Origin of the sequence: Pantoea sp. GM_Pan_3 (assembly GCF_026541045.1) — a bacterium.
Lineage (GTDB): Bacteria > Pseudomonadota > Gammaproteobacteria > Enterobacterales > Enterobacteriaceae > Pantoea > Pantoea anthophila.
Genome location: NZ_JALNVA010000001.1, coordinates 1081419 through 1312104, shown reverse-complemented (window position 1 = coordinate 1312104; position 230686 = coordinate 1081419). Strand labels below are relative to the sequence as shown.

Annotated in this window: 208 protein-coding genes, 3 tRNA genes, 1 other RNA gene, 5 pseudogenes and 1 other annotated feature (2 of these 218 only partly in view); of the genes and pseudogenes, 136 read left to right on the top strand and 81 right to left on the bottom strand. The window is 57.3% G+C overall.

All coding sequences use genetic code 11. The features are described from left to right. Positions 1 to 518, bottom strand: the 5' portion of a protein-coding gene (rluE, locus tag OXR04_RS06200; RefSeq protein ID WP_267369479.1) for a 23S rRNA pseudouridine(2457) synthase RluE. Its footprint begins 145 nt before the window's first position; the window shows 518 of its 663 coding nt (coding positions 1-518); it begins with the start codon at positions 516 to 518; the stop codon falls past the left edge of the window. Positions 519 to 622: 104 nt separating this feature from the next. Between rluE and icd the strand changes: the two genes are divergently transcribed. The 3 genes from icd (at position 623) to OXR04_RS06185 (ending at position 3656) form a co-directional block, all read left to right on the top strand. Then, the gene (gene icd, locus OXR04_RS06195; RefSeq protein ID WP_009090813.1) at positions 623 to 1873 is read left to right on the top strand and encodes an NADP-dependent isocitrate dehydrogenase; all 1251 of its coding nucleotides are present in this window, start codon (positions 623 to 625) and stop codon (positions 1871 to 1873) included. A 231-nt stretch (positions 1874 to 2104) separates the two neighbouring features. Beyond that, entirely contained in the window at positions 2105 to 2302 is a 198-nt protein-coding gene (locus OXR04_RS06190) for a hypothetical protein (protein WP_111207915.1), read from the top strand. Between the two features lie 277 nt (positions 2303 to 2579). After that, on the top strand, positions 2580 to 3656 hold the full coding sequence (locus tag OXR04_RS06185) for a glycosyltransferase family 9 protein (protein WP_267369476.1): 1077 nt from the start codon (positions 2580 to 2582) through the stop codon (positions 3654 to 3656). Here the strand turns inward: OXR04_RS06185 and OXR04_RS06180 are convergent. The 7 genes from OXR04_RS06180 to OXR04_RS06150 all read right to left on the bottom strand — a co-directional run bounded on the left by OXR04_RS06180 (position 3584) and on the right by OXR04_RS06150 (position 8072). Beyond that, complete coding sequence (locus OXR04_RS06180; protein WP_267369474.1) at positions 3584 to 3922, bottom strand: DUF1493 family protein; 339 nt, start codon at positions 3920 to 3922, stop codon at positions 3584 to 3586. The two genes, OXR04_RS06185 and OXR04_RS06180, sit on opposite strands and share 73 nt — an antisense overlap. Next, positions 3922 to 4983 (bottom strand): glycosyltransferase family 9 protein, encoded by a 1062-nt coding sequence (locus OXR04_RS06175; RefSeq protein ID WP_267369472.1) that lies wholly within the window; start codon positions 4981 to 4983, stop codon positions 3922 to 3924. The genes OXR04_RS06180 and OXR04_RS06175 overlap by 1 nt, the downstream gene beginning before the upstream one ends. A 364-nt stretch (positions 4984 to 5347) precedes the next feature. Continuing rightward, positions 5348 to 5518, bottom strand: coding sequence for a hypothetical protein (locus OXR04_RS06170; RefSeq protein WP_181405378.1), 171 nt, complete (start codon positions 5516 to 5518; stop codon positions 5348 to 5350). A 166-nt stretch (positions 5519 to 5684) separates the two neighbouring features. Next, on the bottom strand, positions 5685 to 5933 hold the full coding sequence (locus OXR04_RS06165; RefSeq protein WP_046101619.1) for a DUF883 family protein: 249 nt from the start codon (positions 5931 to 5933) through the stop codon (positions 5685 to 5687). A gap of 156 nt (positions 5934 to 6089) precedes the next feature. After that, the gene (locus OXR04_RS06160) at positions 6090 to 7100 is read right to left on the bottom strand and encodes a phosphatase (protein WP_009090803.1); all 1011 of its coding nucleotides are present in this window, start codon (positions 7098 to 7100) and stop codon (positions 6090 to 6092) included. Positions 7101 to 7123: 23 nt separating this feature from the next. Continuing rightward, a complete protein-coding gene (locus OXR04_RS06155; protein WP_140028352.1) occupies positions 7124 to 7681 on the bottom strand; it encodes a hypothetical protein in 558 nt (185 codons plus the stop codon). Between the two features lie 61 nt (positions 7682 to 7742). Next, positions 7743 to 8072 carry a hypothetical protein gene (locus OXR04_RS06150; RefSeq protein ID WP_009090800.1) on the bottom strand — a complete coding sequence of 110 codons (330 nt, stop codon included), beginning with the start codon at positions 8070 to 8072 and terminating at the stop codon, positions 7743 to 7745. 214 nt (positions 8073 to 8286) lie between these two features. Between OXR04_RS06150 and OXR04_RS06145 the strand changes: the two genes are divergently transcribed. The 3 genes from OXR04_RS06145 (at position 8287) to OXR04_RS06135 (ending at position 9475) form a co-directional block, all read left to right on the top strand. Then, positions 8287 to 8466: a hypothetical protein gene (locus OXR04_RS06145; RefSeq protein WP_009090798.1), complete on the top strand. Its 180-nt coding sequence runs from the start codon at positions 8287 to 8289 to the stop codon at positions 8464 to 8466. 190 nt (positions 8467 to 8656) lie between these two features. Next, positions 8657 to 9040 carry a hypothetical protein gene (locus tag OXR04_RS06140; protein WP_009090796.1) on the top strand — a complete coding sequence of 128 codons (384 nt, stop codon included), beginning with the start codon at positions 8657 to 8659 and terminating at the stop codon, positions 9038 to 9040. 21 nt (positions 9041 to 9061) lie between these two features. After that, on the top strand, positions 9062 to 9475 hold the full coding sequence (locus tag OXR04_RS06135; RefSeq protein ID WP_267369467.1) for a GNAT family N-acetyltransferase: 414 nt from the start codon (positions 9062 to 9064) through the stop codon (positions 9473 to 9475). On the opposite strand, the gene OXR04_RS06130 is transcribed toward OXR04_RS06135, so the two are convergent. Both OXR04_RS06130 and ldcA read right to left on the bottom strand, forming a co-directional pair. After that, complete coding sequence (locus OXR04_RS06130) at positions 9476 to 10138, bottom strand: MBL fold metallo-hydrolase (RefSeq protein WP_058957480.1); 663 nt, start codon at positions 10136 to 10138, stop codon at positions 9476 to 9478. A 22-nt stretch (positions 10139 to 10160) separates the two neighbouring features. Next, entirely contained in the window at positions 10161 to 11084 is a 924-nt protein-coding gene (gene ldcA / locus OXR04_RS06125; RefSeq protein ID WP_140028679.1) for a muramoyltetrapeptide carboxypeptidase, read from the bottom strand. Between the two features lie 166 nt (positions 11085 to 11250). Here ldcA and emtA point away from each other — a divergent pair, with 166 nt between their 5' ends. After that, positions 11251 to 11880 (top strand): membrane-bound lytic murein transglycosylase EmtA, encoded by a 630-nt coding sequence (emtA, locus tag OXR04_RS06120; RefSeq protein ID WP_072215488.1) that lies wholly within the window; start codon positions 11251 to 11253, stop codon positions 11878 to 11880. Positions 11881 to 11916: 36 nt separating this feature from the next. Here the strand turns inward: emtA and OXR04_RS06115 are convergent, their stop codons facing one another. After that, complete coding sequence (locus tag OXR04_RS06115) at positions 11917 to 12867, bottom strand: sugar-binding transcriptional regulator (RefSeq protein WP_046101627.1); 951 nt, start codon at positions 12865 to 12867, stop codon at positions 11917 to 11919. Positions 12868 to 13265: 398 nt separating this feature from the next. Here OXR04_RS06115 and OXR04_RS06110 point away from each other — a divergent pair, with 398 nt between their 5' ends. Genes OXR04_RS06110 through OXR04_RS06100 form a run of 3 tightly spaced genes read left to right on the top strand, consistent with a single transcriptional unit; the run spans position 13266 to position 16523 of the window. After that, positions 13266 to 14096, top strand: coding sequence for a transketolase (locus tag OXR04_RS06110; protein ID WP_009090788.1), 831 nt, complete (start codon positions 13266 to 13268; stop codon positions 14094 to 14096). Next, a complete protein-coding gene (locus OXR04_RS06105) occupies positions 14089 to 15033 on the top strand; it encodes a transketolase C-terminal domain-containing protein (RefSeq protein ID WP_009090787.1) in 945 nt (314 codons plus the stop codon). Before OXR04_RS06110 ends, OXR04_RS06105 begins: the two co-directional genes overlap by 8 nt. A 2-nt stretch (positions 15034 to 15035) precedes the next feature. Beyond that, entirely contained in the window at positions 15036 to 16523 is a 1488-nt protein-coding gene (locus OXR04_RS06100) for an FGGY-family carbohydrate kinase (RefSeq protein ID WP_046101628.1), read from the top strand. A gap of 65 nt (positions 16524 to 16588) precedes the next feature. Here the strand turns inward: OXR04_RS06100 and OXR04_RS06095 are convergent, their stop codons facing one another. Both OXR04_RS06095 and OXR04_RS06090 read right to left on the bottom strand, forming a co-directional pair. Continuing rightward, positions 16589 to 17719, bottom strand: a complete 1131-nt coding sequence (locus tag OXR04_RS06095; protein WP_009090785.1) for a mechanosensitive ion channel family protein — start codon at positions 17717 to 17719, stop codon at positions 16589 to 16591. Positions 17720 to 17815: 96 nt separating this feature from the next. Further along, positions 17816 to 18550, bottom strand: coding sequence for a flagellar brake protein (locus OXR04_RS06090; protein WP_033736567.1), 735 nt, complete (start codon positions 18548 to 18550; stop codon positions 17816 to 17818). A gap of 208 nt (positions 18551 to 18758) precedes the next feature. Here OXR04_RS06090 and OXR04_RS06085 point away from each other — a divergent pair, with 208 nt between their 5' ends. Further along, entirely contained in the window at positions 18759 to 19007 is a 249-nt protein-coding gene (locus OXR04_RS06085; RefSeq protein ID WP_009090782.1) for a GlsB/YeaQ/YmgE family stress response membrane protein, read from the top strand. Between the two features lie 88 nt (positions 19008 to 19095). On the opposite strand, the gene OXR04_RS06080 is transcribed toward OXR04_RS06085, so the two are convergent. From OXR04_RS06080 to treA, 3 genes are all read right to left on the bottom strand, one after another. After that, a complete protein-coding gene (locus tag OXR04_RS06080; RefSeq protein WP_267369460.1) occupies positions 19096 to 19779 on the bottom strand; it encodes a class I SAM-dependent methyltransferase in 684 nt (227 codons plus the stop codon). 262 nt (positions 19780 to 20041) lie between these two features. After that, entirely contained in the window at positions 20042 to 22141 is a 2100-nt protein-coding gene (locus OXR04_RS06075) for a TonB-dependent siderophore receptor (protein WP_111209083.1), read from the bottom strand. Positions 22142 to 22334: 193 nt separating this feature from the next. Beyond that, a complete protein-coding gene (gene treA, locus OXR04_RS06070; RefSeq protein WP_058958366.1) occupies positions 22335 to 24020 on the bottom strand; it encodes an alpha,alpha-trehalase TreA in 1686 nt (561 codons plus the stop codon). 210 nt (positions 24021 to 24230) lie between these two features. Between treA and ghrA the strand changes: the two genes are divergently transcribed. The 3 genes from ghrA to OXR04_RS06055 are packed head-to-tail and all read left to right on the top strand — an operon-like array spanning position 24231 to position 26543. Further along, positions 24231 to 25172, top strand: coding sequence for a glyoxylate/hydroxypyruvate reductase GhrA (gene ghrA, locus OXR04_RS06065; RefSeq protein ID WP_154927833.1), 942 nt, complete (start codon positions 24231 to 24233; stop codon positions 25170 to 25172). Positions 25173 to 25210: 38 nt separating this feature from the next. Then, positions 25211 to 25948, top strand: a complete 738-nt coding sequence (locus OXR04_RS06060) for a phosphatase (RefSeq protein WP_046101634.1) — start codon at positions 25211 to 25213, stop codon at positions 25946 to 25948. 28 nt (positions 25949 to 25976) lie between these two features. Continuing rightward, positions 25977 to 26543, top strand: a complete 567-nt coding sequence (locus OXR04_RS06055) for a molecular chaperone (protein WP_009090772.1) — start codon at positions 25977 to 25979, stop codon at positions 26541 to 26543. A gap of 1 nt (position 26544) precedes the next feature. On the opposite strand, the gene OXR04_RS06050 is transcribed toward OXR04_RS06055, so the two are convergent. Both OXR04_RS06050 and OXR04_RS06045 read right to left on the bottom strand, forming a co-directional pair. Next, on the bottom strand, positions 26545 to 27924 hold the full coding sequence (locus OXR04_RS06050; RefSeq protein WP_267369458.1) for a CoA transferase: 1380 nt from the start codon (positions 27922 to 27924) through the stop codon (positions 26545 to 26547). A 43-nt stretch (positions 27925 to 27967) separates the two neighbouring features. Beyond that, entirely contained in the window at positions 27968 to 28852 is an 885-nt protein-coding gene (locus OXR04_RS06045) for an EamA family transporter (RefSeq protein WP_140028366.1), read from the bottom strand. Positions 28853 to 29015: 163 nt separating this feature from the next. Here OXR04_RS06045 and OXR04_RS06040 point away from each other — a divergent pair, with 163 nt between their 5' ends. Beyond that, positions 29016 to 29738 (top strand): glutamine amidotransferase, encoded by a 723-nt coding sequence (locus OXR04_RS06040; protein ID WP_267369457.1) that lies wholly within the window; start codon positions 29016 to 29018, stop codon positions 29736 to 29738. On the opposite strand, the gene OXR04_RS06035 is transcribed toward OXR04_RS06040, so the two are convergent. After that, a complete protein-coding gene (locus tag OXR04_RS06035) occupies positions 29726 to 30289 on the bottom strand; it encodes a methyltransferase domain-containing protein (protein ID WP_009090764.1) in 564 nt (187 codons plus the stop codon). The two genes, OXR04_RS06040 and OXR04_RS06035, sit on opposite strands and share 13 nt — an antisense overlap. Positions 30290 to 30521: 232 nt before the next feature. On the opposite strand from OXR04_RS06035, the gene OXR04_RS06030 reads away from it, so the two are divergent. The 49 genes and pseudogenes from OXR04_RS06030 (at position 30522) to OXR04_RS05790 (ending at position 91883) form a co-directional block, all read left to right on the top strand. Beyond that, positions 30522 to 32042, top strand: a complete 1521-nt coding sequence (locus OXR04_RS06030; RefSeq protein WP_267369456.1) for an aldehyde dehydrogenase family protein — start codon at positions 30522 to 30524, stop codon at positions 32040 to 32042. Positions 32043 to 33109: 1067 nt separating this feature from the next. After that, on the top strand, positions 33110 to 33703 hold the full coding sequence (locus tag OXR04_RS06025; RefSeq protein ID WP_046101640.1) for a hypothetical protein: 594 nt from the start codon (positions 33110 to 33112) through the stop codon (positions 33701 to 33703). Positions 33704 to 33726: 23 nt separating this feature from the next. Further along, positions 33727 to 34221, top strand: coding sequence for a type VI secretion system lipoprotein TssJ (gene tssJ, locus OXR04_RS06020; RefSeq protein WP_009090760.1), 495 nt, complete (start codon positions 33727 to 33729; stop codon positions 34219 to 34221). A gap of 5 nt (positions 34222 to 34226) precedes the next feature. Next, entirely contained in the window at positions 34227 to 35567 is a 1341-nt protein-coding gene (tssK, locus tag OXR04_RS06015; RefSeq protein ID WP_267369577.1) for a type VI secretion system baseplate subunit TssK, read from the top strand. Between the two features lie 20 nt (positions 35568 to 35587). Beyond that, complete coding sequence (locus tag OXR04_RS06010) at positions 35588 to 36823, top strand: DotU family type VI secretion system protein (RefSeq protein WP_162836535.1); 1236 nt, start codon at positions 35588 to 35590, stop codon at positions 36821 to 36823. A gap of 3 nt (positions 36824 to 36826) precedes the next feature. Then, complete coding sequence (tssM, locus tag OXR04_RS06005) at positions 36827 to 40456, top strand: type VI secretion system membrane subunit TssM (RefSeq protein WP_009090757.1); 3630 nt, start codon at positions 36827 to 36829, stop codon at positions 40454 to 40456. A 14-nt stretch (positions 40457 to 40470) separates the two neighbouring features. Then, on the top strand, positions 40471 to 41187 hold the full coding sequence (tagF, locus tag OXR04_RS06000) for a type VI secretion system-associated protein TagF (RefSeq protein WP_009090756.1): 717 nt from the start codon (positions 40471 to 40473) through the stop codon (positions 41185 to 41187). 10 nt (positions 41188 to 41197) lie between these two features. Then, the gene (tssA, locus tag OXR04_RS05995) at positions 41198 to 42220 is read left to right on the top strand and encodes a type VI secretion system protein TssA (protein ID WP_267369455.1); all 1023 of its coding nucleotides are present in this window, start codon (positions 41198 to 41200) and stop codon (positions 42218 to 42220) included. A gap of 79 nt (positions 42221 to 42299) precedes the next feature. Further along, entirely contained in the window at positions 42300 to 42833 is a 534-nt protein-coding gene (gene tssB, locus OXR04_RS05990; protein ID WP_009090754.1) for a type VI secretion system contractile sheath small subunit, read from the top strand. After that, the gene (gene tssC / locus OXR04_RS05985; RefSeq protein WP_267369454.1) at positions 42830 to 44329 is read left to right on the top strand and encodes a type VI secretion system contractile sheath large subunit; all 1500 of its coding nucleotides are present in this window, start codon (positions 42830 to 42832) and stop codon (positions 44327 to 44329) included. Before tssB ends, tssC begins: the two co-directional genes overlap by 4 nt. A 661-nt stretch (positions 44330 to 44990) precedes the next feature. Beyond that, the gene (locus tag OXR04_RS05980; protein ID WP_009090751.1) at positions 44991 to 45473 is read left to right on the top strand and encodes a type VI secretion system tube protein Hcp; all 483 of its coding nucleotides are present in this window, start codon (positions 44991 to 44993) and stop codon (positions 45471 to 45473) included. 97 nt (positions 45474 to 45570) lie between these two features. Then, a complete protein-coding gene (locus tag OXR04_RS05975; protein WP_267369453.1) occupies positions 45571 to 45984 on the top strand; it encodes a hypothetical protein in 414 nt (137 codons plus the stop codon). A gap of 16 nt (positions 45985 to 46000) precedes the next feature. After that, positions 46001 to 46396: a lysozyme inhibitor LprI family protein gene (locus OXR04_RS05970; protein WP_267369452.1), complete on the top strand. Its 396-nt coding sequence runs from the start codon at positions 46001 to 46003 to the stop codon at positions 46394 to 46396. A 14-nt stretch (positions 46397 to 46410) separates the two neighbouring features. Beyond that, complete coding sequence (locus tag OXR04_RS05965) at positions 46411 to 46845, top strand: hypothetical protein (protein ID WP_267369451.1); 435 nt, start codon at positions 46411 to 46413, stop codon at positions 46843 to 46845. Positions 46846 to 47005: 160 nt separating this feature from the next. Next, complete coding sequence (locus OXR04_RS05960) at positions 47006 to 47380, top strand: T6SS amidase immunity protein Tai4 family protein (RefSeq protein WP_058958464.1); 375 nt, start codon at positions 47006 to 47008, stop codon at positions 47378 to 47380. 26 nt (positions 47381 to 47406) lie between these two features. Beyond that, on the top strand, positions 47407 to 47781 hold the full coding sequence (locus OXR04_RS05955) for a hypothetical protein (RefSeq protein ID WP_140028378.1): 375 nt from the start codon (positions 47407 to 47409) through the stop codon (positions 47779 to 47781). 313 nt (positions 47782 to 48094) lie between these two features. Beyond that, the gene (tagH, locus tag OXR04_RS05950) at positions 48095 to 49966 is read left to right on the top strand and encodes a type VI secretion system-associated FHA domain protein TagH (protein WP_267369450.1); all 1872 of its coding nucleotides are present in this window, start codon (positions 48095 to 48097) and stop codon (positions 49964 to 49966) included. After that, positions 49963 to 50754: a protein phosphatase 2C domain-containing protein gene (locus OXR04_RS05945; RefSeq protein ID WP_046101647.1), complete on the top strand. Its 792-nt coding sequence runs from the start codon at positions 49963 to 49965 to the stop codon at positions 50752 to 50754. The genes tagH (OXR04_RS05950) and OXR04_RS05945 overlap by 4 nt, the downstream gene beginning before the upstream one ends. A gap of 10 nt (positions 50755 to 50764) precedes the next feature. Beyond that, positions 50765 to 51745 (top strand): hypothetical protein, encoded by a 981-nt coding sequence (locus OXR04_RS05940; protein ID WP_267369449.1) that lies wholly within the window; start codon positions 50765 to 50767, stop codon positions 51743 to 51745. A gap of 16 nt (positions 51746 to 51761) precedes the next feature. Continuing rightward, on the top strand, positions 51762 to 52589 hold the full coding sequence (locus OXR04_RS05935) for a type VI secretion system accessory protein TagJ (RefSeq protein ID WP_267369448.1): 828 nt from the start codon (positions 51762 to 51764) through the stop codon (positions 52587 to 52589). Then, entirely contained in the window at positions 52579 to 53154 is a 576-nt protein-coding gene (tssE, locus tag OXR04_RS05930; protein WP_267369447.1) for a type VI secretion system baseplate subunit TssE, read from the top strand. Before OXR04_RS05935 ends, tssE begins: the two co-directional genes overlap by 11 nt. Positions 53155 to 53156: 2 nt before the next feature. Beyond that, positions 53157 to 55028: a type VI secretion system baseplate subunit TssF gene (gene tssF, locus OXR04_RS05925; protein WP_140924117.1), complete on the top strand. Its 1872-nt coding sequence runs from the start codon at positions 53157 to 53159 to the stop codon at positions 55026 to 55028. Continuing rightward, positions 55025 to 56071, top strand: a complete 1047-nt coding sequence (tssG, locus tag OXR04_RS05920) for a type VI secretion system baseplate subunit TssG (RefSeq protein WP_009090735.1) — start codon at positions 55025 to 55027, stop codon at positions 56069 to 56071. Before tssF ends, tssG begins: the two co-directional genes overlap by 4 nt. Before the next feature lie 54 nt (positions 56072 to 56125). Continuing rightward, positions 56126 to 58735 (top strand): type VI secretion system ATPase TssH, encoded by a 2610-nt coding sequence (gene tssH / locus OXR04_RS05915; protein ID WP_267369446.1) that lies wholly within the window; start codon positions 56126 to 56128, stop codon positions 58733 to 58735. Positions 58736 to 58762: 27 nt separating this feature from the next. After that, on the top strand, positions 58763 to 60265 hold the full coding sequence (locus OXR04_RS05910; RefSeq protein WP_267369445.1) for a serine/threonine protein kinase: 1503 nt from the start codon (positions 58763 to 58765) through the stop codon (positions 60263 to 60265). Positions 60266 to 60281: 16 nt separating this feature from the next. Next, positions 60282 to 62825: a type VI secretion system tip protein TssI/VgrG gene (tssI, locus tag OXR04_RS05905; protein ID WP_267369444.1), complete on the top strand. Its 2544-nt coding sequence runs from the start codon at positions 60282 to 60284 to the stop codon at positions 62823 to 62825. A gap of 4 nt (positions 62826 to 62829) precedes the next feature. Further along, positions 62830 to 63546: a hypothetical protein gene (locus tag OXR04_RS05900; protein WP_267369443.1), complete on the top strand. Its 717-nt coding sequence runs from the start codon at positions 62830 to 62832 to the stop codon at positions 63544 to 63546. A 205-nt stretch (positions 63547 to 63751) separates the two neighbouring features. Next, entirely contained in the window at positions 63752 to 64600 is an 849-nt protein-coding gene (locus OXR04_RS05895; protein ID WP_267369442.1) for a hypothetical protein, read from the top strand. A 14-nt stretch (positions 64601 to 64614) separates the two neighbouring features. Beyond that, positions 64615 to 65055 (top strand): DcrB-related protein, encoded by a 441-nt coding sequence (locus OXR04_RS05890; protein WP_009090722.1) that lies wholly within the window; start codon positions 64615 to 64617, stop codon positions 65053 to 65055. Positions 65056 to 65058: 3 nt separating this feature from the next. Next, the gene (locus tag OXR04_RS05885) at positions 65059 to 69441 is read left to right on the top strand and encodes an RHS repeat-associated core domain-containing protein (RefSeq protein WP_267369441.1); all 4383 of its coding nucleotides are present in this window, start codon (positions 65059 to 65061) and stop codon (positions 69439 to 69441) included. A gap of 1 nt (position 69442) precedes the next feature. After that, positions 69443 to 69844 (top strand): hypothetical protein, encoded by a 402-nt coding sequence (locus OXR04_RS05880; RefSeq protein WP_265136296.1) that lies wholly within the window; start codon positions 69443 to 69445, stop codon positions 69842 to 69844. A 343-nt stretch (positions 69845 to 70187) separates the two neighbouring features. After that, entirely contained in the window at positions 70188 to 70961 is a 774-nt protein-coding gene (locus tag OXR04_RS05875; RefSeq protein WP_267369440.1) for a hypothetical protein, read from the top strand. A gap of 217 nt (positions 70962 to 71178) precedes the next feature. Next, a pseudogene (gene tri1 / locus OXR04_RS05870) lies at positions 71179 to 72264 on the top strand (ADP-ribosylarginine hydrolase Tri1). 349 nt (positions 72265 to 72613) lie between these two features. After that, positions 72614 to 73621 (top strand): N-acetyltransferase DgcN, encoded by a 1008-nt coding sequence (gene dgcN / locus OXR04_RS05865; protein WP_267369439.1) that lies wholly within the window; start codon positions 72614 to 72616, stop codon positions 73619 to 73621. Between the two features lies 1 nt (position 73622). Further along, positions 73623 to 74588: an N-acetyl-D-Glu racemase DgcA gene (dgcA, locus tag OXR04_RS05860; protein WP_267369438.1), complete on the top strand. Its 966-nt coding sequence runs from the start codon at positions 73623 to 73625 to the stop codon at positions 74586 to 74588. Positions 74589 to 74603: 15 nt separating this feature from the next. Next, positions 74604 to 76469, top strand: coding sequence for an ABC transporter ATP-binding protein (locus OXR04_RS05855; protein WP_267369437.1), 1866 nt, complete (start codon positions 74604 to 74606; stop codon positions 76467 to 76469). Between the two features lie 22 nt (positions 76470 to 76491). Beyond that, the gene (locus OXR04_RS05850; protein ID WP_267369436.1) at positions 76492 to 78033 is read left to right on the top strand and encodes a glutathione ABC transporter substrate-binding protein; all 1542 of its coding nucleotides are present in this window, start codon (positions 76492 to 76494) and stop codon (positions 78031 to 78033) included. 83 nt (positions 78034 to 78116) lie between these two features. After that, a complete protein-coding gene (locus OXR04_RS05845; RefSeq protein ID WP_167428321.1) occupies positions 78117 to 79049 on the top strand; it encodes an ABC transporter permease subunit in 933 nt (310 codons plus the stop codon). Beyond that, the gene (locus OXR04_RS05840) at positions 79046 to 79930 is read left to right on the top strand and encodes an ABC transporter permease subunit (protein ID WP_046101680.1); all 885 of its coding nucleotides are present in this window, start codon (positions 79046 to 79048) and stop codon (positions 79928 to 79930) included. The genes OXR04_RS05845 and OXR04_RS05840 overlap by 4 nt, the downstream gene beginning before the upstream one ends. A 2-nt stretch (positions 79931 to 79932) precedes the next feature. Next, positions 79933 to 80976, top strand: a complete 1044-nt coding sequence (locus OXR04_RS05835; protein WP_267369435.1) for a P1 family peptidase — start codon at positions 79933 to 79935, stop codon at positions 80974 to 80976. Beyond that, on the top strand, positions 80973 to 81794 hold the full coding sequence (locus OXR04_RS05830; RefSeq protein ID WP_046101681.1) for a M55 family metallopeptidase: 822 nt from the start codon (positions 80973 to 80975) through the stop codon (positions 81792 to 81794). Before OXR04_RS05835 ends, OXR04_RS05830 begins: the two co-directional genes overlap by 4 nt. Positions 81795 to 81964: 170 nt before the next feature. Beyond that, positions 81965 to 82873, top strand: coding sequence for a LysR family transcriptional regulator (locus OXR04_RS05825; RefSeq protein ID WP_009090702.1), 909 nt, complete (start codon positions 81965 to 81967; stop codon positions 82871 to 82873). Between the two features lie 310 nt (positions 82874 to 83183). Further along, positions 83184 to 84677: a cytosine permease gene (locus OXR04_RS05820; RefSeq protein ID WP_267369434.1), complete on the top strand. Its 1494-nt coding sequence runs from the start codon at positions 83184 to 83186 to the stop codon at positions 84675 to 84677. Continuing rightward, complete coding sequence (locus OXR04_RS05815; protein WP_267369433.1) at positions 84677 to 86383, top strand: nitrilase-related carbon-nitrogen hydrolase; 1707 nt, start codon at positions 84677 to 84679, stop codon at positions 86381 to 86383. Before OXR04_RS05820 ends, OXR04_RS05815 begins: the two co-directional genes overlap by 1 nt. Positions 86384 to 86426: 43 nt before the next feature. Further along, positions 86427 to 87584: a transporter substrate-binding domain-containing protein gene (locus OXR04_RS05810; protein WP_267369432.1), complete on the top strand. Its 1158-nt coding sequence runs from the start codon at positions 86427 to 86429 to the stop codon at positions 87582 to 87584. Further along, positions 87581 to 88189 carry an ANTAR domain-containing protein gene (locus tag OXR04_RS05805; RefSeq protein WP_140028435.1) on the top strand — a complete coding sequence of 203 codons (609 nt, stop codon included), beginning with the start codon at positions 87581 to 87583 and terminating at the stop codon, positions 88187 to 88189. Before OXR04_RS05810 ends, OXR04_RS05805 begins: the two co-directional genes overlap by 4 nt. 479 nt (positions 88190 to 88668) lie before the next feature. Then, positions 88669 to 89833: pseudogene (locus tag OXR04_RS05800) on the top strand (tyrosine-type recombinase/integrase). A 12-nt stretch (positions 89834 to 89845) separates the two neighbouring features. Beyond that, on the top strand, positions 89846 to 90763 hold the full coding sequence (locus OXR04_RS05795) for a hypothetical protein (protein ID WP_267369431.1): 918 nt from the start codon (positions 89846 to 89848) through the stop codon (positions 90761 to 90763). Between the two features lie 4 nt (positions 90764 to 90767). After that, on the top strand, positions 90768 to 91883 hold the full coding sequence (locus OXR04_RS05790) for a hypothetical protein (protein ID WP_267369430.1): 1116 nt from the start codon (positions 90768 to 90770) through the stop codon (positions 91881 to 91883). Between the two features lie 424 nt (positions 91884 to 92307). Here the strand turns inward: OXR04_RS05790 and OXR04_RS05785 are convergent, their stop codons facing one another. Then, entirely contained in the window at positions 92308 to 92559 is a 252-nt protein-coding gene (locus tag OXR04_RS05785; protein WP_267369429.1) for an ogr/Delta-like zinc finger family protein, read from the bottom strand. Positions 92560 to 92607: 48 nt separating this feature from the next. On the opposite strand from OXR04_RS05785, the pseudogene OXR04_RS05780 reads away from it, so the two are divergent. The 3 genes and pseudogenes from OXR04_RS05780 to OXR04_RS05770 form a co-directional block, all read left to right on the top strand. Further along, positions 92608 to 93096 (top strand): annotated as a pseudogene (locus tag OXR04_RS05780) (primase-like DNA-binding domain-containing protein); the annotation flags it as partial. A gap of 307 nt (positions 93097 to 93403) precedes the next feature. Then, positions 93404 to 94327 carry a hypothetical protein gene (locus OXR04_RS05775; protein ID WP_267369428.1) on the top strand — a complete coding sequence of 308 codons (924 nt, stop codon included), beginning with the start codon at positions 93404 to 93406 and terminating at the stop codon, positions 94325 to 94327. After that, the gene (locus OXR04_RS05770; protein WP_267369427.1) at positions 94324 to 94902 is read left to right on the top strand and encodes a flavin reductase family protein; all 579 of its coding nucleotides are present in this window, start codon (positions 94324 to 94326) and stop codon (positions 94900 to 94902) included. The genes OXR04_RS05775 and OXR04_RS05770 overlap by 4 nt, the downstream gene beginning before the upstream one ends. Positions 94903 to 95142: 240 nt before the next feature. Here OXR04_RS05770 and OXR04_RS05765 read toward each other — a convergent pair. Continuing rightward, a pseudogene (locus OXR04_RS05765) lies at positions 95143 to 95235 on the bottom strand (portal protein); the annotation flags it as partial. A 767-nt stretch (positions 95236 to 96002) separates the two neighbouring features. Between OXR04_RS05765 and OXR04_RS05760 the strand changes: the two are divergent. Further along, positions 96003 to 96089, top strand: a pseudogene (locus OXR04_RS05760) (DUF4102 domain-containing protein); the annotation flags it as partial. Positions 96090 to 96250: 161 nt separating this feature from the next. Here the strand turns inward: OXR04_RS05760 and OXR04_RS05755 are convergent. Continuing rightward, positions 96251 to 96730 (bottom strand): hypothetical protein, encoded by a 480-nt coding sequence (locus OXR04_RS05755; protein ID WP_267369426.1) that lies wholly within the window; start codon positions 96728 to 96730, stop codon positions 96251 to 96253. 559 nt (positions 96731 to 97289) lie between these two features. Beyond that, positions 97290 to 100925 carry an AAA domain-containing protein gene (locus tag OXR04_RS05750; RefSeq protein WP_058956648.1) on the bottom strand — a complete coding sequence of 1212 codons (3636 nt, stop codon included), beginning with the start codon at positions 100923 to 100925 and terminating at the stop codon, positions 97290 to 97292. 430 nt (positions 100926 to 101355) lie between these two features. Here OXR04_RS05750 and OXR04_RS05745 point away from each other — a divergent pair, with 430 nt between their 5' ends. Then, positions 101356 to 102036, top strand: a complete 681-nt coding sequence (locus tag OXR04_RS05745) for a hypothetical protein (RefSeq protein WP_058956600.1) — start codon at positions 101356 to 101358, stop codon at positions 102034 to 102036. A 728-nt stretch (positions 102037 to 102764) separates the two neighbouring features. Here OXR04_RS05745 and ychF read toward each other — a convergent pair. Together ychF and pth are read right to left on the bottom strand one after the other, a co-directional pair. Then, on the bottom strand, positions 102765 to 103856 hold the full coding sequence (ychF, locus tag OXR04_RS05740) for a redox-regulated ATPase YchF (protein ID WP_267369425.1): 1092 nt from the start codon (positions 103854 to 103856) through the stop codon (positions 102765 to 102767). A gap of 108 nt (positions 103857 to 103964) precedes the next feature. Further along, complete coding sequence (gene pth / locus OXR04_RS05735) at positions 103965 to 104552, bottom strand: aminoacyl-tRNA hydrolase (protein ID WP_009090644.1); 588 nt, start codon at positions 104550 to 104552, stop codon at positions 103965 to 103967. Positions 104553 to 104807: 255 nt separating this feature from the next. Here pth and ychH point away from each other — a divergent pair, with 255 nt between their 5' ends. Further along, the gene (gene ychH, locus OXR04_RS05730) at positions 104808 to 105083 is read left to right on the top strand and encodes a stress-induced protein YchH (RefSeq protein ID WP_009090642.1); all 276 of its coding nucleotides are present in this window, start codon (positions 104808 to 104810) and stop codon (positions 105081 to 105083) included. Here ychH and OXR04_RS05725 read toward each other — a convergent pair. The 4 genes from OXR04_RS05725 to lolB all read right to left on the bottom strand — a co-directional run bounded on the left by OXR04_RS05725 (position 105080) and on the right by lolB (position 109006). Further along, entirely contained in the window at positions 105080 to 106231 is a 1152-nt protein-coding gene (locus OXR04_RS05725) for a GGDEF domain-containing protein (protein ID WP_267369424.1), read from the bottom strand. The two genes, ychH and OXR04_RS05725, sit on opposite strands and share 4 nt — an antisense overlap. Before the next feature lie 213 nt (positions 106232 to 106444). Continuing rightward, positions 106445 to 107392 (bottom strand): ribose-phosphate diphosphokinase, encoded by a 948-nt coding sequence (prs, locus tag OXR04_RS05720; protein ID WP_009090638.1) that lies wholly within the window; start codon positions 107390 to 107392, stop codon positions 106445 to 106447. A 136-nt stretch (positions 107393 to 107528) separates the two neighbouring features. Beyond that, the gene (gene ispE, locus OXR04_RS05715; protein ID WP_267369423.1) at positions 107529 to 108386 is read right to left on the bottom strand and encodes a 4-(cytidine 5'-diphospho)-2-C-methyl-D-erythritol kinase; all 858 of its coding nucleotides are present in this window, start codon (positions 108384 to 108386) and stop codon (positions 107529 to 107531) included. Continuing rightward, on the bottom strand, positions 108383 to 109006 hold the full coding sequence (lolB, locus tag OXR04_RS05710) for a lipoprotein insertase outer membrane protein LolB (protein ID WP_009090634.1): 624 nt from the start codon (positions 109004 to 109006) through the stop codon (positions 108383 to 108385). The genes ispE and lolB overlap by 4 nt, the downstream gene beginning before the upstream one ends. Before the next feature lie 216 nt (positions 109007 to 109222). On the opposite strand from lolB, the gene hemA reads away from it, so the two are divergent. The 6 genes from hemA to kdsA are packed head-to-tail and all read left to right on the top strand — an operon-like array spanning position 109223 to position 114545. Beyond that, complete coding sequence (gene hemA / locus OXR04_RS05705) at positions 109223 to 110479, top strand: glutamyl-tRNA reductase (protein WP_009090632.1); 1257 nt, start codon at positions 109223 to 109225, stop codon at positions 110477 to 110479. A 42-nt stretch (positions 110480 to 110521) separates the two neighbouring features. Further along, entirely contained in the window at positions 110522 to 111604 is a 1083-nt protein-coding gene (gene prfA, locus OXR04_RS05700; RefSeq protein WP_154928094.1) for a peptide chain release factor 1, read from the top strand. Further along, positions 111604 to 112437 carry a peptide chain release factor N(5)-glutamine methyltransferase gene (gene prmC, locus OXR04_RS05695; RefSeq protein WP_046101689.1) on the top strand — a complete coding sequence of 278 codons (834 nt, stop codon included), beginning with the start codon at positions 111604 to 111606 and terminating at the stop codon, positions 112435 to 112437. The genes prfA and prmC overlap by 1 nt, the downstream gene beginning before the upstream one ends. A gap of 24 nt (positions 112438 to 112461) precedes the next feature. Then, complete coding sequence (locus OXR04_RS05690) at positions 112462 to 112854, top strand: SirB2 family protein (RefSeq protein WP_009090625.1); 393 nt, start codon at positions 112462 to 112464, stop codon at positions 112852 to 112854. Between the two features lies 1 nt (position 112855). Continuing rightward, a complete protein-coding gene (gene sirB1 / locus OXR04_RS05685) occupies positions 112856 to 113665 on the top strand; it encodes an invasion regulator SirB1 (RefSeq protein ID WP_009090623.1) in 810 nt (269 codons plus the stop codon). Between the two features lie 25 nt (positions 113666 to 113690). Beyond that, the gene (kdsA, locus tag OXR04_RS05680; RefSeq protein WP_167430933.1) at positions 113691 to 114545 is read left to right on the top strand and encodes a 3-deoxy-8-phosphooctulonate synthase; all 855 of its coding nucleotides are present in this window, start codon (positions 113691 to 113693) and stop codon (positions 114543 to 114545) included. Positions 114546 to 114605: 60 nt separating this feature from the next. Here kdsA and chaA read toward each other — a convergent pair whose 3' ends face one another. Beyond that, complete coding sequence (chaA, locus tag OXR04_RS05675) at positions 114606 to 115697, bottom strand: sodium-potassium/proton antiporter ChaA (RefSeq protein ID WP_009090620.1); 1092 nt, start codon at positions 115695 to 115697, stop codon at positions 114606 to 114608. A gap of 372 nt (positions 115698 to 116069) precedes the next feature. On the opposite strand from chaA, the gene chaB reads away from it, so the two are divergent. Next, positions 116070 to 116300 (top strand): putative cation transport regulator ChaB, encoded by a 231-nt coding sequence (chaB, locus tag OXR04_RS05670; RefSeq protein ID WP_009090618.1) that lies wholly within the window; start codon positions 116070 to 116072, stop codon positions 116298 to 116300. Positions 116301 to 116525: 225 nt separating this feature from the next. Next, a complete protein-coding gene (locus OXR04_RS05665) occupies positions 116526 to 117200 on the top strand; it encodes a gamma-glutamylcyclotransferase (protein ID WP_167428348.1) in 675 nt (224 codons plus the stop codon). A 78-nt stretch (positions 117201 to 117278) separates the two neighbouring features. On the opposite strand, the gene OXR04_RS05660 is transcribed toward OXR04_RS05665, so the two are convergent. The 8 genes from OXR04_RS05660 to OXR04_RS05625 form a co-directional block, all read right to left on the bottom strand. Then, positions 117279 to 118706 (bottom strand): serine/threonine-protein kinase, encoded by a 1428-nt coding sequence (locus tag OXR04_RS05660; protein ID WP_267369422.1) that lies wholly within the window; start codon positions 118704 to 118706, stop codon positions 117279 to 117281. A 44-nt stretch (positions 118707 to 118750) separates the two neighbouring features. Then, entirely contained in the window at positions 118751 to 119704 is a 954-nt protein-coding gene (locus OXR04_RS05655) for a hypothetical protein (RefSeq protein WP_009090613.1), read from the bottom strand. 14 nt (positions 119705 to 119718) lie between these two features. After that, complete coding sequence (locus tag OXR04_RS05650; RefSeq protein WP_267369421.1) at positions 119719 to 120495, bottom strand: PP2C family serine/threonine-protein phosphatase; 777 nt, start codon at positions 120493 to 120495, stop codon at positions 119719 to 119721. Then, positions 120492 to 121628 carry a type VI secretion system-associated FHA domain protein TagH gene (gene tagH, locus OXR04_RS05645; RefSeq protein WP_009090609.1) on the bottom strand — a complete coding sequence of 379 codons (1137 nt, stop codon included), beginning with the start codon at positions 121626 to 121628 and terminating at the stop codon, positions 120492 to 120494. Before tagH (OXR04_RS05645) ends, OXR04_RS05650 begins: the two co-directional genes overlap by 4 nt. A gap of 36 nt (positions 121629 to 121664) precedes the next feature. Beyond that, complete coding sequence (tagF, locus tag OXR04_RS05640; protein ID WP_267369420.1) at positions 121665 to 122363, bottom strand: type VI secretion system-associated protein TagF; 699 nt, start codon at positions 122361 to 122363, stop codon at positions 121665 to 121667. A gap of 13 nt (positions 122364 to 122376) precedes the next feature. Continuing rightward, positions 122377 to 124491: a type VI secretion system membrane subunit TssM gene (gene tssM / locus OXR04_RS05635; RefSeq protein WP_009090605.1), complete on the bottom strand. Its 2115-nt coding sequence runs from the start codon at positions 124489 to 124491 to the stop codon at positions 122377 to 122379. Continuing rightward, complete coding sequence (gene icmH, locus OXR04_RS05630) at positions 124491 to 125708, bottom strand: type IVB secretion system protein IcmH/DotU (protein ID WP_009090602.1); 1218 nt, start codon at positions 125706 to 125708, stop codon at positions 124491 to 124493. The genes tssM (OXR04_RS05635) and icmH overlap by 1 nt, the downstream gene beginning before the upstream one ends. A gap of 85 nt (positions 125709 to 125793) precedes the next feature. Continuing rightward, positions 125794 to 126285, bottom strand: a complete 492-nt coding sequence (locus OXR04_RS05625; protein WP_267369419.1) for an SH3 domain-containing protein — start codon at positions 126283 to 126285, stop codon at positions 125794 to 125796. A 487-nt stretch (positions 126286 to 126772) separates the two neighbouring features. On the opposite strand from OXR04_RS05625, the gene OXR04_RS05620 reads away from it, so the two are divergent. From OXR04_RS05620 to cobA, 7 genes are all read left to right on the top strand, one after another. Further along, positions 126773 to 127987 (top strand): nitrate regulatory protein, encoded by a 1215-nt coding sequence (locus OXR04_RS05620; RefSeq protein WP_267369418.1) that lies wholly within the window; start codon positions 126773 to 126775, stop codon positions 127985 to 127987. 262 nt (positions 127988 to 128249) lie between these two features. Then, the gene (locus OXR04_RS05615) at positions 128250 to 129500 is read left to right on the top strand and encodes a CmpA/NrtA family ABC transporter substrate-binding protein (RefSeq protein ID WP_140028682.1); all 1251 of its coding nucleotides are present in this window, start codon (positions 128250 to 128252) and stop codon (positions 129498 to 129500) included. A gap of 11 nt (positions 129501 to 129511) precedes the next feature. Then, positions 129512 to 130384, top strand: coding sequence for a nitrate ABC transporter permease (gene ntrB, locus OXR04_RS05610; RefSeq protein WP_009090596.1), 873 nt, complete (start codon positions 129512 to 129514; stop codon positions 130382 to 130384). Positions 130385 to 130394: 10 nt separating this feature from the next. After that, positions 130395 to 131183, top strand: coding sequence for an ABC transporter ATP-binding protein (locus OXR04_RS05605; RefSeq protein ID WP_111208531.1), 789 nt, complete (start codon positions 130395 to 130397; stop codon positions 131181 to 131183). A 10-nt stretch (positions 131184 to 131193) separates the two neighbouring features. Beyond that, complete coding sequence (gene nirB, locus OXR04_RS05600; RefSeq protein WP_267369417.1) at positions 131194 to 135258, top strand: nitrite reductase large subunit NirB; 4065 nt, start codon at positions 131194 to 131196, stop codon at positions 135256 to 135258. Beyond that, positions 135255 to 137873: a nitrate reductase gene (locus OXR04_RS05595; protein WP_267369416.1), complete on the top strand. Its 2619-nt coding sequence runs from the start codon at positions 135255 to 135257 to the stop codon at positions 137871 to 137873. Before nirB ends, OXR04_RS05595 begins: the two co-directional genes overlap by 4 nt. Continuing rightward, positions 137873 to 138715 carry a uroporphyrinogen-III C-methyltransferase gene (gene cobA, locus OXR04_RS05590; protein ID WP_267369576.1) on the top strand — a complete coding sequence of 281 codons (843 nt, stop codon included), beginning with the start codon at positions 137873 to 137875 and terminating at the stop codon, positions 138713 to 138715. Before OXR04_RS05595 ends, cobA begins: the two co-directional genes overlap by 1 nt. Before the next feature lie 193 nt (positions 138716 to 138908). On the opposite strand, the gene OXR04_RS05585 is transcribed toward cobA, so the two are convergent. Together OXR04_RS05585 and OXR04_RS05580 are read right to left on the bottom strand one after the other, a co-directional pair. Next, on the bottom strand, positions 138909 to 139262 hold the full coding sequence (locus OXR04_RS05585) for a DUF6404 family protein (protein WP_267369415.1): 354 nt from the start codon (positions 139260 to 139262) through the stop codon (positions 138909 to 138911). Positions 139263 to 139276: 14 nt separating this feature from the next. After that, positions 139277 to 140089, bottom strand: a complete 813-nt coding sequence (locus OXR04_RS05580; protein ID WP_267369414.1) for a DeoR/GlpR family DNA-binding transcription regulator — start codon at positions 140087 to 140089, stop codon at positions 139277 to 139279. 352 nt (positions 140090 to 140441) lie between these two features. Here OXR04_RS05580 and OXR04_RS05575 point away from each other — a divergent pair, with 352 nt between their 5' ends. The 8 genes from OXR04_RS05575 (at position 140442) to OXR04_RS05540 (ending at position 149416) form a co-directional block, all read left to right on the top strand. Next, complete coding sequence (locus tag OXR04_RS05575) at positions 140442 to 141239, top strand: GolD/DthD family dehydrogenase (RefSeq protein WP_009090586.1); 798 nt, start codon at positions 140442 to 140444, stop codon at positions 141237 to 141239. A 55-nt stretch (positions 141240 to 141294) separates the two neighbouring features. Beyond that, positions 141295 to 142230, top strand: a complete 936-nt coding sequence (locus OXR04_RS05570) for a D-ribose ABC transporter substrate-binding protein (protein ID WP_046101702.1) — start codon at positions 141295 to 141297, stop codon at positions 142228 to 142230. A gap of 45 nt (positions 142231 to 142275) precedes the next feature. Next, positions 142276 to 142887: a DUF2291 domain-containing protein gene (locus tag OXR04_RS05565; RefSeq protein WP_267369413.1), complete on the top strand. Its 612-nt coding sequence runs from the start codon at positions 142276 to 142278 to the stop codon at positions 142885 to 142887. Positions 142888 to 142897: 10 nt separating this feature from the next. Then, positions 142898 to 144424 (top strand): sugar ABC transporter ATP-binding protein, encoded by a 1527-nt coding sequence (locus tag OXR04_RS05560; RefSeq protein ID WP_267369412.1) that lies wholly within the window; start codon positions 142898 to 142900, stop codon positions 144422 to 144424. A 17-nt stretch (positions 144425 to 144441) separates the two neighbouring features. Then, positions 144442 to 145509, top strand: coding sequence for an ABC transporter permease (locus OXR04_RS05555; RefSeq protein ID WP_267369411.1), 1068 nt, complete (start codon positions 144442 to 144444; stop codon positions 145507 to 145509). Between the two features lie 11 nt (positions 145510 to 145520). Further along, on the top strand, positions 145521 to 146318 hold the full coding sequence (locus tag OXR04_RS05550) for an SDR family oxidoreductase (RefSeq protein WP_111207464.1): 798 nt from the start codon (positions 145521 to 145523) through the stop codon (positions 146316 to 146318). 170 nt (positions 146319 to 146488) lie between these two features. After that, positions 146489 to 147916: a YchO/YchP family invasin gene (locus tag OXR04_RS05545; protein ID WP_267369410.1), complete on the top strand. Its 1428-nt coding sequence runs from the start codon at positions 146489 to 146491 to the stop codon at positions 147914 to 147916. Between the two features lie 177 nt (positions 147917 to 148093). Then, entirely contained in the window at positions 148094 to 149416 is a 1323-nt protein-coding gene (locus OXR04_RS05540; protein WP_150030004.1) for a PAS domain-containing methyl-accepting chemotaxis protein, read from the top strand. Between the two features lie 90 nt (positions 149417 to 149506). Here the strand turns inward: OXR04_RS05540 and OXR04_RS05535 are convergent, their stop codons facing one another. The 3 genes from OXR04_RS05535 to OXR04_RS05525 all read right to left on the bottom strand — a co-directional run bounded on the left by OXR04_RS05535 (position 149507) and on the right by OXR04_RS05525 (position 152158). Next, complete coding sequence (locus OXR04_RS05535; protein WP_111207460.1) at positions 149507 to 149707, bottom strand: hypothetical protein; 201 nt, start codon at positions 149705 to 149707, stop codon at positions 149507 to 149509. A gap of 102 nt (positions 149708 to 149809) precedes the next feature. Next, a complete protein-coding gene (locus tag OXR04_RS05530; protein WP_033736279.1) occupies positions 149810 to 150304 on the bottom strand; it encodes a MarR family transcriptional regulator in 495 nt (164 codons plus the stop codon). A gap of 309 nt (positions 150305 to 150613) precedes the next feature. Beyond that, positions 150614 to 152158, bottom strand: a complete 1545-nt coding sequence (locus OXR04_RS05525) for a methyl-accepting chemotaxis protein (protein ID WP_154928103.1) — start codon at positions 152156 to 152158, stop codon at positions 150614 to 150616. A 406-nt stretch (positions 152159 to 152564) separates the two neighbouring features. On the opposite strand from OXR04_RS05525, the gene OXR04_RS05520 reads away from it, so the two are divergent. Further along, the gene (locus tag OXR04_RS05520; protein ID WP_267369409.1) at positions 152565 to 154136 is read left to right on the top strand and encodes a bifunctional diguanylate cyclase/phosphodiesterase; all 1572 of its coding nucleotides are present in this window, start codon (positions 152565 to 152567) and stop codon (positions 154134 to 154136) included. Between the two features lie 39 nt (positions 154137 to 154175). On the opposite strand, the gene OXR04_RS05515 is transcribed toward OXR04_RS05520, so the two are convergent. Beyond that, positions 154176 to 155249: a porin gene (locus tag OXR04_RS05515; RefSeq protein WP_276046992.1), complete on the bottom strand. Its 1074-nt coding sequence runs from the start codon at positions 155247 to 155249 to the stop codon at positions 154176 to 154178. Between the two features lie 909 nt (positions 155250 to 156158). On the opposite strand from OXR04_RS05515, the gene OXR04_RS05510 reads away from it, so the two are divergent. The 6 genes from OXR04_RS05510 to spy all read left to right on the top strand — a co-directional run bounded on the left by OXR04_RS05510 (position 156159) and on the right by spy (position 163046). Beyond that, positions 156159 to 157379, top strand: a complete 1221-nt coding sequence (locus OXR04_RS05510; protein WP_140925173.1) for an aspartate aminotransferase family protein — start codon at positions 156159 to 156161, stop codon at positions 157377 to 157379. Continuing rightward, positions 157376 to 158407 carry an arginine N-succinyltransferase gene (astA, locus tag OXR04_RS05505; RefSeq protein WP_009090571.1) on the top strand — a complete coding sequence of 344 codons (1032 nt, stop codon included), beginning with the start codon at positions 157376 to 157378 and terminating at the stop codon, positions 158405 to 158407. Before OXR04_RS05510 ends, astA begins: the two co-directional genes overlap by 4 nt. Further along, positions 158404 to 159873: a succinylglutamate-semialdehyde dehydrogenase gene (gene astD, locus OXR04_RS05500; protein ID WP_267369408.1), complete on the top strand. Its 1470-nt coding sequence runs from the start codon at positions 158404 to 158406 to the stop codon at positions 159871 to 159873. Before astA ends, astD begins: the two co-directional genes overlap by 4 nt. Next, on the top strand, positions 159870 to 161198 hold the full coding sequence (gene astB, locus OXR04_RS05495; protein WP_267369407.1) for an N-succinylarginine dihydrolase: 1329 nt from the start codon (positions 159870 to 159872) through the stop codon (positions 161196 to 161198). Before astD ends, astB begins: the two co-directional genes overlap by 4 nt. A gap of 50 nt (positions 161199 to 161248) precedes the next feature. Next, positions 161249 to 162244, top strand: coding sequence for a succinylglutamate desuccinylase (gene astE / locus OXR04_RS05490; RefSeq protein WP_009090568.1), 996 nt, complete (start codon positions 161249 to 161251; stop codon positions 162242 to 162244). Positions 162245 to 162551: 307 nt separating this feature from the next. After that, on the top strand, positions 162552 to 163046 hold the full coding sequence (spy, locus tag OXR04_RS05485; protein WP_009090567.1) for an ATP-independent periplasmic protein-refolding chaperone Spy: 495 nt from the start codon (positions 162552 to 162554) through the stop codon (positions 163044 to 163046). Positions 163047 to 163119: 73 nt separating this feature from the next. On the opposite strand, the gene cho is transcribed toward spy, so the two are convergent. The 4 genes from cho to OXR04_RS05465 form a co-directional block, all read right to left on the bottom strand. Continuing rightward, on the bottom strand, positions 163120 to 163980 hold the full coding sequence (gene cho, locus OXR04_RS05480; RefSeq protein WP_009090566.1) for an excinuclease Cho: 861 nt from the start codon (positions 163978 to 163980) through the stop codon (positions 163120 to 163122). 67 nt (positions 163981 to 164047) lie between these two features. Then, entirely contained in the window at positions 164048 to 164932 is an 885-nt protein-coding gene (gene yddG, locus OXR04_RS05475) for an aromatic amino acid DMT transporter YddG (RefSeq protein WP_267369406.1), read from the bottom strand. Between the two features lie 60 nt (positions 164933 to 164992). Further along, positions 164993 to 165817, bottom strand: a complete 825-nt coding sequence (nadE, locus tag OXR04_RS05470; RefSeq protein ID WP_140028465.1) for an ammonia-dependent NAD(+) synthetase — start codon at positions 165815 to 165817, stop codon at positions 164993 to 164995. Between the two features lie 118 nt (positions 165818 to 165935). Beyond that, positions 165936 to 167138 (bottom strand): multidrug effflux MFS transporter, encoded by a 1203-nt coding sequence (locus OXR04_RS05465; protein WP_267369405.1) that lies wholly within the window; start codon positions 167136 to 167138, stop codon positions 165936 to 165938. Between the two features lie 296 nt (positions 167139 to 167434). On the opposite strand from OXR04_RS05465, the gene osmE reads away from it, so the two are divergent. Further along, entirely contained in the window at positions 167435 to 167770 is a 336-nt protein-coding gene (gene osmE / locus OXR04_RS05460) for an osmotically-inducible lipoprotein OsmE (protein WP_009090559.1), read from the top strand. Between the two features lie 104 nt (positions 167771 to 167874). On the opposite strand, the gene OXR04_RS05455 is transcribed toward osmE, so the two are convergent. From OXR04_RS05455 to hxpB, 6 genes are all read right to left on the bottom strand, one after another. Next, the gene (locus OXR04_RS05455) at positions 167875 to 168285 is read right to left on the bottom strand and encodes a DUF6515 family protein (RefSeq protein WP_267369404.1); all 411 of its coding nucleotides are present in this window, start codon (positions 168283 to 168285) and stop codon (positions 167875 to 167877) included. 187 nt (positions 168286 to 168472) lie between these two features. Then, a complete protein-coding gene (locus OXR04_RS05450) occupies positions 168473 to 169864 on the bottom strand; it encodes an L-cystine transporter (protein WP_046101717.1) in 1392 nt (463 codons plus the stop codon). A 151-nt stretch (positions 169865 to 170015) separates the two neighbouring features. After that, positions 170016 to 170606, bottom strand: a complete 591-nt coding sequence (locus OXR04_RS05445) for a metal-dependent hydrolase (protein WP_150029995.1) — start codon at positions 170604 to 170606, stop codon at positions 170016 to 170018. A 138-nt stretch (positions 170607 to 170744) separates the two neighbouring features. After that, positions 170745 to 171506 (bottom strand): 2-dehydro-3-deoxy-D-gluconate 5-dehydrogenase KduD, encoded by a 762-nt coding sequence (kduD, locus tag OXR04_RS05440; protein WP_046101719.1) that lies wholly within the window; start codon positions 171504 to 171506, stop codon positions 170745 to 170747. A 16-nt stretch (positions 171507 to 171522) separates the two neighbouring features. Continuing rightward, complete coding sequence (kduI, locus tag OXR04_RS05435) at positions 171523 to 172359, bottom strand: 5-dehydro-4-deoxy-D-glucuronate isomerase (RefSeq protein WP_058956577.1); 837 nt, start codon at positions 172357 to 172359, stop codon at positions 171523 to 171525. 174 nt (positions 172360 to 172533) lie between these two features. Continuing rightward, entirely contained in the window at positions 172534 to 173202 is a 669-nt protein-coding gene (hxpB, locus tag OXR04_RS05430) for a hexitol phosphatase HxpB (protein WP_058956576.1), read from the bottom strand. A 144-nt stretch (positions 173203 to 173346) separates the two neighbouring features. On the opposite strand from hxpB, the gene OXR04_RS05425 reads away from it, so the two are divergent. Further along, entirely contained in the window at positions 173347 to 173883 is a 537-nt protein-coding gene (locus tag OXR04_RS05425) for a YniB family protein (RefSeq protein ID WP_009090542.1), read from the top strand. An 8-nt stretch (positions 173884 to 173891) separates the two neighbouring features. Here the strand turns inward: OXR04_RS05425 and OXR04_RS05420 are convergent, their stop codons facing one another. Next, the gene (locus OXR04_RS05420; protein ID WP_009090540.1) at positions 173892 to 174785 is read right to left on the bottom strand and encodes a fructosamine kinase family protein; all 894 of its coding nucleotides are present in this window, start codon (positions 174783 to 174785) and stop codon (positions 173892 to 173894) included. A 78-nt stretch (positions 174786 to 174863) separates the two neighbouring features. After that, positions 174864 to 175184, bottom strand: a complete 321-nt coding sequence (gene ghoS / locus OXR04_RS05415; protein ID WP_267369403.1) for a type V toxin-antitoxin system endoribonuclease antitoxin GhoS — start codon at positions 175182 to 175184, stop codon at positions 174864 to 174866. Between the two features lie 350 nt (positions 175185 to 175534). On the opposite strand from ghoS, the gene OXR04_RS05410 reads away from it, so the two are divergent. The 15 genes from OXR04_RS05410 to OXR04_RS05340 all read left to right on the top strand — a co-directional run bounded on the left by OXR04_RS05410 (position 175535) and on the right by OXR04_RS05340 (position 189323). Beyond that, a complete protein-coding gene (locus OXR04_RS05410; protein WP_009090538.1) occupies positions 175535 to 176296 on the top strand; it encodes a DUF481 domain-containing protein in 762 nt (253 codons plus the stop codon). A gap of 246 nt (positions 176297 to 176542) precedes the next feature. Further along, on the top strand, positions 176543 to 178471 hold the full coding sequence (thrS, locus tag OXR04_RS05405; protein ID WP_009090537.1) for a threonine--tRNA ligase: 1929 nt from the start codon (positions 176543 to 176545) through the stop codon (positions 178469 to 178471). A gap of 3 nt (positions 178472 to 178474) precedes the next feature. Then, a complete protein-coding gene (infC, locus tag OXR04_RS05400; protein WP_033736278.1) occupies positions 178475 to 179026 on the top strand; it encodes a translation initiation factor IF-3 in 552 nt (183 codons plus the stop codon). A 100-nt stretch (positions 179027 to 179126) separates the two neighbouring features. Further along, positions 179127 to 179324 (top strand): 50S ribosomal protein L35, encoded by a 198-nt coding sequence (gene rpmI, locus OXR04_RS05395; protein ID WP_009090535.1) that lies wholly within the window; start codon positions 179127 to 179129, stop codon positions 179322 to 179324. A 40-nt stretch (positions 179325 to 179364) separates the two neighbouring features. After that, the gene (rplT, locus tag OXR04_RS05390) at positions 179365 to 179721 is read left to right on the top strand and encodes a 50S ribosomal protein L20 (RefSeq protein ID WP_006118956.1); all 357 of its coding nucleotides are present in this window, start codon (positions 179365 to 179367) and stop codon (positions 179719 to 179721) included. A 117-nt stretch (positions 179722 to 179838) separates the two neighbouring features. Beyond that, positions 179839 to 179964: a sequence feature (Phe leader region), on the top strand. Beyond that, positions 179844 to 179888, top strand: coding sequence for a pheST operon leader peptide PheM (gene pheM / locus OXR04_RS05385; protein WP_106120997.1), 45 nt, complete (start codon positions 179844 to 179846; stop codon positions 179886 to 179888). Its footprint overlaps the feature before it by 45 nt. A 71-nt stretch (positions 179965 to 180035) precedes the next feature. After that, positions 180036 to 181019 carry a phenylalanine--tRNA ligase subunit alpha gene (pheS, locus tag OXR04_RS05380; RefSeq protein WP_009090534.1) on the top strand — a complete coding sequence of 328 codons (984 nt, stop codon included), beginning with the start codon at positions 180036 to 180038 and terminating at the stop codon, positions 181017 to 181019. A gap of 14 nt (positions 181020 to 181033) precedes the next feature. Next, the gene (gene pheT, locus OXR04_RS05375) at positions 181034 to 183421 is read left to right on the top strand and encodes a phenylalanine--tRNA ligase subunit beta (RefSeq protein WP_267369402.1); all 2388 of its coding nucleotides are present in this window, start codon (positions 181034 to 181036) and stop codon (positions 183419 to 183421) included. A 4-nt stretch (positions 183422 to 183425) separates the two neighbouring features. Then, complete coding sequence (gene ihfA, locus OXR04_RS05370; RefSeq protein ID WP_003853259.1) at positions 183426 to 183728, top strand: integration host factor subunit alpha; 303 nt, start codon at positions 183426 to 183428, stop codon at positions 183726 to 183728. Between the two features lie 170 nt (positions 183729 to 183898). After that, positions 183899 to 184882, top strand: coding sequence for a vitamin B12 ABC transporter permease BtuC (gene btuC / locus OXR04_RS05365; RefSeq protein ID WP_267369401.1), 984 nt, complete (start codon positions 183899 to 183901; stop codon positions 184880 to 184882). 40 nt (positions 184883 to 184922) lie between these two features. Further along, positions 184923 to 185468: a glutathione peroxidase gene (locus OXR04_RS05360; protein WP_009090531.1), complete on the top strand. Its 546-nt coding sequence runs from the start codon at positions 184923 to 184925 to the stop codon at positions 185466 to 185468. Continuing rightward, the gene (gene btuD / locus OXR04_RS05355; protein WP_267369400.1) at positions 185469 to 186218 is read left to right on the top strand and encodes a vitamin B12 ABC transporter ATP-binding protein BtuD; all 750 of its coding nucleotides are present in this window, start codon (positions 185469 to 185471) and stop codon (positions 186216 to 186218) included. A 68-nt stretch (positions 186219 to 186286) separates the two neighbouring features. Beyond that, positions 186287 to 186745, top strand: coding sequence for an NlpC/P60 family protein (locus tag OXR04_RS05350; protein WP_009090526.1), 459 nt, complete (start codon positions 186287 to 186289; stop codon positions 186743 to 186745). Between the two features lie 294 nt (positions 186746 to 187039). Continuing rightward, positions 187040 to 187786, top strand: coding sequence for an EAL domain-containing protein (locus OXR04_RS05345; protein WP_046101724.1), 747 nt, complete (start codon positions 187040 to 187042; stop codon positions 187784 to 187786). Positions 187787 to 187871: 85 nt separating this feature from the next. Further along, the gene (locus tag OXR04_RS05340) at positions 187872 to 189323 is read left to right on the top strand and encodes a protein adenylyltransferase SelO (RefSeq protein WP_154928340.1); all 1452 of its coding nucleotides are present in this window, start codon (positions 187872 to 187874) and stop codon (positions 189321 to 189323) included. A gap of 7 nt (positions 189324 to 189330) precedes the next feature. On the opposite strand, the gene OXR04_RS05335 is transcribed toward OXR04_RS05340, so the two are convergent. Next, on the bottom strand, positions 189331 to 190377 hold the full coding sequence (locus tag OXR04_RS05335; protein WP_046101726.1) for a 3-deoxy-7-phosphoheptulonate synthase: 1047 nt from the start codon (positions 190375 to 190377) through the stop codon (positions 189331 to 189333). A 153-nt stretch (positions 190378 to 190530) separates the two neighbouring features. Then, on the bottom strand, positions 190531 to 191358 hold the full coding sequence (locus OXR04_RS05330) for a pyruvate, water dikinase regulatory protein (RefSeq protein WP_009090518.1): 828 nt from the start codon (positions 191356 to 191358) through the stop codon (positions 190531 to 190533). Between the two features lie 430 nt (positions 191359 to 191788). On the opposite strand from OXR04_RS05330, the gene ppsA reads away from it, so the two are divergent. Then, positions 191789 to 194173, top strand: coding sequence for a phosphoenolpyruvate synthase (ppsA, locus tag OXR04_RS05325; RefSeq protein WP_267369399.1), 2385 nt, complete (start codon positions 191789 to 191791; stop codon positions 194171 to 194173). 78 nt (positions 194174 to 194251) lie between these two features. Here ppsA and rprA read toward each other — a convergent pair. After that, an RNA gene (rprA, locus tag OXR04_RS05320) (antisense sRNA RprA) lies at positions 194252 to 194359 on the bottom strand. A gap of 292 nt (positions 194360 to 194651) precedes the next feature. Then, positions 194652 to 195767, bottom strand: a complete 1116-nt coding sequence (gene ydiK, locus OXR04_RS05315; protein ID WP_111207482.1) for an AI-2E family transporter YdiK — start codon at positions 195765 to 195767, stop codon at positions 194652 to 194654. Positions 195768 to 195974: 207 nt separating this feature from the next. On the opposite strand from ydiK, the gene OXR04_RS05310 reads away from it, so the two are divergent. After that, positions 195975 to 199028 (top strand): FAD-binding and (Fe-S)-binding domain-containing protein, encoded by a 3054-nt coding sequence (locus OXR04_RS05310; protein WP_267369398.1) that lies wholly within the window; start codon positions 195975 to 195977, stop codon positions 199026 to 199028. Positions 199029 to 199061: 33 nt separating this feature from the next. Here OXR04_RS05310 and OXR04_RS05305 read toward each other — a convergent pair whose 3' ends face one another. Beyond that, the gene (locus OXR04_RS05305; protein ID WP_009090506.1) at positions 199062 to 199466 is read right to left on the bottom strand and encodes a hypothetical protein; all 405 of its coding nucleotides are present in this window, start codon (positions 199464 to 199466) and stop codon (positions 199062 to 199064) included. A gap of 388 nt (positions 199467 to 199854) precedes the next feature. Here OXR04_RS05305 and sufA point away from each other — a divergent pair, with 388 nt between their 5' ends. The 7 genes from sufA to OXR04_RS05270 are packed head-to-tail and all read left to right on the top strand — an operon-like array spanning position 199855 to position 206517. Beyond that, complete coding sequence (sufA, locus tag OXR04_RS05300; protein WP_009090504.1) at positions 199855 to 200229, top strand: Fe-S cluster assembly scaffold SufA; 375 nt, start codon at positions 199855 to 199857, stop codon at positions 200227 to 200229. A 7-nt stretch (positions 200230 to 200236) separates the two neighbouring features. Beyond that, positions 200237 to 201730 carry a Fe-S cluster assembly protein SufB gene (gene sufB, locus OXR04_RS05295; protein ID WP_046101730.1) on the top strand — a complete coding sequence of 498 codons (1494 nt, stop codon included), beginning with the start codon at positions 200237 to 200239 and terminating at the stop codon, positions 201728 to 201730. Positions 201731 to 201772: 42 nt separating this feature from the next. Beyond that, positions 201773 to 202519: a Fe-S cluster assembly ATPase SufC gene (sufC, locus tag OXR04_RS05290; protein ID WP_009090499.1), complete on the top strand. Its 747-nt coding sequence runs from the start codon at positions 201773 to 201775 to the stop codon at positions 202517 to 202519. Then, the gene (sufD, locus tag OXR04_RS05285; RefSeq protein ID WP_267369397.1) at positions 202494 to 203774 is read left to right on the top strand and encodes a Fe-S cluster assembly protein SufD; all 1281 of its coding nucleotides are present in this window, start codon (positions 202494 to 202496) and stop codon (positions 203772 to 203774) included. The genes sufC and sufD overlap by 26 nt, the downstream gene beginning before the upstream one ends. After that, the gene (sufS, locus tag OXR04_RS05280) at positions 203774 to 204997 is read left to right on the top strand and encodes a cysteine desulfurase SufS (protein WP_009090495.1); all 1224 of its coding nucleotides are present in this window, start codon (positions 203774 to 203776) and stop codon (positions 204995 to 204997) included. Before sufD ends, sufS begins: the two co-directional genes overlap by 1 nt. A 21-nt stretch (positions 204998 to 205018) precedes the next feature. Continuing rightward, positions 205019 to 205435 carry a cysteine desulfuration protein SufE gene (gene sufE / locus OXR04_RS05275; protein WP_009090494.1) on the top strand — a complete coding sequence of 139 codons (417 nt, stop codon included), beginning with the start codon at positions 205019 to 205021 and terminating at the stop codon, positions 205433 to 205435. A 56-nt stretch (positions 205436 to 205491) separates the two neighbouring features. Further along, positions 205492 to 206517, top strand: a complete 1026-nt coding sequence (locus OXR04_RS05270; protein ID WP_267369396.1) for a L,D-transpeptidase family protein — start codon at positions 205492 to 205494, stop codon at positions 206515 to 206517. 76 nt (positions 206518 to 206593) lie between these two features. Here OXR04_RS05270 and OXR04_RS05265 read toward each other — a convergent pair whose 3' ends face one another. From OXR04_RS05265 to OXR04_RS05240, 6 genes are all read right to left on the bottom strand, one after another. Continuing rightward, positions 206594 to 206830, bottom strand: coding sequence for a major outer membrane lipoprotein (locus OXR04_RS05265; RefSeq protein WP_009090492.1), 237 nt, complete (start codon positions 206828 to 206830; stop codon positions 206594 to 206596). 303 nt (positions 206831 to 207133) lie between these two features. Beyond that, positions 207134 to 208546, bottom strand: a complete 1413-nt coding sequence (pykF, locus tag OXR04_RS05260) for a pyruvate kinase PykF (RefSeq protein WP_009090491.1) — start codon at positions 208544 to 208546, stop codon at positions 207134 to 207136. Positions 208547 to 208897: 351 nt separating this feature from the next. Next, positions 208898 to 208974, bottom strand: a tRNA-Val gene (locus OXR04_RS05255). A gap of 11 nt (positions 208975 to 208985) precedes the next feature. Beyond that, positions 208986 to 209062: transfer RNA gene (locus OXR04_RS05250), tRNA-Val, on the bottom strand. A 3-nt stretch (positions 209063 to 209065) separates the two neighbouring features. Beyond that, a tRNA-Val gene (locus tag OXR04_RS05245) sits at positions 209066 to 209142 on the bottom strand. A 153-nt stretch (positions 209143 to 209295) separates the two neighbouring features. Further along, positions 209296 to 210669: an MATE family efflux transporter gene (locus OXR04_RS05240; RefSeq protein WP_140028477.1), complete on the bottom strand. Its 1374-nt coding sequence runs from the start codon at positions 210667 to 210669 to the stop codon at positions 209296 to 209298. 208 nt (positions 210670 to 210877) lie between these two features. On the opposite strand from OXR04_RS05240, the gene OXR04_RS05235 reads away from it, so the two are divergent. Continuing rightward, positions 210878 to 211537 carry a riboflavin synthase gene (locus OXR04_RS05235; RefSeq protein ID WP_009090489.1) on the top strand — a complete coding sequence of 220 codons (660 nt, stop codon included), beginning with the start codon at positions 210878 to 210880 and terminating at the stop codon, positions 211535 to 211537. 238 nt (positions 211538 to 211775) lie between these two features. Here OXR04_RS05235 and cfa read toward each other — a convergent pair whose 3' ends face one another. Together cfa and punC are read right to left on the bottom strand one after the other, a co-directional pair. Further along, positions 211776 to 212924: a cyclopropane fatty acyl phospholipid synthase gene (gene cfa / locus OXR04_RS05230; RefSeq protein WP_267369395.1), complete on the bottom strand. Its 1149-nt coding sequence runs from the start codon at positions 212922 to 212924 to the stop codon at positions 211776 to 211778. A 308-nt stretch (positions 212925 to 213232) separates the two neighbouring features. Further along, complete coding sequence (gene punC / locus OXR04_RS05225) at positions 213233 to 214435, bottom strand: purine nucleoside transporter PunC (RefSeq protein ID WP_033736272.1); 1203 nt, start codon at positions 214433 to 214435, stop codon at positions 213233 to 213235. A 106-nt stretch (positions 214436 to 214541) separates the two neighbouring features. Here punC and punR point away from each other — a divergent pair, with 106 nt between their 5' ends. Beyond that, positions 214542 to 215447: a DNA-binding transcriptional activator PunR gene (punR, locus tag OXR04_RS05220; protein WP_140925201.1), complete on the top strand. Its 906-nt coding sequence runs from the start codon at positions 214542 to 214544 to the stop codon at positions 215445 to 215447. Here the strand turns inward: punR and purR are convergent. Next, the gene (purR, locus tag OXR04_RS05215) at positions 215444 to 216469 is read right to left on the bottom strand and encodes an HTH-type transcriptional repressor PurR (RefSeq protein WP_009090485.1); all 1026 of its coding nucleotides are present in this window, start codon (positions 216467 to 216469) and stop codon (positions 215444 to 215446) included. The two genes, punR and purR, sit on opposite strands and share 4 nt — an antisense overlap. A gap of 281 nt (positions 216470 to 216750) precedes the next feature. On the opposite strand from purR, the gene OXR04_RS05210 reads away from it, so the two are divergent. Next, the gene (locus tag OXR04_RS05210) at positions 216751 to 216840 is read left to right on the top strand and encodes a YnhF family membrane protein (protein ID WP_122983609.1); all 90 of its coding nucleotides are present in this window, start codon (positions 216751 to 216753) and stop codon (positions 216838 to 216840) included. A gap of 47 nt (positions 216841 to 216887) precedes the next feature. Here the strand turns inward: OXR04_RS05210 and OXR04_RS05205 are convergent, their stop codons facing one another. Then, on the bottom strand, positions 216888 to 217676 hold the full coding sequence (locus OXR04_RS05205; RefSeq protein ID WP_058956560.1) for a C40 family peptidase: 789 nt from the start codon (positions 217674 to 217676) through the stop codon (positions 216888 to 216890). A 365-nt stretch (positions 217677 to 218041) separates the two neighbouring features. Here OXR04_RS05205 and OXR04_RS05200 point away from each other — a divergent pair, with 365 nt between their 5' ends. Continuing rightward, positions 218042 to 218377 carry a Grx4 family monothiol glutaredoxin gene (locus OXR04_RS05200; RefSeq protein WP_179291196.1) on the top strand — a complete coding sequence of 112 codons (336 nt, stop codon included), beginning with the start codon at positions 218042 to 218044 and terminating at the stop codon, positions 218375 to 218377. Between the two features lie 43 nt (positions 218378 to 218420). Here OXR04_RS05200 and rnt read toward each other — a convergent pair whose 3' ends face one another. The 4 genes from rnt to OXR04_RS05180 form a co-directional block, all read right to left on the bottom strand. Continuing rightward, positions 218421 to 219089: a ribonuclease T gene (gene rnt, locus OXR04_RS05195; RefSeq protein WP_046101737.1), complete on the bottom strand. Its 669-nt coding sequence runs from the start codon at positions 219087 to 219089 to the stop codon at positions 218421 to 218423. Positions 219090 to 219208: 119 nt separating this feature from the next. Further along, complete coding sequence (gene gloA / locus OXR04_RS05190; RefSeq protein WP_009090478.1) at positions 219209 to 219616, bottom strand: lactoylglutathione lyase; 408 nt, start codon at positions 219614 to 219616, stop codon at positions 219209 to 219211. Between the two features lie 116 nt (positions 219617 to 219732). Continuing rightward, positions 219733 to 220830, bottom strand: coding sequence for an alkene reductase (locus OXR04_RS05185; RefSeq protein WP_267369394.1), 1098 nt, complete (start codon positions 220828 to 220830; stop codon positions 219733 to 219735). Between the two features lie 50 nt (positions 220831 to 220880). Next, the gene (locus OXR04_RS05180; protein ID WP_267369566.1) at positions 220881 to 221477 is read right to left on the bottom strand and encodes a TetR/AcrR family transcriptional regulator; all 597 of its coding nucleotides are present in this window, start codon (positions 221475 to 221477) and stop codon (positions 220881 to 220883) included. A gap of 174 nt (positions 221478 to 221651) precedes the next feature. Between OXR04_RS05180 and OXR04_RS05175 the strand changes: the two genes are divergently transcribed. From OXR04_RS05175 to OXR04_RS05160, 4 genes are all read left to right on the top strand, one after another. After that, positions 221652 to 221891: a DUF1289 domain-containing protein gene (locus OXR04_RS05175; RefSeq protein ID WP_009090473.1), complete on the top strand. Its 240-nt coding sequence runs from the start codon at positions 221652 to 221654 to the stop codon at positions 221889 to 221891. A gap of 68 nt (positions 221892 to 221959) precedes the next feature. Then, positions 221960 to 222856: an aldo/keto reductase family oxidoreductase gene (locus OXR04_RS05170; RefSeq protein ID WP_267369393.1), complete on the top strand. Its 897-nt coding sequence runs from the start codon at positions 221960 to 221962 to the stop codon at positions 222854 to 222856. A gap of 84 nt (positions 222857 to 222940) precedes the next feature. Then, positions 222941 to 223459 carry a superoxide dismutase family protein gene (gene sodC, locus OXR04_RS05165; protein ID WP_150029981.1) on the top strand — a complete coding sequence of 173 codons (519 nt, stop codon included), beginning with the start codon at positions 222941 to 222943 and terminating at the stop codon, positions 223457 to 223459. Between the two features lie 130 nt (positions 223460 to 223589). Further along, a complete protein-coding gene (locus tag OXR04_RS05160; RefSeq protein WP_267369392.1) occupies positions 223590 to 224057 on the top strand; it encodes a hypothetical protein in 468 nt (155 codons plus the stop codon). On the opposite strand, the gene OXR04_RS05155 is transcribed toward OXR04_RS05160, so the two are convergent. The 3 genes from OXR04_RS05155 to OXR04_RS05145 are packed head-to-tail and all read right to left on the bottom strand — an operon-like array spanning position 224058 to position 227154. After that, complete coding sequence (locus OXR04_RS05155; protein ID WP_267369391.1) at positions 224058 to 226058, bottom strand: FUSC family protein; 2001 nt, start codon at positions 226056 to 226058, stop codon at positions 224058 to 224060. Next, positions 226055 to 226912: an HlyD family secretion protein gene (locus tag OXR04_RS05150; RefSeq protein ID WP_009090458.1), complete on the bottom strand. Its 858-nt coding sequence runs from the start codon at positions 226910 to 226912 to the stop codon at positions 226055 to 226057. The genes OXR04_RS05155 and OXR04_RS05150 overlap by 4 nt, the downstream gene beginning before the upstream one ends. Positions 226913 to 226917: 5 nt before the next feature. Further along, positions 226918 to 227154 (bottom strand): DUF1656 domain-containing protein, encoded by a 237-nt coding sequence (locus OXR04_RS05145; protein ID WP_046101744.1) that lies wholly within the window; start codon positions 227152 to 227154, stop codon positions 226918 to 226920. Between the two features lie 150 nt (positions 227155 to 227304). Between OXR04_RS05145 and slyA the strand changes: the two genes are divergently transcribed. Beyond that, a complete protein-coding gene (gene slyA, locus OXR04_RS05140) occupies positions 227305 to 227742 on the top strand; it encodes a transcriptional regulator SlyA (protein WP_009090453.1) in 438 nt (145 codons plus the stop codon). A gap of 37 nt (positions 227743 to 227779) precedes the next feature. Here slyA and slyB read toward each other — a convergent pair whose 3' ends face one another. Then, the gene (gene slyB, locus OXR04_RS05135; RefSeq protein ID WP_009090452.1) at positions 227780 to 228247 is read right to left on the bottom strand and encodes an outer membrane lipoprotein SlyB; all 468 of its coding nucleotides are present in this window, start codon (positions 228245 to 228247) and stop codon (positions 227780 to 227782) included. Between the two features lie 282 nt (positions 228248 to 228529). Between slyB and anmK the strand changes: the two genes are divergently transcribed. Further along, complete coding sequence (gene anmK, locus OXR04_RS05130; RefSeq protein WP_046101745.1) at positions 228530 to 229651, top strand: anhydro-N-acetylmuramic acid kinase; 1122 nt, start codon at positions 228530 to 228532, stop codon at positions 229649 to 229651. 46 nt (positions 229652 to 229697) lie between these two features. Here the strand turns inward: anmK and OXR04_RS05125 are convergent, their stop codons facing one another. Both OXR04_RS05125 and OXR04_RS05120 read right to left on the bottom strand, forming a co-directional pair. Next, positions 229698 to 229931 carry a DUF4060 family protein gene (locus OXR04_RS05125; RefSeq protein ID WP_009090450.1) on the bottom strand — a complete coding sequence of 78 codons (234 nt, stop codon included), beginning with the start codon at positions 229929 to 229931 and terminating at the stop codon, positions 229698 to 229700. Between the two features lie 227 nt (positions 229932 to 230158). Beyond that, positions 230159 to 230686, bottom strand: the final stretch of a protein-coding gene (locus OXR04_RS05120) for a diguanylate phosphodiesterase (protein WP_267369390.1). It continues 684 nt past the right edge of the window; the window shows 528 of its 1212 coding nt (coding positions 685-1212); its start codon lies beyond the right edge, outside the window — the gene reads right to left on this strand; its stop codon occupies positions 230159 to 230161.

The window sequence follows — 230686 nt, the reverse complement described above, 5'->3', positions numbered from 1 at the left end:
TACAGCGTGACCTTCAGCCACTGCGTCGGAATGTTTTTACGCTCGCGGATCGGCGGCTGGCGTGGCCAGAGCCATTCGGGTTCATCGACTTTTTCCACGCCAGCGGGCAGGGTCGGGCCATCTTTCAGATTAGCCCCATCCCGCAGCGGCTGCAGATCCGCCTCCTGTGGCGCGCCTTCAACCTGCACGTAGTAGATTTTGCCGGTGCGTTTGCCGGGCTGAGTCAGCGCGGCCTGCAGGGCGCCGTCGTTGGTCAGCACCATCAGGCCTTCACTGTCACGATCAAGGCGGCCTGCGGCATAGACCCCGGCAACAGTAACAAAATCCTTCAGGGTGCGGCGGCCCGCTTCATCCGTAAACTGCGGCAGAACGTCGAAGGGTTTGTTAAAGAGAATCACACGGCGCGGGGCCGCAGGGCGGGCAGGCGTACGTCGCGCATCACGCGCCGGACGGCTGAATCGTTTATCCTGGTGAATTCGTTGAGAAGTTTTTCGCATGGGCTTTGCAGTCAGAAACATTCGGCGCATTATAACGTGAAATTGCGGTGATTGGCGTGGCGTAAATATTCAAGTAGTATTGACGCGCATCTTACAAATCATTAACAAACGCCCAGGAGAGGTTAATGGAAAGCAAAGTAGTTGTTCCGGCGGAAGGTCAAAAAATCACCCTGAATCAGGGCAAGCTGACAGTGCCAAACAATCCGATCATTCCTTACATCGAGGGTGACGGTATCGGTGTTGATGTTTCCCCGGTCATGCTGAAAGTGGTCGACGCGGCGGTGAAGAAAGCCTACAACGGCGAGCGTAAAATCTCCTGGATGGAGATTTACACCGGTGAGAAATCAGTCGAACTCTACGGCCAGGACGTCTGGCTGCCTCAGGAAACCCTCGATTTAATCAAAGAATATCGCGTTGCGATCAAAGGTCCACTGACCACCCCGGTCGGCGGCGGTATTCGTTCACTGAACGTGGCCCTGCGTCAGGAGCTTGACCTCTACGTCTGCCTGCGTCCGGTTCGTTACTACAAAGGCACGCCAAGCCCGGTTAAACGTCCTGAAGAGACCGACATGGTGATCTTCCGTGAAAACTCCGAAGATATCTATGCGGGTATCGAGTGGAAAGCGGGCTCTGCCGAAGCGGACAAAGTGATCAAGTTCCTGCGCGAAGAGATGGGCGTGAAGAAAATCCGCTTCCCTGAGCAGTGCGGTATCGGCGTTAAGCCATGCTCCGAAGAGGGAACCAAGCGTCTGGTGCGTGCGGCAGTGGAATACACCATCACCAACGATCGTGATTCACTGACTCTGGTTCACAAAGGCAACATCATGAAGTTCACCGAAGGCTCTTTCAAAGACTGGGGATACCAGTTAGTGAAAGAAGAGTTCGGCGGCGAGCTGATCGACGGCGGCCCGTGGATGAAGTTCAAAAACCCGAACACCGGCAAAGAGATCATCGTTAAAGATGTGATCGCGGATGCGTTCCTGCAGCAGATCCTGCTGCGTCCGGCTGAATATGACGTTATCGCCTGTATGAACCTGAACGGTGACTACATTTCTGACGCCCTGGCGGCTCAGGTCGGTGGTATCGGTATCGCACCTGGCGCCAACATCGGTGACGAGTGTGCGCTGTTTGAAGCCACGCACGGCACTGCGCCGAAGTATGCAGGCCAGGATAAAGTGAACCCGGGTTCCGTGATCCTGTCGGCAGAGATGATGCTGCGCCACCTGGAGTGGTTCGAAGCGGCTGACCTGATTGTTAAAGGTGTTGAAGGCGCTATCGCCAACAAGACCGTGACTTACGATTTCGAACGCCTGATGGATGGCGCTAAACTGCTGAAATGTTCAGAGTTTGGTGACGCAATCATCGAAAATATGTAATGTCTGATGCGGCCGGCACAGGGTCATGCTCTGTGCCGGCTTTTTTGTGCCCGCGTTCCACGCTTTTCTCTTTCTCCGTCTCACCTGACCCTTCAGTGACATCATCGCGTTTTAATATTTCTGTAAATCCGATTGTCTGATGCCACTGCAAAAAAAGGCAGCGCCCCTGCATCGGCCATTCTTCAGCGTCTGAATCCCGTTACTGTAAACACTCATTCATAAGGAGGATTTATGGACGCAAAATATACCAAAGACGCGATTTATATCTGTCGCCTGATGTTCGGTCAGGCTGTGCTGGAATTACTGGCGGATAATCAGGCCGTCACGAACCGCGCCCTGGAGGAGAAAATCAAGCGGATGTTACCCGATGCCCAGCCTGGGCTGATTTATCGGGTCGCCCTTGAGCTGTTAGACGACAGGCTCCATTAATCCCGTCCTGAAAACTGCGTGCCCGGCATACTCTGTGCCGGGCCGAATGATCCTGACGCTCTCCCTGCCCGGAAACCGGCTAACTGCCCAAACCCGTTAAGCGTATTCGTCTGCTCTGCCCGGCCTCATATTTTAACAACATGGCAACTGTTGAACCAATCTGACACTTCGCTGACTAATCAGCTGACTGTACCGTTACGTTAGCATTCCGCGAGCGTTAACGGGGACGTCTTATTTTTAGCCAGCCAGCACAGACTGTGCGCAGAGGATGTCAGACATGCGGGTTTTAATTATTTGCAGGGATAATATTGGCGACACGTTACTGACCACGCCGCTCATCAGTGCGCTGGCGCAGTCGGGACAGTATCAGGTCGATGTACTGACGAACAACTACGCCGCCCCTGTGCTGGCGCATAACCCCGACATCCGGCAGCTCTTCTTTTACACCAAACTGCATCATCGGGAGTCAGGGCAGGGAAGAGTGACCTGCCTGTTGCAGCGACTGAAGCTGATGCTGACCCTGAAAAAGCAACGCTATGAGGTGGTGATACTGGCGAAAAGCCGCTGGGATCAGCATGGCCTGAAATGGGTAAAGAGCCTCCGTCCGGCAAGAGTTATCGCCCTGGGAGAGCAATCCCATCCTCTGATTACCGACCTGCTGCCACCGCCCGACCCGTCGCCGTGCCATATCAGCGAAACGCTGTTCAGCCTGGGACGCCCCTTCAATCTCCGTGAAAACAGACCGGGCAGACTGACGCTGCGGCCTGACGCCGCTCTTGCCGCCAGCCTGCGCGACACTTACGCGATTGATGGAGACCTCCCGGTGTATGCGCTGCAAATCAGCGCCCGTAAGCCGAGCCAGCAGTGGGAAGCGACACGTTTTGCCGGACTGGCTGAGAAGATTGCCGCTCACCACCCCTGCCAGATCATGCTGCTGTGGTCACCCGGCAGTCGCGATAATCCGCGTCATCCGGGTGATGATGAAAAAGCCGCAGACATCATGGCGCTCTGTCCGCACCTGCCAATCAGAGCGGTGTCAACAACCAGCCTGCCGCAACTGATCGCGGCGATGTCGTTATGTCAGGGGCTCGTGAGCAGTGATGGCGGGGCGATGCACATCGGTGCGGCGCTGGGATTGCCGGTGGTGGCGCTGTTCGGCGACAGCGACCCGGCGTGCTGGCATCCCTGGCAGGTGAATTATCAGGTGCTGCAGCCCGCGTCACGGAATGTTAACGCGCTGAACAGCTGTGAAGTCTATGACGCCGTTGTCCATACCCTGATTCAGTCATCCTCGTCAGGCCAGCATCCCCGGCTGGCCGCCTCAGACAGCATCGCGACGGTGACAGGGCGGTAAGCCGGTTCAGCGCCGGCTCTGAATCCGGTAGTGAAAGCCAAGCGTCGCCGTTGCGCTGCCGGAAAATAGCGGGACTCATCATAATGGTCGGCGCTGACGTTAAACGTGAGAAAAAAGTCGCTCATCAGCAGCGCAAATTCCACCTCATTCAGCGGAAGCTGTTGCAGGTGAAAACCCGGCCGGTCCACTCTGCGGAACCAGCCCAGCGGGGTCGGCTGATTATGATATTCAATCAGCGTAATAATGGCGGTAGATAAGCGGTTCATTATCCCACCAGTTGCGCCACGGCCTGCTCAACCTCTTCCGCCTTAATCGACGCCATGGGATGCTGCGTCGCCGTCTTATCCGGACGGTGAATGATAATGTGGCGATCGCTGTCCTGACAGGGGCCGGTATAGCGTGGATTAGCGGTGGAGAAGAGGCTGACGGTCGGAGTCTGCGCCGCCACGGCGATGTGCAGCGGGCCGGTATCGCCGGTGACCAGCAGATCCAGCGAGCGGATCAGGGTAATCAGGCCACTGAGATTTGTTTTGCCCGCCATTGGCGTCACATTTTTCCGGCAGTGCGGCGGCAGGCTGGCGATAAACGCCTGCTCAAGCGGTTGCTCAGCCGCTGTACCGGTCACAACGATTTCACTGTCGGGCCAGCGCGCAAGCAGGGCGGTGGCCAGCTGACTGAACGACTCCAGCGGCCAGCGGCGGATATCTTTCGATGCCCCAAGCTGAAACCCGATGCGGCGATGCGACGCGTTTGCCGTGGCACTGCTATTCAGCGCTGGCAGATGCATCCGGGTCTGCTGCGTCTCTGCGCCCAGTGCTTCAATTAATTTCAGCTTACGCTTGATGGTGTGGTCGTCGAAATAACCCGAATAGTGGTCGAGATATTTATTCAGTACCGGCGATTCGCTGCCGTAATGGTCGCGTAAAATAGCCTGACTGCCGGTCAGTACCGAGCTCATAATATCGTAGGGGAAATGCGCGTGTAATATGACGGACAGTTCTGGTTTATGGCGACGCAGTTTGAAAAATAACGGCAGAAAATTTGCCAGTTTGTTATCCCAGATATAAATCTTATCGAACCAGGGGTAGCGGCTGACGAGATCCTTATTTTTCAGGCTGGAGACCAGAATAAATTTACTGGCAGGAAAGCGTTTTTTCAGGCTCCAGATAGCGGGCGTATTCATCAGGAAATCGCCCAGCGCGGTGGTGGAATAGATGACCACGGTCTCCGGGTTCAGCTGCTGCAGGGCCTGCGGTTGTCTTCTGCCGGAAAATCGAGAATAAAGCGTTAAAAGGCGGTCTATCAGATAAATCTTTTTTTTCTTCACGTCTCAATTCTCTTTCACGTATCAATTATATTAAACAAAAATCATTATGCGTGATTAGAGAATAGTTTCAGCGAGAAAGTTCATTACGGAAATGTTTTTTTAAACGCTGTAGAGGATCTGTTTAAATTGTTTCCACAATTTCTGTGTTGTTTATTCAGGGTATATTTACAGGATTGCGTAAAGAGAGTAGGGGTTTATTGAAACGGACTGGGATGAATCTTAAAAAATTATTCTATTTTGTATGTGATGTTAATTGCAGTAATAACTAATAGCAGGATAACAATGAGTGACATTATTTTATGCGCGCTATCGGTTAATGCCGCGCACTAAAAACAGACCCCGGCGTCAGAGCCGGGGCCGGGAATCAGGACTGAGGCTGACCCACCGGGCCGGAGCCGAGCGTGCCGCCTGGTGAGGCCTGACCGCTTGGCGCATGAGGACGTCCATCTTCTTTAATCGCGCTGCTCTGGTGTGAGCAGCCCGCCAGAGAGGTCAGCGTTGCTGCAACGAGCAGCAGGGCAGGAATCGTTTTCATAAGGTCACCTTGATGTTGTCAGAAAAAGGGAAGCTCACTTAATCATAGTGACTGACCGCGATCTGGCCTGAAAAGGGTTATTTTTCAGATGTTTCTCAGCGGCACGTCGCTGTGAGCGAAAAAAAACGGAAGCCACCGGCTTCCGTTCTGCTGACGTTCTGCAGGATTACTTGCGGCCCAGCAGAAAGCCGAGGATAACACCAACGCCTGCTGCAACAGCCAGACCGGCAACAGGATTAGACTGAACCTGATCCTTGATGCAGTCAGCAGCATCGCGTGCCGCGTAGCTTGCCTGGTTGGCATAACGGCGCGCGGCGCCTTTAGCCTGATGCTCAGAAGAGCCGGTTGCTGCGCCCCATTGTTCCTGAACTGCGCCAGCGGCTTCTTTTACTTTATCTTCGATTTTTCCTGACATCTGTTGCTCCTTGGTTTTAAGTGAGACACTCAAAGCGTAGCAAAGATAGTGAATCCTGCTCCGTCAGAGGCAAATCAGAGGCTAAAAAATTATGTCCGGCTGTTAATGGCGCGGTGTCAGCGGCTCAGCCGGAGGCGAAGCAGAGCAGAGACAGGGCTATTGCAGCAGCACGCCCTGGAGCAGACTGGCCTCCACGATGGTCACCTCGTTGATTTTCAGCGCCTCCATATAGCCTTCAACCAGCAACAGGTTGCTGACGTCCGTGGCGCGATAGTCGCCAGACAGTTCACTGTCACCCTTCCAGACCTGCTGCTGAGAGAGCTGGCGCAATGCTGCCAGGGTGTAGTGATGGGGTCTGCCCGGTAACTGATTGCGGATGGAGAACCCGTGCACACCACCAATACCGATGACCCGGCGACCCGCCACATCCTGTTTGATCTGCGGGCTGACCTCGTTAGTGGCATAAAACTGCACGAAACGCAGCACAGATTGCCGCCAGGAGCCAATCGGGTTGGGTGATGGGGCATCCGGGCTGTTCTTCAGCACGCGCAGGATAAAGTTTTTCAGCGTCACGGAAGCCAGCTTCCCCTGATAGATGTCAGCTACCGGCTGACCGGCCTGCTGTCGCCAGGCGGTCATCTGCATCGATCCGCCGCCAATATCCCAGACCAGCAACTGCTCATCACGGATCGCGGGATCGTTCAGCGCGGCTCTGGCGGAGAGGAAGCCGAGCTTCGCCTCCTGCTGCTGTGAGATCAGGCTGATTTGCGCCCCGGTCTGCCGCTGCAGATCGTCAATGACCGCCTGGCCATTGCGGGCGTTGCGAAACACGGCGGTCGCCACGCCGCTGATGCGCTGAGGATGAAAGCGCTGAGCATGGGCCAGAAGCTGCTGCAGCGCCGCGGCGCCCTGGCGGGCGATCGCCGGGGTGAGCTGATTGTCGGGAGCATGTGCCAGCGCATCGTTCCAGGCGACGGCGCGCTGATCCTGATAGAGCACTTTTTCAATGCGCGACTGGCAGACATTGACGCGGGCCACCGCGATTTTGGTGGTGCCGGAACCGATATCAAGACCGGCGCGAATTTGCTGGCAGCGATCGGCCAGGGCAGACGTGGCGAAAAAGAGCGAACAGAAGAGGGTAACAGCAGACAGTGCAGCAGAACGCATAGCGACTCCGGATGCCAGGGGGATCAGCGTGAGCGGGCCGTGACGCAGGCCGGATAAACGCTCACCAGAAAATGACGCAGGTGATCGAAACACCATTCGGCGTCGTCAGCCTGCGGACAATAGAACTGAACGGTGATCTTTTCATAGTCGCGCTGACGCTGGCGCAGAGGCGACCAGCTCCAGTCGAGCACCGAGCGGGCATAATTTACCAGCGTTTCCGCAGGCAGGTTATGCTGCTTCTCCTGCCCGGCCAGGTAGCGGATGAAATGCGCTTCCAGCGTCAGTGCCTCGTCGTGACCGTGCTGCGGCAGATCGGGACGAAAGGCCACATCGATAAAGCCACAGACCGCATCGGCCTGCTGCTGCCAGTCGCAGGCGAGCGTCATAAACAGCCCCTCCTGCAGATTGACCTCTTCGACCAGACGGCGCAGGTTTTCTGAGCGGTTCAGGACCGCAATCTCCTCCAGCCGGCTGGTTTCCAGCGTTAAATCAATGCCGCACGGATTGACAGAGCCATCCGCATTGCGGGTGGCCGGAAAGGGGAAGTCGATATAACCGTTGTTATCCAGACGCTTTTCCATCGGGGAAACCTGCTGCTTGACGTTTCCTGACAATAAACCATCTGGCAGCAGGATTCACCCCTTACGGACAGGTCCAGGTGATCTGGGTATCCTGGTAGGGATTGATCAGCCGGAACTGCTTATCAGAGAGGCGCTGCGCATAGTAGCCTTCCCGCGTCACGGCGGAGGGGACATATTTAAAGCGATCCAGCGACTGCAGCGGCCCACTCTCCACGCTGACGTCATCCCGGGTCACGGTGAAGGCGCTGACCAGATCAAAAATCCGTCCCTGCGTTTGCCCCATCGGCTGACCATAAATTGTCGAAACCTCACCCGGACAGTCGACCCCTTTCGGGCCAGATGAACATCCAGTCAGTATGGTGATGAGGATAAAAATGCTGAGTCGCATCATGATTTTCTACCTGCTTCAATCCCTGGGCGTGTCGTGGCGTGGCGTCTCTTCTGCCAGGCCATCATTCTGTTAATCATAGCAGTTTCCGCTGCGCTTCCTGTTTGCGATTTGTTTAATCGTTAAGCAACAGGAATGTAAAAGGGTGACTTTGCTTATCAATAAACGGTATTCTTGGCTCCTTTGCGCACCACTTAGGCAAATCCAGGGATAAATGATGAAAGAAGAAGAAGCCAGTCTAATGATTATTCGCCACGCGATTGACCAGTTAGATGCCGATAAGAAGCAACAGGTCGTTGCCTGCTCCGAGCGTATTCGCGCAGCGATGCAGGCGTATGACAGCGAGAATGCCGGGCTGGCGCTGATGCTGGTGGCCGCAGAGGTTGCCGCCGAATAACCGTTATCCGGTCAGCATGCGGCGCCGATATGCTGACCGGATTACTTTATCTTTTCTCAACTTTCCGCTTTTTCTCACCCCGATTCTATCTTTTCGTGGTCTTGTTCCCGACGCGCCCGTGCCTCATCAGGGGGCAGGGATATGTTAAGCTATTCATTCCTGTAGAAATCCTCTTCAGTGGAGACACAGCATGAAGGCAGCATTGATTGCTCTGGGCCTGATGGCCTGCCACGTCGCGCCCGCATGGAGCGAAACTGAATTTCAGCTCACCTGTCCCGGTCGGGCGACCATGACCATTTCACGCGCCGAATATGGATTATCCACCCTGATGTGGCCTCCCGGACACTTCCAGATTGCCGCAGGCCAGCAGCGTACCCGTCTGGAGGCGGGCGACAAAGTGGCGATTACCCGCTTTCGCAATGGCGATCAGCTGATTGTGAATCAGCGCACCCAGGCGACCTTCTTTGTTTATCGCGGTAGCGATAAACTGTTGCCCTGCAGCCGCAGTGAAAAACGCGATGTGGATGCACTGACGCTGGAGCGTTACGACGACAGAGCGCGCTCTGACACCTGATACCTGACACCGGAAGCCACGATGAAACCTGAAATTACCGACACGGTTACCGCACAGGATCTGGATGAGGTCAGACTGGGTCTGACCGCCTTCAACCGTAAGTTTATTAATGTGGATGAGATCCGCTCGATTGGCGTCTTTATCCGTGATGAGCAGGGCAAAAAGCTGGCGGGTCTGACCGGGTCAACGGCCGGAAACTGGCTGCGGATTGATATGCTGTGTGTCAGTGAGGCACTGCGCGGGCAGGGGGCGGGCAGCGCGCTGATTCAGGCCGCCGAGCAGGAGGCGCGGGATCGCGGCTGCCGCTTTGCCCAGGTGGATACCGCCAGTTTTCAGGCGCGACCGTTTTATGAAAAGCTTGGCTATACGCTGCGTTTCAGCCTGGATAACTATCCACGCCACCACCAGCGCCACTATCTGACGAAAACGCTGTAATCAGAACAGCGGCTGCTGACGCAGATCGAGCGGGTGCTGCTCAGCTTCATCGATCGCCGCCAGCCAGCTCTGCAGGGTGACCTTTTTCCACGAGAGATGTCCGCGCGTGGTGCTCATCAGCACCACGTCGGGACGCAGCGAACGGTACAATTCCAGCGTCTGACTCAGCTCCGCGGGATTACTGTCCGGCACCAGCACGGTAATCCAGTTATCGTGCGACCGCGTCACCGTATCCCCGACAAACAGATAGGTCAGCCCCAGCGGCGAGGTATAGAGGTAACTGCTGCTGCCCGGCGTGTGCCCCGGCGTCGGCAGCAGATGAAAATCCCCGAAGTGCGTTTCCTGCTGCGAAAAGGTGTCATCAGGCTCCGCGAAGCGGCTGATGGGGCCCAGTGACCGGCTATGGCAGTAAAGTGCGCTGCTGAAGCGCTGCTGGATCACCGCCGCCCCCGGCGCAGACTCGTGCCAGTGGGTCAGATAGTGGCGGATCACGCCACCGCTATCGGCCAGCACTTCATGATCGAGCGGATTTTCTACGCGGCCAATCAGCAGATTACCGCGAGGGTGACGCAGCATAAAGCCATGCATCATCAGGTCATTAACGGCATCTTCCACCGGAAATTCCGGGGTTGAGATCCACAAATCGTCATACAACGGCTTCAATGTCGATCTCCTGAAACGTTCTTTATTCCCGCAGAACGGGATGCCCGCTTGCCTGTAAACTGGCCTGGCCCTGACGGACCGCTAATCGTGCGCTGGCCCCCAGGGGCAGGGTCACGGTGTCAGCCGCGTGACCAAAATCCAGACCGCTGATCACCGGCAGGCCGGTGGTTTCACGCACCCGCTGCCAGACGGTGCTGAAGTCAAACCCGTTGTCATACTCTGTCAGTGCGGTGCTGGTAAAGCTGCCGGTAACAAGCGCCCGCTGGCGCGCCAGAATGCCGCTCTGCTGCAGCTGAATCAGCATACGTTCTATGCGGAACGGATGTTCATTCACATCCTCAATAACCAGAATGCCGTTTTCAATCTGTGGCATCCACGGCGTGCCAGTCAGCGAGCAGAGCATCGCCAGATTACCGCCCCACAGCGTCCCCTGCCACTCACCCTCATCAGGCGTTTCGCTCTGCCATGCCACGTCTACTGTAGGTGATGTCAGAGCCTGCCAGAAGTGATGCAGGGTAAATTCAGATAAGGTCGCGGCACCGAAGTTGCCGGCCAGCATCGGACCGCTGAAGGTGATTAAGCCGACCTGCGCCAGCAGCGCCAGCTGAATGGCGGTGAAATCACTGTGCCCGCACAGCGCCAGCGGCTGATTCAGCAGGCGACGCTGCAGGCCGACATAGTCGATCGATTCCAGTAACCGGCTGGCACCATAACCGCCGCGCACCGCCAGCACCACATCGGGCAGCGTGCTGAGTGTGGCAAGCTGGTTAATATCCGCCAGCCGTTCGGCGTCTGTCCCGGCGAAGCGCTGAAAACGCCGGGTAATGACCTGCTCATTCTCTACCCGATGGCCCGCCTCGCGCAGTCGCGCAATGCCGCACAGCGCCGCAGGCTGATTGTGACAGTAACCGGAGGGGGAGATAAGACGAACTGAACGTGAAATCATCATACTTTCCTGCTGTTAGCGCCCTTGACCTGAGGCGATGATGACGAAATACACCCCTGAAGTCACGACACGGGCCGCTTTTTCGTGCATTTAGGATAAACGGTAATTTTGCTCTCAGGCTGTCTGGGTATGATAGCATTCGCCACTACCGCTATGAGACGAAAAATTGCTGAAAATCCGACACCTTATACTCTCAGCGTTACTCCTGACCGGCTGTGCCAGCGAGCCACCGCACCACGCAGTGAAACAGCGTAATACGCCTCTCACTCAGGCACCGCCTTCCAGCGTTAACAGCGCATGGTCAATGTTTACCGAAGATGCCGCCAGTCATTATGGCGTTGATGAGAAGCTTATCAGCGCCATTATCAGTGTCGAGTCGGGGGGAAATCCTGGCGTGGTGAGCCGTTCGAATGCGGTGGGCCTGATGCAGATCAAAGCCTCGACCGCCGGGCGTGAAGTCTACCGGACGCAGGGTCGCCGCGGTCAGCCATCGAATGCCGAACTGCGCGATCCGGCTAAAAATATTGATATCGGCACCGCCTATATCCGCATCCTGCAGGATTCCGCTCTGTCAGGGATTCGCGATCCGCTGACGCTGCGTTATGCCACCATCGTCTCCTATGCCAACGGTGCCGGTGCGCTGCTGCGAACCTTCTCCCGCGACCGCGATCGTGCCATTGCGATGATCAATGCGATGTCACCGGATGAGTTTTACCAGCATGTCCAGAACAAACATCCGGCGGCGCAGGCTCCACGCTATCTGTGGAAGGTTACCACCGCCTATCGCACGATCTGACCGGAAAGCGCCCCGGCATCGCAGCGGGCGCACTCCCTACGGCGCGAGCAGCAGCCGCGCCGTCGGATAATCAACGATCAGCACCTTGATGTAGCCGCCCAGCAGCGCCGCACGAATCGCCGGCGCTTTCTCGCGTCCGCCAGCCAGTCCCACGACCTGCGGGCACTGCTTAACCTGCGCCAGCTCCATGCCGATCACCGGATCTTCTTCCGGCTGCAGCACCGGCTGTCCGCAGGCATCGAAGTAGTGCAGGCAGATATCCCCCACGGCACCGCGTGCCGCCAGGGTCTGCAGCATTTCACCATCGTAGTAGTTGCCTGAATTGCGCAACAGGGCTGACGGCTCAAGGTCGCCAATACCGACAATCGCCAGATCGACCTGCTCAAACTGATCCAGTACCTCCGCTACCTCCGCGTTGGCTGACAGCCGCTGGCGATCGCTGACCGAATGTTCGATTGACTGTGACGGCAGCAGCCAGGCGGGGCAGTTCAGCAGCGCCGCCAGATTCTGCGTCAGAATGGTGGCCTGCACATTGCCGTTAGCGCCAACCCCGCCCAGCAGCTGAATAACCCCTTTGCAGGCGATGTTGAGCGGATGCAGCGCATCGACCATCGCCCGGATGGTGCCGCTCCAGGAGGAGATGCCAATCAGTTCATCGTTGCGCAGGCGGGTTTCGAGATAGTGCGCTGCCGCCGATCCAATCGCCTGTTTGATCTGCAGCGGAGAAGCCTGGTCCGGCACATCAACCACAATCGCCTGGGGCAGGTGGTAGGTCTGCTCAATCGCTTTTTCCAGCTCAGGATAGACATTGGCCGGCGGCACAACGCTGATTTTGACCACGCCCTCTTTTACGCTGCGATTAAGGATGCGTGAGACAAAGGACTGCGACAGGGACAGCGACTGCGCGATCTCCGACTGCTTCAGCCCCTCGATATAGTAAAGGGTGGCGATCTTCACCATCAGTCGCTGTTCATCCTGTTTGGCCATCAGTTTTCCCTCTCAGAGTCTGCCCGGTATTGTTAACCAGGATCATCAAAATCACAACGCAGGCGAATTTGTGATCGTTTTCGCTTTTTGACGATCGCCTGTTGGACGATGCCTCAGCAGAGGCGCATAGTCATTATGCATATAAAATCGTCATTGAATATATATTCATTGAAATTCGTGAGCAGGCCCTTTTGTCCCTATCGTGCCGGTTGTCAGGCTGTAGGGATCATGGGGGGATGGAGATAGCCGTCAGGTGATGAACCGATCTGACACGCTGTTTAACGACGCATTTATACAGGATGACAGGCGGCCGATTCCGGACCGGATACGTTAACGGTTAATTTTTTTACCCATCGTGAATATATATTCACGGTCGATTTAAAATTCAGAGGTAGAACATGAACCCTTTCAATCTTTCAGTCGATGAGCTTGAACGCCGGGCGCGGGCGATACGCCGCCGCATTATCCAGCTTAACGCGGGCAGTCCGGCAGGCGGGCACACCGGTGCTGACCTGTCACAGGTCGAGATCCTGACCGCGCTCTACTTCCGTATTCTGAACTGCGCACCGGATCGCACAGAAGATAACGATCGCGACATCTACATTCAGTCCAAAGGGCATGCGGTAGGGGGCTACTACTGCGTACTGGCGGAAGCGGGCTATTTTCCGACGGAGTGGCTTACCACCTATCAGCACGCTGACTCTCCTTTGCCAGGCCACCCGGTGCGCCAGAAGACACCGGGCGTTGAGCTGAATACCGGTGCGCTGGGGCACGGCCTGCCGGTGGCGGTAGGCATCGCCCTCGCGGCGAAAAAAGATCGCAGTTCCCGCCGCATCTTTGTCGTGACCGGTGACGGCGAACTGGCGGAAGGGAGCAACTGGGAGGCCGCTCTGGTGGCGGCGCACTATGGGCTCGACAATCTGATCATCATCAATGACAAGAACAAACTGCAACTGGCGGGCGCCACCCGGGACATCATGAACACGGACCCGCTGCCGGAAAAATGGCGCGCTTTCGGGCTGGAGGTCAGCGAATGTAACGGCAATGCGATGGCGGCGGTCGTCAGCACCCTTGAAAACCTGCCGCAGAACGGCAAGCCGCAGGTGGTTGTGGCGCATACCGAGAAAGGTTTTGGCGTCTCCTTTATTCAGAGCAAGGCGGAGTGGCATCACCGGGTGCCGAAAGGCGAAGAGATCGCGCTGGCACTGGAGGAACTGAAAGATGAGTAATGCACAACACCTGGCAAACGTCATGGTTACGGCCTTTATCGACGCGGTGAATCGCGGCGTCGATCTGGTACCGGTGGTCGCGGACTCCACCTCCACCGCCAAAATCGCGCCTTTTATCAAGGCGTTTCCCGACCGGCTGATTAACGTCGGCATCGCGGAGCAGACGCTGGTGGGAACGGCAGCAGGCCTGGCGCTGGGCGGCAAAATCGCCGTGACCTGCAACGCCGCGCCATTTCTGGTTTCACGCGCCAATGAGCAGGTAAAAGTCGACGTCTGCTACAACAACACCAACGTCAAACTGTTCGGGCTGAATGCCGGTGCCAGTTATGGCCCGTTAGCCAGCACCCATCACAGCATTGACGATATCGCCGTGATGCGCGGCTTTGGCAACATCGAGATCTATGCACCGTCCTGTCCGCTGGAGTGTCGTCAGATTATTGATTACGCCCTGGAGCACGTCGGCCCGGTCTATATCCGCCTTGATGGCAAAGATCTGCCGCAGCTGCATGATGACACCTACCGCTTCAGACCCGGCGCGATCGACCTGTTACGTGAAGGCCGCGACATCGCCCTGGTGGCGATGGGATCCACAGTTCATGAGGTGGTTCACGCCGCTGCGCAACTGGCTGAGCAGGGTATTTCAGCGGGCGTGATCGCGGTTCCATCGATTCGACCCTGTGATACCCAACAGCTGCGCAACCTGTTAAATCACTATCCGGCGGTTGTGACCGTGGAGGAGCATAACGTCAATGGCGGTGTCGGCAGCCTGGTCGCGGAAGTGCTGGCAGAAGGCGGCTGCAGCATTCCGCTGGTCCGGCTCGGCATTGCCGATGGGGAGTATGCGATTGCCGGCGATCGGGCCGCCACGCGGGCCCGTCACGGCATTGACGCCAGCAGCGTGGTGAAGAGTGCAGCGCGCATCTGCGCAGGAGTGTGAACATGGCGGGACCTCTGATTCTGGCAATCGATGAAGGCACGACCAATGCCAAGGCGATAGCGGTTGATCGTGCCGGGCGGGTGGTGGCGCGTGGCAGCCAGAGTTTAACCCTGCACCATCCCCAGCCGGGGCTGGCTGAGCAGGACCCGATGGCAATCTGGCAGGCGGTGAGGGAGGCGATCACCCGGTGTCTGGCGGCATGCGGGGGCGCGCCTGTCGCCGCCGTCGCGATCAGTAATCAGCGGGAGTCGGTGCTGATCTGGCAGCGGCGCGACGGGCAGCCACTGACGCCGCTGGTAAGCTGGCAGGATCGCCGTTCTGAGTCGTTCTGTCGCGATCTGCACCAGGCAGGCAAAGCCCCCCGGATCAGCGGCCTGACCGGGCTGGCCGTCGATCCGATGTTTCCGGCGGCGAAGCTGACCGGGATGCTGGCTGCCATTCCCGATGGCGCGGCACGGGCCGCAGCCGGCGAGCTCTGCATCGGCACGGTTGATTGCTGGCTCAGCTGGCAGCTCAGCGCGGGCGAATGCTTTGTGACCGATCATGCTAATGCCGCCCGTACGCAGCTCTACAGCCTGCACCTGAACGACTGGGACGACGAGCTGCTGACGCTGTTTCAGTTGCCGCGAGCCGCGCTGCCGCGCATCATCGCCTCCGCCAGTGAGCAGGGTGTGGTGGCGGTGAACACCATTCCCGGCTTAGCGCCGGGCACCCCCATTCTGGCGCGCATCGGCGATTCGCATGCCGCCCTGCAGGCGCAGCGACGCGGAGACGCTGAAGTCGTAAAAGCCACCTACGGCACCGGCTCCTCCCTGATGATGTCTATGGCGACGCCGTTACTGACCGAAAATGGCCTCAGCACTACCGTGGCCTGGCACGACGGTACGCTGCGTTATGCCTTTGAAGGCAATATTACCCACACCGGCTCAGGCGCGGCCTGGCTGGGTAAGCTGCTCGGCGTGCAGGACCCACGTGAACTGACCGCACTGGCGCAGGGCTGCGATGACAATCAGGGCATCTACTTCGTCCCGGCGCTCTCAGGACTGGGCGCGCCCTGGTGGGATTTACAGGCGCGCGGCATGGTGTGCGGATTGACGGATGCCGCCACCCCCGCGGTGCTGGCGCGGGTGGCGCTGGAGTCGATCGTCTGGCAAATCGCCGATGTCTTTTTTGCGATGGAGCAGGCGAGCGGTCAGCAGCTTCCGGCGCTGTGTGTGGATGGCAGCGCCACGGAAAACAGCTGGCTGATGCAGCTACAGGCCGATGTGTTACAGCGCCCGCTCTACCGGGTGCCCACCGCCGAAGTCTCCGCCCTGGGCGCAGCGTTGCTGGCCGGCAAAGTGCTGGGATGGTGGCAGCAGGGCAGTGATATGCAGGCGCTGCAGGGGGGCAGCGTTATCCTGCCCCGTGACGCGCGCGCGCACGCTATGCAGGAAAACTACAAAGGCTGGCTCGATGCTGTTGCCCGCTGCCGTTTTCAGCCGCGTTAAGCGCGGTCCGGCGCAGCGGCGTGACGGATTGCCTGGCCTGAAACCCCCTGAGGCCAGGCAACACTTCAGCGCGCCATTTGACGTACCTCGCCCTTATCATTCTCCACGGCAACCAGATCCACCGGCGGCAGATTGCCGCCGCTGAACTCGACCTGACGGATCGGGAAGGCGAAGCGAATATTGCGCGCTTCCATGGCCGCCATCAGCTGCAGGTTAATCTCCTGCTGAATATCCATATATTTGTTGTAATCCGCATCCAGCACGTAATAGACCACTTCAAACGTCAGCTTCGAATCCTCAAACGCCAGGAAGTGGGCGCGGTCAAAACGCGTGGTCTCCACACCCTCGATGATCGCCTTAACCAGCGGGCTAATCTCCCGAACCTGCTCCGACGGGGTGGCGTAGCTGATGCCAAACTTAAAGACGATGCGGCGCTGCTGCATACGCTTGTAGTTGTGAATGGTCTGCTGCAACAGAATGGTGTTTGAGCAGACGATTTGCTCTCCGCTCAGGCTGCGCAGCCGGGTCGTTTTCAGGCCGATATGCTCGATGGAACCGGCAATGTCGCCAAAGACAATAAAATCGCCATGCTCAAAAGGCTTATCAAAACCAATCGCCAGTGACGCAAACACATCGCTCAGCACGGTCTGAATGGCCAGTGCAATGGCGATACCGCCGACCCCGAGGCTGGCGACCAGTGCGGTAATATTGATACCCATGTTCGACAGAATGGCGAGGAACATCATGATCCAGACCACGACCCGCAGCAGAATCCCGAGGATCACCGTGGTCACCGGATTACGCACGTGCAGCGGATCGCGCATCAGGCTCTTCAGCCACAGCCGGATGCCGCTGTCGATCCACAGGGCGAGTTGCACAATCAGCGCCAGGAACCAGCCGTGGGCGATGGTGGCGCTCCATGAGGCGGGCAGATCGACAAATTTCAGGGCGATCAGCAGCGAAAAGATCAGCAGCAGGGTCTGGCTGGTGCTTCGCAGGATCTCCACCAGGATCGCAGTGACACGAACGTGACGGTGTTCGCTGTAAAGGGCAATCCGGTTGGAGATAAAGCGAATCAGGGTGCGCAGCACCCAGTAGATCACCAGGGTGGCGACCACCACGATAGCGCTGTTGAGCCAGAACGTCTGGTTAAAAAAGAGGGAGTGAAAATGACGTGATGAGAGCCAGTTTTCCATTGGGGAAGGTCTCCTTGCTGGGTTCCGGTTTAAAAGAAATCAAGCAGGAAGCATAGCCTGGATGCGGCCCTCTGGGGGCACGCATCCGGAAAGCAGTTACTGGAATCGGGTCGATTTATCGCGGGCCAGTCGCTCAAGGGAGAAGATAATCTGCTGAAGCTGTCGCTCCTGCGTTGGGTTCAGCGTGGCAAACCGGAAGCTGAGACGGGGCGTCACGCGGGTTTCATTTTTATGCGTCACGACAGTGCGTTCGCCGATGTGCAGCAGCTTAACCGGCACCTCAAAATGACCATACTCACCCAGCTCCACGCGAAACTGATTGAAACTGTCGCCATTCTGCAATCCTTCCGGCAGTGCCTCGTCCACCAGCACACCGATCCCGCCCAGCGACAGATCCTGCAGGCGCAGACGCGTTTTCCGGCCATCCGGCCACACGGTATGGCACCAGAACTCCGGCGCCAGCGGGGCAGTGACCCGGAAAAATTCCCGTCGCTGAATCTGCCACACCAGCTCGGGGAGCGGCGCGCTGAAGGCGGGCAGACCGTCAAAATCGACCTTCTCCAGCGAGGCGAGACTGAACTCTACCTTTGCGCCGTAGGTTTCCGCCGTGATGCTGAGATCGTCGCTGGTCAGGGCGTAGTCGTTATCCAGATTATTACTGCCGAGGTCAAACAGCAGGCGGTCTGCGTCGGCAGCCAGCATCCGGCTGATAAACTGCCCGCGCGGAAAACGTACCAGTAATGGTGTCTGCAGTCGCAGCAGATCTTTCATTACGCCGAGAACCGCCAGCGTGCCACGTTTTAAATATTGTTCCTGGTCGGCTTCTTTCACATCCTGCTCCACAAGGGGTTTTATTATTTTTACGTTCTGACTACCTCATTACGGTTATCGGCGCAGCGGAAAAAAGCTTTAGCCAGGGTACGCCGAAAAAATCGTGAGGGCAGGCAGGCACTTTCTGAAAAGCTCGCTATACTTAGCGCAGTAAACCGCTTGATTAATCAGGCGTTCACGATGTAATCAAAAAAGGAAGGAGCAACAGATGGGTATTATTTCCTGGATCGTCTTTGGCTTGATCGCGGGTATTCTGGCGAAGTGGATTATGCCGGGTAAAGACGGTGGCGGTTTCATTCTGACGGTGGTGCTGGGTATTATCGGTGCTGTGGTCGGGGGCTGGATCAGTACGCTGTTTGGCTTCGGCCGCGTCGATGGGTTTAACTTCGGAAGCTTTGTGGTCGCAGTGATCGGTGCCATCGTGGTGCTGTTTATCTACCGCAAGGTACGCAGTTGACCGTAACGGTTTAAACAAAAAAGGGGACGAAGTGATTCGTCCCCTTTTTTATGACTCAGACCGGATCGCTTTTTAGCGCCCTCGTCCGTCATGCTGTGAGCCTCTTTTGCTGCGAACAGACTATTGTAGCGTGATCCCACCATGCATTTTCATTAACGCTGACTGCCTCCACAGTGAAATGCGCACTCTCGACTTCACGCCGTAAATCAGGGAGCGGCTTCAGGGTCCGCCAGGGCTTGCCGGCTTTCCATAAATGGTGGCTGCAGGGATCATAGGCCGCAATGTCTGCTGAATGACGAGGTGTGCCGCACATTGAACCGATCACAAAGCGTCCCTCCGGGCTGAGCAGCCTTCTTACCTCGGCAAAGAAGCGCTGCCGATCGTCGTCGATCAGGCAGTGTAAGCAGCTGCCGTCAATAATGAGCTCAAATGTTGCCGCCTGGCAGCGATCGATATGACAGACATTGCCGACAAGAAATGTCGCGGTGAGTCCGGCTTGCTGAAAACGCTTTTCGGCCCACTCTATCGCGGTCTCTGACCAGTCTACCCCCCAGACTGAATATCCCTGCTCAGCGAGAGACTGCGCGGCCATGGCGCCATTACCACATCCCATCTCCAGTACCGGTGCGCCAGGCTCCGGTAAATAGTGGTGAGTACGGAGCCACTGAAAGATTTCTTCCTGCTGTTTTTTGGCTCTGAGATAACCTTCTCCTGCCCAGGCCACCGCGCCGTTTGCCCGAAGCTGCCTGTAATGTTGTTCATAGGGGTTCATGTCAGAGACTCCTTTTCAACGCCGGACCCTCTGTTTTATACGTCAGGGCCGCCTGCGTGTCATCGCACCATTTCGGCCATAGTTCTATCTGTGAGCGAAGCGGCAGAAAAAAGGCCGGGCGGATTTCAGGAACGTTCGGGAGGGAAAGGTCTGCAGGCAGAGAAAGATAATTCTGAGCGGATTGAAAGAGGCTGAAAAAGGCGGGTTATCAGAGGAGAAAACCCTCCGGGCTGGCCGGAGGGTTGCATCACGAAGGCTCTTATCAGAAGTCGTAACCGACGGTCGCCATCACGCTGCGTTCAGCGCCACGGTAGCAGTAGCCGGTGCCGTAACAGGCGGCCACATAGGTGCGATCGGTCAGGTTATTCGCGTTAACCTGCACCCAGGCTCCTTTCAGGCTGTTATTCCAGACACCGAGATCGGCGCGAACGGAGGCATCAAACAGCGTGACCGACGGCAGACGAGTGGTGTTCTCGTTGTCCGCCCACTGCTTGCCGATGTAGCGCACGCCCGCGCCGGCACTCAGACCGTAATCAAACTGATAGTGGCCCCAGAGAGACGCCATGCTGTTTGGCGCCACGTAAGGCGTGTGACCATCATTACCATCTACCGAATCCTTGTAGCGCAGATGATTCAGGGTATAGCTCGCCACTGTGCTCAGGCGTGAGGTGAGCTGATTACGCGCCTCCAGCTCAATACCCTGGGAATGAACTTTGCCCGATGGCGTATAGGTCGCCGTCAGCACGTCGCGGTTCGCCACATCTTTCTGCGTCAGATCATAAATCGCAGCGGTATAGAGATCGCGTGTGCCAACCGGCTGATATTTCACCCCGGCCTCATACTGTTCTGACGTGGTCGGTTTCAGCAGATTATTGTTGCGGTCGGTGAGGGCGGTGGGCGTAATCGCCTGGCTCCAGCTGACATAGGGTGAGATGCCGTTATCGAAGGCATAGAGCAGGGCGGCGCGCCCGCTGATGTGATCATCCTGACGGCGATCGCTGCCGCTGTTATTCGCGACGATGCGATCGTACCGGCCAGAAAGATCCAGATGCCAGCGGTCCAGCTTCATCTCATCCTGCAGATAGAGGCCGGTCTGGTAGTAACGACGGGTTTTATCCGCCCAGGTATAGGCTGGCATGTCACCGACCTGCTCGCCGGTCAGGGCATTCAGCTGTGAAGCCGAGCCGCCTGCCGCGGAGATCTCATTTTTGTAGCGGTGATATTCAGCACCCAGCGTCACGCGATGCTCCAGTTCACCGGTGGCAAACTCCGCCTGTAAACGGTTATCGGTAGCCCATGCCGCCAGAGAAGAGCGCTCACCTGAATAGTAGCGGTTCAGCAGATCGGGATTATTTTTATCCCAGCCAATCTGATAGACCTGATCGAGATCGACATTCGAGTGGCTGTAGCTGCCGGTTGAGGAGAAGGACCAGACGTCATTAAAGCGATGAGCGAAGTCGAAGCTGTAGATCTGCTCGCGGCGTTTGAACTGGTCGAGGTCGCTGTTGCCCTCATAGAATCCCTTGCTCAGCTTGTAGCCGTTGTGTTCAGTGATGCTGCCGTCACCCGGGACGGAACCGTGATAGCCGCCAGAGGGATCTTTCTGCAGATAGGCTTTCAGGATCAGATGGGTATCTTCATCCGGCTGCCACATCAGCTGCGGCATCAGCGCATATTTCTCTTCGCGAGTGTGATCGTACTGGGTGTCGCTGTTGCGGGTCACGCCGGTCAGACGGTACGCCCACTGGTCGTTGATGGCATTGGTGTAGTCGAACATCGTGCCGGTGGTGGCATTGCTTCCCGCCTGCAGCTGAATGTGACCCTCTTCCGCGAACTGAGGACGCTTAGTCACCAGATTCACCAGCCCGCCAGGCACCGTCTGGCCGTAAAGGGCCGAAGAGGGGCCTTTGATCACGTCGACGCGCTCAAGGAAGGCGTTATCCACCTGCAGAATGTTAAAACTGCCGCCGTCACTCATCAGCCGCATGCCGTCGAGGAAGGTGTTATCGACATCGCCGCCGTGGAAGCCGCGCAGCGCGATGGTGTCGTAACGGGTGGCGGCACCGCCAAAGTTAGTAAAGACACCGGAGCTGTAGCCCAGCGCCTGATTCAGGGTCAGTGCCCCCTGGTCCTGGATCTGCTGACGGGTCACAACCGAAATTGACTGCGGCGTGGTCACCAGCGGCCGATCGCTTTTGGTTGCGCCCTGGCTGGTGGTTGCCAGATAGCCCTGGGTGGGAGAGGTCGCATCTTCCTGCGGCTGCGCAGTCACGACCATATCGGCAGCGTAACTGAGGGCAGGCGCGGCCAGCACCAGAGTGCAGAGGGGAACATAACCTTTCAGCGGCAATGACAGTTTCATCGAAATTCCTTTCTTAACAAAGGTTCAGGCAGGTGTAGTCAGTTTGTTGATACATAATCTCATTATCATAATGAGAATTATTACCTTTTGTAAAAACGCTGCAATTTTGCCTGTGGATGAGAGAACGTCAAGTAAAATTCGCTGAAGTGAGGAAAGAATACCTCCGGCCAGGCCAGAGGTATTCAGAGACTAATCAGGGCTGAGAGGCTGACGCCTGAGGAATATCGTGGGCGCTGTTACAGGTTTTATCTTTCGGGCAGTACTTATCCAGCAGTTTCAGCGTCACGCCGTTTGTCCAGCCGAAGCCATCCTGCAGCGGGTACTCACCGCCGCCGCCGCCACCGAGATTTTTGCCTTCAACGACATATTTCTCGACCAGCTTATGCTCACGGTCATAGGTGCTCTGGACATTTTGCAGGAAGCGTAATCCCACCTTTTTAGCCAGTTCTGGCTGGTTGTAATGCTCCAGTCCTTCGACTGCAACCCACTGCAGCGGTGCCCAGCCGTTAGGGGCGTCCCATTGCTGACCGTTGTTCACGGTAGTCGTGACCAGCCCGCCTGGCTTCAGCAGCTGTTTCTCAACCGCGCTGGCGGTACTTTCCGCCTGCTTATCGCTGGCGACCTGTAGATAGAGCGGGAACAGTGTGGCCGCGGTCAGCTGCGGATGAACCTGCTTTTTCTGCCAGTCATAGTCGGCATACCAGTTCTGTTTACTGTCCCACAGATAGCGGTTAATCGCCGCCTGGCGCTTCTCTGCGCGATCGGCATACTGCTTCGCCAGATCGCTCTGTTTATTCATCTGATACCCTTTAGAGAGCGTCTGCTCCAGATGGAACAGCAGGCTGTTGAGGTCAACCGGGGCCAGCTGTGTCGTGCGGATGGTGGAGAGATTATGCGCATCGGTAAACCAGCGTGAACTGAAATCCCAGCCCGATGCTGCCCCGGAGCGCAGCTCGCGGTAGAGTTCCGCTTTATTGCGCTGCGGTGCTTTCTGCGCGGTGGCGATATCATCCATCCAGGATTCGGTGCGCGGCACGTCACGGGCATCCCAGTAGCGGTTAAGCAGCGTGCCATCCGCCAGCTTAATCACCCGCTTGCTGGCCGCGCCCGCCGCCACTTTGTCGCTATCCGCCATCCAGTAGTCATACTCTTTCTGCAGCTCAGGCAGGTAGTGGCTGTACGCTTTGCCCTGGTCATGCGTTGCCAGCAGATCGACCATCAGGCTGAAGAATGGCGGCTGCGAGCGGCTCAGATAGTAGCTGCGGTTGCCGTTGGGAATGTGACCGTAGCGGTCAAGCAGCGAGGCGAAGTTATCCACCATATCCTGCACTTTATCCCAGTGTCCGCTCTCGGCGAGCCCCAGCATGGTGAAGTAGCTGTCCCAGTAATAGATCTCGCGGAAGCGACCACCCGGCACCACATAGGGCTTGGGAAGCGGCAGCAGCGAGTCATATTGTCCGGCGCTGCTGGTGGTGCGCGTCAGCACCGGCCACAGGCCATCAATGTGGTCACGCAGGTTTTGCCCGGCTGGCGGCACATATTTGTCGCCAGCGGCGGGCAGGGTAAAGTTGGCATCAACAAAACGCTTCAGATCGAAATTGCGCTGTTTCTTCTGCATCTGCCAGTCGGCAAGTATCGACGCGGGATCAAATTTCGGCACCGCATCGGCAAAGGTTTTCTGGTCCGGGTAGAACTTCGCCTGTTGCACGGCATTAAACAGCGGCCCCAGACGAACGTCTGGCGGCTGCGGCTGATTATCCAGCATGCGGCTGTGATCGTCGGCATGAGCAGTGAAGGCGGGTACGCTCAGCAGCAGAGTGAGCAGAAAGGGCGCATAACGCTGACGCCGTGGGGCGGCGTTTACCTCAATTTTTGTCATCGGTTTTTCTCCTTGTCCGAAATGCGGCCGCGCGTAACGCATTGACCACAGGACCAACTTTAGACCGTATCCTGACACTTCACCCTGAAGCGAGCCGGAAATGTGAAGCCACGGGAATTATTTTTAGGGTAAAAAGCCCTGCGCGACGCGGGTTTTTTCTTGCGCTGACCGGGATTTTCCCTGACGCTGAAAGAAAAAAAGGAGAGCAGGATGGAGATCATCTGGTATCACCCGTCGCAGTCTGCAACGGCCTGGATTCGGGGTTTACAACAGCGTCTGCCACAGGCGCGGGTGCGTGCCTGGCAGCCAGGCGATGAGGGGCCGGCCGATTATGCGCTGGTCCGTTCCCCTCCCGCAGAGATGCTGCGGGGACGGTCTACCCTGCGCGGCGTCTTTGCCCTGGGCGCGGGCGTCGATGAGATTCTGAAACAGCTGGAGCAGCATCCGGAGATGCTGCCCGACAGCGTGCCGCTCTATCGGCTGGAAGATACCGGCATGGCGCGCCAGATGCAGGAGTATGCTGTCCATAGCGTCCTGACCTGGTTCCGCCGCTTTGACGACTACCGGCTTCAGCAGCAGCAGGCGTGCTGGCAGCCGCTGCCTCCCTATGCGCGTGAAACCTTTACCGTCGGTATTCTGGGGGCGGGCGTGCTGGGGCAGAGCGTCGCCGAGGGCCTGAAGCCCTGGGGATTCCCGCTGCGCGTCTGGAGCCGTTCGCCGAAAACCATTGACGGCGTCACCAGCTTCGCCGGTCGCGATGCTCTGCAGCCGTTCCTGCAGGGGACGCAGGTGTTAATCAACCTGCTGCCGAGTACGCCGGAGACGATTAACCTGATCGACCAGCACTTTTTAGCACAGCTGCCGCACGGCGCGTTCTTCCTCAACATCGCACGCGGTGCACAGGTGGTAGAAGCGGATCTGCTGGCGGCATTGGAGAGTGGTCAGCTGAAAGCGGCGGCACTGGATGTGTTTCAGGTGGAGCCGCTTCCTGAAGCGCATCCGCTCTGGTCCCATCCGCGCGTCACAATTACCCCCCATAATGCGGCGGTCACGCTGATCGACGAAGCGATCGACTATATTGCCCGCGCCATTACTCAGGACCAGGCAGGCGAAACGCCGCAGGGCAGGGTGGATCGGCAGCGCGGCTATTAACTAACCGGCCCTGCAAGGCCGCTCAGGAGGAGAGAAGAATGTATCCGGTAGATTTGCATATGCACACTGTTGCCAGCACACATGCTTACAGCACGCTGCACGACTATGTGGCTCAGGCGAAGCAAACGGGCCTGAAACTGTTTGCCATTACCGATCACGGCCCTGATATGGCTGACGCGCCGCACTACTGGCATTTTGTGAATATGCGCATCTGGCCGCGGGTGATCGATGGCGTGGCGATTCTGCGCGGTATTGAGGCCAACATTAAAAATCAGCAGGGCGAGATCGACTGCTCCGGCCCGATGCTTGATGCGCTGGATCTGATCGTTGCCGGCTTTCACGAGCCGGTTTATGCGCCGCGCGACAAAAAACAGCACACTGACGCGATGATCGCCGCGATGGCCAGCGGACAGGTTCACATCATCAGCCATCCGGGCAACCCGAAATTTCCGGTCGATATCCCGGCTATCGCTGAAGCTGCCGCACATTATGACGTGGCGCTGGAACTGAACAACTCCTCCTTTACCCACTCGCGTCCCGGCAGCGAACCTAACTGTCGCGCGATTGCCGCCGCGGTGCGCGACGCCGGTGGACGGCTGGCGTTTGGCTCCGATTCCCACACTGCATTTACGCTGGGCCATTTCGATCACTGCCTGCGCATCGCCCGTGAAGTGGATTTTCCGGAGGATCGGGTGTTAAATGTCACGCCGCGCCGCCTGCTCGACTTTCTGGAGCAGCGCAGCGGCAAACATATTGCTGAACTGGCTGACTTTTAACTTACTTTGCCTCAAGGAAATCTGACTCATGAATGAGTTTTCCATTCTGTGCCGCGTGATCGGCTCTCTGTTTAATCGTCAGCCGCAGGACCCGCTGCTGGTCCCGCTGTTTACCCTGCTACGCGAGGGTAAGCTGCAGTCACAGTGGCCGCTGGAGCAGGATGAGCTGCTGACCCGTCTGCAACAGAACAGCGATCCTCAGGCGCTGGCCGCTGATTACAACGCGCTGTTTGTTGGCAGCGACTGTAACGTGCCGCCTTACGCTTCACAGTGGCCTGAAGGCAAAACCGAGCCGGAAGTACGGGCGTTTCTCTCCTCGCGCGGTATGCCACTGAGCGATGCGCCCGCGGATCACTTTGGTGTTCTGCTGCTCTCTGCGTCATGGCTGGAAGATCAGTCGGCGGAAGATGAGAGCGCGGCACAGCTGGCACTGTTCGAAGAGTATCTGCTGCCGTGGTGCGGGGCTTTCCTGGGCAAAGTGGAAGCGCATGCCACCACCGCGTTTTACCGCACGCTGGCGATGCTGAGCCGCGAAGCCATTCAGGTGATGTACAACGAGCTGCTTGAGAGCAACGAACAGCAGCCCGACGCCTGAGTCACCACGCCGCCGGGTGCGTACCCGGCACACACCCCGGCGTTGCGCAGAACTGTGGTGTGCCGGGCAGCCAGGCGGCGGCGCGCAGCCGGACGCCAATCCCCCATGGCGTCAGCTCAAGAAAGGGCAGGTTGTCCTTCACCTGAGGCACAATGCCCGAGCCGGTGTGCTGGCCTGCGGCATGCTGCTGCAACAGCCATGCGGTGCGCGCCAGTGACAGCCGGACCTGGCTGCCGTGCCCTCCTGTAAGACGCCGCCGTAATCCCTCCAGCACCGCGGCCGCCAGCAGATAGCCAGTGGCATGATCCAGCGCCTGGACCGGCAGCGGGCACGGTTTATCGCTCTGCTGCCACTGCATGCCCCGTTCGGCAATACCGCAGCCCATCTGCACCAGACTGTCGAAACCGCGCCGGTTGCGCCACGGCCCCTGCCAGCCCCAGGCATTCAGGCGGGCATCGACCAGCCCCGGTGAGAGTGACTGGCGGGTTTCGGCGTCAAAACCTAGCCGCTCCAGCGCATCGGCCCGATAGCCGTGTACCAGAACATCGGCGTCCCGCAGCAGGCGGATAAACCGGTCGCGATCGACCGGCTGTGTCAGGTCGAGCACCGCACGTCGCTTGCCGCAGCTCATCTCCTCATCCAGCGTCGGCTCCGCCCAGCCGGGGGGATCGATGCGCAGTACCGTGGCACCCAGGCTGGCAAGAAAGCGGGTGGCGACGGGCCCGGCAATAATCCGCGTCAGATCCAGCACCCTGATCCCCTGTAACGGACGCGCTTCAGCCAGCGGCCATGCGGGCGCAGGCGCTGCAGCCGTCGTGTGCCAGTCAAACAGCGGCTCGCGCTGCACCGCCTGACCCTGGGGATGCTGCTGCCAGGCTTCAGCGCTGCGCATTTTGGCGGCACAGCCTCCCGCATCAATAATTGCCTGCTCCAGTTCGCTGGCCTGCCACTGCTGAACCTGCTGCGCCAGCGCCGGGCGATCGGCGTGGGTGCCCAGTACCTGCTCCATCGCCAGCCGGTGATGAGCCGCGTTGGTATGCAGGCGGATCCAGCCGTCGCGACTGCGGTAGTCTCCGGCAAAAGCATCCCACATTGCCGGTGCCGGGCGGTTTAACGGATGAAAGCTCTGCTGGAACCAGCGTGACGCCTGCCTGACGTTGACGGTAACAGGTGGGGAGGGATAAGTCGGGCGGGCGGTGGCGAGAAGCGCCGCCACCGCCTGGGTTGCCAGACCCAGGCTGGTGGCCGCCAGTTCACTGACGGCAAACGCGGAAGAGAATGTTGAACGATCAATAAAAGCGGGGAGAGGCCAGACGTTATCGCTGCCTTGCAATCCCTGTACCATCTGTTGCCAGAGTGAGGCGGTGCGCGCTGAATCCATGTTGTGCTCCCTGAGTACGTTTTCTCAAGCATAGCACGCCGGATTAACGCCGCCGCAGGCGCGGGAAGCGGGTGTGCATGCGCAGGTTACGCAGGTTAAGCACGGCGATGGCGGTGCCAAGGATCACCAGCGAGGCACCGATAATCTTAAAGCGGTTGAGACTGTCCCCCAGTACGATAATGCCCATCAGCACCGACAACACCGGCGTCAGCAGGGAGTAGGGCATGATCAGGTTGACGTTATATTTCTTCAGCAGCACATACCAGAGCGTGTAGGCAATAATTGACGAGGCGATGGCGCTGTAAAGAATGGCGAACCAGCCGTGCCAGCCAGCATGTTCGAGGGCGTAAAGCTGATTCGACTCCATCACCAGGCTGGAGGCACCGACAATCGGCATCGCCAGAAAGGCAATCCAGCCGGTCATGGTCAGTGGCTTAATCGGCGGCGACTTCTTCACAATCAGGTTACTGACAGCCCAGCCGGTGGCGCTGCACAACAGCAGGCAGAGCACCCACCACGACGGAATCGTCGGGCTGCCTGACAGCACCACCACACCGCTCAGCGAGATCATAATGCCCATCAGCTGCACCAGCTTCAGCTTCTCTTTCAGCACCAGCATTGCCAGCAGCATGGCAATCGGCGTGCCCAGCTGCACCACAATTGCCCCGGTGCCGGCATCGGTATAGCGCAGGCCGACGAACAGCAGCGAGAAGTGCATAAACCCGAATGTGAAAGCCAGCAGCAGCAGCCAGGGCAGTTGCTTACGTTCAATACGGCAAAACGGCACCAGCACCACGGCGACGACCAGAAAACGCATAAAGGTCAGAAACAGGGGCGGCAGCTCCAGCAGGCCCCATTTCACCGCCACATTGTTGAAGGCCCAGACAGAGACCACCATCAGAATCAGAAAAAAATGCCGCACAGCCACGATAATATCCTTTCGATGTTTTTTGCTTAGCCCGCTAATGATGGCACGAACTGCGGCATTCCAGCCAATGCCGGAAAAAATTTTCTGCGCGCAGCGGTGAGACTTTCGGACGCGATGCTGGCAGACTGATTTGACACGACTTCTGAAAAGGACCCGATTCGGTATGACCCAGACGCCCGCTTTACCCCTTGCCCTGATTCAGCTTGAAGTCCCGCCCGCTAACGTTGTTTCGCAGATTGGTGAACAGCCACGCTGGTTTATCGACGCCCTCGATCTGCAACCCCATGAGTACCTGATTGTGCGGCCCCATCTCGGTGAAGCGTTACCGGCTTTTGATGAAATTTCCGGGGCGATCCTCAGCGGCTCCTGGGCGATGGTCACCGATCATGAGGAGTGGAGTGAGCGCAGCGCGGCCTGGGTCCGGGCAGCCATTGAGCAGGAGCTGCCGCTGCTGGGTGTCTGCTATGGTCACCAGCTGATGGCCTATGCGCTGGGTGGCGAGGTGGCGGATAATCCGCATGGCTGGGAACGCGGCCTGCTCCCAATCCGCTGCAGCGCTCAGGCGCAGCGCGATCCGCTGCTGCAGGGTCTGCCAGCCGGGTTCAGCGTCTGGCTGTCACACCGGCAGTCGGTCATCACTCCGCCGCCTCAGGCGCAGGTGCTGGCGGCGTCGGCGCAGGATGGCTGCCAGATTTTGCGTTACGCTCCGCAGGCGCTGTCGGTGCAGTTTCATCCCGAATTTTCACGGCACATTATGAACGTCTGTCTGCCGGAAGGGCTGTCTGATGGCGGGGACGTTATCGAGGGGAAAGACTGGGCGCGTGCCTTGCTGGTGGAGTTCTGGCAACAGACGCGCCCGGCCGCAGCGCAGGCTCAGGGCGCGTAGTGACGCCGGCAGCGATAGACCCAGGCGGGTGGCACATTTTTCAGCACCCGCTCGCGTTCCCAGGTGAAGTAACGCGACAGGTCGGGCTGGGTCAGTGAGGTGTACTGAAACTGCACGAAGATCCCATCCGGCCCCAGGGCATTAAACACCGCCCGCAGGATCGCTTCGCGCAGCGCGGGCGGTAAGGACAGCAGTGGCAGGCCGGAGAAGATCGCATCATATTCCCCGTTCAGGTACTCCGCGGAGCAGGTGCGCACGGTCATGCGCGTGTCGTCCAGCGCGCTGAGCTGGTCGGCCAGCGCAGCGCTGATCTCAAAGGCATCCAGCGTAGCGTCAGGGGACATCTCTGCCAGTATCCGCCGTGTCAGGACGCCGTCGCCCGCGCCTAGCTCGGCAATCCGTAATGTTTCAGGCCACGCCACCGAGGCAATCATGGTGCGGCATAACGCCTCCGAGGACGGCGTTATGCTGCCCATCATGCGCGGATTGCGGATAAACTGATGCACGAAATTGGCTTTAGCGCGCATCTGGGTAAAAGCCGAAGCCAGCATGCTTATCTCCCGAATGAATTCATCCTCTCGTTGACCCCTTTGTGACGCACTAGTTTCTTATTTGCCAGCCTTTCCGAAAAAAGTCGGAATTTTCTATAAACGAAGCGGAAGCGACGATTCCTTCGGCGCGGTCACAGTTTCCGGTCATCGGAACTGACAGGCTGGCGATGATCATTCATGTTAATAATAAGTTTCGTCATTGTTACATCAGTCACCTGTCAGGAGAATGACCATGCGTTATGCCGCCCCGGGAGAACAGGGTTCTCTGATCACGTTACAAAAGAATTATGGCAACTTTATTAATGGTGAATTCGTCGCGCCGGTGAACGGCAACTACTTCACCAATACCTCGCCGGTAAACGGGTCTGAGGCCGGTGAGTTCCCGCGCTCAGACGTGGCTGATGTGGATAACGCGGTGGCAGCGGCCGCGGCGGCCGCAGAAGCCTGGGGCAAAACCTCTCCGCAGCAACGCGCGCTGCTGCTGCTGAAAATTGCCGATCGGCTTGAAGCGAATCTGGAGACGATGGCGGTTTATGAAACCTGGGATAACGGTAAGCCCGTGCGCGAAACGCTGGCGGCGGATCTGCCTCTCGCTGTCGACCACTTCCGTTATTTTGCCGGCTGCGTCCGGGCGCAGGAGGGGAGTGCGGCGGAGATCGATGAGTTCACCGCCGCCTACCATTTCCATGAGCCGCTGGGCGTGGTGGCGCAGATTATCCCGTGGAACTTCCCGCTGTTAATGGCGGCCTGGAAACTGGCCCCGGCGCTGGGCGCAGGGAACTGTGTGGTACTGAAACCGGCGGAACAGACGCCGCTGTCGATCACCGTGTTTGTCGATCTGATCAAAGACCTGCTGCCGCCGGGGGTGCTGAACGTGGTACACGGGTTTGGTAAAGAGGCGGGTGAGGTGCTGGCGTCCCACGCCGGCATTGCCAAAGTTGCCTTTACCGGTTCAACCGCCACCGGCGGCCACATTCTGGAGCTGGCGGCGAAGAGCCTGATCCCCTCTACGGTAGAGCTGGGCGGTAAATCACCCAATATCTTCTTTGAAGATATCATGCAGGCGGAAGAGAGCTTTATTGAGAAAGCAGCCGAAGGCGTGGTGCTGGGCTTCCTGAACCAGGGCGAAGTCTGTACCTGCCCGTCACGGGCGCTGGTGCAGGAGTCGATATATGAGCCGTTCATGGCGGCCGTCATGAAGCGGGTCAAAACCATCAAACGGGGCGATCCGCTGGATACAGAGACGATGGTGGGTGCCCAGGCGTCACAGCAGCAGTTTGATAAAATCCTCTCCTATCTGGACGTGGCCCGGCAGGAGGGCGCGGAGGTGCTGGTGGGCGGAGGCGTCGAGAAACTGGATGATTCCCTCAACAGTGGCTACTACATTCAGCCGACCCTGCTGAAAGGCAACAACAGCATGCGGGTATTCCAGGAGGAGATCTTTGGCCCGGTTATCGGCATCACCACCTTTAAGGATGAAGCTGAAGCCGTCCGCATCGCCAACGACTCCATCTATGGGCTGGGGGCAGGCGTCTGGACCCGCGATATCAACCGCGCTTATCGGGTCGGCCGGGCAATCAAAGCCGGACGCGTCTGGACAAACTGCTATCACCTCTATCCGGCGCACGCGGCCTTTGGTGGCTATAAGAAATCGGGGATTGGGCGTGAGACCCATAAAATGATGCTGGACCACTATCAGCAGACCAAAAACCTGCTGGTCAGCTACAGTATCGAACCGCTCGGTTTTTTCTGAACCTGACGCGGGGAGCCGCTGCCTGCGGCTCTCATTCCTCTCCGTTATCACCGCTGAACCACGCTACGGCGTGGTTTTTGTACGATTAGAGGATGTAATGTACCGGATGATTTTTGCCTTCGGGAACCGTCAGACGGCCCGGTAAAGAACAATTAATCAGTCTGTTAAAAAATTTAACATGTTTATTTAACGTTTCGCTTACTTTCCCCTCCCCACGCCGGGTGCCTGGCTGCGGCCAGGCACTACATCAATATATTAAAGTATTGATAATCTGGCATTTATAAGAATCCTCCTTTGCGAACCGACGCCCGATGCCTCTCTGCTTCCGGGGCACGAATCATTCTGATCTTTCCTTAATAGCGCCACTCATTACATGAGAGGTATTAATGCTGATTTCAGCCCTGTCATATTTTTGAGTAAAAATACTTCATATTAACGCAACTTGTTAAGATTACTCCTATGTAGATGGTTAAAAGTGAGGCAGATTTGTATTAACAAAATTAGTTAATGAAATCTGATGTTTTTTGCACCAAAACCGTGCCGTTGAATTTTCGTCAGTCTTATGTAAACTTGCAGCTAATATTTACAAATGGATTTTGGTTTCAGGCTCACGGGCAGGATTTTCCTGACTCGTGCGGTAGCTATGAGAGATCATGGATTGATAAAGTGTTTAAAATGAACAACTAACAGCGGTCAGGGAAGGGTGGCTGGTGCGGTCTGCTTAAACTTTCAGCGACGTCTGAATTGTCAGCGCGAAAGTTTTTCTGTCATGGATGGCTTAAGTAATCTCTGGATTTACCCTGCCTCAGGAATTTTGTCGGAAAGAAATAGATCAACAATTTGATCATTTACATTCAGGCGTAATTTCTTCCCGTCTCTGCCTTAGCCTGCCGAAGTCGCTTTTCATACTTAATCTTTGTTGATCGTTTTTCAGCAGTGCAGACGCTGATTCAGCGCAATCTGCTTAATGATTGCTTTTTGGTCTGGTACTAATCAGCGGCCAGACATTTAACACCCTCCGATTTTCATTACTGACACCCGGCCCCTGGCCACTCTTCTAGGTACGAATGGAACACAACATGAAAAATATGGTGAAGCTCCGCATTGCATTAGGCCTGATGGTTGTTTTCTCTCTTGCGGGCTGTAAAACGCCCCCAAAAATGACGGATGACACGCTGGTGACCAGCACAGTCGATGGCGTGGCGATCAGCCACCGCTATGCGATTAAACCGCCAGCCCAGTTCACGCCGGTGAATCAGCCCTACCGTGCGCTCTATCCTGCCTCGGTAATGAGTCAGCCCAGCTTCGGCGGCAAAGTGGTTGAGACCCTGAAAAGCGGTGACAGCTACACCGTCATTGGTCAGGTAGAGAACAACTGGCTGGCGCTGGGTGAACCGGCTCAGGCCGCTGCGGAACCGGAAAAGGACGCCGCCAGCGCGAAAGAGGCGACGCCACCGGCTGCGCCACAGGCCTCCGTTAAGCTGGCAGGCTATGTGCCGTTCCGCGCCGTCGTGAAAAGCGAGCTTTACGATCAGACCGTGAAAGCCGATCAGCCAAAACGCCGTGCACGCAGCAGCAGCAAGAAGAAGACCTGCGTCGCGGTCAACGGTGACAGCACTGCCTGCCAGAACAGCAGCAGCGGAACCTGGATCATTAACTAATCGCACTGAGCAGGGAGGGCAGGATGATGATGACACGACAACTGCGCGCGGCGTTGATCGGCGTGATGGCCTGGCTGCTGGCAGGCTGCAGCAGCAGTACGCCGCCGGTGGCGTACTACAACCTGGATGTGCAGGCGCAGAACCAGGTTAACGGCGGTGCGCCGCTGAAAGTGCGGGTCATGTTACTGACCTCCGATGCGGATTTCATGTCGGCCGATTTTTACTCCCTGCAAAACCAGCCGGCGACCGCACTGGGTAGTGCGCAACTGAATACGCAACAGTTCTTCCTGACGCCGGACCAGCGTAGCAAAACGCTCCGCATCCGGAGTCTGCCCGAGGCGCGCTTCATCGGCATCATGGCGGAATACCAGGCGCTGGATGGCAAAGTCTGGCGGCTGTCGCTGCCGGTCCCGGAAGGCGATGCCCCCGCATTCTGGGCGTTCTGGAAACGTAACGATGGCGAGCTGAATGCCCGCATCGTCGCGGGCGTTAACGGCTTACGAGTGGAAAAACAGTGATGCCTATGAACAGAGCCGAAAAGGTGGTCTGGACCGAGGGGATGTTTCTGCGTCCTCACCATTTCCAGCAGTCAGAAAATTATCTTCTCAGTACCCTGCGTGAATGGGGTCAGTCCCAGCGCCCCTTCACCTGGGGTTTTTACGATCTGGAGTTTGATGAGGCGCTGATGCGTCAGGGCAAACTGGCTCTGAGTGCCGCCAGCGGCTGCCTTCCGGACGGCACCTTCTTTGCGTTCAGCCAGCCCCGGCATGGCCCGGCACCGCTCGATCTGCCTGCCACGATTGACCGCAGCAAGGTCGTGCTGGCGATACCGGCCCGCCGCAACGGCCGTGAGGCGGTTGCCTTCCAGGAATCTCAGGATTCTCTGGCGCGCTATCTGGCCTGGGAAGCGGAAGTGGAAGATGACAACGCTCAGGCGGTGGGCAGCGCGACCGTGCAGTTTGGCAAACTGCGCCTGCGTATGATGCTGGAGCAGGACCTGACCGCTGAGTGGACCGCAATGGGCGTGGCGCAGGTAATTGAAAAACGCAGCGACAACCATATCCGGCTCGACAGCGACTACATTCCGCCGATGCTGACCCTCAACAGCAGCCGTCCGCTGCAAAACATGTTCAACGATCTGCACGGGCTGATTCAGCAACGCAGCCAGCAGCTGAGCCAGCGGGCGCCCGGCACAGGCCGCTTCAACAGCGCCGATATGGTCGATTTTATGCTGCTGGCGCTGCTCAATCGTCAGCTTGGCCTGCACAGCCATCTGCAGCATCTGCCGATGCTTCATCCGGAGACGCTCTACAGCTACTGGGTGCAACTGGCGGCAGAACTCAGCACCTGGACGCCCGCCCGCGCCCCGGACGGGCTGCCGCTTTACGATCATGACGATCTGCAGGGCTGCTTCAGCCGCCTGTCACTGCTGCTGCGTCAGGGGCTGTCACAGGTGATGGAGGAGAGCGCCATTCAGCTGCCGCTGATCCAGCGCTCACACGGCCTCAATGTCGCGACCGTGCCGGAAAGCAGCATGGTGCATGAGTTTGGCTTTGTGCTGGCGGTTAAAGCCAGCGTCCCTGCCGACACCCTGCAGACTCACTTCCCGGCGCAGATGAAAGTCGCGCCGGTCAGCAAAATCCGCGATCTGGTGCAGCTGCAGCTGCCGGGTCTGGCCCTGAGGGCAATGCCCGGTGCGCCGCCGCAGATCCCGTGGCATGCCGGTTACAACTATTTCGAACTGGATAAGAACAGCGAGCTATGGAAAGAGATGGAGCGCTCAGGCGCTTTTGCGCTGCACCTTGCCGGTGAGTTTCCGGGCCTGAACATGGAGTTCTGGGCCATCCGCAGTCAGTCAGAATAATAAACTGAGCACGCAGCATGATGCAGGAACACGAAAAATCACACAGCGACATTGCGCCGGATGCCAGCCATCAGAATGTGCTGGTCGCGGCGGCGAATCCCCTGATTAATGCCATTCCCCAGATCCGACATTCCGTCACCCATGACGACCCGGCCCAACTGCGCCAGCAGCTGATCGACCAGATCCGGCGCTTTGAACTGAGCTGCCAGCAGTCGGGGCTCGGCTATGAAGTGATTATCGGCGCGCGTTACTGCCTCTGCACGGCGCTGGATGAGGCGGCGGCGCTGACCCCCTGGGGCAGTCGCGGCGTCTGGACCAGCAACGGTCTGCTGGTCACCTTTCACAACGAAACCTGGGGCGGCGAAAAGTTTTTCCAGCTGCTGGCGAAGCTGTCACAGAACCCGCGTCGTCACATCCTGATGCTGGAACTAATCTACTTCTGTCTGGTGCTGGGATTCGAAGGGCGCTATCGGGTGCTGGACAACGGGCGCTCGCAGCTGGAGACCATCAAACAGCGGCTGCTGCAGATGATTAAAAGCGTGCGCGGCAGTTACGCGGCGGCGCTGTCACCGCACCCGACCGATCAGCCGGTACTGCGCAAACTCTGGCGGCCGATGATTCCGCTGTGGGCCTGCGCGGCCGTGGCGGGGCTGGCTGCCTGCCTGTTTTATATCGTGCTCAACTGGCGTCTGGGCGATTACACCTCGCCGGTGCTGGCGCGTATCTACCAGACGGCCCTGCCGGAAGTGAAGATCGGTAATCCGGCGCCGCCTCCGCCTGCCACGCTGAACCTGCGCGCCTTCCTGAAACCGGAAATTGATGCCGGGCTGGTGGCGGTGCGCGACGAAGCGGACCGCAGCGTCGTGACGCTGAAAGGGGACGGGCTGTTTGCATCGGCGGCCACCGAGGTGCGCGGACGTTATACCGACGTCATCCGGCGTATCGCCGCCGCCATGAATAACGTCAGCGGTCAGATTCAGGTGATTGGCTACAGCGACAACGTGCCGATTCGCAGTGCGCGCTTCGCTTCCAACTTTGAACTCTCTCTGGCGCGTGCCGAGTCGGTGCAGAGCCTGCTGCAACAGCAGCTGGCGCAGCCCTCACGGGTGAAAGCGGAAGGGCGCGGTGAAAGCAATCCGCTGGTGCCAAACACCAGCGCAGAAAATCGTGCACGTAACCGTCGGGTTGAAATCACGCTGCTGGTAGCACCGGATGCGACCCATGCCGAACTTAACGGCCTGGCGAGAGGGAACTGATCCATGCTGAATATCCTGTTTGCGGTACTGACCAGCCGCCTTGCGTGGGGCTTTGTCGGCATCACCGCGCTCTCTTTTATCATCTGGGTCATCGGCCCGGTCTTCTCTATCGTGGACTCGCGTCCGCTTGAGCCGGAGCAGAATCGCATCATCAGTATTGCGCTGCTCTATCTGGTGTGGGGCCTGGGGCAGGCGATCCCGCGGTTCTATAACTTCTGGCTTAACCGCAAACTGATGTCGAGCCTGGAAACCGGTAAGAGTGACGCCCCGGAAGCGGACCGGCAGCGGCTGACCAGCGAAGAGCAGGTGCTGGCAGGGCGCTTCTCAGAAGCCACAGAGATGCTGAAAAAGGCGCACTTCCAGCGTCACAGCAGCAAAGGGACACCGTTCTGGGCGCAGCGCTTTGGCCGCCAGTATCTCTACCAGCTGCCGTGGTACATGATTATCGGCGCACCCGGTGCCGGTAAAACCACCGCGCTGGTCAACTCCGGCCTGCAGTTTCCGCTGGCGGATAAGTTCGGGAAGTCGGCGCTGCGCGGGATTGGCGGCACACGCAACTGCGACTGGTGGTTTACCAATGAAGCTGTTCTGCTCGACACGGCGGGGCGTTACAGCACCCAGGAGAGTCAGCAGGAGCGCGACGCCAGCGAATGGCACCACTTTCTCGGACTCCTGCGCAAATATCGCGGGCGTCAGCCGATCAACGGCGTGGTCGTCACCCTCAGCGTCTCCGATCTGCTGACCCAGTCGCCTGAAGCGCTGCGCAACCAGGCGCTGGCTTTGCGTCAGCGCCTGATGGAGCTGCATGACCGTCTCGGCATCCGCTTCCCGGTCTATGTGCTGGTGACCAAGGCGGACCTGCTCAAAGGGTTCCGCAGCTACTTTGCCGCGCTGGATAAAGCGCAGCGTGAACAGGTGTGGGGGTTCACCTTCCCGTGGGCGCAGGCTTCCGCCGCCGATTTTGAGCTGAATAACCAGTTTCAGCAGGAGTACTCCCTGCTGCAGCAGCGGCTGGAAGCGGGGCTGGCGGATCGGCTGCTGACGGAGAGCGATGCGCAGGCGCGGGCCGAGAGCTATCTGTTCCCGCAGGAGTTTGCGGCACTGCGTCCGGTGCTGGCAGAGGCGCTCGACACGCTGTTTGCCCGCTCTGATTTTGAAACCCAGTTCGCCCCGCGCGGCATCTATTTTGCCAGCGGCACCCAGGAAGGTCTGCCGTTTGACCGGGTGATGGGGGAGCTGAACCGCGCACTCAATCTGCCGAACCAGCAGGCGGGTGAGTCGGGAAGCTGGGACCATGTCGATAAAGAGGCGCCGATCCCGCAGAACAAAGGGCAGAGCTTCTTCCTGAAAGGGGTACTGGAAAATGTGATTTTCCAGGAGTCTGGCCTGGCGGGCAGCAACCGCTGGTGGGAGCTGCGCAACCGCGCCGGTCTGTGGTCGGGCTATCTGGCCCTGCTGGTGCTGTTACTGGTGGCTGGCGCGCTGTGGCTCACCAGCTACAGCAAAAACAAAGCCTATCTGCAGGAGATGGCTGCCAAAACGCCGCAGGTGGAGCAGCTGGGCGATCGGCTACAGCAGCAGGTCAATGGCGATCTGTTTGCGCTGGTGCCCTATCTCAACACCCTGTTGCACCTGCCGGAGAGCGCCGACTTCTCGCTCGACTCGCCACCGCTGACGCGCCGTATGGGGCTCTATCGCGGCACCGAGGTCAGCGATGCAACCCGGGCGCTCTATGACAAAGCGCTGAAGCAGCTGCTGTTGCCGCAGGTGGCACAGAACATCACCCGCTGGCTGCGCAATGACAATGGCAGCGACGCTGACTACAGCTATGAGGCGCTGAAGGCGTATCAGATGCTCTACCAGCCAAAGCATTACGATGGCAAGTTCCTGCAGGCGTGGCTGATGCTTAACCTCTCCCGCGAACTGCCGCAGAACGTCACCCAGCAGCAGGTCAAACAGCTGGCGTGGCATCTGCAACAGCTGCTGGAGACGCAGATCCAGTCGTCGCCTTACGCGAAGGATGAGGCGCTGGTCAGGCGCGAACAGACGCTGATTAACCAGATGCCGCTCTCACAGCGGGTCTATGGCCGACTGAAGCGGCTGCTGCAGCGCAACGGCACGCTACAGCCGGTCACGCTGTCGGCGCTGGGTGGGCCGCAGAGCGAGCTGGTGTTTTCACGCAAAAGCGGCAAGTCGGTCAACGACGGGGTAGAGGGGCTCTACACGCCGGACGGCTACTGGCAGCAGGTGGATAAGCAGATCGCGCCGGTGACGCAGGCGCTCTATAAGGACGATCTCTGGGTGCTGGATGGGGCCGCGCCGCAGCAGAAAAGCGAGGAGATCGACCTCGCGGTGCGCCAGCTCTATGTGCAGGACTATATCCGCCAGTGGGAGCAGTTCCTCAGCGATATCCAGCTCAACAGCAGCGCCGATCTGTCACAGCGTATCAACACGGCGCGCCTGCTCTCAGGCAATCACTCACCGCTGCGCCAGATGGTCATCAACCTCAGTAAACTGCTGACGCTGAACCGGGCACAGCCTGATGAGAAAACCGCGCAGCCGCAGCAGCCATCAGATAACAGCGCCACCCGTACGCTGGAAGCGCTGTTTACCTCGCCCGACGCCAGCGCCGCGCGGGGCCAGGCTGCCGCGCAGGCCGCACCGGAGCAGGCTGTGGCGCTGCACTTTGCGCCGATTCTGGAGCTGGCGCAGCCGTTACAGCAGGGCAGCAAGGTGCTGGCAGTCGATGATTTCCTGCATCAGATTGACGACCTTTATCGTTACCTCACGGCGGTGCAGGATGCCGCCAACAGCGGGATGCCGCCACCGGCCAGCGATGCGATCAGCCGTCTGCAGGCCAGCGCCGGTCGCCTGCCGGGGTCGCTGCAGAACATGGTTTCCAGCATGGCCGTGGGGGCCAGCAGCGATGCTCAGCGTCGCGACATGGATAACGTCCGCAAACGCATCACCATGGAGGTCGGCAGCTTCTGCCGTCAGGCGATTGCCGGTCGCTATCCGCTGGTGCGCTCTGCGCGCAGCGAGGTAACCCCTGACGACCTGGCCCGCATGTTTGCGCCAGGCAGCGGCATGATGGACAGCTTCTTCCGTGACAACCTGGCGAGCAAGGTGGACACCACCCGCGCAGCCTGGCGCTTTACGCCGGGCATCGACGGTAAAACCCTGCCAGGCGGCGAAGCCCTGCTGCGTCCCTTCCAGCAGGCGCAGTCGATTCGCGATGCCTTCTTTGCCAACGGCGCAACCACCCCAGGCTTCCGCGTGACGCTGCGCACCGTCAGGATGGACAACGATATTCTTAACCTGACGCTGGATGTGGATGGACAGATTCTGCGTTACAGCCACGGCCCGCAGGCGGTTCAGCTGGTCAGCTGGCCGGGTCCCGGCGGCACCAGCCAGGTGCGGATGCAGCTCGGTCTGACCAACGGCACCACGTCCACCCTGGTCACCAGCGGCCCGTGGGCGCTCAATCGCTTCTTCGACCGTGCCCGGGTGACCGCGGCTGGCGGACTGACCCGCGAAGCAACGTTCAGCGTGGAAGGCCATCAGGTGACGCTGTCGTTTACCCCTGGCAGCATTCGTAACCCGTTCCAGCTTCCCGGCTTTAGCTGCCCCTGAAACAGGATCCGACAATGACTCAATACGCTGCACCCTGCTGGTACGGCAAACTGCCCAGCGCGGGTGACTTTGTAAAGCGCCGCTTTCCGGACGTGCTCTATCGCCAGTGGTCCAGCTGGTTTCAGGTGGGGCTCCACCACTGGCAGAGCAATCAGGAAGGCGATAACGCGCCTTCACGGCCGTTTCTCAACGCGCCGGTGTGGAACTTTGTGGTTCCCCCGATGCTCGGCAGCCAGCTCATCCAGATGGGCTGCCTGATTGCCGCGCGTGACAGCGTGGGGCGTAACTACCCGCTCTGTGCGCTGCGTCATTTCACCCCGGCCGAGTGGTCACCCGCGCTGCTGGCGCGTTCCGGTGAGTGGTATCAGCAGGTGGGCAATACACTGCTGCGGGTGGTGCAGGGCGGCGGCTCACCGGAACAGCTGGATCAGGCGCTGCTCAGTATCCCGCAGCCGCAGCCTCCTCAGGCGTCAGACGAATCGTCAGACATTCTCAACGTGATCGGGCATGGCGACACCCCTTCGACGCTGAACTGGACGCTGCCGGGCGAGAACTTTGACCCGCAGTTCTACACCAGCTTCTGGTGGACGAACCAGAGCGACGGGTTTCCGCTTTATACCCAGGTGCACAGCGGTAACTTCACCGCCCAGCTTTTTTCCCTGCTGTTTGATCCGGCCGGTGGGGCAAAGCCGGGACGAAACGGACTTTATCCCCCGATGTTTGAATCCTGAGGCGACACGCATGACGACCAATATTGAGGCTTTGCTGGCACCGGTCAGCGACGACAATCCCGGTGGGGATAACCTGGAGTATCACGCCGATTTTCAGGCGATGGAGCAGGCCAGCGCCGGTAAAGCGGAGCAGCAGTTCGGCAGCACGATCATTCCGGCGGAACCGGCGGACTGGAACAAAGTGGAGAAACTGGCGATCGCGCTGCTGGAACGCAGCAAAGATCTGCGGGTGATGCTGGCGCTGACTCAAGCCTGGACCGAGCTGAAAGGGCTGCCGGGCTACGCACAGGGCCTGAAACTGATTGAGCAGGCCTTACTGCTTTACTGGGAGCCGCTGTGGCCGCGGCTGGAAGAGTATGGCGAACAGGATCCTTTCTACCGCATCAACGCGCTGGCGCTGCTGGGTGATAAGTCGCCCCTGAGCAGCGCGGTGCGCCAGAGCTGGCTGCTGCGCTACCCCTCCGATGGGATCACGCTGCGCGATGCCGCTGCGCTGTGCGACGGCAGCAAGACAGAGGTGGCTGACTATCCGGGTGGCCTGCCGCGTCTGATCGACGAACTGGCGCGGGGCGATCAGCCCGGCATTGAGGCGGTGCTGCAGATTCATGAGCGGCTGCAGACCATCTGCGAAACCGTGGCCGAACGGCTGGGCGACGCCGCCGTGCCGGAACTGACGCAGCTGCGCAGGCAGATTGCACTGATCGCCGAGCGCGGCGCGGCCACCGACCTCAGCGCCCTGGTCCCCACGGCAGCGGCGACGGAACAGCCGGCTGAAACCGCGGCAGCGCCTGCACCGGCGGCACCCCGTGCGGCGACTGACTGGCGCAGTGTGCAGATTGGCTCCCGCGCCGACGCTCAGCTGATGCTGGAAAAGGTAAAGCTCTATTTTACCCAGCACGAGCCGAGCCATCCGGCACCGCTGATGATCGACCGGGTTCAGCGTTTAATCGAACGCGACTTTCTGGAGATCATTCGTGAACTGGCCCCTGATGGGGTGCATCAGCTGGAAACCATTTTCGGCCGTCGCGATTAAGCAGACATAACGCACTCACACAGCGGGACCTGCGCGCCTGCTGTGACACTTTATCCGCGCATCATTAATGGAGAAAACCATGGCAACAAGCAAATCCAGTGGGCAGAAGTTTATTGCCCGCAATCGCGCGCCTCGCGTTCAGATTGAATATGACGTGGAAATTTATGGCGCGGAACGCAAAATTCAGCTGCCGTTTGTGATGGGCGTGCTGGCGGATCTGGTGGGTAAACCGCTGGAGCCGCAACCGGGCATCGACGAGCGTAAATTCCTTGAGATCGACATCGATAACTTCGATGAGCGCATGAAAGCCCTGAAGCCGCGCGCCGCTTTCCAGGTGGATAACACCCTGAACGGCGAAGGCAAACTGAACATTGATCTGACTTTTGACAGCATGGATGACTTCTCGCCGGATGCCGTGGCCCGTAACGTCGAGCCGCTGAGCAAATTGCTGGAAGCACGTACCCAGCTGGCCAACCTGCTGACCTACATGGATGGCAAAAACGGCGCGGAAGAGCTGATTGGTAAAGTGCTGCAGGACCCGACGCTGTTACAGGCCCTGACCCATCTGCCAAAGCAGGGTGACACCACTGACGCAGAGGAGCCTAAAGCATGACCCAGACTTCACAACAGCCGCAGTCCCAGGGCGCGGCCAGCTTCAGTCAGGATGAGTTCAGCGCGCTGCTGAACAAAGAGTTCCGGCCGAAAAGCGATCAGGCGCGCGCTGCCGTGGAAAGCGCGGTAAAAACCCTGGCGCAGCAGGCGCTGGAAAATACCGTGACCGTCTCCAGCGATGCCTATCGCACCATCCAGGCACTAATCGCGGAGATTGATGAAAAGCTGTCGCAGCAGGTAAACAAGATTATTCACCATCCGGATTTTCAGTCGCTGGAGAGTGCCTGGCGTGGCCTGAGCTACCTGGTGAACAACACCGAAACCGACGAGATGCTGAAAATCCGCTTCATGAGCATCTCCAAACAGGAGCTGGGCCGCTCCCTGAAGCGCTACAAAGGCGCTGGCTGGGACCAGAGCCCGCTGTTCAAGAAGATTTATGAGCAGGAGTATGGTCAGTTCGGCGGCGAGCCGTTTGGCTGTCTGGTAGGTGACTACTATTTCGATCACAGTCCGCAGGATGTTGAGCTGCTGGGTGAGATGGCACGTATCGGAGCGGCAGCGCACTGTCCGTTTATTACCGGTACCGCGCCGGAAGTGATGCAGATGGAGTCCTGGCAGGAGCTGGCGAATCCACGTGACCTCTCCAAGATCTTCCAGAACACCGAATATGCCGCCTGGCGCAGTCTGCGTGAATCGGAAGATGCCCGTTATCTGGGGCTGGTGATGCCGCGCTTCCTGTCGCGTCTGCCGTACGGCATCCGCACCAATCCGGTCGACAGCTTCGATTTTGAAGAGCAGACCGACGGTTCCGATCACAGCAACTACGCGTGGAGCAACGCCGCCTACGCGATGGCAGCCAACATCAACCGTTCGTTCAAAGAGTATGGCTGGTGCACCGCGATTCGCGGCGTGGAGTCAGGCGGGGCGGTTGAAAACCTGCCGTGCCACACCTTCCCAAGTGATGACGGCGGCGTGGACATGAAGTGTCCGACCGAAATCGCCATCAGCGATCGCCGCGAAGCGGAGCTGGCGAAAAACGGCTTTATGCCGTTGGTGCATCGCAAAAACTCTGACTTCGCCGCCTTTATCGGTGCGCAGTCACTGCAGAAGCCGACGGAGTATCACGATGCGGATGCCACGGCCAATGCCCGTCTGGCGGCGCGCCTGCCTTACCTGTTTGCCTGCTGCCGCTTCGCGCACTACCTGAAGTGCATCGTGCGTGACAAGATCGGCTCCTTCCGCGAGCGCGATGAGATGGAGCGCTGGCTGAACGACTGGGTGATGAACTACGTCGATGGCGATCCGGCTAACTCTTCTCAGGAGACCAAATCACGTAAGCCACTGGCGGCGGCTGAGGTCAATGTGGAAGAGCAGGAGGATAATCCAGGCTATTACGCTGCGAAGTTCTTCCTGCGTCCGCACTACCAGCTGGAAGGACTGACGGTGTCACTGCGTCTGGTTTCTAAGCTGCCGTCACTGAAAAATGACAACGCCTAAAGGGTGAAAAGGGGCGCGATGCTGGAGTCTGAACCCGCATCGCGCGCTTCCCTGCTGATGAGGCTATTAACCGGATGTTTGCCTGAGCCTGGTGTGCAATGCTATGCCCGGTCTTTTTCAGACTGAGTGCGTCTGCGTACGATTTTTACCAGTATAAAAGTCACCGCGAAGCAAACTGCGATGAAAACGGCTTTACCGGCAATCAATCCGAGTGAACAGGCGTTGAAATGCTCATAGCGAGAAATGAGATATAGCGACCCGATAAGATCAGTGATCGAATAAAGCGAAAGTAGTGACATTAATATGGCCAGGAAAAGTAAGATGATTTTCTTTACGCTCATTCCTTTTTTGAGCAATTGACAGGCCCGCTACTATAAACTTTGCATGATATTACTGTCTACAGAATGGCCGGCTGCAATCTCAGGCGAATGGAAGAACATTAATTCGCATGTCAGATTTCGCTATGAACAAGCGAGAAATAAAAGTATTTGTCCGATTTAAAAAACGGGCAGCAAGAAGTCTGAAATAGCGTTAATGACGCTATTTCAGAAGCAAGGCAAAGGTAAAATATGGACTGTTTTATTCAGCCCCATGCTTTTCTTTTTGCCATATCCTTGCTTTTTTGAAAGCAATAATCTCAACCAATAAAGAGTGAAAGATAATGGCTATTGATATGTTTATGAAGGTTGACGGTGTCACCGGCGAGTCTAAAGACTCTAACCACACTGGCTGGACCGATATCACCTCTTTCTCATGGGGTGCCTCTCAGCCAGGCAACATGTCTGTTGGCGGCGGCGGCGGTGCCGGTAAAGTTAACTTTAACGACCTGCACGTTAACGCCCTGATCGACAAATCGACCACGGCACTGCTGAAGAACTGTGCCAGCGGTAAGCATCTCGCTAAAGTTGAACTCTCTATCTGTAAAGCGGGTGGGACTCAGGTTGAGTATGCACGCATTACTCTGGAAGATGTGCTGGTGACCACCGTTAATTACAACGGTTCTGACAACGGCGATACGCTGGGCATGACCTACTCCTTCCAGGCTTCTAAAGTGAAGCAGCAGTACTGGGAGCAGAGTGCTTCCGGCGGCAAGGGCGCAGAAAGCAGCGCCGGCTGGGACATTAAAGGCAACAAAGAAGCGTAATCAGGTACGCCCCTGCCAGGGGCGTATTTTAAAAGCAGGAACTGACATGCGTTTAATGAAGGCAAACTCATCGACCTGCAATGACGGATAAGATTTTATGAGTTTGTATGATTTTTTCATGTATGGCTGTTTATTTTTATCTGCGTTAGTCATCGTTATGCATATCTATGCTGCCTGCTATTTTAAAGCTCATCAGGGGGCTTATCAGGATTTTATTGACCGCTATCAGAAGGCTGGCTTGCAGTTAGATCTGACAACGAAATTTGCAAATAACCTGGGTTTTTATGCTAACTATCAGAAAATCGCTTTTTTCATGAATCTCAGAAAAGGGCGCAAGATGCGCTTTTCTCAAACGGAAAAGGTTAGCATCAGAGCCTATGACTTCGTGCAGCAACAACATCAGGAAAATGTGGCGTGGATGGAGAAGACGCTTCATCTTTATCAGTTTACGTTCTGCATGACTTTTGCCTGGGTTTTCTTTATGTCCATATTTATTTATGTGCTCAACTAGATGTTGCAGGATACCTGTGAAGCTCTTTAAGTGCGTTTTTGCCGCAGCCTCTCTTTTCATCAGTGCTTCAGCACTTGCGGATGATATCTGTGTAAAACAGCCTTCAGAGGGTGCGTTGTATCAGTGTACTGTTCAGCAGAAAAAGCTGGCAGAAGAGGAGCTGAACAGGGAGTACCAGACGGCAAAAAAACGCATTTTTCAGCTGTACGGCGCGCAGAAAAAAGTGGCGGATAAGTATGTCGCTGTTATGGTCGATACACAGCGTAACTGGCTTAAATATCGTGATGGTCAATGCAGACTTGAAGCCTTTGCCGCTGAAGAGAAAAGTAATGCCAGTGCGGTGGCAATCAACCTCTGTGTTATCCGTATTGATAAAGGGCGTACTGACCTTCTCAGGAAATTGCCTTACTGAATGGGTGCCGGAAAATGAACACGATACCTTTTTCTGATGTACTTATTTTTTTATCAGTGTGTGCATTCTTAATCTCAATCCCGTTACAGCTTGTCGGTTATATCATCTTCAGGCGTCATGCCAGAGACTATGATGCATTGATAAGTGAATTTCGTAAGCGGAATCTGCAACTGGATATACTCACTCAGACCAGCTCCTTTTTAGGTTCATCTTTTCACCCTTTGAAGATTTCCTGGTTTGCTCGCCTCTATAAAGGCGTGCGGATGAATAGCAGCAGGCATCAGCCGGTAAGCCGTGAAACATACAGGTTCATTCAGTCGCTGCCTGAAGATGAAAATTGGCTGGCTGGTCCGCCTTCATCATTTAAATATGCTGACGGGTGTCTTAATGATGGGCGGTGGGATGGGTTTTGTTATCTGGCGCCATTTCTTTTAATCATCTGTGCTTAGTTGCCTGCAGAATTTGAGTCGAAATTCGTTGTGCTGAGAATGGCTGAAGCGATGCCCGTAAAAGGATATTAGGGTGGAGCGCATTTTTTTGTGCCTCTTATCCTGAAGGGGCGCTGAGATTGAAAGTTATTTCCTGTGACGCTTCCCCCTGGGTGCTGAAATGAAAAAACCGTTCCTGTTATTTGCTCTGGTCATATCGCATGCCGCCCTGGCGATATCGCCACCTGCAACAGACGCCTATACGCAACCGCAGATTTTCAGTAACTGGCTGTTGAATCGATGTGCAGGGAAAGTTTCTTCTGATAAGGCGTTTACTGATGATGCCTTTAAAAGTGCCTCAGCCTGGCTGGAAGCAAGCCATCTCCCTGTTGACGCCTTCAGTGAAGGCGACAGGTTAATTGATGATTATCTTAAGATGGACCTGACCGGTTCGATCGCTGGAAACTTCAGAATGTTGAAATGCACACTGCTCTCGCAAAGTCAGGACGCAGAAACGGTTTACAGAAAGTACTCAGCTTCACATGAGCCAGACTAAAAGAGAATGAGGAGGAGCTGAATAACATGAAGATTAAGAAGGTGTTTCTGGGGTTTTTTGTTCTGATCTCTTTGCCTCTTATGGCGTTTGCTAAGACAACGTTCAGTTTTGAAGGTAAGCATTTCAACGCGCAGATAACGTATGGTTGTGAAGAAGGAAATCTGACCTGCGATAAGGTCTTGCTCAAATCGGTAAGCCTTAAAGATGGCTCCTTTATCGTGCTTAAGGGGAAAACGATCAACACGCACTGTCCTGACGTTTGCGACTTTAAGGGCTATGAGTTCAGCAACAGAACGTTTAACTACGCATTCTACCCCAGCACCAAAGGTGAGGACCTCTGGGACTACATAGTGACGAAGAGGGATAAGGTTATCGCTCACGATGTTGGGACCATGAAATAACGTCGGGAAAGGAAGGTTTAAACGTAATTCTGACCGGGATTTTCGTAGCAGAGTTATCTCTTCCATATGATGTTCAGCGTTACTTATTACACTAGTCGGGTTCGCTTTCGCTGAAAACGGTCCAGTTGCTGATCTGTTTTCATATGACACCCTGCAACGTTCACTTTTGATCAATCTGAACCGGCTTCGTACCACAAGGCGTCGCATTGATATTCACCCATCGCCCGTAATATCTCATTGCTCCCTATACCCCGCACCTTTCCCTGAGAGGTGCGCACTATAGATGCCGAACCGCTAACCGCAGGAATCCGTTATGCGCTTTACGATAATAACGACTAAACCGGGCCAACAGCCGCCGCAGACCCATTGTGACTTCTTTCCGCCCGGCGGCACCATTGGTCGCGGCGTGGACAACAATCTGGTCCTGCCAGATGACGACCGAACACTCTCCCGACTGCAGGCGATTGTGCATATCACCGCCAGCGGTGAATGCCGCCTGACCAACCGTGGCAATGTGACGCGGGTGCTGCTCAACGATATTCCGCTTGAGCGTGGCCGTCAGGTCGAGCTGCAGGATGGGGACATTCTGGGTATTGATGATTATCAGCTGCGGGTCAGTGACCTCAACAGTGCGCAGCCGCCGCAGACGGAGAGGACGGCTCCGCGCCCTGAGCCGGTGCTCCCTGCGTCGGTAGTGCCTGAGCCGCCGGTGGAAAAAACCGCGACGGCGGCCATTCCCAGCGAAATCTGGGACAGCCTGGCGAAAGAGTTTTCCATCTCGGACGATCTTTCTAAGCGCAAAGCCGCGCCGGAACTGCCGGAGGCACATCCGCTGACCGCGCCTGCCGCGCCGGAACGTAACCCGGAAGATCCGCTTTCCCAGCTGGCTAATGACGCGCCGCTCGATTTTGGTCAGCAGCCTAAAAACAGCAGCCTGTTTGATGAAGGCGATGCGCTGTTCGCCCGGGAAAGCATTTTTGACGACAGAACGCCAAGCACGCTCTCTGCTCAGCCGAAGACGGCGGCACCTCAGGCTGAAAAGCCCGCCGCTGAACTGGACCCGCTGAGCCTGTTTGAGGGTGAAAGCAGCACAGATGCGCGCAACCATGACGATCCGCTGGGACTGATGATGGGCAACGCGGTGCCGCTGGCACAGCCGGAGTCGCAGACCGCGAAACCGGCCACCCTGCATGTGCCCCCGGAAGCCCCGGCCAGCGTGAAACCGGCGACCGGACGTCCGCCGGAAGCGGTGCCTGCCACGCCGGAGGCGCAGGATTTTTCGATGCTGTTCAGTGACGCACCACCACCTCAGCAGGCAGCAGATAGCCAGCCTCACCCTGAAGCGCCGGGGCAGACGCCCCTGATCGAAGATGAAGACGCCGCTCAGCCCGACGCGGTCACGCCGCAAAATGAGTATGGCGGGATTACGCTGCCCACGCCGCAGGCCGTACAGCGCGCTCCTTCACCGACGCCAAAAGGGCGGCTGCGTATCGATCCGGTCGCCTCGGGATATCAGCCTGCCGCCACGGAACAGCCGTCGACCGCCGGCCAGAACAGCGGCGACGCCCTGAAGGGGGAACTGCTGGATGCGCTGCTGGAAGGGATGGGTCTGCGTGACCTGCAGCCGACGCCCCAGTTTGACCGGGAACAGATGCTGCAGTTTGGTCAGATGCTCAGTATGTTCTCGCAGGGGACGGTCGCGCTGCTCTCATCGCGTTCGATCCTCAAGCGCGGCGTCAAGGCCGACATGACGGTGATCCTCGACGACGCTAACAACCCGTTCAAGCTGCTGCCGTCAGGCAAGACCGTCCTGATGCAGATGTTCGGCAGCCGGATGCCGGGCTTTATGCCGCCGCGTCAGGCCGTGCGCGATGCGCTGATCGACCTGCAGGCCCACCAGCTGGGGATGATCGCCGGGATCCGCGCCATCATCGCCTCCATGCTGCAATCCTTTAATCCGGAACAGCTGGAGGAGGAGGCGCGCCAGGCGGGATCGGTGTCACGTATCGGCCTGCCGGGCAGCCGCAAAGCCGCCCTGTGGGAACATTTTGTTGAGCGTTACGGCGAGACGGCGGGCGAAATCGAGGACGATTTTCACACCCTGTTTGGCGAAGCATTCCTGCACGCCTATGACCTGGAAGTCAATCAGTACAAAGACTCACAAACCCACACGGATGACGCATGAATATCACTATTGCCTCGACGTCGAATCAGGGCGATCGCGCCAGTAACCAGGACCAAATCGGTGATGTGATCGGCAAGCGCTCCGCCTGCTTTGTCGTGTGTGATGGCGTGGCGGGATTCCCCGGCGGCGAGATTGCCGCGTCGATCGCCCGCAGCAGCCTGCTGGAGGCCTTTGATGGCAATGCGCATCTTGATGCGCAGTCGATTCGCCGCTATGTCAATCACGCCAACCACGCCATTCGTCAGCAGCAGAAAGTCAGCAGTGAACACAGCCGGATGGGGACCACGATGGTCAGCCTGTTTATCGACCGGGACTACCATCTGGCCTGTTGGGCCCACGCCGGGGACAGCCGCCTCTATCTGTTCCGGCGCGGTTATCTCTATCTGGTCACCACCGATCACAGTCTGGTGCAGCAGATGAAGGATGCCGGACACCGTACCGAAGGGATCAACAGCAATCTGCTCTATTTTGCGCTGGGAATGGGTGATGAGCAGCGCGACGCCAGCTACAGCGACGTGGTGGAGATCGAAGATGGCGATGCCTTTCTGCTCTGCACCGACGGTTTCTGGCACGGCGTGTCGCTGGAGCAGATGCAGCAGTCGCTGCACATGGTGAATACGCCGGAAGAGTGGCTGACGCTGATGCAGCAGATCATTAAAAACGACCAGCCGGATGCCGGACAGCAGGATAACTTCAGTGCGCTGGCCGTCTGGATTGGGTCACCTCAGGACACCACTTTGCTGCACTCGCTCTCTGAAGCGGCGCAGTTCTTCCCTCTGCGAGATTGAGAACGCCAACATGAAATATGGATTACTGGGTCTGGCAGCGCTGCTGCTCAGCACGCACGCTTATGCTGAAAACTATCGCATCGTCCAGTCCCCGGCACAGAAACTGGATGTCTGGATCGATAACGTAAAAAACAATCAGCTGTCGAGCTGGTGTAACAGCACGATCTCTCTGCGGATCGTCACGCTGGGTGAAAAAGACCCGGCGGTGCTGAAAACCTTCCTGCCGCGCGTTGCCGGATTGATGGCGTCCCAGTGTAAACCGCTGCAACAGCTGCACTGGCAACTCACCGACGCGCAGGGCAGTGAAATCGCGACCGGCAGCGCCGCCAGAGTGCAGCAGTGGAAAACCGTGGTTACGCCGCCTGCAACACCGCCTGCGACATCGGCCGCCACGGCCGCCGCCGTGCCTGCCGATCCGCTGGTCAACGCCGCGCAGGCCGACACCTCGCCGTGGCTGCAGTTCAGTCTGCTGGATGGCTGCCATTTCCGCACCTGGTGGCAACACCCGGCTCAGGGTAGCGCGCTGTTTGTTCCGGCAAAGCAGGGGCTGGTCTGCGGGTCGGATGGCTGGCTCAGCGGACACAGCAGCCTGACGCAGCAGGGTAACGGCGCGACGGCGCAGGTGGGTGTGACCTTCCTGCAGGGCTTCCCGATCATGGGGCTGAGCAACCAGTCGTCGACCACCGAACTGCACATCACCACGGTTAACAGCGAGCGCATGGTGCTGAGCAACGAAAAATCACCGGAAAGCTGGCTGATACTGCCGTTCAGCAACCGGTTTAACGGCTGGCAGGCCAGCCCGCAGGTCGTCGTGCAGATGCCGGTCAGCGAAGCCGCGGATGAGAGCGCGTTCGCGGCACGTCTGCAGGAGGTGCGCAAAGTCTGGTCGCCGTGGATTAGCGGCAATGCGGCGCTGAGCGTGAAGCTGGTGGAAAAGCTGCATCCTGAACTGAAAGATCCGGCCGCTGCGGTCTATCGCACCCTCAACTGACGCAAAAGGAGTTTGCATGGATACCTTACAGCATCGTCTGGCCAATGCCTCGCTGAGCGAAGCGCTGGCTGATGTTACCCGCCAGATCCAGGCCTCTCCGGCCAGCGCTGACCTGCGGGCCGCGTTTGTGCAGCTGCTCTGCCTGGCAGGCAACTGGTCGCGGGCGCAGACCCAGCTTCAATCCTGGCTGGCGTTAAGTCCGCAGGCGCAGCCGACGGTGAATCTTTTGCAGCAGGCCATTGCCGGTGAGCTGCAGCGCGACGCCGTGCTGCGTGGCGAGGCGCAGCCAGTGCTGCCCGGCAGTGCCTGGCACTGGTGCGACACGCTGCTGACCGCACTGCAGGCGGAGGCAGAGGGCGATGCTGCACGCGGCTCTGCACTGCGTGCTGAAGCACTCGAACTCGCTGCCGCGAATCCCGGCAGCGCCACTCAGCAGGATCAGCCTTCGGCCTTCAGCTGGCTGATGGATGGCGACAGCCGCTTCGGGCCGGTGTGTGAAGTCATCAGTCAGGGCCGTTACTACTGGATCCCGTTCGCGGCGATCCGTGAAATGCAGTTTCAGGCGCCCGCCAGCGTCACCGATCTGGTGTGGCGTCATACGCGGGTGCAGCTGATTGATGGCAGTGAGCAGGTGTGCCAGATCCCGGTGCGCTATCCGCTGCTGGCGGGGGCGGAAGAACGTTTTCTGCGTGCCGGTGCCACCGAATGGCAGCCGCTGGGCGACGATCCGGATCAGTTCATCGGTCAGGGGCAGAAAATGTGGCTCACCGACAGCGCAGAGTTTTCGCTGCTGAGTCTGCAGCAGGTCCTGTTTGATAACGTTGAGAGTGCTGATGAGTCATGATTCAGGCGGGCAGAATGACGGCTATGCCCAGCTGCATGGCGGCTTTCACGCGCGCAAAAAGCGCGATGCGTTAACGTCCCGCGACAAACTGCAATCCTCGCTGCTGGATCGTCTCACCGACAACGCGCCGGAGAAGCAGCAGGAGGCGGAGAACAGCATGCTGATTACGCACAGCACGCTGCGCCGCCACGTTCTGCGCGATCTGCAGTGGCTGTTTAATACCATCAATAACGAAGCGCAGCAGGATCTCAGCGGCTTTGATCAGGTGCAGCGCTCGGTCTGGAATTTCGGCGTGGCCCCCCTGGCCGGACAGAATGTCTCCGATATCGAGTGGCAGGATATCCAGCGCAAAATGACCAACGCCATTCTCCACTTCGAACCGCGCATTCTGCCGCAGGGCCTGCAGGTGCGCTGCGTGAGCGATCTCAGTTCGCTCAGCCTGCACAACGTGCTGTCGATTGAAATCAAAGGGCGGCTCTGGTGTGTGCCTTATCCGCTGGCGTTTCTGTTCCGCACCCAGGTTGATCTGGAGAGCGGCCATTTCGAACTTCAGGATGCAGGGTAATCATGGACAGCAATCTGCTCGACTACTACAACCGCGAACTGGCCTATCTGCGTGAGATGGGGGCGGAGTTTGCGGCGCGCTATCCCAAAGTGGCGGGACGTCTGGGCATGCGCGGCATCGACGTGGCGGACCCCTACGTCGAACGGCTGATGGAGGGATTCGCCTTTTTGACCTCCCGCGTGCAGCTGAAGATGGATGCGGAGTTTCCGCGCTTCTCGCAGCGTCTGCTGGAGATGATTGCGCCTTCCTATCTGTCGCCGACGCCGTCGATGGCGATCGCCCAGCTGACCCCGGACAGCCGGAAAGGGGACATCACCCAGGGATTCCATGTGCCGCGTGGCACCATGATGGAAAGCCAGAACCTGAAAAAAACCGGCGTCACCTGCAGCTATACCACCGCCCAGGATGTGATGCTGCATCCGCTGCGCATCAGCGAAGTCACGCTTGGCGGGGTGCCCGGCGATCTGCCCACGGGGGAGCTGAAACTCAGCGGCCTGGGGGCAGCCAGTGCACTGCGCATCCGCATCAGCTGTGAGGGGATCTCCTCGCTGAGTCAGCTGAACGTGGATGACCTGATGCTGTTTCTCAGCGGCCCGGATATTCAGGCCCTGAAACTGCTTGAGCTGCTGATGGCGCACCGGGTGGGCATCGTGCTGCAGTCCGTTGAGAAACACCCTCAGCGTCAGGTGCTTTCAGATGATGCCCTGCAACAGGAAGGGTTCGCGCCGGAGCAGGCGCTGTTGCCGGACGATCTGCGCAACTTCGACGGCTATCGTCTGTTGCAGGAATATTTCGCGTTCCCGGCGCGCTTCCAGTTTATCAGCCTGAACCAGCTCGCGCCGTTTCTGCGCCGCTGCGACAGCGCCCAGGCATTCGACATCATCATTCTGCTCGACAAGGCAGACAGTGGGCTGGAGAGCGTGGTCGATCACAGCCACCTGGCGCTGCACTGCACCCCGGTCATCAACCTGTTCCCGAAAACGGCAGAGCGTCTGAAGGTCAGCGACAGTCAGCACGAATATCACCTGGTGGTGGATAATATCCGGCCGCTGGATTATGAAGTGCATTCGGTGCAGCGCCTGTTCGCCACCATTGAGGGCAAGCGTGAAGAGCAGGTTTTCCGCCCCTTCTGGAGCACCTTCAGTGGCGATCAGGGCGACTATGGCGCCTACTTCTCGCTGCGCCGCGAGCAGCGCACCCTGTCTGAACAGGCGCAGCGCTATGGCACCCGCACCGGCTACATCGGTTCAGAACTCTTTCTCTCGCTGGTGGATGAGCATCACGCGCCGTGGCGCGATGAGATGCGCTATCTCTCCGCCGAAGTGATGTGTACCAGCCGCGATCTGCCGCTGATGCTGCAGCAGGATCAGGGCAACTTCGTCATGCCGGACTCCATTCCGGTGGCGGAGCTGAAGCTGTGCAAAGGCCCGACGCCGCCGCGTCCGGCCCTGGCTGAGGGGCTTTCCGCCTGGCGGCTGATCAGCCATCTGCAGATGAACTACCTCAGCCTGATGGACAGCAGCGACGGAGAGGGCGCGGCGGCGCTGCGTCAGCTGTTAAGTCTCTACGCCAACCTGGCGGAAGCACCGGTTGCCCGCCAGATTGACGGCATCCGCCACTGCACGCTCAGCGCCGTTAACCGCCGCGTGCCGGAGCCAGGCCCGGTGGTGTTTGCGCGTGGTGTCAGTATCACGCTGGAGGTGGATGAGCAGGCGTTTTCGGGTGCCAGCCCGTGGCTGCTCGGCAGCGTACTGGAGCGGGTCTGCAGCCGCCTTGTGGCGCTGAACAGCTTCACCGAGTTCACCCTCAACAGCCAGCAGCGCGGCGAAGTCGGCTACTGGCCGCCGCGCATGGGCCGGAAGGCGCTGATATGAGTGGCGAAAAAGTCATTACGCTGCCACGACTGACCCGCCTGCCGGACGATTTCTGGCAGAAGGTGATGGCCGCGCCGTGGCGCTACGATCTGTTCCAGCTGCTGCGGCGGCTGGATGCGCAGGGCGGGCAGCGTTATCCGCTGGGCCGTGCGCCGCTGCCGAAGTTTGAAGCGGTGCGCATCGGGCAGACGCCGTCACTGGCGTTTGCTCCCTCTACCGTCGCCAGCGCCGCGCCGCGGGAGGAGACGGGACGCCACGATCTCTCGATTTACAGCTTTGGTCTGTTTGGACCCAATGGTCCGCTGCCAACCCATCTGACCGAATATGTACACGAACGGATTGTGCATCATCAGGATCACAGCCTGTCGGCATTTGCTGACCTGTTTCATCATCGCGCCACGCTGCTGTTCTATCGCGCCTGGGCGGATGCGCAGCCGACGGTCTCCCTGGATCGGCCCGACGACAGTCGCTTTCTGAACTATCTTGCCTGCCTCGCCGGCATCGGGTTGCCGGCCCAGCAGCAGGCCAGCTCACTCAGCCTGCATGCGCGGCTGATGCTGGTGGGGCATCTCAGCCGTCACGGTCACGACGCCGAGGGGCTGGTGCGCATTCTGCAGCACTATTTCGGCGTGCCGGTCAGGCTGACGCAGAACCTGCCGCACTGGCTTACGCTGGACAGCCGCGATCAGGCCCGGCTGGGTGCGGGACGCCATATGCCCCGGCTGGGTGCCTCTGCTTTTCTCGGCGTGGCGGTACGCGACGTGCAGCACCGTTTCCGCCTCCATCTGGGGCCGCTCAGCGCCGCGCAGTATGCCCATTTCCTGCCCGATGCCCCCGGCGCGCGCGAAGTGCGCGACTGGGTACGTCACTACCTCGGCATCGAAATGCAGTGGGATCTCAGTCTGATCCTCGCCGCAGACGAGGTCGGGGGCGTGGCTCTGGGTGGCGGTGCCCGGCTTGGTTACACCAGCTGGCTGGGGCAGATGCCGCAGCCGCAGGATCGCGAAGATTTTATATTTGAGGTTGAGGCTGCCTCGCGCTAGCCCAGCCGCTTTCCCTGTTACACAGCCTGCGTCTTTCATTGAAGAGAGTCCCCTATGTCAGAAATCAGCCGTGCCGTCCTGTTCGGCAAACTGGATACGCTGTTATTTACCTCGCTGGAAAGCGCCACCGCCTTTTGCAAATTGCGCGGCAATCCCTATGTTGAACTGGTGCACTGGCTGCATCAGCTGATGCAGCAGCAGGATGGCGACTTACAGCAGGTCATCACACATTTTTCACTGGATGAAAAGGCCCTGACTCAGGACATCGTCGCTGCGCTGGATCGCCTGCCGCGCGGTGCCAGTGCTGTCTCTGACCTCTCTGAGCATATCGACAGCGCCGTTGAGCGGGCGTGGGTTTACGCCTCACTGAAATATGGCGCAACCCGCATTCGCGGCGGTCATCTGCTCATCGGCATCCTCAAAACCTTTAACCTCGCCAGCGTGCTGAAAGGCATTTCCGGTCAGTTTGCCCGGATTAACGTCGATGCCCTGCTGGCGGAGTTCGACACGCTGCTCGGCAACAGCAAAGAAGCGCAGCAGGCGCTGAGCGCACCGCAGGATGCCGCAGGCGCACCGCCAGCCGCCAGCGGCAGCACGCTGGCGCAGTATGGCCAGGACCTCACGGCACGCGCCCGTGCGGGAAGTATCGATCCGGTGACCGGGCGTGATGAGGAGATCCGCCAGATGGTCGATATCCTGATGCGTCGCCGCCAGAACAACCCGCTGCTGACCGGCGAAGCGGGCGTCGGCAAAACGGCGGTGGTCGAGGGCCTTGCCCTGCGCATCGCGGCGGGCGATGTGCCTGCGCCGCTGCGTGACGTGCAGCTCTGGCTGCTGGATATCGGTCTGCTGCAGGCCGGTGCCGGGATGAAAGGGGAGTTTGAGGCGCGCCTGCAGGCACTGATCAACGAGGTGCAGTCCAGCCCGACGCCGATTGTGCTGTTTGTGGATGAGATCCACACCCTGGTCGGCGCGGGGGGGCAGCAGGGCACCGGCGACGCCGCCAACCTGCTGAAACCGGCGCTGGCGCGTGGCCAGCTGCGCACCATCGGCGCGACCACCTGGGCGGAATATAAAAAGTATATCGAGAAAGATCCGGCGCTGACCCGACGCTTCCAGACCGTGCAGGTGCAGGAGCCAGATGAGGCCAGAGCGATTCTGATGCTGCGCAGCACCGTCAGCGCACTGGAGAAGCATCACCGGGTGCTGCTGCTGGATGATGCGGTCAGCGCAGCGGTGAAACTCTCGCATCGCTACATCCCGGCGCGTCAGTTACCTGATAAAGCCGTGGCGCTGCTGGATACGGCCTGTGCGCGCGTGGCGGTCAGTCAGGGCGCGCAGCCCGCGGCACTGGAGGATTGTCTGCACCGTCTGGCCGCGCTGGAGATTGAAGCGGAGATTGTGGAACGTGAAATCCGCGTCGGCCTCGGTGATGTGACCCGCCAGCAGGCGATTGCCGGAGAGCGTGCGGCGCTGGAAGCGGAACATGATGCGCTGCAACAGCGCTGGCTGCAGGAGCGCGAACTGGTCGAGACGCTGATTGCGCTGCGCGCCCGCTGTGCCACCGAAGAGGATGCGGCGCTGCGTGAACAGCGCGATGCCACACAGCAGCAGCTGACTGCGCTGCAGGGTGACACGCCGCTGCTCTTCGCCGCCGTCGATGCGGGCGTGGTCGCCGCTGTGGTCTCTGACTGGACCGGCATTCCGCTGGGCCGGATGGTGAAGAATGAGATCGACGCCGTACTCAATCTGGCGGACACCCTGAACCAGCGCGTTATCGGTCAGCGTCACGGTCTGGATCTGATCGCGAAGCGGGTTCGCACCACGCGCGCCCGCCTCGACAACCCCAACAAACCGGCGGGCGTCTTTATGCTGTGCGGGCCGTCGGGCGTGGGTAAAACTGAGACCGCGCTGGCGCTCGCCGAGTCGCTGTATGGCGGCGAGCAGAACATCATCACCATTAATATGAGCGAGTTTCAGGAGGCGCACACCGTTTCGACACTGAAAGGGGCCCCGCCGGGCTATGTGGGTTACGGCGAAGGTGGCGTGCTGACCGAAGCGGTGCGCCGTCGCCCCTACAGTGTGGTGCTGCTGGATGAGATTGAGAAAGCCCATCCCGATGTGCATGAGCTCTTCTTCCAGGTGTTCGACAAGGGCTGGATGGAGGATGGCGAAGGGCGTCACATCGACTTCCGCAATACCATCATCATTCTGACCTCGAATGTCGGCACGCAGTTGATCAGCGCGATGTGTGCCGATCCGGAACTGATGCCCGATCCCGACGCCCTCAGCGCCGCCCTGCGTAAACCGCTGCTGGAGGTGTTCCCGCCTGCGCTGCTGGGTCGTCTGCTGGTGGTGCCGTACTACCCGCTCAGCGATGACATGCTGGCGGAGATCGTGCGGCTGCAGCTGGCGCGCATTGTGCGTCGTCTCGCCGACAATCACGGCATTGAGGCGGAGATCGACGAGTCGGTGGTGAATCAGATCGTGCAGCGCTGCACCGAAGTGGAGTCGGGCGGACGCATGGTCGACGCCATCCTCACCAACACGCTGTTACCGCAGATGAGCCAGATACTGCTCAGCGCCCACGCCCGCGATGAACGCTATCGCCGCGTTGCCGTGCGCTGTGAGCAGGGCGAATTTGTCTGCCAGTTCGCTGTTTAAAGCCTAGTCATCAGAGAATTTTCGAATATGTCGGAACATGATCAACCCCTGAATGTCCCCAACGCCCTGCCGCTGGGTTACCGCTTCAATGAGTTTGAGATTAAAGAGGTCATCGGCGGTGGCGGCTTTGGCATCGTCTATCGCGCCTGGGACCACCAGCTGGAACGCGATATCGCCATCAAAGAGTTCATGCCCGCCTCGCTGGCGGTGCGCAGCGATGATCTCAACCTGGTGCTGCGCAGTGAGCGTTTCAGCAAAACCTTTCACGCCGGGCTGAACAGCTTTATCCAGGAGGCGCGGCTGCTGGCCCGCTTCAATCATCCCAACCTGCTGCACGTGCTGCGGTTCTGGGTGCAGAACGACACCGCCTACATGGGCACGGTGTTCTATAGCGGTACCACGCTCTCGAACTTCCGCGAACGTAATCCGCAGTCGGTGAATGAGGCCTGGATTCGTCGCCTGCTGCCGCCGCTGCTGGGGGCGATTAAAACCATCCATGAAGCGGGCTATCTGCACCGTGACATCTCGCTGGATAACATCCAGATCCAGAGCAGCGGTGAGCCTATCCTGCTGGACTTCGGGTCAGCGCGTAAAACCATCGGCAACCTCTCCGATGAAAGCGAGACGATGCTGCGCCCCGGCTATGCGCCGATTGAGCAGTACAGCGACAACGATGAGAGCGAGCAGGGCGCATGGACCGATATCTACGCGCTGGGCGCGGTGCTGCATACGCTGATCACAGGCGCGCCGCCGCCGGTGAGCGTGGTGCGCAGTATCGAAGATAACTACCAGCCGCTGGTGCAGCGTCGTCTGGCGGGGTATTCCTCTGCACTGCTCAGCGCTGTCGATCGTGCGCTGGCGCTGAAACCGGAAGATCGTCCGCAGAGCATTGATGACTTTGCGGCGCTGATGGCGCTGCCGGAACGTGAACCGGAGCCGCTGCTCAGCGCAAAAATGAGCGGGCCAGGTACCATGCTGGTGCCGATCGAAGAAGAGGAGGCGGTCAGCCCCGACTCGCGACTGAAAACGCTGCTGGGCCACCGCTTTGCCCTGCCGGGCCTGGTGGCCGCGGGCGTGCTGGTCGGGCTGTGCGCCGGTCTGCTGATGTCGCGTGGTGATGAACAGACGGCCCCGGCGGAGACCGCGCAAAACAGCGCGCCTGCCGTCACCGTCGCGCCGGTTAATCAGCCGGTGGCTGCGCCACCGACGCAGGCTGAGACCCCGCCGGATAGCGTTGCCAGCACCCCGGCTCAGACAACCGCGCCAGCGCAGACCGCCGCACGTGAACCCGATCCTCAACCGGCACCGCCAGCCGCCCCGGTGGCGCAGGTCTACATTCGCCTGCAGCAGGGCGAACGGGTTCAGGTGAACGGTCAGCCGCAGGCGCTGGTGCCTGCGGTCAATGGCTTTGCCACGCTGCAGCTGGCGCCGGGCAACTACACCTTTGCCATCAGTGGCCAGAGCGGCACCCGCCAGCAGACGCTGAACATCAGCGAAGAAGGCGTCTGGTTGCTTGATCCACACAGTTAATAGTCAGGGATTACTTATGTTCTCACGCATTACTGCACAGCTGCCGGCGGACGGCCTGCTGTTCCACACGCTGAAAGGCACCGAGGCGCTGTCGCACCCGTTTGTGCTCACCGCCGAGCTGCTCTCCACCGACGCGCGCATCGACCGCCACGCCCTGCTGGGCCAGCCGGTGACGTTCACGCTGCCCACCGACGGCCTGATGAGCGCGCTGAGCCCGCGCTACCTCAACGGTAAAATCACCCGGGTGGCGGTGCGCAGCCAGGAGCTGAACGGCACGCGCTACGCGTGCTATGAACTCACGGTGGAGCCGGACCTGTGGCCGATGAAGCGGGACCGCAACCTGCGCATCTTCCAGAGCCAGACGGTGCCGCAGATAGTGCAGACGCTGCTGAAGGAGTACGGGGTGAGCGTCGAGACGCGGCTGGCGGGCAGCTACCGGGTGTGGGAGTACTGCGTGCAGTATCAGGAGAGCAGCCTGGACTTCATCAGCCGCCTGATGGAGCTGGAGGGGATGTACTACTTCTTCCGCCACGAGGCGGACAGGCACACGCTGGTGCTGTGCGACGCGCCGGACCAGCATCAGGCGTTTCCGGGCTATGAGACTATCGCCTACCACGTCACGCCTTCCGGCGGCGTGGTGACGGAGGAGGGCATCAGCCAGTGGTCGCTGTCGGAGAGCGTGACGCCGGGGATGTACAGCACCGACGACTACGACTTCCGCAAGCCGAACGCGTGGATGCTGCAGGCGCGGCAGAACCCGGCGTCGCCGGTGCCGGGCGCGGTGGACGTCTACGACTGGCCGGGACACTTTGTGGACCACAGCCACGGCGAGTCCTACGCGCGCATCCGCCAGGAGGTGTGGCAGGCGGAGCACCACCGCGTCAGCGGGTCGGGCACGGCCACCGGCATCGCGCCGGGGTACACCTTCTCGGTGCTCAACGCGCCGCACTTCAGCGACAACGGCGAATACCTGGTGACCTCGGCAACCTATGACTTCGCCGAGAACCCCTACGCCAGCGGCGACGGCGGGGAGAGCCGGCACAACATTGACTTCACGGTGCTGCCGTCGTCGGTGACGTGGCGCACGCCGCCGGAGACGCCGTGGCCGAAGACGCACGGCCCGCAGACGGCGAAGGTGGTGGGGCCGAAGGGGGAGTCCATCTGGACGGACCGCTACGGGCGGGTGAAGGTGAAGTTTCACTGGGACCGGCTGGCGAAGGGCGACGACACCAGCTCCTGCTGGGTGCGCGTCTCCAGCGCCTGGGCCGGTCAGGGATTTGGCGGGGTGCAGATCCCGCGCGTGAACGACGAAGTGGTGGTGGACTTCATCAACGGTGACCCGGATCGTCCGCTGATCATTGGTCGGGTGTACAACGAGGCGAGCATGCCGCCGTGGGCGCTGCCGGCGGCAGCGACGCAGATGGGGTTCCTGAGCCGGTCGAAGGATGGCACGGCGGACACCGCGAACGCGCTGAGGTTTGAGGACAAGGCGGGTGAAGAGCACCTCTGGATCCAGGCGCAGAAGAACATGGATACCCATGTTAAAAATGACGCCAGCCATTCAGTCGCTAATAATCACAGCCATTACGCAGGTGGCAATGAGCTTTACCGTGTCGAAACCAACCGTATCCACGGCGTGAAAGGTGGCGAAGAGCGGCTGACCGGTAAGGGTAAACTTGATGCGGTAGTCGATACCTATGTAGTGGGATCGGGCACTCAACTTCGCCTGGAATGCGGAGAGAGCGCTATCGAACTTAACGCGAATGGCCAGATAAATATCGTCGGCAAGGGATTCAATATTTTCGTGCAGGGCGATGGGCATATCACCACATCTGGCGGCAAACTGAACCTGAACACAGATGGCGCTAAACCGGGCACAAGCGCCCCGGGTTCAGGTCATAAACAGAACATCAGCCAGGCCGTAGAGAACCTTTTCCCGCCGAAGCAGAAAGGGCAGGCGGCACCCGCTGCGCCAAAGGCTGCGGCGGCACCGGCGAAAGGGGCGCCGACACTAAAAAACGGTGATAATTTTTCCAGGATTTCTCCAATAATATTAAGGCATGAAGGCGGCTATGCAAATCGTGCATCTGATAAGGGTGGTCCAACAAATCATGGCATTGCATGGAATACATGGAAAAAATACTCAAAAGAAGATTTAGGGGTTGAGCCGACATTAGAAAATCTGAAGAAAATTACTCCAGAACAGGCTGAAGTTATTTATAAGAAAAGGTACTGGGACCCAAGTGGTTTTAATGACATTAAAGATCCTAAATTAGCTTTGATGTCCTATGACTGGAGCATTACATCTGGTGGGGCAGGAAAGCAGATTCAAAAACTGCTAAATAGCCAATATGGAAAAAATGTGAAGGTTGATGGTGTAATTGGGCCTGATACGATTTCTGCTATGAATAGTGTTGAGGATTCAAGTAAGCTAACCAATAGCATTGCTGAAATCAGAAAGCAATATTATACTAACCTGACTATATCTGATCCTAAAAACTTACCTAATCTTAATGGCTGGCTCAATAGGGTTAACGATTGTCTGGATTTCAAAGGTTAATTAGATGAATAAATTTAGATTTAGCTTAGCGGTTTTGCTGTCAGTCTCTTCATTACCCCTGCTTGCTTCTGATGACTTTACTGGTCAGTGGAGTGGGCAAGAAAAAAATGATAATGGATCATTATACTCCACTCTAACGTTGAAATTAAAACAGGATAATAATAACATCACGGGTAGTTATTGTTATGTTACCAGGGGTGGCAACAAAATAGATTGTCCTGAGGATAATGTCATCAACCTCAAAGGCACTGCAAATGATAAAAAAGCTTTGATTGAATTTAATTCTTCATTTGGTGGAGTAAAGGGCAAAGCAAATTTAGAAATTAAAGATGATAAAGTTTTATGGAATTTAATTAAAGACCCTGAAAATGGCGAGTTTTACGCTCCAAAAACTTACGCGCTCGAAAAGGAAGTTAGCCAGGAAAATTTAAAATCGGGCATGAAAACTTTCTCGACATCTGACTTTACCATTACTTTAGTGAATGGTTGTGGAGAGTTTTATACTGTATGTAATAAAGTTAAGTACTTAGGTCTCAGAAATAAGGACGGGAAACAAATCACTCTTGAAGGCAAAACCACGCAGCCTGTCAACTCAAATAAAGCTAATGGAATGATTTTCACTAATAGCGGAGTAAATTATATTGTGAACTTTGATCCGCTTGTGTTAAAAGTAACTCAGAAGAATAAAATACTCGTAGAGCAAAGTGGTAAGTGGGAGTGATGGTTTTATTCTTCTCAAACGAAAGTTTTTTGCGACTCAGATGTTAGTAACGTTGATTAATTTATGATGTTTATTGAGGTGGTTATGTTTCGTCTCCACCTCATGCATATTATTGATGCGTTGATTTTTTTTGAGTTAATTTGATCGCGTTGAGTTAGCGAATGAAATTTTTTTATTTTTGCAATTGCCAACTTCGATAAAAATAATGATCGTAAATCGTTTATTAACCAGCTTTATAATTGTGCCTATTCTTCTCTTTTTAGCCTGCATTGTCAGGGCTGAATCCGGCACGGAGTCGCTTGCTCCTGCTCTTAATGAGGGTGATTTTTCGGTTCTGCTTAATGACTATGTTTTCACGCCCGGTGATACCTGGAGTGACGAAAGCTTCGTACGCGCAGGCGAGGCACTGAGCTCCGATCTGGCTGGAGAGGTAGTGATTGATAATCAGCAATATAAATATTTCCAGCATACCTATAACGGGTTTAAGTTGTTCAGCGCGGCGGCGGCAGGAAAGGGAATGCACCCGATTCTGGCTGAGATTCTTTTGGGAAATGCCAGCGTGCCGACGGCCCGAAATATCATGGTTGGTGACAGCCTGGAAAAGGTTCAGCAAGCCTATGGACCCGGAAAAGAAGATAACAGTGATAATCAGCACTGGCTTGTTTATCAGTCGGGCAAAAACCAGTTGATGTTCCATATCGTTCAGGGAAAAGTCAGTGACATCATGCTGAAAACAGACCCGGGTGCAGAGCAAAGCGAAATCAGCCCTGACCAGGCTATCGGCATCGCCACCGAAGCCATTCATACCTGGCACCTGACCACTCTCGATGATAAATGTCTGCGTTACGATCTCGATGAAAGCCGTGAGAAAAACTTCTATATCATCACGATCCGTGAAGATAATCGGGATATCAGTTGCGGTGGCGACCCTGATATTTCGCACCGACTTTTTGATATTAAAGTTGCGCGTGATAATACGCAGATACTCACTAACGCCGATAACGTTGATGGTGATTATCGCGACCTGAATTCTCCTGCCACAAACAATGAATAAGACGGACATCCGATATGCATTACCAATTCAATGAGGGCGCTTTTGCGCTTTTTCCTGCTGCCTGGCAGGACACCACCATGAACATTCTGCGCGATGAGGCCAGTGGACTGGCGTGGGTGGTGAGTCGTGGTGTTATTGCAGAAGGCAGTGATGCAGAAAAAGAGTTTCAGCGTCAGTGGGACACATTGCGCAGCCAGATGGGGCACATTCAGCAGAGTGAATTTGTTCCTGTGATGGCCGGTGTGAATAACACCTTACCTGCGACAGAAGTTGAAACCCTGTTTGACCGTAACGGACAACAGGTGTGGCAGAAACAGCTGGCTGCACAGGTTCCTGAGTCGAACATCTTTATGATTTTTACGCTCTCCGCGATGCGTCCATTCAATGAGGAAGACGGTCAGCGCTGGCAGGCTTTCAAACAAAGCCTGAGTCTGAATACGCCACGGAAAGATTAACTTATGGATAACCATGCGGCCCGCGTGGGCGACGAGATCATTCACTCCAGCATTTTCGCTGATATCACCAGTGTCGTGGCTGAAGGGGCGGCTTATGCCGTCATCGGGGCTGCGGTAGGAGCGGCGGCAACACTGGCTGCGCCTTTACTGGGTGCCGGCATGGCGGCGGCCGGGGTTGCCGCTATCGGTTCCAGCTGTCTGCTCAGCGGCATCATTGGCGGTGTGTTAGCCAATGCTGCGGGCCTGTCGGACGACATCTCTGAAGCGGCAGAAGGGCTGGGCGACATGATATTCCCGCCTTCACCCGCCGGGGTGATCGCCAGCGGTTCAGACAACGTACGCGTGAATGGTCTTATGGCCGCACGCGCGGCCGGGATGATGACGCCGGGTGAGACACCGCCACCGGAACCGCAATCACCGCAGAGCTTCGCGGACTACGGCGGCATGCTGCTCTCTGCGGTGGGCCAGTTCGGCAGTGCTATGTGGCAGCCCACGGTCGCCTCCGCCGATGCGGGGAGCTCTCCGCTTGAGCAGGATAAAGTGGCCTGTGAAAAACACAGTGCGCCGCAGTATCTGGCTCAGGGATCGAAAAGCGTTTTTATCAATGGCCAGCCTGCGGTGCGGGCAAAGGACAAAACGACCTGTGACGCCACGGTAAGTGATGCTGTTTCCCCCAATGTCATCATCGGGGGTGAAACCGTTACGGTCAGAGAGATCAAAAGTGGCAAGGTGCCGGGTCTCGCGGTCATGATGATCGGCCTTTCGCTCATACGCGGTCGCCCCAGCCAGATCCTGAAAAATATGCCCTGCGCGCTGGCCGGTGCGGCGGGCGGCATGATGGCGGATATGTCCATCAACGCCGCTTTCTCATCGCTGTTCCCGGTTCATGCCGCAACCGGCGTCAAGGTCCTTAATGATGATGCCGAGCGCGATTTCTCTCTTCCCGGCCGTTTCCCGCTCAGTTTTCAGCGCAGCTATAACAGCCTGACTCAGCGCGCAGGCCTGTTCGGTCAGGGCTGGGCCACGGTGTTTGACAGCTATTTGACGCTGGAAGGCAACCGGGCAACCTGGTTTGATGACAACGGGCGCGAGCTGAGCTTTGACGTCCCCGGTGAAAAAGAGGTGCTCTACAGCATCAGCGAAGGGCTGATGGTGCGGCGCAGCGAGACTGGCGATATCGCCATTGCCGATGACGACGGTGCGGTATGGCGTCTTTACCGGCGCACGGCCGCCGATCCGCAGGTGCTGCGGCTGGCTTCACTCAGCGACGAGTACGGCAACGCGCTGGAGACGGGCTGGGATGAACAGGCCCGTCTGGTCCGAATCCATGACGCGCCGCTGGCAATTGACGTCACGCTGCACTACGACGACAGACAGCATCCGCGACGGCCGACGTCAGCCAGCCATTTTGATGGCGAGCAGCACTGGCCTCTGACGCGCTGGACCTACAGCCAACAGGGCCAGCTTGCCAGCGTGACCGATGCGGCAGGCGTTGTTACCCGCCGGTTCCGTTACAACGACGACGGACTGATGGTCTGGCATCAGCTGCCCGGCGGGCTGGAAAGTGAATACCGCTGGCAGAAGCTGGATCACTGGCGCGTAGTTGAGAACCGCACCAGTAGCGGTGACGGCTGCCGCATGCATTACGATCTCGAGGCGGGCATCACGCGCGTGTCGACCTATGACGGTCAGCAGCGCGAACACCACTGGAACGCCGCGGGCCTCATTACCTGTTTCATCGATGAGCGTGGCGAGAAGTGGCGCTATGAGTGGGATGAAAACGAACTCCTGACGCGCCGCATCGATCCACTCGGCAACACGGTGAGTTTCACCTATGACGATCTGGGCAACCGCGTTGAAGAGAAAGATGCTGACGGCGGTGTGCAGGCGGTGCAATGGCTGTCACACCGTGCGCTGCCCACCGTGGTTGCCGGAGCGGATGGTTCCACGACGAAATACTATTACGATCCCCATCACGGTCTTGAGCGCGTCGTTGATGCGCTCGGGCAAAGCACGATCTATAAGCGGGATGAGTCCGGACTGGTTGTCGAAGAGATCGACGCAGCAGGTAACAGCTATCGCCGGGAGTTTAACGATGCCGGACAGGTTATCCGTGAAACCGACTGTTCAGGGCTGACCACGCGCTACCGTTATCATCCTCTGGGCTGGCTTAGCTCTGTCACCGCGCCGGATGGTGAAGAAACCCGTTATTACTATGACGCCGCAGGCCGTCCTCTTCAGCTGGAGCGCGCAGAGGGCTGGGAAGAGCGACTGCACTGGAGTGAAAACGGCCTGCCGCTGGCCTATGAGTCGGCGGATGGCAAGCGCAGTGAATTCCGTTACGACAATGTCGGACGACTGATCGCCAACCGCAACGCACAGGGCGAGACGGTTCAGCGAAGCTGGGACAGCCGTGGCCGCCTCACGGCGTTAAAAAACGAGAACGGCGAGCAGTATCAGTTCGAGTGGGGGGCAGATTCTCTGTTGCTGGCCCAGGTGGGGCTGGATGGTGTTGCCACGCGATACGACTATGACGCGGCGGGCCGCACCGTATCACGTACCTTTGCCGCCGGCCATCCTCAGGCCATCACCCATCATTACCACTGGAGTCATGCGGGGCAACTGCTGGCGCGAACCACGCCGGAGGGTCAGACGCGCTATCACTACAGCGGTGGCGGCCAGCTCGGTAAAGTGTCGCAGCATCTGCCGCTGTCTGACACCGAGTGGAGCCAGCAGGCTGAGCAGGAGATTACCTTTAAATATGATGCGCTGGGCCGCATCGTTGCTGAACAGGGGGAGCAGGGCGAACTGGCGTGGGCGTATGACGCGCTGGGTAACTGCACGGCCTTAACCCTGCCGGATGGTCGCAACCTGAAGCAGCTTTATTACGGTAGCGGCCATTTGCTGAGCATCGCACTGGACAACCTGCCGGTCACGGAATTTACCCGTGACACGCTGCATCGGGAACTGAGCCGCACACAGGGCGGCCTGACCATGCGCAGTGAATATGACCGCTTAGGCAGACTGCGCCGCCGTGACGTGTTCAGGGGTGACGCGCAGCGTCCTGCGCCGCGCGTCTGGTCCCGCCGGCGCGACTTCGATTACGGTAACAATCTGATCCGCGAAGAGCGTGACGATAATCCGTTCAGCCAGACGTTATGGCACTACGATAACGCTGGCCGGCTGTTGTCCCAGGACGGTGCGCAGCCGGGTAATGAGCAGTGGCGCTGGGATGGCGCAGGCAACCCGCTGGATCGCCATACTGCCGCTCATGTCATGCACAACCGTGTCACCGGACTTAACGGTATCCGCTGGCAGTACGATATTCATGGCCGCACCACTGAGAAAGATGACGGCCAGACCCGCTGGCGATATCGCTACGATGGTGAGCATCGCCTGACAGAAGTGATCAGCGAGCCGCGGGACCGCAATAAACCGCGCACGAAGGTGAGCTTCCGCTACGATCCGCTGGGACGTCGCATCAGTAAAACCAGCCAGCAGCTGTTACAGGGAAGACCATCTGGCAACGCCGTAACGACGCGCTTCGTCTGGGAAGGCTACCGTCTGTTGCAGGAAATCCACGACGGCACTCCGCTGACCTACGTTTACAGCGACAGCCAGAGCTATGAACCGCTGGCCCGTATTGATGGCGTGGAAAGCCCGGAAATTTACTGGTTCCATAATGCGGCCAACGGCATGCCGGAACTGCTGACTGACGCGGAAGGGCAAAAAGCCTGGGAAGGGATCAACAGCCCGTGGGGCAAACTGCTGCGTGAGTCCAGCCAGCGGCTGCCTGCCGTTCAGCAGAACCTGCGTATGCAGGGTCAGTACCTGGATCGTGAAACCGGACTGCACTACAATCTGTTTCGTTATTATGACCCGGACAGTGGAAGGTTTACCCAGCAGGACCCGATAGGGCTGGCGGGCGGGATCAACCTTTACCAGTATGCGCCGAATGCGCTGGGGTGGGTGGATCCGTGGGGGTTGAGTAAGTGTGAAACGGGTTTTTTATATCGGGGTGATAAAAGGGCACCAAATGTTATTTTTCGCGAAGGATTTAAACCCCTTGGCGATAGTTTAGATCTTCTTTTACATGCCAGAGATAACAGATCACCACCGAGTCATTTCGTCAGCACATCATCCGATATAGAGGTAGCGCAAAATTTTGCTGCACGAGATGAACAAAAAGGCTTTGTTTATGCTATTCGAGCACAACAAAACGCCATTGATGTTAACAAAGCGTTGGGTAAAGATACTCCGTTCCCTGATGAGGTTGAAATGGCTGTTCCCGGTGGGATCTCAAGTAAAGATATTTTAGGGGTTACTCCGGTGAACGGGGATGGTAGTTTTGTAGGATTCAGTTTTATAAATTTTTTGGGGGGGTAACTTGAGTTTAAAAAAAATAAATTTAACCTGTATGTCTGATGGTATAGTGCATGATGTTGAGGTTCACCTGATATCTGATAACAAATGCGCTATGAGTGTTTATATTGGAAATAAATGCCAGTTAAATGCTGACGGTGAGGATTTTTTTGAGTGCTTTAAAAAAATAAGAGAGTTAGATAAGCAAATAGTTTATTATTGCAAAGGTGCTAAAGTTAATGTCATCCCTTCGAGAATGACAAGGCAAATGACCAAAGGGTTGAGTGCTTATGAAACGACTTTAGGCGTTCCAGCGCGTAGAGAAAACTTAGTTAATATATTCGACTATGAAAATGAGGGGTTAGCATCCGATCCATCTGAGCAAGATCAATATGAAGCGAAGTGGTTTGCGTCATTAACTGCTTGATTTTATTGTGCTTCACCGCTCGATTCAATATTAACTAATTTGAATGCAAATCTGTGATTGCCACATTGGACATTCCTATGTGCCTGGTTTTAAGTGGCAATGCAGCATTAAGCATTTTTGTTGTTTGTTTTTTTCATTCAGTCGTTGGCTGAAATTATTGCAATGGAATTTTATCTTGACTTAGTAAATATTTTATTCGGAGCATTGCTGAGATTTGTTGAAATAAGAATGGGATTTGGTGATGGCTTTAAAAGGTACGCACTCTGATATCATAACTATAGTTTTACAATTTAGAGGGTTACAAAGATAATGTCGGCCAATATATTTATTCAGGCAGGTAACGGTGAGCTCCTTTAGAAAAGCAATATTTTTGATTATTTTTTCATGTATCACAACCGGTGCTATAGCTTCTGATAACTCCTGGGCACTATCTCAGTACAACAGTTTGGCCAAAATTCCCACTATCTTAGATAACCAAGCGGTTATTTCCAGCCTGAAATCCGTGCTGGGCAAAGACTATAGCGAATTTAGTCAGAGTTTTGATGTATTTGGTGAACCTCATAAAACTAAAAAGGGCGGGTTATTCGCTGAGGGGTGGTTGAAGGACCTTTACCTTGTGCAGGCTTCAGCGTTTGTTATACAGCCTGATGGTGAAATTTATGCTGCGTGGTTATCGCCTGAAAACAATGAAGTGCGTTATGCCACTAACGCACCAGAAAAGAGCAGTATGCAGGAGGATATTGCTCGCTGGGAACAGCGTTTTGATAAAAAGATGTCATCAGCATGTAAGAATCCGCAGAAAAAGCACAGCATGAAATCACGCTATTTCGAAACAACGCACTTCAGGATTAAAATAACCCCACTCATTATGTCCGATTCTGATTGCAATGATGTAAGTTACGAAGGTGTCAGGAAGTCAGACGGAGCGATAGTCCGGTTAAGAGGTAAATCAATAGAAAGTGACTGCGGTAAACTTTCTTGCCCCGTGCTTACTTATATGTTTCGGAATCATGATGCAAGTTATCTTATCAATAACGTCATCAATACTCTTTCCGTTATCGTTCATGGAAAGATTTTAGTTTCAGAAACGGGGCAGTGGAACGATGTGTCCGGATAAATTAACAGGCTGGCATTGTAATGCCTTGCGGCACTAAACATCATGGATGGAAAGGATAAATAAAGCCAAAAGCCTACTGTTGATTTATGTCCGCTGCCGGATGAGAATTGTAGCAATCCACAATGAAATACATCATAAACAACTCAACCAGTTGAAAAAAAGGAAATCGCTTTGAAATAGAGCGCATTTCTCTTTAAGGTATGATTAAGGAATTTATATGATCGACCTCAGATTGCCGGATTTTGATCTTAATATTTACGCCCGTAAATATGCCCATTTACTTCCTGAAATTTCGCCTCAACTCAGAAACAGGATGGCTTACGAACATCAGCCGATGCCCGATGAAAAGCCAGCGAAACCTGAGTGGATGCAGACAGTTAACCAAAGATTAACGGACGCTGAGGCTTTAGATAAAGCCAAAGGTTTACTCATGGGACTCGCTGTTGGTGATGCAGTGGGAACCACGCTGGAATTCCAGACTCGCGACAATTCTCACATCAACGATATGGTTGGCGGTGGCCCATTCAGGCTGAAGGCGGGTGAATGAACCGATGATACGTCAATGGCGCTCTGTCTGGCAGAAACGTACATTGAACAGAAAAGCTGCGACACTGCTTTTTTCAGGGATAAATTAATCCAGTGGTATAAATCTGGCCACAATAGTTCGAATGGCGTTTGTTTCGATATTGGTAATGCAACCCGTTATGCGCTTGAACAGGTTATCAGGCATGGGTCAGACTGGACAGGCAACGCCTCTCCTGAAAGCGCAGGGAATGCTGCCCTGATTCGTCATGCCCCTGTCGCTATTTTCAGACGGAAATCTTTCATTGATGGCTGGAGAGATGCCGCTATTCAGAGCAGGGCTACACACTCTGCTCCGGAATCAATCAATAGCTGCCAGTATCTGAATGCCATCCTGCATTATCTTTTAATGGGTTATGGTAAAAATGAAGCCTTCGCGCCTCATAAAATGTCTTTAATGGTAAGAGTTCTGATCATTAATGCCGGTGAGTATAAAGAAAAGCATCGTGACCAAATTCGCTCCTCCGGTTACGTTATCGACACCCTGGAAGCAGCATTATGGGCCGTCTGGCATACAGACAATTTCAAAGATGCCATTTTACTGGCGGCAAATCTTGCTGATGATGCAGATAGCGTAGCGGCGACGGCAGGCCAGTTAGCGGGCGCATTGTATGGACTGTCAGGTATACCTCAGGAATGGGTTGAGAAGATAGTACAAAAAGACAGAATCCTCTCAATGGCAGAAACGCTATTTAATCTCGCGCCGGAAGAAACAGAGTGATTCCGCTCCCTCTGTGTCAGGTAAGTGATTTTTTGTAGCACTGACTCAGCCTGACAGGGGCGCTGGCATCCGCCATTCATGCACTCGCCAGTGCCCCGGGTGAGAAAGTTCTTTCTCCTTCCAATCGCCATCCAAAACGCCTGCCCCAAACATCTTCTTTTCCTATGACCCGCTCCCGGTTTGAGTCCATCTGACGCTCACTTCCGCCGGATTAATCCCCGTATCATCACTCTTACCTCTCACTATAACCTGCCGTTATACCCTCCTGCTAAACAAGCATTCGTCACCTTTCAGAACGCATGAAATAGTGGTTTCAGAACCTGATCTTTTGGCTGAAACGAGAGACAACATGCTAATTCCACAACCCTATTTACTCTTTCTTGGCGATGTGACCGATCCCCTTGCGGCAAAAACGGCGCGCGGTATTCATATCTGGCGGCCGGAGCAGTGCGTTGGCGAAATCAAACTGCCGGGCTGCACAGTCAGTCTGGGTCTGGATGAACTGGATATTCCCGGTGCCAAAGCGCGTGGCGCAAAAACCCTGGTGCTGGGTACCGCCAACGCAGGGGGCTATCTTTCTGCGCACTGGCTGGAAACCATTAAAAGTGCCATCAAAGCAGGCATGAATGTGGCCAGTGGTCTGCATCACCGACTGGTAGACGAACCGGAGCTGGTCGCGCTTGCGCAGGCGTCGGGCGTTTCGCTGTTTGACCTGCGCCATATGCGTCCAACGCTGAGTGTTGGCAGCGGCAAGAAGCGTTCAGGTAAGCGCATCCTGACCGTCGGTACGGACTGCTCAGTGGGCAAGATGTACACCTCCCTGGCGCTGGAGGCAGCGATGCGTGCGCGCGGCATGAAAGCCGATTTTCGCGCTACGGGCCAGACCGGCATTCTGGTCGCGGGTGAGGGCATTGCTGTGGATGCGGTCATCGCGGATTTTATTGCTGGCGCGGCAGAAGCGCTGTCACCCGCGAATGACGCGGACCACTGGGACATCGTCGAAGGGCAGGGCTCACTGTTCCATCCCTCTTATGCGGGCGTGAGTATGGGGCTGATGCACGGTGCGCAACCGCACTGGCTGGTCATGTGTCATGAAATGGGACGCCCGCATATGCGTCATTTGCCCCACCAGCCGATGGTCAGCCTGAAGGAGTGCGTTGAAGCCAATCTGCGCGCCGCGCAGGTGACCAGTGAGTCGGTACAGCTCGCAGGCTTTGCGATTAACACCTCAAATTACAGCGAAGAAGAGGCGCTCGCGTATTGCGCTGAAATCACCGCTGAGTTTGGGCTGCCGGCAACCGATCCTGTGCGTTTTGGTATCGACGGGATCGCCGCGCTGCTTCAGGAGCGTGGCTGAAATGAGAACGATGCAGATCGATGTGGTGGCATTGCCGCTGGCGCGCCCCTTTGCTATCGCACGCGGTACCCGGACCGCCGTGACGGTCATCCGGGTCACCCTGGAGCAAAACGGGTTCATCGGGCAGGGCGAATGCACTCCGACGGCCCGCTACGGTGAGACGCCCGAAAGCGTGCAGGCGATGCTTGAAGCCGTGCGTGCCGAAGTGGAGGCGGGCCTGAGCCATGACGATCTGCAACAGCGCTTACCCGCCGGCGCCGCACGCAACGTGCTGGACTGTGCGCTATGGCGACTCGACGCCGCACGGACGCATCAGACGCTGTGGCAGAAGAGCCAGTGCCCTCAGCCACCGTCGGTGGTGACGGCCGAAACCCTCAGCCTCGACACGCAGGAAAATATGGCGCTCGCGGCGGCAGAGGCCGTCTCTCGCGGGGCCATCCTGCTCAAGATTAAGCTCGACCGCGATGCGGTTCTGGAAAAGGTCGCCGCGATCCGTGCGGCGGCACCGCGCGCCACGCTTATTATCGATGCCAATGAAGCCTGGTCGGGGCTGGACCTGGAGAGCCTGCTGGTGGCACTGAAGGCCTTCAGCATCGCGATGGTGGAGCAACCGCTGCCCGCCGGACAGGATCATGACCTGCAACGCTTTAAGCATCCCATCCCGGTCTGTGCCGATGAGAGTTGTCATACGCGGGCCGATATTGCGGAACTGCGCGATCGTTACGAGATGGTCAACATCAAACTCGATAAGTGCGGGGGCCTGACCGAAGCGCTGGCGATGGTGGAGGCGGCCCGGGCGCAGAATATGCGCGTTATGGTTGGCTGCATGCTGGGTTCGTCACTGGCGATGGAGGCCGCCTTACCCGTCGCGGTCAATGCGGAGTTCATCGACCTGGATGGCCCCATCTGGCTGGCCGCCGACAGTTCTCCTTTTTTGAGCTACTCCCAGGGCCGCATCTGGCTATAACTTTGCGAGGCGACGATGACGGACACACGACTTACCTCTTCTGCAGCGCGCACAGCCTCTGCCTCTCCCGTGCTGGCGATTCAGGATCTCAGCGTCTCGTTTCGGGGACGCAGCGGTGAGAATCAGGCTCTCAGGGGGATCAGTTTTGCCATCAATCCGGGTGAGATTGTCGCCGTGGTGGGTGAAAGCGGCTCCGGTAAATCTGTTACGTCGCTGGCGGTGATGGGCTTACTGGCAAACGGCGGCCGTATCGATCGCGGCAGCATGCAGTTTCGCGATCGCAGTGGAAACGTGCATGCACTGGAAACGCTGGATGAGAATCAGCGTCGCGCGTTGCGGGGCCGTGAAATGGCGATGATCTTTCAGGAGCCCATGACCTCGCTGAATCCGGTGCTGCGCATTGACGATCAGCTTACCGAAGCGTTACGCGATCACCAGCAGTGCAGCAGAAAAGAGGCGCAGGCGCGCGTGCGTGAACTGCTGCGACAGGTGCGTATCGCCGATGTGGATCGCGTCATGAAAAGCTATCCGCACTCGCTGTCCGGTGGGATGCGGCAGCGTGTCATGATTGCGCAGGCGCTGGCCTGTGACCCGCAGCTCCTGATCGCCGACGAGCCGACCACCGCGCTGGATGTCACCGTGCAGGCGCGTATTCTGCATATCCTGCGGGAACTGCAACGCGAGAAACAGATGGCGGTGCTGTTTATCACTCATGATATGGGCGTGGTGGCAGAAATCGCCGATCGGGTAGTGGTGATGCTGCGCGGCGAAGTCATCGAGCAGGGCACCGTCTCTGAGATTTTTGCCGCTCCGCAGCACGCTTATACCAAAGCATTACTGGCGGCCGTGCCCAGACTGGGTGATATGCGGGAGCACGACTGGCCGCAACGTTTTCCTCTGCCGGGTGCCCGCGATGCGGTGCAACGCGAACAGCAGACCGCGCGCTACGACGTGGCGCCGCTGCTCGATGTGCGCGGGTTAAAAGTCTACTACCCGATCCGCAGCGGCATCTTATCGAGCCTGACGCACCATGTGCATGCGGTCGAGCAGATTGATTTCACGCTGTGGCCCGGTGAAACCCTGGCCATCGTGGGTGAAAGCGGCTGCGGCAAATCGACCACCGGACGCGCACTGATGCGCCTCATCAGCAGTGAGGCCGAAAGCATTCACTTTGAGGGAAGAGAGATCTCCGACCTGAAAGAGGCGGCATTCCAGCCGCTCCGCCGTGAAATTCAGATGGTCTTTCAGGATCCCTACGCCTCACTGAATCCCCGCCTGACCGTGGGTTTCACCATCGCCGAGCCGTTGCTCCTGCACGGCATCGTGAAATCGCTGGAGGAGGCTTCGCCGCAGATCGATGCGCTGCTGAAGAGCGTCGGCCTGCTGCCGGAGCATGCGCGTCGCTATCCGCACGAATTTTCGGGCGGGCAGCGCCAGCGGATTGCCATCGCCCGCGCCATGGCACTGAAGCCGAAAGTCATTATCGCCGACGAGGCGGTCTCAGCCCTCGACGTCTCGATTCAGGCGCAGGTGGTCAATCTGATGATGGACCTCCAGCAGCAGACCGGCGTGGCGTGGATCTTCATCTCTCACGATATGGCGGTGGTAGAGCGCATTGCGAATCGCGTGGCGGTGATGTACCTCGGCCAGATTGTGGAACTGGGACCGCGCCAGTCGGTATTTAATCATCCGCAGCACCCCTATACCCAGCGTCTGCTGGCCTCCGTGCCGGTAGCCGATCCTGAGAACCGTCAGCCCCGCCTTGTCGATGACAGCGAGATCCCTTCGCCGTTACGTAAGGTGGGCGAAACGGTCACTAAGCCCCGTTATCGACAGGTTGCGCCTCAGCACTGGGTCGCTGACGGCATTGCATTGCGATAATCCTCAACGACCAGGAGATTTCATGAAACCCATTTTTCGCCGTACCTCACTCGCCTTCGCCCTGACGACGATGCTGGTCTCTGCTGCGCAGGCGCAGGATCTGCGTATCTCCATGTATGCCGATATCACGGGGCTGGACCCGCACGACACCTCGGATAACATCAGCTACTCCGTACAGAGCGGTATCTTTGAACGCCTGTTCCAGTTTGATCCGCAGATGAAGCTGCAACCCTGGCTGGCGACCGGTTATACCGCCAATGAGAGCGCGACCGAATTTACCCTGACGCTGCGCAAGGGCGTCACCTTCCAGGATGGCACCCCTTTTGATGCGGAAGCCGTCAAAGCCAACCTCGATCGTCTGGCTGACCAGAAAAAAGGGCTGAAGCGCAACAGCCTCTACAAAATGATCGACAGGGTGACGGCGCTGGCACCCGACCAGGTCAGAATCGACCTGAATCAGTCGTTTGGTGCTTTTATTAACACGCTGGCGCACCCCTCGGCGGTGATGTGGAGCCCGGCGATCCTGAAGCAATACCCGGACGAAGCCCAGCTCCGGCTGCATCCGGTAGGAACCGGTCCGTTTAAATTTGTCGACTGGAAACCGGGCAAAGCCGTGACGATGGCGAAGTATGCGGGTTACTGGCAGGCGGGGTGGCCGAAAGTCGACCAGGTGATCTTCTCGCCAAGCCCGGAAGATGCGACACGCGTTGCGGCGTTAAAATCGGGGCAGGTGGATGCCATCTGGCCACTGCCGTCCGACCTCATTGCGGCGGTGCAGCAGGACAGCCATCTGACGGTGCAGCGCGATCCGAGCATCTATCTCTATTACATGGCGATGAACACGCAGCACAAGCCGCTGGCGGATGTTCGCGTGCGTCAAGCCATCAACTATGCGATTGACCGTAATCTGTGGCTGAAAGTGGCCTTTGCCGGTCTGGGTAAACCGGCCACCTCCGCCATGCCGGAAGGGGTGCAGTTCTATCAGAAACAAACTGACCCCGATTACCACTACGCACCCGATAAGGCCAAAGCCCTGCTGAAAGCGGCAGGCTATCCGCAGGGGCTGGATCTCAAGCTCTGGGTCACCAATGCCACGGCCGCCGTGCGAGCCGGTCAGGTGCTGAAGGCACAGCTGGCCGCGGTGGGTATTCGTGCCACGGTTACCCCGATGGATTCAGGAACGCGCAATGCAAAATTGTGGGGCGTAAAGGATCCGAAAATGGCGGAGTTTGACCTTTATTATGGCGGCTGGTCGACCTCTACCGGCGATGCGGACTGGGCGCTGCGCCCGCTGTTTGCCTCCGAGTCCTGGGTGCCGACCTCCTATAATGTCTCCTACTTCAGCAACCCGGAAGTGGACAAAGCGATCGCCGCCGGGCTGGTGACGGCCGATGCGGCGAAGCGTGGCATCGCCTATGCGCAGGCCCAGACGGCGCTATGGAAAGCGGCACCGGTAGCCTTTCTTGGCACGCCAGACAACCTGGTGGGCAAGCGCAGCAACCTGAGCGGCGTTTCAATGCTGCCTGATGGCAATTTCATATTCACTCAGGCGTCCTTTAAATAAGACGATTTCTTCCCCCACGCCCCTGACCCCATGCGGGAGAAGGGCGTGGAAAGGCCCGTCGCACCTCTGTTTCAGGGAATCGCATGTTTGCATATATCCTTCGCCGATTGCTCGAGATGATCCCGGTTTTGCTGGTGGTCTCGCTGCTGGTTTTCGGTTTTATCAAGCTGCTGCCGGGCGATCCGGCGCGCATCTATGCCGGACCGGATGCGCCCATCGAGGCGGTAGAGGCGGCACGTCAGCATCTCGGGCTGAACGATCCGCTGCCGCAGCAGTATCTCCACTGGGTCGGCAGCCTGCTGCAGGGCGATCTCGGCATCACCTACCGCACGCAGCAACCGGTGCGGCAGGTGATCGCGCAGGGATTCATGCCGACACTGTGGCTCGCCCTCGCAGGGTTTACCTGGTCCGTGATCCTCGGCCTGCTCTTCGGCGTTCTGGCGGCGCTGAAACGGGGGAAATGGCAGGACTGGACATTGATGAGCGTGGCCGTCGGCGGCATCTCCATGCCCGTCTTCTGGCTGGGGTTGCTGCTGATCCAGTTCGTCGCGATGCCGTTTGGGCTCTTTTCAGTCAGCGGCTTTAACAGGGCCAGCGATATTGTCCTGCCTGCCATCACCCTGGGGTCGTCGGTGGCGGCCGTGATGGCGCGCTTTACCCGTTCGGCCTTTCTTGAAGTGGCGCAGGAAGATTACGTGCGCACCGCAAAAGCGAAAGGGCTGCGAAAACGGCTGGTGACGTGGAAACATGTGATGCGCAACGCACTCATCCCGGTGATCACCATGCTGGGCCTGCAGTTCGGTTTTCTGCTGGGGGGCTCTATCGTCGTGGAGAGCGTCTTCAACTGGCCTGGTCTGGGCTGGTTACTGATTGAGTCGATCAAGGCGCAGGACCAGCCGGTCATTCAGGCGCTGGTGATGCTGTTCGTGTTTGAATTTATCGTGATTAACCTGCTGGTCGATCTGCTCTATGCAGTCGTCAATCCGGCCATTCGTTTGCGACAGGAGCCGAGATGAGTTCGTCATCACTGACTGAAAACCCGCCACAGATCATTCGTTCACCCTGGCGCGACTTCCTGCACGCCTTTGTGCGTAATCCCCTGGCGCTGGTGTCGGGCGGATTTGTGCTGCTGCTGATTGTGGTCGCCCTCTTTGCGCCCTGGCTGGCCCCCTGGGACCCGATGGCACCGGACTGGATGGCGTTATCGTCGCCGCCAACGGCCGCCCACTGGATGGGGACCGACGAGCTGGGGCGTGACCTGCTGAGCCGGATTATTTACGGTGCCCGCATCTCGCTCTATGTCGGGGTGCTGTCGGTCACGCTGGGCATGATCGCCGGGGTGATTCTGGGTTTACTGGCCGGCTACTATGGCCGCTGGATCGATATGCTGATTATGCGCGGCGCCGACGTGCTGTTCGCCTTTCCCGGCATGCTGCTGGCCATCGCGGTGGTGGCGCTGCTGGGAACGGGCCTGAACAATGTCATCATCGCGGTCGCGGTGTTCAGCGTACCGGTCTTTGCCCGTATCGTGCGTGCTTCGACGCTTTCACTGCGACAGGCGGCGTATGTTGAGGCGGTGCGCTGCGCCGGTGCGCCAGACCGGGTGATTATTCTGCGGCATATTCTGCCCGGCACGCTCTCCAGCGTGATTGTCTATTTCACCATGCGCATTGGCACCAGTATTCTTACGGCGGCGGGCCTGAGCTTTATCGGACTGGGCCCGGAACCTGACGTGCCTGAATGGGGCAATATTCTGGCGATGAGCCGCAGCATGATGATGGCCGGTGCCTGGCATATGAGCGTCTTTCCGGGGCTGGCGATCTTTCTGACCGTGCTGGCCTTTAACCTGCTTGGGGATGCGCTGCGCGACACCCTCGATCCCAAACTCAAGGGCTGACGATGGATTTTCAACATGTGCAGCGCACGCTGCTGCTGGAGCGCTGGCGTGAGACGCGTCAGCTGGGTCAGCCGCGCACCGCCTGCGGAGCCACTAATCGCATCAGCGACGTGGCGGGCGTGCGGGTCGGCCACTCTACGCTGAATGCAGGCGAGACGCAGACAGGCGTCACCGCTATCGTGCCGCCCGGCGACAATCTGTTTCTGACGCCGCTGCCGTGCGGGGCAGAGGTTCTGAACGGGTTTGCCAAACCGGTCGGGCTGGTTCAGATCGAGGAGCTTGGCGTGCTGCAGACGCCGATTCTGCTCAGCAACACGCTGGCGGTCGGCACGCTGTTTACCACGCTGGTTCGGTATGCCATCCGTCGCAACCCGGAGCTGGGGCGAACGCTGCCGACGGTCAATCCTCTGGCGCTGGAGTGTAACGATGGCTGGCTCAACGATATTCAGGCACTGGCTGTCAGCGAGGCGATGGCGCAGACGGCCCTGCAGACCGCCTCAGCCGACTTCGCACGCGGCAGCGTCGGGGCCGGACGCGGCATGAGCTGTTTCAGCCTGAAAGGGGGGATCGGCACCGCTTCGCGGCTGATCCCCTCGCTCAGCGCCACGCTTGGCGTGCTGGTGCTGGCCAATTTTGGTGCCCTGGAGGCTCTGACGCTCGATGGCGTGCGGGCCGGTGAGATGATTGCGCCGCTGCTGCCAGGCCACACGCCGCAGCGCGATGCCGGTTCTGTCATCATCATCATGGCAACGGATGCGCCGCTGGAGGCGCGACAGTTAAAGCGCCTCGCGAAGCGCGGCGGTGCCGGCCTGGGACGGCTGGGCAGCCACTGGGGCCACGGCTCGGGCGATATTGCGGTGGCGTTTTCAACGCAACCGCTGCCGCAACCGCCACAGGAGGAGCGGCTGGAGCCGCTGCTTGCCGCCGCGGCCGATGCCACCGAACAGGCTGTACTGGACGCCCTGTTGAGCGCGGAGGCCGTGACCGGCTTTCGGGGTCATCATCGGCCCTCACTGACTCAGATACTGGACAGGTTAACCTCATGAAAATTTTTATCTCTGCCGATATCGAAGGCATCGCGGGCGTCATGTGCCCGGAGCAATGCACCCCAGGCAACCCGGAGTACCAGCTGGCCCGGGGGCTGATGGAGCAGGAAGTCAATGCTGCGATTGAGGGCGCTTTCGCGGGCGGCGCCACGGACGTGGTGGTTGCAGACAGCCATGCCCGGATGACCAACCTGCGGGCGGAAAATATCGATTCCCGCGCCCGGCTGGTGCAGGGCAAACCTCGCGGGCTGTCGATGGTGGAAGGCATTGAACAGCAGCAGTTCGACGGCTTATTTCTGGTGGGCTATCACAGCGCCGCGGGTGAACCTGGCGTGCTGGCGCATACCATTAACGGCCGGGCATTCTGGCGTATCCATATCAATGGTCTGGTGATGGGCGAAACCGATATCTACGCCGCCGCCGCGGCTGAGCAGGGCACGCCACTGCTGCTGGTGACGGGCGACGATCAGCTGCAGGGCTGGATAGCGGAACACTACCCGACGGTCGATTACGTCTGTGTCAAACGCGCTATTTCCCACACCTGCGCGGAATCGATCAGCCCTCACGCCGCGCAGCGTGCGATCGCTGCCGCGGCACGCACCGCATTGCAGCATCAGCCTCAGGTGAGCACGACCCGCCTGACGGCACCTTACGCGATGCGGCTGCAGGCCAGCAGACCGGTGCTGGCCGATCTGTTCTGCCTGATCCCCGGCGTCACGCGTCTTGATGGTGTCACCGTCGGCTATCGGGCGGAGAAAATGGCGACGTTAATCAGCCTGCTCAGTGCCTTCTCTTATCTGGCGACGACCCAGTCGTAGCGACATTACCCCGTAGATGTAACCCTGTCTGTGAGGCGGGTAACTGCCTCCTCTCTGGCTTTGCGGTACAGTTTTTGCATGAGGAGACGATTCTCCTCTCCTCCGCCCGGACCTGATCATGCCACTTGGCGGAGGCGCCTTTATTCGCTATTCCATCCAGGGTAAAAATTATGCGGCTCCGCCATATAGAGGTCTTTCAGGCCATCGTTCAGACCGGCAGCATCAGCGCAGCGGCGCGCCTGCTGAATGTGTCGCAGCCGAACATCAGCCGGGTGCTGAATCACGCTGAGCAGCAGCTGGGGTTTGCGCTGTTTGAACGCCGTATTCAGGGGATGAGCGTGACAGCAGAGGGGCGGCGCCTGCTGCCGGAAATCGACGAACTCTGTCAGCGCCTGCAATCCATTACCCAGCTCGCCGAACAGCTGCGGCGCGGCGAAGGGCAGTTAGTGCGCGTCGGGGCGGCTCACGCATTTGGTCAGATGGTGATGGCTCCTGCCCTGGTGACCTGGCGACAGCAGATGGCCTCTGTCAGCGTTGAACTGGTGACCGAGCATTTCAGTACCTTATGCCAGATGATTCTGGAGAATCAGCTCGATTTTGCCCTGGTTTTCGGTCAGCAGGTCGACGCGGCTCTGCTGGCTGAACCCCTGTTTCACTCCTCCATGGTGGCGCTGCTGCCACGTCATCATCCCCAGGCTGACCCCGTTACGCTGGCGTGGTTATGCGACAACAATCTGCTGATGATGCAGGCCCAGGACCCCTTAGGGCGCGTGCTCCATCGTGCGCTGCGCGATAAAAAACTGAATCCCGCCGTGTCGTTATCGATCAAAACCTACTCGGTCATCGCGGATATGGTGCTGGCGGGCGGCGGCGTGGGCGTCGTGGATCTCTTCACCGCCTGCCGCTATGCCGACCAGCTGAAATTGCTGCCCGTGGCTCAGCCCCTGCCGTTTGAAGTGATGCTGATCAGCCGTCGCGACCTGCCTCAGTCGCAGTCCACACTGCAGCTTAAGCAGGTGATCCGCAACCGACTGTGGGAGATTGCCCGGCAGTGTGAAACGCAGTTTATCGTTGCCTGAACCTGCGTCGCAGTTCCGTTCTCCGCCATCATTAACCCGGATGGCTCACGAAATCTGGATCACCATGGTGCGCGCTGCACCGGCATTATGCGTCTCCCGCCTGTCATCCGCCTCTCTACCGCCTTTCTGCGCCACTTTTAACAGTTGGCGCATTAATTGCTTCTTTATCGTTACCGCATCCTGCCAGGCAGGAACAGGCACCGTAGCCTGGTAAGCGGCCTGTGGCGAGCAGCCACTCCACAACATCGATTTCAGGCGAAGAAGCCCTGCCGGCAATGCTGCCGGCGGGGCTTTTTTTTGGAGCAAATCTATGAGTAAGTTAAAAGCATGGTTTCAGGGGCCGCAGGATATTACCGAAGCAGAGGCGGTTGAGGATTACGCGGTGGGCCGTGTGCCGGCGCACTACCGCTGGCCGATTCCGGCCATTATTCTGGTGCTGCTGGGCAACTCTACCGCGATGTTCTGGTTCAGCCTCGGGGCAGACATGAGCTACCAGGTCGGCTGGCCAATGCTGCTGCTGCCGATCGGTTATATGATGGTGTTCGCCACCCTGATTGGCTCGTGCATTATGAAGATGGCGAGTAAAGAGGGGCTCTCACTCAATCTGATGACGCGCGGGCTGGGGTTTGGCTATATGGGCTCCGCCTTCACCTCGCTGATTTACGCCGTCAACTTCATCTTCTATTTCCTGTTTGAAGGCACCATTGTGTCTCACGCCATCGCCAACTATGCGGGCGTGCCGGTCAACTCCCTGACCGGTATCGCTATCTTTGCGCTGATGGGGCTGGCCGCCATCTGGTTTGTCTGGAAGGGCATGTCATCCATGCAGTTCCTGCAAACCTGGGGCGTTCCCATCTTCATGGTTTTGTTTGGCTTCTGTATCTGGCAGTTAACGCACCACTATCCGGCGGTCAGCTTCAGCGGCTGGCAGCCGAAAGGAGAGGCGGACAGTAACGCCCTGTGGCTGGTGATGAATATGGCCAACGGGCAGATCGTTTTTCAGGGACTGATGGCCACTGACTACGGTCGTTTTGCCCGTCCGGGGATCACGCATAAAGGCACCGCAACGATCATGCTGGGGATGCTGATCCCGATTGTTGTCGTCATGCTGTTTGGAGCCTTTATGGCCTACACCCTGATGCCGCATATTCAGGGCGAGGATGTCTGGTCGCTGGCGCTCGATCCGGGCTTCGTCTTCCCGCTGATTATGGGGCTGACCGGCGTGTTATTTGCGGTGATTACCCAGATCCGCATCAACGTCCTGAATCTCTACTCAGGTTCGATTGCCCTGTCGAACACCATGGATATGGCGTTTAACTATCGCCCGGGACGTCAGTGGTGGATGCTGCTGGTCTGGTTGCTCGGCGTGCTGTTCTATATCTGCAATATTCTGCAGTATACCGGCACGTTCCTCTCCATTACCGGCATTCTCACCAACACCTGGGTCTTTATTATCCTTGCGGATTACTTTATCTGCCGCAAAGTGCTGCACCTTGCGCCTTCCGATTTCGTGGAGTATCGCAAAGCGTATCTGCGGATGTGGAATCCGTCCGGCGTCATTGCGTTGTGCGTCGCGGTGGCAACAGGCGCGGCAGGCGTGCTGGGCCTCTATCCGATGGTGTACGCCTCATTTATTGCCATGCTGGTTGGCCCTGTGCTGCATGTCGCTATCAGCGTGGCGACCCGCGGCAGCTACTACTTCAAAACCTTCCCGGAAGATATGCAAACCAGCTGGAAACCCTCTGATGCTTACCAGGGGCCGAAACCGGTGTTTAAACCCTTACTGAGCAAGGAGGCCGAATAATGCGCATCAACGTTGCAACCATTCAGTTTGAACCCACGCAGTTCAGAAAAGAGGAAAACGTCGCCCGGCTGCTGGCATCAGCCACTCAGGCGGCACGTGACGGCGCACGCTTAATCGTGATGCCGGAAATGGCCACTAGCGGCTACTGCTGGCAGGATCGTGCGGAGGTCGCCCCCTACACAGAAACGGCGGATGGGCCCACCAGCCAGGCATTCGCTGCGATTGCGCGTGAGTTTAACTGCTTTCTGGTCTTTGGCATGCCGGAGCGGGACAGGGTAACCGACCTCTACTATAACAGCGCCATTCTGGTCGGCCCGCAGGGCGTGATAGGCGTCCACCGTAAAACGCATCCCTATATTTCGGAACCGAAATGGGCGGCTAACGGTGATGGCGGGCATCAGGTCTTTCAGACTGAGATCGGCAATATTGCGCTGCTGGTCTGTATGGATATTCACTTTATTGAAACTGCCCGGCTGGCTGCGCTGGGGGGCGCACAGATTATCTGCCACATCAGCAACTGGCTGGCTGAACGCACTCCTGCGCCTTACTGGCTCACGCGTGCCTGGGAGAATGGCTGTGCGCTGATTGAAAGTAACCGCTGGGGATGGGAGCGGGGCGTGCAGTTCAGCGGCGGCAGCTGCATTGTGGATAGCCAGGGAAATGTGCTGGCCAGCTGCGACAGCGGCGATCAGGTACTCAGCGCTGAGTTACCCCTTCCGCAGGAGAATCTACTGCTGAACAAGCGCCGGCCTGAGCTCTATCAGCGGCTGATGACCAATACTTTCCTCTGGAACCCCGCGGACTTTTTTGGCTTATATGGACGTGACCCCCTGCCTGAGGGCAAAGCGTCCCGGATTGCGGTGGCGCAGTTTCGCCCGCAAGACGAGGTGAATGCCAATCTGGCACAGATTCGGCACTGGGCCGGACAGGCGAAATCAGAGGGCGCGGAACTGCTGATCCTGCCGGAGCGCGCACTGACCGGGGGTGAGGGCAGCCATTGCGCGCTGTCGCGGGAGGATGCGCCTGTACAGGCGCTGATCGCGCTGGCGATGGAGCTGGATATCGCGCTGCTTGCAGGGTTCGCCGAGCGGGAAGGGCAGCAGTGCTACAACAGCGCGCTGCTGGCGAGCAGTGAGGGAGTCAACGCGTACTATCGCCAGATTCACCTCAGCGACCAGGATCGGCGCTGGGCCTGCGCAGGGGATCAGTGGGTGACGTGCGATCTGCCGTGCGGGCGCGTCGGTATTCTGCTGGGTGAAGATCTGCTGGTGCCGGAAGCGGCCCGCATTCTGGCGCTGGAAGGCTGCGACATCATCGCCTGCCCGGCGCAGCTTCATTCACCTCTGCCCATGGCGCACGCGGGCACGGCGATACCGCATGTCTGGCCGATCCCGCGCGGCGCCGATCCTTACCACTGGCTGCTGCCACGCGTTCGGGCGGGAGAGAATAATGTCTGGCTGGCTTTTGCCAACTGGCCCGCCGCGGCAGGCGAAAGCTTTGGCCTGAGCGGGATATACGGGCCGGATACCTTTGCCTTTCCACGCAGGGAAGCGAAAGCGACCGGTGCGAAGGAGCTGGCGCTGCTGGATATCTCCACGGGATCAGCCGGCGATCCTTACCCCGATCATGTGGTAAGGCGTAAAGACCTGGTGCTGATGCGTCAGCCGCATTTCTACACTGCGCTGATTGCTCAATCACCGAAATGAGCCACAGACGCGGCCTGCGGGCCGCGCTGATTCAGGAGCTATTATGACTGCCACACAGCCGCTGCCTAAACCCGTTATTCCGGTCGGTATTCTCTATTCAGTGTCAGGCGATTATGCGGTGATCGGGCGCGAGATGCTCAACGGCATCCTGCTGGCGATTGAGGAGATAAACGCCAATCCCGCCCATCCGTTTACCCTGGCGCCCGTAATCCGCGATCCGCAGGGGTCGCTGGATCTCTATTACGACTATTGCCACGACTTACTCTATCGCCACGGGGTGCGTCATGTGATTGGCTGCTACACGTCTGCGGCGCGGAAGACCATTCTGCCACTAATCGAAGGTGCCAACGCGCTGTTGTGGCATTCCGCGCGCTATGAGGGGTTTGAGAGCAGCAATAGCGTGATTTACCTGGGGGCCAGTCCCAACCAGCATATCCTGCCGATGCTCAGCTGGCTGTTACAGCAGCAGGCGGCGGAGATCTATCACATTGGCTCTAACTATGTCTGGTCATGGGAGATGGATCGCCTTACCCGTGAAGCCGTCATCCCCGCGGGCGGCAGCGTATTGCAGAGTAAATTACTGCCGATGGGGGACGAAAACGTGGAGGCGTTAATCGCGGATATTATCGCCTGCCGCCCGAAAGTCCTCCTGAATACCATGGTCGGTAAAAGCGCCTACAGTTTCTATCGCGCCTGGCACCAGGCCTGCCAGCAGCAGCCTTGGCTAAATGAGGTGCTGAAGCTCAGCCTGACGCTGTGTGAACCGGAAGTGCAGTTAATTGGCGCAGAGGCGTTAGAGGGATATCTGGTTTCTGCCAGCTGGTTTCAGTCGATTGACAGCGCCGCCAACCACCGTTTTCTGAGCAGCTATCATCAGCGCTTTGGTGATCAGGTTTCGCCGTCAGTGGACAGCGAGAGTGCCTGGCTGGCCGGACATTTGCTGGCGAGAGCCATTGCGCGCCACGGCAATGCGGATGTGGACGGTGTGCGTAATGCGGTATTGCAGGATGAGATGGATTCGCCCGCCGGACGGATCCGCCTCGACGCCGACAATAATCACTGCTGGCTGACCCCGCATCTGGCGCGATGCCACAACGGCAGGCTGGAGAGTTTCTGGCAGGCGGAGGCGGCGGTGAAACCCGATCCCTGGCTGGCCAGGGTGGATCTCGCGAGCCTCATGCCGCGCGGAGGTGACGAATGAGCCGAAAAAACGTACAGATGCGCGGATTAAAAGTGTGTGTGATCGGCTGTTCCGACCGTGATAACCACCATCTGGCGCAGCAGTTCAGCCGCATAGGCATTGAGGGGCTGTTCTGTACGGTGTTTCCGGACGAGAGCCAGCTGGCTGACCAGCAGTTACTGGTGTTCGACGGCGATAACTCCACCCTGTTTCACCCCACGAACCCGCTCCCGTGGCCCGCGCTGCCAAAGGTAGCGCTTACCGCCATTGAAACGCCCTCGCGCTTGCAGTGGATTGCTGAACAGAAGATCGACAGCTATATGCGTAAACCGGTGCGCTTTGATGGTGTGATGACCGCTTTTACCCTGGCGCTCAACCATGCCGCGCACATCAGCCAGCTCGACGCACAGCTCCGGCGGCAGGAGGAGCGACTTCGGGCGCGTAAGTTTCTCTTCTCCGCACAGCTGCGGGTGATGAACGCGCTGGGGCTGGATGAGGATGATGCCTACAGCCTGCTGCGCCGCGCCTCAATGGCGCAACACATGACCATTGAAAATCTCAGCTGTGCGCTGCTGAACGACACGGAGGCCTGGCTCAGCCGGCTGAAATCACTGCTGGTAGAATAGGGGGCTTTTTTTGTGGGGGGGATAAATAAAACGGTTTCAGGAGGAGGCCGGAGTGTCGGTGTTACGAGAGAAAGTTAGGTTTTATGAAATGAAAAATCCACGCAGATGCGTGGATTTAAGAGAGTCTGTCAGGTTTCTTAAGGTTGCAAAAACCTCATGAAACAGCAGATTTTAATCAGACGTTTAACCGTGAATTTGAGTGCATCTCATTGATATTTATTTTTTTATTAAAAAATGTACCTTCATAATACTAACTTTTTAGTTGGCATTACTTTCGTAAGGCGAAGGTTGTAGGTTCTACTCCTATTATCGGCACCATATCCTCATCCGCAATCATCCCCAAACGTCCAAAAATCTCTTTAAAAACAGGAGTTTTATTGGTTGTTCGTCCGTATTAGTCCGAGGGTATCCAGTAGAATCCAGATAAAAAAGTGTATAGGATCGTGTATATCTCTGTTCGGTCTAGAAATTCTATACTCATGCGTCTTAACGATATGCAAATCCGTCGCGCCAAGGTTGAAGATAAAGCCTATACGCTTAGCGACGGTCTCGGCCTCTCCCTCCTTATTGAGCCTAACGGCAGTAAAAGCTGGCGGTTCCGCTATCGCTATGCAGGTAAACCTAAAATGATCTCATTTGGTGTTTATCCTATGGTTACGCTTGCTGATGCCCGACAGCGTAGGGAAGAAGCGCGTAAGCAGGTATCAGATGGCATTAACCCAAGCGAAGCCCGCAAAGAACAGAAGCGTGCCTTAAAAGCCGGTGTTGAAAACACGTTTGAAGCACTGGCTCGTGAATGGCACAGTCTTAAAAGTGCAAAATGGTCAGCAGGCTATGCCAGCGACATCATGTAAGCTTTTACTAATGATATTTTTCCGTATGTTGGTGACAGGCCTATCGCTGAGATAAAGCCGCTGGAACTGCTCAATGTGCTAAGGAAAATTGAGGCCCGAGGCGCGCTGGAAAAGATGCGTAAAGTTCGCCAGCGGTGTGCTGAGGTATTTCGTTATTCCATAGCGACGGGTAGGGCGGAGTACAATGCAGCAGCCGACCTATCAACTGCGCTTAGCGTTCACCAATAAACATTTCCCTTTCCCGACCGCTGAAGAAATTCCTGATTTCCTCAAAGCTCTCAATTCCTATAGCGGAAGCATTTTGGTCGTTCTGGCTACTAAATTATTGATGCTTACAGGCGTTAGAACCATCGAGCTGCGAGCTGCTGAATGGAAAGAGTTCAATTTGGATGAAGTACTATGGGAAATCCCCGCAGAAAGAATGAAAAAACGGCGCTCACATCTTGTGCCGCTGTCCCAACAAGCGTTAGATTTAGTTAAGCAAATTCAAACAATGACTGGGAACTATAGGTACGTTTTCCCTGGTCGTAATGAGCCGAGCAAGCCTATGAGTGAAGCAAGCATAAATCAGACAATCAAGCGCATTGGCTACGGTGGTAAGGTCACTGGACATGGCTTTAGGCACACCATGTCTACTATTTTGCATGAACAAGGCTACAACACAGCATGGATTGAAATGCAGCTAGCGCATGTTGATAAGAATAGTATTCGTGGGACTTACAATCATGCTCAATATCTTGATAATCGCAGGAAGATGTTGCAATCATATTCTAACCTTATTTTGGACTAAAAGGATAATAAGATGGGAGAATTTTCTAAACTGGTTGGTGATGTAGGGGAAGGGATTGTTTCACATTTCCTTGATCTTTTTGGCTGGGAGAATCATGCCACTAATAAATATGTTAAATGCCATACTCGGAAACACGACAAGGAAAGTCACGGGATTGATGCGTTATTTGTATATAACTCCCCGTTGGAATCAAATACTATTGAAAATATAATTGTGTCATCAAAGTACTCTTCAAATTCTTACGCAAGTGTGCCGTCAACCTTTAAAGCCCATTTTGAAGATATTGCTACAGCAATCGAGTGTTATGCGAAATCTCAACTTAAAAGGGATGTTAACGATCAAGTCATCTTAAGTGGAAGTTATAGTAGTTGCAGAAAAGTTGATACGGGCGTTCTTTTTTATATTAATAATGAAGAGAGGTCTGAGGAAGAGGATGTCATAGATAAAGTTAAAAGCTCCCAAATAAATAGCAGCCTTAAGTTTAGATCTATACACTTGGTAGATAACAAGAGGGCTTCTTTTTTATACGAAAGTATAAAATATATAAAAAATAAGTACGGTGCGGAAAATGTGAATTTTTTTTACCCACCGACCTCATTAAATTTAATTAATGCACAAAAAAAATATTTTGGGAAGGTATTTCCGGTTGAATACATATCTTCTCCTGTATTACCTATTGTGATTGAAAAAAACAATCAAGAGCAACCAATTTTTTGCCTAATGTCTTGTGAGCCTTTCTCCTTTGAAGCTCTTGAAAGCTTGGTTGCATGTGCCCGTGACTTAGTTTCCGATATATCGAAAAACCTGTTATTTGTTTTTAAAGAATATAATAAGCTAAATGCTAAGGAGGATGTTGATAGTTTATTTTTAGCTATAGGGAAGGATGTAATCATAAATATTGAAGCTTACCGAGCTGACTTTAGAGGTTAATGTAATGGATAATATTATTTTACCAAGCGGAGATAATTTAAAAACTCTGTTATCACAAAGCAAAGTTTCTAAAGCTGAAGTTAAGTCAATATTGCGCCAGCGGGGGGTGTTTGTTTCAAGTGATGAAAAATCTAGCACAGTACCCCTGTTAATAAAAACTCTTATCAGTCCAAAGGAATTTAATGCGTTAAAAGATAAAATAAAGACGAAAGAGCATAGCTCTAAAATAAGCATGCGGACATTAGAGTGGAGTTCCGATGAAACATTAATCGATGCAATAGGGGAAGGTTTTCAGTTAAAAGATTTGATAGATGATCCTTTCTGTAACTATGAGATTGAGGATATTACTGACTTTTATGTTAGAGAGGATAGCGATAATTCAGTAGCATTGGATTTTACTGTAAAGCGAATCGATCTAATGAACGGTTGGAATGAAACTGAGCAGTTTTTTAGCGGAAGAATTGAGCTTGAAAAAGCGAATAAGGAAAATGATAAAGTAGAGGTAAATATATCTCTCAGTCATACTTCTCAAGAAACCAAAATTGTTGCTGACAAAATATTGAAGTCTTTAAAATTATACTTAAAAGATAATGGGCATATAAAGAAAGACTCGGATATTTCAAAAATACAATTTGATCACTTTGACAATGCAGGCAGGATAGCTTTCTTGGAACATATCTCTAAGTCACATGTGCAAAATGAGTTTTACTTTTGCAAAATTGTTGATGTGGATTTTTATCCAGACGAAACATCCGATTTTCCTGAAGAGATGAAATGGCTTGAAAAAAATATTGAAGAGCTAAGAGTTAGGGGTACATTAGGAGAGTCTGTTTTTTTTAGAAACAAAATACTCCACCCTAATCTTAAAATATCTAAATTGGTAGCGAGCTATACTATGCAAGATATTAATTATGATGCAGAGTGTAAAATATCATACGAATATCCTGAGTATTCTTCAAAAAAGGTGGAGACCGCTGAGTTAGTGATTGATTTCAAAGCTTTTAACGGTAAGGGTGCAAGTAGTAGTCAAATAAATGTGATTAAGGCAGGTATAATGAAGACTATTGAATCCACAAAAGTAAAGGCATATGATTTACACAGGGTTAAAGTGGAAAAGTGAATTTTATTCTTCCTGTTTAAGTGTTGGTTAACTAGTGGGGTGGTGCTATTAGTGATTTAATAAAAATATGGGGTGCTTATTGATTAACAAATGCAATTAATTTTCAGGTTATTATTAGTCGCGTTAAAATTGCAGAGTTTTAGATACTCTCTATATTCTCCGCAAGTAATAGAAGATGCATAGCGCGCAATGCTACCCCCGCCTCGCCTGCCCGCTTTATGCATCTTTTTTTATGCAGTTGCACGAGCCAGGCGGAGCCGCGCCGGGCGTGGTCTGAAGCGTTATTTGCAGTCCTGCATTCTGCATGCAAATCCATGCACGCCATGCATGCATCACTCCTTACAAACCGGGCTGGCCAGAAAAAGGGCGTTGAAAGAATGAAAAGCGGAGACAGAAAAGCCGCTGTTTTCAGCGGCCGTGGTGGTTAATGGAGGGTGCGGAAGGCTGAGCCGTATCGCCCGAGCGTCTGGCGTTCTTTCACCGGCTCCGGGGTGATGACGGGAACCGGTTCGGGCTGCGGCGGCGCGGTAATGACCTTCGTGATGCTCTCGCTGGTTTTGAACGTGCAGGAGCAGTCGAGATTGGTGCACTGATGATAGCGCTCCTTCACCTGCTCCGACATATAGCGGCTCGATTTGGCGTGTGCCGGGCTTTTGCAGTACAGGCAGTGCATCATTTCTTTTTACCTTCCCTTATCCACGGACGGTGTACGTGGATGGCATCCCTGCCGTTTCCGGACGTGATACCGGCGAACGAACGTGACCCGCAGCTGCTGGAAAAGATTGCCGGTGAGCTGGCGGTAACCGTGCGCCACCTGATGCAGCGTTTCACCCGCCCGGACGACGCCCGCGATCTGCTCCAGGCGCAGCAGTCGTCAGAAGAAGCGCTGGAAATCAAGCGCAGCGCCGACCCGCTGGTCGACTTCTGCGGCTAACTGACGCCCCTGAGCACGCCGACCGGGCTGTTTATCGGCAACGCGAATATCCGGCCGATGAATCCGCGCCGCTACCTCTATCACGCTTACCTGTCCTTTATGGAAGCCAGAGGCCATCAGCACCCCATGAGCCTGACGGCGTTCGGCCAGGCGGTGCCGCAGACGCTGAAGGAGTACGAGATAGAGCTGCTGAAGCGCAAAACGAAGAACGGCATCCAGACCGGTCTTGAGCTGAGCGAAGACTGCGAGGCCGACTGGCTGCCGCGATGTGATGCATAAGTAAGTCATAACACCAAACCGGCTCCGGCCGGTTTGTGCCAAAAGCAGAAGTTACATGTAAAAGTGAATTCAAAAAGGTAAAACGTTGCGTTTGTAGCTGCTGCCCATTCTTTCTCACGTTGATGACATATTGCATACTTAGTTAAGGGGGGGGAAGTATTGAAAAATATTTCGTTTTCAGTTAAAAAGCCTAAATGTTCTTGTTTATGCAGCAATGCTTATGTCATATTCACAGTAAGAATATGATAATGAAAGATTCTAATAGGTTGATTACTTCTTCTAAATTTATATTAGTCAAGGAAAAGCAATGACACTTTTATGTGACCAAGAATACCCCAATGGCATGTTGACTGATAAATTCATAAAGAAAGCATTGCCGCAATTGTTTTCTGAATACGCTAAGGAGTCCAAAGCTAAATATTCCACATATGAGTTGTCTTTAGATGCCGGTTATGAGCTCATAAAATATGACGACAGTGGCAATATTCAAAGGAATGAAAAAAAAGAATCGACTCGAAGAGTTTGTGCAAGTCCGGGTGATACTATATTAGTCTACTCAAAAGAGGTTTTTTCATTACCAAAAAACGTTTATGCTCGAGTAAATACTGTGGGCCAGATTTTTATAGCTGGGTTTTCCGCTGAGAATACCTATGTTGATCCGGGGTTTAATGGCCAAGTATCTATCACGTTGATAAATAACTCAAACCGGACTTTAACAATGGATGAAGGGATCCCCCTTGCTAGAGTTGAATTTATAAAATTATCAGATGAACCATCAGTAACTCATCAGGGTAGGAGTGGTGTGCGCTCGACAAAAGTTAAGCAAAGCATCGACGAAGATTTAACCTCAACATTTGAAAAGGTTGAGTTAAAAGTGTTGTTTGATGAAATTAAAAAATCTATAGCTATCGATGCTATTCAAAAAAAATCTGTTCGGACAGACATCGCTCTGTCAAGGGCATATATGAAACTAGTTTCAGATATTGATTCAATTAATACATTAATAAAGGACCAAGATAAAAAAATAAAGTATTGGTCTTGGTTGGCGTCATTAGGGTTAGGCACTGCTTCTGCATTTTGGATAGATAAGTTCGGATTAACATATACTGTGGCTGGCTGGATGAGTGATGCCTCGAGTCAACCCATGTGGTTGGTAGTAATTATAAATATTGCATGTTCTATAATAGCCACTTTCCTTTATGAGAAAGTTTTGAAAGGGTTTATCAAATGAGCGCAATAAATCGAAAGAAATTTAGGGAATACTATCAGCCAAGTAAAATAATGCTAGGGATTTTCCCTGATCCTAAGGAAAAAAGATTTAATATAATTACATTATGTTTTACTACTACCTGCTCTTATAATCCACCGATGATATCTATATCAATAGAAGATAGGAATCATTCATACCAATTAGCTGAGCAATCTCAGGAAGTTGTTTTAGCCATCCCTGGAAAGTCGTTAGCTGATGAAACTATGCAATGTGGATTTTATAGTGGCCGAGATGTTGATAAATTTTTGGCATGTGATTTTACAAAATTAAAATTGCCTAATGTAGAGGTGCCCGGTATTGCTGAAGCCATTGCAAATATTGAAGTTAAGGTCATAAATCGTATTAAAACAGGTGACCATATAACATTGTTTTGTGAAGTGCTAGGTTATCACCTGAATAATTCAAGAGTTGAAAAGAATTTAATATCTATCGGTCCAAATACACTTGGATATGATTTATTAGTTAAGAAAGGTATGCATAGAATCGGAGTCGTAAGCGCTGAAGATGAAAAATACCTTGGTTTTTTTAATAGCTAAGTTTTAATGGTTTTTTATTTTAATTCTTATAACCTAAACTAATTTGTCAGATTGAGTGGCTTCATTTCTTCATAAAAATGATATTTCTTGAAGCCACATATTGAATTCAGCTAATTACTTTTAGGTTAAATCAAGTTCGATTTTAACAACTCCATTTGCTTTTCACATTTCTAAATAAGTTGTCGTCCAGCATGAACCCTCATGTTTTTAGGATCATGTGGTTCCCTACAATCATGTCGCTCTGCTTACATTCTTAATCCTCAAAAACTCATCTTTAGCGTCCATTATAGAGAGTATGATTTGGATGCCGTCCTTTCGATCGTTAGGTAAATACCTGATGCTGTTTGCGCTCTAGTGACCCTTTACTATATGTGACTAAATCATCGTGCATTTTTTGCTCATGGCATCCGTTCAGCTTAGATTATAGACGATGCTAAAACCGTGACGTTTTGCCATCATCGTTCATCCTGACTTGGATTTGCCTAGCAGTGAAGGTGACAGGTTGCTTTGATGCAATACATAACTATAAATATATAAAGTCCCCAAACTGGCCATATCGATTTTACGCTTCGAAGCGACCAGTATTCACCTTCAGGTGAACAGTGATGAATAGTAACCCCATGAGTGATCACCAATTAAATTACTGATAATTAAGTATAAAAATCAAAGGTGAACACTTTTCCGTAAAATCTTTTTTTGGCTATCAATGGAGCTAAAACCTGAAATGTTGATACAATCTGGCCGCGCATGTGGTTCATAACTGTGAGTAGAGTTTCTAGCTCAGGGAATGGCTAATGAGGAAAGGGGTATATAGGAAGCGTCCATTCATCCATGCTTCCACTAATGTGTATAGCTTTGTGTATAAATGATTTTTACTTTTAATTTTTATTTTATCGATCAATAACTTATGTTATCTGATCCATTCCTGTTATCGCACCAATCAAGCATCTCTCAAAGTCTACTCCAGTTCACTGAAAACCATTATAATCAGCATCTTCCAGCTCTCGCTTGTATTCTGATGTCTACTGCCCCCCCAAATATACATGCATATGGGGATACATTTGGGGTATGTGCTGTTCGGTCTTATGGATATACCTCCAATGAAACTTAACGCCCGTCAGGTTGATACCGCAAAGCCAAAAGATGAACCTTACAAACTCTCTGGTGGTGGGGGACTTTACCTTTTGATTATTGGTAGCTTTGACCTGCTCCCAGTTGATTAACACATTATGAACTCAGCAAAGTCCGCTCTTGGCACATTGCGGAAGGGCTAACGGCCCGCAGTAAGTGAGTAACGGATGTTTACTGCTGACAATGATCGCACCCAAGATAAGATAGGTGGTGTCACTCAATCTATCCAAGGTACAGCTTCACCAATATAAGTGTGTGTGCAGCAACGACATGTCACCTTAACGTCATCTCTCGTGATTGAAGGATTTACCTGTTGCAGAATTCCATTCTCATCAACAAATAGACCTGGGTAAAAACTGCTTTCACCAATGCAGACTAAATCCCTTCGCTGATGCTTATGTAGCGCGACCAACCAGAATACCGGCTCGGTGGTATCAAGACGTCCACATACTTCACTGAATATTTCATCCCACGGTTTGCCAATCTGTTTGATCAGAAAATAAAACAATGGTGTGTAGTCTCGGCCACGCTTCTGTCTGCTATGCATTGTCTCGCGCTTTACCAGTAGCTCATCTCCGACTTTTTTGCGATTTCGTTCCCACCGATACTCAGCACCTGGATTATTAGAATGGTGCCGCGTCGTCGTGTTGACGCTGCGATATAGTTTACGGGACTTATTCTGCTGATGAATACGCATAGCTCGATCTCGTACATCCTTTCTTTTGTGGGTCAGTAGCCCCACTCGGACCTTGTGTTGTTGCATAAAAAACGGACAGTCTTAAAGTCTTTCTCATTCTGCTCAAATACCGTCCTACTGACAACTACCAAAGGTCGGCTTCTGGCTCTAAGCGGGCTAAAGCCGACAGATTTGAAGAGATAAGGGTATAGATGAACTATCCATACCCTTGAACGATTACTTCCCAGTTGATTTGCTTGGTTTCAGTCCTGGGGTATTACCGGGTGTATCCTTATTATCACGTCTGCGTTGATCGGGTTTTCCTGTTGATTTTGCAATTGGTTTTGGACCAGGTTTAAGCCCCATAATCGTGCTCCTTAGCGTTGTCGGAGGTTATTCCTCAGTGTGGGTGTAAGTGGAACTATAAGAATTATCAAGCTCAAATGGGTGTTGGATAATGACTACTAGAATATTATGTGAGCAATGTCAGTGTTTGACATGTAGCGACCGGTCCGATACTGACGTAGGTTGCATATTGTTCGCGATGAGCCCTCAACAATGAGGGCCTCCTCGGAGATTGTCAGGATGATTGCGCCAATTGCCGATGCAGGACCTGCAGACTAGTTCCCGCTCCAGCCCATGCAGTAGCCGAGCCGACCACATACAAGTTTTGCTTGGCGCGTGAGACGGCTACATTGATTATATTTGGCGGGCTTGCCGCCCACTGACGCGCCCTTTGCTGACTCGCTTTCGGCGCACCCAGCAACAGGATGACCGTGTCCGCTTCTCGACCCTGGAACGTGTGGATCGTGCCTATACGATCAGGGCACCACTCATCCAACTTCACGCCGAACGCCCGCAGCAGATTAGTTTCACTTTCGAGACGCCGACGCATGTTCTGCTCTACGATCTTGAATGGTGTAATGATAAATACGTCCGGATTTGTAATGCCCGATGCTGCCAGTTCTTTGAGCATTCGTACCACCGCTTCGCCCTCGTCGGGGCACCACTTTGTCTCAGCATTGCCATTGATATCCACCCAGCGAGATCTTCCTAATGCCGAGCCAATAGATCCTGGTCTTTTAGGCCCGACAGCATGGACCATCTGCCCGGCATAGGCGATGGAGTTAGAAACATCGAACATGGGGTTCTGGCAACGCCTGTGAACGAGCAGTGGCAGGCCGACTTCTCGATCACCTACATCCATGACAAAGGTGGATTTGAAGCGCGATGCCTGATCAGCAAGTGTCTGTGTAGATGCTGCGGGGGCAGACCATTCGTTCTGGTCAATGTCAAAGAACTTGCAGATTTCGGCGTTCAGCTTTTCAGGAAGTGAAACTACAGGTGGGATTTGCAACGGGTCACCTACCACGATGGAGCGCTTTGCCCGCATGATAGCTCCCACTGCTGCCTGAGGAACGGCCTGGCCCGCTTCATCTATCAGAAGCCAGCCTATGCTCTCTGGTGGCAGATCCCCGAACATCGTACGAACAGAGGCGAATGTCGTGGACACGGTCGGCACGACCATGAAAAGGCTCGACCAAAGGTCGGGGAGAAGTTCACGGTGAGCAGAAGACTGAAAGGCACCAGCTACCATGCCCGACATCAATAGCCCAAGATTGTGTTGCAAGCGGCTGGCCGAAGCATCGATGAACGTTTTATGCACAGTCAGGGCAGCGGCGAAAAGATCCTCCCGTAGGCGATGAACCTCATCGGGAAGCCATGGCGCAGTCAGGTGGATCGCCTCGTGATCACGCTCGAAGAATCTCTCATCAACGACCCTGTCTCCCATGCGGTTTCGTGCCTGTTCCTCGGTCGCCTTCAATTTCGAAACAGCCTGATATTTTCTGGAAATTTCCTGGTCGAGTTGCTGTAACTGGGCCTCAGTATTGCTCCATTTAGTCCTTGCAAGCTCCAGGGCTCCGTCTGTCTCCTGCGCCCGTAAGACTGATTGCTGCAAGGTCGCCGAGAGCTTCTGAAGAGTTGATCTCCACGACTTCCAAGCCGCAGTCGCGAACAAGCGGGAGAAGAAACCTGGACGGCAAGCAAGATGACTGTCGAGCATGATCTTGTCCTGCTCGATCTGCGATTTTGTCTTCTCATGCTCTCGTTGGCAGGATTCAGCAATCTGGTGTGCCTCTTCAACGGCTTCATTCAGACTCGGCCGACGCTGTTCAACCCTTTGAAGTTCGGTGGTCGCTTCCTTTAGTGCCAGGATATCCCGTCGCATCTCTTCGATACTGGCGATTTCGGCCTCTACCGTCTCCTTAAGTTTAAGGAAAACGGTTCGCGCTTTCCGCCAGGCCGCTAAAGCGTCCGCTTCGTTGGTGCTGGGCCGCTCATTGACAACCACGCTGGGCATCACACGATCAATGATTTCGCCAGTTCGTTCGTCCTTGATCTCACGCATGACATTTATGCCGCGAGCTGCTTTCAGGTAGGTAAGGAAACCACCGTCTTCATTCCACCAGAAACCTTGCTGGAACGCGCCTCGGTTGCTGCTTTTGCCGAGAGCAGCGGCGATCAGCCCCCAGGTTTCGACAGGGTCGGAGGGGATGTCCCCCTCGGCCTCGGCCTCGGCTTCGAAATAGCCTACGCGTTTGGGGTTCGCAATCAGGTCGCTGATGGACCGAAAATAGGCGATCTGTTCATGGCGACCATTGGCCTCCTTGAGAGGAAGCTCTTTACTGACGTTCTCGACCGCTTTGTTATTGGAGGACGCTACAACAATCTCATGGCCCCTCAAGGATGCATGTAGCTTGTAGAAGTGCAGGAAGGCATTGGAGCCGAATGCCAGCTTCTCGCCTGAGGTGGAAAATGCATCCTGCGGTTTGTTGAAGCCGCACATCGCCGTGGCCCGATCGAGAATGCACCCAACGACAATATCCCGCAGAAGAGTGGTCTTTCCGGTACCCGGTGGTCCGTTGACACCGATGATGCCTGAAGCCTTATTCAGCTCAGCTCGCGCCGCATTCACGGCAGCCTGCTGAAGCAATACCAATGGATGGCCGCCTTTCGAAGGCCAACGAGCCTGCGGCATGAGCGACGGTGCGACGAAAGGCTCAACTGCGGAAATGGGCGATAGCACGTCGATTTTCTGGTCAGGCCTGCCAATTCCCATGTAGCGGTGCAAACCGGTTCCGGCTTTGCCCGTCTCGAGCAATTTGGTTGCTTCACCGAGATCTTCAAGATAGAAGGAATTGAGTAACGAAGGTTCAGGCGGCGCTTTGGCCTTGAAATGATGAAACACCTTAATCGCGAATGTGGGTGGCTCAACCAAATGCTCGGGTACACCGAACTGAGACACAAGCCATCTATAAGCGTTAAGAACGACATCCAAATCGAGCGGTATGGGTTCTCCATCTTCGTTGTGGCGGCGAACTCTTCGATCCAGATGCTCAATAATGCGTGGCTCAACATTCGGCCAATTCCCTAAGCTCCCAAGCTTCAGATCGAGAGCCGGCTTGAGTGCCCAGGCAAAACTGGAAACAGCAACGCCCTTGTCCTCAAGCACATAGCCTTCTTTGTCGATCAGGATCGAACCAATGGCCGCTTTCTTACCGTCCGGGCGTGAACGCTCCTCATCCTCGCCAAAAACCTTGACCAGCTCGTCCGTCGCCTTATCGAGAGCGATGGAGCCGAGGACGACCTCGAAATAAAGCTTATAACTGGGCTTGCTGCGGGCATTTGGTCCCCATGGAACACCTCGCTCCAATAGAGCAACCTTGGATCGATCGCCGGTTGCCATATCCTCTGGGCGTTTATAACTTTGAGGCGACAGTGCTTCGAGGGCTGTCCATGCTGCCAGTATTGCTCGCGCATCATTCGCCTTATCTGACGGAGAGAATGAGGGGAGTGGACCTGGATCGATTTGGTCTTTGTCATATTGCTGTCGCATGGCAGCGTCTGGGATAGTCTTTGGTTGCAGTTGCTCTACATCTGCAGTCGCATTGTGGGGCATAGCTTGAAAAGATTGTGTGGGCGTCGAATCGGGATGACGTGTTGATGGGCTGGAAGCCGACGTGGCGACCACACTGCGGTCGTTAATTACAATTAGAGCTTGCTCGATTTTAGACGTCAGCGTCCGCGCCCTGGCAGTGTTGCGAAAGGTCAGTTCGCTCAACAGCTGTTCAAGTTCACTAACATTGTTGCGGGACTGTTCGAAGATTGCTTCCAGATCGAAGATAGATTTTTGCGCATACTGCCGTGTATTCATTTCTTTCTGCGGCTCCATATCCCTTCAGTTAAGAGATATTATGCTAATTAGCTTGATTTCTAAAACTATTAACTTTCGCTCATGAGGTAGATCCAGATTTCGGTGGCATGCTCAACTGGCTGCTTACGTGAGAAGACGCACTCTGTGCAAATCAATATAATGCAGGTTGTTGGTATGACTTGATGGTTGAGGGATAGCCAAAGGCTATTACCTGTGAACGTGAGGTACAGTAATAAGTTTTTGGCATCTTGATAGATTTTTATTCGCGTGTCTATGAGCACATTGACTTCGTCTCTACGCATTAATGATATGCGACATATTGCCCAAGCCCCTATACTTTTTGATCTCTTGTTAGCAAGTGGATTTCCTTATTCCCATTAGCTAAACTGTGCGGCTGGATTCCTCCCAGCGACTACGCGCAGAGCGAACCATGATCCGCAGAAAAAAACCATTTAATACACTTTCCCGCCGTCAGCGTCGCGCCCGTACACAACACGTTAAGAATCTGATCTACCGCGAGCGTCAGCGCTGCGGAGGACTGCATTATGATGATTGCGATTCTGAAAATGCCGAGGCCATTGCTGCAGGTTGGGTGTGGACCTGGAGCGATGTTTTATTCCTGGGTAATTCTCCAGATCTGTACTGGAATGCGGAGATCATTACCATTGACGTAGCGCGTGCGGATATTGCGGAAAATCTGGTATTTGAAGAAGCTCATGCAATGTTGAACCAAAGCCAGCAGGAAGATGAAGCCCGCATGGATACAACGTCAAACTTTAATACTAATGGGAAGGTGATTAGCCATACGGTGATAGAACGTACGCGCGTTTCTTACCCTCAGTTCGATGGATTAACCTATTTCGAGTACATTGATAAACGCTTGGCCGAAGTCATGCGCGACAATCCGCCTATAGTTACTCATGGCTACCGCATTCAATCTGGCTATCGTAGCGGCATTGGTTTGCAAATCATCGTGGAAGAGCCTGTGCTCACTCGCGAGATTATCGACAGTGCGATCCACTCATTTTTGGCTGGGGAAATGCCCCTGGTCCCCCAGGTTGACAAAATTATGAAGCAAACTCTTTTTAAGCAACCTGGCAATAAAAGCTGAAATGCACCCGATGAAATCTATGGCGGGCGAATGAACGTGTGAACATGAATTCGTCCCAGTAGCAGGCTCGGATGCCACAGGAATGAGTTCAGATATCAAGGCTGATACCTGATGCTTTTGAACGCTACTTAAGCCCTTTTTTATTGCAATTTATCTGTACTCCTTGCAGATATGGCGGATCGAATGGGAAAAGTTTTAAGTCGACGTCCAGACTTATATTGGCGATCCGCGGTCACTCCAGGAAGAATTTGACACCATTCGTGCGACTCAACTTGGGTTCATCCTGGTATGCGTGCAGCCAGTGATAAGCAGCAATGAAATCGATGCTCATCTCGCAGATTTCGTGTCATTTAGTATCTCTTACGCGATGCAAAACGGTGCAACAAAAGCTCGTTAGTTAATGAGTAAATACTAATCCTGGCAAAGGCGGAAAATCAGACAGATTATTTATCGGTTCAGTATCCGCTTATGGCACGGAATGGACAAGTTAACTGGGCTGAAGGTCTGCTTTGAGCCGGGAGTTCAATTGACGGATAGAACACACTTATTGAATCGCTCTGCGAGTCAATGGAAGAAAATCGTACTCATGCCTGTTCTCATTTTTGACTGCGCTTTATGAGATGGGTTGAGACATTATGAAAAGAAAAATCCACGCAACCGCGTGGATTTTATGAAGTTTTCAAGCCTACATACGATTCATTGATATCGCATGAGAAAACAGAAGCGAATCAGACGTTAAACAGGAAGTTCATCACATCGCCATCTTTCACGATGTACTCTTTCCCTTCTGAACGCATCTTGCCGGCTTCTTTCGCACCCTGTTCACCCTTGCAGGAGATAAAGTCATCAAATGCGATGGTCTGCGCGCGGATAAAGCCTTTTTCGAAGTCGGTGTGAATTTTACCGGCAGCCTGAGGGGCAGTCGCGCCCACCGGGATAGTCCAGGCACGCACTTCTTTCACGCCTGCGGTGAAATAGGTCTGCAGATTCAGCAGGGCGTAACCGGCGCGGATCACGCGGTTCAGGCCCGGCTCTTCCAGTCCCAGCTCCGCCATGAACTCGTCACGCTCTTCATCTTCCAGCTCGGCGATATCAGATTCCACTGCGGCACACACCGGTACCACCACTGAACCTTCCGCTGCTGCGATAGCGCGAACCTGATCCAGATAGGGGTTGTTCTCAAAACCGTCTTCATTAACGTTAGCAATGTACATGGTCGGTTTCAGGGTCAGGAAGCTCAGATAGCGAATCGCCGCTTTCTCATCGGCATCCAGATTCAGAGAGCGCAGCATGCCCGCTTCAGAAAGGTGCGGCAGGCATTTTTCCAGCGCAGCCAGCTCGGCTTTTGCATCTTTGTCGCCGCCTTTGGCTTTCTTCTGCACGCGCTGAATCGCACGCTCACAGGTATCAAGGTCAGAGAGTGCCAGCTCGGTGTTAATCACGTCGATATCTTCCGCCGGGTTAACTTTACCCGCGACGTGGATGATGTTGTCATTTTCAAAGCAGCGCACCACGTGACCGATCGCTTCGGTTTCACGGATGTTGGTCAGGAACTGGTTACCCAGGCCTTCACCTTTAGACGCGCCTTTCACCAGACCCGCGATATCGACGAATTCCATGGTAGTCGGCACCACGCGCTGCGGCTTAACAATCTCCGAGAGCTGGTCGAGACGCAGGTCAGGCATGGGCACCACGCCCGTGTTAGGCTCAATGGTGCAGAAGGGGAAGTTAGCCGCTTCGATACCCGCTTTGGTCAGCGCGTTAAACAGAGTGGATTTACCGACGTTCGGCAGGCCCACGATACCGCATTTGAATCCCATGGTTTGATACCCTTTATAACTGGATGGACAGTGCGCCCGATGGCGAGCTGTCGGAGAAGAATTGAAAAATTCCGCGCATTATACACGGAATTGCGACGATTCGGGCGTTTAAGCAGGTTTGAAGGCGTGCAGCCGGTTCATGGCTTTGATGCGATCCTCTTTCAGCCACAGCTCAGTGCAGCGCGCCGCCTCATCAATCGCCTCATCAATCAGCTTCTGCTCGCTGACGGGCGGTTTACCCAGCACAAATCCGGTCACCTTATTGCGATCGCCGGGATGACCGATACCGATGCGCAGGCGGTGAAAATTGTTGTTGTTGCCCAGTTTGCTGATGATGTCTTTCAGACCATTATGGCCGCCGTGGCCGCCACCCTGCTTAAATTTCGCGACGCCGGGCGGTAAATCGAGTTCATCATGCGCCACCAGAATCTCTTCAGGCGCGATGCGATAAAAGGTCGCCATCGCCGCCACCGCTTTACCGCTCAGGTTCATAAAGGTGGTCGGCACCAGCAGGCGGACATCCTCTCCGGCTATCGCCAGACGGGCGGTGTAGCCATAGAATTTGCCTTCCTCTTTCAGAGACTGATTGTGGCGTTCCGCCAGTAAATCCAGATACCAGGCACCCGCATTATGGCGCGTGGCGGCATATTCAGCGCCAGGATTGGCCAGTCCCACAATCAGTTTAATGCTGCTCACAATGATTATCCTGCTGTTATCGCGAAAGGGCGTTAGTTTACTTCGCGACAGGCGAGATGACAAAGCAGAAGCAGTCAAATGGTTCATCAGCGTGATTAATCATTTTCTATCGGAATCAACAGTCTGCAATCAGGACCAGGCGAAGCTTTATGGTTGATGTGTGATCCAGCCCGCATCGCGGGGCTGAGCCATTGCCTAAACTTATGACACTTAACATTGTGTGCGGTTATTGGCTCTTATGGATGGAGGTGCATTATGAAACATCATCACTGCCGTGTAGCGGGTAACACGCTAATGGTACTGGGATTAGTTACCATGGTTCTGGGCGTCGGTTTCTCTATTATGAACCAGCTGCCCGCGCTCGATCTGCCTCAGTCTCTGGCGCAGGGCGCTATCTTCAGCATCTTTATTGGTGCGCTGCTCTGGCTGGTGGGCGCCCGGGTCAGTGGCCGGGAAAAGATTGAAGATCGTTATTACTGGGTGCGTCACTATGACCAGCGCTGCCGCCGGTCACATAACTCACACCACTAAATAATGGCAGCAGGCAGCGGATGCTGCGCTGTGCGGTTCCGGCCGCTGGCCTTGGCGTGGTAGAGCGCCGCATCCGCCTGCACCAGTAACGCTTCAAAACCCTGCTGATGATGTGTGGCCGTGGCAAAGCCAATGCTAACCGAATAGGCAATCGCATTATGTTGTGATGCACAGACCGCCAGCCGGATTGTCTCACACCACGCTTCTGTCTCCTGTGCCGTCGCCGGAATGATGGCCGCAAATTCCTCTCCGCCCAGTCGCGCAAAACGTCCCCCCGTTGGAATCAGTGCGTTCACCACCTCGCAAAAGTGGATCAGAATCTGGTCGCCCTGCTGATGCCCGTAGCGATCGTTGATGCTTTTGAAATGGTCCAGGTCGAACAGGATAGCGCTGAAGGGCCGGTTCTGGCGATGGCATCGCGCCGCAATGTTCTCTGCTTCGCTGAACAGGGCGCGGCGGTTCCAGACGCGGGTCAGCGGGTCGTGCAGGGAAGCATGTTTCAGGGTCTGCTGCATCCGTTCATTCACCATCGCCAGAATGGTGAAGGTGAGGCCAATAACAAACAGAATCGACTCCAGGATAACGTAAACCGAGAAAGCCGACCCGCCAATCGCGCCTGGCAGCCCGCTGGCAACGGCGTTATCCAGAAACAGCCGGGCCAGATGGAACAGCAGATGGATCCAGAGCAGCAGCTGAGCCGGCCAGAAGGTGGCTTTCAGCGTGTCACGAGCCAGCCAGACCAGCTGGATCAGGGCGGCGGTATAGGCGACGCAGGCAAGACAGAGCACCACTACCCGTTTCGGCAGGCTGTCGTAAAATGCCGGGAAACAGCAGAGCAGCGCCCAGAGCAGGGCACCCAGCAGCCAGTGGCTGCCAATGGGTTTGTCACAGAAGCGGCGAAAGGCATTCAGCAACCCGCCATAGGCCAGCATCACCAGCACGTTCCCGACGGCCACCGGCAGAAAATGGAAGCCGCTGCTGCGCAGGCTGCTTAAAAAGACCGCCACCAGCGTCAGGACCAGCGACAGCAGGGTAAAGCCCAGCACGCGATCGTACTGCGATCCGACCCAGGCAAAGATCATGATCAGGCTTAAAAAGCCCAGCACATAGAGCTCGCAAATAAACAGGGTATAGATATCGAGAGTCATGATGGCCGGGTTCTGATGAGAAATGGGCAGCAAAGTACCATTTAACGGCAGCGGGCAGAAGCGGGAAACGAGGCCATTGATGAAAAGAGTGCGTGGCGTTGCAAACCGGGGCGAACGGGAAAATTTATCGCGCCAATCTCAGAAAAAGAAGAGAGTTAAGCGGGCAGGAACAGGCATAAAAAAACCGGGCACAGGGCCCGGTTTCCGCGAAGATTAATGCTCGAACATCGCCGAGATGGACTCTTCGTTACTGATGCGGCGAATGGCTTCAGCCAGCATGCCTGAGAGGGTCAGTGTGCGCACGTTCGGCAGCGCCCTGATCTCTTCAGAGAGAGGGATGGTGTCACAGACAATCACCTGATCGAGCACCGATTTACGCAGGTTTTCAACCGCGTTGCCGGAGAAGATTGGGTGGGTTGCATAAGCAAACACGCGTTTGGCACCACGCTCTTTCAGCGCTTCAGCCGCTTTGCACAGCGTGCCGCCGGTGTCGATCATGTCGTCGACCAGCACGCAGTCGCGGCCAGCAACGTCACCAATAATATGCATCACCTGAGAGACGTTCGCGCGCGGGCGACGTTTATCGATGATAGCCATATCGGTGTCGTTCAGCAGTTTAGCGATAGCACGGGCACGCACTACGCCACCAATATCGGGAGAAACAACAATCGGGTTTTCCAGTCCGATCTGCATCATATCTTCCAGCAGGATCGGGCTGCCAAATACGTTATCAACCGGGACGTCGAAGAAGCCCTGGATCTGCTCGGCGTGCAGGTCAACCGTCAGAACACGGTCAACACCGACGCTGGAAAGGAAGTCAGCCACAACTTTAGCGGTGATCGGCACACGCGCAGAGCGCACGCGGCGATCCTGACGGGCATAGCCAAAGTAGGGGATGACTGCGGTAATACGACCAGCAGAAGCACGACGCAGCGCGTCGACCATCACAACCAGTTCCATCAGATTATCGTTGGTGGGGGCACAGGTGGACTGGATGATGAAAATATCACCACCGCGTACATTTTCGTTGATCTGTACGCTCACTTCACCATCGCTGAAACGTCCGACAGCGGCGTCTCCCAGACTGGTGTAAAGGCGGTTGGCAATACGTTGTGCTAGTTCCGGGGTGGCGTTACCAGCAAATAGCTTCATATCAGGCACGAGAAGAACCTCAGGCTTTGCGTCCAGAGAATGAACGACATGACCGTAACCGGCGTGCACGGTCATGGGCGTTCACACGGGTGTGTTGATGCAAAAGGTGCAGTGTCCGGAACGTGGTGACACTGTCACGCTTTTGCTAATCGCCTCGCAGGGTACGCTGTAGCGGCGACACGTTAACGCCCCGGGCTACAAATCCGCGCACCCCATTCGGGGCAAGCTCCAGCACCTGGCGGGCAGCAGACTCGGTGTCAAATTCAGCAAACACACAAGCGCCCGTGCCAGTCAGGCGTGACGGCGCGTATTCTAGCAGCCAGGAAACAAGCTCATCAACCTCGCGAAAACGTTTTCTTACCACTGCTTCACAATCGTTGGCGAAGGGGGAGGCTAAAAGTGTCGATAAACTGCGCGCTGGGGTGTCACGCGTAAGTTCGGGATCGCCGAACACCACCGGCGTGCTGATATGCACGCCAGGGTGCGCAACCAGGTACCATTTTTCAGCCGGGTCGGCAGGCTGAAGCTCTTCGCCCACGCCCTGCGCAAACGCCGCGAAGCCGTGGACAAACACCGGGACATCAGCACCGAGCGTCACACCCATCGCCGCCAGTTCTTCTGTCGAAAAGCCGGTCTGCCACAGATGATTCAGCGCCACCAGCACGGTAGCGGCATCAGACGAGCCGCCGCCAATGCCGCCCCCCATGGGCAGTCTCTTCTCGATAGCAATCTGCGCACCCGCGCTGGCAGAGAGGCGATTGCTCTGCAGCGCCGTCTGTTTCAGCAGGTTCGCGGCGCGCACAATCAGGTTGTCCTCGTCTGCCACACCCGCCAGCGGCGTCAACAGCTGAATGCGACCGCTCTGGTCAGCGTGAATCTGCAGCTCGTCACCATAATCGAGAAACTGAAACAGCGTCTGCAGGTTGTGATAGCCGTCGGGACGACGGCCGGTAATGTAGAGAAAAAGATTCAGTTTTGCCGGGGCGGGCCAGTGGGTGATCATTGAACGGTCCAGCTGTCCATGCGCAGTTTAATCCGCTGGTCACCCTCTTTCAGCTCCAGGCTGGAAGGGAGTGGCGGAGTCACTTTGCTGTCGTAACCGGCGATGGAGACCTGCCAGGTCTGACCGTCGCGGCTGTAGTTCAGGCTGCGCAGCTGATAACTCTCGTTGAGCTGATAGTCGCTGGCATCGCCTGGCAGACCCATCATCCACTGACGCAGGTTAGCCAGCGGGATGTCCATGCCGGTTAGCTGAGAAATCATCTTCTGTGCATCGTTGCTGACGTAACGCTTGCCCTTGTTATCGACAATCTGCACGACCGAGCCCTGCGCATCCAGCTGCAGCTCGGTGCTGCCCAGCGGATTGGTCAGCAGCAGGCGATAGCGGTCAGGCGCGGTCTGCTGCCAGTTGAAGCGGGCATACACTTTCTGTTTGTCGGAGAGGTAGGCAAAGGCGCCGCGGGTCTGATAGTGCGTGACCTTTGAGACCGCCTGCTGATGCTGTTGCCACTGCGGCGCGGTGACGCTGGGGCCCGGACCCTGCGGTTTGTTGACGCTACAGGCCGCCAGCAGCACGCTGGCAAGGGGCAAAAGGCGCAACAGATTGCGTGGTGAAGTAAGCATCAAGTGGTCATCTCCTCGGACACATTTATTATTGGCAACGGATAACGCTAACCGTCACGGTTTTAACCGTCAATGCTGTTATGCAGCAAATTGCGTATGATCGGGTTAATCTTATTACAGTCATAGCCTTTGTATGGCTTTTCTTGATCTGTCGCATCTTGTAGAATGCGCCTCACAAAACCCTGACATTATTGGGACATCCCAACCAAAATCACCATGACGCTGCTCGCTCTCGGAATCAACCACAAGACCGCCCCCATTGCTCTGCGCGAACGTGTTACGTTCGGGCCGGAGACGCTTGAGCAGGCCTTAAACAGCCTGTTGTCACAGCCAATGGTGCAGAGCGGTGTGGTGCTGTCCACCTGTAACCGGACTGAGCTCTACCTGAGTGTAGAGCAGCAGGCCGATTTACAGGCGCGTCTGGTGAGCTGGCTGTGCAATTATCATCAGCTGAATGAAGAGGATGTGCGTAACAGCCTCTACTGGCATCAGGATAATGAGGCGGTCAGCCACCTGATGCGGGTCGCCAGCGGACTCGATTCACTGGTGCTGGGCGAACCCCAGATACTCGGTCAGGTGAAAAAAGCGTTTGCCGACTCCTCACGCGGTCAGGCGCTGAGCAGTGAACTGGAGCGCATGTTCCAGAAAACCTTCTCGGTGGCCAAACGCGTGCGTACGGAAACCGACATCGGTGCCAATGCCGTCTCGGTGGCGTTCGCGGCCTGTACGCTGGCCCGTCAGATCTTTGAATCACTCTCCACCGTCAATGTCATGCTGGTCGGCGCCGGTGAGACCATCGAGCTGGTGGCCCGCCACCTGCGCGAACACCAGGTCAAAAATCTGATCATCGCCAACCGCACCCGCGAGCGCGCCGAAACGCTGGCGTCGGAAGTGGGTGCCGAGGTGATTACCCTGGCGGAGATCGACGCCCGTCTGGCCGAGGCGGACATTATCATCTCCTCCACCGCCAGTCCGTTACCGATTATCGGTAAGGGGATGATGGAGCGCGCCCTGAAAGCGCGTCGTAATAAGCCGATGCTGCTGGTGGATATTGCCGTCCCGCGCGACGTCGAGCCGGAAGTGGGCGATCTGCCTAACGCCTATCTCTACAGCGTGGACGATCTGCAGGCGATTATCGAGCAGAACCTGGCGCAGCGCAAAGCGGCGGCAGTGCAGGCCGAAAGCATCGTGGTGCAGGAAAGCAGCGAATTTATGGCGTGGCTGCGCTCGCAGGGCGCAGTGAACACCATCCGGGAATATCGCTCTCAGGCGGATGAGATCCGCGCTGAGCTGGAAGGCCGTGCGCTGCAGGCGCTGCAGCAGGGCACCGATCCGCAGAAAGTTCTGCAGGAACTGGCGCACAAGCTGACCAACCGTTTAATACATGCCCCAACCAAATCACTTCAGCAGGCCGCCCGCGACGGCGATAATGAACGCTTGCAGATTTTACGCGACAGCCTGGGTCTCGATTAGGCACACTGCTGTCGCCACCTGTTTACGGGAATCCCACATTTAATGAAGACCTCTATAGTTGCCAAGCTGGAAGCCCTGCAGGAGCGCCACGAAGAAGTGGAAGCGATGCTGGGGGATGCTGGCGTGATTGCCGATCAGGAGCGTTTCCGTGCGCTGTCACGCGAATATGCTCAGCTGACCGATGTAACCCGTTGCTTCCGCGACTGGCAGCAGGTGCAGGAAGATATCGAAACCGCGCAGCAGATGCTCGATGACCCCGAAATGCGCGACATGGCGCAGGAGGAGTTACAGGCGGCGCGCGAGAAGGGCGAAACCCTGGAGCAGCAGCTGCAGGTGCTGTTGCTGCCAAAAGATCCCGATGATGAACGCGCCTGTTTCGTTGAAGTGCGCGCCGGTACCGGCGGTGATGAAGCGGCGATCTTCGCGGGCGATCTGTTCCGCATGTACAGCCGCTATGCTGAAGCCCGCCGCTGGCGTGTGGAGATCGTCAGTGCCAACGACGGTGAGCACGGCGGATACAAAGAGGTGATTGCCCGGGTGACCGGAGACGGTGCCTATGGCCGCATGAAATTTGAATCTGGCGGACACCGCGTGCAGCGCGTGCCGGAAACGGAATCGCAGGGTCGTATCCACACCTCGGCCTGTACGGTCGCCGTAATGCCGGAGATCCCGGAAGCGGAACTGCCGGAGATCAATGCCGGCGATCTGAAGATTGACACCTTCCGCTCATCGGGCGCAGGCGGTCAGCACGTCAACACCACCGACTCCGCGATTCGTATTACCCACCTGCCAACCGGCATCGTGGTGGAGTGTCAGGACGAACGTTCACAGCATAAAAACAAAGCCAAAGCGCTGGCCGTGCTGGGCGCGCGCATTCACGCCGCCGAAATGGCCCGCCGTCACGCGGCGGAAGCCAGCACCCGCCGCAACCTGCTGGGCAGTGGCGATCGTTCCGACCGCATCCGTACCTATAACTTCCCGCAGGGGCGCGTGACCGACCACCGCATCAACCTGACCATCTACCGTCTGGATGAAGTGATGGAAGGCAAAATTGACAGCCTGATCGAACCGATTGTGCAGGAGTACCAGGCGGATCAGCTGGCGGCGCTGGCTGGTCAGGATTAATGGATATTCGTCACTGGCTGAAACAGGCGACCGCCACGCTGTGTGGTGGCGACAGCCCGAAGCGTGACGCGGAGATCCTGTTAGGTTTCGTGACCGGTAAATCGCGCAGCTGGCTGATCGCCTTCGATGAGACCGTGCTCACGGAAGCACAGCGCGCGCAGCTGGATAGCCTGCTGGCACGTCGTGCACGGGGCGAACCGGTGGCGCATCTGGTGGGCGAACGGGAGTTCTGGTCGCTGCCGCTGCGCGTCAATGACGCCACGCTGATCCCGCGTCCTGATACTGAACTGCTGGTGGAGCAGGCACTGACGCGTCTGCCTGCCACCCCGGCGGCGATTCTGGATATGGGCACCGGCACCGGGGCGATTGCACTGGCGCTGGCCAGCGAGCGTCCCGACTGTCAGGTGACGGGCGTGGACCGGATTGACGCCGCCGTCGCCCTGGCCCGCACGAATGCGCAGGCGCTTAACCTCACCAATACCACCTTTCTGCTCAGTCACTGGTTTCGCTCCCTGCCGCCGCAGCGGTTTGCGCTCATCGTCAGTAACCCGCCCTATATCGATGCCAGCGACAGTCATCTGGCGCAGGGCGACGTGCGCTTTGAGCCGCGCAGTGCGCTGGTCGCCGACGAAGCGGGGCTGGCCGATCTGCGCACGCTGATCGAGCAGGCCCCCGCCTGGCTGCTGCCGGGAGGCTGGCTGCTGCTGGAACATGGCTGGCAGCAGGGCGAGGCGGTGGCAGCGCTGATGCAGCAAAACGGCTATCAGGCCGTCGAAACCCTTGAAGATTACGGCGGCAACCCGCGCGTGACCCTGGGACAACTTCTTACCTGAAAGCGCTTGAGAAAAGGACGCAGCATGATCGCTTTTTATCCCCTGATTAAAAATCTTCACCTGGTGACGGTCTGGATCACCGTAACGCTGTTTCTGCTGCGTTTTTACTGGCTGCGGCGCGGCTCACCCCTGCTGACGCGGCGCTGGGTCCGCATTCTGCCGCACGTCAATGACACCCTGTTACTGCTGAGCGGCGTCGCGCTGGTGATGATTACTCACTTCTATCCCTTCACACCGCAAGGAAGCTGGCTGACGGAGAAGCTTTTAGCGGTTATCATCTACATCGCCTTAGGATTTGTGGCATTGAGTCGCCGTCCACGCACTGATCGCACCCGCTGGATCGCTTTTCTGGTGGCGTTAATCGCCCTGGTGACCATCATTACGCTGGCGCTGACCAAAATGCCGTTATGGGGATAGCATGACCTCGACCGAACAATTAGATTTCAGCCAGACACCGCTGTGTGAAGCGGTGATTGGCGCAACGCAAGCCATCCGCGCCGATTTTCCGGCGATCTCGGTGGAAGCGCAGCTGGCGGCGTTAGTCGCCGAAGCCCGTGATTATGTCAGCCACACGGAAGATGCCGATCTGCAGCTCGAAAAGCTGCTGGAGCTCTTCTATCGCCAGTGGGGATTTGGCGGTGCCAGCGGTGTCTACAATCTCTCTGATGCGCTGTGGATCGATAACGTTCTGCGGACCCGTCAGGGCACCGCGGTCTCACTGGGCATCATTCTGCTGCACATTGCTGCCGAGCTGGACCTGCCGCTGATGCCGGTGATCTTCCCGACACAGCTGATTCTGCGTGCGGACTGGATTGATGGCGACAAGTGGATGATCAATCCGTTTAACGGGGAAACCCTCGACCGGCACACGCTGGAAGTGTGGCTCAAGGGCAATATCAGCCCGACCGCACGCCTGTATGATGACGATCTCGACGAAGCCAAAACCGTCACCGTGATGCGCAAGATGCTCGATACCCTGAAAGCGGCGCTAATGGAAGAGAAGAAGATGGAGCTGGCGCTGAACGTCAGTCAGGTGCTGCTGCGTATTGATCCTGACGATCCCTATGAGATCCGCGATCGCGGTCTGATTTACGCGCAGCTGGAGTGCGAACATATCGCGCTGAATGATTTAACGTACTTCGTTGAGCAGTGTCCTGAAGACCCGGTCAGCGAAATGATCAAAGTTCAGATTCATGCAATCGAACAAAAACAGGTCACGCTGCACTAAGCGGACCCACTGAAAAGGAAAGGGCATGACACAGAAAGTCGTGAGTATTGGTGATATCAAAGTAGCAAACGATCTGCCGTTTGTGCTGTTTGGCGGGATGAACGTGCTGGAGTCCCGTGACCTGGCGATGCGTATCTGCGAACACTACGTGAACGTCACCGGTAAGCTGGGTATTCCTTACGTATTCAAAGCGTCCTTTGATAAAGCGAACCGTTCCTCGATCCACTCTTACCGTGGCCCGGGCCTGGAAGAGGGAATGAAAATTTTCCAGGAGCTGAAGCAGACGTTCGGTGTGAAGATCATCACCGATGTGCATGAAGCCGCTCAGGCGCAGCCGGTTTCTGAAGTGGTCGATGTGATCCAGCTGCCCGCCTTCCTGGCGCGTCAGACGGATCTGGTGGAAGCGATGGCGAAAACCGGCGCCGTGATCAACGTCAAGAAGCCGCAGTTCGTCAGCCCTGGCCAGATGGGTAACATCGTGGATAAGTTTGCAGAAGGCGGCAACGAGCAGGTTATCCTGTGCGATCGCGGCAGCAACTTCGGCTACGACAACCTGGTTGTGGACATGCTCGGCTTTAACGTGATGAAGAAAGTTACCAAAAACAGCCCGGTCATTTTCGACGTGACCCATGCGCTGCAGACCCGCGATCCGTTTGGTGCGGCATCAGGCGGTCGTCGTGCCCAGGTGGGTGAGCTGGCACGTGCGGGTATGGCGGTCGGCATTGCCGGTCTGTTTATCGAAGCGCATCCGGACCCGGACCACGCCCTGTGTGACGGTCCTTCCGCACTGCCGCTGGATAAGCTGGAGCCATTCCTGGTGCAGATGAAAGCGATTGACGATCTGGTGAAAAGCTTCCCGGAACTCGATACCAGCAAATAAGTCTGCGGTATAAAAAAAGAGCGAGAAATCGCTCTTTTTTTCGCCTGACGTCCGGTACTGTTACAGCATGATGGTCATCAGATAGCCGATAAACAGGGCCAGATGCGCCGCGCCGTTCAGGACATTGGTGCGGCCGGTGGAGAAGGAGATCTGACACAGGATCAGGGACGCCATCATAATCACCATCTGCGGCGGCTCCAGACCAAAAATCAGCTCCTGTCCGGTCAGGGTGGCGATGATGGTCACCGCCGGCACCGTCAGGGAGATGGTCGCCAGCACGGAACCGAAGAAGAGGTTCATGGCGCGCTGCACCTGATTCATCAGCACCGCCTTAATCGCGCCCAGGCCTTCCGGCGAGAGGATCAGCAGGGCCACCAGGAAGCCGGTGAACTGCGCCGGAGCATTCATCTCGGTCAGCAGGCTTTCCAGCGTATTCGCGTTCATCTTGGTCACGGCAATGACCGCAATCAGATGTACGATCAGCCAGACGGTGTGCCAGATGCTGCTGTGCGCCGAGGGTTTACCGTGATGCGGGTCACCATCGTCACTCTCATCCTCATGCTCATAGACGAACAGGCTCTGGTGGGTTTTCGTCTGAATCAGCAGGAAAACGCCATACATCGCCGCTGAAATAGCCGCAATCAGCAGTGCCTGGGTGACAGAGAAATTCCCGCCGGGCAGCGCGTTGGGGAAGACCAGCACCAGAATCGCCAGCGGGAATATCGCGATCAGATACTGTTTCACGCCGGCCAGATTGACGTACTGGGTCGCAAACTTATTGCCCCCCAGCAGCAGCGCAAAGCCCACCAGCCCGCCGGTCACAATCATGACAATCGAATAGAGCGTATCGCGCATCAGCCCCGGCGCCGCATCGCCCGTGGCCATCAGCGCCGAGATCAGGCTCACTTCAAGAATCACCACGGAGAGGCTCAGGATTAGGGAACCATAGGGTTCGCCAAGCCGGTGAGCCAGCACGTCGGCGTGACGCACCACGCTGAACGCGCTGCTCAGGATAGCGACCAGCGCCAGCAGGTTAATCCCGACGACCACCGGAAAAGAGGTCTGCGCACCAAAAAAATAGAGGATACCCAGCGTGATAATGGGAAATATCAGCGAGAATTCCTTGTGACGTGTTTTTTCATGTGAAGGCATTCACCATCCTCTCTGGTTAATGATTGTCCGACGCAGCGCGAACTGCTGTTAGAAATATAATCAGTTTTGGAGCAGGGCGCAGTTTATCTTTTCACCGGCCCGACAGGGAAAAATTTACTGCTTTTTACTAAAATGCAATAAACGATTGAAGCTGCATTAACCTGAAGTTATCCCGAATAATGTAATAATAATCAGTCTGCAACATTCCCGATCAGCCAGACCATCCTGGCATTCTGTGCCTGAAAATCGGCAGTTAATTTGCCTTTGTTACGCCTGTAGTCGGTTTTCAGACTGAAACAGGGATAAGTGACGATTTGAAATTTTGCGCAGTTGCGCCAGGCTTAACAGGAATCCGTCAACAGAGGAGCCGTTATGCCTTACGCCAGCCGAAGCGATTTACCTGACAACGTTAAACACGTTCTGCCCGCCCACGCCCAGGATATCTATCAGCAGGCGTTCAACAGCGCCTGGGATCAGTATAAAGAGGCGGAAGATCGACGCGGCGATGATTCGCGGGAAGAGGTGGCACATAAAGTGGCCTGGTCCGCCGTCAAAAAAGAGTATGAAAAGGGCGATGATGACAAGTGGCATCCGAAGCATTAACCCTGCTGCTTCTCCGCAACGCCTGAGGGCCGGCATCAGCTGGCCCTTTTTTTCGTCTGCGCTATCAGGTTTATCTGGTTTTTTTTAAGCTGCGACCCGCCTCACGCTTGAAACCCCGCGCGAAAATAGATTAATGTCAATTTCATGACCGAAACGCCAGAAGCCTCTGGCGATCAGGTGACAGGAGCTGGTGCGCAGGACGCCGTTGATGTTGAGGAGGTCGCATTGCTTACCCGGGAATTTCTGTTAAAAGCGGATTGTAAAACGTCGTTCGGGGATATCGAAGAGACGCTGCTCTGGAGTTGCGAGCAGCGTGCGGCGTCGCTGGCCGCCACGCTGGCCTGCCGTCCCGATCACAGCCCGGTCTGGATTTTTGGCTATGGCTCGCTGATGTGGAACCCGATCTTTGAGGCGGATGAGGTCGCGTCCGGTTCGCTGGAAGGCTGGCATCGCGCGTTCTGTCTGCGACTGATTGCCGGTCGCGGCACCGCTTCCCATCCCGGCCGCATGCTGGCGCTGAAGCAGGGCGGCAGAACCAGCGGCCTGGCCTTTCGCCTGCCGGAAGCGCGCCTGCATGAAGAGCTGACGCTGCTGTGGAAGCGTGAGATGGTCACCGGCTGCTATCTGCCTACCTGGTGTGAGCTCCAGCTGGATGATGGCCGCAGCGTCACGGCGCTGACCTTTATTATGGACCCGCGTCATCCTTTGTATGAGTCGGACTCCTGTCCGGATGCGGTTGCGCCGTTAATTGCCGTGGCCAGCGGCCCGCTCGGCTCGAATGCGCAGTATCTGTTTGCCCTGGAGGAGGAGCTGACCCGCCGCGGCATGGAGGAGGAGGGGCTGAGCCGACTGGCGCATCAGGTGCGGACATTACAGCAAACCTGCCTGAAACAGGCCTGACACACCGCTTTCCTTCTTAACAGAGAAAGGGCGCATCCTCGTGCGCCCTTTCTCTTTTCTCCTGCAAGCCCGCGAAACTCAGTTACCCGGATTGATCAGCCAGGTGCCGGGCTTATCAATGGTCAGGGACTGAGAGTGGGTCACGCTGCCATTGTGAATATCGATTTTATACTGACCCGCCGCCAGGTTCAGCGCGGCAAAGCCACTGCTGCCGGGTTTGACCTCCACCGGCTGGCCGTTAAGCACCACGCTTTCGCCGCTCTCCAGCTTGAGGTAGACGGTTGCCAGCGCGGCGGGAACGGCGGCCGCTGACGGCGCAGAGGCGGGCGCCTGCGTGACGACCGCTGAGGAGCCTGCCGCTTCCGGCGCGGCGTTGTGACGGTTCGCCAGCCAGACGGCGGCGCCGGTCGCCAGCACTGCCACCGCAGCCAGTGCCAGCAGGGCGGGCGACAGCCGGCGCGTCGTGCGCGGCGTCACCGGTTCAGCCGACGCCGCGGCGTGATTCATGGCCATCACCACCGGCGGCGCGGCCTCGACCGGCTCCTCCACCCGCGCAGCAGGCGGTTCACCGGGAACCGGGAAGCTGTTGACCACGGCTTCCACGTCGCTGACCGGCAGATCAATCAGCGCCGCAAAGGCATCAATCGTCTGCGGGCGATCGCCCGGCTTCATCGCCAGCGCGCAGTCAATCGCATGGAGCAGCGGCAGCGAGTAGCCCTCCGGCTGACGTTCCACCAGCGGCTGATAGTTATCTTCAATACAGCGCACCACGCTGACCGGCGGCGGATTATGGGTAATCAGGCTGTGCAGTACCGCGCCCAGCGCGTAGATGTCGGTCCACGGGCCCTGTTCAACTTCCCCCTCTTCGCTGTACTGCTCAATCGGCGCAAAGCCGGGTTTGAGCATGATTTCCGTTTCATCAGAGAGGTTGCCAATCTCTTTGCGCGCCGAGCCGAAATCGAGCAGCACCGGCAGCTGATTCTCCTGAATCTGGATATTGTCGAGCGAGATATCGCGATGCAGATAGCCCGCCTGATGAATGGTGCTGATCGCCCCCAGCAGCGGAGGCAGCAGGCGGCGTATCCAGGCTTCAGAGATCGACTCCGGGCTGGTGAGCTGCCACTCCTTCAGGGTCATGCCGCTGTAATAGAGCGTGCCCATATAGGCCGTGCCGTTCTGCTCCCAGAAGCGCAGCACGTGCAGCAGGCCCGGATGGTTAAAGCGGGCCAGCAGGCGCGCTTCCTGAATAAAGCTGTTCAGACCGGCATTAAAGAGCTTCTGAAAACGCTCACCGCGCAATTCCAGGGTGAGATCCGCAGCACGGACGGCCAGCGACACCGGCATATACTCTTTAATGGCGATGGTGCGTTCAAGCTGATGATCCCAGGCGCGATAGACGATGCCGAAGCCGCCGCCGCCAATCACTTCCTTGATCTCAAACTCGTTAAAACGGTATCCGTCAGGCAGGGCATTCGGAATGGTTTTCGGATTTTCATTTGCCGACATAGTGAACTCTCTGTACACGGCCTGCTCGCCAGGCTGCGCGGTAATTAATTGATGTTACGCCAGGCACCAATGGCAGGATCAACCAGATCCGCGTGCAGGGTGTCGATGAGTAACACATTCACTTTTTGCTGTGGCATGAAATAGGGCGCCCACTGGCTGCGCAAGGTATCGACCCGCGATTTCACAGCGTCAGCACTCTGCTGCGCAGCATTCTTATCCATTTTGATTAACAGGGCCCCGTTGAAGCGCCAGACGTGATGCTGGTCATCAAAGGGCAGCACCAGCCAGCTCTCTGCGGCATCCGCCCGGGTCACGATCATGCGCTGATTATTGGCGGCAATCACTTCCAGCCGGCTGTCCGGGATCGTCAGGTTGGCGATGGGATAGCCCTGATAGAAGGTGACGGCGACCGGCGTCTTCTGATCCGGTGTAACCAGCGTCATCTCACTTTTGCCTTCTGCCCAGCCATCCGGCGAGCACTGCTGCTTGCTGACGTCCGGGATAAACAGGGTGTGAGCATGTTCATCCCAGGCGGTACGAAAATGACAGCCGCTGGGCAGATCAAAGTGTTGCAGCGGCGTGCTGTCAGCCGGCCGCGACAGGTCCAGCGGCGCGGCGTTGCTCTCACTGGCGCTGGCGGTGGCATCAGCCATCACGATAGGCCGCCAGTTCTGCAGCTTGCTGGCGCTGCCGCTGGCCAGCACGCTTCCCTCTTTACTGGTCATCTGCCAGGGCAGCACATCCAGCAGGCCGCACTGGTTGGCGAGCAGGGTGCCGACGCGCGGCAAAAAGGTGGTCAGCACCGCCGAATCCTTACTCTTGCCAGAGACGATGCGCAGCGGCAGCGTCTCTTTACACCAGTCGTCAGGCGCTTTGCTGACCACATCATCGATATAAACCTCAAGCTCCAGGCTGGGGGAGTAGACCACACGATAATTTTCAGCCTGGGCGTGAAAGGCAATCAGCAGAGTGATGATGCCGGGCAACCACAGTTTCATAAGGATCCTTGGAATCAAAAACGAGGCGGCAGAAAGCGCGCCGAATCAGCCAGTGAATAGAGCAGCGTGGCCTCTTCCGGCTCACCAATCCAGACCGCCAGTGCGCTGAGATTATCTTTTTTAACGTTGCGGCTGACCGCCTGCTCCATCAGCGCCAGCCACTCTTCGCAGGCATTCACCATGCGCAGCGCCTGTTCCATTTCGCCGGTGGTCAGATTCAGCCAGAAACCGTCGGTACAGACCAGAAAGGCGTCACCATCCTCCAGCGCCATCTCCTGTGAAATGCTCACTAAGCGAGGCGGCTCAGCACCGAGCGCATTATAAAGTAAATTACTGTTAATGCCGGTATTTTCATAGCCTGCTTCTTTCAGCTGCTGCGCCAGACTGTGGTCACGGGTCACCTCGTTGAGCACCCCCCGGCGGAAGTGGTAAACCCGGCTGTCACCCGCATGGGCCCACCATGCACGCTGTTTTTTACGGTCAATAAACAGGGCCGCCAGCGTGGTGCTCATGCGTGAAAATTTCGGATTTTTACCCTGTGCCTCATGCAGCGCCAGACGGCACTGCTCAATCGCCTGATGGGTGATTTCCGGGGTAAAGGCGTCGTACGCCTGCAACTGACTCAGCAGGGTGTCGCGCACCAGCTGAGCCGCTATCTCGCCGCCCGGCAGACCGGCGACGCCATCGCACACCACAAAACAGGCTTTATGGTCATCCAGTTCAGCGCCGGTGCGATCCTGATTCTCATCGCGGAGTCCCTGCTGGCAGCGACTGGCAAACACAATCTTCATGCTTCATCTACCCGCGTCTGAGAATCTTTATACTGGTTAACTTCCATGTCATAAGCATGAAGAAACGCTTCGCCAAACAGCGTATGGAAATCATCCTCGATTTCCCCGGCGGTGCGCTGATAGTTACGGGTAAAGTAGTCCCACAGCGCCGCTTTCTTCACGGTGGAGAAGGGCAGTTTAGAGACCACACCGTCGGCGCGCGCCTGCTCCTCCAGCCGCTGCGGATTGAAGGATTGCAGCATCGCGGCGATGATGGCGCGGATGCCGGCAATCATGCCCAGCTGGTGGGCCTGCAGATCGACCAGCGCATCGCGCACCGCCTGTTCCGGCGGCATAAAGCCCGGCATCTGGCTCTGATACATCTGCATCAGCACGGTCTTCCCGGAGGGCAGGATCTTAAACGGGTTGTTGGCCTCGTTGAGGATCATCGTCATGTCTGCCTTCACGCCGCGCTTGAGAATGGAGCGTGAGGAGAGCAGCGCGACCGTGCCCTGCGAGAAGAGGCTCAGCATCCGGCCCGTAATCCGCATCTGCTCTTCATCAATCGGCGTGGCGTGCCCGTTGCTCAGACCCATACCGTCCAGCAGCGCGGCGATGAGCCGATCCTGATCCACCGGCTGGGCTGTCAGCGTGCGGCGTGGCTCACTCGCCTGCGGGTCGATGGCCAGCCGCGCATCGCTGTGGCGTTCGTGGCGGGCGGGCGCCGCCTCGCTGACCAGCAGCCGCGCCTCAATGTCGTGATGTTCGTGAATGCCGAGCGGATTGGCGGGCTGTGCACTGTCACCGGCAAACAGCGCCAGCGGATCGCTCTGGGCGGCGTGGCAGGCAGGGTCGCGCACTTCCAGCGCATAGTCGCCGATCCGCAGCGCATCGCCATGTTTCAGCAGCACCTGCATGCCGCGTCCCAGGGTAATGCCGTTGTGCTCCACTGGCGTCACGCTGCCCTGATTGGTCAGGCGACACTCGCCCTCCTGCGACAGATGAACCAGCGCCTGCAGACGCGAAATGGCGCGCGTCTCATCGGGCAGCACCAGATCATTATCCTGACTGCGGCCAATGGTGCCGCCAGGCGGCTGAAACGCGACGCTTTTGACCGGAACATCCGTAGTGCACTGCACAATGGTAAATTGCATGAGTTATCCCAGATTAAACGGCAAACGCATCCGGCCTCATTCGAACATCGGCGGATAGAGGCCATTACGTCCCGGCTGTGAACCTGCCGCCGGGTTGAACAGTAACGAAAACAGTTGCGCGGTGAGGTTGCCGCTATGCTTGTGGGTCGCATGCACAAACCCGTCACTGCGATTACTCCACCAGTAGCTCATATGCTGCTGCGGGTCGAAGCGCTCCGCCACTTCACGCCAGCTTAGCGTGCAGGGCAGGTCCTGAAAACCGATCACATCCATGATTTCAGACGGCTTGCGGGCGGGCACCATCAGCGGGGGCAGCGCCTGAATCGCCTGCTCCAGCTGCTCGCCGTTCAGCGGCGTCTGCACCGCCCGTAACAGCGTGGCGCCCAGATCCTGAAACCAGTCACCGGAGATCCGCAGCTGCGCCGGATGCCACTGCGCCAGCGGAAAACTGTGCAGGGCCAGCAGCGGCCAGGCGCGTCCGACGCGGTCACAGGAGGGCAGCAGGCAGCCCATCTGTATCTGTGGCCGGGTGGCCGTCACCGGCAGAACAAAGTTCCACACCGGCGCGTGGAGAAAATTCGCGCTGATCGCATACGCCTGCTGATGCCAGTGCATCAGTCCCTGCTGAAACCAGTGATTCCAGGGGCTAATCTGCTGTTCGCTCAGTCGATGGTGCAGAAAGTCACCGGTCGACGGCAGCTTGCCATACCAGCCGGGGGCCGTGTAAGCAGCCATGTTTACCTCACCATTACTCGCTATGCGAGGAAAATTGCGGGGCAGCGTGCCGGGGCGTCGCCGCCAGCACCGGGCCCGACTGGCCCGCAATGTTCAGATTTTCCGCCAGTTTACGCATCATCAGGGCATTGTCGCGGGCATAGGGCGACGACTGAATCTGCTGATCCAGCAGCTGGCTCAGGTGCCAGTCGAGCTGCTGAAGGTCGCGGGCGCTGACCGAATCGGGCAGCGAGCGCTGTAAGTTCTGCAGCAGCCAGGCCCGTAAAAATTCGCCATCATAATTACGCGGCTGATAGAGCATCTGATAAGCGCGCAGCGCATTGCGGCTGTAGGCGTTATCGTCACCCGGATCGTTGCGCAGGATATTGGTGATCTGCTGGGCCACGCGCGGCAGCAGCAGCGACTTGAGTGCATTCTGATACAGCACCCAGGCCGCATCGCTCACCTGACTCCCGCGATATAAGCCCGCCCGCATAGTAAGCGGTGGATTATCGAGAGAAAAACGCGGCGAGAGCGGCAGCTTCACCAGGTTATTCAGAAAGGGTAGCAGATCAAAAATATTATCTGCAGGCTGATGAATGACCTGCTGACTCTGCGACCGGATGGCCGGCACCCGTGCCGCCACCTCCTGCAGATAGTGCTGATTCTGATAGTAGCTGAGGCACCACAGGCTGGAGGCGATCAACAGCGCGCCCGCCAGCACACCGTAGCCAATCCAGTGGAACAGCTGATTGCGGTACTCCCAGCGGCGATTGCTGCCCGCCAGGCCGCTCTCTTTAAAAATCAGATCGCTCAGCAGATCGCGGATAAAGAAGCTCTGGCCTTTGTTGCCGGGGATGGGGCGGCTGCGGTTAACGCTGTCCCACGCCGCGATGGAGTGATCGCCCGCCTGGCGCAACTGCAGCTTACGGCTCAGTTCACCCATCACCCGATCAAAGGGCAGCCCCTCCTGGGTGCCGCTGGTGAAGAAGAGGCCACGCGGACTCCAGGCCACCGCATCCTGATGGTCAGAAAAGACGATATCCAGATATTCGTTCAGCAGCGGACGCAGTGAAGCGAACTCCTGCGGGAAGAGGAAACACTCCGCGCGCTGGTTCAGGTCGCGCTCCTGGGTCATCTGATCCGCCAGCTGCTGCTGAAGCTGCTGCTCCAGCCGCTGAAACTGCTGACCAAAGTGGTGATGCCAGTCACTCTTTGGCGATTTGCCCGGTTCACGGTTAAACGTGAAGCCCCAGATGGCGTCACGCCGCGCCTTATCCATCGAGCCAAAATAGCTCATAAAGCCTTTCAGCAGGTCGGTTTTGGTCACCATCACATAGACCGGGAAATGAATGCCGGTCTGCTGATGCAGTTCCGCCATGCGCTCACGCAGGGCACTTGCCTGAGCGAAACGCGCCTCGGCTGAGTCACTCAGCAGGTCGGCGACGCTGATGGTCATGATGACGCCGTTAATCGGCTGGCGGGTGCGGTAGCGTTTGAGCAGATTGATAAAACTGTGCCACTCCGCGGCGTCGCGCACGCGCTGGCTCTCCTGCAGCGCATAGCGACCGGCGGTATCAATCAGCACGGCGCTGTCGGTAAACCACCAGTCACAGTTGCGGGTGCCGCCGACGCCGCGAATGGCATTTTTTCCCAGCGTGTCGGTCAGCGGAAAGTCCAGCCCCGCATTCAGCAGCGCGGTGGTCTTACCGGCACCGGGGGCCCCCATCACCAGATACCAGGGAAGCTGATAGAGGTAGCTGGCGTTAACGCGCGCCAGCCAGCCGCCACTGTGGCGGCGGCCAAACTGCGTGCGTTTCAGCTGCATCACGGCTTCACTGAAGCGCTGATTAAGCCGCTCTTCGGTCATCTGACGCTCGGCCGGATCTTCATTGTCGGCCAGCTGGAGCTGGGTCAGCAGGCGGCTGTTAAACCAGGCGCGATAGAGTGACGGGATCAGCTGGAACAGGATCCAGAGAAAAAAGAGTGCGCCGACGGTGAGCTGGCGCGGCAGCGCCGGTTCCAGAGGACGTGACTCGTCCCATGTCCAGAACGGGCCCAGCATCCAGACCAGGCAGCTCAGCGCCGTGACGCCGATAAAACTCCACAGCAGGCGGTGGGTTAACAACAGACGAAGTGAGGCGCGCATTATCGGGCTCCCTGGTGATTACTGAGCGTTTCAGGCGCGGCAAAAAGGGTGATCTCTACGCGGCGGTTGCGGGTCCGGTTTTCGCTGCTGTCGTTGGGCAGCAGCGGGTCGCTGTCGCCGCGGCCTTCAGAACGAACCGTATGGCCGTCAGCCAGCTGCACCTGCAGAAGCTGGGTGATGGCGCGGGCGCGGGCAAATGAGAACTCGTAGCTGGAGGCAAAGCGGCTGTTATCCACCGGATGATCGTCGGTAAACACCGACACCAGAATGGTGCCTTTGACATCATTCATCGCGGTTGAAACACGAGCCAGCAGCGCCCGGCCTACCGGATTGATGACCGTACCCTGCTGGGCAAACAGTTTATCCGCCGGGATAATCACTTTACTGCCAAAGGCGCCGTCGCTGACTTCGAGCTGACCGGCCGCGATGACATCGTTCAGGCGCTGACGCAGATCGAGCAGCGCCTGCGGCGAAGAGGGGCGGCGTCCGGCGGTGATCTGTGGCAGCGGCGTCTGATAAATGGTGCGCAGCAGCGGCTCTGCCGCATTGCCGAGTCGCCAGTTCAGGCCACTGTAGATCAGACAGCCGACCAGCGCGACCAGCATGGCGCAAGCCCAGAGCGGCACCATCGGGCGGGCGAGGGTGCTCACCAGCGGATGCACCTCCACCAGCGGCGGTTGCGGGGATTCGCGCTGCGCGCGGGTTTCATCTATCAGGGTTTTCAGGCGCTTACGGATGCCGTCGCACTGGGTTCGGCCATTTTCGCTGCCGCGATAGCGCCCCTCATAGCCCAGCAGCAGGCAGTAGTGAACCACCTCCAGCAGCCAGAGGTGCTGTTGCGGGCTCTGCGAAATGCGTGACAGCAGCTGAAAAAATTTCTCGCCGCCCCAGCTTTCATTATGAAAGGTGACCAGCATGCCGTTGCCCGACCAGACGCCGCGGGTGCCCCAGGGGGTCTGGGCTGCCGCTTCATCCAGCGCGCTGCAGATGCAGTAACGCGCGCCGATAATCATCTCAAACGGCAGTCCGGCCTGTTTGCAGCGCTGTTCGAACTGACGGATTTCATCGATCAGAGACTGACGCAGCCCGGCAGGGTCGTCATGGGTGGCTGCCTGACGAATCTGCACCACCGCGTTCAGCAGGGGGGCTGCAGCCTGAAGTAACAGATTCTCATTGCCTGAGGGGGACGCCTCACGCGCAGGGGATTCCACAGTCATTACAGTGTGATCTTCCAGCTAATGGCAAATGCCTGTGCCCGCAGCACGGGACGGTGCTGCGGGCAATATGCGCCGGATTTCATAGTCAGTCTAAGATCCAGGTCGCGGTATCGTTAGTGCGGCAGGCTTTGCTGGCGCCGCCGACGGCCACACAGACCTGTTTCGCTTTGCGGGGACGGGGGCGATCGCTCTGCACGGTGGCGTCGTAACGACTGCTCTCCACGCCCGCTTTCAGTGGGACGTAACCGATTAACGGGCCATCAGCCTGGTCAGCAATCGCCAGCCAGCTGTGTTCTACATTGCCTAATACTTCAAACGGTTTACCCGTTTCGAGATAGCGAACCACCTTGCCGCCGTAGTCGGGTGAGGTCATCACGGAGGCGCCATAAAGCGCACGCCAGGTCTGATGGACCGGCTCAAAGGCAGTGGGTGCCGCGACAGCGTGTCGATGGACCAGTTTGACGCCGTTAATTTCGCTGGTGACCAGCGTATCGTCAGTGACGGGCGGCGGCGGGGCCTTACAGCCTGCCAGGGTAAGTACCGCCAGCAGCGTTAACGCAAGACTCTTTTTCACCATGTTCCTCGTGATCTCATCAAAGTATCTGCATATTGCCAGGCCCGATGCAGAAAACGCTGATTCAGGCGCCGCATCGTGCTGAAAGTCTGTTTGTTAAAAAACGGTCAGATTACATCGGGATAGTAACGCGTTTAGTCTACCTAAGACTTTTGAGATTTCAAACCATTGCGCCTGCTGCCGATGCGTGATAGCGGGCGGTTCCGGGGCGTGATACGCCCTGAAAAAAGCCGCGAATAAAGTGATAGTTAAAGCGAACTGAATGATCGCACAGACAAACTGATTGATAACGTGGCTTCCCATTCTGACACGCAATGGGTTCGATGGGAAACTATTAAGTATCACTAACCTTTTGTTGCCGGAAAATTTTCCCGGCGCAGGAAAAGAATCTTTTCAAAATCAGAATTTCCGGGGCGGTTTATGCCGCTTTTTTTCGGAAAGCGGCACGCCTTTTGCTTCAGAAGGATTTTACGGCGCGGAGAGATGAAAAATGGCTGACGCCCTGGCCTGGCTGCAGGCTTCACGTGAGAGCGATATCGCCAGCCTGCAGCGGCTGCTTCAGACCGGCGAGCTGATGGCCGCCGTCAGCGAACTGGTTCATCGGCTGCAGCGGGAACGCGGCGCCACTAACCTCTGGCTCTGTTCGGACGGTGCGCTGTTCTGCGCAGAGCGAGGCGCCCGTCAGCAGGCGGTGAGTGAGGCGCTGCAGCACTTTTATCAGGCCCTTCCGCCCGCCGTGGCCCAGCCTGGCTTCAGCCGCTTCTGCAACCTGATTGCCACCGCCCTGCAGGCGCTGGAGGGGTTACCCGCGCTGCGTCAGCAGATCAGCCAGCGTGAACGTGAGCAGGCCGCCGCGATGGCCGCCTTTAATCAGGTGATCCGCACCTTACTGAATCTGGTGTTTGAGGCGGCTGACACCGCCAGCCATCCCGACATCTCCCGCGCGCTGATCGCCCTGTTCAGTTTTATGCAGGGCAAAGAGCTGGCCGGGCAGGAGCGGGCTATCGGTTCTGCCGGTTTTGCGGCGCGACAGTTTACCGACGGGCAGCGCAGCCAGATGGTGGCGCTGATTGCGGCGCAGGAGCAGAGTTTTACCACTTTCCGGCAGTTTGCCGACAGCACCGCCTGTGAACGCTGGCAGCCGCTGGCCCAGGCCAGCCGGGACATCGAACGTCTGCGGCGTATCGCCTGCACCGGTGGCCCCTGTGAGGAGAACGGTGCACTGCACTGGTTTTCTCTGCTCTCAGAGCGGCTGGATCAGATGAAAACGCTGGAGGATGCCCTGACGGCCACGCTGATGCAGCGCTGTCGCGCGGCCATCGACCAGGCGCAGCAGCAGGCGACAGGGCAGGTTGTCCAGGGGGAGAGCACCTTTGCGCTCTATGTTTCCGGCGCTGACTGGCTGCCCGGCGCGGCGGCGCTCGACAGTGACGGACTGGCACCCCAGCTCGGGCGCTCGGTGCTGTCGCTGATTAGCGAGCAGTCGCAGCGTCTGCAGCAGCAGGCGGATGAGCTGGCATCGATGCGTGCCTCCCTCGACGAGCGGCGGGTGGTCGATCAGGCCAAACACTGGCTGATGCAGCAGCAGGGTTTCAGCGAAGAGGCCGCGTGGCAGGCGCTGCGCAAAAGTGCCATGAATCAGAACAGGCGGATCGTGGAGATCGCGCAGGCGGTGCTGGCGGTCGCCGCGACGCTGCGCAGCTAACCCGGAAGAGGTAGCTGCACAACCGCCGTGCGCAACCTGCGTCACAAACGTGCAAAAACGGTCAGATTTTCAGCAGAGGGAGGCCGGTGAACCGCCATTGACGGCGTTGAAAAAACTGGCACACCCTTTGCTTTAACCTTACAGAGAGTATGCATTGCGCCCGCCAATGGCGGTGGGATCAGTGCTTTGGATAAAGGCGTCCATCCGCAGGCTTCGGTCTGTCGGAGGACGCCTTTTTTTATTTCTGTTCAGGGGCAACATGATGAGCAAACCGTCATTTTCACTGACACGACGTCAGGCACTGCTTTCCGGCGCGGCGCTGGGCGCAGCCTGGATCATTCCGGGATTACGCAATGCGGTCTGGGCGGCCGGGTCGGACGCGCCGGAAAAAGCGCAGGTGCGGGTCGGGTTTATTCCGCTGACCGACTGTGCACCGGTGGTGATGGCGTCGGTGAAAGGCTTCGACAAAAAGTATGGCCTGACGCTGCAGGTCAGCAAAGAGGCGAGCTGGGCGGCGGTGCGTGACAAGCTGACCTCCGGTGAACTGGATGCGGCGCACGTGCTTTACGGCATGATCTACGCGCTGCAGCTCGGCGTGGCGGGGCCACAGCACGACATGGCCAACCTGATGACGCTCAACCATAACGGCCAGGCCATTACCCTGTCGAACCAGCTGAAGGGCCAGGGCGTGACCGATCTGGCGAGCCTGAAAAAGGCGGTCGACAGCCGCCCCAAAGGCAGTCTGACCTTCGCCCACACCTTTCCCACCAGCACCCACGCGATGTGGCTCTACTACTGGCTGGCCAGTGCCGGAATTAATCCGTTTGAGGATATCCGCACCGTGGTTGTGCCGCCGCCGCAGATGGTGATGAACATGAAGATCGGCAACATGAGCGGCTTCTGCGTCGGTGAGCCGTGGAACCAGCGTGCCATCAGCGACAGCATCGGCTTTACCGCCGCCACCAGCCAGCAGATCTGGCCAGAGCATCCGGAGAAAGTACTCGGCACCCGCGCGCAGTGGGTGAAAGAGAACCCCAACACCGCCCGTGCGCTGACCGCCGCCGTGCTGGACGCCGCGCGCTGGATCGACGCCTCAGACGATAACCGCCGCGAAACCGCACAGGTGCTGGCCGGACGCGCCTGGATCAACACCCGCGTCGACACGCTGCAGGGGCGGATGCTGGGCCAGTATGAGAACGGTCTGGGCCAGACGTGGCAGGACGCCCATCCGATGCGCTTTTTCGACAACGGCAACGTCAGTTTTCCGTGGCTCTCCGACGGCATGTGGTTCCTGACCCAGATGAAACGCTGGGGCCTGCTCACCCACGATCCCGATTACCTCGCGGTGGCCCGCCAGATCAACCGCCTCGATATCTATAAAGAGGCGGCCAGCGCGGTGGGGCAGGTTGCCGTGCCCGCCAGTGAGATGCGCAGCAGCACCCTGATCGACGGCAAAGTCTGGGATGGCAGTGACCCTGCCGCCTACGCCGCCAGTTTCGCTATCAAACGTTAAGAGAGGTCGTTATGAAAACTGACGCGCGCGCCGTGGCGCAGCCGGTGAACCCCCCGAGCCGTGCCACCGTGATCCCGTTACAGGTCACCCCAAAAATCGCGCCCCGTCCGGCGCGTCTGCGGCCTCTGCTGCAGCGCACCATTCCGGCGGCGGGCGGCCTGCTGCTGCTCCTGCTGGTGTGGCAGCTCGCCGCGCTGGCGGAACCGGCGTTTCCGTCGCCTTACGTGACCTGGCAGGCCGCGCAGACCCTGTTTGCCGATCCGTTCTACAGCAACGGCCCCAACGACCAGGGCATCGGCTGGAACGTACTGGCCTCGCTGCAGCGCGTCGCCATCGGCTTTGGCCTCGCCGCGCTGGTGGGCATTCCGGCTGGCTTTCTGCTCGGGCGGTTCACCTTTCTCGCCCGGATGGGCAATCCGGTCATCGCCCTGCTGCGCCCGGTGAGTCCACTGGCCTGGCTGCCGATTGGCCTGCTGCTGTTTCAGCGCGCCGAGCCGGCGGCCAGCTGGACCATTTTCATCTGTTCCATCTGGCCGATGATTATCAACACCGCCGAAGGCGTGCAGCGCATTCCGCAGGATTACCTCAACGTGGCGCGGGTGTTACAGCTCTCTGAATGGACGGTGATGCGCCGTATTCTGCTGCCCGCCGTGCTGCCCGCTGTCCTTACCGGGGTGCGCCTCTCTATCGGCATCGCCTGGCTGGTGATCGTCGCCGCCGAAATGCTGACCGGCGGACTGGGCATCGGCTTCTGGATCTGGAACGAGTGGAACAACCTCAACGTGGCCAACATCCTGATCGCCATTCTGATTATCGGCGTGGTCGGCCTGCTGCTGGAGCAGGGGCTGATGCTGCTGGTGCGTCGCTTCAGCTGGGAAAAATAAGGGGAAGAGCATGAAACACATTATTCGCGTTCAGCAGGTAAGCCAGCGTTTTAACACCGCCAGCGGCGAGTTCCTGGCCCTCGACAACGTCAGTTTTGATCTCCACGAAGGCGAAACCCTGAGCCTGATCGGTCACTCCGGCTGCGGCAAATCGACGCTGCTCAACCTGATCGCCGGGTTGACCCGCCCCAGCAGCGGCGTGCTGCTCTGTGACAACCGTGAGATTACCGGTCCCGGCCCGGAGCGCGCCGTGGTGTTTCAGAACCATTCGCTGCTGCCGTGGCTGACGGCCTTTCAGAACGTCGAGCTGGCGGTGCAGCAGGTGTTTAAAGGACGTCTCACCCGCGCGGAGATGCACGACTGGATCGAGCACAACCTGAATCGGGTGCAGATGAGCCACGCCATGCACAAGCGGCCAGGCGAAATCTCCGGCGGCATGAAGCAGCGCGTCGGCATTGCACGGGCGCTGGCGATGAAGCCACGCGTGCTGCTGCTGGATGAGCCGTTTGGCGCGCTGGATGCCTTAACCCGCGCACACCTGCAGGACAGCGTGATGCGCATTCAGCAGGAGCTGAACACCAGCATCGTGCTGATTACCCATGACGTCGATGAGGCGGTGCTGCTCTCCGATCGGGTGCTGATGATGACCAATGGCCCTGCCGCGCAGATTGGCGAGATCCTCACCGTCGATTTGCCGCGTCCCCGCGCCAGGGTGGCGCTGGCCGATGAGCCGCGCTATCACCAGCTGCGCCAGAAGGTGCTGCATTTCCTCTATGAAAAACAGACCACGGCGGCATAGGGAGCAGACCATGAGGCAACGGTTGCTGGTGATAGGCAATGGCATGGCGGGGATGCAGATGGTGGAGCGGCTGGTGCAGCGTGCGCCACAGCGCTTTGCTATCACGGTCATTGGCCGCGAGCCGCACGGCAACTACAACCGCGTGCTGCTCTCGCCGGTGCTGGCCGGGGAAATGGTGTTCGATGAAACCCTGATCCATGACCCTGACTGGTATCAGCGGCACGGCGTCACGCTGCTGAGCGGTGAAACCGTGCTGCAGATCGATCTGGCGGCCCGCACGCTGCAGACCTGTCAGCGCCAGCTCGGCTGGGATCGGCTGGTGTTTGCCACCGGGTCTCGGCCGCGCCGTCCGGCGATCCCCGGCATTGAGGGCGATAACGTCGTGACGTTTCGTAGCATTGCAGATGTCCGGCAGCTGCTGGCGGGTGAGGGGCCGATCGTGGTGCTGGGTGGCGGCTATCTCGGGATTGAAGCCGCGGCGGCGTTGCGCGCCCGGGGACGGGCGGTGACGCTGGTTCATCACAAACCCTGGCTGCTGGATCGCCAGCTGGATGCACAGGCGGGCGGGCTGTTACAGGCGGCTCTGGAGCAGCGCGGTATCCGCTGTCTGCTGAACAGCGGCATTGCGGCCATCGGCAAAGCAGATGTGACGCTGACGGATGGCCAGCGCTGCGCCGCCCGTCAGGTGGTGATCGCCATCGGCGTTGAGCCGGAGGTGACGCTGGCCAGGGCGGCGGGGCTGCCCTGTCAGCGCGGCATTCTGGTCGATGGCCAGCTGCGTAGCGCGGTCAGCGGGGTGTATGCCGTGGGCGAGTGTTGTGAACACAAGGGGGAAACCCTGGGGCTGGTGGCCCCCTGCCTGGCGCAGGCTGAGATTCTGGCCGCGCAGCTGGCGGGATCGCCGCAGCCCGATTTCGTCAGTCAGCCGCTGGCGACCCGGCTCAAAGTCAGCGGCATCTCGCTGTTCAGCGCCGGGGATATCAGTGAGGGGGAATCCCTCCACAGTTTCGATCCGCTTTCCGGCGACTATCGCCGTCTGTTTCTTCGCCAGGGCCGCCTGCGCGGGGTGCTGCTCTCTGGCGACACCCGGCAGGGCCCGGCACTGCTGGCGCGTCTGCAGCGGGGCGAGGCGGTCACGCTTAACGCCCTGTTCGACCCCGATCAACCTGAACCGCAGCCGCAGGCTGCAGAGAGTCCTGAGATGAGTAAACCCGTATTAGCCGTGGTCGGTCACGGTATGGTCAGTCACTACTTTCTTGAGCAACTCGTTGCCCGCCAGCTGCATCAGCACTACCACATCGTGGTGTACGGCGAGGAGTTGCAGCCAGCCTACGATCGGGTTCATCTCTCCGACTACTTCAGCGGCAAAGCGGCGGATGCGCTGTCGCTGGTCAGCGCAGACTTTTTTGCCCTGCAGGGGATTGAACTGCGCAGCGGCTGTCAGGTGGTGGCAATCGATCGGGCGCAGCGCAGCCTGCGCGACAGCGCGGGCAATGAGCTGGCGTGGGACAGGCTGGTGCTGGCAACCGGTTCACGCGCGTTTGTGCCGCCGGTGCCGGGCCACGATGGCGACCGCTGCTTTGTCTACCGCACCCTGGACGATCTGGATGCGATCGCAGCCTGCGCCCGCCACAGTCAGCGCGGTGTGGTGATCGGCGGCGGCCTGCTCGGTCTGGAGGCGGCCAACGCCCTGAAGCAGCTCGGGCTGGAAACCCACGTGGTGGAGTTCGCGCCACGGCTGATGGCGGTGCAGCTGGATGAGGGCGGGGCGCTGATGCTGCGCCAGAAGATCGATGCGCTGGGCGTCACGGTTCACACCTCGAAGCAGACCGACATCATTGAGCCGCAGCCGGACGGCAGCGTGGTGCTGCGGTTTGCCGACGGCAGCGCGCTGCCCACCGATCTGGTGCTCTTCTCCGCCGGTATCCGGCCGCGGGATGAGCTGGCGCGGGAGGCGGGCCTGACGCTCGGCCCCCGCGGCGGCATTGAAATTAACGACTGCTGCCAGACCAGCGATGCGGCGATCTTTGCCATTGGCGAATGCGCCTTGTGGAACGGGCAGATTTTCGGGCTGGTCGCCCCCGGTTACCAGATGGCACGGGTGCTTGCCGGACATCTGGCTGGAGAGCCTGCGGCCTTCAGCGGTGCCGACATGAGCACAAAACTGAAGCTGCTGGGGGTGGAGGTGGCGTCGTTCGGCGACGCGCACGGGCGCACGCCGGGCAGCCAGCACTATTACTGGAGTGATGGCCCTAAAGGCATCTACAAAAAGATCGTGGTCTCCGCGGATAACACCCGGCTGCTGGGGGGCGTGCTGGTGGGCGACAGCAGTGAGTACACCTCGCTGCTGCAGATGATGCTCAATGCATTGCCGCTGCCCGCAACCCCGGAAAGCCTGATCCTGCCTGCGCTGGCCGGTGCGCCGAAAGCGCCCGGCGTCGCGGCGCTGCCCGACAGTGCGCAGGTCTGCTCCTGCCACAACGTCAGCAAGGGCGATATCTGTGCGGCGGTTCAGGCCGGATGCGGGGAGATGAGCAGTATCAAAAGCTGCACCCGAGCCGCCACCGGCTGCGGCGGCTGCGCGGCGCTGGTGAAGCAGGTCATGGAGTATGAACTGGAAAACCTCGGCGTCGAGGTGAAGAAGGATGTCTGTGACCATTTCAGCTATTCGCGTCAGGAGCTGTATCACCTGGTGCGGGCGGGGGAGTTCAGAACCTTCGAGGCGCTGCTGGCGTCTCACGGCAAAGGCCAGGGCTGCGAAGTGTGCAAACCGCTGGTGGCGTCGCTGCTCGCTTCCTGCTGGAACGACTACCTGCTCAGACCGGCGCATCTGCCGTTGCAGGACACCAACGATCGCTACTTCGCCAACATCCAGAAAGATGGCACCTACTCCGTCGTGCCGCGCGTGCCGGGGGGCGAAATCACGCCGCAGGGGCTGATTGCCATTGGTGAGGTGGCGGCGCGCTACGATCTCTACACCAAAATCACCGGCGGCCAGCGTATCGACCTGTTTGGCGCGCGGCTCGACCAGCTGCCCGACATCTGGCAGACGCTGCTCGACGCCGGGTTTGAAACCGGTCACGCCTATGGCAAGTCGCTGCGCACCGTGAAGTCCTGCGTGGGATCGACCTGGTGCCGCTATGGCGTGCAGGACTCGACCGCCTTCGCTATCACCCTGGAGAACCGCTACAAGGGACTGCGCGCGCCGCACAAGATCAAGATGGCGGTCTCCGGCTGCACCCGCGAATGCGCCGAGGCGCAGAGCAAGGATATCGGGGTGATCGCTACCGACAAGGGCTGGAACCTCTACGTCTGCGGCAATGGCGGTATGAAGCCGCGTCACGCCGACCTCTTCGCCAGCGATCTCGATGATGCCACGCTGCTGCGCTATGTGGATCGCCTGCTGATGTTCTACATCCGCACTGCCGATCGTCTGCAGCGTACCAGCGTCTGGATGGACAATCTGGAGGGCGGTCTGGACTATCTGCGGCAGGTGATCATCGAGGATAGCCTCGGGCTGGGCGCGACGCTGGAGGCGGAGATGCAGCAGGTGGTCGACGCTTACCAGTGCGAGTGGCAGACCACGCTGGCGGACCCGTCGCGCCTGGCGCTGTTCACCCCAACCCTCAACAGCGCGCAGCCGGATGAGACGCTGCACTACAGCCGGGTTCGCGGTCAGCGTCAGCCTGAAGCGGTGGCCGCGCGGCCGCTGTTACAGCTGCCCGCCGAGCCGTGGAGTGCCATCTGTACGCTGGAGGCGATTCCGCCTCAGGCGGGGATCGGTGCGCGCCTCGGCAGCGAACGGGTGGCCCTGTTCCGCTTTGGCGAGACGCTCTATGCGCTGGAGGATCGCGAGCCCGGCAGCGATGCCAGCGTGCTGTCGCGCGGGATTCTGGGCGATGTGGGCGGCGAGCCGGTGGTGATCTCCCCGCTCTATAAACAGCGGGTGCGGCTGCGTGACGGACAGAGCCTGGATAACCCGCAGCATCAGCTGCGCTGCTGGCCGGTGAAGCTGGAAGCGGGGCAGATCTGGCTGGCAAACCGTCCGCTTAACCCGCTGGCGCAGGCATCATGAACAGCACCTGTCCCTATTGTGGCGTGGGCTGTGGCGTCAGCGTCACGCCGCAGGGGTCACAGCAGGCCGTTGTCACCGGCGACCCGCACCATCCTGCCAGTCTGGGCCGATTATGCGTCAAGGGCGCGGCGCTGGGCGAGACGCTGACCCCGGAAGGCCGGTTGCTGACGGCCAGGGTCGACGGCCAGCCGGTCAGCCTGACATCCGCGCTGGATGCGGCGGCGGCGGGGCTGCGCGCGGTGATCGATCGCTATGGGCCGGAGGCGGTAGCGTTTTACGGCTCCGGTCAGCTGCTGACCGAGGATTACTACGTCGCCAATAAACTGATGAAGGGCTACATCGGCGCCGCCAACATCGACACCAATTCGCGGCTCTGTATGGCGTCCGCCGTGGTGGGATATAAGCGGGCGCTGGGCGCGGACGCAGTGCCCTGCTGTTATGAGGATCTTGAGCAGGCCGATCTGGTGCTGCTGGTCGGCTCTAACGCCGCCTGGGCGCACCCGGTTGTCTGGCAGCGGCTGATGCAGGCGAAGCAGCAGCGTCCGGCGATGCGCATCGTGGTGCTGGACCCGCGCCGGACTGCGAGCGGCGATCAGGCTGATCTGCACCTGCCGCTGCGTCCCGGCAGCGATGCGGTGCTGTTTTCCGGCCTGCTTCACTGGCTGGCACAGACGAAGGGCCTGGATGCCAGCATGTTGCCGCACCTCAACGGCGTCTCAGAGACGCTGGCCGCGGCGGCGGCGTGGGATGTGGTTCGGGTGGCGGTGGCGTGCGATTTAACCGTGCAGCAGGTGACGCACTTTTTCCGTCTGTTCAGTGAGCACGATCGGGTGCTGACGCTCTGGTGTATGGGGATTAATCAGTCCGTCACCGGCAGCGACAACAATCAGGCCATCCTCAATCTGCATCTGCTGAGCGGCAAAATAGGCCGCCCGGGCTGCGGTCCCTTTTCGCTGACCGGACAGCCAAATGCCATGGGCGGCCGCGAGGTGGGCGGGCTGGCGAACCAGCTGGCGGCGCACATGACGTTTACCGCAGAAGATTGCGACCGGGTGCAGCGTTTCTGGCGCAGTCCGGTGATAGCCCGCCAGCCGGGGCTGACCGCGCTGGAGCTGTTCAGGGCGATCGGGGAGGGCAGCGTGAAAGCGGTGTGGATAATGGGGACCAACCCGGCGGTGTCGATGCCTGAGGGCAACCGGGTGGCGCAGGCGCTGGCGGCCTGTCCGCTGGTGATTGTGTCCGATGTGATGGCGCAGACTGACACCAGCGCCTTTGCCGATATCCTGCTGCCTGCCCAGGGCTGGGGCGAGAAGAGTGGCACCGTAACCAACTCAGAGCGGCGGATTTCACGTCAGCGCGCTTTCGTCAGCGCACCGGGTGATACCCGGCCAGACTGGTGGCTGCTGGCTCAGGTGGCGCAGCGGTTAGGGTTCAGTGAGGGGTTTAACTGGCAGCATCCGTCGGAGATCTTCCGCGAACATGCTGCGCTGTCCGGTTTTGAGAACGGGGGGCAGCGGGCATTCGATATCAGCGGGCTGGCGCAGCTGAGTCAGGCGGAGTACGACGCGCTGCGTCCGGTGCAGTGGCCGGTAAACGCTGACCACCCCCAAGGCTGCGCCCGGCTGTTCAGCGATCGGCGCTTTTATCATCCGGACGGTAAAGCGCAGTTACGGGTGCCGGCAACGCCGCGGGCTGTGCCGCGTGACGCGGCTTATCCGCTGCTGATGAACAGCGGTCGGGTGCGCGACCAGTGGCACACCATGACCCGGACCGGGCTGGTGCCGCGCCTGATGCAGCATTGTGATGAGCCGTTTGCGGCACTGCATCCGGCGGATGCCGTGCAGTATGGTGTGACGCCGGGCGGGCTGGCGCGGGTGCAGTCGCAGCAGGGCTGGATCAGCGTGCGGGTGCGTGCGGATGCCGGGATGCGGCGTGGCGAGCTGTTTGTGCCGATGCACTGGAACCGGCAGTTCAGTCAGCAGGGGCACGTCGACATGCTGGTTGCCGCCCGGGCCTGTCCTTTTTCCGGGCAGCCTGCGCTGAAGCAGACGCCCGTGCGCATCCTGCCGCTGGCGGTGAAGTGGCAGGGCTGGCTGTGGCAGCGCGGGATGACACCGCCCGCCGGGTTGCGTTACTGGGCGCGCGTGCCCTACCCGGCGGTACAGCGGTTTGCGGTGGCGGGCGAGGGTTCGCCGCAGGCGTGGCTGGCCGATCATGCGGATCTGACCGGTTGTGAGGTGCAGGTCGCCACCGGCAGCGGCAGTGATTACCGGCTGCTGGCCTGGCGCGACGGCGCGTTGCAGCTGGCGTTTTACGCTGGCACTGTGCAGCCGGCGCTGGAGAGTGCGTTTGTCGCAGCGGCCTTCCTGACTGCCCCGCAGGATGCGGCCGGGCGGCACAGCGTGCTGGCCGGCCGGGCCGCAGAGGGCAGGGCGACGGGCCGGATAATCTGCAGCTGTATGGCGGTGGGTGAGCAGGCGATTTTACAGGCGATGGCGCAGGGGTGCCGGTCGACTCAGGCGCTGGGCGAAACGCTGAAGTGCGGCACACAGTGCGGCTCCTGTATTCCGGAGCTGAAGCAGCTGTTGTTGTCTGACGTGGTGGTGGAGGAATGATGACGCGGGCAATTGATTCTCTGGATAAGTTACTGGCTCCGGCCGGTGCGGGCGGGCAGGCGGGCAGGGTCTGGCTGGTCGGTGCCGGGCCGGGTGATGTGGATCTGCTGACGGTGAAGGCATTGCGGTTGCTGCAGCGTGCGGAGGTGGTGGTGTATGACCGGCTGGTGAGCGACGCGGTGATGGCGGAGGTGCCGGAGAGCGCGTTGTCGATTGACGTGGGCAAGCAGCCGGGCGCGCATGGTCTGAAGCAGGCGCAGATCAATCAGCTGCTGGTGGATCTGGCGCGCAGTGGGCGCAACGTGATCCGGCTGAAAGGCGGCGATCCCTTTATTTTTGGTCGCGGTGGCGAGGAGATGGTGAGCCTGCAGCAGGCCGGGATCCGTTGTGAGGTGGTGCCGGGGATTACGGCGGCGGTGGGCTGTGCGGCGGCCAGCGGCATCCCGCTAACGCACCGGGATTGCGCTCAGTCGTTGCGGTTGATTACCGGGCATGGGCGGCTGGGCGAGCCGCAGCTGGATGCGGCTGCGCTGGCGGCGGTGAATGAGACGCTGGTGTTCTATATGGGGCTGAGCTGGAGTGCCTCGATCAGTGCGCAGCTTCAGGCGCACGGGCGCGACAGGGAGACGCCGGTGGCGATTATTGAAAAGGGGACCCGGCCGGATCAGCGGGTGCTGATCACTAATCTGGGCGGGCTGGCGGAGACGGTGGCGCAGGCGCAGCCGGTGTCGCCGTCGCTGCTGATGGTGGGGGACGTCGTGCGGTTTTACCGGGCAGATTTGCAGGAGCAGGCTGGAGCGGGCTGTGAGGGTGGTGCGTCGTGCAGCAGGGGCAGGCTGTGAGAGCGGTGCGTCGTGCAGGAAAGGCCTGCCTGATCGCAAAGGATTCCCGCCTCCCTGCGGATTGGGCTCGCCCTCCCTGGCTCGCACACTTTGCTCTTCAGGCAGGCCTTACCTGCCCGGCTGACGACGGTGCGGGGTTTAACGACACCGGCCGGACGATGTGCGGGCGCTGGCTGTAGGCATCTGTGATGCTTTATAACGATTTCCACGCGGGCAGCCTGAAGACCCTTTTGCGCCATGCATGAAACAGCGCTAGAGGCAGACCAAAAAGAACGCCAGCGGCCAGATCAGGGATCAATAAAACGCGATATACATTAAGGTCAGGTAGTGCAGGGAAGATAAGAACAGCTGGCACGAATAGCATGGCCATCCCACCGAAAAACAGAAAATTAAACCAGAAAGGACAGAAAGTTGGTGGAGGAAGAGGAATCTTCATCTTCCACAACAGGCGATACAAAGGAGGTGCATAGTGGCTGCGCCACATTTTTGTTTCGGCCAGCAGGGCTAACGCCCGCGCTTTCTTTCGCTCAAAAGTCGTCTCTTTCATTGCGTGCTAATTCGTTACATCGCCCGCTTCATGGGCAGAGGGGCCACCAGCACTTTCACGCCCAGCGCTTCGAACGCGCTGACCTGAGCGGGGCTGATGCCGCTGTCGGTAATCAGATAGTGAATGTGGCTCCAGTCGCAGGGCAGCGCAAACATCGATACTTTGTCGATTTTGCTCGAATCGGCGACCACGTAAACCGTGCTGGCCGATTTGATCATCGCCAGTTTTACCTTGATGTCGGTTTCACTCGGAAAGCTCAGGCCGAGACGCGGCGAGATGCAGGCGGTGGCCAGAAAGAGTTTCTCCGCCAGCACGTTCTCAAAGAAACTGGCCGCTTTTTCGCCAGAGGTGGAGAGCGTCGGAAATTTAAAGGTGCCCCCGGTGAGCAGGATGTTGATCCCCGGCTCGCCACCCAGCTTCAGGGCGATATTCACCGCGGTCGTTACCACGGAGAGACGGCGGATATGGCTGAGGGCATCAGTGATGGCCGTGGTGGTGGTGCCGGAATCGAAAATCACCGTATCGCCATTTTCGATGTGCTGCGCCGCCAGTCGGCCAATCGCCTCTTTCTCTTCCAGGTGTGTCTGCCGCTCCAGCAGCATTGCACCGCTGTTCTGTTTACCGGTCATCAGGGTCGCGCCGCCGTGATAGCGCTGTACAAGCCCCTGTTTTTGCAGCATACGCAGGTCGCTGCGCAGGGTGGCCTCCGTCAGCCCAAAGGTCTCCGTCAGGGCTTTAACCGTGACGGTGCCATCCTCACGGATCATCTCCAGAATTTTCTCGCGGCGTTGCTGCATGTCAGCGAACTGCTCACTTTTGCTTTTCAATCGAAATGCTCCCTTTTCCAGTGACCTGACGGGTCGGGCAAACAGGCTCTTTGTGGCTGAGTTTAACGCGCCCTTTTTATGAATGCGAGATGGCCCGGCGCGTCATTGATTTTCGAATGAAAATAAAAAGCAGACAGGTTGTTGAATCTCGCACGCTTTCCGGAACGCGCCTGTCAGGCTTTATTTCACAACTGCAAGCCAGATCACGCCTTTTCAATCAGATAAGCGGCGCGTGCTGTGAGATGGTCGAAATTTGATCTGCTCCACATATCATTTCTTTTCGATAGCATATATTTTTGTTCGAAAATGAGTAAGCCAACGGCATCAGCAAAAATCTGAGGGGAAGAGTGGGATGAGTGGTGAATATGACGTAAACCTGCGCTACGGCGTGGATACCGCCCTGAATCTGGGTGACAAAGTGGCCGTCGTGACCGGCGGGCTGGGCGGGATTGCGATGGCCACCAACGGCATGCTGCTGGAGAAGGGGGCGCGTCTGGCACTGCTCTATCCGCCGTTTGAAGCGGAGAAGGTTGCCAGCCTGCAGAAGGACTTTGCCGCCGACCGGGTCCGGTTTGTCTGCTGTGACGTTACCGACCCCGCCTCTGTCGACGCCGCCTTTGAGACGGTGGTTGCCCACTATGGCCGCATCGACATTCTGGTGAACTGCGCAGGCTACGTGATGCTGCAACCGGTGGTGGAGACCGACTTTGCCGAGTGGCAGAAGCAGATCGCCGTCAACCTTACCGGGCCTTTTCTCTGCTCACAGGCGGCTGCACGACAGATGATCCGGGCGGGTGCGGGCGGCAAAATTATCAATATCGCCTCACAGGCTGCCTCGATCGCTATCGACAACCATGTCGCCTACACCTCAGCCAAAGCGGGCCTGCTCGGCATGACCAAAGTCATGGCGAAAGAGTTTGCCCCGCATCGTATCAACGTAAACACCCTGTCGCCCACCGTGGTGCTGACGCCAATGGGCGAAAAAGCGTGGCGCGGCGAGAAGGGCGAGCAGATGAAAAAGCTGATCCCGCTGGGACGCTTTGCCTACACCGACGAGATCGCCGCCGCCGTGCTCTTTTTCGCCAGCAACGGCAGCGACATGATTACCGGCGCGGACCTGATGATCGATGGGGGCTTCACCATCTGGTAACGCCACGCTGACACCCGGGAATGAACACCCTGACATAACGATAAGCGAGAACATCATGAAAAACCGTACCCTGCTGTGTAGTGCCGTGGCTGCCTGTCTGGTTTCGCAGGCGGCGTTTGCCGCCGAAAAAGGCACCATTATGATCCTGGTTAATTCACTCGATAATCCCTATTACGCGTCAGAGGCCAAAGGGGCCAATCTCAAAGCGCAGGAGCTGGGCTACAAAACCACCGTGCTGTCGCATGGTGAGGATGTGAAGAAGCAGAGCGAGCTGATCGACGCCGCAATTGGTAAAAAAGTGCAGGGTATCGTGCTCGATAACGCTGACTCCACTGCCAGCGTGGCGGCCATTAAAAAAGCCAAAGATGCCGGGATCCCGGTGGTGCTGATCAACCGGGAAATTCCGGTGGATGACGTGGCGCTGGCCCAGATCACCCACAACAACTTTCAGGCCGGCTCAGACGTGGCCAACGTCTTCGTGGAAAAGATGGGTGAAAAGGGTAAGTACGCCGAACTCGCCTGCAACCTGGCGGATAACAACTGCGTGACACGCTCGAAATCGTTCCATCAGGTGCTGGATCAATATCCCGACATGCAGAGCGTGGCGCGTCAGGATGCCAAAGGCACGCTGATCGACGGCAAGCGCATCATGGACAGCATCCTGCAGGCGCACCCGGATGTAAAAGGGGTCATCTGTGGCAACGGTCCGGTGGCGCTGGGGGCGATTGCGGCACTGAAAGCGGCGGGGCGTGACGACGTGATTGTGGTCGGGATTGACGGCAGCAACGACGAACGCGACGCGGTGAAAGCCGGTACGCTGAAAGCTACCGTCATGCTGCAGGCGCAGGCGATTGCCGCCGAAGGAGTGACCGATCTCGACAACTTCATTCAGAAGGGCGTGAAGCCGGAAAAACAGCGGGTGATGTTCCGCGGCATTCTGATCACCCCGGAGAATGCCAAAGGCGTTCAGGACTTCAACTACAAGTCGTAATTAACCGCTGCCGCGCCTGCGCTGGCGGGCGCCTGGGAGAAGAAGATGTCCCGAAGAGTCTGGCTGACGCTGGTGGTCACGCTGCTGAGTGGCTGCCGAATTGTGTCGCAGCAGGAGCTGGCTGACCTGAAAAATCCCCCTAACCCGAAGATGGCTGATATTGACCAGCTCTGGCAGCAAAAGCTGGTGCCGCAACTCCAGGCGGAGGCGCGGCCCGTGTCAGCGCTGCTCACCGCAATGCGGTCAGCCAAAGATTTTGACACTGCCTGTCAGACCGACGGCTATCGCACTCAGGCGGAGAATCCCTGCATCTTCAGCGTCTCGGTACAGGGCGATGTGACGGCAGTCAACACCACCTCACGCAGCGGAAAGATGACCGTAAAGGATGAATCAGGTGACAGTGTCACTATTCAGATCGGGCCGATTATCCGTGGCACCGCGCTGCGTGATGGCTACCGGGGCGCAGGTTATCAGGATTTTAACGACCAGGTGCTGTTCGGTGACTTCGGCAAGGCGATTAATCAGCACGCCTCGCAGATGATGCAGCAGTTCGCGCCGAAGGTGGGCGATAAGGTGAAGGTGACCGGCGTGTTCAGCAGCTGGGACATTCCGCAACAGCTGCCGGATATCACCCCGGCCGCCATTACCCGGCAATAAGGAGCGGCAGATGCAGCAACCTCAACAGCCCGGCGATGTGATTATTGAAACGCGCAACCTGTCGCGTCTTTACCCCGGCGTAACCGCACTCGATCAGGTCAACTACCGGGTTTACCGCAACAAAGTGAATGTCCTGATCGGCGAGAACGGCGCCGGGAAGTCCACCATGATGAAGATGCTGGCCGGCGTGGAGACGCCTTCATCGGGCGAGATTCTGCTGGATGGCCGACCGGTGTCGCTTCACTCCACCCAGCAGGCGGAGAAACAGGGGATCAGCATCATTTTTCAGGAGCTGAACCTGTTTCCCAACATGAACGTCATGGACAACATCTTTATCGCTAACGAGTTTTTCCAGCGCGGGGTGATCAACGAGAAGTATCAGTATGCGCTGGCGAAGTCGCTGCTGGAGCGGCTGCAGCTGGATGTCGATCCTTTTGCGCCGCTGGGCGAGCTGGGTATCGGTCATCAGCAGCTGGTGGAGATTGCCCGGGCGCTCTCCAAGGATACCCGGGTGCTGATTATGGACGAGCCGACCAGCGCGCTCAGCCAGTCGGAGGTGAAAGTGCTGTTCAGCGTCATTGAGCAGCTCAAGCGGCGCGGCGTCACCATTATCTACATCTCCCACCGGCTGGAGGAGCTGATGGAAATCGGCGATCACATCACGATTTTCCGCGATGGCCGCTTTATCAGTGAGCGCGAGGTGCGCGACGCCAGCGTGCCGTGGATTATCGCGCAGATGGTGGGCGACCGGAAAAAACAGTTCGACTTCCAGCCTGCCCCGCAGGGGGAAACCGTGCTGGAGGTGGAGGAGCTGACTGCCCTGCATCAGAACGGTGGCTACAGGCTGAATGCGGTGAGTTTTACGCTGCGCAAGGGGGAGGTGATCGGCATCTATGGCCTGCTCGGCGCCGGTCGGACAGAACTGTTTAAAGGGCTGATTGGCCTGATGCCCTGCCAGTCGGGCCGGGTGCGGCTGGCGGGCCGCGATCTGGCCAGACGCAGCTTCCAGCAGCGGCTGAAAAGCGGCATTGCGCTGGTGCCGGAGGATCGCAAAGGCGAAGGGGTGATTGAACTGATGTCGATCACCGCCAATATGACGCTCTCGGACTTCAGCCTGCGCGGCTTTCGTCGGGCGCTGGGGCGGCTCAACCCGCGTCGCGAGCAGCAGCGGGTCAGTGAGATGATCGGCCATCTGGCGATCAAAGTCAGCGATCCCGACCTGCCGGTCACGTCGCTGAGCGGCGGTAATCAGCAGAAGGTGGTGCTGGGTAAGGCGCTGATGACCGGGCCGCAGGTGGTCCTGCTGGATGAGCCGACACGCGGCATCGACGTGGGCGCGAAGACCGATGTCTATCACCTGATTGGCAATCTGGCGCAGCAGGGGCTGGCGGTGATGTTCTCCTCCTCCGAACTGGATGAGGTGATGGCACTGGCGGACCGGATTTTAGTGATGGCCGATGGCCGGATAACGGCCGATCTGCCCCGCGCAGCGGCCACGCGCGAACACCTCATCGCGGCATCAACCCCGCTGGATTAAGCGGGCCGGAGAATCTGATGAACCAAAAATATCTGCTCTACATGTACCTGCTCAAAGCGCGCACCTTCATTGCGCTGCTGATCGTGGTCTGCTTTTTTAGCGTGATGGTACCGAACTTTCTCACCCCCTCTAACCTGCTGATCATGACGCAGCACGTGGCGATCACCGGGCTGCTGGCGATAGGGATGACGCTGGTGATCCTGACCGGCGGCATAGACCTCTCGGTGGGCGCGGTGGCCGGGATCTGCGGGATGGTGGCGGGCGCGCTGCTGACCACTGGCATTCCGCTATGGGGCGGCAACACGCTGTTCCTGAACGTGCCCGAAGTGATTCTGGTGGTGGCCCTCTTTGGCATCCTGGCCGGACTGATTAACGGCACGGTGATCACCCGGCTGGGCGTGGCGCCCTTTATCTGCACCCTGGGCATGATGTATGTGGCGCGGGGCGCGGCGCTGCTGTTTAACGATGGCGGCACCTACGCCAATCTGGTCGGGCTGCCCGCCCTGGGTAACACGGGCTTTGCCGTGCTGGGGTCCGGCACCCTGCTGGGCGTCTATCTGCCTATCTGGCTGATGCTCGGCTTTTTACTGCTGGGACTCTACCTGACGCGCAAAACGCCGCTGGGGCGCTATATCTATGCCACGGGCGGCAACGAGTCCGCCGCACGGCTGGCAGGGGTGCCGATCATCAAAGTTAAAATCTTTGTCTACGCCTTTTCCGGCCTCTGCGCCGGGCTGGTGGGGCTGGTGGTGGCGTCTCAGCTGCAGACCGCGCACCCGATGACCGGCAACATGTTTGAAATGGACGCCATCGGGGCCACCGTACTGGGCGGCACCGCGCTGGCGGGGGGCCGCGGGCGCGTCTCCGGCTCGATTATTGGCGCTTTCGTTATCGTCTTCCTGGCGGATGGCATGGTGATGATGGGCGTCAGCGATTTCTGGCAGATGGTGATTAAAGGGCTGGTGATTGTCACGGCCGTGGTGATTGATCAGTTCCAGCAGCGTCTGCAAAGCAAAGTGGTGTTGCTGCGTCGCCATGAAAAAAAGCCGCAGCCGGCACCCCTCACTGATGTGCGTCACACGTAACAGGAGCAATGATGAACGGAAAACAGCAGGGAAAAACTGTCGTGATCACCGGTGCCTGCCGGGGGATTGGAGCCGGTATCGCCGCGCGGTTCGCCCGCGACGGGGCGCGGCTGGTGATGGTATCCAATGCGGACCGGGTGTTTGCCACCGCCGACCAGCTGCGGCAGCAGTATGGCAGTGAGATTCTGGCGCTGCAGGCTGACGTGACCGATGAAGCCGCGGTGCAGCAGCTCTATCAGCAGGCCGCCGAACGCTTTGGTCAGATTGATGTGTCGATCCAGAATGCGGGAGTCATCACCATTGACCGGTTCGATACGCTGCCAAAAAGCGACTTTGAGCGGATTCTGGCGGTCAATACCACCGGCGTCTGGCTCTGCTGTCGTGAAGCGGCAAAATATATGGTGACGCAGCGCAGCGGCAGCCTGATCAACACCTCGTCGGGGCAGGGACGGCAGGGCTTTATCTACACGCCGCACTATGCCGCCAGCAAAATGGGGGTGATTGGCATTACGCAGAGCCTGGCGCTGGAGCTGGCCCCGTGGAACATCACGGTCAACGCCTTTTGTCCCGGTATCATTGAGAGTGAGATGTGGGATTATAACGATCGGGTCTGGGGAGCGATCCTCAGCAGCGAAAAGAAAACCTACGGCAAAGGTGAGCTGATGGCGGAGTGGGTCAACAACATTCCGCTGAAGCGCGCCGGACAGCCGGAGGATGTGGCCGGACTGGTGGCCTTTCTGGCCTCCGAGGATGCGCGCTACATCACCGGTCAGACCATTAATGTGGATGGGGGACTGATCTTCTCCTGACAGCGTCGGACGCGGCTGGCCTGCCGCGCAGGCGGGCTTTTTCAGCCAGACTTTTCTGTTATATGCACATTTTGCCGCTGCTGTCCTGCATCGCCGTCACAATATGTTAAGGTAATGATTGATAATTTGGCTTTTGTTGCAGCAACGAATCAATCAATTTACCAGGTGACATGATACGGAAAACGGGTTTTCTCGCCTTAATCACGCTGTCGCTCTCCGCGATACCTGCCGCGCACGCGTTTCAGACCGACACCGCCGTGTCAGAGACGCCATTCGACGATCCCGCGCGCTACAGCGACGCCCTGCCGACCCTCGGCAGTGCCAGCGATCAGGATGAGGCGTGGAGCAAAAAGCTGGCGGCCGTCGCCAAAAGTATCGGCGAGGCGAGCAAAAACGACAGCAACGTCACGTTTGGCCAGCAGGCGGGCATCTGGGCGTTCAATCATCTGCGGGATGAGGTGGCCGAACGGGTAGAGAGCGAAGGGCAGTCGCTGCTGTCGCCTTATGGCACTGCACAGCTCGATCTGAAAGTGGACATGGAGGGTAACTTCACCGGCACCGGCGGCGATCTCTTCAGCGCCCTGGCCGATGAAAACAGCCTGCTCACCTTCAGCCAGCTTGGCCTGCACGAAACTGACGATGGGCTGGTCGGCAACGCCGGACTGGGCCAGCGCTGGGAGGCGGGTAACTGGCTGCTGGGTTACAACGGCTTTGTCGACCGCACCTTCAGCAGCGGCCTGCAGCGCGCCTCGGTCGGCACAGAGGCGTGGAGCGATTCGCTGCGCCTCTCCGCCAACTACTATCAGCCTCTCTCCGGCTGGAAAAACCTGAGCGATTCCCGGCAGCAGCGGATGGCGCGCGGCTATGACATCACCAGCCAGAGCTATCTGCCGTTCTACCGGCAGCTCGGCGTCTCCGTGAGCTATCAGCGCTATCTGGGGGAGAATGTCGATCTGTTTAACAGCGGCAACCGCTATCACAACCCTTCCGCCATGTCGTTTGGTCTCTCCTACACGCCGGTGCCACTGGTGACGCTCTCCGCCACCCACAAAACCAGCAGCGCCGGCGAGAGCCAGGATCAGCTGGGTCTGAAGCTCAACTACCGTTTCGGCGTGGCGCTGCGCCGACAGCTCGATGCCGATAACGTCGCTGAAGCGCACTCGCTGCGCGGCAGCCGCTACGATACGGTGACCCGCAGTGAGACGCCGGTGCTCGCCTTCCGTCAGCGTAAAACCCTGTCGGTCTTTCTGGCGACCCCGCCCTGGCAGCTCAGCAGTGGCGAGAGTCTGCCGCTGAAGCTGCAGGTGCGCGCCAGTTATGCTATCCGGGCGGTGAGCTGGCAGGGCGATACGCAGGCACTGAGCCTGACACCGCCTGCCAACAATGCCGATCCGCAGGGCTGGAGTGTTATCCTGCCGCAGTGGGACCCGTCACCCGATGCCAGCAACGAATATCGCCTGTCGGTAACGCTGGAGGACAGCAAACAGCAGCGCGTGACCTCGAACTGGATCACCCTGAAGATTGCGCCACCGATGCCGATGGATGACGTGTCGCAGAACGATCGCTTCGATCTGATGGCTCCCGGCACGGCGCTGTAACCACCTCCGCGGCCTCTGCGGCGGCGTTGCCCCGCCTGCGCTGCCTGAGCCGGGCGGGGGCTGAAAAGCAGTAACATCAGGTTGCAATCATCAGCCGCAACTATCGCAGCAATGGATAAGGCGTGACGGGAAAATGCCGATAACTACAGCAGTTCCCACTCCTTTTCGGATTTGCTGATGCGCCTGAATGTACTGAAAACTCTGCTTCCCTCTTTTATCCGTCAGCGTGGCCTGCACGCTGCCGCGTCGTTCACCTCGCTGGGCGGCGCCATGGCCGTGATTGAGTTCACCCCGGCTGGCATTATCCGCCGGGCCAGTCCGCTGTTTCTGGCGACGATGGGATACCGGGCGGAGGAGATCGTGGGTCAGCATCACCGCATGTTCTGTCCGCCTGCGCTGGTGAACTCAGCTGAATATCAGCGTTTCTGGCAGCGCCTCGCGGCAGGGGAGAGCTTCAGCGACAAATATCTGCGGCTGGCTAACGGCATGCGCCCGGTCTGGCTGGAGGCAAGCTATATTCCGGTGACCGATCGACGCGGCCGGGTGTTCAAAATCATCAAGATCGCCGCCGATATCTCAGAGAGGATGCAGTCGTCGCTGGAGAAAGAATCCATCATTAATGCGATCAGCCGCTCGATGGCGATGATCGCTTTCAGCCCTGACGGGATTGTGCTGGAGGCAAACGACAACTTTCTCCAGGCCACTGGCTATCAGGCTGCGGAGGTGGTGGGACAGCATCACCGGCTTTTCTGTTCAGCAGAACTTTCAGGGAGCGAGGAGTACCGTCAGTTCTGGGCGCGGCTGAATCAGGGTGAATTCTTTTCGGGGCAGTTTCCCCGGCTCAACCGGCGGGGCGAACCGCTCTGGCTCAGGGCGACCTACAATCCGGTCTTCAACAGCGACGGGCAGCTCGACAAAATTGTGAAGTTCGCCACCGATGTGACTGAGCAGGTGCTGCGTAATCAGCAGGAATATGACGCGGCGCTGAACGCCTGGAATATGGCGGTTCAGACGCGGGGCAGTGCGCAGGCCGGGGCCGATGTGATTGAAAACAGCATTCAGAAGATCAGCCAGATCGCTCAGGAGATGGGCGTTGTGTCGGCCGATGTCTCGCGCCTCAACAGTCAGTCTGCCAGCATCGATGGCATGGTAGAAACCATCCGGCGTTTTGCTATGCAGACCCGACTGATCGCCCTCAATGCCGCCATTGAGGCGGCGCGGGCAGGCGCGTCGGGCCGCAGTTTTGCCGTCGTCGCGGCCGAGGTGCGCACCCTGGCCGCCAGCGTCAGCAGCGCGACCGAGGAGATCGAACGGGTTGTGGCGGGCAACAACGAACTGGCGCGAGAGGTGCTGCGTGGCATTGAAACGTCGCTGGCGAGTACCGGTCAGGGAGTGAGCCTGATGCGTGAGGCGGGCGAGGTTATCGCCAGCATTCAGAAAGATTCGGAGCGGGTCGAGAGCGCCGTGCGTGAGGTTGCCCGGGCGGCACACGGCGAGTAATCGCGCATAAAAGGCGGGCTGAACAGTCCGCCGCAACAGCGGCCCGGCATAGCCTGCATCCCGTCAGCCTGTCGTCCGGCAGCGCGTCTGTCAGCGCACGATGGCCATCACCACCCGTAATGCATGGGTATAGATATCTCTCTGGCCGTTGACGGAGCGCGCCTCCTGCTGCCGGAGAAACGCCAGGATCTCTTCTGCGCCCGCTGGCTGGCCAGACCTCAGCAGGCTGGCGACCGCATGGCCGACCACGGCATGCACCTCATCCATGTCGACCGGTTTATTCGTGCTCAAAGGCGACCCCCGCGCAACAGTGTTGCTGAATGTTTTCTGAAAGCGGTCTGCTGAGGCGATGCCGCAGGCCCGGGCTGGCCGCCGCCCTGATGTGTGCGGCCATCATGGCAACGCCTTCACTAATTTGTCCCGCAGCGTAGCGACCTGGGCTGTCAGATCGACAAGCTCATGGCAGGCCGTGTCCATCACCGAAATCATATCTGCCGGCACGCCCGCCGCCGTCACTTTAAGCTGGTGGCCCTGCTCGGTCAGGGAGACCCATACCCGGCGCTCATCCTGGCCGGTATCACGCTGGCGGCAGATCACGCCCGCACTCTCCAGCCGCTTAAGAAGCTGACTGAGCGTGCCGGAGTCGAGCCGGACGCGCGCCCCGATTTCGGAAACGGTCAGGCGATCTTTTTCCCACAGCACCAGCAGCACCAGATACTGCGGATAGGTCAGCCCCAGCGGCTTCAGCCGTGACTGATACAGTTTTGTCATCGCGAGGGAGGCGGAGTAGAGCGCAAAGCAGAGAAACTGATCGATCGTTTCCGGTGCTGCGCCAGGCGGCGGCGTTTCACAGATCCCCGTGGTTTCATCGTTCATATGTTTACTCATTCTGAGTCGGGGACGGGGGGCGGCATCCTGATGCGTCTCCGCTGTAAGGGCACCGCAGCTGCTCCGGGTTGGCAACCCTGGCGGCCACCTCGCTTTACGCTGTCAGGCACCCGCTCTGTCGGGGGCCGTTGCGGCGGGAAGAAACCGGTTCCGTTGCCCCCGGATGGAAAGGCAAACCAGTATTGAGTCAAATTAAATTGAAGTCAACCCAACCGGCAGCCACGCCGGGTGCACAACGTGCTGAAGCGGCTGCGCGTTCAGCACGTCTCCACCCGCCACGTTCGGTGCGGCGTGGTCTGCCGGAGAGCGTTAAACCGTGAAGGTCTCGACCATGCCGCGCAGATCGCGCGCCTGGGCCAGCAGTGACTGCGAGGCTGACGAGGACTCCTCCACCAGCGCGGCGTTGTTCTGGGTAACCCCATCCATCTGACTTACCGCAACGCTGACCTGAGAGATGCCCTGCATCTGCTCGCTGGAGGAGAGTGAGAGGTTGTCCATCGCATCGGCCAGTTCACCGACGCGGCTGACAATCTTCAGAATACGTTCACCCGTTCCCGCCGCGACGCTCACACCGCCTTCGACCTGCGTCACGGCCTGCTCAATCAGCTGTTTGATGTCACGGGCTGCTGTGGCGCTGCGCTGGGCCAGTGAACGGACCTCACCGGCAACGACCGCAAATCCGCGACCCTCTTCACCGGCGCGCGCCGCTTCCACGGCGGCGTTGAGCGCCAGAATATTGGTCTGGAAGGCGATCCCTTCAATCACCGCGGTGATATCCCGGACCCGGACCGCACTCAGCGAAATCTCCTGCATGGTCTGCGCCAGACGATGCACATCCGCTTCGCCGTCATGGGCCAGCATGGCCGCCTCGCGCGCAGAACCCGCTGTCTGCTGCGCGCCTGCGGCATTACTTTTCACTGTGGCGGTCAGCTGCTCCATACTGGCTGCGGTTTCCTGCAGGGCCGCGGCCTGCTCTTCGGTGCGTGAAGAGAGCTCCGTGTTGCCCTGGGAAATCTCATCGGCCGCCAGCGCAACCGACGCCGAGGCGTCTTTAATCTGCGTGACCATGCCGCGCAGGTGTGTCTGCATGCTGTTCAGTGAGGCGAGCAGGCTTGTCGTGTCACCCGTCCGCAGCGTGACCGGCGAGGTGAGATCACCAGCCGCGATCGCTGCCGCCAGCGTCTGCGCCTGGATCGGTTCACCGCCCAGCTGGCGCATCAGCATCCGCACAATGAATGTGCAGGTGGCGACCGCCGCCAGCAGAGAGATGACCGTCAGGATCATCAGTATGCGGGTGGTGCGACCAATGCTGTTGCCATTCTCCACGACGGTCTCCTGGCTGCTGCGCATCTCAAGCTCGGTCAGATCGTTTATCGCCTTCAGCAGGCTTTGCTGTGCCGGTCGCGCGACGTTTAACAGATAATCTGTGACCTCCTGCTGACGGTTTTCCAGCCCCAGTTTCCCCGCCGTCATCAGCGTGGAGAGGGCCGCACCCTCGCTGGACTCAATCCGGTCCATCGCTTCCCGCCCGGCCTGCCCGGCGTCCGTCTGCATCATGCGTGCCAGCGCTTCGCGGTTGCTGATGTAAAGCGCCCGCTGTTTCTGCAGGCGTTCCCACTCAGGCTGCATCGCCTTCGGATCGGTCAGCAGGGCAAGGTTGCGCACGGCAATCGCCATATCACGGACGCCGCCCCGCATATCGAGCACCGTCTGATACTTTTTCAGCCGCACATTCACCACCTCGTTCATGCCATCGCGGGCACTGTCCAGGGCGTGAATCGCTGTGCCAGCACAGATAACTAACAGCAAAATCAGTAAACCAAAACCTGCACTCAGACGCGTTGAGATTTTCATGTGTTTTTCCGGAAGGGGTCATTAGTTAAGACGGTATCGGCCGTCAGCGGCAATTCTGGAGGGTTGCTATTAACTAAATTGAGCACTATTTATTGCCGTGCTATTCAGTGACTTGCCGGGAAGAAACACCGCAGGGGGATTAATTTATCCGGTCGGACCTGTTAAAACGCCCGCCGCTGCCGATAGATCCCTGACTGGTATGAGTGATCGGTTCTGCCCCTGCCGGTCAGGAGCGATTCTCTGCCTCACTGTCACACAGCCAGTGAGAACGCCTGATTGGTACCAGGCAGAACAAAAGGGGTCATTATTGTCAGCCACGTGCAGACCGTGTTTAACCATCACGCCCCGGTTTTTACAAAAAAATTAAAACAACACTCTGACACCTTTCATCACCAGGAATTAACGCATGCGCCTGAAACTTTTCTGGCTCGCAATGCTGAATATTGCGACCATCTTTTTACTTTCCACATTGTGGGAATATGGGCTTGAGGCGCACCTCGCTCATCTGCTCGGCCTGAGCTATAACCTGGATTTTGAAACCAGCGAACGCTTACGGTTCATCCTGACATCGACCGCTTTCGCCGGGCTGGCGATGGTGATTCCGGCGCTGCTGATTGCGGGTCTGATCCGCAAAATGCTGCTGGCCGAAAAAAATGCGCTCAGGCTGGCCGGAACCGATGCGCTGACCGGCGTACTCAATCGCCGATCGTTCAATGCGCATATCGCCGCGCTGGATGCCTGTGGGATGCCCTATACCCTGACGCTGCTTAATATCGATGATTTCAAAACTATCAACGATCTCAACGGCCATCGTCAGGGGGACACTATCCTGGTGGCGCTCGCGTCGATGCTGACCGCGTCGGCTGGCACGGAAAGTCAGGTGTTTCGCATCGGTGGCGATGAGTTTGCCCTGGTCATGGCGGCGTCTCAGGCCGAGCAGGCGCTGGTGGAGGCCGGCAGGATCTGTGAGCATGCCTCAGCCATCCGCACCGGGCCGCATACCGTTATGCACCTCTCTGCAGGAATTGCCAGTTCTGACTGTCCGGGACAGGAGGATGTGGTGAGGGCCGCCGATCTGGCGCTCTGTGAGGCGAAGCGCAATAAAGAGGCCTCTCTGGCCCGTTTCACGCCGGATATGGCGCTGCGCTTCCTGCAGCGGGAGAAGCTGGAGCATGAGGTCGCCGCTGCCGTGAGCGGGCACGCCATCGTGCCTTTCCTGCAGCCGCTGGTTTCGCTGCGCACCGGCAACATCACCGGGTTTGAGATCCTGGCGCGCTGGATCACCGCCTCCGGTCAGACGGTGGCACCCGCTCAGTTTCTGCCCGTGGTGGAGCGGCTCGGGCTGATGGACAGCCTGACCGTGGCGCTGCTGCAGGATGCCGTCAGCGCCACGCGGGCATGGCCTGCCGGGCTCGGTCTGTCGCTGAATATCACCCCGGAGCAGCTGCTGAGACCTGCGCTGACCAACTGCCTCTCCGCCATTATGCAGCAGGCCGGGCCGGTGATGCTGGAGCTCGAAATCACTGAACAGAACGTGATGGCGATCTCCGACGATGCCCGTCAGGCGATCAGACGCCTCAGGGAGGAGGGGATTGGGGTCGTGCTGGATGATTTCGGCACCGGCTACTCCAACCTGTCGGTGCTGCTGGGGCTGGGGATTACCAAAATCAAAATCGATCAGTCGTTTATTGCCGGGATCGTCACCGGGTCGGAGCAGCGCAAGGTGGTGGAAACCCTGCTGACGCTCTGTCAGGAGCTGAACGTCATTATTACCGCAGAAGGTATTGAGGATGTCTCAACGCTGAGATGGCTGAGAAAGCGCGGTTGTGACTACGGTCAGGGCTATCTCTTCAGTCGTCCGATACCGGCTGAGCAGGCCACACTGCTGCTGGCGTCGGCGGATGCAGAGGGATTCATCCAGGAAGCCGCCGTCTCCGTTATTGAGCCAGACCCGGAAACTCAGCTGGCACAGCGATAATAAAACGGGCCCGGCAGCGTGTGCCGGGCCGCATGGGCATCAGAACTGATAGATCAGACCCACGGCCGTAATATCATCCGTGGCCAGATTAAGCGGGTTGTTGTCTTTCAACAGGTTGATGCGGTATTCGCCATAGACCGACATATTCTTGTTAAAGTAGTAGGTCTCACCCACCGCGGTGTATTTGACAATGTCGGCGTCGCCGATATTCTCAATCTCTTTACCTTTCGATGAGACGTAACCCACAGACGGACGGAAACCATTCAGGAACTGATACTGAGCAACGGCTTCAAAGTTCTGCGCCTTGTTTGCGAAACCGTTGGTGATCGGCGTGGCGTTCAGGGTTTCACCATACATCGCGGCCAGATAAACCTGGTTCGCATCATATTTCACTGAGGTCGCCCAGTGCTGCGCTTTTTCGCCTTCACCGCGTGGGGCGGCGTTCTGCGCCGTTGTGCGATCCAGGCTGGCAAAGGCCCCGGCGAAGCTCAGGCCGAAATCGAAGTCATAAGAGGCAGAGAGGGCAAAGCCATCGCCGTTAGAACGACGTACGCCGTCGGTGTTAGCGCTGCGATCGTTTTTACCCTGATACTGCGCGGCAACATTTAATCCCTGAACCAGGCCAAAGAAATCGCTGTTACGCCAGGTCAGCACGCCGGTTGAGCGGCCAGAGAGGAAGGCGTCGGTGTAGCCGGAATCGCCGCCAAAGAAGGGCAGCATATCGGTGTAACTCAGCGCGTCATACACCAGGCCGTAGTTACGTCCATAATCCAGCGCACCGGCTTCGCCAAACTTCAGGCCAGCGTAACCCAGGCGGGTACGGTTGCCGCTCTGCGCATCGCTGCCTTCTGAGTTGTGCAGGCTGTACTGATACTGCCAGAAACCGTAGCCGGTCAGCTGATCGGTAATCTTTGTTTCGCCTTTAAAACCCAGGCGGGAATAAGAGGAGGTATCACCGTTGTTCTTATCGTCGTCAGAAAAGAGGTGCGACACGTTAATCTTGCCGACCAGATCCAGCTTATTTCCATCCTTGTTATAAATTTCTGCGGCCTGCACTGAAGAGAGACCGAGCAGTAACGGCATGACAGCCGCCAGTAAAGTGCGCTTCATCATTTATTCATTACCCTGTATTCATTAATTATTATGCCCCGGCTGCGGGGTGAAAAGAAAATGACACAAAAAGTTAAAATTACAAAGCGCAATAAAAGTAACAAAATGTGATATGCATATTCAGTAAAGGAAAATGCGTGTCTGAAAGACGATTAAATTCGGATGCAATAAGAATTTCTTCTGATGGGTTTTATTGTGTTTAATAAAAAAGTGATGATTATCAGTGTTTAATTGGTGGTTGTTGCTTTTCTATTCCCGGCATTTTGTATGTTTTTAAATCATCATTCCCGCTGATTAAATTATGGATAAGGCATTAACGCAAATAAGCGATAAGGGTTTTATTCTAACCATTAGTCTGCGTAGTAATATCTGTTCATCTTTATTTCAAAGGTTATTTCGCTGCCAATAATCACATCGGGAATAATACAGAAGAAATCGTTTTCATTTTATTTATCCGCTCAAAAAATAATCAGGCCAGACGTCGATCTGCCCGCTTAAATGAAAAGATTCTGTTAAATCCTGGCATGTCGTCATCCTCTCTCGCTGAATATTCTGCGCCTCATCCTGCACCGTCGCGAGGCAGGCTGCGCTAAAACAGGGCACTCTTCGGCCCTTTTGCGGAGTGATTGTTTATCAGCGATCACAAAAGCGATATTTCATCCCGCGATTGCATAATTCCGCTATTTAAAACCCGGCTCTGCCGCTGCAATCAGACAATTATTCACTATATATGCAAAAAAAGTGAATAGCAGCGGCGTGTAACTTATTGATATTACGTCAGGGTGACGATTTTATGCAGTTAATTCTCTGGCTGGCACGTTAACTGCACTCTACAGTAGGGCTGCATTACAACATCCCTTAACAATTTTAAAACAATAGCTTTACCCGACCGGGAAAGCAGGAGAATGGGTTATGGCACTGCACGTTTCACGTCACGATTTCGATCAATGGATGATGCCGGTTTATGCACCCGCGACATTTGTCCCGGTTCGCGCGGAGGGCTCAACCGTCTGGGATCAGAATGGCAAAGACTACGTCGACTTCGCCGGTGGCATCGCCGTGAATGCGTTAGGGCATGCGCATCCGGCATTACAACAGGCGTTGCAGGAGCAGGCCGCCCGTTTATGGCACACCGGCAATGGCTACACCAATGAGCCGATCCTGCGACTGGCGAAGCAGTTAATTGATGCCACCTTTGCTGACCGGGTCTTTTTCTGTAACTCCGGTGCGGAGGCCAACGAAGCGGCGCTGAAGCTGGCGCGCAAAGTGGCCCACGATCGGGTCGGCCCGCAGAAAAGTGGCATTGTGGCATTTAAGAATGCGTTTCATGGCCGCACGCTCTTTACCGTCACCGCCGGGGGACAGCCCGCTTACTCTCAGGATTTTGCCCCGCTGCCACCTGCCATCCAGCATGCCCCGTTTAATGACCTGGCGGCCGCGGCGGAACTCATTAATGACCAGACCTGCGCAGTGATTGTGGAACCCATCCAGGGGGAGGGCGGCGTACTGCCTGCCGATCCGGCGTTCCTGCGCGGACTGCGTGAACTTTGCGACAGGCATCAGGCCGTGCTGATTTTTGATGAAGTGCAGAGCGGCGTGGGCCGCACCGGTTCGCTTTATGCCTATATGCACTACGGCGTCACACCCGATGTCCTGACCAGCGCCAAAGCGCTCGGCGGTGGCTTCCCGATTGGGGCGATGCTGACGCGCAACGATCTGGCGAGCGTGATGGGTGTCGGCACACACGGCACCACGTATGGCGGTAATCCGCTGGCGGGCGCGGTGGCCGGTAAAGTGATGGAACTGGTCAATCAGCCGGACTTTATGACGGGAGTGACAGAGCGTCACCAGTGGATCGTCTCGGCTCTGGCGGAGATCAACCAGCGTCTGCAGCTGTTTAAAGAGGTGCGCGGCCTGGGCCTGCTGATAGGTGCGGTGCTGAGCGATGCGTATGCCGGCAAAGCCAAAGCGATTAACCTGGCTGCCGCTGAGATGGGCGTCATGGTGCTGATTGCGGGCGCGAACGTGGTGCGTTTTGCCCCGGCCCTGAACATCAGCGAGCAGGAGGTGAAGCTGGGTATGGCACGCTTTGCCGAGGCCTGTGAAAGTCTGGTACGAGGGTCCGCATCATGATGGTAATCCGTCCGGTTGAACGCGATGATTTAAGCCAGCTGATGACGCTGGCAGGCAAAACCGGCGGCGGGCTGACCTCGCTGCCGGTCGATAGCGCCACGCTTCAGGCGCGAATCGATCGATCGCTGCAAACCTGGCAGGATACGCTGCCGCGCGCTGAGCAGGGCTACGTCTTTGTGCTGGCCGACAGTGAAGATAATCGCGCGGTGGGCATCTGCGCCATTGAGGTGGCGGTGGGCCTGCAGGACCCCTGGTATAACTTCCGCGTCGGCACCCAGGTGCACGCGTCGAAAGAGCTGAACGTCTACGCCGCGCTGCCGACCCTGTCGCTGAGTAACGACCACACCGGTAGCAGCGAGCTCTGCACCCTGTTTCTCGACCCTGAGTATCGTGACGGCAAAAATGGCTATCTGCTGTCCAAATCACGCTTCCTGTTTATGGCTAACTTCCGTGACCGTTTTATGGAGCGGGTAGTCGCGGAGATGCGGGGCGTCAGCGATGAGCAGGGCCACTCACCCTTCTGGGAGAGCGTCGGCAGCCGCTTCTTCTCAATGGACTTCAGCAAAGCGGACTTCCTCAGCGGCACCGGCCAGAAAGCCTTTATTGCCGAACTGATGCCGAAACATCCGCTCTATATCGACTATCTGACCCCGGAGGCGCAGGCGGTCATCGGGCAGGTTCACCCGCAGACGGCACCTGCCCGGGCCGTACTGGAAGCGGAGGGCTTCCGCTACCTCAACTATATCGACATCTTTGATGGCGGCCCGACACTGGAGTGCGACATTGACCGCATCCGCGCCATCCGCAAAAGCCGGCTGCGCGGCGCAGAGCGGGGTGAAAATCCGGCGGATGCACCGCTCTGCCTGGTCGCCAATAACCATTACCGCCAGTTCCGTGTGGCGCTGATCCCGGCAGATGCCGACGGTGACAGCATAAAACTGACGGACGAACAGATGCGGGCGCTCCACTGCCAGCCGGGCGACAGCCTGCGGGTGGTGACGCTCTGCAAAGAGGAGAAAACAGCATGACGCACCTGATTAAGGGAGAGTGGCAGAGCGGCGAGGCAGAGCACCTGACGAAAGCGGACCCGGTGAGAGGGGAACCGCTCTGGCAGGGGCAGGCGGCTTCGGCAGAGCAGGTCGCCGCCGCCTGCGAGGCGGCGCGCGGCGCGTTTCCGGGCTGGGCAACCCGCCCGCTGGCGGAGCGCCAGGCCATCATCGAAAAATTTGCGGCCGGACTGGACGCGCAAAAAGCGGAGCTGGCCGACACCATTGCGCGTGAAACCGGGAAACCGCGCTGGGAAGCGCTGACCGAAGTGGCGGCGATGATCAATAAAATCGGCTTTTCAGTGAAGGCTTACCATAGTCGCACCGGTGAACAGCAGCAGGGCGAAAGTTCCCTGCGCCATCGTCCCCACGGCGTGCTGGCGGTGTTCGGCCCCTATAACTTCCCCGGTCATCTGCCAAACGGCCACATCGTGCCGGCGTTGCTGGCGGGAAACTGCGTGGTCTTCAAACCCAGTGAGCTGACGCCGCTGACCGCCGAAAAAACCGTGCGGATCTGGCTGGCGGCAGGCCTGCCTGCCGGTGTGCTGGGGCTGCTGCAGGGCGGACGTGAAACGGGCCAGGCACTGGCCAGCTGCAGCCAGATCGACGGCCTGCTGTTTACCGGCAGCGCCCATACCGGCTATCAGCTGCATCGCCAGTTTGCCGGTCAGCCTGAAAAGATGCTGGCGCTGGAGATGGGCGGCAACAATGCCCTGATTGTCGAGGATCCGGCGGACCTGGATGCGGCAGTCAACATCACGCTGCAATCCGCCTTTATTACGGCGGGACAGCGCTGCACCTGCGCCCGTCGCCTGCTGGTGAAGCGCGGAGCGGCGGGTGAGGCGTTTCTGCAGCGTCTGGTGGAGGTTGCAGGCCGGCTGCAGCCGGCGGCCTGGGATGCCGAACCGCCCCCTTTTATGGGCAGCGTGATTTCAACCGGCGCGGCAGAGAAGATCATGACGGAGTGGCAGCGGCGGGTGGAGGCGGGCGGCGAGGTGCTGCTGGCGATGCGCTGGCCGGATCGCCACAGCGCGATCCTGACGCCCGGCATCATTGATATCACCGGCGTGCAGGGCATTCCGGACGAGGAGGTTTTTGGCCCGCTGCTTAATGTGATCCGTTACGACACCTTTGACGAGGCGATAGCACTGGCGAACCAGACCCGCTACGGCCTGTCGTGTGGCCTGATCTCCCCCCTGCGCGCGCAGTTTGATCAGCTGCTGCTGGAGGCGCGAGCCGGCATCGTCAACTGGAACAAACCGCTCACCGGTGCCGCCAGTACCGCGCCGTTTGGCGGCATTGGGGCCTCGGGTAACCATCGGGCCAGCGCCTGGTACGCGGCAGACTACTGCGCCTGGCCGATGGCCTCGCTGGAGACGCCGGATCTGACGCTGCCCGCCACGCTTTCACCAGGCCTGGATTTCTCACCCCCGGAGACGTTGCTATGAAGGCCACCGAAGCGAACTTTGACGGTCTGGTGGGGTTGACCCACCACTATGCCGGGCTCTCATTTGGTAATGAAGCCTCAACCCGCAATCAGCTGCAGCCCTCGAACCCCCGTCTGGCGGCAAAGCAGGGGCTGCTGAAGATGAAGGCGCTGGCCGATATGGGGTTTGTGCAGGGGGTGATCCCCCCGCATGAGCGTCCTAATATCGCGGTGCTGCGCCAGCTTGGCTTCGGTGGCAGTGACGAGCAGGTACTGGCGTCGGCCGGGAAAACCGCGCCGGGCTTACTCTCTGCGGCCAGTTCCGCCTCGGCGATGTGGGTCGCCAATGCGGCCACCGTGTCGCCGTCAGCCGACAGCGGTGATGGCCGGGTTCACCTGACGGTGGCCAACCTGAACAATAAATTTCACCGCGCGATGGAAGCCCCGGAAACCGCCGGACTGCTGCGCGCCATCTTCCGCGACAGAGACCATTTTGCGGTGCACGATGCGCTGCCTCAGGTGGCGATGTTCGGCGATGAAGGGGCCGCAAATCACAACCGCCTGGGGGGCGACTATGGCGAGCGGGGCGTACAGCTGTTTGTCTATGGCCGTGACAGCAGCCATGAGGGGAAAGCCCCGCAGCGTTATCCGGCGCGCCAGACGCGCGAGGCCAGTGAAGCGGTCGCCCGTCTGCATCAGCTCTCACCTGAACACCTGCTGTTTGCGCAGCAGAATCCGGCGGTTATCGACCAGGGGGTTTTTCATAACGATGTGATCGCGGTGAGTAACCAGCAGATGCTCTTCTGCCATCAGCAGGCGTTTGTCGATCAGCCTGCACTGCTGGCGCAGCTTCGGGCACGCGTGCCCGGATTTGTGGCGCTGGAAGTGCCAGACAATCGGGTATCGGTAAAAGATGCGGTCGACACCTATCTGTTTAACAGTCAGCTGTTGAGCCGTCCCGACGGCACCATGATGCTGGTGCTGCCGGAAGAGTCGCGTCAGCATCCGGACGTCTGGCGTTACCTGTGCGAGCAGGTGGAAGGGGATGGGCCGCTGAAGGATCTGAAGGTGTTTGATCTGCGTGAAAGTATGTACAACGGCGGTGGGCCAGCCTGCCTGCGTTTGCGGGTGGTGCTGACGCCTCAGGAGCAGCAGGCCGTCAATCCCGCCGTGCTGATGAACGATCGGCTGTTCGCCGCCCTGAACAGCTGGGTCGACCGCCACTACCGCGATCGGCTGACCCAGGCCGACCTGGTGGATCCGCAGCTGCTGCGGGAGGGTCGTGACGCGCTGGATGAACTGACGAAGCTGCTAGACTTAGGAAATGTGTATGCATTTCAGCAGTGAAGGCGATGGCAGCACGGGCTGCCACCTGCCTGAGGCGTAAAGGAGGAACGATGCAGGACTTTTTGCAGCAGACGCTGTCCGGTGAGGCACCGCGAAAGCGCAGGGGTGAAACGGCGCATCTTCGCTGGCAGTGGTTGTATCACGGCATCCTGCTGATGGAGCCGGTTGTGCCCGTTAAGCAGGCGCTGGTGCTCTCCGCCGGGATCCACGGCAATGAAACGGCCCCGGTGGAAATCATGAATCAGCTGGTCAATGCGCTGCTTCGCGGCGAAAAGCCGTTACAGCAGCGGATGCTGGTGATTCTGGGCAATCCCTCTGCGCTGCGCACCGGCAAACGCTATGTCCGTTATGATATTAACCGGCTGTTTGGCGGACGCTGGCAGCAGGTGGACGATGGCGATGAGGCGCGCCGCGTGCTGCGGCTGGAGCAGGCGCTGGAGAACTTCTGGCTGCTGGGCGAATGCGATGAGACGCGCTGGCATCTCGATATGCACACGGCGATTCGCGGCTCATACCATCCGCAGTTCGGCGTCATGCCGCAAAACGATCGTCCCTGGCCTCCCGCGTTTCTCGACTGGCTGGCGGCTGCCGGTCTGGAGGCGCTGGTCTTTCATCGCGCGCCGGGCGGAACCTTTACCCATTTCAGCTGTGAACATTTCGGTGCGGCCAGCTGCACTCTGGAGCTGGGGAAGGCGCTGCCGTTTGGCGAAAACGACCTGAGCCAGTTCAGTGCGGCACAGCAGGCGCTGGCGGCGCTGCTCTTTGGTGACCCCATGCCCGCCACCCGCGTGAAGCCGCGCCACTATCGGGTTGCGCAGCAGATCACCCGGCTGAGTGAGCACTTCAGGCTGCATATGACGCCGGAGACGCTGAACTTTACCGCCTTTCCTCAGGGCACGCTGCTGGCCGAGGATGGGGATACCCGCTACTACGTGCAGCAGGCACGGGAATATGTGCTTTTCCCGAATCCCGGCGTTGCTGCCGGACTGCGTGCCGGCCTGATGCTGATTGAAGAGGGCGAACAGACCCAGGCGCTGCCTCTCTGACGGGGGCAGCTGACGGGTTACAGCGATCCGCGCTAAAAATCGGCAGGAAAGCGGGAGATCCTCTTCCGCTTTCCTGCCGAAACCCTTACACTCCTCCACGATTTCTGCGAAATTCGCTGTAAATTCATAAAGTTTTTCAATTCCTCACGCCTTTCTTCTCATTCTCTTCATGATTGCCGGATTTTTGTCTTTTATGCTTTCACGGCTTTACTCAGGCTCTGAGTAGTTGACGTTCAGCGTCGTATTCTTGTTTCCGAAGACGCGACAGAGTGCTGTCGTCATTATCATGAATCATAAGGACACTATTATGCGCAAACTGACTTCCCTGTTACTGGCTTCTTCGCTGGCGTTTGGTGCAGCCAGCGCCGTCCATGCCGCCGCGGATTCCCTGACGCCTCCGCCAGCCGGCAGCGAAAAAGCGATGCATAAGCCGCCAATGCGCCACGGCATGGAGATGATGTTCCATGGTCTGAATCTGACCGACGCGCAGAAAACCCAGATGCGCGACATCATGAAAGAGAGCCACAAAGATATGCAGCGTCCGTCACAGGATGATCGCCGTGCGATGCACGACATCATCGCGGCTGACAGCTTCGATAAGAGCAAAGCCGAAGCGCAGGCAGAGAAGATGTCTGCTAACGGTAAAGAGCATGCGCTGAAGATGCTGGAAACCCAGAACAAGCTCTATAACGTGCTGACGCCGGCGCAGAAGAAACAGTACAACGCCAACTTTGAGCAGCGCCTGACCGAAAAAGGCCCGCGCGAAGGCAACATGGCGCCACCGGCACCACCGGCTGAATAATCTGAGCTAAGCGGCGTTTCTGAGACCGCCGGTGCTGTCCACTGCAGGTAAGTGGACAGTACCGGCGGTTTTTTTATAGCGGCAGGATAGGGTAGTCACCCGAGAGGATAGGACGGCAGAGGATTTTGTAGCCGTCGTGATCGAATCCCCCTTTGGGCCGCTGCAGTTTTTTTGCCTCTTCCATGCTGCTGACCGACCCCAGATAGAACCAGTGGTCGATAACGTGGATCTGCGTCATCTGTTTGCCTTCTTCCACCAGCCCCACGGCTCCCTGCCACGGCCAGCAGAAGACCCGCACGTTCTCCAGCGCTTCCAGCAGCCGATCCTGGTGATCGCTGACCGGCTCTTTACCGCAGCAGGCCCCGGCACAGCGGCGCAGCGCCGAACGGAAGCAGCCCCGCTGAGGGCTCAGGGCTTCCAGACCCAGCAAACCGTGACAGAGCTGATACTCATCGGCGAGTTGCTTGAGCCGTTCCAGCGCAGCAAACCGGCTGCGATAGAGCCCGAAGAGATTAGGTGACTGGCTGAAATCGAGATCCTTTGCGTAGACCACTTCGGGTTTGCCGTGGGTGATCTGCAATGAACAGAGCTGCCGGTTTTTGCGCAGGCGTTTATTAAACAGCGGCTGCTGGGTTTTGATCATCTGTGCTTCCAGCAGCAGCGCGCCGAGATCGCCCGCGGTGGGGATCCAGCTGACGCGTCGCGACTGACGCAGCATCTTAGCCTCGTCAGGGGTGCGAAAATGGGACATCACCCGGGAGCGCAGATTCACGCTTTTGCCGATATAGAGCGGCAGCGACTCACTCTCGCCGTGGAAGGTGTAGACGCCAGGGTGATTCGGCAGGCCTTCCAGCCACTCACGCAGGTGTTCGGGATATTGATATAGCGCATTCGCGTCGGGTTCGAGGCGATGCGAGGCAGCACGTCTGACCAAAGTGGACTCCATTTACTGGTTGTCCATACAGCATAACAAACCGGTGAAATGATCGCCAGCCGTCTGATCAGCGCGGCCGTGTCGCCAGCCAGCAGATAAGGGAGCCCAGGGTAATCATCGCCACGCCCTGCCAGAAGGCGAGCGGCGGCGTCAGGCCGAGCCACAGCGATCCCAGCAGGGCCGACAGCACCGGCGTAAAGTAGGAGGCCGTCGCCAGCAGCGTCAGGTTTCCCTGCTGAATGCCGTGATTCCAGGCGGAATAGGCGATGGCGGTGGAGAGGCCGACAAACAGGACTTCCAGCAGCGGCAGCGGCGCAAAGGTCAGCGGCGTCGGGCTGACGGCAAATTTCAGCCACAGCGCCAGCGCGGTCAGGATAAAAAAGAGCGTGACGCCGTTGGCACCGCGCGCATACCGGCGGGTGAAATTGTTATAGAGCGCCCAGGTCAGGGCGGCCAGGAAGGCGAGAGCATAGGCGACGGGATTGCGCAGCATGTTCTGCCACAGCAGCGCCGGCGCGCCACTGCCGCTGCCTTTCATCACCCAGACGATACCCAGCAGCGACAGCAGCAGACCGGGCCACAGCCAGACGCGGAAACGCTGCTGATTAAACGGGATCGCCAGCACGATCGTCAGGCAGGGCCAGAGATAGTTGATCATCCCCAGCTCCAGCGACTCACGGCGATCGCTTGCCAGTCCGATAGCCAGCGCCAGCGCCATCTCATAGCCGACAAAGAGCGCACCGCCGATCCAGAGATAGATCGCAGGCATCGCCCCTGGCCTGGGCAGACCCCGGGTCAGGCAGAGCAGACAGGCGGTGGTGGTGTAGATCAGCGCCGCGCCGCCGGTGGCACCAAAGGCCTCGCTGACACTGCGCAGCAGGCCGACAGTGGTGCTCCAGAGCAGAATGGCGATAAGCCCGATCAGGGTGGCGCGTGAAACGGTGGCAGGCATGGAGCGATCAACAGCGTGAGTGAAAGGAGCCTCCCTTGCCCGTGCAAAGGAGGCGCAGGATTACTTCCAGAAATCGTCGAAAACCGTGATCGGCGGACGACGTTTGTGCTCGGTTTTGAGATACCAGCCTTCAATAATTTTCGCGCTGTCAGGATGGATACTTTTTCCTTCCAGATAGTCATCAATCATCTCGTAGGTGACACCCAGCGCCACTTCATCCTGCAGGCCCGGACGGTCATCTTCCAGGTCGGCGGTCGGCTTCTTCAGATAGAGGTGCTCCGGACAGCCGAGATGTTTCAGCAGCTGCTTGCCCTGACGCTTGTTAAGGCGGAACAGCGGGTTAATGTCGGTGCCGCCGTCGCCATATTTGGTGAAGAAGCCGGTCACCGCTTCCGCGGCATGATCGGTACCGACTACCACGCCTTTGGTCATGCCGGCGATGCTGTACTGCGCCTTCATGCGCTCACGCGCTTTTTCATTGCCGCGGATAAAATCGGACAGGGTAATCCCGGCCTCTTTCAGCGCGCGCTCGCTGGCCAGGACCGACTCTTTGATGTTAACCACCAGTGAGCGGTCAGGCTGAATAAAGGCCAGCGCGTCCTGGCAATCCTGCTCATCCGCCTGTACCCCATAGGGAAGACGCACGGCAATAAAGGTGTAGTCGTTATCGCCGGTCTCTTCACGCAGTTCCGTAATGGCCCGCTGCGACAGCGCGCCCGCCAGGGTAGAGTCCTGGCCGCCGCTGATCCCCAGCACCAGCGTTTTCAGTCCGCTGTGGCGTTTCAGGTAGGCTTTGAGAAAATCGACGCTGACCCGCACTTCCTGATCGGCGTCGATAGTGGGCTTCACACCCAGGGCTTCAATAATTTCCTGCTGCAGTGACATGAACTTCTCCTCAGGTCAGTGGCCTGTCGGCTCGATGCGAACGTGTTATTAAAGCTAACGTGCCTTCACGAAAACAACAAGCCAAAGCGCTAACTGATTCGCGCTAACCATTGCGAAATCAGTGAGTTTTTAGCTGAGGCTCGGGTTTTTTCGCCAGCACGGTAAACATTAAAATGGCCAGCATAAAGCAGCCGAAGATCGTGCCGCACATGCTCAGCACCGAGGTACCGCCGATGCCGGTGATGGGCACGGTAATCGCCCCCAGCGTGAACATGGTGACACCAATCACCGCAGAGGCGCTGCCAGCGCGATGGCCCTGACTCTGCATCGCCAGTGAGGAGGCGGTCGTGGCAATCACCCCATTGCTGGCGATGGTAAAGAACAGCGCGACCAGCAGCAGCGCCAGCGGGGCCTGAAACAGGGCGCAGAGCAGCAGCAGGCTGGAGGCGACAAAGGCCAGCGTCAGGCCGCCTTTCAGCACCCGATATTCGCCCCACAACGGGCAGAGGCGGGCGCTGGTCTGAGAGGCGATCACCAGACCGATGCCGTTGGCCGCAAAGCAGAAGCTGAACGCCTGCGGCGACAGACCGTAGAGCTGCTGCAGCACGAACGGAGAGGCGCCGATGTAGGCGAACATGCCCGACATCATAAAGCCCTGGGTCAGGCAGAAGCCCATGAAAGGACGATGGGTCACCACCTGGCCGAGCGCGGCGTAAGCGGAGAAGATCGATCCTTTGCTGCGGCGGGCTTCCGGCAGCGTCTCATGCAGCTTCCAGCGCGCCAGCAGGATCAGCAGAATGGCAATGCCGCCCAGCACCATAAAAATGCCGCGCCAGTCGACGATCGTCATCAGCACGCCGCCCAGCACCGGTGCGCCGATGGGCGCCAGGCCATTGACCAGCATCAGCAGGGCAAAGAATCGCGTCAGTTCATGACCACTGTACATATCGCGCGCTATCGCCCGTGACAGCACCGCGCCACCGGCCCCGGCTAAGCCTTCGAACAGGCGCGCCACCAGCAGCTGGTGGATATCCTGCGCCAGTGCGCAGCCCAGCGAGGCGATAAACAACAGCACCAGTGACAGGGTCAGCGGACGCAGACGGCCGAACTTGTCACTCATCGGGCCAAACAGCAGCTGGCCAACTCCCAGCCCCAGCAGGCCGGCGGTCAGACTCAGCTGAGCCGTGGCGGTTTCGGTGCTGAGGTCCCGCGCCATCTGAGGCAGAGCGGGCAGATAGAGATCGATACAGAGCGGGCCCAGTGCGGCCAGCAGGCCCAGCGTGATGGCATAAACCAGGCGGTTGGAGTGTGCAGGAGTCATTATTCCTCGGGGTCGTCAGCGATGGGGTGAAGAGAAAGCGGGCCAGCCTGCGCCAGAGAGCGTCCGGCAGTGCGGCGGGCACCCTGATCGGCATCCGCGCAGGACAGCGTCACGGAAACGGCGCAAAATCAGAGGGTTCGGATGCCGGGGAGTATACGTCTCTGTTGACAGCAAAACAGCCTTCTTTACGGAATCCTGACATTCCGTCTGCCACAAAAAGGCCGCCATAAACTTGATAAACCTGCATTTATGTTCCAGGCTTGATGCCACATGGACAATAAATGAGGAACAACAAGATGAAGAAGGTGATGGGATGTATCGCTGCGGCGCTGACACTGGCGGCACTGTCTGGTTGTACGACTTACGATCGTGCGGAAAGCTACGTGACTAAGCCAGTCGTTAAGGATGTTAAAAAGGGGATGACCCGCGATCAGGTTCGTCAGATCGCCGGTTCGCCTTCAACTGAAATTACCATGGTTCACGCGCGCGGCACCTGCCAGACATATGTTCTGGGTCAGCGCGACGGTAAAGCACAGACTTACTTCGTGAGCTATAACGACACTGGCCGTGTTATGAACTACGGCTTCCAGAGCTGCGCGGAATATGACACCGATCCGCAGGTTCAGCAGTAATCGCTGCTTCTGAATGGTAAACGGCCCGTCTTCATGACGGGCCGTTTTTCGTTGGGGCACTGTTTCATGCCCTCCGGCGCGAAGAGTGGATGGTAAGCCTGCCGTTACAATCCTGCCGGGCGCGGCACCTCGACATAATCGCCGTCAATCTGCCGCTGGTAGTAGTGGCCATCCTGCACATAAAAACGCCTGCCGTTAAAATCCAGCACCCGCATCTCACCGCTGATCCGCGTCTCTGGCGGTGGCGCCACCACCACATACTCCTCACCGTGACGCTGATAATAGTTGCCGTTAAGCAGGTAGTAGGTCAGCCCGCCAATCAATACGGCGGTGGCGGCCTCGGGCAGAAAGCGTAACGGACCTGGTCCTCCCCAGCGCGGAGCGGGGCCACCGTGCCGGCCCCATCCCTCATGCGGTCCCCATCCTCCTGGCGGGCCCCAGCCACCGGGATGCGCAGAAGCCAGAGCGGGCGCTAAGAGTGTCAGCGTCAGAAGTGAGGCGATCATTTTTTTCATCGGGCATTCTCCACAGACGAGTGGAGGCAGAATTCGCTTTTTACAGAAGAAAGACAAGCGCTAAAGCGGCGGATTTTCGCCTGTTTACCACGCTTAACGCTTTCTTAACGGCGTCGCCATGAACAGGGAAGATTATGGAGAGCGGGAAGGGATTAACCTGGCGCGGATGCGCCAGGTTGAGCAGAGATTAGCGGTGCGCCAGTTCGGCGTGGTCGTCACTTTCCAGCACGCGCCTGTCGGTCAGGCCTAACCAGCGGCTGGTGAGTGAACCGGCGGTCATGGAGCCATTGACGTTCAGGGCGGTACGGCCCATATCGATCAGCGGCTCGATAGAGATCAGCAGCGCAACCAGGGTCACCGGCAGGCCCATCGCAGGCAGCACAATCAGGGCAGCAAACGTCGCACCGCCGCCGACACCGGCCACACCGGCTGAACTCAGGGTGACGATCCCGACCAGCGTCGCAATCCACAGCGGGTCAAACGGGTTGATGCCAACCGTAGGCGCCACCATCACCGCCAGCATGGTCGGATAGAGACCGGCACAGCCGTTCTGGCCGATCGTGGCACCAAAGGAGGCTGCAAAGCTCGCCACAGACTCTGGCACGCCCAGGCGACGGGTCTGAGTTTCTACGCTCAGTGGAATGCTGGCGGCGCTGGAGCGGCTGGTAAAGGCGAAGGTAATCACCGGCCACACTTTGCGGAAGAAGCGCAGCGGGTTGATGCCGTTTACCGACAGCAGCAGGGCATGAACCGCAAACATTATCGCCAGGCCGAGGTAAGAGGCGACCACAAAACTGCCCAGCTTGATGATGTCCTGCAGGTTAGAACCGGCCACGACTTTGGTCATCAGCGCCAGCACGCCATACGGCGTCAGCTTCATCACTAAACGCACCAGCTTCATGACCCACGACTGCAGGGTGTCAATCGCCACCAGCACCCGCTGACCTTTCTCCTGGTCATCTTTCAGCAGTTGCAGAGCGGCCATCCCCAGGAAGGCGGCAAAAATGACCACGCTGATGATGGAGGTCGGACTGGCACCGGTCAGATCGGCAAACGGATTTTTCGGGATAAAGGAGAGCACCAGCTGAGGCACGCTCAGGTCGGAGACCTTGCCGACATAGTTGCTCTGGATCGCACTCAGGCGTGCGGTTTCCTGGACACCCTGCACCAGACCCTCCGCGCTGAGGCCAAACAGACCGGTCACGAAGACGCCGACCAGCGCAGAAATCGCGGTGGTAAAGAGCAGTACGCCAATGGTCAGTACGCTGATTTTTCCCAGCGACGAGGCGTTATGCAGTCGGGCGACCGCACTCAGAATCGAGACGAACACCAGCGGCATGACGACCATCTGCAGCAGCTGGACATAGCCATTGCCGACGATGTTAAACCAGCTGATCGACGCTTTGACCACGGCGCTGTTTTCACCGTAGATCAGCTGCAGCACCAGGCCGAACAGCACACCGATCACCAGACCGATCAACACTTTCTTCGACAGGCTCCAGCTATGGCGGCTGAAGCGGGAGAGTAATACCAGCAGCACCACGAAGGCCGCGATATTAAGCGTAAGAGGAAGGTCCATACCGAAACTCCAGAGTAATGCGGCCTGTCGTCCGGGAGAGGCCGCATAATGTTAATCACGAATTAAGACAGCAGGAATGGTAACAGCAGCCGGAGAGGCTGCCTTATATCCAAATGGCATGGTTTATAACTAACTGTTGATTTTTGCGGGTTTATTGCGCGGTATGACTGGAAATTAACCGTCCGACCCCATTCTGCAGCGTATCGAACAGCTGGCTCGGCCAGCCGTTTGCACCAAAGGAAGGCATTCCCACCGGAAACCAGAGCGCATAGCCCACCAGACCCAGACACAATACCCGCTCAAGCTGATTGCCTTTCTGGCTGCGCAGAATCGGCAGGCGGAAGCGCCAGCGGCAGGGCCACAGCAGTGGCACCCCGGCAGGCGTCAGCATATCGGCCACAATATGGCTGAGGTAGCCCAGGGTCAGACCCTGCAAGACATCAGGTGGTATGGGGGACGACTTGGGCAGGTTAATCTGAAAAAGCCATAAACCGGCGGCCACCGCCAGCAGGCTGTGGGTAAAGCCCCGGTGACCAAAAGCGCGCGCAATCGGCTGTGAGAGCCAGCGCAGCCGCTGTCCCAGCAGGGATTTAGGGTGATCGATGTCGGGCAACAGACATGTCAGCAGGGCTGAAGGAACGAGATGCCACCAGTCGGCCTGCGCCAGAACCGGGGTCAGCTCCGCACGTTTGGCAAAAATAGCGCTGGCAATGGCAAAAATGATGTGGCCTTCGCCCGTCATGATAGAACCTGGATGCTAAGAAACTGTCGATGCATCCAGTATAGGGATTTATCCAGTAAATGAGAACATGTGACGCTGTAACTAACAGTGAATTTTTTTACAAGGCGAGCCGCGGCATGTCACGGCTCACCCCGTTTTCTAGCGGGCCAGCCAGCCGCCATCAACCGCCAGCGTGTAACCATTAATATAGTCTGCTGCAGATGAGGCCAGAAAGACCACCGGCCCCATCATGTCATCCGGCACGCCCCAGCGGCCTGCCGGAATACGGTCAAGGATCTCAGCGCTGCGCGCCGCATCTTTGCGCAGGGGTTCGGTATTATCGGTCGCCATGTAGCCCGGCGCGATAGCATTAACATTGATGCCATGCCGTCCCCACTCGTTAGCCATCAGACGGGTTAAGCCCATGACAGCGCTTTTTGAGGCGGTGTAAGAGGGGACGCGAATGCCTCCCTGAAACGAGAGCATGGACGCAATATTAATGATTTTGCCGCCGCTTCCCTGCGCGATAAACCGCTGCGCGATTTGCTGTGAGAGGAAAAACACCGTCTTGCAGTTGATATTCATCACATCATCCCAGTCCTGCACGCTGAATTTCAGGGCATCCTCACGACGGATAATCCCGGCATTGTTGACCAGGATATCCACTCTGCCTGCCGCGGCGACCGCCTCTTCCGCGACCTGCGGGATGACCTCAGGAGACATCAGATCGGCTGAAACGGACCAGAAGCGGCGGCCAAGTGCTTCCACTTTATGCTGCGTGTCAGCCGGTTCGATGCGGTTGATGCCCACAATGTCGCAGCCAGCCTGCGCCAGCCCCAGTGCCATCCCCTGGCCAAGCCCGGTATTACAGCCGGTCACGATGGCGACTTTGCCTGTCAAATCAAATCTGTTCAGTACCATTCGGCTTGTCCTCCGCTTAACGCAGTTCGCTAATTCTGACCGCGTCCATATCATCAAAGACCTGATTCTCACCCACCATTCCCCAGATAAAAGCGTAACGCTGGGTTCCGACACCCGCGTGTATCGACCAGCTGGGAGAGATCACCGCCTGCTCGTTATGAACCAGCAGATGACGGGTTTGCTGCGGCTCTCCCATCATGTGGAAGACGGCGTGATCTTCACTCATGTCGAAATAGAAATAGACTTCCATGCGGCGTTCGTGGGTGTGACAGGGCATGGTGTTCCAGAGACTGCCCTCATGCAGCCTGGTCAGGCCCATCGTGAGCTGACAGGTAGGCAACACGTCGGGCACGATAAATTTGTGTATGGTGCGGCGATTAGCGCTTGCCGCATCGCCCAGCGTGGCGTTGACCGCCTCCTGCAGCGTGATCTTCCTGTCCGGAAAGGTGGTGTGCGCCGGTGCACTGTTGAAATAAAATTTTGCGGGCCGCGATGCGTCGAGGCTGCGAAACAGCAGATCGCGCGCCCCTTTGCCGATATAGAGCGCCTCTTCGTGACCGATTTCCCACGTTTTGCCATCCACCTCCACCAGACCCGGACCGCCAATATTGATCATGCCCAGTTCACGGCGTTCGAGAAACCAGGCGACGCCCAGCTGTTTGCCCATCTCATCCCCCATCGTGACCGGCTGATTCACCGGCATGACGCCGCCCGTAATGATGCGGTCAATGTGGCTGTAGGTCAGGGTGTAGTGATCGGCGGTAAATATCTTTTCAATCAGAAATGCCTGGCGCAGTGCGTCAGTGTCGAGTTGTTTAGCGTGATCGCTGTGAATGCTCTGGCGAATGTCCATCTCGTGCCCCTCTGGAGTCAGGTTATTCATCCCCCGATCAGGGGACGATGTGGGCATCTTAGGCAGGGTGAGACAGCGATTCAATAAAAATGAAACGCTGTTTTAATTTTTTGAGATTCAGATCAACCGCAGAATGCCTGAGCAAAAAAAAGCCCGCTTAAAGCGGGCGGGGGGTCAGCCTTTCAGATGCGTCGGGCTAAGCTGCGTCAGATTGTCCAGCCGGACATCCGCCAGCGCCCAGCGGGGATCGTCGCGGTGCTCAGCGGCAGGTACCACAATCGACCGCATGCGGGCCGCTTTAGTGGCGATCATGCCGTTAAACGAATCCTCCAGCGTGACGCAGTTCAGCGGATCGATTCCCAGACTGGCGGCGGCATTGAGATAGACCTGCGGATGGGGCTTGCTATAGGGCAGAGCTTCTGCGGAGGAGAGCACATCAAAATAGTGGCGCAGATTAAAGATCTCCAGCACCTGTTCCAGCATCGCCATCGGAGAGGCGGACGCCAGGCCAATCTTCAGTCCCTGCTCCTGACAGAGTTGCAGCGCGGTTTCCACGCCCGGCAACAGGGGGCGGGTCTGATCCACCAGCGTCATGGCGCGCACGATAATCCGCTCCGTGACCTCCTGCTGCGACGGACCCTGCCACGGCAGCGTTTCGTACCACATCCGCACCGTCTGGTCGATGCGCAAACCCAGCGTGTCGGGCATTTCACTGCGACGTGACAGGTCAACATCCAGCGTTGAAAAGATATCCAGCTCAGCCTGATCCCACAGCGGCTCAGAATCGATCAGTAAACCATCCATATCAAACAGGGCGGCGAGGACAGGGCGGTGATAGGGCATCAGAGGTCTCCTTTTAAAGTCGGTTTTACCATAGCATCATTCCCGGCTGGCGCACGCTTCGCCCGTCGGCCATGCTTTTTTTGGGAAATTTCTTCATTGGCAGGTAGACTTACGGCAAATCGGATTTCGGGTTCAGGAGATATTATGACCTATCAACAGGCTGGCCGCATCGCCATCCTCAAGCGTGTGGCAGGCTGGGTGCTCTTTCTGGTGGCGCTGCTGTCGACCATTATTTCGGTGCTGAGCTTTATGTTTAAGCACAGTGAGAAGCAGCCAGGTATCGACGCGGTAATGCTCGATTTTGTTCATGTTATCGTCGATATGCTTCGCTTTAACACCCCCTTCCTGAACATCTTCTGGCACAACTCCCCGGTGCCGGAATTTAATGGTCAGATGAACCTGGGATTCTGGCTGATCTACATCCTGATTTTTGTCGGACTGGCACTGGAGTCATCCGGCGCGCGCATGGGGCGTCAGGCCCGTCATGTCAGAGAGGGCATTGAAGATCAGATGATCCTGGAGCAGGCAAAGGGCAGCGAAGGGCGAAGCCGTCAGCAGCTGGAAGAGAAGGTGCGCGTACCCCGTCACACCATCTTCCTGCAGATCTTCCCGCTTTACATCCTGCCCGTGGTCATTGCGGTAGCCGGTTATTTCGTGCTGTCACTGCTCGGCTTTATCTGAGGGCGTCGTCAGGCCGGTCTGGCCTGACTGGCGCTCAGCGCATCCTCTTCCAGCAACTGGCCGATGGCGAACTGTGCGTCGTCCGGCCAGTGCCCGCCAAAGACGTTAGCCCGGTTCAGCAAATAGTAGAGCTGATAGACCGGCAGACGCTGCGAGAACCCATCCGGTAACGGCCAGACCGACTGATAGCCGTCGTAAATCTGACGCGGCAGGTCGGGGTACCAGCTCAGCATGGCTAAATCGCACTCCCGGTCGCCCCAGTAGCAGGCAGGATCGAATACCCAGGGGCCACTGTGGCTGCTGGCACAGTTAGCTGGCCAGAGGTCGCCATGCAGCAGCGACGGCTGCGGATGATGGGAGGCCAGCACCCGCTGCACGGCGGCAATGATCAGCTCGGTATCCCCGTAGAGCACCCCTTTTTCTGCCGCCAGCTGTAACTGCCAGCCGATGCGCTGCTCGGCAAAAAAGACCGACCAGCGGCGCAGCCAGCTGTTGGGCTGAGGAGTCGTGGTGATGTTGTTGTCGAAATCGAGACCGAACTGTGTCTGCTCGCTCCACTGATGAAGGTGCGCCAGCTGCTGCCCGAGCCGCCAGGCACTCTGCTCATCAAGTGGCTGAGGCGGAATATATTCCAGCAGCAGGAAACTCTCCTCGCGGTGCTGGCCTACGCCATAGACCTCCGGCACGCGAACCGTGCCTGTGCGCGCCAGCAGCGCCAGCTGGTCAGCTTCCCAGGTGAAGAGTGACAGCCTGTCCCGGCTGTTACTTTTGACGAACACGTCGTGATCACCGTAGCGGATACGCCAGGTGGGATGGATGTCGCCGCCGGCCAGGGCGTGACGTTCGGTGATTTCGGCATTGCCTAACTGCTCGCTTAACAGACGACTAATGGCTGACCACATTGGGCTATCCTCGTTATTCGCTGCGTAAGACAGATTGTACTGCGTAAATATTCACCAAAACCAGCCCGATTGCACCTCTTATTCTGGTGCGGAGCGGGTAGGGCGATGTTCAGCGGTGTCGCGCAGAAACGCTTCGAAGGTCGTCACGGTCACGTCCGGCCGCTGACCCAGCACGCTTTCACCCGCCGCAGTGGCCTGCTGCTGCAGCGCTTCAGACGACAGCGGGCTGACAATACCAAAGCTGTTGGTCCCGAGTTCATGCGGGTGGCCCTCATCGTCAGCCAGGGTGGTGGTGAAACCGGCCGCCGTCATGGCGCTGGTCAGCTCCAGGATGTCGCTTAATCCCGACTCCTGATAGTGAAAGGTCACGATATAGCGTGTTAAGGCGTTGTTGCTCATGAGGCACCTCCGGGCAAGGGAAACTGAACTGAGCGTAGACCATGGTGAAAAATCAGGCGAATTATGAAGGGGATGCGCGGTGTCTGCCGTGATGCCGGACGTAAATTCCTGTCAGGCAGGTGCGCGGGGGTGGAAAAATCTTCTGCGGCTACGGCTATCTTTTCACTTTCGCAGCACTATAATGCGCGACGTTAATCAGATGAGTCCCAATTAACACGTGTTGCAGGGCTGATTCCACGCATTTCGGGTGAGTTAATATTTTTTTACAAAACTTACCGTAAATTGCATTGAATGCCGGGCAAAACGCTTCAGACTCTTCGTTTTTTAAACTGTCGCACGGATCACATTTAATGAAAGCCTATAACAAGCTGTCTGCTGTTCTTCTGCTCTCCGCCGGAGCATTTTGTCACCAGGCACTGGCCGATAACGCCGTATTCACCTCAATGGATGACCCCTCTACGGCGAAAAAGCCGTTTGAAGGCTCAGCTGCTGCGGGATACCTGGCGCAAACCGGTAACACCACCAGTTCATCAATGACCGCTCAGACCAATATGACCTGGTATCAGTCATCAATGGCTTACAGCTTGTGGGGTAACGCGGCCAACACCTCGTCAAACGATGAGCGCTCTTCCGAGACCTATAGCATCGGCGGCCGTTCACGTTACAACGTCAGCAACTATGACTACCTGTTTGGTCAGGCGAGCTGGTTAAGCGATCGTTTCAATGGTTACGATTCGCGCGACGTTCTGACAGCCGGTTACGGTCGTCAGATCCTGAACGGTCCGGTGCATTCACTGCGTGCGGAATTTGGTCCGGGTGTGCGCTACGACGATTTCCACGATGGCGGCCACGAAACCAAAGCGCTGGGCTATGGCGCGGTCAGCTATCAGTGGCAGCTCACTGACACCACCAAATTTGTCCAGGGTGTGTCTGTACTGAGCAGCTTCGGTGAAGATACCACCGTGAACTCTGAAACCGGCCTGCAGGTGGCAATTAACAGCCACTTCGCCCTGAAGCTGGCGTACAACGTGACCTGGAACAACAATCCGCCGGAATCTGCGCCGGATCGCACCGACACCAAAACCTCGGTTATGCTCTCCTACGCGATGTAAGCGCAATTTTACCCGTGGTCTGCCCGGCGGCCTGACACTCTGTCAGGCCGCTTTTTTTTGATCTCTCCACGGCTTAGCAAAAAGGGGATGGTTTTTCTCGACCAGGAAAACTGCTATCATCTGCCCCGCACGGCAATCCTGGCGACATTCCGACAATGTGGGTCTGATGTTACGCCAGGTCACCCATTTTACATGACGTTGCATGTAGGCTTTCGTGTGGCCTACCACTGCAAATAAGGATTAGAAATGCCTGTAATTACGCTTCCTGATGGCAGCCAGCGTGTGTTCGACCGCCCTGTCAGTGTGATGGATATCGCGCTGGACATCGGGCCGGGTCTGGCGAAAGCCTGTATCGCTGGCCGCGTGAACGGTGAACTGGTTGATGCGGTCGATCCCATCACCGAAGACGCCGCCGTGGCGATTATCACTGCAAAAGATGAAGCCGGTCTGGAAATCATCCGTCACTCCTGCGCGCACCTGTTAGGGCATGCCATCAAGCAGCTGTGGCCGGATACGAAAATGGCGATTGGCCCGGTCATTGATAACGGCTTCTATTATGATGTCGACATCGATCGTACGCTGACCCAGGAAGATATCGACCTGCTGGAAAAACGCATGCATCAACTGGCTGAGACCAACTACGATGTGGTGAAGAAAAAGGTCAGCTGGCAGGAAGCCCGTGACGTCTTTGCGGCGCGCGGCGAAATCTACAAAACCACCATTCTTGATGAAAACATCAGCCACGACGATAAGCCTGGCCTCTATCATCATGAAGAATATGTCGACATGTGCCGCGGTCCGCACGTGCCGAACATGCGGTTCTGCCATCACTTTAAACTGCAGAAGATCTCCGGTGCCTACTGGCGCGGCGACAGCAGCAACAAGATGCTGCAACGCATCTATGGCACCGCATGGGCAGACAAAAAGCAGCTGGCAGCCTATCTGCAGCGTCTGGAAGAGGCGGCAAAGCGTGACCATCGCAAGATTGGTAAGCAGCTGGATCTCTACCACATGCAGGAAGAAGCACCCGGTATGGTCTTCTGGCATAACGACGGCTGGACCATCTTCCGCGAACTGGAAGTGTTTGTCCGCAGCAAGCTGAAAGAGTATCAGTACCAGGAAGTGAAGGGTCCGTTCATGATGGACCGCGTCCTGTGGGAAAAAACCGGGCACTGGGAAAACTATAAAGAAGCGATGTTCACCACCTCTTCTGAGAACCGTGAATATTGCATTAAACCGATGAACTGTCCGGGACACGTTCAGATCTTTAATCAGGGTCTGAAATCGTACCGTGACCTGCCGCTGCGTATGGCCGAGTTCGGTAGCTGTCACCGTAATGAGCCATCAGGTGCGCTGCATGGCCTGATGCGTGTACGCGGCTTTACCCAGGATGATGCCCACGTCTTCTGTACAGAAGAGCAGGTGCGTGACGAAGTGAACAGCTGTATCCGCATGGTTTATGACATGTACAGCACCTTCGGCTTCGAAAAGATTGTGGTCAAACTCTCTACCCGTCCTGAGAAGCGCATCGGCACCGATGAGATGTGGGACCGCGCCGAGGAAGATCTGGCTGCCGCGCTGAACGAAAACAACATTGAGTTTGAGTTCCAGCCAGGCGAAGGTGCCTTCTACGGCCCGAAAATTGAGTTTACCCTGTACGATTGTCTTGATCGCGCCTGGCAGTGTGGAACCGTTCAGCTAGACTTCTCCCTGCCAAAACGTCTTGAAGCGACGTATGTGGGTGAAAATAACGATCGTCAGACGCCTGTGATGATTCACCGTGCGATTCTGGGATCGATGGAACGCTTCATCGGTATTCTGACCGAAGAATTTGCTGGTTTCTTCCCAACCTGGCTGGCACCACAGCAGGTCGTGGTCATGAATATTACCGATGGACAAGCGGAATATGTTGAGTCTTTAACGCGTAAGCTGCAGAATGCTGGCATTCGTGTGAAGGCAGACTTGAGAAATGAGAAGATAGGCTTTAAAATCCGCGAGCACACATTACGTCGCGTCCCTTATATGCTGGTCTGCGGTGATAAAGAGGTGGAAGCAGGCAAAGTTGCCGTTCGCACCCGCCGTGGTAAAGACCTGGGGTCGATGGATGTCGATCTCTTTGTTGAGAAGTTACAACAAGAGATTCGCAGCCGAAATCTTCATCAACTGGAGGAATAAAGTATTAAAGGCGGAAAACGAGTACTACCGACGCGTCCGAACAAAATTAACAGCGAAATCCGCGCAACTGAAGTGCGCTTAACGGGCATGGATGGCGAGCCACTTGGCATCGTCTCATTACGCGAAGCTCTGGAAAAAGCCGAGGAATCGGGTGCTGACTTAGTCGAAATTAGCCCGAACGCCGAACCGCCGGTTTGCCGTATTATGGATTACGGCAAGTTCCTCTACGAAAAAAGCAAATCTTCTAAGGAACAGAAGAAGAAGCAAAAAGTTATTCAGGTTAAGGAAATTAAATTCCGTCCTGGAACCGATGATGGCGACTATCAGGTCAAACTACGCAACCTGATTCGCTTTCTGGAAGATGGCGATAAAGCCAAAATCACGCTGCGTTTCCGTGGTCGTGAGATGGCGCACCAGCAGATCGGTATGGAAGTGCTTAACCGCGTCCGTAAAGACCTGTGTGAAGATCTGGATTTGGCCATTGTCGAATCCTTCCCTTCGAAGATCGAAGGCCGCCAGATGATCATGGTGCTCGCTCCTAAGAAGAAACAGTAGGCTTTCAAGTAACATTAACCGCGCAGCGTTCGCGTTGTGCGGTTTTCTGTTCGCCTGTCTGGGTCATGTTATCAACAATGCGAAGTGGATATTTTTAAAAATGCCAAAGATTAAAACTGTACGTGGCGCGGCTAAGCGCTTCAAGAAGACCGCTTCTGGCGGCTTCAAGCGTAAACACGCAAACCTGCGTCATATTCTGACCAAAAAATCTACTAAGCGTAAACGTCACCTGCGCCCTAAAGGCATGGTGTCAAAAGGCGATCTGGGTCTGGTTTCTGCCTGCCTGCCGTACGCATAAGTCCATTTTTTTAAACAGAATATAGAACAGGAGAGCTCACATGGCTCGCGTTAAACGTGGTGTAGTTGCTCGCGCACGTCACAAAAAAATCTTAAAACAAGCTAAAGGCTATTACGGTGCACGTTCACGTGTTTACCGCGTTGCCTTCCAGGCTGTTATCAAAGCTGGTCAGTATGCTTACCGTGACCGTCGTCAGCGTAAGCGTCAGTTCCGTCAGCTGTGGATCGCGCGTATCAACGCAGCGGCTCGTCAGAACGGCATGTCTTACAGCCGTTTCATCAATGGTCTGAAAAAAGCAGCCATTGAGATCGACCGTAAGATCCTGGCCGATATCGCCGTATTCGACAAAGTGGCCTTCACTGCACTGGTCGAAAAAGCGAAATCAGCTCTGGCGTAAGTCAGATGAAAAAGGGAGCTTGCTCCCTTTTTTATTGCCTGTAAGCTGCGCAAAAGATTGACATTTTCGTCTCCGCGCATTTCAATAGTGCCCTCGTAAAGCATGACAAGGTAACTGCAAGCATGAATGCTGCTATTTTCCGTTTCTTTTTTTACTTTAGCGCCTGACATCCGGGGGCTTTTGCGCATAAGAAAAGAAACGAAAAATCGCGCTAAAAGCCTCCCTCGTGGAGGCTTTTTTGTTTCTGGCGTTAGCATACTGGACCGGCAGGTCCCAACAAGAACTGACCAGCCTGACTGGAAAAAGAGGAAATTATGTCCCAACTCGCAGAACTGGTGGCCAGCGCCACGGCGGCTATCGACGGGGCGACAGATATCGCCGCCCTTGACGCGGTGCGCGTCGAATATCTCGGTAAGAAAGGGCATCTGACATTACAGATGACCACCTTACGCGAGTTGCCTGCTGAAGAGCGTCCTGCAGCCGGTGCGGTAATCAACGAAGCGAAACAGCAGGTCACCGACCGCCTGAACGCGCGTAAAGAGGCGCTGGAATCGGCGGCGCTGAATGCGCGTCTGGCAGAAGAGACCATCGATGTGTCACTGCCGGGTCGCCGCATTGAAAATGGCGGCCTGCATCCGGTCACCCGCACGATGGATCGCATTGAGACCTTCTTCGGTGAGTTAGGCTTTGCTGTCGTCACCGGGCCGGAAATTGAAGATGATTATCATAACTTTGATGCACTCAATATTCCTGCTCACCACCCGGCGCGTGCCGATCACGATACCTTCTGGTTTGACGCCACCCGTCTGCTGCGTACCCAGACTTCCGGCGTGCAGATCCGTACCATGCAGGCTCAGCAGCCGCCGATTCGTATCATCGCGCCAGGCCGCGTCTACCGTAACGATTACGATCAGACCCACACGCCGATGTTCCATCAGATGGAAGGGCTGATCGTGGATAAAAACATCAGCTTTACCAATCTCAAAGGCACGCTGCACGATTTCCTGAACAACTTCTTCGAAGAAGATTTGCAGATTCGTTTCCGTCCGTCCTACTTCCCCTTTACTGAGCCTTCAGCAGAAGTGGACGTCATGGGTAAAAACGGCAAGTGGCTGGAAGTGCTGGGCTGCGGCATGGTGCACCCTAATGTGCTGCGCAATGTCGGCATTGACCCGGAAGTTTACTCCGGTTTCGCCTTTGGTATGGGCATGGAGCGTCTGACCATGTTGCGCTATGGCGTGACCGATCTGCGCGCATTCTTCGAAAACGATTTACGTTTCCTCAAACAATTTAAGTAAGGGCAGGTTATCCAATGAAATTCAGTGAACTCTGGTTACGCGAATGGGTAAATCCAGCCCTGGACAGCGCCGCGCTGTCTGAACAAATCACCATGGCCGGTCTGGAAGTGGATGGCGTTGAGGCCGTCGCCGGTGCGTTCAACGGTGTCGTGGTTGGCGAAGTGGTGGAGTGCGGTCAGCACCCGAATGCTGACAAACTGCGGGTGACCAAAATTAATGTGGGCGGTGACCGTCTGCTGGATATCGTCTGCGGCGCGCCGAACTGCCGCCAGGGGCTGAAAGTCGCTGTCGCCACCGTAGGTGCCGTGCTGCCGGGTGATTTCAAAATCAAAGCGGCCAAACTGCGTGGTGAGCCGTCAGAAGGGATGCTCTGCTCTTTCTCCGAGCTGGGAATCAGCGACGACCACAACGGCATTATTGAACTGCCTGCCGATGCGCCCGTGGGCACCGACATCCGCGCCTGGCTTCAGCTGGATGACAACACCATTGAAATCAGCGTCACGCCTAACCGCGCGGACTGTCTGGGCCTGATCGGTATCGCGCGTGATGTGGCGGTGCTGAATGGTCTGCCGCTGAACAAGCCAGAGATTCAGCCGGTCGCTGCCACGCTGAGTGACACCTTCCCGATTCAGGTTGATGCGGTGGAGGCCTGTCCGCGCTACCTGGGTCGCGTAGTGAAAGGCGTTAACGTTGGTGCGGCCACGCCATTGTGGATGAAAGAGAAGCTGCGTCGCTGTGGTATCCGCTCAATCGATCCGGTGGTGGATATCACCAACTATGTGCTGCTGGAACTGGGTCAGCCGATGCACGCCTTCGACCTCGATCGCCTTAACGGCGGCATCGTGGTGCGCATGGCGAAAGAGGGCGAAAAGCTGACGCTGCTGGATGGCACTGAAGCCAGCCTGCAGGCAGACACGCTGGTCATCGCCGATCACCAGCAGGCGCTGGCGATGGCGGGTATCTTCGGTGGCGAACATTCGGGCGTGAACAGCGAAACGCAGAACATTCTGTTTGAGTGCGCCTGGTTTGACCCGCTGGCGATCACCGGCCGCGCCCGTCGTCACGGTCTGCACACCGACGCGTCACACCGCTATGAACGAGGCGTTGATCCGGCGCTGCAACATATCGCGCTGGAGCGTGCAACCGCGCTGCTGCTCTCCATCTGCGGGGGTGAAGCCGGCCCGATCATCGATCAGACGCATCAGGCCGCCTTGCCGGTTCCGGCGACGATCACCCTGCGCCGGGAAAAACTGGATCGCCTGATTGGTCATGTCATCGCCGATGAGCAGGTTACCGATATTCTGACCCGTCTCGGCTGCGACGTCACGACAGGCGAAGGTGAGTGGCAGGCGATCGCCCCGAGCTGGCGCTTCGACATGGCGATTGAGGAAGATCTGGTTGAAGAAGTGGCCCGCGTTTACGGCTACAACAACATCCCGAACGTGCCGGTGCAGGCGGGGCTGGTCATGACTCAGCATCGCGAAGCGAACCTGTCGCTGAAACGCGTGAAAAACCTGCTGGTGGACAAGGGATATCAGGAAGCGATTACCTACAGCTTCGTTGATCCAAAGGTTCAGCAGCTGCTGCATCCGGGTGAAGAGGCGCTGCTGCTGCCAAGCCCGATCTCCAGCGAGATGTCGACCATGCGTCTCTCCCTGTGGACCGGCCTGCTCAGCGCAGTCGTCTACAACCAGAACCGTCAGCAGAGTCGCGTACGTCTGTTTGAGAGCGGCTTACGCTTTGTGCCCGACACGCAGGCAGATTTAGGCATCCGTCAGGATCTTATGCTGGCCGGTATTATCAGCGGAAACCGTGTTGAAGAGCACTGGGATCTGGCGCGCCAGGCAGTTGACTTCTATGATTTAAAAGGCGATTTAGAGTCGCTGCTCGATTTAACCGGCAAACTGGATGCGATCAGCTTCCGGGCTGAAGCCAATCCGGCGTTGCATCCGGGACAGAGCGCGGCGATTTATTTGCACGATGAACGAATCGGATTTATCGGAGTCGTTCATCCTGAGCTGGAACGTAAGCTGGATCTCAACGGCCGCACCTTAGTCTTTGAACTGCTTTGGAATAAGGTCGCAGACCGCGTCCTGCCTGACGCGCGCGAGATTTCTCGCTTCCCGGCTAACCGTCGTGATATTGCTGTTGTGGTGGCTGAAAACGTCCCTGCAGCAGATATCATCGCGGAGTGTAAGAAAGTTGGCGTAAATCAGGTAGTTGGCGTAAACTTGTTTGACGTGTACCGCGGTAAGGGCGTTTCTGAGGGCTTCAAGAGCCTCGCAATCAGCCTGATTTTGCAGGATACCAGCCGGACACTCGAAGAAGAGGAGATTGCCGCGACCGTTGGCAAATGTGTTGCGGCATTAAAAGAGCGATTCCAGGCAACCTTGAGGGATTGAACCTATGGCGCTTACAAAAGCTGAGATGTCAGAGTACCTGTTTGAGAAACTCGGGCTGAGCAAACGCGATGCCAAAGAGTTAGTAGAGCTGTTTTTCGAAGAGGTACGTCGCGCTTTGGAAAATGGAGAACAGGTAAAACTGTCTGGGTTTGGCAATTTTGACCTGCGTGACAAAAACCAGCGTCCTGGCAGAAACCCGAAAACGGGGGAAGATATTCCGATCACCGCGCGTCGCGTAGTGACATTCCGCCCGGGACAGAAGCTGAAAAGCCGCGTAGAGAACGCTACACCCAAAGAGACTGACTGAATTTCAGCGTTTCAAAAAGGCCGCGCAAGCGGCCTTTTTTCATGGTCTCACCCGCCGGTGACTGCGCTGGCGCGCCCGTCTGCCAGCAGGGCGCACACCGCCTCAACCACCTTTCTTTTTTCTGCAATCCCACTACAATCAAATCTCTGTTTTCTCAGCAAATCCAGCCTATGTCTCTGCTTGACCCGCTCGCGCTTCAGGCCGACCAGCGCGGCCAGAAATGGCTTATTACTTTAGCTCTTATGCTGCTTGCGCTGCTCTGTGGCAGCCTGTGTGCCGGTGACAGCTGGATCGCGCCCTCAGAGTGGTTTACGGAGAGCGGCCGGCTCTTTGTCTGGCAGCTGCGGCTGCCGCGTAGTCTGGCGGTGATGCTGGTCGGTGCATCCCTAGCAGTGTGCGGCGTCGTGATGCAGGCGCTGTTTACCAATCCGCTGGCCGAGCCTGGCCTGCTGGGCGTCTCAAACGGAGCCGGCATCGGTCTGGTGCTGGGCGTGCTGCTGGGCAGCGGCTCGCTGTGGAGCCTCGGCCTGGCCGCGATGGCCGGAGCACTCATGATTACGCTGATCCTGCTCTGTTTCGCGCACCGTCAGCTCTCGGTGACCCGGCTGTTACTCACGGGCGTGGCGCTGGGGATTATCTGCAGTGCCATCATGACCTGGGCCGTTTACTTCAGCACCAGCCTCGACCTGCGTCAGCTGATGTACTGGATGATGGGCGGCTTCAGCGGCATTGACTGGCGCTATGGCGGAATGATACTGGCGCTGCTGCCGGTGATGCTGGCCCTGAATGCGACGGGACCGATACTGAATCTGCTGGCGCTGGGGGAGATCTCCGCTCGTCAGCTCGGTCTCTCTCTTTTCTACTGGCGCAATCTGCTGGTGCTGGCGATGGGCTGGCTGGTCGGTATCAGCGTTGCCATGGCCGGTGCCATTGGTTTTGTCGGGCTGGTGATCCCGCACCTGCTGCGGCTGAGCGGCATCAGCGATCACCGTTATCTGCTGCCCGCCTCTGCGCTGGCTGGGGCAGGCGTGCTGTTAGCGGCCGATATCGTCGCGCGTCTGGCGCTGACATCGGCCGAATTACCGATAGGCGTGGTCACGGCGACACTCGGCGCGCCGCTGTTTATTCTTTTACTGGTAAAATCTTCGCGCTAGCTTTCGGCTGGCTACTCTGCATCCACAACAGGAATTCAGCATGAATATTTATGACACTGAACTGGTTACGCTTGATGGTGAAAAAACCACGCTCTCTGCGTGGCAGGGCAAGGTACTGCTGGTGGTAAACGTCGCCTCGAAATGTGGCCTCACCCCGCAGTATGAGGAGCTGGAGAATCTGCAGAAGGCCTGGCAGGATCACGGCTTCAGCGTACTGGGTTTTCCCTGCAATCAGTTTCTGGAGCAGGAGCCTGGCAGCAGCGAAGAGATCAAAACCTTCTGCAGCACCACCTATGGCGTGACATTCCCGATGTTTGCCAAAACCGACGTCAATGGGGAAGGGCGTCACCCGCTCTATGCTCAGCTGATCGCGGCCTGTCCTGACGCCGTTCGTCCCGAAGGCAGCGGTTTTTACGAGCGTCAGGTGAGCAAAGGCCGCGGACCGAAAGCGCCGGGCGACATCCTGTGGAACTTTGAAAAATTCGTTATTGGCCGGGATGGTCGCATTGTCCAGCGGTTCGCGCCTGATATGACGCCGGAAGATCCCATTATTCTGGAAACCATTAAGCAGGCCCTGGCGAAATAGATGCTGCTGCGCCTGCAACAGGTGGCGCTCGCCGGGCGGCTGTGCTCACTGAACGGTGAGCTTGCCGCCGGTCAGTTGCTGCATGTCGCCGGTCCGAACGGCGCGGGAAAAAGCACGTTGCTCAGCGTTGTTGCCGGACTGGAGGCCGCGTCCGGCAGGATCGTGCTGGATAACCGTCCGCTGTCCGAGTGGAGCGGCCCGGCGCTGGCCCGGGCTCGCGGCTGGCTTCCCCAGCAGCAGGCCCCCCTGAGTCAGATGCCGGTCTGGCACTATTTACGGCTGCATCTGAAACAGAGGGGGGCGCAGGATGAAGATCGGCTCAGCACGCTGCTGCAGCAGCTTCAGCTGCAGGATAAACTCGCCCACTCACTGACCCGGCTCTCCGGCGGGGAGTGGCAGCGTGTCCGACTGGCGGCGGTCTGCCTGCAAATTGATCCGCGCATCAATCCAGACGGGCGGCTGCTGATTCTGGATGAGCCCATGACCGCGCTGGATATCGCCCAGCAGAAAGCGGTGGACGATCTGATCGCCGGACTCTGTGCGGCGGGCATCAGCGTGATCGCCAGCAGTCACGATCTCAACCACACGCTGCAACAGGCGAATCAGGTCTGGCTGATGGAGAGGGGACAGGTCATTGCGCAGGGCGAACCGGCCGCGGTTCTGACGCCGCAGCGACTGACACCGCTTTATGGCATCGCCTTCCGGCAGATTGAGCTTGAAGGACGCACGCTGCTGACCGTCCTGTCCTGACACTTGCTACCCGGCGGGCTTTACCGCTACATTAAACCGGTTGCAACTTCTGATAAGGACATTTGGCGATGCGCCTGGGTTTGCTGATTTTGGTTCTGCTGCTGACGGGATGCAGTCATCACGCCCCGCCGATTAATGGTCGTCTCTCCGACTCGATTACCGTGATTGCAGAGCTGAACGACCAGCTCGGTCACTGGCACGGCACGCCCTATCGCTATGGCGGCATGAGCCGCAACGGTGTCGACTGCTCTGGCTTTGTCTATCTCACCTTCCGCGACCGCTTTGCGCTGCAACTGCCGCGCACCACCTCAGCACAGAGTGATATCGGCACCCGTATAAGTAAAGATGAACTGCTGCCCGGCGATCTGGTCTTCTTTAAAACCGGTCGCGGGGAGAATGGCCTGCATGTCGGCATCTACGACAGTGATAATGCCTTTATTCATGCTTCCACCAGCCAGGGGGTGATCCGCTCCTCGCTGGATAACGTCTACTGGCGCAAAGTCTTCTGGCAGGCTCGCCGTATTTAACCGGAGAGTCTGAAATAAGACTTAAGTCCAATTTAAAATAGAGAAAAAACAGCCGTTAAAAGTTTTATTTTAAATGACAGTTTTTGAGCGGGGATTTTATTAGGCATAATAAATGCTGGTTTAATTCCGCTAATAAGCGCAGTTTTGTCGTCACTATTTGGCTTAAGCGTCATCGCAGGCTGGCAAACGGTGGTGGAAGGGCAAAGAAGGTCGTCTCTTCAATGATTTGGCGCTATTGCCTGAGCCTGACCATTACTATACGATATCAACATCGCCGCATATTCTGGCATTAAAATGAAAATTCATCTTTCGGCCGACTATCAGTCGGAAATCTGGTTTTATCCTGTCTGTGATGCTGACGGACGGCTGGCTGCTGTTGAGCTGGTTACGCAGTTTGTGCATGAAAGTGCGCCGATCACACTGCCTCAGGATCTGCTGCTGCCGCAGCTCGATGAGTCGCAGCAGTTACGCCTGCTGCAAAGTCAGATTAGCCTGCTGGAGCAGAACCGTGCGTTATTCGAGTCGCACGACGTCTCCGCATTGATCCGTATTGATGAAGGGATGGCCCGGACGCTGCTGGCCAGCGAATTAGTGATGCGCAAAATAAAGCAGCTGCCCTTCATTCTGCTGAATATCACTGAAACGTTTCCGCAGCTGAAGCTCGGAAAAAATAATCCGCTGCTGGCGAGCCTGCATGATGAGTTTAATTTAGCGCTTTCCCATTTTGGGGCTGGCAAAACACCCTCGAATGCGGTCTACGATAATTTATTCAGCTGGATCTGTCTGGATAAAGAGTTTATTCACTCTCTGGCAAAGCGCGCGTCGTTTGTGCCGTTCATGCAGAGCATTATCGATAATTTCCGCACCCATTGTGACCGGCTGATTATTTGCGGCATTGACGATGATCGGCTGCTGGATAAAGTGAGCCAGCTCAGTGGGGTCGATTTTCAGGGCGCACTGTTCCCGGTGGTCAAATCTGACGCGTTGCGTTCCCTGATCCGCGCCGACAGTCGCCGACCCTCTTCTCAGCATCCTGGCTGATGGAACCTGTTTAATCCCCGATATCAGCGTTACACTGAAGGTTTTGGCAAACCGACGTCTCGCTGAGCATCGCATGGGAGAAACAATGTCCTCAGGCAAGCTATCTTTTGACAATACCTGGTTCCGGGAGCTTACCGGATGCTACACCGCGCTTAACCCTACGCCGCTGGCAGGCGGACGCCTGCTCTATCATAACGCCCCGCTGGCCGCCTCAATGGGGCTGGATAGCGCACTCTTCGCCGGTAACGGGCATGACGTCTGGCACGGCGCGGCACTGCTGCCCGGTATGCAGCCACTGGCCCAGGTGTACAGTGGCCATCAGTTTGGCGTCTGGGCCGGTCAGCTGGGCGACGGGCGCGGCATCCTGCTGGGAGAACAGCGCACAGAGGATGGCGAGAAACTTGACTGGCACCTCAAGGGCGCGGGCCTGACCCCCTATTCCCGCATGGGGGATGGGCGGGCGGTGATCCGTTCCAGCGTTCGCGAGTTCCTGGCCTCTGAAGCATTGCACCATCTGGGGATCCCCACCACGCGCGCCCTGACCCTGTCGATTGGCGATGAGCCGGTTTACCGTGAAACGGCGGAGCGCGGTGCAATGCTGATGCGCATTTCACCCAGCCATCTGCGCTTTGGTCATTTCGAGCATTTCTTTTACAGCCAGCAGCAGGAGAAAGTGCAGCAGCTGGCCGACTACGCCATCCGCCATCACTGGCCGCATCTGGTGGAGGAGGCGGATCGCTATCAGCGCTGGTTTACCGACGTTGTGGTGCGCACTGCCCGGCTGATTGCGCTGTGGCAGAGCGTGGGCTTCGCGCATGGCGTGATGAACACGGACAACATGTCGATTCTGGGCCTGACCATCGACTACGGCCCCTATGGTTTTCTGGATGATTATCAGCCTGACTTTATCTGCAACCACAGCGACTATCAGGGGCGCTACAGTTTTGAAAATCAGCCAATGATAGGCATGTGGAACCTTAACCGCCTGGCCCATGCGCTGTCAGGGCTGCTGACGACTGAACAACTGCGCACGGCACTCAGCGCCTATGAACCTGAACTGATGCGGGTGTGGGGAGAGCGGATGCGGGCTAAACTCGGTTTACTGACTCAGCAGAGCAGCGACAATCAGATCCTGACCGACCTGCTGGCGCTGATGACGCAGGAGCACAGCGATTACACCCTGACGTTCCGGCAACTGAGTGAGACGCAACAGGCGGAAAGCCGCTCACCGCTGCGGGATGAGTTCATTGATCGTGAGGCTTTTGACCGCTGGTATCAGCGCTACCGTAGCCGCCTGATGGATGAACAGGTCAGCGATGCGGAGCGTCAGGCGGTGATGAAGGCGGCAAACCCGGCGGTGATACTCAGAAATTATCTGGCACAGCAGGCGATTGAAGAGGCTGAGCGAGGAGAGCAGGGCGCGCTGGCGCGTCTGCACCAGGCGCTGCAGCAACCCTTCAGTGATGAAACAGCCGCCGACTATCGTCAGCGGCCACCAGACTGGGGTAAAACGCTTGAGGTGAGCTGCTCCAGCTGACAGAGACTCAGAGGCGGTGAGAAACCGCCTCGGCCAGCAGGGCGAGAACAGCTTCGCTATCCTCCCAGCCGAGGCAGGGATCGGTAATCGACTGGCCGTAAACCAGGGGCTCACCACTCACCACCTTCTGATTGCCCTCCTGCAGGAAACTTTCAATCATGACGCCCGCCACGGCACGCGATCCTGCTTTGATCTGCTCCGCGACATCCGCGGCCACATCCTTCTGACGACGGTGCTGCTTCAGGCAGTTGCCGTGACTGAAATCGATGACCAGCTGCTCTGGCAGATTAAAGGCTGACAGACTCTCAGCCGCCGCCGCGACGTCACTGGCATGATAGTTGGGCTGTTTACCGCCACGCAGAATCACATGACCATGCGGATTGCCGCTGGTCTGATAAATGGTCATCTGGCCCAGCTTATCCGGCGAGAGGAACATATGGCTGGCGCGCGCGGCACGAATCGCATCCACGGCAATCTGGACGTTGCCATCGGTGCCGTTTTTAAAGCCGACCGGGCAGGAGAGGGCGGAGGCCATTTCGCGGTGGATCTGGCTTTCAGTGGTGCGAGCGCCAATCGCGCCCCAGCTGATCAGGTCGGCAATAAACTGGCCGATCACCATATCCAGAAATTCGGTGGCGGTAGGCAGGCCCAGGGCGTTGATGTCGATCAGCAGCTTGCGGGCAATAGAGATGCCACGGTTCACATCATAACGACCATCCAGATCCGGATCGGAAATTAATCCTTTCCAGCCCACTACGGTGCGCGGCTTTTCAAAGTAAGCGCGCATAACAATCTCCAGTCGGTCGGCATAGCGACTGCGAAGCGCATTCAGGCGCTCAGCATACTCCAGCGCCGCTCGGGGATCGTGCAGCGAGCAGGGGCCGATCACCACCAGCAGGCGGGGATCTTCACCGGTCAGAATACGGGCAATACGTTTGCGGGCTGCGGTGACATTATCGGCAATCGCCGCAGAGACAGGGTGCTCAGCCGCCAGGCTGGCAGGCGTAATCAGATTACCAATGCGCGCGGTACGCAGTTCGTCAGTTTTATTCATGGGTTTCTCGAAAACGGTTCTTCGCAGCGGTGAAATACCGGGAAGTGATGGTGGTCACAATAAACCATCAGGGTGCGAATTCAACCCGGAATTTGATAATGAAATCAGAACCGACGGCAGCAACGCTTTACATCGTCTGCCCGCTCCCGCTTCCTAGTACATGCGGCGTGTCAGACCCATGATATCGAGAATTTTTGTGGCTATCTCCTCCACCGAGTAGTTGGTGCTGTTCAGGTAACGGATCTGGTGGGTGCGGAACAGGGCCTCCACTTCGCCCACTTCCAGCCGGCACTGGCGCATTGAGGCGTAACGGGTATTTTCCGCCCGCTCCTGGCGGATGGCCGCCAGCCGTTCCGGATCGATGGTCAGCCCGAACAGCTTGTTCTGATGCGCGCGCAGGGCAGGCGGCAGCTTAAGGTTGTCCATGTCGTCAGCAATGAACGGGTAGTTGGCAGCACGGATACCAAACTGCATTGCCAGATAGAGGCTGGTGGGCGTCTTGCCGCAGCGTGAGACGCCGACGAGGATCACCTGCGCATCCTCCAGCCCGCGCAGCGAGATGCCGTCATCATGGGCCAGGGCGTAATCGATCGCCGCGATGCGGGCATCATATTTCCCCAGGTTACTGGCATCCAGACCGTGGGTGCGGTGAGCCACTGGCGCAGGCGCTAATCCCAGCTCCTGCTGCAGCGGGGCGACCAGCGCCTGTACGATGTCCTGACAGAAGCCCTCGCTCTGCACGATGATGTCGCGCACTTCCGGTGTGACTATTGAGAAAAAGACCAGCGGCCGGACGCCGCTCTGCTGATACAGTGCGTTGATCTGAGCTTTAACCGCCAGCGCCCGCTGGACGTTTTCAACAAACGGCAGCGTCAGGCTGGTGATATTGACCGGGAACTGCGACAACACCGCATGGCCCAGCACTTCAGCCGTGATGGCGGTACCATCGGAAATATAGAAAACGCTTCTGTCAGTTGTCATAACCGCTTCAGTCCTGAACAAGAGTGAGTTATCAGCATGCGTCATGCGGCGAAAAAAATCATGCCGGATGTTCATTTCTGGAATCGCTATCCGGGTTATTTATCCGGAGATTCAAGGCACTGGCTACAAAGCGAACGCGGGAGTTTTGCTGTTTTAACCGTCTGAGGGGCGGTTTTCTGGCAGCGTCTGCGCGGGTTTGTTGCGCAACAAAAAACAGCGCCCTGATAAGGGAAAATTTAAATTACATAGAAATATCAATGAGTTAGGTAAAAATGGCGATTTTGCGCAACGGCAAAATAAAACGCTCACAATTCCGAAACTGCTTCTGAAATTCTGCTTTAACGATTCAACAGATCGTGATTGCTTAAGTGATATGCCAGGCTGAGGACAGATGACTCCCTGTCCCCATTCATTAAAAAGGATACGCTTAATGGCCAGTAATGACGCACAGCCACTTGTGCTCTGGTATAACCAGCTTGGCATGCATGATGTTGATCGGGTGGGCGGCAAAAATGCCTCTCTGGGTGAAATGATCACGAATCTCTCGTCGCTGGGTGTCTCCGTGCCCAACGGATTTGCGACGACCTCATACGCCTTTAACCTCTTCCTGGATCAAAGCGGGCTGAACCAGCGTATCTATGCGCTGCTGGATGAAACCGACATTGATGATGTCGAAGCGCTGGCCAAAGCGGGTAAACAGATTCGTCAGTGGGTGGTTGAGACCCCCTTCCTGCCGGAACTGGAATCCGCCATTCTGGATGCCTACGAGCAGCTTTCTGCCGATGACCATGACGCCTCGTTTGCCGTCCGCTCCTCAGCAACCGCAGAGGATATGCCCGATGCCTCCTTTGCCGGTCAGCAGGAGACCTTTCTGAATGTGCAGGGTATTGACGCCGTCATGGTGGCGGTGAAGCACGTCTTCGCCTCGCTGTTTAACGACCGTGCTATCTCCTACCGCGTCCACCAGGGCTACGATCATCGCGGTGTGGCGCTCTCTGCCGGCATTCAGCGCATGGTACGCTCGGATCTGGCCGCGTCTGGCGTGATGTTTACCATTGATACCGAATCCGGCTTTGATCAGGTGGTGTTTATCACGGCTGCACTGGGGCTGGGTGAAATGGTGGTGCAGGGTGCGGTTAACCCGGATGAGTTCTATGTCCACAAACCGACTCTGGCAGCCGATCGTCCCGCTATCGTGCGCCGCAACATGGGGTCGAAAAAGGTTCGCATGGTCTACGCCGACTCTCAGGCCCATGGTGAGCAGGTGCGGATTGAAGATGTGCCGGAGGCCGAACGCGATCGTTTCTGCCTGAACGATGAAGAGGTGCAGGCGCTGGCGAAGCAGGCCGTACTGATCGAACAGCACTATCAGCGCCCGATGGATATTGAGTGGGCCAAAGATGGTCACACCGGCAAACTGTTTATCGTTCAGGCTCGTCCTGAAACCGTGCGTTCAAACGGTCAGGTGATGGAGCGCTACACCCTGCAGGCGCAGGGCAGCGTGGTAGTGGAAGGCCGTGCTATCGGTCATCGTATCGGCGCCGGTACGGTGAAGGTCATCCACGATATCAGCGAAATGAATCGGATTGAGAAAGGGGATGTGCTGGTGACCGACATGACCGACCCGGACTGGGAACCGATCATGAAGAAGGCATCCGCCATCGTCACTAACCGGGGTGGACGGACCTGCCATGCGGCGATCATCGCACGTGAGCTGGGCATTCCGGCCGTAGTGGGCTGTAGTGACGCCACCGAGCGGCTGAAAGAGGGTCACAACGTTACCGTCTCCTGCGCCGAAGGCGATACCGGCTATGTCTATGATGACCTGCTGGACTTCGATATCACCAGCTCTCAGGTTGACTCACTGCCTGAACTGCCGCTGAAAATCATGATGAACGTGGGCAATCCCGACCGTGCCTTCGATTTTGCCTGTCTGCCGAATGAAGGTGTCGGCCTGGCGCGGCTGGAGTTCATCATCAACCGCATGATTGGCGTGCATCCGAAAGCGCTGCTGGAGTTCGACCAGCAGACCCCGGAACTGCAGCAGCAGATTCGTAAAATGACCAAAGGATTTGATAATCCGGTGGAGTTTTACATCGCCCGTCTGACCGAGGGAATTGCCACCCTTGGCGCGGCATTCGCACCGAAACGCGTAATTGTCCGACTTTCCGACTTTAAAACTAACGAATATGCCAACCTTGTGGGCGGCGAACGCTATGAGCCGGAAGAGGAAAACCCGATGCTCGGTTTCCGGGGCGCAGGTCGCTATGTGGCCGATAGCTTCCGGGACTGCTTTGCGCTGGAGTGTGAAGCGGTAAAACGTGTCCGCAATGAGATGGGCCTGACCAACGTCGAAATCATGGTTCCGTTCGTGCGCACGGTGGACCAGGCGCAGGCGGTGGTGGCGGAGCTGGCGCGTCAGGGGCTGAAGCGCGGTGAGAACGGGCTGAAGATTATCATGATGTGCGAGATCCCATCGAATGCCCTGCTGGCGGAGCAGTTCCTGGCGCACTTTGATGGCTTCTCTATCGGCTCTAACGACATGACGCAGCTGACGCTGGGACTGGATCGCGACTCAGGCGTGGTTTCTGCGCTGTTTGATGAGCGAAACGAGGCGGTGAAGGCACTGCTGTCGATGGCGATCAGGGCCGCGAAAAAGCAGGGGAAATATGTGGGCATCTGCGGTCAGGGACCGTCCGATCACCAGGATTTCGCCGCCTGGCTGATGGAAGAGGGCATTGACAGTCTGTCGCTCAACCCGGACACCGTCGTGGAAACCTGGGTGAGTCTGGCGCAGTTAAAGAAAACGGCCTGACGGCCTCACCGCTGCTATTGTCAAATCCTGAGGCCCGCATTGCGGGCCTTTTTCTTTTTATTGCTGGTCAGATTCAGGCAAAAAAAAAGCCCATCACAGGGGATGGGCAAAGACTACACACAGCAATTCTTTACTCTACTCAGGGGAATAAGGTTGTTTAGAAATCAGTAAGTTGATTTCGAACATAGGAAACATGTTATTCATATGGCTGGCTGGCGTCTTTAAGAATCCTCTTATTAGTTTAAAGCCGATAATCTTTTGCCCCCTAAACTCCGCCATTTGGCTTAAGAAACAGTGCAGAAAATAATCTTTTTTAGCCGAAAAAGGTCTGTTTTGGGTCAGGAATGGCTTTTTTCTTAAAAATCGCTAATGGACCGAGAAATTTATCCGATCCGCAGGGGGGTGTGCGGTTAATCATCATTAACCGCACTAATCAATCGTTAAACAGGCTGTCGGGAGAACCTGTTACCGTTCCGTATCACACAGCGGGCGGGGTGCCATCGTGATCGGCAAGGGCTTCCGCCACCGCCTGCGGATCGTTATCCGGGGCCGGCGCTTCATGCACCCAGACGGAAACGAGACGATAAGAGACCGCCAGCACCACCGGTCCGATAAAAAGACCAATCATGCCAAACGCAAACAGACCACCAATAACACCAGAGAGGATCAGGATCATCGGCAGATCGGCACCCATACGAATTAACATCGGACGCAGGACGTTGTCCATCGTACCCACCACACAGCTCCAGACCAGCAGCACGGTTCCCCAGGTGGTGTCGCCGCTCCAGTAGAGATAGATGATGGCCGGAACCAGCACCAGCAGCGGGCCGAGCTGGACCAGACAGCAGAGGATCATCAGCACCGTTAAGAGCGTGGCGTAGGGAATACCGGAGATAGCCAGGCCGATACCGCCGAGCACGCCCTGCACCAGCGCCGTGACTACCACGCCCAGCGCCACGGCACGAATGGACTGCGCCGCCAGAAGCACGGCGGCATCCCCACGGCGTCCGGCCATACGAAAGGCAAAGTGGCGAATGCCCTGAGCGGCCTGCTCACCGCGCCAGTAAAGCAGCACGCTGAAAAGTAACATCACGCCCAGATGGATCATAAAGCGTCCGAAATGACCGGCCTGAGCGACAAAAAAGCCGGTGGTGCGCCCGATATAGGGCTGTATCTTGGCCATGATCCCGGCCCCGCCGCTCGCCACCAGGGTGTCATAACTGACATAAAGCTTTTTGCCGACCATCGGGATCTCTTTGAGCCACACCAGCTTCGGCATCGTGTGCCCCTGCGTGACCCACGCAATGACCGGTGCGCTGTTATCAATCAGGCTGCTGACCAGCAGGGCGATAGGGATGATAAACAGCAGCAAAAGCAGCAGGGTCATCACGATCACAGCCAGCGAACGGCGTCCCCACAGCAGTCGCTGAAATTTCAGCATCAGCGGCCAGGTAGCAATGACCACCATGCTGGCCCAGGCGAAGCCCAGAATAAACGGCTGCACCACCCACAGGCAGGCGACAATCAGCAGCAGAATGAACATCAGGGTAAAGAGAATCTGCGGTAAATCCATATCCCGGTACTGGCTTTTCATCATTGACTCATAACCTCGTCTTAATCCTTCATTTTCCGGCATAGCGATGCCGGTTTTCATCATGATCTATTTACTGAGGATTAAACAGCGTTACCGAGAAAGGTTTTGGCTTTTCTGAAAAAACGGCAGACGCAGAAAAAATATGTTAAAACGGGAAATCGCTAACGCATAAACGCAAACGTTTACAACACCTTCGGTCAGACAATCATGATCCCACAGATTTCGCAGGCACCGGGCCTCGTTCAACTGGTGCTGACGTTCCTTGAGTCGCTGAAAGAGCAGGGTTTTACCGGCGACATGGCAACCAGCTATGCCGATCGTCTCTCACTCTCCACCGATAACAGCATCTATCAGTTGCTGCCTGACGCGGCGCTGTTTCCGCGCTCCACCGCGGATGTGGCGCTGCTCGCCCGCGTGGCGGGAGAGGCCCGCTTCGCCAGCCTGGTGTTTACACCGCGCGGTGGCGGCACCGGTACGAACGGGCAGTCGCTGAATCAGGGGATTGTGGTCGACATGTCTCGTTATATGAACCGCATTCTGGAGATCAATACGGAAGAGCGATGGGTGCGGGTGGAAGCGGGCGTGATCAAAGATCAGCTCAATGCCTGGCTGAAGCCTTTCGGCTTTTTCTTCTCCCCGGAGTTGTCCACCAGTAACCGGGCGACGCTGGGCGGTATGATCAACACCGATGCCTCGGGGCAGGGATCGCTGGTGTATGGCAAGACCTCGGATCATGTGCTGGGCCTGCGTGCCGTGCTGCTGGGCGGCGATATCCTGGATACGCGGCCGATGGCCACCGCGCTGGCGGAAACGCTGGCGCAGACGGCAACCCCCGAAGGGCGGCTCTATCAGCAGGTACTGACCCGCTGCCGTGAACACCGGGCGCTGATTCTGGAAAAGTTTCCAAAGCTGAATCGGTTCCTGACCGGTTATGACCTGCGCCATGTCTTCAGCGATGACATGCAGACCTTTGACATGACGCGGCTGCTCTGTGGCGCGGAAGGGACGCTGGCGTTTGTCACCGAAGCCCGGCTTGATATCACCCCGCTGCCAAAAGTGCGGCGGCTGGTAAACATCAAATATGACTCCTTTGACTCTGCGCTGCGCAATGCACCCTTTATGGTGGAAGCCCAGGCGCTGTCGGTTGAAACCGTGGACTCCAAGGTGCTCAATCTGGCCCGTGAAGATATCGTCTGGCACTCGGTGCGTGAACTGATCGCCGATGTGCCCGATAAAGAGATGCAGGGGCTGAACATCGTTGAGTTTGCCGGCGACAACGCCGCTCTGATCGACCAGCAGATTGAACGGCTCAGTGCCCGCCTCGATGCGCTGATGGCGCAGCAGCAGGGCGGTGTGATTGGCTATCAGTTCTGTAACGACCTGGAGGGCATCGAACGCATCTATAACATGCGTAAAAAGGCCGTCGGACTGCTGGGCAACGCCAAAGGGCGGGCAAAACCGATCCCCTTTGTGGAAGACACGGCCGTGCCGCCCGAGAAGCTGGCGGATTACATTGTCGAGTTTCGCGCGCTGCTCGACAGCCACGGTCTGAGTTACGGCATGTTCGGACACGTTGATGCGGGCGTGCTGCACGTCCGTCCGGCGCTGGATATGTGCGATCCGCAGCAGGAGATGATGATGAAACAGATCTCCGACGAAGTGGTGGCGCTGACCGCGCGCTACGGTGGCCTGCTGTGGGGAGAGCATGGTAAAGGGTTCCGCGCCCAGTACAGTCCGGCCTTCTTCGGCGAAACGCTGTTTAACGAACTGCGCCGCATCAAAGCGGCCTTCGATCCGCTTAACCGTCTTAATCCGGGCAAGATCTGTACCCCCTTCAACCGTCATGACGAGATGATGCAGGTTGATGCGGTCAAGCGTGGCACCTGGGATCGGCAGATTCCGTTAACGGTGCGGGATGAGTGGCGTGGCGCGATGGAGTGTAATGGCAACGGGTTATGTTTTAACTTCGATGCCCGCAGCCCGATGTGTCCGTCCATGAAGATCACCCGCAACCGTATTCATTCGCCCAAAGGACGGGCGAGCCTGACGCGGGAGTGGCTGCGGCTGCTGGCCGGGCAGGGCGTCGATCCGCTGATGCTGGAGAAGCAGCTGCCGGAAAGCCGTCTGTCGCTGCGCGCCCTGATCGCCCGTACCCGCAACAGCTGGCATGCCAGCAAAGGGGAGTATGACTTCTCGCATGAGGTCAAAGAGGCGATGTCAGGCTGTCTGGCCTGTAAAGCCTGCTCCACCCAGTGTCCGATCAAAATCGACGTGCCTGCGTTCCGCTCACGCTTCCTGCAGCTCTACCACACCCGCTATCTGCGCCCGGCGAGCGATCACCTGGTGGCAGCGGTTGAGAGCTATGCGCCGCTGATGGCGAAGGCACCCAAAGTGTTCAACTTCTTCCTGCGCCAGCCGTGGCTGAAAGAGCTGAGCAAAACGCATATCGGCATGGTCGACCTGCCTCTGCTCTCTGCGCCCAATCTGAAGCAGCAGCTCAGCGGACATCCGGCGATGAACATGACCCTGGAGCAGCTGGAAGCGCTGACCGCCGCGGAGCGTGAGCGTTGTGTGCTGGTGGTTCAGGACCCCTTTACCAGCTTCTATGAGGCGCAGCTGGTCAGTGACTTCATCCGGCTGATTGAGAAGCTGGGCTATCGTCCGGTTCTGCTGCCATTCTCACCCAATGGTAAAGCGCAGCACGTTAAAGGCTTCCTGCAGCGCTTTGCCCGAACCGCAGCCCGGACGGCCGACTTCCTCAACCGGGTGGCAAAACTGGGCCTGCCGATGGTCGGGGTCGACCCGGCCACCGTGCTCTGCTATCGCGATGAGTATCGTCAGACGCTGGGCGACGCACGTGGCGACTTTGCTGTGTTGCTGGTGCATGAATGGCTGCAGCGGGCGCTGGCAGAGCGTGACGTACAGGCCACGGGCGGCGAGTCATGGTATCTGTTTGCGCACTGTACCGAGGTGACTGCGCTGCCCTCAGCCCCCGGTCAGTGGCAGGATATCTTTGCCCGGTTTGGTGCGAAACTGGAGAATATCAACGTCGGCTGCTGCGGCATGGCCGGAACTTACGGCCATGAGAGTAAAAACCTGGAGAACTCGCTGGGGATCTATGCGCTCTCATGGCATCCGCAGCTTCAGCGGCTGCCGCGTCAGCGCTGTCTGGCGACCGGCTACTCCTGCCGCAGTCAGGTCAAACGGGTGGAAGGCAACGGCATGCGTCATCCGCTTCAGGCTTTGTTAGCATTAATGTAAAAAAATTGTGCGCGACGTCACGGCATGGCTGGATTAGAATATCCAGCCTGCGTGACGTACGAAGTCGCTTTGCAGCGCGGAGGCTTTGTTCCACTCGCCGACGAGAGCCAGTTGATGGCAGAGGCGGGTCAGGGAGAGGCGCGCCAGCTGGTAAGCCTGAATACGGAACAGGCGGTCGCGTTCGCTGTTTCCCATCTCCTGAACCAGGCGATGATGCAGTTTTCCCATCGCATGCAGGTAACTCTGGTCGTCACCATTCAACTGGCAGATCTCTGCCATATCCTGACAGGCATCGTTGAACTGACGCAGCTGATGTATCGTGCAGTCGGCCCGATCAAGCTTTGCCTGCGCCATGTAAAAGTCGACGGTGATATCGCGGATGCTGAACTGGTATTCATCGATTTTGTGCTGGAGCCAGGCTGAGACAGAGAGCGTCATGAAACCATCCTGAATGTGAATGATAATAATTATCATATTCAACTGTTCAGGGATTGCAATGCGCGGGCAGAAAAATTTAACGATTTATCCTGCCTGTCGGTATAATCGGAAATAACAATCTGTTTACATCGCAGAAAGGCGTAACCTATCAATAAGCCTTTTTATCAAAAAGGGTTATTTTAAAATGAGTGATTTATTAATAGGTTATCACTGGCTTATTAAGGCTGACGTTCTCACCACACAGTGAGCTGAAGAGGCTATGCTTAATTATTAAGCAAATAAAACAGCACAAGATGATTATCCCTGCAAAACAAGAGGTTGAAGTGATCGGTGAGATCACTACCATAGGGGGATAGCCTGAAAAGGTCCGGACTCAAGAGGTATCAATATGGCATCCGTTAATACAGACTCTTTCTCACCTGACGATTTCGTCTGGAAAGGGCTGACGCTGACTGAAACCGCAGCGCAACAAATTCTCAATCTGGCGGCTCAGGACCCTGATGTCAAGGGTCTGCGACTCAGCGTGAAACAATCCGGCTGCGCCGGGTTCGGCTACGTTATGGATTTGGTGAAAGAGCCTGTCGAAGACGATCTGCAGTTTTCATTCTACGGCGCAACGCTGTTTGTGCCGCTTCAGGCGATGCCATTCGTTGATGGCACCGAGCTGGACTATGTTCGCGAAGGCCTGAATCAGATTTTTAAATTCAATAACCCTAAAGCTCAGCACGCCTGCGGGTGCGGTGAGAGCTTTGGCGTCGAGTAAGTGAAATATGTCACGACACAGCGAAACATCTGACGATGTACAAATCTGGGAAGGCAAGCTCAACTACAAAGAGGGCTTCTTTACCCAACTGCAAACCGAAGAATTTGCCAACGGCATCAACGAAGATGTCGTGCGCGCGATTTCGGCCAAGCGTAACGAGCCAGAGTGGATGCTGGAGTTTCGTCTTAAAGCGTTTCATGCCTGGCTTGAAATGGAAGAGCCTCACTGGCTGAAAGCGCACTACGAGAAGCTCGACTATCAGGATTACAGCTACTACTCCGCGCCCTCATGCGGCAGCTGTGACGATAGCTGCGCGTCGGAGCCGGGTGCCACTCAGGCCTCAGGCAGCGCGCCCGCCAGTGAATATCTGACGCAGGAAGTGGAGAACGCCTTTAATCAGCTGGGTGTGCCGGTCCGCGAAGGCCGCGAAGTGGCGGTTGACGCGATTTTTGACTCCGTTTCAGTCGCGACCACCTATCGCGGTAAGCTGGCGGAGCAGGGCATCATCTTCTGCTCTTTTGGCGAAGCGATTCAGGAACACCCTGAGCTGGTGAAGCAGTATCTGGGCACCGTCGTGCCGGCGAATGACAACTTCTTTGCCGCGCTGAACTCCGCGGTCGCCTCAGATGGCACCTTTGTCTATATCCCGAAAGGGGTGCGCTGCCCGATGGAGCTGTCGACCTATTTCCGCATCAACGCCGCGAAAACCGGTCAGTTCGAGCGCACCATCCTGATTGCCGACGAAGACAGCTATGTCAGCTACATCGAAGGCTGTTCAGCCCCGGTGCGTGACAGCTACCAGCTGCATGCGGCCGTGGTGGAAGTGATCATCCACAAAAACGCCGAAGTGAAATACTCCACGGTTCAGAACTGGTTCCCTGGCGGTGAAGGCGAGGGCGGTATCCTCAACTTCGTGACCAAGCGCGCGCTGTGTGAAGGTGACCACAGCAAGATGTCCTGGACACAGTCGGAAACCGGCTCTGCGATCACCTGGAAATACCCGAGCTGCATTCTGCGCGGGGACTACTCGGTGGGTGAGTTCTACTCCGTGGCGCTGACCAGCGGTCGTCAGCAGGCCGATACCGGCACCAAGATGATCCACATTGGTAAAAACACCAAATCGACCATCATCTCTAAAGGGATTTCGGCCGGTAAAAGTCAGAACACCTATCGCGGTCTGGTGAAAATCATGCCAACCGCCACCAACGCGCGTAACTTTACGCAGTGTGACTCGATGCTGATCGGCCCGGATTGCGGCGCCCATACCTTCCCGTATGTGGAGACCCGCAATAACACCGCTCAGCTGGAGCACGAAGCCACGACATCACGCATCGGTGAAGATCAGATGTTCTACTGTCTGCAACGCGGTATCAGTGAAGAAGATGCCATCTCGATGATCGTGAACGGCTTCTGTAAAGACGTATTCTCCGAGCTGCCACTGGAATTTGCCGTGGAAGCCCAGAAATTGTTAGCCATCAGCCTTGAGCACAGTGTGGGCTGATGCCGTCACACGCCTTGCCGGAAGCAACGTGAAGGAATAAGTATGTTAAGCATTAAAGATTTGCAGGTCAGTGTTGAAGATAAAGCCATTCTGCGTGGCCTGAATCTCGAAATTAAACCAGGCGAAGTGCATGCCATCATGGGCCCGAACGGCTCAGGTAAAAGTACGCTGTCAGCCACGCTGGCAGGCCGCGAAGATTATGAAGTGACCGGCGGTTCGGTGAGCTTCAACGGTAAAGATTTGCTGGAGCTGGCACCGGAAGAGCGCGCTGGTGAAGGTATCTTTATGGCGTTCCAGTATCCGGTCGAGATCCCCGGTGTCAGCAATCAGTTTTTCCTGCAGACGTCGGTAAACGCGGTGCGCAAATACCGTCAGCAGGAAGAGCTGGATCGCTTTGATTTCCAGGACTTCATCGAAGAGAAAATTCAGCTGCTGAAGATGCCGGAAGATCTGCTGACCCGTTCCGTTAACGTTGGCTTCTCCGGCGGCGAGAAGAAGCGTAACGACATCCTGCAGATGGCGGCGCTGGAGCCTGAGCTCTGCATCCTGGATGAAACCGACTCCGGTCTGGACATTGATGCGCTGAAAATCGTTGCCAATGGTGTGAACAGCCTGCGTGACGAAAAGCGTGCCTTTATCATCGTGACCCACTACCAGCGTATTCTGGACTACATCAAGCCAGACTTCGTTCATGTTCTGTATCAGGGCAAAATCGTGAAATCTGGCGACTTCTCGCTGGTGAAACAGCTGGAGGAGCAAGGTTATGGCTGGCTTACCGACGAAGAGTGATTCTGCGCTGCAACAGTGGCATCACCTGTTTGAGTCGCGCGGCGACGTGCGTTCTCTGCAGGCTCAGCAGCACTGGCAGCAACTGATGCGCGTTGGCCTGCCAACCCGCAAGCATGAAAACTGGAAATACACCCCGCTGGACACGCTGCTGTCACAGCAGTTTGTGTTGCCTGACGCGCCTCAGACTCTGAGCGCTGAACAGGTTGATGCGCTGGCGCTGCCGCTGGATGCCATCCGCCTGGTCTTCGTTGACGGTCAGTTCCAGGCGGCGCTGAGCAGCCGCGACACCGGGCTGTTTGAGATTCAGCACAGCGTGGCTGCCGAGCGTCGTCCGCTGCCCGCCGCCGTTCAGCCGGAAGTTTTTCTGCATCTGACCGAAAGCCTGGCGGAAGAGGTGACTACCCTGCGTCTGGCACGCGGTAAATCTGCAGCGCGCCCGGTCTACCTGCTGCATATCACCAGCGGTCAGCAGACGGGCATGAACACCGTTCATTATCGTCATCACCTGCAGCTGGAAGAGAGCGCCGAAGCGGAAGTGATTGAGCACTACGTTTCACTCAACGATCAGGCCCATTTCACCGGTTCGCGCTTTACCTGCGCGATTGGAGATAATGCAAAGCTGACCCACACCAAACTGGCGTTTGAAAGCAGCAATAGCTATCACTTTGCGCACAACGATCTGGTGGTGGGTAACGATGCGCAGGTCAGCAGTACCAGCTTCCTGCTGGGTGCCGGTCTGTCGCGCCACAATACCAGCACGCAGCTGAACGGCGAGAACAGTACGCTGGCGATTAACAGCCTGGTGTTGCCGGTGAAACAGGAAGTCGCGGATACCCGTACTTACCTGGAGCACAATAAAGGCCACTGCGTCAGCCGTCAGATGCATAAAACCATCGTGCGTGACAAAGGCCGTGCGGTGTTTAACGGTCACATCAAAGTGGCACAGCATGCACTGAAGACAGACGGGCAGATGACCAACAACAACCTGTTGCTGGGCAAGCTGGCGGAGGTCGATACCAAGCCGCAGCTGGAAATCTATGCGGATGACGTTAAGTGCAGCCACGGTGCCACCATCGGCCGTATCGATGACGAGCAGATGTTCTATCTGCGTTCGCGCGGTATTGAGCAGGATGCTGCGCAGACCATGATTATCCACGCTTTTGCGGCAGAACTGACCGAAACACTGGAAAATCCGGTGATGCGTCAGGCCGTACTGCAGCGTATCGCGCAACGTTTTCCCGGAGGCGACGTATGATGAACTTCGATCTCGACCGCATCAGGGCTGATTTTCCTATCCTGAAGCGAGAGGTCAACGGTCATCCGCTGGCCTACCTTGACAGCGCCGCCAGCGCACAACGTCCCCTCTCGGTGATCAATGCCGAGAGTCATTTTTACCAGCACGGCTATGCGGCCGTGCATCGCGGCATCCATACGCTGAGCCAGCAGGCAACCAGTGATATGGAGAACGTGCGCGATCAGGCCGCCCGTTTCCTGAACGCTTCGTCGCAGGAAGAGATTGTTTTCGTCAAAGGAACCACCGAAGGCATCAATCTGGTGGCCAACAGCTGGGGCAGCAGTCAGCTCCGGTCTGGCGATAACCTGATCATTACTGAGATGGAACATCACGCCAATATCGTTCCATGGCAGATGCTGGCTGAGCGCACCGGAGCCGAAGTGCGTGTGCTGCCGTTGAATGACAACGGTGAGCTGGCGCTTGAGCAGCTGGCGGGGCTGATTGACAGCCGCACGCGCCTGCTGGCCGTGACGCATGTTTCAAACGTGCTCGGCACGGTTAACCCGGTCAAAGCGATCGTGGCGCAGGCCAAAGCCGCGGGTGTTGTTACCCTGGTGGATGGTGCGCAGGCGGTAATGCATGACAAAGTTGACGTGCAGGATATCGGCTGTGATTTCTATGTTTTCTCCAGCCATAAACTCTACGGCCCGAACGGCGTGGGTATCCTTTATGGACGCAAAGCGTTGCTGGACCAGATGCCACCCTGGGAGGGCGGCGGGTCGATGATTGACCGCGTCATGTTGCCGACGGGCACCACCTGGAACAGCGCGCCGTGGCGTTTTGAAGCCGGCACCCCTAATACTGGCGGCATTATCGGCTTTGGTGCGGCACTGGCCTACGTGCAGGCGCTGGGACTTGATACCATTCACGCGCGTGAAACGGCGCTCATGAACTATGCCCTGGATAAGCTGGGCACCGTCCCGGACATCCGCATCTATGGCCCGCAGTCGCGCGCCGGTGTTATCGCCTTCAATCTCGGCAAGCACCACGCTTACGATGTCGGCAGCTTCCTCGATCAGTATGGTATTGCCATCCGCACCGGCCATCACTGCGCCATGCCGCTGATGCAGCATTACAACGTGCCTGCGATGTGCCGCGCCTCCTTCACCTTCTATAACAGTGAAGAAGAGGTGGATCGTCTGGCCGCGGGTCTGACGCGCATTCATCGTCTGCTGGGCGGCTGAACAGTTTTAACGGAGTGACTGATGGCGAATTTGCCTGAAAAAGAGAAACTGGTGCGTAACTTTAACCGTTGCGCCAACTGGGAAGAGAAGTACCTGTACATCATTGAACTGGGTTCGAAACTTCCGGAATCCTCCGAAACCCTGCACCAGCCGGAAAACGTCATCTCGGGATGCCAGAGCCAGGTGTGGATCAGAATGACGCCGCAGGCCGATGGCACCATCGCCTTCGAAGGTGACAGCGATGCCGCGATCGTTAAAGGACTGATTGCTATCGTAATTAGTCTCTATCAGAACCTGCCGCCTGCCGAGATTCTGGCGCTGGATGTCCGCCACTGGTTTGGCGAACTGGCCCTGATGCAGCACCTGACGCCCACCCGGTCGCAGGGGCTGGAGGCGATGATTCGGTCTATTCGCCATACCGCTCAGAACCTCAGCTAAGCTACACTCGACAGACGCCATCCGGCGTCTGTTTTTTTATCTGACGAGAAAATTGCATGAAACCAGCTTTACGTTTAGCCGGTGCATTGCTGCTGACCTGTTTTGGGCTCTCTGCACCCGCATTCGCCACGGAATATCCGCTGCCGCCACCTGACAGTCGCCTGATTGGCGAAAACGTCCTGACTCAGGTTCCCGATAACAAACAGCCGCTGGAAGCGATTGCGGCCCGCTACCAGGTCGGTCTGCTGGGGATGCTGGAGGCGAATCCCGGCACCGATCCCTGGCTGCCAAAGGCGGGCACGCAACTGACGATACCGCTACAGATGATCCTGCCCGATACGCCACGCGAAGGCATTGTGGTGAATCTTGCCGAGCTGCGTCTCTACTACTATCCCAAAGGCGAAAATAAAGTCATCGTCTATCCCATCGGCATTGGCCAGTTAGGGGCAGCCACTCCCGTGATGGTCACCCGTATCAGCCAGAAGATCCCCAATCCTACCTGGACGCCGACCCCGAATATCCGCAAACGCTACGCGAAAGAGGGTGTCACGCTGCCCGCCGTGGTGCCTGCGGGACCGGATAATCCGATGGGGCAGTTTGCCATGCGTCTGGCGCGCGGTACGGGCCAGTATCTGATCCACGGCACCAATGCGAAGTTTGGCATCGGCATGCGCGTCAGCTCCGGCTGCATCCGTCTGCGTTCCGAAGATATCGAAGCGTTGTTTAACGCCGTACCAGAGGGGACACGGGTGCAGATTATCAATCAGCCGGTGAAGTACGCCATCGAGCCGGATGGTAAACGCTACGTTGAAGTGCACCAGCCGCTGTCACGCAGTGACAAAGATGATCCGCAGACGCAGACCATTGCGCTCAGCGACGGACTCAGGCAGTTTATGAAAAGTGAGAAGAGTGACCGGGCGCTGATTAAAGCCAGCATCGCACGACGCTCAGGCATGCCTGTACTGGTCAGCAGTGGTGAACCGGTAGAGAGTGATACCGTGCCGCCCGAAGGGCTGGAAAGTGCCGCGGTGCCGACAGAGAGTGTGGCAGCAGGGAAGGAGGCAAAGGACGTTAAACCCTGACAGAAAGGTGCCGGATAGAGCCTGGCAGGGGCAAAAAAAATGGCGCCATAAAGGCGCCATTTTTAAACCAGAACTCTTACTTACGGTAAGAGTGAGCCTGGTTGTCCAGACGCTGGTTAGCGCGTGCTGCGTCATCTTTAGCAGCCTGAACGTCTGAACGCACTGCGTTCACGTCGTTGCTCAGCTGGTCAACTTTCGCGTTCAGAGTCTGAACGTCTGAAGACAGCTGGTCGATTTTAGCGTTGCTTGAGCAACCAGCCAGCAGAGTTGAAGCCAGAACTACCGCGCCCAGTACCAGTTTAGTACGATTCATTATTTATACCCTCTAGATTGAGTTAATCTCCATGTAGCAATACAAGTATTACACAAAGCTTTTTAAGTTGAGAATAAATTTTTGATGAGAAGATGCTTAAATTTGATCGTTCGCTCAAAGAAGCAGCGAATCCCAGAATATGATAAAAAAATTTAGCGAAAACAGAGAGATTTAATCGGATTAACCTTAATATTAAGAGTATTTGAATAGTTATATTCGATTGGAATTTTCTGGTATTTGGTTTAAGAGGAAATAAAAAAAGCGCCTCTTAAAGGCGCTTCTAAATAACCGCTGACGCAGGTTTTACAGGACGTGTACGGACGCGGTGTTGGTAGTTCCGCTTGGTACTAATGCACCGGAAACCAGCACTACGACATCCCCTTTCTGAGCGTAGCCGCTTTCCAGCGCCGCTTCTTTACCCAGACGATAGAAATCATCGGTCGACGCGATCTCAGAGACCAGGCGTGTCTCAATGCCCTTACTCAGGATCAGCTGGCGTGCAGTGGTCTGATTGGTGGTCAGAGCCAGGATGGTGGCGTTCGGGAAGTATTTACGCACCGCTTTAGCCGATTTGCCGCCTTCGGTCGCCACCACAATCAGTGGCGCTTCCAGCTTCTCAGCGGTCTCAACCGCACCGCGGCAGACGGCTTCGGTGATACGCAGCTTACGGGTATCGTTCTGGCTGTCGATGCGCGATTTCATCACGCGGTCGGTACGTTCACAGATGGTCGCCATGATGGTGACCGACTCCAGCGGATAGCGACCTTTGGCGCTCTCACCTGACAGCATGACCGCATCGGTGCCATCCAGGATGGCGTTCGCCACGTCGCCGGCTTCTGCGCGGGTAGGGCGTGGGTTTTTGATCATGGAGTCGAGCATCTGGGTCGCCGTGATAACCACTTTGCGCGCTTTATTACATTTCTTGATCATCATCTTCTGCGCGAAGATCACTTCTTCAACCGGGATCTCAACACCCAGGTCGCCACGCGCAACCATGATGCCGTCTGACGCTTCGAGAATTTCGTCGAAGTTGTTCAGGCCTTCCTGGTTTTCGATTTTGGAGATAATCTGGATGTGCTCACCGCCGTGCTGTTTCAGGTGCTCACGAATCTCCAGCACGTCTGAACGCTTACGGATGAACGAAGCCGCGACAAAGTCCACACCCTGCTCACAGCCAAAAATCAGATCGCGTTTGTCTTTTTCAGCCAGCGCAGGCAGCTGGATTGAGACGCCTGGCAGGTTAACGCCTTTGTTCTCGCCCAGGTCGCCGTTGTTCAGCACCTTACAGACCACGGTGTTTTCGGTGACTTCGGTCACTTCCATCCCAATCAGGCCATCATCGACCAGCACGGTGTTGCCGATCTTCAGGTCAGCCGTGAAGCCCGGGTAGGTGACAGCAACGCGCTCGCTGTTGCCGATCACGCTCTGATCGGTGGTGAAGGTAAAGGTCTGGCCCGCTTTCAGCGCCGCGTCGTTACCGCCTTCCAGTTTCATGGTGCGGATTTCAGGGCCTTTGGTGTCCAGCAGGATAGCGGCCTGACGACCGGTTTTCTGCATCACGGCGCGCATATTGGTAATGCGCTGGCCGTGCTCAGCGTAGTCGCCGTGAGAAAAGTTCAGACGCATAACATTCATGCCAGCTTCAAGCAGCTGAGTCAGCATCTCTTCGGATTCGGTTTTCGGGCCGATAGTACAAACGATTTTAGTCTTTTTCATGACGGATTATCTGTAAGTTGTGATGGATGAATAAGGGCGGAATCCGATGGCAGCGCATCGAAGTGAAATTTCTGATTTGAGACTGAAACTGAAAAGGGCAGTACTGAATAAGAATAGGTGACGAAGGCCAGGCGTGCAGGGAAGTTGTGCGGCTACGATTGGTAACCACCACGCTGTTGTTGCGCAAATCATTTGAGTTATCGCAGTAAGCACGTGATCGCTGAAACCTTTCAAGTAAACAACGGGGGACAGTATAGACGCTAAGTATGCGAAAACCAATCAAAAAGCAGAAGAGGGACGCGATGCAGATCAATATAAAGGGAGTTGCGCAAGCTGAAGGAATTCTGAAAGTGGTGCGCTCTAATGGACTCGAACCATCGACCCCCACCATGTCAAGGTGGTGCTCTAACCAACTGAGCTAAGAGCGCATACTGAATATTGGTGCGTCCGAGTGGACTCGAACCACCGACCCCCACCATGTCAAGGTGGTGCTCTAACCAACTGAGCTACGGACGCACTTGGTGCGCTCTAATGGACTCGAACCATCGACCCCCACCATGTCAAGGTGGTGCTCTAACCAACTGAGCTAAGAGCGCAACATGCTGTCAGGGCGACAGCGGGGACGAATATTAACGGCAGCGTGTGAGGCTGGCAAGGGGAAAATTGTTTTTTCACTGTGACTGCGCAGCAACTGTGCTAACCGTCGTTTTTTTCGGCGCTGCGGGCCATAAATGGCCCGCTTTTGTGGATTATCGCGCCGCGCGGGCGAGGATAATGGCCGCCGGTGAACGCTGTAAGCGTCTGATGCGCCAGATCATCATCACCGCTGCCGAGGTGAGGCCGATAATGAAACCGCACCAGAAGCCCGCAGGTCCCATACGCGGCACCAGCCAGTCGGTCAGTGCCAGCAGATACCCGGCAGGCAGACCGAGCAGCCAGTAGGCAATAAAGGTGATGAAGAAAATGGATCGCGTATCTTTATAGCCGCGCAGAATGCCGCTGCCGATCACCTGAATCGAATCGGAGAACTGATAAATCGCCGCCAGCAGCATCAGCTGTGCGGCCAGCGTCACCACCTCAGGATTGTCGTTGTAGAGCAGGGCGATCTGGTGACGGAACGTCACGGTAAAAATCGCGGTCAGCGCCGCCATGCTGATGCCGACACCCTGCGCCGTCCACGCGGCGACCCGGGCCTGCTCGGTGGAGCCCTGACCCAGGCGGTAGCCGACGCGGATAGTGGTCGCGACACCCAGCGACAGCGGTAACACGAACATCAGTGAACTGAAATTGAGCGCGATCTGGTGGCCGGCGACATTGACGATGCCCAGCGGCGACACCAGCAGCGCCACCACGGCAAACAGGGTGACCTCAAAAAAGAGCGCCAGCGCCACCGGCAATCCCAGCGCCATCAGGCGGGTGAGAATGACACGCGAAGGCGGCGACCAGCGGCTCTCCATGCGGATATCACGCATCGAACCCATCCGGCGCACCCAGAAGCGCATGCAGATAAACATTACCCAGTAGACCGAAGCGGTTGCCACACCACAACCCACCCCGCCCAGTGCCGGCATCCCGAAGTGACCATAAATAAAGATATAGTTGAGCGGGATGTTAAACATCAGGCCGAGAAAGCCCAGCACCATACCCGGCTTGGTTTTCGACAATCCTTCACACTGGTTGCGCAGCACCTGGAAGAAGAGGTAGCCAGGGGCGCCGAACAGCAGGGCATGCAGATAGCCTTCTGCCTTCAGGGCCAGCCGGGGATCGATATCGTGCATTGCGCGGATGAGGTAACCCGCGTGCCACAGCAGCACCATAATCAGCAGGGAGACAAAAAAGGCGAGCCAGTATGCCTGGCGAATCTGTTCACCGATGCGTTCGCGGCGACCTGAACCGTTGAGTTGCGCAACGGTGGGCGTCAATGCAAGCAGAAGACCATGACCAAACAGGATGGCCGGAAGCCAGACAGAGGTGCCGACAGCAACGGCGGCCATATCCGTGGCGCTGACGGCGCCGGCCATAATGGTATCCACAAATCCCATTGCGGTCTGGGCCACCTGAGCAAGGATGACCGGAATCGCAAGGGCCAGCAATTGACGCGCTTCTGTTAAATACTTCTGCACGTTAACACCTGACGAGTTATAGGAAAGAAAAGGGGCAAAAAGCCCGGGGAATTTCGTGAGTTAGTGTAACTGGCGTAACCCCATTCGCCAATCTTTGTCACACAATGCGGTTTGCACTGACTCAACGCCGTGGCAGGGGCTGAAATCTAACAGCGGGCCTGAGCTGTGGTAAACTGGCACAAACGTCGGATTTTCAGAGGCAAAGAATATGTTTACCGGAATTGTGCAGGGCATGGCGGAGATCGTGTCCATCGAAGAGAAAGAGCTGTTTCGTACCCATACTGTCCGGCTGCCGGAAGAACTCCTGCCGGGTCTGGCGCTGGGCGCATCCGTCGCGCATAACGGCTGCTGCTTAACCGTGACGGCAATCGACGGCGATCGTGTCAGCTTTGATCTGATCAAAGAGACGCTGCGGGTGACGAACCTCGGCGATCTGCGTGAGGGCGACGTGGTCAATATCGAGCGGGCAGCAAAATTCAGCGATGAAATCGGCGGGCATCTGATGTCGGGCCACATTATGACCACCGCTGAGATCTGCAAAATTATCCAGTCAGAACATAACCGCGAAGTCTGGTTTAAAATCCAGGACCCGGCGCAGATGAAATATATTCTGCATAAAGGGTTCGTCGGTATCGACGGCATCAGCCTGACGGTCGGGGATGTGACCAGAACGAAGTTCTGCGTCTATCTGATCCCGGAAACCCTGGAACGCACCACGCTGGGGGCGAAGACCTTTGGACAGCGGGTCAATATTGAGATCGATCCACACACTCAGGCCATCGTCGAGACCGTGGAGCGCGTGCTCGCCCAGCGTGATGCTGCGGCAGCCATGAGTGCGCTGACCGGGCAACCTGCCGCAGAGAGTTAATATCAGGCGCGACAGCGCCTGTTGAACCGCTGACCCGATTCGCTGTGAGATTGCACCTGCGCAGGAAACAGGGTCAGATCGGAAAGACGCAAAAGCCGTCATCCCTGACACGCTCGACACGCGCCCTCCCTGGCGCGTGACGCTTTCCTCTTCTGACCCTGTTCCCTGCGCCTTTAGCTTCTCCGTTGCGGTTAACGCGGGTCTGACTTCGGCAGGCCTTGCGGCGCAACCGGCTCCTCTACCGCGCCACGCGCAGTCCCCCCTCTACGCCACGACTGAAGACGATCTGCCACAGCTGAATGTCGCGCGCGCGGAATGCACCGGCACAGGCGTTGAGATAGTAGGCAAACATACGCTTAAAGCGATCGCCATAACTCTCAGCCAGCTGAGGCCAGGCCTGCAAAAAGCGTTCATGCCATGCCATCAGCGTCCTGTCGTAATCTGCGCCAAAGTTGTGCCAGTCCTCCAGAATAAAATGGGGCTCGCTGGCATCGGCCACCTGACGCACCGAAGGCAGGCAGCCGTTGGGGAAAATATACTTATCGATCCACGGGTCAACGCGCATATCGGTTTTAATCGCGCCGATGGTGTGAAGCAGGAAAATCCCGTCAGGCTTAAGATTACGATCGACCACGTCGAAATAGGTCGCGTAGTTTTTAGGCCCGACATGCTCAAACATACCGACCGACACCACGCGGTCAAACTGCTCGTTCAGATCGCGATAGTCCTGCAGCAGAATCATCACATCCAGCCCTTCACAGCGCTGCTGCGCCAGCTTCTGCTGCTCGGCGGAGATGGTCACGCCATGCACGCTGACGCCATAATGACGTGCGGCAAATTCCGCCAGTCCGCCCCAGCCGCAGCCGATATCCAGCAGCGACATCCCGGGTTCCAGCGCTAATTTACGACAAATCATATCCAGCTTGGCTTCCTGCGCCGACGCCAGCGTCGTGGCCTCTTTCCAGTAGCCACAGGAGTACTGCATGTAGGGGTCAAGCATCAGTGAAAAGAGATCGTTGCCGAGATCGTAGTGCTCTTTGCCCACGATCCAGGCCCGCTTGCGGGACTGCAGGTTGGTTAAGCGGGCGGCGGCGATGCGCAGGGTATCTTTGAAATGGTGCGGAAGTTGCTGATCCAGTTTATGTTTAAGCACCTGGTGGAAGAACATATCCAGACGGTCGCAGTCCCACCATCCCTCCATATAGCTTTCGCCCAGCCCCAGCGATCCCTCCTGCAGAACACGCTTAAAAAAACCGGGATGATGAATGCGGATATCCCATGGACGTGAGCCATTTATTTCGATGTCCGCTTTTTCCAGCAGTTCGTGAACGATGCGATACCAATGATTATCTTCAGGAGTCACTGCTTCTGCGTAAGATGAACTCATAGCTTTTCCACCACCTGTCCAATCTGAACCTGAACAAAGAATAGCCAATTCGTCAGGCATTGAGAAACGTCACGGAGGATTCCGCAAACCGATTATCTGTAAGATACAGAGGACTGGAACAGGCTGAAGCAGGGCCGGTAAGAGGGAATAACGCGTACGAATACCGTCCCGGCAACAGCGTGCCAATCAGATTATTACGTTATTATATTGTTGATTTATTACAGATTTGTTGACCCGGATGAGTATATTCTCACGCGGGTCAATATTCAATGACTTATTGTTAGGGCGCTAACTAAAAGTTTAGCGGCTTAATGATTATCCTGGCAGGCAGGTTGCGCAGTGGCAACAACAGTTTGTGCGCTTGCGGCGCGCTGCATGACGTACCCGATCAGGGCGAGCAGAATCGTCACTGTCATGATCAGCGTGGTGGTCAGCAGTGCCTGAGTTAATCCCGCCGACACCGCCAGGCTGGCGAGGAAGCAGAGGCCTAACTGCAGCGTGTTCTGCAACGCGGCGGCTTTGCCGGTAGCGTGCGGGAAGGGCATCAGCGCACTGGAGACCACAATCGGATAGATCGCTCCGTTAGCCAGCGCCATTCCGCAGAACGGCACCATGAGGCTGAGCAGCGTTCCCTGACCCGAAAGCGCGACCGCAAACAGGGCCAGAATGCTCAGGCTGTAGACCCCCAGCAGCCAGGGCAGCAGCTGGGCGCCGTTAAAGCGGTTGAGCAGGGCGCGACAGCCGAAGCCACCGATTAAAAAGGCGAGCGTCTGCGGCAGATAGCTCAGGCCAATGTCGGCGGGGGAAAGGCCCAGGCCCGCCAGAATAAAGGGTGAGCCGGTCAGCCAGGCAAAAAAGCTGGCGGAGCAGGCGGAGTAGATCAGTACGTTACCGCTGTAGACGCGGGATTTAAGCAGCGTGAAGAAGCCCGGCTGTGCCCCTTTCTCCTGCGGAGCGGGTTTCACCGCGGGCAGACGCAGCGTGACCAGGATCAGCGCCACCGCAATCAGAGTCAGCACCAGGAAAATCGAACGCCAGTGGAAATGGCCGATCAGCCAGGCCCCCAGCAGCGGTGCCAGCGCCGGTGAGAGGGCCACCAGCGGCATGATCGTGGCGAACACTTTGCTGGCGCGCGCCGCCGGATAGCGGTCGATGACCAGCGCCTGCCAGCTTACGGCGGCAGCACAGACACCAATCGCCTGAATGAAGCGCAGCGCCAGCATCAGAAAGATATCATTCACCCACAGCATACCCGCACAGCCAGCGGCGAACAGTGCCAGCCCGGCCAGCAGCACGGGTTTACGGCCGATGCGATCGGAGAGCGGGCCCCAGAAGAGCTGACCACAGGCGAAGCCGGCCAGAAACAGACTCATGCTGGCGCTGATCAGGCCGGGCGAGGTGCGGAACGTCTCCTGCATCGCGCCAAAGGCGGGCAGGTACATATCGGTGGCTAAAAAGCCCAGCATGCTGAGCAGAGCGAGGTAGGGCATAAATCCTTTATTCGACAACATCAGATTCTCATTTTGCAGGGTAAACGCGGCAGAGTGTAAAAGGTGCGTTTGCGGCTGTGAAACGGTAATATTTGCCGGTTGCTGTTAAAATTTTTGAAGGCAGATTATGTGGTCAGAGTATGCATTGGAAGTGGTTGACGCGGTTGCACGCGGGGGCAGTTTCAGCGCCGCCGCGCAGGAGTTACATCGGGTGCCGTCTGCCATCAGCTATACGGTTCGCCAGCTGGAAACCTGGCTGGCGGTGCCGCTGTTTGAGCGTCAGCACCGTGAAGTGGTACTGACCCCGGCGGGAGAGCATTTTGTCAGGGAAGGGCGCAGCGTCATCAAAAAAATGCTCGCAACCCGGCAGCAGTGTCAGCAGCTGGCTAACGGCTGGCGTGGGCAGCTAAGCATTGCCGTTGACCGCATCGCCAAACCGCAGCGTACCCGGCAGCTGGTTAAAGATTTTTATCGCCACTTCCCGGACATGGAGCTGCACATCAGCTATGAGGTCTTCAACGGGGTCTGGGATGCCCTGGCCGATGGCCGGGTCGATGTCGCGATTGGTGCGACCCAGGCGATACCGGTTGGCGGACGGTTTGCGTTCCGGGATATGGGGAAGCTCAACTGGCGCTGCGTGGTGGCACCCGATCATCCTCTGACGCAGGCGACCCGGATTGATGATGACACGCTGCGTCACTGGCCGTCGCTGGTGCTGGAGGATACGTCACGGGCGCTGCCGCGGCGCATGACGTGGACGCTGGACAATCAGCGCAGGCTGGTGGTGCCGGAATGGCAAACCGGGCTGGAGTGTGTGCAGGCGGGATTGTGCGTGGCGATGGTGCCGGGCCATCTGGCCCGGCCACTGCTCGACAGCGGCGCGCTGGTGGAACTGACGCTGCCGCAGGCGTTTCCGGACAGCCCCTGCTGTGTCAGCTGGGCAGAGGATCGCGCATCACCGGCAACAGGCTGGTTACTCAGCTATCTGGGTGATGCGCAAACGCTTAATCAGGAGTGGTTAAGCGAGGATTAACGGCGATAGTCGCGGAACGGACCATCCGCAACTGAACGGCGTTCAATCAGCGTGGGATGGACTTCAATCGTTTGCGACACTTCGCGCTTGCTGGTAATGCGATCAAGCAGCATATCCAGCGCCTTCTCACCCAGCTGAGCCTTGGGCTGATGGACGGTGGTCAGTGCAGGCGCAAAATAGCGCGCGTTGCGCACATTGTCATAACCGATTACCGAAATGTCCTGCGGAACGCGCAGACCCATCTCGTCAGCGGCGCAAATTGCCCCCATCGCCATGATGTCGCCACCGCAGAACACCGCCGTCGGGCGCTGCTTCTGCGACAGGATCTGCTGCATCGCCTGGTAGCCCGACTCCGGCTCAAAGTCACCCTGCACAATCCACTCGGCGCGCGGCTGAATGCCCGCCTCTTCCAGCGCCTTAAGGAAACCGGCATGGCGTCCGCCCCCGGTGTTGCGCTCCATCTGACCGGGGATGGCACCGATGTCGCGGTGGCCGCGCTCAATCAGATAGCGTCCCGCCAGATAGCCACCCTGGAAGGCGTTATCCAGCACCGTATCGGTGAAGTCGGCGCGCGACTCGCCCCAGTCCATCACCACCATCGGGATATTGCGGTTCTCTTCCAGCATCTGCAGCAGGTCGTCCGGGTATTCAGAGCACATGACCAGCAGGCCATCGACGCGCTTCTGCGCCATCATGCTGAGGTAGGCGCGCTGTTTTTGCAGATCGTTATGCGCATTCCCCAGAATCAGCGTATAGCCTTTGTCAAAACAGTGATTCTCGACCGCTTCGATAATCTCAGCGAAATAGGGCGCTTCGCTGGAGGTGGCCAGCAGCCCCAGCGTCCGGGTGTGATTCACCTTCAGGCTGCGCGCCACGGCGCTCGGCGAGTAGTGCAGTTCCTTGATCGCCTGCCAGACCGCATCGCGCGTCTCTTCAGCCACGAAGCGGGTTTTATTGATGACGTGCGAAACCGTGGTCGTGGAGACGCCAGCGCGTTTTGCCACATCTTTAATTGTTGCCATGAAAATCGGACTCCAGGACTTATCTAACTGTATGATAAGCGTAGTGTTAAACGTTTGCGTCTGCTCAGGGTATTTTCCGCAAAAATGCCGTGTTATGGCGCATTAAACCGGCGGCCGACGGAGAATAAATGCCCGAAAAAGTGCGCAAACGGAATCAGGGCTGCGCGCGTTGCGCAACAAGGGCGGGATTCTAACAAGGCTGAACGGATAAAACGAGATTTTTACCCACAGCTGTGGGAAAATAGAATAACCACAATGATTATGTGGTTAAGGAGCAACCCATGAGTACCGATCTTAAACTGGCGTTAATGACCACTGTCGGCTGCCTGCTGATGATTGTGGCCTTTAGTTTTACCGCTGTACTGCACTGATAAAAAAGCCGGGACTTCTCCCGGCTTTTTTCTGACGCTGCATCAGCTCAGCGAATGGTTTTCGGCGTCATTACACGACGCGCACCTATGTAGTGACGCTGCCAGTAATCTTCCCCTAACGCACTGATCTGAATATCTTTGCCGGTACGCGGTGACTGAATAAACTTGCCGTCACCCAGGTAAACCCCTACGTGATCCGCGGTTCCGCGGCCATTAATGCGGAAGAAGACCAGATCGCCTTTTTCCAGTGACTCACGTTTGATAGGGGCAGCGTCACGCAGGTGATACATCTCGTTAGCGGTGCGCGGAATTTTAAACTTCACCAGATCTTTATAGGCGTACCAGACCAGACCGCTGCAGTCGAAGCCGGTGTGGGGGGAGGTGCCGCCCCACTGATAAGGTTTGCCCAGCTGGCCCATGAGCTTGGTCATCGCTGTTTCACGCGCTTTCTGGTAGCGCTGACGGTGAGATTTGCTCATTTTAATGGTGCCGGTCTCGCTGGCATCCGCGTTTTTCAGCAGGCGCTGGTGGCCATAGCGTTTTTTCTCTTTGGTGCTGAGTCGGGCGGTCTTAAGCGAGGTTTTTTTGGCAGGTGTCTGTTTAGCGGTCAGTTCAACTTTTTTCTGTTTTTTCGTTTTGAGTTTCTGAACCGGGCTGAGACGGGTTTTTTTTGTCGTGGTTTTCACCACGCGACGTTTGCGGCGCTCATCCTCGCGCGCACTCTTTTTCTCTGCTTTATGCGTACTGACGTTCACCGGAGCGTGCGGAGACGCGGCGGCGATGTTGAAGAACAGTTGCGCAAAGGCCAGCATAAAAAGCGTAATGATTAAACGCATAGTCCATTAAGTAGTTAAGTTGTCAGGGCCACTACGCACCGCGACAAAGTTGAGATTAATCTGATCCAGGATCAGCGCCGAAGCCATTCTAGTCCAGTTCTTTTAAAAACTGTAATGCCTTTTATTGTTAATCTTTGCAACCCACGCGATTGTGCTGAAAATGAACATTTTCAGCGTCTTATATCAACGAAATTATTACGAATTATTAATCTGTTACCGGCTGTTAATAATCAGAAATTCACGCTGTGCCTGTCATGACTTAACCAGGATGGCGATTTCAGCAGGCAGCGATCAAAATCTCGTTTTCAGTCACGCTGCGAAGTCGCTACAATAAACAAACACGAAGTGACGAATTAAGGAAGGCAATTATGAGTACTGTAGAAAAAATTCAGCGCCAGATCGCAGAAAACCCGATCCTGCTGTACATGAAAGGTTCTCCGAAGCTGCCAAGCTGCGGCTTCTCTGCACAGGCGGTGCAGGCACTGTCAGCCTGCGGTGAGCGTTTTGCTTACGTGGATATTCTGCAGAACCCGGACATTCGTGCAGAACTGCCAAAGTACGCCAACTGGCCAACCTTCCCGCAGCTGTGGGTAGACGGTGAACTGGTCGGTGGATGCGACATCATCGTTGAGATGTTACAGCGTGGTGAACTGCAGTCGCTGATTAAAGAGACCGCAGAAAAATTCAAAGAAGCAGAATAAAAAAAGGCCGACGCAATGTCGGCCTTTTTCGTTGTGGCATTCCTCAGACGGAGGCGCTGGCGTCTGCATCGCCTTCGGCAAAGGGCAGGGGCCAGCCACCTAACCGCTTCCAGCGGTTCACCAGCTCACAGAACAGCGTTGCGGTCTGCTGCGTATCATACAGCGCCGAGTGTGCCTGACTGCTGTCAAACTCCATTCCCGCAGCGATACACGCCTTCGCCAGCACGGTCTGACCCAGCACCAGCCCACTCAGGGCTGCCGTGTCAAAGGTGGCAAAGGGGTGGAACGGGTTGCGTTTCAGGCTGGCACGTTCAGCCGCCGCAGACATAAAGTTCAGGTCAAACGTGGCGTTGTGCGCCACCATGATGGCGCGATTGCAGCCGCTGTCCTTGATCCCCTTACGCACCATTTTAAAAATGGCGTGCAGCGCTTCATATTCACTGACGGCACCGCGCAGCGGATTGCCGGGATCGATACCGGTAAAGGCCAGCGCTTCAGGGTGCAGCAGCGAGCCGACAAAAGGTTCGACGTTAAAATGCAGCGTCTGGTCTGTCTGAATCCATCCCTCTTCATCCATTTTCAGCGTGATAGCGGCAATTTCCAGTAACGCATCGGTTTGTGCGTTGAAACCGGCGGTTTCCACGTCGATGACCACCGGATAGAAGCCACGGAAACGTTGATTGAGTGCATTAGGGGAATTCGATTCAGACATCAGGATCTCGTTGCAGGAAAAGGGCAGCGCGCATTATGGCAAAAAACGGGGCCGGGTGCAGCAGATGAAGCGCAGAGAAGGGGATTCAGCCCGCCCGGGTGGGCAGGCTGGCGGCAGGATCAGTTGCCGAGGCCTTTACCGGCATCTTTGTTTTCGATCAGCTCGATTTTGTAGCCGTCCGGATCTTCAACAAAAGCGATAATGGTGGAGCCACCCTTCACCGGGCCCGCTTCACGCGTCACGTTACCGCCATTCTGACGGATACGTTCGCAGGCGGCAGCCGCGTCATCCACGCCCAGCGCGATATGACCATAGGCGTTGCCGAGATCATACTTGTCCACGCCCCAGTTATAGGTCAGTTCGATAACCGCGCCTTCGCTTTCGTCGGTGTAGCCCACAAAAGCCAGGGTATATTTATATTCGGTGTTTTCGCTCTGACGCAGCACGCGCATGCCCAGCACACGGGTGTAGAAATCAATTGAACGTTGCAGATCGCCAACGCGCAGCATGGTATGTAGTAAACGCATAACATCCTCTTTGAAGTAAAACGCCATCGCCGGATGACCCAGGCGCTAAGTATAGCGATGAAAATCGCCATTGAATAATGGCCGCCGTCATCGTCCCGGACGGCAGCCAGACAGGTTTACAGTGTCGGGTAGTCGATGTAGCCTTCCGCGCCGCCGCCATAGAAGCTTTCCGGACGCTGAGGATTCAGAGGAGCATCCTGCTGCAGACGCTCAACCAGATCCGGGTTCGCGATGTAGTCGCGACCAAACGCGACGGCATCGATCAGACCGCGACCAATCAAATCATCCGCTTTCTCGACCGTGTAGGCACCGGCACCGATAATGGCACCCGGGAACAGGTCACGTACTTTCTGACGGAAGGCATCCGTGTAAGGCTTGCCGCCGGCCCAGTCTGGTTCTGAAAGGTGCAGGTAGGCGATGTTGCGTTTCGCCAGCTCGCCGATGTACCACAGCGCCGCTTCTTCTTCATCCGGGCCGTTATCCAGATTCTGGAAGCTGCCGATCGGCGAAACGCGGATACCGATACGATCGGCTGACCAGTTTGCAATGACCGCATCCACCACTTCCAGCGCGAAACGACCGCGTTTTTCGATGCTGCCGCCATATTCGTCGGTACGCTGGTTGGAATCCGGGGCCAGGAACTGATGCATCAGGTAACCGTGTGCCGAGTGCAGCTCAAGCAGGTCAAAATCCGCCTCACGCGCATTCGCGGCCGCCTGGCCGAAATCGGCCACGATCTGCTGGATCTCAGGAATCGTCAGTTCACGTGGCTCTGAGGTCTCTTCGCGGTAGACGCTGCCATCTTCAGCACGCAGTGAGGTTCGGGTACCCGCTGCAATCGCCGACGGGGCGACCGGGGCTTTACCTTCCGGCTGAACGCTGTTGTGGGAAATACGACCGGTGTGCCACAGCTGCACGGCGGTGTGGCCGCCCGCCTGATGTACGCCTTCGTTAATGCGTTTCCACGCCGCAATCTGCGGCTGGGTATGTAAACCCGGCGCACCGGCATAGCCTTTGGCCTGGAAAGAGACCTGCGTGGCTTCGGTGATGATCAGACCGGCGCTGGCGCGCTGGCAGTAATATTCCGCCATCATCGGCGTCGGGATATCGCCTGGCTCAATGCTGCGCAGACGGGTCAGCGGTGCCATAAAGACGCGGTTTGGGACGGTAATTGCGCCAACTTTCAGCGGACGAAACAGCTGGGTACTCGCCATAATAGCTCCTGATTAGTAGACCAGTCGTCTACAAACACGTTTTTTAAAAATCAGTGGTGTTCTAGCCACTGTTCGATGGTACTCAGTGCGAGGCGCAGGGGCTGCGCCTCGCGGGAAATTTTGCTCTGCAGGCTGGCACCCAGCCAGAGCAGCGACAGCAACTCCGCCATCTGTGCAGGCGGCTGCGGCAGGTTCAGCGACTCCTGCTGCACCGCCTCAGTCAGCGTCCGCGCATAGAGCGCGGTGATTTTCGCCGCACCCTGCTGCAGGGCATCGCGCATCGGCTCAGAGAGATCGCAGACTTCCGCAGAGACTTTCACGCCCAGGCAACCCACAATGTGGCCCTGCTGAACGAACAGATCGACCGCTAAACGGAAGTGGTTGAGCAGGCGTTCGCGCGGGGTGCCATCCGTCCGGCTGAGCTGTAATTCCACATCCTGCAGGAAGCGTGCAAAGTAGCGTTCCAGTAACGCCACGCCAAACGCCTCCTTGGAACGGAAGTAATAGTAGAAGGAGCCTTTTGGTACGGCCGCCTGTGACAGCAGTTCGCTTAAGCCCATTCCGGTGAACCCGCGTTGCAGACAGAGTTGCTCACCTGTCTGAAGCAGGTGCTCGCGGGTTTCGTTGCGTTGTGGCGTCTTATTCATGGCACTGAGAGTAGTAGACCAGTCGGTCAGTTGCAACGATCGGCCCACATGATGGCACAGAGTGTTCACCCGTTCGCGCGACAACCCGATTATTGTGACCGGCTGAGGCTCATTTCCTGTGCAACCAGGCTACGCTGTTACTTTGACTGGTTATTCTGTGACTCCGGAGACGTAGTGGCCGAGCAGCTTGAGTTTTTCCCGGTTCCCAGCCCCTGTCGCGGCATCTGCGAGAGCGATGCGCGCGGCTATTGCCTGGGATGTTTACGCAGCCGCGATGAGCGGTTCAACTGGCTGCGCTTCAGTGATGCCCAGAAGCGCGAGGTGATTCGCCTGTGCCAGATGCGGCGTCAGCGTCTGCTGCGCCAGCAAAAGGGCGAAGAGCCACCCGCACCGCAGCAGCCGGAGTTATTCTGACGGCCTGGCGCTTTCCGTTATACTCTCTGACACGCTAATGTCAGCCAACGTGCAACAGGGAGATCGTCATGTCACAACCGCAAGCCATTGCTCTGCAGGGGCCCGATTTTTCACCGCTGGTTATGGGGTACTGGCGTCTGATGGAGTGGGGCATGTCGCCTCAGGAGCGGCTCGCATTTATTGAGCATCACCTCAGCCTCGGTATTACCACCGTTGATCACGCCGATATCTATGGTGACTATCAGTGTGAAGCGGCGTTTGGTGAGGCGCTGAAGCTGGCCCCCGGCCTGCGCGATCGGCTGCAGATTGTGACCAAATGCGGCATCGCTACCCGCGCCCGCCCGGAAAACCAGATTGGTCACTACATCACCGATAAACAGCATATCGTCCAGAGTGCAGAAAACTCGCTGCGTCACCTGCACACCGATCGTCTCGACCTGCTGCTGATCCATCGTCCCGATCCGCTGATGGACGCGGATCAGGTCGCCGATGCCTTTATGGCTCTGCATCAGAGCGGCAAGGTACTGCACTTTGGCGTCTCCAACTTTACCCCGGCCCAGTTCTCCCTGCTGCAGTCCCGCCTGCCGTTCTCGCTGGTCACTAACCAGCTGGAGATCTCCCCTGTGCAGCAGAGCGGATTGCTGGATGGATCGCTGGATCAGTGTCAGCAACTGCGTATCCGGCCGATGGCCTGGTCCTGTCTGGGTGGCGGTCGCCTGTTTAACGATCCCCACTTCCAGCCACTGCGCGATGAACTGGAGCGGGTGCGTCAGGAGACCGGGGCGAGCAGCCTGGATCAGGTGGTCTATGCCTGGATTCTGATGCTGCCGTCGCGTCCGCTGCCGATCATCGGGTCGGGCAAAACGGCGCGGGTCAGCGACGCGGCTGGTGCGCTGAGCGTGACGCTGTCACGTCAGCAGTGGTTCTGCATTCGTAAGGCCGCGCTGGGCTACGATGTGCCCTGAAGCGTAAAAGTGCGTCAATTTTCAGCAAACTAGCGCAACAGCGGCCAGACTTATTGCACACCCTGGTATGCAAACGGAGTCATCATGAAAATGAAAGCAGTCGCGCTATTCGCGCTGATCGCCTGTGGGTCAGCCCACGCCGCCAGTGAACAGGTGACGGTTCATCAGGTCACCGCTGAGGGCATAGGGAAATCGCTGGGCACCGTAAAGATTGATGAGACAGAGTATGGGCTGCAGTTCACACCGGATCTGAAAGGGCTGACGCCGGGCATTCATGGATTCCATGTCCATGCCAAAGGCAGCTGTGAGCCGGGCGAGTCTGAGGGCAAAGTGGTGGCCGCCGGGGCGGCCGGTGGGCATCTCGATCCGGCTAACACCGGCAAACATCTGGGGCCGTATGCGGAAGGGCATCTGGGCGACCTGCCTGCGGTCTATGTTGATGACCAGGGTAACGCAACCTATCCGGTACTGGCACCACGACTGAAGTCGCTGAGTGAGATTAAAGGCAAAGCGCTGATGGTCCATGTCGGCGGTGACAACCATGCCGACCATCCCAAACCGCTGGGCGGTGGCGGGGCACGTTACGCCTGCGGCGTTATCTGAATTTCCGGGCGGCCCATGCCAGCCGCCCGCTTTTCTCCTGCCGGTTTATTAATTGTTGTACCATCCCCTGCATTTCCCCCCTATGATATTGATTCAGGTACGAAAGCGTGATGGGGAAAGGAGCAGGAACATGAAATTCAAGGGCGCATTACTGCTGAGTCTGCTGCTGGTGGGATGCGATAAACCCAATGATACGCAACTGGTTACTGAAACCGGGCGGGAGCTTCAGCGCACCATCGATACCAGCCCGATGCGTGTCACCTGCGAAAAGATTGCCAAAGGTCGTGAATGGCTGAGCCGCAGCACGGTGCGCCAGCTGGAAGCGAAGGGGTGCGATCAGGTCTTCCGCAGCGCCACGGAAACCAATTTCACTGAAACTACGATTTATCGCCGCACCATGACCATGGTGTGCGGCGGCATTCACGGTCAGAGCTTCACCGGCAGCGAACTGACGCGCCGCTTTATCTTCTCACCGGATGAGAAAGCGCTGGTGATCGAACCGATGACCGAGATGGATAAGACCCGTTTTGAGGGGCACAAAACGCTGCAACAGCTGCAGGACGATTTTAACCGCCAGCAACAGCAGTATTGTCAGTAGTCAGGCCGGTACCGCCTGTTTCAGCTGTGCCAGCGAACAGCGCAGGCGCCAGATAATTCCCGCCAGTTCACTGGCCTCGTTGCTGCCCTGCGCCAGCAGCGAGGCGATCGTCTCCTCCAGTTCCAGCAGCATCCGATCAAGCGAGCTGTGCTGCACGCCACGGCTGCTGATAATCTGCTGTAAATTCTGCAGGCTCTCATCGCGAAACCGCAGCAGCGACGCCGGACCGGCATCCCAGTCACGCAGCTGCCAGACGATATGCGAGCAGTTGAGCAGCACCACCCCCCAGCGCAGCAGCCAGACCCGCGCCTGTTCATCCCGGCTGTGACTGAGCTGGCTGATGCGATGGTAGATCTGCGATTCAAAGCGACTTTCGCTGAGCCGGGGGTGTCGCCGCAGCTGATCGAGGAACGCCAGCCGCAGTGCCCGGATATGCCGTCGGCTGCGCCGGGCATCGGAGCTGGGGCGCAGGATCTGGAAAGCCAGCCAGGCAAGCAGTACCCCGCACACTTTGGCAATATTATCGTTGAAGAACGCCTGATAGTCCCAGACGGGCGGGTTAGTGACCGCGATAAACGAGCCCATAAAGACGATGAACTGTCCCCACATCCCGGCACGCTGTTTCTGCTGTAACTTAAAGAGTTGCAGCGTCACCAGCAGCGGAAACAGAACCAGTAAAAAGGGCCACAGCAGGCTGATCTGCACCATCAGGCCGAACTTCATCACAAAACTGAAGGCAAACAGCCAGAGCAGCGTTTTCAGCAGCAGCGTCACGCTGCCGCCGGGTGAGGGCGCAGAGGCGTAGAGCACACAGGCGATCGCGGTCAGAGTCAGGGCGGAAGCGCCTGAAGACCACTGCGTATTGATCCAGAAGGCGCAGCCCAGCACGATAACGCAGAAGGTGCGCAGGGCGCTCCAGCCCGCTTCGGCGCTGTCACTGTCGCGCGCCAGCGCCGGAACCGGCGGAGGCTGAAAGCGGGTATCCGCATCGGCACGATCCAGCAGCCTGATCCAGCGCAGCACGTTGAGGTACATCCAGCAGAAGTAGCGCAGCCGGTGAGAGAACGCGCGCTGGCGATAGTCGCCCGACGCCGCCGGTGTCACGCTGCGCAGGATCTGTGCCAGCCGGTATTTGTCGCAGTCCGGTTTCGCCAGCTCCGCCAGCAGCTGTTGCAGCGCCTCAAACAGCGCGGCAGGGGCGTCGGGCCAGTTCAGCAGCATGCGGCGCAGACTGGAGAGCACGCTGGTAAGACGCAGCTGCTGGTGCAGCACATAGTTCAGGACGTTGTTCTGGCGGCGAAAGCGATAGTGACTCCAGAACGCCTGAATGCGCAGCAGATTCATGGTCAGGATCTGGCTGATGACCGTCTCATGCGCGGTGCGGATCCCCTCACTGGCGGAAGGCTGCAGCAGCAGGACCGCATGTTCCAGCAGCCGGGCGTGCATCTGCTTCAGCGAGGTGATCAGCGTCTCACCATCGGAAGTGCTCGGCAGCACCATCATCATCAATCCGGCGCACAGTATGCCGGAGATCACTTCGCAGACGCGCGCCTGGGCGATGGTCCACAATGCGGTAATGTCCGTAATATTGACGCTGCTGAAGGCGATGATGGCGGCGGTATAACCGGCCAGGGAGAAGGCGTAGGCGACATTATTCTGATAGTGGCTGGCAATGCCGGTGCAGAGCGCCAGCCAGCCGGCAATGGCAAAGGTGAACAGCCACGGTTCATTCAGCGTGTGACCGGCAATCAGCAGGGCGGCGCTCGCCCCGACCAGGCTGCCGGCGATGCGGCCGAGGCTTTTACTGATTGCCCCGCCGACCGTGGGAAAGCTGATGACGGCGGCAGAGGTCATCGCCCAGTAAGGTTCATCAAGATCCAGACCGTAGGCGATACTCAGCGCCAGACACATCGATATTGCGTTGCGCAACGCGTAGCGCCACTGTCCACCCGTCGCCTTAATCCAGGGCAGCTGATCCCAGGCCAGCCACTGCATATTCATGGCTGGATGGAGATGGTGCAGCTGGTACCGGCAATCAGCTCAGTGTGTGCCGGAAGCGGGTCGAGACGAATGCGCACCGGCACCCGCTGCGCCAGCCGTACCCAGGGCACATTGGGTTTGATATCGGGCACCAGACCGCTGTCCGTCTCAATGCTCTGGTCGTAAATGGCGCGACCTATGCTCTCCACCTGGCCCTGCAGCTGTGCGCCATTGCTGTAGAGCACCACCTGTGCTGCGGCGCCCGGATGAATATGGCGCAGCTTGGTCTCTTCAAAATAGCCCATCACGTAGTAAGAGTGACTGTCCACCAGCGCAAACAGGGGCGTTCCCGCCGCGGCATAGTTGCCCGGCCGCAGCGTCAGATTGGTGATCCAGCCATCTGTCGGGGCGGTCAGCGTCGTCTGCTGCAGGTTCCAGCGTGCCCGCTCCCATTCCGCCTGCGCCGCTTTGGCACTGGCAGCCGCGGCTCCGGCGCTGAGGCGTGCCGCATCGAGATCTTCTGCAGAGATAATGTTACGCGGCAGATGAGCGCGCCGGTTAAATTCATGCTGCGCTTTCGCCAGATCCGCCTGCGCTTTGCTCAGCTGGGCGGCGGCGTTGTCGAGCGCAATCTGCCACGGCACCGGGTCGAGCGTCAGCAGCTGCTGGCCCTGATGGACAAACTGATTATCGGTGACGCTGAGCTGAGCAATCCGGCCCGACACCTGAGGCGTAATATCCACCAGCTCTGCCCGCACCTTACCGTCGCGGGTCCACGGGGACTGCATGTAGTAGTTCCAGAGCCAGCCCCCCGCCAGCAGCGCCAGGGCGAAGACGATGAGGGTGGAAAAATATTTTACCGCGTTAAATTTCATATCGATTATCCGTGACCGATGAGCCAGAGTGCGGCGGTAACGCACAGCACAAACAGGGAGAGATCAAACAGGGTGGGATGCCAGACGTCGCCGGAGTAGATCCAGCCGCGCACCAGGGGGTGGATCAGCAGCCAGAAAAAGAAGCCAAGAAGCACCGCTTTGAATAGCGGCGGAAAAAACAGTGAGGCGCCCACGACCAGATCGGTCAGCGGTTTCGCGCCTGAAAAAGCGGAGGTGAGCACGTGATAACATCCCTCGTTAACCCAAACGGCAGGGGGAGAGCGCTGCCGCGATTTCCTGGCCTGGCCCGGGATTTGTAATTTGTCCTGTAAACTCGCAGAATAGTGTAGAATCTGGCTTGATAGCTAGCAAGCTAATTATAAGGAGATGAAATGGATACGCCCCTCGGAACGGATTTATCTCGCCTGGTGCGCATCTGGCGCGCGTTGATTGATCAGCGGCTGAAGCCGCTTGAGCTGACTCAGACTCACTGGGTGACGCTGCACAATATTCATCAACTGCCGCCCGAACAGTCGCAGATCCAGTTAGCCAAGGCGATTGGCATTGAACAGCCCTCCCTGGTCCGCACGCTGGATCAGCTGGAAGAAAAAGGGTTAATTACCCGCTCGACCTGTGCCAGCGATCGTCGCGCCAAGCGCATTAAACTCACGCAGCAGGCGGAGCCTATCATTGAGCAGGTGGAGAGCGTGATTGATGAGACGCGGGACGACATTTTGTCCGGCATCAGTCGGGAAGAGATCAGCCAGATGGTGACGCTTATCGCCCGGCTTGAGAAAAACATTCTCGAACTGCAGAACAAAGAGAAATAAAAAACCGACGCCCAGGCGTCGGTTTTTTTTTGCTATCTCAGCGAGGTGAAACGGTGACCTGGCTGCCGTTAGAGGCCATCACGACACGCTGGCCAACGGAGTAGCGTGAGGCGGCCTGTTTCTGAACCACCATGATGGTGTTGCCGTCATCCTTGCGGATTTCCAGCTCAACGCCATCGGTTTTATTGATTGCGCCCTGAACGCCCTGGCCCGCAACGCCGCCCAGCACCGCACCACCGGCTGTCGCCAGGCTACGACCTGCGCCGCCGCCAATCGTGTTACCCAGGAAGCCACCCAGCACGGCACCGCCGATGGCACCGATAACGTTACTCTCATCGCCACCCTGGATTTTCACCGGGCGAACGGAAACTAACGTACCGTAAGAGACGCTCTGCACCTGCTTGGCTTCACTGGCACTGTAGGTATCACCCGACAGCGTACTGGTATTGCTACAACCTGCCAGCATGACACCGGTCAGAGCGACCACAATTACACGCTTAATCATCTGAAACTCCTTTAGTCGAGAAGGCGCCACGTTTACCGCTGTATCCTGCTCACAGTATAAGACACAAACCTGGCAAATTAATCCCTGTCCGAATAAAACACGGTTGAACGAAGCATAGACTATGTAAGATCAACAATAATTCAATCGTGGATCAAAAATCGTCCCGCGGCGTTATCGGTCAGCACATTTGGATAAAAACAAATTAATCATAGAATTAGCGGGTGTAATTTGTCAGGCTAGCCGCAGATAAATTGCACCTCCCGCCGGATGTAAGGAATGGCTATGAAATCAGGACGCTATATCGGAGTAATGTCAGGCACCAGCCTGGATGGAGTGGATGTGGTGCTGGCGGCCATTGACGAAAATATGGTGGCTCAGCAGGCGAGCTATTCGCATCCTATCCCCGCCGGGCTGCGCCAGGCGATCCTCGCGATTTGTCAGGGACAATCCCTGACGCTGTCGCAGCTGGGGCAGCTGGACACCCGTCTCGGCCAGCTGTTTGCCGAGGCGGTCGTCACGCTGATGAAGCGCGAATCCCTTGAGGCCAGCGATATCACGGCGATTGGCTGTCACGGTCAGACCGTCTGGCATGAGCCGCAGAGCGACGCGCCCAACACCCTGCAGATTGGCGACAACAACCAGATTGTGGCGGCGACCGGCGTCACGGTGGTGGGCGACTTCCGTCGCCGTGACATGGCGCTGGGTGGGCAGGGCGCACCGCTGGTGCCGGCTTTTCATCAGGCCCTGCTGATGGATGCCACGGAACGCCGCATGGTGCTGAATATTGGCGGCATCGCCAACCTTTCGCTGCTGATACCGGGGCAGCCGGTGCGGGGTTTCGATACCGGTCCCGGTAATATGCTGCTGGATGCCTGGATCTGGCGGAATCAGGGTCTGCCGTATGACAAAGATGCGCAGTGGGCGCGAAGCGGTACGCGGGTTCCGGCGCTGCTGGAGGCGCTCTTAAGGGAGCCCTGGTTTGCGCTGCCGCCACCGAAAAGCACCGGGCGCGAGCACTTTAATCTGGGCTGGCTGGAGCAGCATCTGCGCTATTTCCCGGGGCTGGCTCCGCAGGATGTGCAGGCGACGCTGGTGGAGCTGACCGCCATAACCATCACCCAGCAGATATTGCTCAACGATGGCTGTGACCGTCTGCTGGTGTGCGGCGGCGGCAGCCGCAATCCGCTGCTGATGGCGCGCCTGGCTGCTCATCTTCCCGGCACCGAAGTGACTACCACCGATGCGGCGGGTATCAGCGGTGACGATATGGAGGCACTGGCGTTTGCCTGGCTGGCGTTTCGTACGCTCTCCGGGCTGCCGGGCAATCTGCCTGCGGTAACGGGGGCGCGGGAGAAGAGCGTGATTGGCGCCATCTATCCGGCCAATGCGCTCTACCGGCGTTAACCTGCGAACCGGGGGCGGTCAGCCCCCGCTGGGTAAGGGGTGACCGTCAGGCGGCACCGGGGAGATGAGTGAGGTTACGGACGCCGGTAATCACGGTTGCCACCATGGTTTCGCGTCGGGTAATGACTTCGACCTGATAAAAACGGCTGCGGTAGGCGATGGAGTAGATGATGGGATGGTACTTATTGCCTTCTCCGTAGCGGGCGTAGTGCGCTTCGAGCGCACGGGTTGCTGCCAGGATATGGGAGGGTTCTTTATCACCGCGGATGATTTGCTTCATTCAGTTCCTCAAATGCTGTCCCTGGAGTCACGTCGCACGCATGGCGCGTTGCGCTGGCCTAAACACTGAACATCTGACTGCTAAATCGGTAATCACAGACTGGGCAATAACTGACTCTGCCGGGCGAAGATGACAGAAAAATGATCGCCCGGCGCTGTTTATTATTTAGCAGTCGCCAGGGGATCCGGCAAGGCAGGGAAGCGCAAAATCATCCAAATCGCAGGGGGTTAAAGCAGCTCTGGCCAGGCGACGGCCGCAATGCGGTTCAGCTCAGGTTTTGAGAAGAGGAAGCCCTGAAACTGGGTCACGCCTGCCGCTTCGAGCCACATCCACTCTTCGGGCTGTTCGATGCCCTCCGCGATCACGCCGATCTCCAGTGACGAGCAGCATTTCAGAATCGCATGAATGATCGCCTGCTTCGGTCCGCTTTTATGCACGCCTGAGATAATCGCCCGGTCAATCTTGATCTTGTCGGGCTGAATGCGGGTCAGCAGCGACAGCCCGGCGAAGCCGGCGCCAAAATCGTCCAGCGCGAGGCTGATGCCCGCCGCCTTCAGCTGGCGAAGGGCCGCTTCAAAGGCATCCGGCTGCGAGATAATTTCATTCTCGGTGAACTCCACCATGATCTGCTCCGGCACCAGCCCCTGGGCCGCGATCGCCTCCAGCAAAAACGGAACCGCATCGGGCACTTCCACCAGGGTCATCGGCAGCAGGTTGATCGACAGGGTCATCCCCTCAATCCCCAGCTGTTTTGC

Coding starts and splice junctions, on each gene's coding strand:
- OXR04_RS06115 (WP_046101627.1), bottom strand. CDS start 12,867: ATGGCCAAACAGGATGAACAGCGACTGATGGTGAAGATCGCCACCCTT.
- OXR04_RS05825 (WP_009090702.1), top strand. CDS start 81,965: ATGCGGCTCCGCCATATAGAGGTCTTTCAGGCCATCGTTCAGACCGGC.
- OXR04_RS05125 (WP_009090450.1), bottom strand. CDS start 229,931: ATGAAGCAAATCATCCGCGGTGATAAAGAACCCTCCCATATCCTGGCA.
- tssH (WP_267369446.1), top strand. CDS start 56,126: ATGTCAGAAATCAGCCGTGCCGTCCTGTTCGGCAAACTGGATACGCTG.
- tagH (WP_009090609.1), bottom strand. CDS start 121,628: ATGCAATTTACCATTGTGCAGTGCACTACGGATGTTCCGGTCAAAAGC.
- icd (WP_009090813.1), top strand. CDS start 623: ATGGAAAGCAAAGTAGTTGTTCCGGCGGAAGGTCAAAAAATCACCCTG.
- OXR04_RS06180 (WP_267369474.1), bottom strand. CDS start 3,922: ATGAACCGCTTATCTACCGCCATTATTACGCTGATTGAATATCATAAT.
- prmC (WP_046101689.1), top strand. CDS start 111,604: ATGGATATTCGTCACTGGCTGAAACAGGCGACCGCCACGCTGTGTGGT.
- OXR04_RS06145 (WP_009090798.1), top strand. CDS start 8,287: ATGAAAGAAGAAGAAGCCAGTCTAATGATTATTCGCCACGCGATTGAC.
- OXR04_RS05270 (WP_267369396.1), top strand. CDS start 205,492: ATGAAACCAGCTTTACGTTTAGCCGGTGCATTGCTGCTGACCTGTTTT.
- tssB (WP_009090754.1), top strand. CDS start 42,300: ATGGCAACAAGCAAATCCAGTGGGCAGAAGTTTATTGCCCGCAATCGC.
- OXR04_RS06190 (WP_111207915.1), top strand. CDS start 2,105: ATGGACGCAAAATATACCAAAGACGCGATTTATATCTGTCGCCTGATG.
- OXR04_RS05420 (WP_009090540.1), bottom strand. CDS start 174,785: ATGTGGTCAGCCATTAGTCGTCTGTTAAGCGAGCAGTTAGGCAATGCC.
- OXR04_RS05545 (WP_267369410.1), top strand. CDS start 146,489: ATGATACGGAAAACGGGTTTTCTCGCCTTAATCACGCTGTCGCTCTCC.
- dgcA (WP_267369438.1), top strand. CDS start 73,623: ATGAGAACGATGCAGATCGATGTGGTGGCATTGCCGCTGGCGCGCCCC.
- OXR04_RS05885 (WP_267369441.1), top strand. CDS start 65,059: ATGGATAACCATGCGGCCCGCGTGGGCGACGAGATCATTCACTCCAGC.
- OXR04_RS06085 (WP_009090782.1), top strand. CDS start 18,759: ATGGGTATTATTTCCTGGATCGTCTTTGGCTTGATCGCGGGTATTCTG.
- OXR04_RS06140 (WP_009090796.1), top strand. CDS start 8,657: ATGAAGGCAGCATTGATTGCTCTGGGCCTGATGGCCTGCCACGTCGCG.
- OXR04_RS06055 (WP_009090772.1), top strand. CDS start 25,977: ATGAATGAGTTTTCCATTCTGTGCCGCGTGATCGGCTCTCTGTTTAAT.
- tssG (WP_009090735.1), top strand. CDS start 55,025: ATGAGTGGCGAAAAAGTCATTACGCTGCCACGACTGACCCGCCTGCCG.
- OXR04_RS05615 (WP_140028682.1), top strand. CDS start 128,250: ATGAGCAAACCGTCATTTTCACTGACACGACGTCAGGCACTGCTTTCC.
- punR (WP_140925201.1), top strand. CDS start 214,542: ATGTGGTCAGAGTATGCATTGGAAGTGGTTGACGCGGTTGCACGCGGG.
- ispE (WP_267369423.1), bottom strand. CDS start 108,386: ATGATCACCCACTGGCCCGCCCCGGCAAAACTGAATCTTTTTCTCTAC.
- OXR04_RS05345 (WP_046101724.1), top strand. CDS start 187,040: ATGAAAATTCATCTTTCGGCCGACTATCAGTCGGAAATCTGGTTTTAT.
- OXR04_RS05890 (WP_009090722.1), top strand. CDS start 64,615: ATGCATTACCAATTCAATGAGGGCGCTTTTGCGCTTTTTCCTGCTGCC.
- hxpB (WP_058956576.1), bottom strand. CDS start 173,202: ATGCCCTATCACCGCCCTGTCCTCGCCGCCCTGTTTGATATGGATGGT.
- OXR04_RS05805 (WP_140028435.1), top strand. CDS start 87,581: ATGAGCCGAAAAAACGTACAGATGCGCGGATTAAAAGTGTGTGTGATC.
- OXR04_RS06160 (WP_009090803.1), bottom strand. CDS start 7,100: ATGCGTTCTGCTGCACTGTCTGCTGTTACCCTCTTCTGTTCGCTCTTT.
- tssJ (WP_009090760.1), top strand. CDS start 33,727: ATGATGATGACACGACAACTGCGCGCGGCGTTGATCGGCGTGATGGCC.
- OXR04_RS05575 (WP_009090586.1), top strand. CDS start 140,442: ATGAGTGGTGAATATGACGTAAACCTGCGCTACGGCGTGGATACCGCC.
- OXR04_RS05330 (WP_009090518.1), bottom strand. CDS start 191,358: ATGACAACTGACAGAAGCGTTTTCTATATTTCCGATGGTACCGCCATC.
- tagH (WP_267369450.1), top strand. CDS start 48,095: ATGCGCTTTACGATAATAACGACTAAACCGGGCCAACAGCCGCCGCAG.
- OXR04_RS06025 (WP_046101640.1), top strand. CDS start 33,110: ATGGAACACAACATGAAAAATATGGTGAAGCTCCGCATTGCATTAGGC.
- sirB1 (WP_009090623.1), top strand. CDS start 112,856: ATGACCTCGACCGAACAATTAGATTTCAGCCAGACACCGCTGTGTGAA.
- OXR04_RS05170 (WP_267369393.1), top strand. CDS start 221,960: ATGTCACAACCGCAAGCCATTGCTCTGCAGGGGCCCGATTTTTCACCG.
- OXR04_RS05840 (WP_046101680.1), top strand. CDS start 79,046: ATGAGTTCGTCATCACTGACTGAAAACCCGCCACAGATCATTCGTTCA.
- OXR04_RS06135 (WP_267369467.1), top strand. CDS start 9,062: ATGAAACCTGAAATTACCGACACGGTTACCGCACAGGATCTGGATGAG.
- astD (WP_267369408.1), top strand. CDS start 158,404: ATGACGCACCTGATTAAGGGAGAGTGGCAGAGCGGCGAGGCAGAGCAC.
- OXR04_RS05210 (WP_122983609.1), top strand. CDS start 216,751: ATGAGTACCGATCTTAAACTGGCGTTAATGACCACTGTCGGCTGCCTG.
- OXR04_RS05520 (WP_267369409.1), top strand. CDS start 152,565: ATGCGCCTGAAACTTTTCTGGCTCGCAATGCTGAATATTGCGACCATC.
- OXR04_RS05820 (WP_267369434.1), top strand. CDS start 83,184: ATGAGTAAGTTAAAAGCATGGTTTCAGGGGCCGCAGGATATTACCGAA.
- tssE (WP_267369447.1), top strand. CDS start 52,579: ATGAGTCATGATTCAGGCGGGCAGAATGACGGCTATGCCCAGCTGCAT.
- pheS (WP_009090534.1), top strand. CDS start 180,036: ATGTCCCAACTCGCAGAACTGGTGGCCAGCGCCACGGCGGCTATCGAC.
- OXR04_RS05945 (WP_046101647.1), top strand. CDS start 49,963: ATGAATATCACTATTGCCTCGACGTCGAATCAGGGCGATCGCGCCAGT.
- OXR04_RS06185 (WP_267369476.1), top strand. CDS start 2,580: ATGCGGGTTTTAATTATTTGCAGGGATAATATTGGCGACACGTTACTG.
- OXR04_RS06030 (WP_267369456.1), top strand. CDS start 30,522: ATGCGTTATGCCGCCCCGGGAGAACAGGGTTCTCTGATCACGTTACAA.
- OXR04_RS06105 (WP_009090787.1), top strand. CDS start 14,089: ATGAGTAATGCACAACACCTGGCAAACGTCATGGTTACGGCCTTTATC.
- sodC (WP_150029981.1), top strand. CDS start 222,941: ATGAAAATGAAAGCAGTCGCGCTATTCGCGCTGATCGCCTGTGGGTCA.
- OXR04_RS06095 (WP_009090785.1), bottom strand. CDS start 17,719: ATGGAAAACTGGCTCTCATCACGTCATTTTCACTCCCTCTTTTTTAAC.
- OXR04_RS05620 (WP_267369418.1), top strand. CDS start 126,773: ATGGCTGACGCCCTGGCCTGGCTGCAGGCTTCACGTGAGAGCGATATC.
- OXR04_RS05510 (WP_140925173.1), top strand. CDS start 156,159: ATGGCACTGCACGTTTCACGTCACGATTTCGATCAATGGATGATGCCG.
- OXR04_RS05975 (WP_267369453.1), top strand. CDS start 45,571: ATGAGTTTGTATGATTTTTTCATGTATGGCTGTTTATTTTTATCTGCG.
- OXR04_RS05660 (WP_267369422.1), bottom strand. CDS start 118,706: ATGTCGGCAAATGAAAATCCGAAAACCATTCCGAATGCCCTGCCTGAC.
- OXR04_RS05340 (WP_154928340.1), top strand. CDS start 187,872: ATGTCCTCAGGCAAGCTATCTTTTGACAATACCTGGTTCCGGGAGCTT.
- OXR04_RS05900 (WP_267369443.1), top strand. CDS start 62,830: ATGAATAAATTTAGATTTAGCTTAGCGGTTTTGCTGTCAGTCTCTTCA.
- kduI (WP_058956577.1), bottom strand. CDS start 172,359: ATGGACATTCGCCAGAGCATTCACAGCGATCACGCTAAACAACTCGAC.
- btuC (WP_267369401.1), top strand. CDS start 183,899: ATGTCTCTGCTTGACCCGCTCGCGCTTCAGGCCGACCAGCGCGGCCAG.
- pheT (WP_267369402.1), top strand. CDS start 181,034: ATGAAATTCAGTGAACTCTGGTTACGCGAATGGGTAAATCCAGCCCTG.
- astA (WP_009090571.1), top strand. CDS start 157,376: ATGATGGTAATCCGTCCGGTTGAACGCGATGATTTAAGCCAGCTGATG.
- ychH (WP_009090642.1), top strand. CDS start 104,808: ATGAAACATCATCACTGCCGTGTAGCGGGTAACACGCTAATGGTACTG.
- gloA (WP_009090478.1), bottom strand. CDS start 219,616: ATGCGTTTACTACATACCATGCTGCGCGTTGGCGATCTGCAACGTTCA.
- OXR04_RS05960 (WP_058958464.1), top strand. CDS start 47,006: ATGAAAAAACCGTTCCTGTTATTTGCTCTGGTCATATCGCATGCCGCC.
- slyB (WP_009090452.1), bottom strand. CDS start 228,247: ATGATTAAGCGTGTAATTGTGGTCGCTCTGACCGGTGTCATGCTGGCA.
- OXR04_RS05595 (WP_267369416.1), top strand. CDS start 135,255: ATGAACAGCACCTGTCCCTATTGTGGCGTGGGCTGTGGCGTCAGCGTC.
- sufC (WP_009090499.1), top strand. CDS start 201,773: ATGTTAAGCATTAAAGATTTGCAGGTCAGTGTTGAAGATAAAGCCATT.
- OXR04_RS06155 (WP_140028352.1), bottom strand. CDS start 7,681: ATGGAAAAGCGTCTGGATAACAACGGTTATATCGACTTCCCCTTTCCG.
- OXR04_RS05935 (WP_267369448.1), top strand. CDS start 51,762: ATGGATACCTTACAGCATCGTCTGGCCAATGCCTCGCTGAGCGAAGCG.
- OXR04_RS06040 (WP_267369457.1), top strand. CDS start 29,016: ATGACCCAGACGCCCGCTTTACCCCTTGCCCTGATTCAGCTTGAAGTC.
- OXR04_RS05335 (WP_046101726.1), bottom strand. CDS start 190,377: ATGAATAAAACTGACGAACTGCGTACCGCGCGCATTGGTAATCTGATT.
- OXR04_RS06080 (WP_267369460.1), bottom strand. CDS start 19,779: ATGAACCCCTATGAACAACATTACAGGCAGCTTCGGGCAAACGGCGCG.
- chaB (WP_009090618.1), top strand. CDS start 116,070: ATGCCTTACGCCAGCCGAAGCGATTTACCTGACAACGTTAAACACGTT.
- btuD (WP_267369400.1), top strand. CDS start 185,469: ATGCTGCTGCGCCTGCAACAGGTGGCGCTCGCCGGGCGGCTGTGCTCA.
- OXR04_RS05750 (WP_058956648.1), bottom strand. CDS start 100,925: ATGAATACACGGCAGTATGCGCAAAAATCTATCTTCGATCTGGAAGCA.
- OXR04_RS05690 (WP_009090625.1), top strand. CDS start 112,462: ATGATCGCTTTTTATCCCCTGATTAAAAATCTTCACCTGGTGACGGTC.
- rpmI (WP_009090535.1), top strand. CDS start 179,127: ATGCCAAAGATTAAAACTGTACGTGGCGCGGCTAAGCGCTTCAAGAAG.
- OXR04_RS05795 (WP_267369431.1), top strand. CDS start 89,846: ATGGGAGAATTTTCTAAACTGGTTGGTGATGTAGGGGAAGGGATTGTT.
- chaA (WP_009090620.1), bottom strand. CDS start 115,697: ATGCCTTCACATGAAAAAACACGTCACAAGGAATTCTCGCTGATATTT.
- sufS (WP_009090495.1), top strand. CDS start 203,774: ATGAACTTCGATCTCGACCGCATCAGGGCTGATTTTCCTATCCTGAAG.
- OXR04_RS05655 (WP_009090613.1), bottom strand. CDS start 119,704: ATGAAACTGTGGTTGCCCGGCATCATCACTCTGCTGATTGCCTTTCAC.
- OXR04_RS05530 (WP_033736279.1), bottom strand. CDS start 150,304: ATGAGTAAACATATGAACGATGAAACCACGGGGATCTGTGAAACGCCG.
- OXR04_RS06075 (WP_111209083.1), bottom strand. CDS start 22,141: ATGAAACTGTCATTGCCGCTGAAAGGTTATGTTCCCCTCTGCACTCTG.
- OXR04_RS06110 (WP_009090788.1), top strand. CDS start 13,266: ATGAACCCTTTCAATCTTTCAGTCGATGAGCTTGAACGCCGGGCGCGG.
- OXR04_RS05955 (WP_140028378.1), top strand. CDS start 47,407: ATGAAGATTAAGAAGGTGTTTCTGGGGTTTTTTGTTCTGATCTCTTTG.
- astE (WP_009090568.1), top strand. CDS start 161,249: ATGCAGGACTTTTTGCAGCAGACGCTGTCCGGTGAGGCACCGCGAAAG.
- nadE (WP_140028465.1), bottom strand. CDS start 165,817: ATGTCACTGCAGCAGGAAATTATTGAAGCCCTGGGTGTGAAGCCCACT.
- OXR04_RS06150 (WP_009090800.1), bottom strand. CDS start 8,072: ATGATGCGACTCAGCATTTTTATCCTCATCACCATACTGACTGGATGT.
- pykF (WP_009090491.1), bottom strand. CDS start 208,546: ATGAAAAAGACTAAAATCGTTTGTACTATCGGCCCGAAAACCGAATCC.
- OXR04_RS05305 (WP_009090506.1), bottom strand. CDS start 199,466: ATGACGCTCTCTGTCTCAGCCTGGCTCCAGCACAAAATCGATGAATAC.
- OXR04_RS05570 (WP_046101702.1), top strand. CDS start 141,295: ATGAAAAACCGTACCCTGCTGTGTAGTGCCGTGGCTGCCTGTCTGGTT.
- tssF (WP_140924117.1), top strand. CDS start 53,157: ATGGACAGCAATCTGCTCGACTACTACAACCGCGAACTGGCCTATCTG.
- OXR04_RS05770 (WP_267369427.1), top strand. CDS start 94,324: ATGAGCGCAATAAATCGAAAGAAATTTAGGGAATACTATCAGCCAAGT.
- OXR04_RS05835 (WP_267369435.1), top strand. CDS start 79,933: ATGGATTTTCAACATGTGCAGCGCACGCTGCTGCTGGAGCGCTGGCGT.
- sufE (WP_009090494.1), top strand. CDS start 205,019: ATGGCGAATTTGCCTGAAAAAGAGAAACTGGTGCGTAACTTTAACCGT.
- OXR04_RS05265 (WP_009090492.1), bottom strand. CDS start 206,830: ATGAATCGTACTAAACTGGTACTGGGCGCGGTAGTTCTGGCTTCAACT.
- OXR04_RS05785 (WP_267369429.1), bottom strand. CDS start 92,559: ATGATGCACTGCCTGTACTGCAAAAGCCCGGCACACGCCAAATCGAGC.
- OXR04_RS05605 (WP_111208531.1), top strand. CDS start 130,395: ATGAAACACATTATTCGCGTTCAGCAGGTAAGCCAGCGTTTTAACACC.
- purR (WP_009090485.1), bottom strand. CDS start 216,469: ATGGCAACAATTAAAGATGTGGCAAAACGCGCTGGCGTCTCCACGACC.
- OXR04_RS05650 (WP_267369421.1), bottom strand. CDS start 120,495: ATGAAGATTGTGTTTGCCAGTCGCTGCCAGCAGGGACTCCGCGATGAG.
- OXR04_RS05155 (WP_267369391.1), bottom strand. CDS start 226,058: ATGAATATGCAGTGGCTGGCCTGGGATCAGCTGCCCTGGATTAAGGCG.
- OXR04_RS06035 (WP_009090764.1), bottom strand. CDS start 30,289: ATGCTGGCTTCGGCTTTTACCCAGATGCGCGCTAAAGCCAATTTCGTG.
- tssK (WP_267369577.1), top strand. CDS start 34,227: ATGAACAGAGCCGAAAAGGTGGTCTGGACCGAGGGGATGTTTCTGCGT.
- OXR04_RS05790 (WP_267369430.1), top strand. CDS start 90,768: ATGGATAATATTATTTTACCAAGCGGAGATAATTTAAAAACTCTGTTA.
- sufB (WP_046101730.1), top strand. CDS start 200,237: ATGTCACGACACAGCGAAACATCTGACGATGTACAAATCTGGGAAGGC.
- tssM (WP_009090757.1), top strand. CDS start 36,827: ATGCTGAATATCCTGTTTGCGGTACTGACCAGCCGCCTTGCGTGGGGC.
- OXR04_RS05560 (WP_267369412.1), top strand. CDS start 142,898: ATGCAGCAACCTCAACAGCCCGGCGATGTGATTATTGAAACGCGCAAC.
- OXR04_RS05845 (WP_167428321.1), top strand. CDS start 78,117: ATGTTTGCATATATCCTTCGCCGATTGCTCGAGATGATCCCGGTTTTG.
- tssM (WP_009090605.1), bottom strand. CDS start 124,491: ATGCGCGCCTCACTTCGTCTGTTGTTAACCCACCGCCTGCTGTGGAGT.
- astB (WP_267369407.1), top strand. CDS start 159,870: ATGAAGGCCACCGAAGCGAACTTTGACGGTCTGGTGGGGTTGACCCAC.
- OXR04_RS06010 (WP_162836535.1), top strand. CDS start 35,588: ATGCAGGAACACGAAAAATCACACAGCGACATTGCGCCGGATGCCAGC.
- spy (WP_009090567.1), top strand. CDS start 162,552: ATGCGCAAACTGACTTCCCTGTTACTGGCTTCTTCGCTGGCGTTTGGT.
- tssA (WP_267369455.1), top strand. CDS start 41,198: ATGACGACCAATATTGAGGCTTTGCTGGCACCGGTCAGCGACGACAAT.
- ihfA (WP_003853259.1), top strand. CDS start 183,426: ATGGCGCTTACAAAAGCTGAGATGTCAGAGTACCTGTTTGAGAAACTC.
- ldcA (WP_140028679.1), bottom strand. CDS start 11,084: ATGATTTCACGTTCAGTTCGTCTTATCTCCCCCTCCGGTTACTGTCAC.
- cobA (WP_267369576.1), top strand. CDS start 137,873: ATGACGCGGGCAATTGATTCTCTGGATAAGTTACTGGCTCCGGCCGGT.
- rnt (WP_046101737.1), bottom strand. CDS start 219,089: ATGTCTGAATCGAATTCCCCTAATGCACTCAATCAACGTTTCCGTGGC.
- OXR04_RS05830 (WP_046101681.1), top strand. CDS start 80,973: ATGAAAATTTTTATCTCTGCCGATATCGAAGGCATCGCGGGCGTCATG.
- OXR04_RS05465 (WP_267369405.1), bottom strand. CDS start 167,138: ATGACTCCTGCACACTCCAACCGCCTGGTTTATGCCATCACGCTGGGC.
- hemA (WP_009090632.1), top strand. CDS start 109,223: ATGACGCTGCTCGCTCTCGGAATCAACCACAAGACCGCCCCCATTGCT.
- prfA (WP_154928094.1), top strand. CDS start 110,522: ATGAAGACCTCTATAGTTGCCAAGCTGGAAGCCCTGCAGGAGCGCCAC.
- OXR04_RS05625 (WP_267369419.1), bottom strand. CDS start 126,285: ATGGTGAAAAAGAGTCTTGCGTTAACGCTGCTGGCGGTACTTACCCTG.
- tagF (WP_267369420.1), bottom strand. CDS start 122,363: ATGGCTGCTTACACGGCCCCCGGCTGGTATGGCAAGCTGCCGTCGACC.
- OXR04_RS05540 (WP_150030004.1), top strand. CDS start 148,094: ATGCGCCTGAATGTACTGAAAACTCTGCTTCCCTCTTTTATCCGTCAG.
- OXR04_RS06165 (WP_046101619.1), bottom strand. CDS start 5,933: ATGTCAGGAAAAATCGAAGATAAAGTAAAAGAAGCCGCTGGCGCAGTT.
- thrS (WP_009090537.1), top strand. CDS start 176,543: ATGCCTGTAATTACGCTTCCTGATGGCAGCCAGCGTGTGTTCGACCGC.
- OXR04_RS05455 (WP_267369404.1), bottom strand. CDS start 168,285: ATGAAAAAAATGATCGCCTCACTTCTGACGCTGACACTCTTAGCGCCC.
- tssI (WP_267369444.1), top strand. CDS start 60,282: ATGTTCTCACGCATTACTGCACAGCTGCCGGCGGACGGCCTGCTGTTC.
- slyA (WP_009090453.1), top strand. CDS start 227,305: ATGGATACGCCCCTCGGAACGGATTTATCTCGCCTGGTGCGCATCTGG.
- nirB (WP_267369417.1), top strand. CDS start 131,194: ATGAGGCAACGGTTGCTGGTGATAGGCAATGGCATGGCGGGGATGCAG.
- OXR04_RS05895 (WP_267369442.1), top strand. CDS start 63,752: ATGATCGTAAATCGTTTATTAACCAGCTTTATAATTGTGCCTATTCTT.
- OXR04_RS05855 (WP_267369437.1), top strand. CDS start 74,604: ATGACGGACACACGACTTACCTCTTCTGCAGCGCGCACAGCCTCTGCC.
- OXR04_RS05745 (WP_058956600.1), top strand. CDS start 101,356: ATGATCCGCAGAAAAAAACCATTTAATACACTTTCCCGCCGTCAGCGT.
- rplT (WP_006118956.1), top strand. CDS start 179,365: ATGGCTCGCGTTAAACGTGGTGTAGTTGCTCGCGCACGTCACAAAAAA.
- sufD (WP_267369397.1), top strand. CDS start 202,494: ATGGCTGGCTTACCGACGAAGAGTGATTCTGCGCTGCAACAGTGGCAT.
- OXR04_RS05180 (WP_267369566.1), bottom strand. CDS start 221,477: ATGAATAAGACGCCACAACGCAACGAAACCCGCGAGCACCTGCTTCAG.
- OXR04_RS05205 (WP_058956560.1), bottom strand. CDS start 217,676: ATGCGTTTAATCATTACGCTTTTTATGCTGGCCTTTGCGCAACTGTTC.
- anmK (WP_046101745.1), top strand. CDS start 228,530: ATGAAATCAGGACGCTATATCGGAGTAATGTCAGGCACCAGCCTGGAT.
- OXR04_RS05410 (WP_009090538.1), top strand. CDS start 175,535: ATGAAAGCCTATAACAAGCTGTCTGCTGTTCTTCTGCTCTCCGCCGGA.
- OXR04_RS06050 (WP_267369458.1), bottom strand. CDS start 27,924: ATGGATTCAGCGCGCACCGCCTCACTCTGGCAACAGATGGTACAGGGA.
- OXR04_RS05910 (WP_267369445.1), top strand. CDS start 58,763: ATGTCGGAACATGATCAACCCCTGAATGTCCCCAACGCCCTGCCGCTG.
- kdsA (WP_167430933.1), top strand. CDS start 113,691: ATGACACAGAAAGTCGTGAGTATTGGTGATATCAAAGTAGCAAACGAT.
- OXR04_RS05360 (WP_009090531.1), top strand. CDS start 184,923: ATGAATATTTATGACACTGAACTGGTTACGCTTGATGGTGAAAAAACC.
- OXR04_RS05445 (WP_150029995.1), bottom strand. CDS start 170,606: ATGACGGGCGAAGGCCACATCATTTTTGCCATTGCCAGCGCTATTTTT.
- tssC (WP_267369454.1), top strand. CDS start 42,830: ATGACCCAGACTTCACAACAGCCGCAGTCCCAGGGCGCGGCCAGCTTC.
- punC (WP_033736272.1), bottom strand. CDS start 214,435: ATGTTGTCGAATAAAGGATTTATGCCCTACCTCGCTCTGCTCAGCATG.
- ydiK (WP_111207482.1), bottom strand. CDS start 195,767: ATGAAAAGCCAGTACCGGGATATGGATTTACCGCAGATTCTCTTTACC.
- OXR04_RS05160 (WP_267369392.1), top strand. CDS start 223,590: ATGAAATTCAAGGGCGCATTACTGCTGAGTCTGCTGCTGGTGGGATGC.
- treA (WP_058958366.1), bottom strand. CDS start 24,020: ATGACAAAAATTGAGGTAAACGCCGCCCCACGGCGTCAGCGTTATGCG.
- lolB (WP_009090634.1), bottom strand. CDS start 109,006: ATGCTTACTTCACCACGCAATCTGTTGCGCCTTTTGCCCCTTGCCAGC.
- OXR04_RS05525 (WP_154928103.1), bottom strand. CDS start 152,158: ATGAAAATCTCAACGCGTCTGAGTGCAGGTTTTGGTTTACTGATTTTG.
- OXR04_RS05310 (WP_267369398.1), top strand. CDS start 195,975: ATGATCCCACAGATTTCGCAGGCACCGGGCCTCGTTCAACTGGTGCTG.
- OXR04_RS06060 (WP_046101634.1), top strand. CDS start 25,211: ATGTATCCGGTAGATTTGCATATGCACACTGTTGCCAGCACACATGCT.
- OXR04_RS05565 (WP_267369413.1), top strand. CDS start 142,276: ATGTCCCGAAGAGTCTGGCTGACGCTGGTGGTCACGCTGCTGAGTGGC.
- OXR04_RS05940 (WP_267369449.1), top strand. CDS start 50,765: ATGAAATATGGATTACTGGGTCTGGCAGCGCTGCTGCTCAGCACGCAC.
- OXR04_RS05425 (WP_009090542.1), top strand. CDS start 173,347: ATGACCTATCAACAGGCTGGCCGCATCGCCATCCTCAAGCGTGTGGCA.
- OXR04_RS05980 (WP_009090751.1), top strand. CDS start 44,991: ATGGCTATTGATATGTTTATGAAGGTTGACGGTGTCACCGGCGAGTCT.
- dgcN (WP_267369439.1), top strand. CDS start 72,614: ATGCTAATTCCACAACCCTATTTACTCTTTCTTGGCGATGTGACCGAT.
- ntrB (WP_009090596.1), top strand. CDS start 129,512: ATGAAAACTGACGCGCGCGCCGTGGCGCAGCCGGTGAACCCCCCGAGC.
- ghrA (WP_154927833.1), top strand. CDS start 24,231: ATGGAGATCATCTGGTATCACCCGTCGCAGTCTGCAACGGCCTGGATT.
- OXR04_RS05150 (WP_009090458.1), bottom strand. CDS start 226,912: ATGAAATTTAACGCGGTAAAATATTTTTCCACCCTCATCGTCTTCGCC.
- osmE (WP_009090559.1), top strand. CDS start 167,435: ATGAAGAAGGTGATGGGATGTATCGCTGCGGCGCTGACACTGGCGGCA.
- OXR04_RS05450 (WP_046101717.1), bottom strand. CDS start 169,864: ATGGACCTTCCTCTTACGCTTAATATCGCGGCCTTCGTGGTGCTGCTG.
- OXR04_RS05235 (WP_009090489.1), top strand. CDS start 210,878: ATGTTTACCGGAATTGTGCAGGGCATGGCGGAGATCGTGTCCATCGAA.
- ghoS (WP_267369403.1), bottom strand. CDS start 175,184: ATGAGCAACAACGCCTTAACACGCTATATCGTGACCTTTCACTATCAG.
- OXR04_RS05965 (WP_267369451.1), top strand. CDS start 46,411: ATGAACACGATACCTTTTTCTGATGTACTTATTTTTTTATCAGTGTGT.
- OXR04_RS05725 (WP_267369424.1), bottom strand. CDS start 106,231: ATGACTCTCGATATCTATACCCTGTTTATTTGCGAGCTCTATGTGCTG.
- OXR04_RS05550 (WP_111207464.1), top strand. CDS start 145,521: ATGAACGGAAAACAGCAGGGAAAAACTGTCGTGATCACCGGTGCCTGC.
- OXR04_RS05350 (WP_009090526.1), top strand. CDS start 186,287: ATGCGCCTGGGTTTGCTGATTTTGGTTCTGCTGCTGACGGGATGCAGT.
- ychF (WP_267369425.1), bottom strand. CDS start 103,856: ATGGGATTCAAATGCGGTATCGTGGGCCTGCCGAACGTCGGTAAATCC.
- icmH (WP_009090602.1), bottom strand. CDS start 125,708: ATGACTGTGGAATCCCCTGCGCGTGAGGCGTCCCCCTCAGGCAATGAG.
- OXR04_RS06170 (WP_181405378.1), bottom strand. CDS start 5,518: ATGAAAACGATTCCTGCCCTGCTGCTCGTTGCAGCAACGCTGACCTCT.
- tagF (WP_009090756.1), top strand. CDS start 40,471: ATGACTCAATACGCTGCACCCTGCTGGTACGGCAAACTGCCCAGCGCG.
- OXR04_RS06100 (WP_046101628.1), top strand. CDS start 15,036: ATGGCGGGACCTCTGATTCTGGCAATCGATGAAGGCACGACCAATGCC.
- OXR04_RS05185 (WP_267369394.1), bottom strand. CDS start 220,830: ATGGCGAGTACCCAGCTGTTTCGTCCGCTGAAAGTTGGCGCAATTACC.
- OXR04_RS05515 (WP_276046992.1), bottom strand. CDS start 155,249: ATGATGAAGCGCACTTTACTGGCGGCTGTCATGCCGTTACTGCTCGGT.
- sufA (WP_009090504.1), top strand. CDS start 199,855: ATGGCATCCGTTAATACAGACTCTTTCTCACCTGACGATTTCGTCTGG.
- OXR04_RS05850 (WP_267369436.1), top strand. CDS start 76,492: ATGAAACCCATTTTTCGCCGTACCTCACTCGCCTTCGCCCTGACGACG.
- OXR04_RS05775 (WP_267369428.1), top strand. CDS start 93,404: ATGACACTTTTATGTGACCAAGAATACCCCAATGGCATGTTGACTGAT.
- OXR04_RS05585 (WP_267369415.1), bottom strand. CDS start 139,262: ATGAAAGAGACGACTTTTGAGCGAAAGAAAGCGCGGGCGTTAGCCCTG.
- ppsA (WP_267369399.1), top strand. CDS start 191,789: ATGGCCAGTAATGACGCACAGCCACTTGTGCTCTGGTATAACCAGCTT.
- OXR04_RS05755 (WP_267369426.1), bottom strand. CDS start 96,730: ATGCGTATTCATCAGCAGAATAAGTCCCGTAAACTATATCGCAGCGTC.
- kduD (WP_046101719.1), bottom strand. CDS start 171,506: ATGGTACTGAACAGATTTGATTTGACAGGCAAAGTCGCCATCGTGACC.
- OXR04_RS05815 (WP_267369433.1), top strand. CDS start 84,677: ATGCGCATCAACGTTGCAACCATTCAGTTTGAACCCACGCAGTTCAGA.
- OXR04_RS05810 (WP_267369432.1), top strand. CDS start 86,427: ATGACTGCCACACAGCCGCTGCCTAAACCCGTTATTCCGGTCGGTATT.
- OXR04_RS05555 (WP_267369411.1), top strand. CDS start 144,442: ATGAACCAAAAATATCTGCTCTACATGTACCTGCTCAAAGCGCGCACC.
- yddG (WP_267369406.1), bottom strand. CDS start 164,932: ATGCCTGCCACCGTTTCACGCGCCACCCTGATCGGGCTTATCGCCATT.
- cfa (WP_267369395.1), bottom strand. CDS start 212,924: ATGAGTTCATCTTACGCAGAAGCAGTGACTCCTGAAGATAATCATTGG.